Genomic DNA, 183,222 nt, shown 5'->3' on the forward strand with positions numbered 1-183,222 from the left:
CTGCCGGAAACAGAGCTCAGTCACCTGTCCGGCTATGGCGGGGCCAGGCCGGTGCGAATCGGTAACGGTGCATTTGATCAGGTGCAACTGGATATTTTTGGCGAGCTGCTGGATGCGGTGTACCTGACCAATAAATACGGCGAGGCCATCAGCCATGAGGGTTGGCAGCACGTGACCCAGATAGTCGATCATGTGTGCTCGATCTGGCAGGAGGCAGACGTCGGCATCTGGGAGATGCGCGGCGAGAAGCATCATTTTCTGCATTCCCGGCTGATGTGCTGGGTAGCGCTGGACCGCGCCATTCGCCTGGCATCCAAGCGTTCATTGCCTGCGCCGTTCTCGCGCTGGAACGAGACCCGCCAAGAGATTCACACTGATATCTGGGAGAACTTCTGGAATGCCGAGCGCGGCCATTTCGTCCAGTACAAGGGCGGCACGGCGCTGGACGGCTCGATGCTGCTGATGCCGCTGGTGCGGTTTGTCGGGGCTAAAGACCCGGCATGGCTGGCGACCCTGGAGGCTATCGAAAAGAGTCTGGTGCGTGATGGCATGGTGTATCGCTATCGCAATGAAGACAACGCCATGGATGGCCTGCAAGGCACTGAAGGCGCATTTGCCGCCTGCTCCTTTTGGTACGTGGAATGCCTGGCCAGGGCCGGGCAGGTGGAGAAGGCGCATCTGGAGTTCGAGCAGCTGTTGCGCTACGCCAACCCGCTGGGGTTGTACGCCGAAGAGTTCGACTGCTATGCCCGGCATTTGGGCAATACCCCGCAAGCCCTGACCCACCTGGCGCTGATCAGTGCGGCGAGTTTTCTGGACCGCAAGCTCGACCATCAAAAGCCACAGTGGCAGCCTTGATCTGGCCCCCTGTAGGAGCGAGCGTGCTCGCGAGCTCTTTTAGCTGGCGCACAGGACTGCCGTTCAAGCGTTAAGTGCTTGAAAAGCTCGCGAGCAAGCTCGCTCCTACAGGGGAGTGATGTGTCTGGCTTTTAGAAGGTGTATTTGCTGGTCAGCATCAGGCTGCGCGGCTCGCCGTAGTAGGTGGTGCTGAAGTTGCCCAGGCCCGACAGGTACTTTTTGTCGAACACGTTGTTGGCGTTGAGGTTGAAGCTCAGGTGCTCGCTGTACTCGTAGCGGGTCATCAGGTTGACCAGCGCGTAGCTCTGCTGCTCGATGATGTCGTAGTCACCTTTGGCATCGTTGTAGATCTTGCCGTAGAACGGGCTCTGCCAGTTCACGCCGCCGCCCACTGTGACTTGGTTCAACATGCCCGGCAGACGGTAGGTGGTGAATACCCGTGCCACGTTTTCAGGCTTGGTGGTTTCCAGCGGGTAGCCATACAGGCGCCCGCCATCAGCGGTTTTGGTCTGGGCGTAGGTGTAGCCGGCCATCACATTCCAGTCCGGCATCAACTCACCGGCCAGCTCGAACTCAATGCCTTTGGTGGTCGCACCGTCGACGGACTGGTAGTAGGTCTGGTTGGCCGCGTCGATGCCTGCATAGACCGCCAGGTTTTTTTGCTCGGTACGGAATACCGCGGCACTGGCGTTAAGGCGTCCGTCGAAGTATTCGCCTTTCAAGCCGATTTCGTAGCTGTTGCCTTCGGTGGGCGCCAGGGTGGTGCCGGACTTGCTGCGCTCGGTGACCGGTTTGTAAATCGAGGTGTAGCTGGCGTACGCCGAATAAGTGTCGTTCAGGTCATAGACCACACCGGCGTAGGGCGTGACCTTGCCGTGCTGGTTGGAGGTGGTTTTGTTGTCACTGAAAGTCGGGCTTTGCACGTAGTACGTGTTGGTATCGTTGTACTGGAAATCGCTCACGCGGCTGCCCAGGATCACCGACAGGTGGTCGGCCGGCTTGAAGCGCGCAGCGAGGTAAGCGCTGTTCTGGTCTTCGTTGATTTCATATTTGCCGTTTTTCGGGAAGTAGGGCTTCGGGTAATCGCCCTTCCAGTCAAAGATGCTGCCGGGCACCAGGCCGAACCGGGAGGCATCAAAAGTCGCGCCGGTTTGTCTGGAGGATTGCGAGGTAACACCCACCACCAGTTCATGTTCGCGGCCAAACAGGCTGAACGGGCCGGTGGCGTTCAGATCAAAGGTGTTTTGCACGCGATGACCTTCCCACTTGCCCCAGTAGAAGAACATGCCGGTGCCGGTGACCGGGTCTGGCATGCCGCCGCTTGCCGAGCCCAGTTGAGTGTCGTGGTCGTTGGTTTGCCGGGTCAGGGTGCCTTTGACTTTCCATTCATTGGCAAAGCGGTGCTCCAGGGACGCGAAGGTGGTTTGTGCGACCACATCACGGCGGCTCCAGTCGGTGGCCGGGTTGAACGAGCGGCTGAAGTCGGTCTTGCTGTAGTTGGAGAAGTAGTACGGGTTGCCGGTCCAGGACGAGCCGCGCGGCTTGATGTTCTGGTAGTCCAGGCCGAAGGTCAGCAGGGTGTCGGGGGTGATGTCGGCTTCGAGGATGGCGTAGAACACATCATTCTTTTTCGAGTAGTGATCCAGGTACGAGTCGGCATCCTGATACACCCCGACCAGGCGTCCGCGCACGCTGCCAGCGTCATTCAGCGGGCCGGAGATATCGCCTTCGGTACGGTAGTTGTCCCATGAGCCTGCGCTGGCAGTCACCGATGCCTTGAAATCACGGGTCGGTTTTTTGCGGATCAGGTTGACCGTGGCCGAGGGTTCGCCGGAGCCTGACAGCAGGCCGGTGGCGCCCTTGACGATATCAACCCGGTCATACAAGGCCATGTCGACCTTGGTCGCGCCCTCATCAAACACCCCGTCATATTGGGTGTTCACGCCGTCGTACTGGAAGTTGGTGATGGCGTAGCCGCGGGCCGAATATTCCATGCGGTCGCTGTCGTAGGCCTGGGTCGAAATACCCGGCGCGTTACGCAGTACATCGCCGATGCTCTGGACCGCCTGATCGTCCATTAACTGGCGGGTGATGACGGTGACGGTCTGTGGCGTTTCGCGGATCGACAGTGGCAGTTTGGTCGAACTCTTGGTGGCGCCAGTGATGTAGGAACCGGTGTCTTCGGTGGTCAGTGAGGTACCCATACCCTGGCCGGAAATGGTAGTAGCACCCAACTCGATGCCTTTGCCTTGGTTGAGGATCACCGTGTCGCCATTGAGCTGGTATGAAATGCCGCTGCCTTGCAACAGCGCCTCCAGTGCCTTGATCGGTTCCAGTGAGCCCGAGACGGGGTGCGATTTGAGCCCTTGTACCTGATCCGGGCTATACAGCACTTGCAGATTGGCCTGCTTGCCAAGCTCGTTGAGAGCGCTGGCCAGCGATTGTGCCGGGATGTTCAGGGTGACCGCAGCTGCCTGGGCCATGGATGAGCCCAGCAGCACCGAGGCCGCAAGGGCACCTGACAATAGGGAGTAGCGAGCAGTCTGGCGCCGGGTCGCGAGCGAAAGAGGGGTCCGGCTCAAGTGGGGTCGTTGCATTACGTGCCTAGGCTCCGATAGGGAAAATTATTCATCGTTAATGTGAATAGTTATTAGACGCGGCACGATTGGAGAACCAGAACAAGTTCCTGAATTGACTGGATTTGATTTCTACGCCCCGACACCCAAACCCTGTAGGAGCGAGCTTGCTCGCGAGCTTTTTAGCCCGTTGATTGTCGAGTGAGTGCGGGGGGTGGAACAGCTCGCGAGCAAGCTCGCTCCTACAGGTTGAGATGGGGAGGTTGTTGTCCTATGAGTAGAACGTTGAGTGTTGTGGGCGCGGTCTAGTCTTATGGGTGATACGAATCTATCCTTGTTGCCATGATTTACAGGAGGTGCAACATGAAAAAAATTCTGGGTGTGTATACGGCCCCACGTCCGCACTGGGTCGGCGATGGCTTTCCGGTTCGGACGTTGTTTTCCTACGACAGTATGGGTAAGCACGTCAGCCCGTTCTTGTTGCTTGATTACGCAGGGCCCGCCGAGTTCACGCCCACCACCGGGCGGCGTGGTGTAGGCCAGCATCCCCATCGCGGGTTTGAGACGGTGACCATCGTCTACAAAGGTGAAGTCGAGCATCGGGATTCCACCGGTAACGGCGGGGTCATCGGGCCCGGTGATGTGCAATGGATGACCGCTGCGTCGGGGATCCTGCACGAAGAGTTCCACTCCGAGGCGTTTGCTCGCAGTGGCGGCGCGCTGGAGATGGTCCAGCTGTGGGTCAACCTGCCGGCCAGGGACAAGATGGCCGAGCCGGGCTACCAGGGCATTGTGGATCGCCAGATTCCTGAGCTGGCGCTTAAGGATAATGCCGGGCGCTTGCGCCTGATTGCCGGCGAGTTCGATGGCCAGCGGGGCCCTGCGCGGACCTTTACGCCAATCGATGTGTGGGATATCCGCTTGAACGCGGGCAAGTCGACCACGCTCGATCTGCACCAGGGCCGCAACACCGTGTTGGTGGTGCTGCACGGAGCGGTCGAGGTCAATGGCCAGGAAATGGTGCGCGAAGGGCAAATGGCACTGTTTGCCCGCGACGGCTCTCAGGTCCGTCTTGAGGCCAATAACGATGCGGTGCTGTTGATCCTGAGCGGTGAGCCCATCGACGAGCCGATTGTGGGGCACGGCCCGTTTGTGATGAACACCGATGCTGAAATCCATCAGGCCTTTGTCGACTTTCAGTCGGGAAAATTTGGCCGGATGGCGGAGTAACAAACCAGCGACTACAGGTTCAGATTCGCTCGAAAATCACCGCGATGCCCTGACCGCCACCGATGCACATGGTGGCCAGTGCATAGCGGCCTTTTATCCGGTGCAGTTCGTGAATGGCTTTGGTCGCGATTATCGCGCCAGTGGCGCCCACCGGATGGCCCAGTGCGATACCGGAACCATTGGGGTTGACCCTGGCCGGGTCCATGTCCAGCTCCTGCATCACGGCACAAGCCTGAGCGGCAAAGGCAATGTTGGCCTCAATCACATCCATGTCCGCGATCTTCAAGCCCGCACGTTTGAGCGCCAGGCGCGTGGCCGGGATCGGTCCCAGGCCCATTAGCTCGGGCTCGACCCCGGCGTGGGCATAGGCCACCAGGCGAGCGACGGGGGCGAGGTTGTCAGCCTGTACCGCGGCGCCACTGGCCAATACCAGCGCGCCAGCGCCGTCATTGAGCCCCGAGGCGTTACCGGCCGTCACACTGCCGTCTTTTTTGAACGCCGGTTTCATCTGCGCAAGCTGTTGCAGGGTGGTGGCCCGTGGATGTTCGTCGATGTTGAACATGACGCTGGCTTTGCGCCCGTGAACCTCTACCGCGGCGATCTGGGATTCGAAGTAGCCCTGGGCAATGGCTTGGGCGGCGCGTTGCTGGTCTGTCAGTGCCAGGGCGTCCTGTACCTCGCGACTGATTTGGTTGCGCTGGGCAATGTTCTCGGCAGTGATGCCCATGTGAATGCCGTGGAACGGGTCGTGGAGGATCCCCAGCATGTAGTCCTGCACTTGCGCATCGCCCATGCGCGCGCCCCAACGGGCCGAGGGCAGCAAGTACGGGCCGCGGCTCATGGACTCGGCTCCGCCGCCGATGGCGAAGTCCGCATCGCCGAGCATCAGGGTGTGGGCTGCAGAAATGATCGCTTGCAGCCCCGAGCCGCAGAGGCGGTTGACGTTGTAGGCGGGGGTTTGTTTGGGAATGCCGGCGTTGATAGCGGCCACTCGCGCCAGATAGGCATCCTGGGGGGCCGTTGGAATTACGTTGCCCATCACGACGTGACCGATGCGTTGCGGATCGATCTGGCTGGTGATGAGTGCGGCTTTGACTGCGGTGGTGGCCAGATCGCACAGCGGTACGTCCTTGAGCGCACCGCCAAAGGTGCCGATGGCTGTGCGCCGGGCGCTCAGGATGAAAATCTCGGGGGTCTGCATGGCGGGTCCTTATTGTTTTTGGTGGGGCTGATCTGCTGGATTATTTCATGCTGTGAGGGGCTGCAGAGTAGTCCGTTTGCAGGGCAATCTGCGCTTTTAGGGAGGTTGAATGTAGGAGCGAGCTTGCTCGCGGGCTCTTCGGTGCTTGATTGAAAGAGCTCGCGAGCAAGCTCGCTCCTACAGGGGTGTTTGGTGTTTTTCAGTGCCGCAGCAGCTCGCGAAATTGCGCCATTGGCACCGGCCGGCTGTGCAGGTAGCCCTGATACAGATGGCAGCCAATGCTTTGCAGAAACTGGAGTTGGGCCAATTGCTCGACACCTTCGGCGACGACCCTGATTTTCAGGCTGCGGGCCATGGCAACAATAGCGCGGATGATTTCCGTATCGTTGGGGGCGTTAATGGCGTCGCGTACAAATGATTGATCTATTTTCAGGGTGTCGACCGGCAGGCGCTTGAGATGGGTCAGCGAGGAGTAGCCAGTGCCGAAGTCGTCCATCGCAAAGCTCACGCCCAATGCCATCAATTGCTGCATTTTGGCGATGGTGTCTTCCAGGTTTTGAATCACGATGCCTTCGGTGACTTCCAGTTTGAGGATCGAACAGGGCAGGTGGTGGCGCAACAGGCTGTGCCGCACCCGTTCTACAAAGTCGCTCTGGAGAAACTGCCGTGGGCTGATGTTCACGCACAGGCTGAAAGTCCGGGGGTCGATCAGGCCCTCGCGCAACAACTGGCCGAACGAGCGGCAGGCTTCATCCAGGACCCAGGCACCCACTTCGAGGATCAGGCCGCTGTCTTCGAGGATTTTGATGAAGTTTGCCGGGGACTGGGCGCCCAGTTGCGGATGTTGCCAGCGCAACAGCGCTTCGGCTCCGACGATACGGTTTTCCCGGGCATCGACTTGTGGCTGAAAGTGCAGGCTGAACTCGTTGCGCGCTAACGCTGTGCGCAAGGCGCTTTCCATTTCCATGCGTTCGCTGGCCGCCGTTTGCATCGTGAAATCGAACAGCTGAGTTGTATTGCGCCCGCAATCCTTGGCCCGATACAGGGCGATGTCGGCCCGCTTGAGCAAGTCTGCGGCAGTGCTGCCGTGATCAGGCAACAAGGCGATGCCGATGCTGGGGGTGACTTGCAGGCGCTGGCCATCAAGAAACATGGGTTCGGCCAGTAGTTCACGCAAGGTATCGGCGGTACTGCGCACTGACTGGGTGACTTCTTTGAGCGAGCCTTTAAGCCCGGTCAGCAGTACGACAAACTCGTCACCGCCCAGGCGGGCCACGGTGTCTTCGTTGCGCACACTGGCTTCCAGGCGTGCGGTGATGATCTTGAGTACCGAGTCGCCCACCGGGTGCCCGAGTGAGTCGTTGATGTGTTTGAAATGGTCCAGATCCAGAAACAACAGCGCTGCGCGCAGGTCGTGACGTTCATGCAGCGATGTTTGCTGGCTCAGGCGGTCCATCAGCAATGCGCGGTTTGGCAGGTTGGTCAGCGGGTCATGGTAGGCCAGGTGCCTGACCTGGGCCTGGGCAGTTTTAAGCTGGCTTATGTCGCGGGCGGTGAGCAGCAGGCAGGGGGTGTCATTAATGGTGATCGGTTCAATGGATATTTCGACGTTGATCAGGTCGCCGCGTCTGGAGCGTCCCAGGATTTCCCGGTTGCTGATACGGCCCTTTTCCTTGATCTCGTCGAGTAATGCCTGACGCTGTGAGCTTTGCCCCCAGATTCCCAATTCGTAGGGGCTGCGGCCAATCACTTCGGCGCTGCTGTATCCGGTCAGCCGGCTGAAGCCGTCATTGACCTCCAGATAGTTGCCGGTGGCGAGTTCGCTGATGGTGATGGCATCGGGGCTGGAGTGGAATGCCTTGGCGAATTTGTCTTCGGAGGCGCTCAGGCGTTGTTCGCGCTCCACCTGCTCGGTGATGTCGAGCAGGGTGCCGGCCATGCGCAGCGGCGCACCGTCAGCGTCGCGATAGAGCCGGGCGCGACTTTCTATATAGCGTGAAGTGTTGTTTTCAGCGGGCACCCGATAGGTCAACTGATAACTCCCGGCGGGCCCCTCGCGCAGTGTGCGGTAGCTGTCGCGCATACTGTCACGCTCGGCGTCGGGCACACCCTCGAAGAACGCTTCGAATGACTCATTGAACGGTTCTGCCGGCAGGCCGTGCAGCTGGGCTGCACGGGCCGAGCCGTAGAGCCTGTCGCTGGGAATGTCCCAGTCCCAGGTGCCCATTTGTGCCGAGTCCAGCGCCAGGTCCAGGCGCTCCTGACTGTCGATCAGCGCTTGCGCGGCTTCTTTGCTTTTGCGGGTGTCCATGAAGGTACTGACCAGATAGGCCTCGCCCTCCAGTTCGACTTTTTGTGCGCTGAGGATGCCGTCGTGCAGTTGTCCGTCCCGACCCTGCAGGGAGACTTCCATGCTCACTGAGGCATTTTTGCTGCGTATTTTCTTGACGAATTGTTTGCGCTGCAAAGGATCGGGCCAAATCCCCAGTTCGACCGTAGTGCGCCCGATTGCCTGGTTTAACGGCCAGCCCAGCAAACGCTCGAACCAATGGTTGGCCTCGCTGATCAATCCGTCTTCGATGCGTACCAGCAGCACCATATGGGGCGATAAATGAAAGAGTGTGGCGAAGCGCTTTTCTGAATTCTTGAGCGCTTGCAGGCGTATGCGCCGATGGGTTGCATTGCAGATCAGCCCCATTTCAATGTCCCAGTACCAGGGCTGCTCCTCCCCGTTGTTTTGTCCGCCTTGCTCCAGCGATGGGGAGGCAATTTGTGTCAAACCGTCTAGTGGGTGGCTGGCATATCTCTGGTATGGCATTGACTGCGATCCTTGGATCTCGATCCATTGAGACGGTTTTGTTTCTGAACCGCTGGAGCGATCTCAGGGCTGGTCACTGTGATGCGTGTCGACCTGTGCATCCAGTAACTTCATGAAAGCATGCGCGGCATTCGACAGCGTTCTCTCGGTGTGCACGATGTAGCCTAGCTGGCGGGTCAGTTGAATGCCGGGCAACTCGATCGATGCCACTTGCTCATCGAGCATAGTACGCGGCAGCACGCTCCATGCCAGGCCGATGGAAACCATCATTTTGATGGTTTCCAGGTAGTTGGTACTCATGGCGATATTGGGCGTCAGGCCCTGGGCTTCAAACAGGCGCTGCACAATATGATGAGTAAAGGTATTGCCGCCCGGAAACACCGCCGGATGGTGGGCAATGTCGGCCAGACTGACAACCGGGCGGCCGGTGAGGGTATGTTCGGGGGCGACCACGAAGTCCAGCGGATCATTCCACACGGGCACGGCGCGAATCAGCGAGTGCGGCTCTGGCGCCAGAGTGATGACTGCCAGTTCGGCGCGGCCATGGAGGATTTCTTCGTAGGCCACCTCTGAATCCAGAAACTGAATATCCAGCGCGACCTTGGGGTAAGTGCGGGTGAATTCGCGCAGCAGGGGCGGTAGCCGGTGCAGACCAATGTGATGGCTGGTGGCCAGAGTGAGGCGGCCACTGACCTCGCCATTGAGGTTGTTCAGCGCCCGGCGGGTGTCATCCAGCACGTTGAGGATTTGATAGGCGCGCGGCAGCAAGGCCCGGCCTGCCTCGGTCAGGCTGACCTCGCGGCCCAGCCGGTCAAACAACCTGAGCTTGAGTTGCTGCTCAATACTGGCGATGCGCTTGCTGATCGCCGGCTGGGTCAGAAACAAACGTTCCGCGGCCCCGGAAAAACTACCGGTTTCAGCAATGGCGATAAAAGCATTGAGATTCGCGAGATCCATCTATTCGAATTCCTGTTGGTTATCCAAAGCATGAAAATTATGAATTTGAGTTATTCACTGTAACGCCATAGGATCGACCTCACAAGCCAAGTGGGTATTGGCATAGAAAAGAAGCTGATGAGGAAACCGTCTGATGGCCGGCAAAACGCTCTACGACAAGCTCTGGGATTCGCATTTGGTGAAACAGCGCGACGATGGCTCGGCGCTGATCTACATCGATCGTCATATCATTCATGAAGTGACGTCGCCGCAGGCCTTTGAAGGGCTGCGTCTGGCAGGGCGCAAGCCTTGGCGTATCGATGCCAACATCGCGACCCCGGACCATAACGTACCGACCACGCCGGAGCGCAAGGGCGGGATCGAAGCAATTGCTGACCAGGTTTCCCGTTTGCAGGTGCAAACCCTCGACGACAACTGTGACGAGTACGGCATTACCGAATTTAAAATGAACGACATCCGCCAGGGGATCGTTCACGTCATTGGCCCCGAACAGGGCGCGACCTTGCCGGGCATGACCGTGGTTTGCGGTGACTCGCACACCTCGACCCATGGTGCATTCGGCGCGTTGGCCCACGGTATCGGCACTTCCGAGGTCGAGCACGTGCTCGCCACGCAGTGTCTGGTGGCCAAGAAAATGAAAAACATGCTGGTCTCGGTTGAAGGTCAATTGCCGTTCGGCGTGACCGCCAAGGACATCGTGCTGGCAGTGATCGGAAAAATCGGCACCGCAGGCGGCAATGGTCACGCCATTGAGTTTGCCGGCAGTGCGATTCGTGATTTGTCGGTTGAAGGGCGCATGACCATCTGCAACATGTCGATCGAAGCCGGTGCCCGGGTGGGCCTGGTTGCAGCGGATGAAAAGACCGTGGCCTACGTCAAGGGTCGCCCGTTTGCACCCAAGGGCGCCGAATGGGATATGGCTGTCGAAGCCTGGAAGGATCTGGTTTCCGATGCCGACGCGCAGTTTGACAGCGTCATCAAGTTCGATGCCGCACAGATCAAGCCGCAAGTCAGCTGGGGTACCTCGCCTGAAATGGTTTTGGCGGTTGATCAGAACGTTCCCGATCCGGCGCAGGAAGCTGATCTGGTTAAACGTGGCTCGATTGAGCGGGCCTTGAAGTACATGGGCCTGAACGCCAATCAGGCGATCACCGATATCCAGTTGGACCGGGTGTTCATTGGCTCATGCACCAACTCGCGGATCGAAGACTTGCGCGCTGCTGCCGTGGTTGCCAAGGGCCGCAAAGTGGCTTCCACCATCAAGCAAGCGATTGTGGTGCCCGGCTCGGGCCTGGTTAAAGCCCAGGCAGAGTCCGAAGGTCTGGACAAGATTTTCCTGGAGGCCGGTTTTGAATGGCGCGAACCGGGCTGTTCGATGTGCCTGGCCATGAACCCGGACCGCCTGGAGTCGGGCGAGCACTGCGCGTCGACCTCCAACCGTAACTTTGAAGGCCGTCAGGGCGCCGGTGGCCGTACTCACCTGGTGAGCCCGGCAATGGCCGCTGCAGCCGCTGTGAACGGTCGTTTCATCGACGTCCGCGAATTGGTTTAAGGAGCTCCGCATGAAAGCTTTTACTCAGCACACCGGGCTTGTCGCTCCTTTGGATCGGGCCAACGTGGATACCGACCAGATCATTCCCAAGCAATTTTTGAAATCGATCAAGCGCACCGGCTTTGGCCCGAACCTGTTTGACGAGTGGCGCTATCTGGATGTTGGGCAACCGTACCAGGACAACTCCCGGCGCCCGTTGAACAAGGACTTTGTGCTCAACGCCGAGCGCTATCAGGGTGCCAGCGTGTTACTGGCCCGTGAAAACTTCGGCTGCGGCTCCAGCCGTGAGCACGCGCCCTGGGCGCTGGAAGAATACGGCTTTCGCAGCATCATCGCGCCGAGCTATGCCGACATCTTCTTCAATAACAGCTTCAAGAATGGCTTGTTGCCGATCATTTTGAGCGACGCAGAGGTTGATGAGCTGTTTGCTCAGGTCGAGGCCGAGCCGGGATATCAGCTCAGTATCGACCTTGAGTCGCAAACTGTGACTCGTCCGGATGGCAAGGTGCTGAAGTTTGAGATCGATGCCTTCCGCAAGCATTGCCTGCTCAACGGTCTGGACGATATCGGCCTGACGTTGCAGGACGACGTGGCGATTGCGGCGTTTGAAAGCAAGCATCGCGCGAGCCAGCCCTGGTTGTTTCGCGACGCTTGAGAAGAGCTCGCGAGCAAGCTCGCTCCTACCGGAGTCGCGTAGTGCCGGCTCTGATCGCGAGGCAAGCTCGCTCCTACAGCGATCAGGGTAGTCAATTAAATAAAGGACCTCAGCATGACCAGCACCGCACGCCACAGTCAGGTTGTACAAAAGCAATTCGGTGAACAGGCTTCGGCCTATTTGAGCAGTGCCGTGCATGCGCAAGGCACCGAGTTCGGCCTGCTACAGGCTGAGCTGGCGGACAAGCCGGATGCCCGGGTACTGGATCTGGGGTGCGGTGCCGGTCATGTCAGTTTTCATGTGGCGGCACTGGTTAACGAGGTGGTGGCCTACGACCTGTCGCAGCAAATGCTCGATGTTGTCAGCGCGGCCGCCAAAGATCGTGGTCTGGGCAATATCAGCACCCAGTGCGGTGCGGCGGAGCGTCTGCCGTTTGCCGATGGCGAGTTTGATTATGTGCTCAGCCGTTATTCGGCTCACCACTGGAGCGACCTGGGCCAAGCCCTGCGCGAAGTGCGGCGGGTGCTCAAGCCCGGCGGTGTAGCCGCTTTTATCGACGTGATGTCCCCCGGTAGCCCGCTGTTCGATACTTATCTGCAAAGTGTCGAGGTGCTGCGCGATACCAGCCATGTACGTGATTACTCTGCTGGCGAATGGCTGCGCCAGGTCAGTGAGGCCGGGTTGCATACGCGCAGCACACAGCGTCAGCGTTTGCGTTTAGAGTTCGGCTCCTGGATTGAGCGCATGCGTACGCCCGTGACCATGAGCGTGGCCATTCGCCAGTTGCAGCAGTCAATGGGCACTGAAGTGCGCGATTATTTTGAAATCGAACCGGATGGTTCGTTCAGTACCGACGTATTGGTTCTTTGGTGTGAAAGATAAAAGCACCGGACAATAAAAATTAAGGATGCCCCTTGGGGGATCAACTGACAGGTAGCGAGAGACCCATGAGCAAGCAGATTCTGATTCTCCCAGGTGACGGTATCGGCCCGGAAATCATGGCCCAGGCTGTAAAAGTGCTGGAGCTGGCCAATGACAAGTTCCAGCTCGACTTCGAGCTGACCCATGACGTGCTCGGCGGCGCAGCCATCGACAAGCATGGCGTACCGCTGGCAGATGAAACCCTGGAGCGTGCCCGTGCTGCCGACGCAGTATTGCTGGGTGCCGTGGGTGGCCCTAAATGGGACAAGATCGAGCGTGACATCCGTCCTGAGCGCGGCCTGCTGAAAATCCGTGCGCAACTGGGGCTGTTCGGTAACTTGCGTCCGGCCATTCTTTACCCGCAACTGGCTGATGCTTCGAGCCTCAAGCCTGAAATCGTTGCCGGGCTGGATATTCTGATCGTTCGTGAGTTGACCGGCGGTATTTACTTCGGCGCGCCGCGTGGCACCCGTGAGCTGGAAAACGGCGAGCGTCAGGCGTATGACACGCTGCCGTACAGCGAAAGCGAAATTCGCCGTATCGCCCGGGTCGGTTTCGATATGGCCCGTGTACGCGGCAAAAAGCTGTGCTCGGTGGACAAGGCCAACGTGCTTGCCTCCAGCCAGCTGTGGCGCGAAGTGGTCGAGGAAGTGGCCAAGGACTACCCGGACGTTGAACTGAGCCACATGTATGTCGACAACGCCGCGATGCAGCTGGTGCGTGCACCCAAGCAGTTCGATGTGATCGTGACCGACAACCTGTTCGGTGACATCCTGTCCGACGAGGCTTCGATGCTGACCGGTTCCATCGGCATGCTGCCGTCGGCCTCCCTGGATGCCAACAACAAAGGCATGTACGAGCCGTGCCACGGCTCGGCGCCGGACATCGCGGGTCAGGGCATTGCCAACCCGCTGGCAACCATTTTGTCGGTCTCGATGATGCTGCGCTACAGCTTCAATCAGACCGCTGCTGCCGATGCCATTGAGCAGGCAGTCAGCCTGGTTCTGGATCAGGGCTTGCGTACCGGAGACATCTGGTCGGCAGGTTGCACCAGGGTCGGAACACAGGAAATGGGCGATGCAGTAGTCGCGGCGCTACAGAATCTGTAATCTCTCTGGCCCGTTACTTCCTGTTGGTGGAAGTAACGACCCCACTTTTTGTTAAAGGTGTCGTTGTGATGAAGCGTGTAGGTCTGGTCGGTTGGCGCGGTATGGTTGGTTCCGTGCTCATGCAGCGGATGCTGGAAGAGCAGGATTTCGATCTTATTGAGCCGGTGTTTTTCACTACCTCCAATGTCGGTGGACAAGGTCCGTCTGTGGGCAAGGATATCGCCCCGCTCAAGGATGCTTACAACATTGAAGAGTTGAAAACCCTCGATGTAATCCTGACCTGCCAGGGCGGCGACTACACCACGGAGGTGTTCCCCAAGCTGCGTGAGGCGGGCTGGCAAGGTTACTGGATCGATGCGGCCTCGAGCCTGCGGATGCAGGATGACGCGGTGATCGTTCTGGATCCGGTCAACCGTCGCGTGATCGATCAGCAGCTGGATGCGGGCACCAAGAACTACATCGGCGGCAACTGCACTGTCAGCCTGATGCTGATGGGGCTGGGCGGCCTGTTTGAAGCCGGTCTGGTGGAGTGGATGAGCGCCATGACCTATCAGGCGGCCTCCGGTGCCGGCGCGCAGAACATGCGCGAGCTGATCAAGCAAATGGGTTCGACCCACGCTGCTGTCGCGGATCAACTGGCCGATCCGGCCAGCGCCATCCTCGATATCGACCGTCGTGTCGCCGAAGCCATGCGCAGCGATGCATACCCGACCGAGAACTTCGGCGTGCCATTGGCCGGCAGCTTGATCCCGTGGATCGACAAAGAGCTGCCAAACGGTCAAAGCCGCGAAGAGTGGAAGGCGCAGGCCGAAACCAACAAGATCCTGGGTCGTTTCAAAAACCCGGTTCCTGTGGACGGGATCTGCGTACGTATCGGTGCGATGCGTTGCCACAGTCAGGCCTTGACCATCAAGCTGAATAAAGATGTGCCTATTGCCGACATCGAAGGTTTGATCAGCCAGCACAACCCTTGGGTCAAACTGGTGCCCAATCACCGCGAAGACAGCATCCAGGAGCTGAGCCCGACCAAGGTCACAGGTACCCTGAATGTGCCGGTTGGCCGTCTGCGCAAGTTGAACATGGGTTCGCAGTTCCTCGGTGCGTTCACCGTGGGTGACCAGTTGTTGTGGGGCGCGGCCGAGCCGTTGCGCCGCATGCTGCGGATTCTGCTGGAGCGTTAATCGCCACCGGTTGCAGCCAGGCCTGCTTCTCGCAAGAGAGGCGGGCTTTTTAATGAGCGCCACTTTCTAGCCGCGCCGTACCCGGTACTGTCCGTTGCCTGCAAGGGTCACGCCCGGTACAGTGCCGCTCCCCACGTTTCGCCTGAGGTAGATGCATGAACCAGTCCTTTGATATCGCCGTCGTTGGCGCCACCGGCACTGTCGGCGAAACCATTGTGCAAATTCTTGAAGAGCGCAGTTTTCCGGTTACAAACCTGCACTTGCTGGCCAGCAGTGAGTCCGCCGGGCATTCGGTGCCTTTTCGGGGCAAAAACGTAAGAGTGCGTGAAGTCGATGATTTCGACTTCAGCAAAGTGCAGCTGGTGTTTTTTGCTGCCGGCCCGGCCGTGACGCTGAGCTTTGTCGCCAAAGCCAGCGCCGCCGGTTGTGCAGTGATCGATCTGTCCGGTGCCTTGCCTGCGGCCCAGGCGCCACAAGTGGTGCCCGAGGCCAATGCCCAAGTGTTGGCCGGTTTGAAAAAGCCGCTGCAAATCAGCAGCCCGAGCCCGTCGGCGACCGCGCTTGCCGTGGCGTTGGCGCCACTGCGCGGCTTGCTGGATATTCAGCGGGTCACTGTGACGGCGTGTCTGGCAGTTTCTGCTCAGGGGCGTGAAGCCGTCTCCGAACTGGCGCGACAGACAACGGCGCTTCTGAATCTGCATCCGCTGGAGACCAGTTTTTTTGATCGCCAGATGGCATTTAACCTCCTGGCTCAGGTGGGCAAGCCTGATGCACAAGGCCACGTGCCTCTGGAAAAACGCCTGGTTGGCGAGCTGCGTGAAGTGTTGGGCATGCCCGCGCTGAAAGTTTCGGTCACCTGCATTCAAGCTCCCGTGTTTTTTGGCGATAGCTTTAGTGTCTCGGTGCAACTTGCCGGGCCGGTCGATCTGGATGCGGTCAATGTGGCGCTTGAAGCCGCAGAAGGCATCGAGCTGGTTGAGGCGGGCGACTACCCTACGGCTGTAGGCGATGCGGTAGGGCAAGACGTGGTGTATGTCGGTCGCGTGCGCCATGCTGTAGACGATACGTCTGAACTTAATTTCTGGATGACGTCAGATAACGTAAGAAAAGGCGCAGCTTTGAATGCCGTGCAACTGGCTGAGTTGTTGATAAAAGACCTTCTGTAAAAGATACTTGGCGTCAATTTCCAGCAGGGTTCCAGAAGCTATACAGGCCTCGTGGACGAGGCCTGTATCAATAAGGAAGAGGCTATGCTTCAGGTTCGCAAATTAGTGTTAGCAATTGCCGCCGCTTCGGCGCTGTCATCCGGTATGGCGCAGGCGCTTGGGCTCGGAGAGCTGACCCTGAAGTCGACTCAGAACCAGCCTCTGCTGGCTGAAATCGAGCTGTTGGACGTCAAGGATCTGACCGCTGCTGAAGTTGTGCCCAGTCTGGCCCCGCCTGACGAGTTCACCAAGGCCGGAGTGCCGCGTCCGGCATTTCTCGATGACCTGCGTTTTACCCCGGTGATCAATGCCAATGGCAAGAGCGTGCTGCGAGTCACCTCCAGCCAGCCCTTGTCCGAGCCCTTCGTCAAGTTCCTGGTACAGGTGATGTGGCCAAGTGGCCGCTTGTTGCGTGACTACAGCGTATTGCTGGATCCGGCCAAGTTCTCTCCTCAAACCGCGGCAGCTGCCTCTTCCGCCCCTGCAAGTGCGTCTGGCCAATACACCACCACGTCCCGTGACACGCTTTGGGAAATCGCCGCGAAGGCGCGCAATGGCGGCTCGGTCCAGCAGACCATGCTGGCGATTCAGGCGCTCAACCCTGATGCCTTTATCAACGGCAATATCAATCGGCTTAAAACAGGTCAGGTATTGCGCTTGCCGGATGCCGCACAAAGCGTTCAGCTGTCCCCTGGCAAGGCCGTCAATGAAGTCGCTTCACAGAATGCCGATTGGCGCAGCGGGCGTCGTACGACACCTCTGGCCCAGCAACTGGATGCGACAGGTCGCCAGTCCGTTGTGGCCAAGGCTCCTGCCAGGGCTGACAGTACTGACAGCCTGAGCCTGGTTGCTGCGAGTGCAGCCAAGGGCAAGGGGGCGGTTGGGGATGCCAAAAATGTCAGTGACAAGCTGGCGATGACCGAGGAGGGGCTGGACTCCGCGCGTCGTGAAAATGCCGAGCTGCAAAGCCGGATGCAGGATTTGCAAAGTCAGCTGGACAAACTGCAGCGTTTGATCGAGTTGAAGAACGACCAATTGGCCAAGTTGCAGGCTGACAGCTCGACACCTGTCGATCCGGCAGCGGCGATACCCGCACAGTTGGCGCCCCAAGCCGGGGATTCTCCGGAAGCGGACATCGCTGCGGCACAGGAGGGTGCGCCGGCGACTGCGGTACCACCGGCTCCGGCGCAGGATGGCAGCGCGACTCCGCGTGCAGAACGTAATATTCAGGACTTGCTGGGCAGCCCGGTGCTGATGGGGCTGGTCGGTGGTGCAGCGGTCTTGCTGTTGTTACTGCTGTTGCTGCTGGCACGTCGACGTAAAGCTCAGCAGACCGCTCTGAAGCATGCGCGGATGGCTCGCGAACTTGAGGAAGAAGCTGAGTTTCCATCTGATCTGGACATGCCGCCCGGCAGCTTTGAAGGGCTTGAAGTTCCACCGCCGAGCGTCAAGCTCGATGCGGCACCGGCACCGGCACCGGCAGCACCAGCGGCCCCCGTCATTGCACCTGTGGTGGCTGGCGTGTCGTTGTCCAAACCGGGGGCTGATGCACTAATACAGGCAGAGCAGCTGATTGAGCAGCGCCAACTGAACGAGGCTGAGCAGTTGCTTGCAGGCGCCATCGAGCAAGAGCCGCAACGCAGCGATCTCCGCCTCAAGTTGATGCAGGTCTATGGCGAGTTGGGTGAGCGTGATGCTTTTATCGCTCAGGAGCGTCAGCTGGTTGCCAATGGCAAAAATCATGCTGAGGTTGAACAGCTCAAGCAACGCTATCCGGCCATGGCGCTGGCTGCCGGTATCGCCACGGCTGCTGTTGCCGCTCAATTGCAGGCCCAGTTCGTCAAGGAAATGATGCGCGATGATCGGGAAGTCGAGCCGGAGCCGCAGAACACACTTGATGAGTTTGATCAGGACTTTGACCTGAGTCTCGATGATCTTGAAGCGGCTTCGCCTGCGGAGCTGGCGCCCGAGAGCAATCCCGATAGCGAGCCAAGCTTTGAAGATGTATTGAAGCAACAGGCTGAGGCGTCCGGGGACGACTTGTCCGGCTTTGATCTTGATCTGCCGGCTGATTTCGACTTGTCGCTGGCTGACGAGCCGGCTGCACCTGCCGCCGAGCCGGACAGCTTTTCGCTTGAACTGGACAAGGTCAATGCCGAGTTGCAGCGCTTGTCGCAAAGCCTTGAGCAGCCATCGGTATTGCCGTCTTTTGCCGATGAGCCCGAGTTTGACTTCTTGTCGGGTGCTGATGAAACGGCGACCAAGCTTGACCTGGCTCAGGCTTATATCGATATGGGTGATGACGAAGGTGCCCGCGACATCCTGACGGAAGTTGTAGAAGAGGGTAACCCGCAGCAGCAGGCTGAAGCTCTGGAGTTGTTGTCACGACTGGCGTGATCCCCCGGCGATTGATGTCAGGTCCTGGACGGCGCAAACCCTGTGCTGATTCAGGCCTGGCATCATTTGTTTCATGGCGTCTTTGCGGGTGCGCCTTATAATGGCCGACTTTGCGTTCATGAGCAGGCTGTAGCACCTTGGCAAATATAGATAACCCGGCAGCTGAAATGGCCGCCGAAGGCTTTTCCCGAATCGCGTTGGGCGTGGAATACAAAGGGTCGCGTTACAGCGGCTGGCAACGTCAGGCCAGTGGTGTGCTGACGGTCCAGGAAACCCTGGAAAACGCCTTGTCGAAAGTCGCTGCGTCCCCGGTTTCATTGCTCTGTGCAGGTCGCACCGATGCGGGTGTCCACGCCTGCGGACAAGTGGTGCACTTCGACACCCGGGCCGAGCGCTCGCTCAAGGCCTGGGTCATGGGCGCCAACATCAACTTGCCCCATGACATCAGTGTCAGTTGGGCCAAGGTCATGCCAGCGCATTTTCATGCGCGCTTCAAAGCTATCGCCAGGCGTTATCGCTATGTGATCTACAACGATCAGATTCGCCCTGCGCACCTGAATCAGGAAATAACCTGGAACCATCGCCCGCTGGATGTCGAGCGGATGGCCGAAGCGGCCCGTTACTTGTTGGGCGTGCACGACTTCAGCGCGTTTCGTGCCGGTCAGTGCCAGGCCAAATCGCCGGTCAAGGAACTGCATCACCTGCGGGTGACGCGTCACGGCCAGATGATCGTGCTGGATATTCGCGCCAGTGCTTTTTTGCATCACATGGTGCGCAACATTGCCGGGGTGCTCATGACCATCGGTACAGGCGAGCGGCCGGTGGAGTGGATGAAGGAAGTGCTGGAGAGCCGGATACGCCGCACGGGGGGCGTGACCGCGCATCCTTATGGCCTGTATCTGGTGCAAGTTGAATATCACGAAGAGTTCCAGTTGCCGCAACGTTACATTGGCCCACATTTCCTGACCGGTTTTACCGAACTGGACGGCTGACGCCCGGATAAGCATTTGTTACCATCCGGGGCTTTCGCGTTTCTTGAGGTGTAATCGACATGTCAGCCGTTCGCAGCAAGATCTGCGGTATTACCTGCATAGATGATGCGCTGGCAGCTGTAAATGCCGGGGCTGACGCCATCGGCTTTGTGTTCTACGCAAAAAGCCCGCGGTCGGTAACGGCGCAGCAAGCGCGCGGGATCATTGCCGCCTTGCCGCCTTTTGTGACCACGGTCGGGCTATTCGTCAATGCCACTGCTTGTGAGCTCAATGAAACACTTGATGCTGTGCCGCTGGATTTACTGCAGTTTCACGGCGATGAAACCCCTGAACAGTGCGAGGGTTATCACCGCCCTTGGATCAAGGCGTTGCGAGTGAAGGCGGGTGATGACATCGCTGCTGCCTGCAAGGCATATGCGCGCGCCAGTGGCATTTTGCTGGATACCTATGTAGAAGGCGTACCCGGGGGAACCGGCCAGGCATTTGACTGGTCATTGATACCGCAGGGTTTGAGCAAGCCGATTATTCTCGCAGGCGGTTTGTCTGCCGGGAACGTGGCGCAGGCTATTGCTCAGGTACGGCCTTATGCCGTTGATGTCAGTGGCGGTGTAGAAAAGAGCAAGGGCATCAAGGACCACGACAGGATTCGTGCCTTCATGCAGGCAGTTCGCGCAACAAACTGATGCGCGATGTGACGGTTGGCAGTCTGCCACCGTCCATCATTACCGCTGTATAACGCAGGCGGGCCCGGTGGTTCGACGGGCATAAATTAAACTGGCGGCCGCTCTGGGGCGTGTTGTCGGGAAGGCTGAGGGTCCGGGGGTTACGCTGGTTTGCCGTGTGCTGACCGCTTCACCCGGTAATCATCGCCACACACCTAATGAATTTAGCTCAAGGGCATACACGGGGCCTGAACCCAAGCGTTCTGGCCACCGGTACTGGAGAAAGAAAGCATGAGCAACTGGTTGGTAGACAAGCTGATTCCTTCGATCATGCGTTCCGAGGTCAAAAAGAGCTCGGTACCTGAAGGCCTGTGGCACAAATGCCCGTCTTGCGACGCTGTGCTTTATCGTCCGGAGCTGGAAAAGACCCTGGACGTTTGCCCCAAATGTAATCACCACATGCGTATCGGCGCACGTGCCCGCATCAATATCTTCCTGGATGCCGATGGCCGTAACGAGCTGGGCGCCGATCTGGAGCCTGTAGACCGTCTTAAATTCCGTGACAGCAAAAAGTACAAGGACCGTCTGGTCGGTGCGCAAAAGCAGACGGGCGAAAAAGATGCCCTGATCTCCATGAGTGGCACCCTGTTGGGTATGCCGGTCGTGGTATCTGCATTTGAGTTCTCCTTCATGGGCGGCTCGATGGGTGCCATCGTTGGCGAGCGTTTTGTCCGTGCTGCCAACTACGCACTGGAAAATCGCTGCCCGATGGTCTGCTTCGCAGCCTCCGGCGGTGCGCGGATGCAGGAAGCCCTGATCTCCCTGATGCAAATGGCCAAGACCTCAGCGGTACTGGCGCGTCTGCGCGAAGAAGGCATCCCGTTTATCTCCGTATTGACCGACCCTGTCTATGGCGGTGTATCAGCCAGCCTGGCGATGCTCGGCGATGTGATCGTGGCTGAACCCAAGGCCCTGATCGGCTTTGCCGGCCCGCGTGTCATCGAGCAGACCGTTCGTGAAAAACTGCCTGAAGGCTTTCAGCGCAGCGAGTTCCTGCTGGAGCACGGCGCAATCGATTTGATTATTGCCCGTCAGGAACTGCGCCCGCGTCTGGGTAACCTGCTGGCACAAATGATGGGTCTGCCTACGCCTGTGTTCGTGGCGCCGCCTGTTGAAGCAATCGTTGTCCCGCCGGTGCCTGCAAATATATGACTGAGCGCACCCTTGGCGAGTGGCTCGCCTATCTTGAACAGTTGCATCCATCTGCCATCGACATGGGCCTGGATCGCGCACGCGAGGTAACGAACCGCATGGGCCTGCAAAAGCCCGCGCCTCGGGTGGTGACGGTCACTGGCACCAACGGCAAAGGCTCAACCTGCGCGTTTGTAGCGTCCTTGCTGCGAGCGCAGGGGCTGAAGGTGGGGGTTTATAACTCGCCTCATCTTCTGCGCTACAACGAGCGCGTGCAGATCGATGGTGCCGAGGTCTCTGACGAGCAGCTTTGTGAAGCCTTCAGTGCTTTGGAGGCGGGACGGGGCCAGACCTCGTTGACGTATTTCGAAATGGGCACGCTGGCCGCCTTCTGGCTGTTCGAGCGTGCGCAACTTGATGCCGTGGTGCTGGAAGTCGGTCTGGGCGGGCGACTGGATGCGGTCAATCTGGTAGACGCCGACCTGGCGTTGGTCACCAGTATTGGCGTGGATCACGTGGAGTACCTCGGTAATACCCGTGAGTCCGTCGCTTATGAAAAGGCCGGCATTTTTCGCGCAGGCAAGCCCGCTCTTTGTGGTGACTTGAACCCGCCTCAACCCTTGCTCGACAAGGCACGTGAGTTGGGTTGCCCTCTGTTTGTGCGTGGTCGTGACTTTAATCTGGCCACTGCTGACACTGTTTGGCATTGGCAGGGTCTGAATGCGGCAGGGCAGGTGGTTGAATTGCGCGACTTGCCGCTGCTGGATTTGCCGATGGAGAACGCAGCGCTGGCCTTGCAGGCTTATGCGCTGACAGAGCTGCCTTGGCAGCCTGAACGAATTATTGAAGCGTTGCTGGTTACGCACGTGACCGGCCGGCTGGATCGCCGTCAGTTCAACTGGCACGGCAAAACCCTGAACATGCTGCTTGATGTGGGCCATAACCCCCATGCAGCGGAATATCTGGTCCGACGTCTGGAGCAGCGCCCGGTAGCGGGCAAGCGCCTGGCGGTATTTGGACTGCTGGCAGACAAGGACCTGGATGGCGTAGTGTCACAACTGGCGCCTGTGGTGGCTGAGTGGGCTGTGGCCCCGTTGAACACCGGTCGCACCCGGTCTGCAGCTGAGCTTCAAGCCTCGCTGCAGGGGCTGGGGGCATCGGTATCGGTTTTTGACAGTGTCGGCGCGGCGCTTGAAGCGCAGTGCCAGCAGGCGACCCCGCAAGACGAAATCCTGTTGTTCGGATCATTTTATTGTGTCGCTGAAGCGCTCGAATGGTTGGAGCGGCGTGCCACGGAGGAGGCTGCAAATGGCTTTGCTGGATAAGGTATACAAGCAGCGAATGGTGGGCGCCCTGGTACTGGTGGCGCTGGCGGTGATTTTTTTGCCGATGCTGTTTTCCCGTGAGGATGAACAGCGCCAGATTCAGGTCGACGCGCCGGCAGCGCCGCAGATGCCGGTCATGCCTGAGGTAAAGGTTGAGCCGGTTCCGGTGCCCGAGCCTCAGGTGATCGCTCAAGAGCCTGCGCCGCCAGAACAGGAAGCCGTCGTGCAGCAGCCCTCGGCACCGGTAGCCCCGCCAGTAGTGAAGCCTGTCGTTGCAGCCCCGAAACCACCGGCTGTTACTCCGGCTCAGGCTGTGGCCCAGGCGCCGGCCAAGCTCGATACCACGCAAAAGCGTCTTGATCCCAATGGTTTACCGATCAGTTGGTCTGTTCAGCTGGTGAGTCTGTCCAATCGCGCGAGCGCCGATAGCCTGCAAAAAACCCTTCGAAATCAAGGTTATAACGCTTACGTCCGGTCGTCGGGCGGGATGAATCGGGTTTTTGTCGGTCCATTGCTCGAGCGGGCAGAGGCCGATCGCCTGCGCGATCTGCTCGGCAAGCAGCAAAATCTCAAGGGTTTTGTGGTGCGCTTCCAGCCAGAGCGTGGTTGATCGGATAAAAAGGTGTCATCTGATTGCCAAAGCACTGATAAATCGCCTTACTTGAGCGGCGGCGCTCTGCTAAAATGCGCCGCCTTATCTGTCCGTAGGCTGAACTGTGCCATTTACCTGGGTTGACTGGGCGATCGTTGCAATTATCGCCATCTCCGCTTTGATCAGCTTGAAGCGCGGCTTCGTTAAAGAGGCCCTGTCGCTGTGCACCTGGATCATTGCCGGGGTTGTAGCCTGGATGTTCGGCGGTTCACTGTCCCAATATCTCTCCGGATACATCGAAACACCTTCCGCCCGCGTTATCGTCGGGTGCACCATCATGTTTGTCGCCACCTTGCTGGTAGGCGCAATGATCAATTTTCTTATCGGCGAACTGATTCGCGTCACCGGGCTGTCCGGGACCGATCGTTTTCTTGGCATGGCCTTCGGCGCTGCGCGTGGCGCGTTGCTGGTGGTCGTGGCGGTCGGGCTCTTGAGCCTGGGGCCGGTACAGCAAGACTCATGGTGGCAAGGGTCAAGGCTCGTGCCACAATTTCTATTGGTCGCCGATTGGTCGAAAAATCTCATTCTGGGATGGAGTAGCCAATGGTTGGCCAGCGGTATCAGCGTTCCTGCTGATATTCCGTTCAAGGAGCATCTCTTGCCGGCCAATCTGGCCAGGTAAGTGGTGTTCAGTTCAGATCCATTAAGTAGGGGTTGCGTCGCATGTGTGGCATCGTCGGTATCGTCGGTAAGTCGAACGTCAATCAGGCGCTGTATGACGCGCTAACCGTCCTCCAGCACCGCGGCCAGGATGCTGCCGGTATTGTGACCAGCCATCAAGGCCGGTTATTCCTGCGCAAGGACAACGGGCTGGTTCGCGATGTATTTCATCAGCGGCACATGCAGCGTCTGGTCGGGCACATGGGTATTGGTCATGTGCGCTATCCAACCGCTGGCAGCTCGACTTCAGCTGAGGCCCAGCCGTTTTACGTCAACTCGCCATATGGCATCACCCTGGCGCATAACGGCAACCTGACCAACGTTGAACAGCTGGCCAAGGAGATTTACGAATCTGACTTGCGCCACGTCAACACCAATTCCGATTCGGAAGTGCTGCTCAACGTGTTCGCCCATGAGCTTGCTCAGCGCGGCAAGTTGCAGCCAACCGAAGAAGACGTGTTTGCAGCGGTCACTGACGTACACAACCGCTGCCGCGGTGGTTACGCTGTGGTTGCGATGATTACCGGTTACGGGATCGTCGGTTTCCGTGACCCGAACGCCATTCGCCCTATCGTGTTCGGCCAGCGTCATACCGATGAAGGCGTCGAGTACATGATCGCTTCCGAAAGCGTGTCCCTGGACGTATTGGGCTTCACCCTGATTCGTGACCTGGCACCGGGCGAAGCCGTTTACATCACCAATGACGGCAAGCTGCACACCCGTCAGTGCGCGGTTAACCCGCAACTGACACCGTGCATCTTCGAACATGTCTACCTGGCGCGTCCGGATTCGATCATCGACGGTATCTCGGTGTACAAGGCTCGTCTGCGCATGGGCGAGAAGCTCGCCGAGAAGATCCTGCGCGAGCGCCCGGATCATGATATCGATGTGGTCATCCCGATTCCGGACACCAGCCGTTGCGCAGCGCTGGAGCTGGCTAACCACCTGGGCGTCAAGTTCCGCGAAGGTTTTGTAAAAAACCGTTATATCGGCCGTACTTTCATCATGCCGGGCCAGGCTGCACGTAAAAAATCCGTGCGCCAGAAGCTCAATGCCATCGAACTTGAGTTCCGTGGCAAGAACGTGATGCTGGTGGACGATTCGATCGTGCGCGGTACTACCTGCAAGCAGATCATTCAGATGGCCCGCGAAGCCGGTGCCAAAAATGTTTACTTCTGCTCGGCAGCTCCGGCTGTGCGCTACCCGAACGTGTATGGCATCGACATGCCAAGCGCTCACGAACTGATCGCACACAATCGCAGCACCCAGGAAGTGGCCGAGCTGATCGGCGCAGACTGGCTGATCTATCAGGATCTGCCTGACCTGATCGAAGCCGTCGGTGGTGGCAAGATCAAGATCGACAAGTTCGATTGCGCCGTGTTCGACGGCAAGTACGTCACCGGGGATGTCGATGACAACTACCTGGAGAGAATCGAGCGTGCGCGCAACGATGCTTCCAAGGTGGTTGCTCAGGGTGTCGGTGCGACGATAGGCTTGTACAACAACTAAGTGTTCCCAAACCGGCCCTGATGGGCCGGTTTGCGTTTATCCAATACAAGGCAAGGAGTGGGCAGCATGAGTCAGGATTGGGAGGCGGGTCGGCTGGACAGCGACCTCGAGGGCGTAGCGTTCGACACCTTGGCTGTACGTGCTGGCCAGCACCGTACGCCAGAAGGCGAGCACGGTGATGCAATGTTCCTGACGTCCAGTTACGTGTTCCGTACCGCTGCAGATGCAGCCGCACGGTTCTCTGGCGAAGTCGCGGGCAACGTTTATTCGCGTTACACCAACCCCACCGTTCGGGCTTTCGAAGAGCGCATTGCGGCCCTCGAAGGTGCGGAGCAGGCCGTTGCGACAGCGACCGGCATGGCGGCGATATTGTCTGTGGTCATGAGTCTGTGCAGTGCCGGTGACCATATCCTGGTCTCACGCAGCGTTTTCGGCTCAACCATCAGCCTGTTCGAGAAATACTTCAAGCGCTTCGGCGTGCAGGTCGATTACGTGCCTCTGGCTGAACTGTCTGGCTGGGACGCGGCGATCAAGCCCAACACCCGATTGCTGTTTGTCGAGTCGCCTTCCAATCCGCTGGCTGAGCTGGTGGATATTGCGGCTCTGGCAGAGATAGCCCACGCCAAGGGGGCCATGCTGGTGGTCGACAACTGCTTCTGCACGCCTGCCTTGCAGCAGCCGCTCAAGCTCGGTGCGGACATTGTCGTGCATTCGGCCACCAAGTTTATCGACGGCCAGGGTCGTTGCATGGGCGGCGTGGTTGCCGGTCGTGCTGAGCAGATGAAGGAAATCGTGGGCTTCCTGCGTACTGCCGGGCCGACCCTGAGCCCGTTCAATGCCTGGATTTTCCTCAAGGGGCTGGAAACCTTGAACCTGCGCATGCGTGCTCACTGTGCCAGTGCCCAGGCCCTGGCTGAGTGGCTGGAGCAGCAGGATGGCGTTGAAAAAGTTCACTATGCGGGCCTCAAGAGCCATCCGCAGCATGCATTGGCTCAACGCCAGCAGCGCGGTTTTGGCGCGGTGGTCAGTTTCGAAGTCCGGGGCGGTAAAGAGGGCGCATGGCGCTTTATCGATGCCACGCGCCTGATTTCCATCACCGCCAACCTGGGTGACAGCAAAACCACCATCACCCATCCGTCCACCACTTCCCATGGTCGCCTGGCGCCGCAGGAGCGTGCAGCTGCAGGCATTCATGACAGCCTGATCCGCATCGCCGTGGGCCTGGAGGATGTGGCCGACCTGCAAGCAGATCTGGCGCGAGGCCTGGCCGCACTGTGAACGATATGATCCTTGAGGCACCGGTGGCCGGTAATGGGCGTGTGGCGTTGGTTACCGGCGCTGCGCGGGGCATTGGTCTGGGGATCGCCGCGTGGCTGGTGAGTGAAGGCTGGCAGGTGGTACTGACCGACATCGACCGAGCCCGGGGCTCTAAAGTGGCCAAGGTGCTGGGTGAAAATGCCTGGTTCGTGACCATGGATGTGTCAGTCGAGGCCGATGTCATCGGTTGTGTGGCTCAGGTCCTGGGGCAGTTCGGGCGTCTGGATGCGCTGGTGAGCAATGCTGCCATTGCTGACCCGCACAATATGACGCTCGAAAGCCTCGACCTGGATCACTGGAACCGGGTGCTGGCGGTCAACCTCACCGGTCCCATGCTGCTGGCCAAACATTGCGCGCCTTACTTGCGAGCCCATTGTGGTTCGATCGTCAATCTGGCTTCCACCCGTGCCCGTCAATCCGAGCCTGATACCGAAGCTTACGTGGCGAGCAAGGGCGGCTTGCTGGCATTGACTCACGCACTGGCCATCAGTCTGGGTCCGGAGATCAGGGTCAATGCGGTCAGTCCGGGCTGGATTGATGCCCGGGATCCTTCTGTGCGGCGTGCAGAGCCGCTCACCGACGCTGATCACGCCCAGCACCCGGCAGGCCGTGCAGGCACCGTGGAAGACGTTGCGTCCATGGTTGCATGGTTACTGTCGCGCAATGCCGGGTTCGTGACAGGGCAGGAGTTTGTGGTGGATGGTGGCATGAGCAAGAAAATGGTTTACCAGGGATAAGCACCCTTCGGGAGCGTGGTTTGGGTTTTTTGCTTGTTTTGAAAAAAACTCAACCTTGTCCTTGACTTAGGTTCAATACCTGCGTAAATTTCGCGGCCTCAACGAAGCAAAGGGTGATTAGCTCAGCTGGGAGAGCATCTGCCTTACAAGCAGAGGGTCGGCGGTTCGATCCCGTCATCACCCACCACTTCTTGAGTTTCTCGAAAGAGAAAGGGCGTTCTGAAAAGAACAACCAACCGACGCGCAGCGGTAGTTCAGTCGGTTAGAATACCGGCCTGTCACGCCGGGGGTCGCGGGTTCGAGTCCCGTCCGCTGCGCCATATTTGTACAAGTCAGGTTCGCCTGGCTTGCGATTGAAAAGCACCGAAGCTCTTCAGTCACAGATTTAAAGATTTCAAACGGACGCAAGTCCGAGCGATACGCAGCGGTAGTTCAGTCGGTTAGAATACCGGCCTGTCACGCCGGGGGTCGCGGGTTCGAGTCCCGTCCGCTGCGCCATATTTGCTTCAGAGCCCTTGAACTCTCTGAAGCTACAAAGAAAGCGACCTTAGGGTCGCTTTTTTTGTGCCTGCGCAAAAAGTGGCGTAGCAGCGGTCGAGCAGGGCGAGGCCGCGTCAGGCTGGGTAGTAGTCGTCGCGACTGCTATTTATAGTCTCTACGCCAAAGAAAGAGCCGAATATACGAGAACTGCGTTCCTGGACGCAGCCTCGCGCTGCTCGTCAGCTGCTAGGATGGGCGGTGCTGAAAACATAGGCCCTCCCGAAAATCGCCAACTGATGCACAATACGCCCCGTCACCGTTCTCTTCAGGATCTTTAATGCTTAAGTCATTCCCCTTGCGCGCCGTGGTCGCCGTCCTTTTGCTGGCCGGACTCGCAGGTTGTTCGTCGAAGAAAACAGCCGTCTACGAGCATGAAAACTTCGATGATTCGGGCACGTTTTCGCGTAATTACCCGGTGACCGATAAAGCCTCGTGCGAGGCTGCACGCCGCGCCTTGCTCAGCCAGGGCTATATCATCACCAGCAATGATCCGAAAATGATCAGTGGCCACAAGAGCTTCCAGCAAACCGGCGAAAGTCATCTGGAGATCAGCTTCAACGTGGTCTGCGCTGACGACGGTGGTTCAGAACATCACGCCGCCATGTTTGCCAACGCACTGCAGGACCGTTACGCGCTGAAGAAGGTCAACAACTCGGCCAGCCTCGGGGTGGGGGTGCTGGGCTCGGTGTCGATGCCGATTGGCTCCTCGGATGACTCAATGGTCAAAGTGGCCAGCGAAACCGTGTCTTCGCCACAGTTCTACGATCGCTTTTTCGCACTGGTTGAAGTGTTCCTGCCCAAGGAAGTGAAAAAGGCTGCGCATATTCCGGAAAAACCCAAGACTGACCTGGGCGTGCCTGAGGTTGTGCCGGCCAAAGTAGAGGCCGCTCCCAAAGCCGTTGCACCAGTCCAAGTCCCTGCTGCGACAGAGCCAGTCTCCAAGCCGTCAGTGCCGGCTGCAGAGCCAGAGCCTGTGTTGCCGGTTGAAACCCAGCCAGCCCCGGCGCCGGCTGCGCCGACAGTCCTGCCTGCTGAGCCGGAAAAAACCACGGCACCCGCATTGCCTGCTCCTGAACCGGCAATCACTCCTGTACCCACCGTGCCAGAGCCTGTGCCGGCACAATAAAGGTGCGGTAATTGCAATGAACTCTGCTACGTTTAAAAAGTCAGTGAATGGGCGCGCTCAAGAAGGTGTCATTTTTCTTTCATGGGAGCGCTTTACACTCACTTTCAGCGCCACTCAGGCATGACTTGAACGAACAGAACGAAAAGGGATGTGACAATGGACGACTATCAGGAAGAGTTGCTCGAGTATCAGGCTTTTGAGCTGGACCCGCTGGAACCTGCGGATGACGCAACCGAGCTTTAAGCTCCAGGATGCCTCACGCAGTGTTGCGCTGGCGACGACGGAATTCTCCCGGAGTTTGCGCGTTCCAGCGCTTGAATGCCCTCTGAAAGGCCTCTGCCGAGGCAAATCCCAACAGGTAGGCAATTTCGCCAAAGGCCAATTCCGTATCGCGGATATAGGTCATGGCGAGGTCCCGCCGCGTGTCGTTGAGAACCGCCCGGAACTGCGTCCCTTCTTCTGCCAGCTTGCGGCGTAGAGTCCAGGTCGGCAGCTTTAGACGTGCCGCCACCTCTTCAAGGTCCGGCTCACGCCCCCCATTTAGCAAAGGCCCCAGCATTTGCGTGATGCGCTCGCGCAGGCTGCGGGTGCGGGTCAATTGTTCCAGTTCGCGTTCGCACAATTGCAGCAGGAACGCCCAGGTCGTGGGGCAGTGCTGCGCATTACGCAGGTCAAGGCTGGCGTGGTTCAGGCGCAATTGATTGGTCTCGGCCCGGAAGTTGACCGCAGTGTGGCTCAAAACGCTGTAGCGCTCGGCATACTCGGGTTCACTGAACTCGATATCGACATGCTCGCCAAGCAAGGGGCGGCCCGCCACCGATGACAGCTGCTGCAGCCAGCCGGCAATGATCGAATCCACCACAAAACGGTTGTAGGCGTTATACGGGCTGATGGAATAAAACCGTAGCCAGGCACCCTGGGCGTCTTCGTGCAGGCTTGACTGGCCGCGATAGTTGGAGCCATACAAGGCTTCGAAGCGGATCAGCGTGCGGGCCGCTTCCCGTACCGTGGGGGCCTGGGCTGCGGTCACGCCGGCCAGCCCGGCCTGGGACAGCTTGCTCAACTGACCCATGCGCAAACCCAGTGCCGGGTCGCCGGTCAAGGCAATGGCGGCATGCCCCAGGCGCATATAGCGCGGGATCGACAAGCGTGCCAGCGGTTGGGCGAGCCGGGCAGGATCGAGCCCGTACTGATCAAGCAAGGGCAGAGGGTCTTGCCCATAACTGCGCACGGCGTCGGCCAGGCATTCAACAAACCCGACTGAGAGATCGCCCAGGCGCATCGGCAGAGATTTCACCGGGTTACAGCCACAGGTTCAGCAAGCGCGCACCGGCGCCGTGCTGGTCCGGGCTGGTCTGGCCGTTGCGGCTGATAAAGCCCCAGCCGACGCTGCGTTTGTCCCAGAATTTGCCACGGGAAAATACCGTGATCCCGGCCTGGGCTGTGCTGCTCGGGACGCTGCTGATCAACGTCAGGCGATGCCAGGCCTCGCCTTCGCTGACTTCTCCGGGCTTGAGACTGATTTCGCTGGGCGTAGAAACACTTTTAAAACCGCCCCAGGGTTGATCCCAGGTTTTTTTGCCAATCATGAACGCGGGAACGGCAATCAATTGCGCCCCCTGTTCGTTCAATGTGCGGTAATTCTCGGGGTACCAGCTGTCGCTGCCGACCAGAATGCCCAAGCGTCCGGCCGGGGTATCGACCACGTTCAGTTGATGGTCAGGGCTGGGCTGGATATAGCTTTGCTCTTCGTAAGTCGGCAGCAGTTGGCGCTGCGGTTTGCCCTGAGGCGCTCCGTCACGACCGAACACAATGCTGCTGTTGTAAAGCGGGCCGGTGCCCGGCAGCAATTTGCCGTTCTCGATGCGCGGTTCGGGCAGCGCAATACTGCCGGCCACCAGCGTCACCCCGAACTCTTTGGCCAGGCCGCCAAACAGCGTCTGGTAATCACTGGCCATGGTCTTGGCTTTCATGCGCAGATGGGCATCGTTGACCCGGCTTTCGCCGTCGGCGCGAAGCCATGCGTTGGTGAAGGCCAGCGGATTGCTCAATGACAGCCAGCGCATGGCCTGATTGAGATTGGCGGCCTGATACAGCTCGTTCTTTTCCCCGCGAAACATCAGCCAGGTGCCGATGTGCTCCGGCAGCACGACGATGGTTTTGTCGTTGAGCAGCCCGGCCTCACGCGCTTTGTTCAGATACGCGGCGAGTTTCAGGTGCACCAGGTCCAGGCTTTGATAATCACGCGGCGACAGGTCCGGCTCGATGCCAAGCAGGTTGCCGTGGTCATTGTTGACGCCGTCGTTGATCGCCAGCTCGATGCGCAGATCGGACAGGTAGTGGCCCACCTCGCGTTGCTGGGCCCAGAACCAGTAACCGGCGGTTGCGGCGATCAGAGTGATGAGCAGGGTGCAGCCAAATAATTTACGCATGAGAAATAAAGCAAAAGCCATGAGCGGGGTTCGGCAACTAGGGTAGGGGGCTGGTCCCGACTTGCCAAGGGGGGCTGCGCATTTAGGTTAGCAATTTGTTACTTTGAGTCATTGAGTGAGTCAGGAGGTATCTTTACTGTGGCTGGCATAAACGACGGGAGCCGCAGAGCACCCCGCGTCCCGTGATTTAACCTGTTGTGGAGCTTGCCGATGACCGCCTCTCACTACCCGCATTTAATGGCCCCCCTGGATCTGGGCTTTACCACCTTGCGCAATCGCAGCCTGATGGGCTCCATGCACACCGGCCTTGAAGAAAAGCCCGGTGGCTTTGAGCGCATGGCGGCCTATTTTGCCGAGCGTGCCAAAGGCGGTGTGGGCCTGATGGTCACGGGGGGCATTGCGCCCAACGATGAGGGCGGTGTGTACAGTGGCGCGGCTAAGTTGAGTACCGCTGAAGAAGCAGAAAAGCATTTGGTGGTTACCCGGGCGGTCCACGATGCGGGAGGCAAGATCTGTCTGCAGATCCTCCATGCCGGGCGTTATGCCTACAGCCCCCGCCAGGTAGCGCCGAGCGCAATCAAGGCGCCGATCAACCCGTTCACGCCCAAGGAACTGGATGAAGAGGGCATCGAGAAGCAGATCAGCGACTTCGTGACCTGCGCCAGGCTGGCTCAAAGTGCCGGCTATGACGGTGTTGAAATCATGGGTTCGGAAGGCTACTTCATCAACCAGTTCCTCGCCGCGCACACCAACCATCGCACCGACCGCTGGGGTGGCAGCTACGAAAACCGCATGCGTCTGCCGGTCGAAATCGTGCGCCGGGTGCGCGAAGCCGTGGGCACGGATTTCATCATTATTTATCGCCTGTCGATGCTTGATCTGGTTGCCGAGGGCAGTGTCTGGTCCGAGATCGTGCAACTGGCCAAGGCGGTCGAGCAGGCCGGTGCAACATTGATTAACACCGGCATTGGCTGGCACGAAGCACGCATTCCCACAATCGCCACCAAAGTGCCGCGTGGCGCTTTCAGCAAGGTGACCGCCAAGTTGCGTGGTTCGGTCAACGTGCCGCTGATCACCACCAACCGCATCAACACCCCGCAAATCGCCGAGCAGATTCTGGCCGATGGCGATGCCGACATGGTGTCCATGGCGCGCCCGTTCCTCGCTGATCCCGAATTCGTCAACAAGGCCGCCGCTGGCCGCAGCGATGAAATCAATACGTGCATCGGCTGCAACCAGGCCTGCCTGGACCACACCTTTGGCGGCAAGCTCACCAGCTGCCTGGTCAACCCCCGTGCCTGCCACGAAACCGAGCTCAACTACCTGCCAGCCATTGCAGTGAAGAAGATTGCCGTGGTCGGTGCCGGCCCTGCGGGGCTTTCAGCGGCAACCGTGGCGGCCGAGCGCGGGCATCAGGTGACACTGTTCGACTCCGCCAGCGAGATTGGTGGCCAGTTCAACGTGGCCAAGCGTGTACCGGGCAAGGAAGAGTTCTTTGAGACCCTGCGCTACTTTGCTCGCAAGCTGCAGACCACCGGGGTTGAGGTTTGCCTGAACACCCGTGTCGACGTGGCGCAGTTGCTGGCAGGCGGTTTCGACGAAATCATTCTGGCCACCGGGATTGCCCCCCGCACCCCGGCCATACCCGGCATCGACAACCCCAAGGTGCTGAGCTATCTGGACGTGATTCTTGAGCGCAAGCCGGTCGGCGCCAGGGTTGCCGTGATTGGCGCGGGCGGGATTGGTTTTGACGTATCCGAGTTCCTGGTGCAACAGGGCGTTGCCACCAGCCTGGATCGCGAAGCGTTCTGGAAAGAATGGGGTATTGATACGCAACTTGAAGCACGGGGCGGCGTAGCGGGAGTCAAGCCTGAGGTACACGCACCGGCGCGCCAGGTGTTCCTGCTGCAACGCAAGGCGAGCAAAGTGGGCGACGGTCTGGGCAAGACCACCGGCTGGATTCACCGGACCGGTCTGAAGAACAAACAGGTGCAAATGCTCAACAGCGTTGAATACCTGAGCATCGACAACGACGGCTTACATATCCGCATTGGCGAAGGCGAGCCGCAAGTGTTGCCGGTGGACAACATCGTAATTTGCGCCGGTCAGGACCCATTGCGCGAACTGCAAGACGGCCTGATTGCCGCCGGGCAGAACGTGCATTTGATCGGTGGCGCCGATGTTGCGGCCGAACTGGATGCCAAGCGCGCCATCAACCAGGGTTCGCGTCTGGCCGCACAGCTGTAGCAACGAGCGGGCTTCGCGATGCACGCGGTCATTCAGATGCACCGCCGGGATGCCGTCGCGAGGCAAGCTCGCTCCTACAGAGGGAGCGGGCCCAGCTTTATGTGCTGCGCCACAAAATCCACAAACACCCGCAGCTTTGGCAGCAAGTGCCGGCTGCCGGGCCAGAGCACCGAAAAACGCCCCTGAGCGCTGATGTGATCGTGCAGTACCGCCACCAGCTGGTTCGCCTGCAAGGCCTGATGCACCGCAAAATCCGGCACGTAGGCGATGCCCAGTCCTTCTACCGCCGCGCCAATCAACGCTTCGACATTGTTGAACACCAGTCTGTCCGGGCGTTTGCCCGGCGGCTCGTCCTGTGCCGTGGTAAACGCCCACTCCTGGAGCTGGCCGTTGCTCGGGAACCGGTAACGCAAGCACACATGCTCCTGCAAATCCTGCGGCGCCGCAGGCAGGCCCTGACTGGCAAAGTAGCCGGGCGCACCTACCAGCACAAAACGAAAAGAACCCAGTGCTTTGCTCTTGAGCCGTGAGTCGGCAAAGTCGCCGCTGCGGATCACGGCATCCATCCCTTCACCAATCACATCGACCATGCGGTCGCTGAAGTCCATATCCAGCTCGATGTGCGGATAGCGTCGAGTGAACTCGGGCAATACCGGCAATAACATCCGATAGCCAATCGCCGGCAGGCTCACCCGCAACCGGCCTCGCGGCTCCTCGCGGGCCAGGGTCAATTCGGCTTCGGCCTCTTCAAGTTGCTCGACGATCCGGCTGCAGCGCTCGAAGAACAATGCGCCTTCTTCCGTCAGGCTCAAGCGCCGGGTGCTGCGGTTGAACAAGCGCACCCCGAGCCCGTCCTCCAGGCGCGCCACGCTCTTGCCGACGGCCGAGGCCGAGATGGCCAGGCGCTCGGCGGCGGCTACATAGCTGCCCAGTTTGCCCACCGTTACAAATGCATGCAGACCACTCAAGCTTTCCATGGCATCACCGATTGCGGATTTTTTGTCGTGTCAGTGCGGATTTATAGCCTGTTTCCTATGCATTGGATCGCTTTTATCCTGATTCGACCTTGATTAAGCGATGCCGCACGGCGACTGGAGTTTTCTGATGAGCCTTCCCCCCACACCGCCGCAGACTGCGGGCTGGACGTTGCTGGCGGTTTGCACCGCGGCGCTGATTCTGCCGCTGAGTTTTTCCGGTGGCGCGATTGCCACCCCCGCCATCGGTCTCGATCTGGGGGGCGGGCCGCTGGCCCTGCTCTGGATCACCAATGCCTTTATGTTGAGCTTTGGCAGCCTGTTGATGGCCGCCGGTGCCCTGGCTGACCGGTATGGACGCAAGCGCCTGTTCATCTGCGGGGTTGGCGGGTTTGGCGTCGTGTCGCTGGCTCTGGGCATGGCGCCGGGCATTGTCTGGCTCGACGTTCTGCGAGGGTTACAGGGTGTGGCGGCCGCCGCGGCGCTGGCCGGTGGCAGTGCGGCACTGGCCAATGCTTTTGAAGGACGGGCCAGGACCACGGCCTTCAGCCTGCTGGGGACCAGTTTTGGTATCGGCCTGGCACTGGGGCCGGTCCTGGCCGGGTGGCTGATCGAACATTTTGGCTGGCGTGCGGTATTTGTTTCCGGGGCATTGATTGGCGGGCTGGCGTTGCTGATTGCACTGACGAAGATGGCGGAGTCCACCGACCCACAGGCCAGCGGGCTGGACTGGCAGGGCACCCTGAGTTTTACCGCGACGCTGGTGCTCTTCACCTGGGGCATTCTGGCCGCTCCCGACAGCGGCTGGAGCAGTGCACCGGTGCTCGGCACGCTGGGCGCGGCATTGGTATGTATAACCGTTTTTATCGCGGTCGAAAGGCGAGCGGTACGGCCCATGCTCGATCTGTCGCTGTTCCGTTACCCGCGCTTTGTCGGCGTGCAACTGCTGCCCATCGCCACCTGTTTTTGTTTTGTGGTGCTGCTGATTCTGTTGCCGGTGCGGTTTATCGGCATTGAAGGGCGCAGCGAAACCCGGGCCGGGCTGATCATGCTGGCGTTGTCGGCGCCCATGCTGATCGTGCCCTACCTGGCAGGCGTGCTCACTCGTTGGGTCTCGGCCAGGGTGCTGTCAGCCATCGGGCTACTGATCGCTGCTGCCGGGTTGTTGTTGCTGAGCCGGGTGGGAGTCGGTCAGCCGGCCCGGGAGTTCATCGTTCCGTTGCTGGTCATAGGGGCGGGAGCAGGTCTGCCGTGGGGGCTGATGGATGGACTGTCGATCAGTGTGGTGCCCAAGGAACGTGCCGGCATGGCCAGCGGAATTTTCAGCACCACCCGGGTCGCCGGTGAAGGCATCGCCCTGGCCATCGTCAGCGTGCTGCTGGCGCAACTGATGCAGGGGCATTTTGCTGTGGAGCAGGGCGCCCGTGCGGCGCAGTACCTGGCCGCCGGAGACCTGGAGCAGGCTAGGCGTCTATTACCGGAGCTGAGTCGGGCGGCCTTGGGCGAAGTTTACCGGCAGGCCTTTGCAGTGTTGCTGTACTGCCTGGCGGCGCTGACCGTGGCGACGTCATTGCTGGTGCTGTGGTTTTTGCGTGAAGCAAACACACAGTCCGGCAGGAGCGAGCAGCCAACCCGTGACAGCGGGCTTGCCCGCGACCTGTAGGAGCGGGCTTGTCTCGCGAGCGTTTTCAACGCACAGGGCTCGCGAGCAAGCTCGCTCCTACAGAGAGGAGGGGCTGTCAGTGCACGATCTGTGCAAGAAACGCTTTGGCCCGCGGGCTTTTCGGGGCGTTGAAGAAGTCCTCGGGCGGGGAGTCTTCGATGATCATGCCGCCATCCAGAAACAGCACCCGCTCGGCCACCTGACGGGCAAAGCCCATTTCGTGGGTGACGCAGAGCATGGTCATGCCACTGCCCGCCAGCTTGACCATTACATCCAGTACTTCGCTGACCATTTCCGGGTCAAGCGCCGACGTCGGCTCATCAAACAGCATGATTTTCGGCTCCATGCACAACGCCCGGGCAATCGCCACGCGCTGCTGCTGGCCGCCCGACAGCTGGCTCGGGTACTTGTTGGCCTGAATCGCAATACCGACCTTTTCCAGAAAGTACTGCGCCAGTTCAACCGCTTTTTTGCGCGACAGGCCGCGTACCGACATTGGCGCCAGAATGCAGTTGTCCAGCACACTCATGTGCGGGAACAGGTTGAAGTGTTGAAACACCATGCCGATTTCACTGCGCACCTGTGTGGCTTCGCGCGTGGCCTGGGACAGGTCGGTATTGTTGACCAGGATCCGCCCTTGCTCGGCGATTTCGAGGCGGTTGATGCAGCGGATCAGGGTCGACTTGCCCGAGCCGGAGGGCCCGCACAGTACGATCCGCTCGCCTTCGTGCACTTTAAGGTCGATGCCTTTGAGTACATGAAAGGCGCTGTAGTACTTGTTCAGACCGGCGATATCCACCACCACCTTGCGGGTGTCAGTGACTGGCGACACAGGATTATGAACGTAGGCAGGTTGAGCGTGCATGGTGCGTCTCCAGTGATCAGTTAAAGCGCTCGGCGCTGTAGGGCGTCGGGTCGGTGAACGGGGTTTGGCCCGTCATCATTTCTGCCAGCAGGCGGCCGCTGACCGGACCCAGCGTCAGGCCGTGGTGGGCATGGCCAAAGTTGAACCACAAACCTTTATGCCGGCTGCCGGGCCCAATCACCGGGCACATGTCCGGCAGGCAAGGGCGGCGGCCAAGCCAGGGTTCGGCGTCCACCCGCTCACCCAGCGGATACAGGCGTTGCGCACGCTCTTCACAACGGCGCAGCTGGATTTCGTTGATCGGGTCATCACTGTCAGCAAATTCGATCCCTGTGGTCAGACGAATACCACCCACCATGGGCGCCAATACATAGCCGCCCACCGAGTCGAGAATCGGATGCTGCATGGTGTGGCCGTCTTTGGCGGCGTAGTGCATGTGGTAGCCGCGCTTGATCGCCAGGGGAATCCGGTAGCCCAGCGGTTCGAAAATGTCCCGGGCCTGGGGGCCCAGTGCAATCACGGCTTCATTGCCGATGATCAGGCCTTTGTGGCTCTCGACCTGCCATTGCCCGGCCGTTGGCCGCAGGCTGGTGGCATCGCCGGTGACAAAGGTACCGCCGCGCTTGATAAAGAGCTCGGCGTAGCCCCGGGTCAGGCCGCCCGGATCGCTGACGGTCTTGGGGTCGAGCCAGTGAATACCGCCGATCACATCGGTATGCAGGCCGGGTTCCAGCGCGTGGACTTGCTGCTGACTCAGTACCCGATAGTTGAGCTTGTACTCGCTCAGGGCGTCAGCATCACGCTGAGCCTTGGCGAAGTCGCCCGGGGTGCGGTAAACCTCGATCCAGCCGCTGTCCTGGATCAGGTAGCCCATGCCCGCCGGCTCGGCCAGCAGATCGTGTTCGCTGACACATTGTTCAATCAGTGGCAGCATGGCCCGGGTGGCTTTGGCCAGCCCTTTGCTGCCCGACTGCTGCCAGTATTTCATCAGCCACGGCCCGGCTTTGGGCAGGTGCTTGAGGCTGTAGCGCACGTCCGATTGCTGATTGAGGCCATAGCGCAGCAGGCGTGCGATTTCTCGTGGGAACGAGTAAGGAATAACACTGGCGCGTTCGATCAGCCCGGCATTGCCATGGCTGGTGCCGGTGCCCGGCTGGGCGCGGTCGAGCAGGACCACGTTGCGCCCGCGTGCCTGGAGTTGCAACGCGGTACTGACGCCGACGATGCCGGCCCCCAGAACGATAGTGTCGCAATGCATAAACAAATCCTTGAGACGAGGGCCGTATTTGCAGCCCGAAAAATGGGTTTACTGCAAATGCCGTCCGAGACGGCCTTCGATGAATTTAAGGCTGCGGCGCACGATTTCCACGATCACCAGGTAGAGCACGGCGGCCCATAGATAGACCTGGAAGTCGAAACTGCGGGAGAACACCATCTTGGTGACCCCCATCAGGTCGTAAATGGTGACCAGCGATGCGATGGCACTGGCCTTGATCATCAGGATCAATTCATTGCCCAGCGGGCCGATGGCCACCAGCAGCGATTGCGGCAGGATGATTTTGCGAAAGGTGGTCCAGCGCGACAGGTTCAGCGCCTTGCAGGCTTCACGCTGGCCCTGGGCGACCGACAGAATGCTGCCGCGCAGGATCTCGGCCTGATAGGCCGCAGTGTTCAGGGTGAAGGCCAGCAGGGTGCAGAACCAGGCATCGCGGAAAAACCACCACAGGCCGACGTCTTGCCAGAAACCCTTGAACGAACCCAGGCCGTAATACAGCAGGAACAGCTGTGCCAGCAGCGGCGAACCACGAAAGAAGTACACGTAGGCGCCGGTAAAGCTGCGCACAAAGCGATTGCCGGACAAGCGGCCCAGGGCAATCAGCAGGCCGAGCACCGCGCCCAGGGTGAAAGAAATCGCCACCAGCTTGGTGGTCACCAGCAGCCCGTCGATAAAGCGCGGGCCATAGCGTTCCAGCAGCTCGGGGCTGAGAAACATGTTTTGCAGTTCCGCCAGGCTCATGGCTGCACGCTCCGTATATGGCGGTTGAAGTGGCGCTCAAGAAAGGCAAACAGGCGCCCGGAAATCGCCGAGAAAAACAGGTAGATAAAGCAGGCCACGGTGTAAAAGAGCATCGGGTCCTTGGTGACGCTGACCGCCAGATTGGTCTGGCGCATCAGGTCGACCAGGGCGATGGTCGACACCAGGGACGTGTCTTTAAGCAGTGACAGCCAGTTGTTCGACAGACCGGGCAGGGCGATACGCGCCAGTTGCGGCAGCACCACTTTGCGAAAGGTGGTGAATTTCGACAGGCCCAGCGCCGAGGCCGCTTCGAATTGGCCCTTGGGAATGGTCTTGAAGGCCCCCAGCCAGATCTCGCTGGAAAACGCGGCAAATACCAGGCTGAACGCAATCATCGCCGCGACAAAGGTATTGATCGTGAACTGAGCGTCGTAGCCCATCAGGGCGAGGATCTTTTGTGCGGCGATCTGGCAGCCGTAATAAATGATCAGCAGCGTCAGCAGCTCCGGCAGGCCACGAAAGACTGTGGAAAAGGTCGTTGCCCAGGCCCGCATCCAGCGGTTTTTGGAGCGTGCCGCTACGGCCACGATCAGGCCCAGCGGCAAGCCGATGGGCAGACAGCTCAGGGCCAGGGCAATGGTCACCAGCGACCCGGCAAGCAGCGCCGAGCCCCAGCCGCCACTGGCGAAGGAGAGAAGTGAGAGTTGATCGAGCATGCTCGAATCCCCGGACAAAAAAAGGGCCGAAATTCAGCCACCGCGCACCTTGGGTGCGCAGGGCAGGGTCATTGGCAGGGAGGCCCTCAACCGAGGGCGGGCGACTCAGTAAATGTCGAAGTCGAAGTACTTGCCGGAGATCTTTTTATAGGTGCCGTCGGCAACGATTTCGTCCAGCGCCTTGTTGAAGCGCTCACGCAGGGCGTTGTCTTCTTTGCGTACGGCAATCGAGGCATCGGCCATGGTGCCGTCAACGTCGCCGATGATTTTGCAGCAGTCCTTGCCGGTTTTATTGACCCACTCCAGTAGCGGGAACTTGTCGGCAATCACCACGTCGACTCGTTCGTTTTCCAGCTCGCTGTTCGCTTCATCCAGGGTTGGATACAGCTTCAGATCGGCCTTTTTGTAGTGCTCCTCGGCATAGATGCTTTGGGTGGCGGCGCTCTGGGCACCTACGGTCTTACCGGCGAAGTCGGACTGGGCATCGGTGATGTCAGAGTCTTTGGGCACGGCGATGGACAGCGGGGTGCGGTAGTAGTGATTGGTGAACGCGATCTTCTTTTTGCGTTCTTCGTTGACGATCATGGACGCGACAATGGCGTCGTATTTCTTGGCCATCAGGCCGGCGATGATACCGTCCCAGTCCTGGGCCACGATGGTGCAGTCGGCGCCCATGCGCTTGCACACTTCTTCGGTGATATCGACGTCAAAGCCGTGCAGCTTGTTGTCCGAATCAACGTAGTTAAACGGAGGGTAGGCGCCTTCCGTGGCGATAGTCAGTTTGTCGGCCTGAGCGTTGGACGCGAAGGCGACAACCATTGCACATGCACTGGCAAAGCGAATGACGTGTTTCATCTAGCACCTCGTTTTATTGTTTTGATCCGGGTGAGGATGTGTAACCCACGAACTCATTGTGTAAGGCCGCGGTAGCCTCAAGACGCTTCTCCACGTCCGGCCCCAGTTGTTTGCACACTTCGTTGATCAGCAGGTGCACCAGCGACAGCATGGCTGCGGTGGATTCCCAGAACAGATTGAATTCGGTCGGTACGCGAAACACTTCGTCGGCGTTCTGGTCGGCCCAGTCGCAAAAAGTGTCGGTCACCAGCGTGACGGCAATGCCTGCCTCGCGGGCCTTGCGGCATAACAGTTGGGCATGGCGCGAATAGCGCCGGGCTTCGAACACCACCAGCGCGCAGTCCCCGGGCGGGCACAGCAGCACATCGGCATAATGCCCGGCGGCGCCGTCCACCAGTTGCACGCCATCACGCAGGTATTGCAGCAAATGCACCATGGATGCTGCGATCCCGCGTTCGGTCTGAAACCCTGCCACGAACACCTTGCGCCGGGTGGCCAGGCGCTGACTCACGACCTGCCATTCGGGCGTGAGGCTGTATTCGTAAACCTTGACCAGAGCACCGACTTCCAGCTCAAAGCTGCGGGGCAAGCCCTGGGGGCTCTGGCTGGATTGCTGGCGGAATTCTTGCAAGCGATCGCCTACCAGCCACGGGCCATCGCCCAGGTCATCCTTGAGATCGTTCTTCAGGTCTTTGAAATGGCTATAGCCCAGCGCGCGGCAAAAACGCCCGACGCTGGATTCGCTCACACCCAGCTTGGCGGCGATGTCGGCAGCGGTCTGAAATGGCAGCTCGTAAAGATTGGCCAGCATGTAGCTGGCAATCGCCCGGCCCGAAGGGGCGGCGGTTGACAGACTGCTTTCGAGGCGTTGTTTAATCGACTGGCTCACGGCTGCTTTCCTGTTGTTGTATCAGCGCGTTGCAGAAAGTGAATGTTTTCTGTCGTTAAGTCAAGAATTGACAGATAACTGTCATCGCAGGATAGTTGGCCGAGCATAAAAACAACTAGATTGGAGCGCCAGAATGTCCCAGCCCGTTACCTCGTCCCAGGCTATGGAGTCGCTGACCCTCAGCGAACTGACCGCCTTGCTGCAGCAGATATTTGAGCGTCACGGTACGTCGCAGGCGGTCGCGCAGGTATTGGCAGACAACTGCGCCCGGGCGCAACGCGACGGTTCCTACAGTCACGGGGTGTTCCGTATTCCAGGTTACCTGGCATCACTGGCGAGCAACTGGGTCGACGGCCAGGCCGTGCCGCAGGTAGAAGACGTGGCCGCGGGCTTTATCCGCGTCGATGCGGCCAATGGCTTTGCCCAGCCTGCGCTGGCAGCGGCGCGTGAACTGCTGGTGGAAAAGGCCCGCAGCGCCGGGATTGCAGTGCTGGCGATCCGCAACTCCCATCACTTCGCAGCACTCTGGCCGGATGTCGAGCCATTTGCCGAAGAAGGGCTGGTGGCGCTGAGTGTGGTCAACAGCATGACCTGCGTAGTCCCCCATGGCGCCCAAAAGCCGCTGTTTGGCACCAACCCGATTGCTTTTGCCGCACCCTGTGCTGGGGGCCACCCGATCGTATTCGACCTGGCCACCAGCGCCATTGCCCACGGCGATGTGCAAATTGCCGCGCGCAAGGACCACAGCCTGCCTGCGGGCATGGGGGTCGACAAGCATGGCGAGCCGACGCAAAACCCCAAAGAAATTCTGGACGGAGGTGCCTTGCTGCCCTTCGGCGGGCATAAAGGTTCGGCGCTGTCGATGATGGTCGAACTGCTGGCGGCAGCGTTGACCGGTGGCAACTTCTCGTTCGAGTTCGACTGGAAGCAGCACCCCGGCGCGCAAACCCCGTGGACCGGCCAACTGCTAATCGTCATCGACCCCACCAAGTCCGGCGGCAACAGCTTCGCCCAGCGCAGCGCCGAACTGGTGCGCCAGATGCATGCCGTGGGCCTTGAACGCATGCCGGGTGACCGACGCTTTATCGAGCGCGCCAAATCGGTGGGCGAAGGGATCCCGATGAGCACCGAAGAGCTGGCCAGATTGCGCGCATTGGCGCAGTAAAGCCTTGGCCCAAACCCCTGTAGGAGCGAGCTTGTCTCGCGAGCTCTTCCAAAGCAGAACAAAGCTCGCGAGGCAAGCTCGCTCCTACAGAGGGGTGGGGTGTATACCTGGCCCAGCGCTTGAGGGCGCGGCGGAGTGACCGGTGCTTTATCGAGCGTGCCAAATCGGTGGGCGAAGGGATCCCGATGAGCGTCGAAGAGCTGGCCAGATTGCGCACATTGGCGCAGTAAAACCTTGGCCCCAAACCATCCCCTGTAGGAGCGAGCTTGTCTCGCGAGCTTTTCCAAAGCAGAACAAAGCTCGCGAGGCAAGCTCGCTCCTACAGTGGGGTGGGGTGTATACCCGGTCCAGGGCTTGAGGCGCGGCGGAGTGACCGGTGCTTTATCGAGCGCGCCAAATCGGTGGGCGAAGGGATCCCGATGAGCACCGAAGAGCTGGCCAGATTGCGCGCATTGGCGCAGTAAGACCTTGGCCCCAAACCCCTGTAGGAGCGAGCTTGTCTCGCGAGCTTTTCCAAAGCAGAACAAAGCTCGCGAGGCAAGCTCGCTCCTACAGGTGGTTGTGGGGGGGTTACAGGGTCAGAAACTGGCGGATCAGGTTTGGTGTATACCCGGTCCAGCGCTTGAGGGCGCGGCGGAAGTTGGCCGGGTCGCTGATGTTGAGGTATTCGGCCACCGCTTCGTTACTCAGGCCTTTGATCTGGTACAGGTACAGCGCCATGTGTTTGCGCGCCTGGTCTTGCTGGGCCTGAAAGTGGGTCCCGTGTTTGTTCAGCTTGCGTTTGAGGGTGGCCTGGCTCATGCAGAAATGCTGCGCCGTCTGCTCAAGGCCGGGGGCCAATTGCGCATGGGCGCGCAAGTACAGGTACAACCGGTCAAGCAGGCTGGCGCTGAACCCCAGGCTGTGCAACTGCGCCTGGGCCTGCTGATACGCCACTTGCTGCGCAATGGCCGAGGCATTGGGCCAGGCGCGGGTCAGGTATTCCCGTGGCAGGCGCATCATGTCCAGTTGGCTGTCAAACCGGGTGTTTTCGCCCAGATGCACCCAGTACTGTTCCACGTACCGCGGCTCGGGGTGGCTGAAGCTGCACTCCCACGGCAGGCGTTCACCACTTAGCCACTGACTCATGGCCTTCAGCGCCGTCATGCTGGCCTCCATCACAAAGCGCAATTGCTCACCGGCACCGCAGCTGTCGAGCCAATAGACATAGGCGTAGTTGTCGTCCAGCAGCAGGCGCGGGGTCAGCAAGGGGCTGAGCAATGCCCGGTGGCGGATCAGGGTGTGCAATGCCTGATCCAGGTTTTGTGCCTGTTGCAGGGCGTGGCTGGCCGGGCCGTAATGCCCCGGCAACAGTCGTTGGCCAAACAGAAAACTGCTGTCGTCGGCTTCAAGTAAACGCCGGGCGTTGGCGATCAGGGCAAAGCATTGTTGCGGGCTGAGACGGGTCTGGCCGGTCACGATGTCGTCGTAAAACAACCCGGTGCCGCGCAGCAGGCGATGGCTGTCGATGTCCCGCGACAAGGCCAGGTCAATCAGGGTGGCGGGCTGGTAATGCCCGGCGATGAAGCGGCTGTCGGCTTCGTACCAGTGACTGGCGTTCATGCCCGTTTACTGCATGGCGGTTTGGCGCGGGCCAGGGCCAGGTTCAGGCGTTTGAGCAATTGATCGGGTGCTTCGTCGATCGCCATTACCACGCCGGTGCTGGCCGACAAATACACCCGCTCGCCATGTTGTCGGGTTTTGTGGGCCAGGCTCTGCACCGCTTGTTGCAGCTCTAGCGCCAGCAAACTGGCCTGGCTCTGGCCGGTATTGGGCAGCAGCACGACAAAGCGGTCGCCGGCCAGGCGGCAGAGCAGGTCGTGACGCCGCAGGTTAAGCAGCAGCAACTGACTGAGGGCTTGCAGTACGGCGTCGCCTTCCGGATGGCCGTACTGCTGGTTGATCGAGGTGAAGTCGTCAATATCCAGGGCCAGCAGTGACAGCGGTTGCTGCTGCTCCAGGCTCTGGCTCAAGCAGTCACTGATCTGGCGCTTGAGGTAGTCGGCGCCCCCCAGTGGAGTGAGTTTGTCGAACAGGCGATGCTCGCGGAACACCCGTTCGCGTTTTTCCATTTGCTGATTGATGGCCTGTTGTTCGCGGTGCCAATGGTAGAGGCCGATGGTCAGCAAAATCATGCCGACGGGCATCGGCCCGGACTCCAGCCAGTGATCCCAGCCAATGTGTTTGGGCAAGCGGATAAACTCGTCCAGCACGTCAATCCACCACGAAAAAAACATGCAGCTCAAGCCGATCGCCAGGTAGTCGGTGACCCGTCCGGCCGGCCGGCTTTTGAGAACCAGCCCCAGCCAGAACAGGAGGAACAGGGCGGTGCCGCCTTCGCCGGCGATGTCCAGCCACTGCCATTCGCTGACGGCTTTGGGGGTGCCAAAGGCCAGGTTCAGCAACAGCCCGATATTGGCTGCAAGAACCAGCAGTCCGAGTTTCCAGCGATGGTGTTTGAGAATGTTCAGCCAGGTCATCAAGGTTCTGCCAAAACGTAGTGATGGCCAGCACAACAGAGGGATATGACAGCTGTGTGACGGGCGGCAAGGGTCGAATCAGCTCAGGCCTCTTGCTCGATTATGTGCTGCAGGCGCCGCGGATCATGAGCAGAGTGGCGTGATGCCATCGCTGGCAAGGTCAGCCCCCGCAGGGGATGAGCAAGCGCCCTATCTTGTGGGAGCCGGCTTGCCGGCGATGGCTGCTATAGAGGTTTGTTTAAACAATAGGGTAATGCCATCCCGGCAGAGGTGCGAAACCGGGTCAAATCAGCTCATCTGGCCCCCTTTTAGGGCTGAAACGCCTCTGTTTCGGGGCTGTTGGCCCAACACTGTCACAGCACTGTCATTGCCCGACCCTAGCGTTCGCTCCCAGGTTGTCGGGCCATTTGCCCGACCAAGGTGATTGCGGGGGAGGACAAGCATGTACATGGGTCGGAGCAAGGTGCAGTGGGTCGGGTTCACGTTCAGCGCACTGGCCATGGCGATTGCCAGCGAGCGCCTGAGTGCTGGCGAGGCTGCGATTGGCGCCACCGAGCACGTTGAGGTGGTCGGGCAGGCCGTGAGTCTGGACAAAGCGCTCAAGCAGCAGCGCAATTCGGACACCATCGAAAGCGTGGTGCATGCCGATGGCATGGCCCAGTTGCCCGACGCTAACGTTGCCGAAGCCGTACAGCGCCTGCCCGGGATCAGCATCGAGCGGGATCAGGGCGAAGGGCGCTTTGTCAGCGTCCGCGGCCTGGGGCCGGACCTGAACAGCGTGACTATCAACGGTACGCTGGTACCGTCCCCTGAAAGCGCGCGCCGCGCCGTGGCGCTGGATGTGCTGCCGTCCGAGCTGGTGCAGTCGCTGTCGGTGATCAAAACCCTGACCCCGGACATGGACGCCAACTCGCTGGGCGGTACGGTGGACGTGCAAAGCCTGTCGGCCTTTGACCATGACGGCCTGTTTTATACCGCCAGTACCCAAGCCGCCTATAACAAGAACAGCCATCAGACCAGCCCCAAAGTCTCGGGCGCCATCAGTGACCGCTTCAGCCTCGGCGACGGCATCGACAACTTCGGGGTGGCCGCCGCCCTGAGCTGGAACAAGCGCGACTTTCGTTCGGACAACGTTGAAACCGGTGGCGACTGGGACTTCAACGATGGCGCACGGCTCAACAGTTTCGAACAGCGAGTCTACGACATCAGCCGCGAGCGCACCGGTGGCGGGCTGAACTTTGATTACACACCTGACGACGATACCAAGCTCTTCCTGCGCACCCTGTACAGCCGGTTCAAGGACAGTGAGACCCGCAATTCCACCGCCTTTGAGTTTGCCAACCCGCAAGCCGAGGGCGAGCTGGGCAAGGCCAAGACCAAGCGCAAACTCAAGCAGCGTGAAGAAACCCAGGAGATCCAGTCCTACGTATTCGGCGGTGAACGCATGATGGGCCTGTGGACGCTGAGCGGGCAGGCCGGCTACAGCAAATCCAGTGAAGACAGCCCGGGGCACATCGCCGGGGCGACCTTCAAAGGTAATTCCAGCTTTGCCGACAGTGGCTTTTACGACACCGAAAAACCGCGCCCGATCATCGGCGCGGGTTTTTACGACCCGGCCAGCTTCACCCTCGACAAAGTTGACTGGGAGGAGCAAAACACCAAGGACACCGAGAAAAACATTCGCCTGGATCTGGCCCGCGATTACGACGTGCAGGGCTATGCCTCTCAGGTCAAGTTCGGCGGCAAAGTCAGCCGGCGCAACAAGGACAACGACCTCAATGCCTGGGTCTATGAGGACTTCGCGGACCTGGGTTACAGCGATGCGCAGCTCAACCTCGACCGGTTCCAGAAGGGCAACCTGCACTACTCGCTGGGCCGGTTCGGCCCCGGGATCAGTGGCGGTGCAATCAAGGACCTGATCGGCGGCCTGAACCCGGACGATTACTACAACCAGCAGGAATCGCAGGCCAATGACTTCAGCATGCGTGAGGACATCAACGCGGCTTACCTGATGAACACCCTGGACATTGATGACTGGCGCTTCATTGCCGGCCTGCGCTACGAGGGCACCGAGTTCGAGGCCAAGGGCACCGGCGTGCGCAATGGCGAGTTCGAAGCCCAGGACACCCAACGCGATTACCACCACTGGCTGCCGGGCCTGCATGCGCGCTACCAACTGGACAAAAACACCCAGCTGCGGGCGGCCTGGACCAACGCCGTGGTGCGCCCGACCTTTGGCCAGCTGGCGCCGGGGTTTGTGATTGACGATGACGTGGCCGAGTTCGGCAACCCGAACCTCAAGCCGCTGGAGTCGAGCAACTTCGATCTGGGCATTGAGCACTACATGGGGCGGGCCGGGACAGTGTCGGCGTTCCTGTTCTACAAGGACATCAAAAACTTCGTCTACAACAACGACCTGGCCGGCAGTGGCATCTGGACTGATTTCACCGAAGCCCACAGCTATGCCAACGGCGACAGCGCCAGTCTGTACGGGCTGGAACTGGCGTACTCACAAAAATTCGACTGGCTGCCTGCGCCCTGGAATGGCGTGATTGTGGGCGCCAACAGCACCTTCAGCCGCTCCAGTGCCAGCATCAAGGGGGTTGATGCGACCACGGGGGCCAGCCTCAAGCGCGATATCGACCTGCCCAACCAGTCCAACACCGTCGGCAACCTGATGCTGGGCTGGGAAGACGACAAGCTCAGCCTGCGGCTGTCAGCCAACTACAAGTCGGACTATCTCTACGAGCTGGCCGGCATTAATGACAAGGCCCACGACACCCATGTCGACGCCCAGACCTTTGTCGATTTCAGTGCCCGTTACGCCTTGACCGAGAGACTGCAAATCAACTTTGACGCGCAGAACCTGACCGATCAGCCGTACTTCGTCTACAGCGGTAACAGCCGCTACAACAACCAGTACGAAGAGTACGGCCCGACCTTCTCGCTGGGCCTGACCTTCACTCATTTTTAATCGGCTTGATGTCATCGCTGGCAAGCCGGCTCCCACAATTTTTGGTGTTTCCCTCTGTGGGAGCTGGCTTGCCAGCGATCCGGTCAACCCGGTCTCTTACCTCTAATGGAATGGCATTACCCATGACTTTTTTGTTTAAACGCAAACCTCTCCTGCTGCCGTTACTGGCATGCCTGACCGCGGGCAGTACTCAGGCGGCCACTGATATAGCCGCTCCGGCCTTGCAGCCGTGGACCGCGAGCAAAGCCCAGGCCCTGGGGTTTTTACCGGACGGTATGGGTGACGGGCGCCTGGCGGTCAGCAAGCGCGAGGGCATAGTGCTGCTCGATAAACAGGGCAAGACCCTGAGCCGGGTCGCGGGCGCATTTGCCGGACTGGACAGCCGCAGGCTGGGGGACCGGGTGCTGGTGGCCAGCAGCGACAAGGACAAGCAGCAAGTGGCGCTGTTTGACCTCGACCCGGGCAGCCATCAATGGCAACCCCCCGTGTACCTGCCGCCCCGGGACTATGGGGTCGATGGCGTCTGTCTGTATCAGGACGAGGCGAGCAATATCTATCTGTTTACCGTGGGTGAAGAAGGCAAGGGCGAGCAGTGGCTGGTGGCTGCCGACCACCAACGGCTGCCCGACCCGCGCCTGGTGCGCAGCCTGCCGTTGCCGCCGCAGGCGAAGTTTTGCCAGGTCGACGACAGCGCGCAGCAGCTGTTCGTCAACGAAGAGAATGTCGGCTGGTGGGCTTACCCGGCCCATGCCGAATCCGACGTGTCGCGTTTGCCCGTGGCCATGATCGAACCCTTTGGCAACGTAAAGCAAAGCGCCGGGGCCATGGTGCCGGTACCGGGCGGGATGCTCGGGCTTGACCCTCAAGCCGCGCAATTGAACCTGTATCAGCAGCACGGCAAACGCTGGTCGCCGGTGGCCAGCCTGGCGCTCGGCGGGGTGGTCGAACCCGAGCATCTGGCCCTGCGCCAGACGCCTGAAGGCCTTCAGGTGCTGGTGCAGGATGCAGCCAGTAACCAGTTGCTGGAAGGCACCCTGGACTGGAAAGCCACCCCGGTGAATCAGCCGCCGGTGTTGCCGGGCGTAAAGCCTGCAGTGCAAACCCAAAGCGTAGCGAGCCGTGGCGACGCGGCCGATGACCCTGCCATCTGGCTGCACCCGCAAACACCGGCCCTGAGCCGGGTGCTGGGTACCAACAAACAGCAAGGGCTTGAGGTGTACGACTTGCAGGGCAAGCGGGTGCAGCATTTGCCGGTAGGGCGTCTGAACAACGTGGATGTGCGCCCCGGCTTCACGCTGGGCTCACGCACCGTGGACCTGGCGGTGGCGACCAATCGCGATCACAACAGCCTGAGCGTGTTCAGCATTGATCGTGCCACGGGGCAGCTTGCACACGCCGGCGAGATTGCGACCCCGGTCAAGGATATCTATGGCCTGTGCCTGTTCAAGGCGCCAACGGGCGAGATTTACAGTTTTGCCAACGACAAGGACGGCACCTTCGTCCAGCACCGGCTGTTTGCCAAGGGCGACAAGGTAGAAGGCGAACTGGTGCGCCAGTTCAAGGTTGCTAGCCAGCCTGAAGGCTGTGTGGCGGACGATACACGCCAGCGCCTGTTCCTGGGTGAAGAGGACGTGGCGGTGTGGGCAGTGGATGCGCGCCCGGACCAGCCGGCAACCCTCACCGGCGTGATCAGGGTGGGCGATCAGGTACACGACGACATTGAAGGGCTGGCGCTGTACCGGGGCGAGCACAACGACTACCTGGTGATCTCCAGCCAGGGCAATGACAGCTATGTAGTGCTGGATGCCGAGCCGCCCTTCGCGGTGCGTGGCGCCTTCCGGGTGGGGGTCAATGCCGCGGCGGGGATCGATGGCACCTCTGAAACCGACGGTCTGGACGTGACGTCGGCCAATCTCGGCGGGCCCTGGAGCAAAGGCATGCTGGTGGTGCAGGACGGGCGCAAGCGCATGCCCGAAGACGGCCAGAACTTCAAATTTATCCCGTGGACCGAAGTGACCAGGGCTTTGCACTTGCCATGATCCGGTCATCTCAATCGCTTTCAATCGCAATCACAGCCGGATAACCCTGCAGGAGCAATAACATGCAAGCAACCATGGAACACATGACCATTTGGGGCCTGATCAACGACGCCAGTCTGCTGGTCAAGGGCGTGATGCTGATTCTGCTGGCGGCGTCGGTGCTGAGCTGGTTCCTGATCGTGCGGCGCAGTGCCATTCTGCGTCGCAGTGAGCGCGACATGGACAGTTTTGCCCGGCGGTTACGGGCGCCGGGGGAGATGAGCGCGCTGTACCGCGAGAGCCGTGAGGCGGGCCATGCCGATGCCGGTGCCGAGCAAGTCTTTTCTGCGGCGTACAACGAGTACGCCCAGCTCAGGCAGCAGCCCGGGGTGGACGCCGAAGGGGTGATGCAAGGGATAGAGCGGGCACTGTATGTGGCGATCAGCGAACAGGAAATCCGTCTGGAGAAGGGCCTGCAATTTTTGGCGACGGTGGGTTCGGTGAGCCCGTATATCGGTCTGTTCGGTACGGTCTGGGGGATCATGAACTCCTTTATCGGCCTGTCCCGGGTGCAACAGGCGACGCTGTCGACCGTGGCCCCCGGCATCGCCGAAGCCTTGATTGCTACCGCCATCGGCCTGTTTGCGGCGATTCCGGCGGTGATTGCCTATAACCGCTTTTCGTCCCGTGGCCAGACCTTGCTGACCCGCTATTACAGCCTGGGCAACGAAGTGCAGATGCGCTTGTACCGCAGCTTGCATGCCGGTTCACGGAACATGGCTGCAGTCGCCTAAACAGGGAGTTTGAACATGCTTGCTCGACCACAGCGCAAACACGGGCCCAAGGCCGAAATGAACGTGGTGCCTTACATCGATGTGATGCTGGTACTGCTGGTGATCTTTATGGTGACCGCGCCGATGCTGACCCAGGGGGTGAAAATTGAATTACCCAAGGTGGCCAGTGAAGCACTGGTCAGTGACAGTCAGCAAAAAATCCTCACGCTGTCGGTAAAAGCCGAGGGGGGCTATTTCTGGAATCTGGGCAACGAACTGGACACAAAAAACCAGACCGACAGCGCGCTCAGCCTGGAAGAGTTGCAAGCCAAGGTCGGCCAGGTTGTCGCGCAGAACGCCGACACCCAGGTGTATATCCGTGCGGACAATGAGGCCGGTTACGGCAGCGTGGTCAAGGCCATGGCTGCGTTGCAGCAAGGTGGCGTGACCCACCTGGGGTTGGTGACCGAGGCCCCTCAATGATCGGCGCGCTGAGCGAAGCAAGGGGCAATGGCCAGGCGCTGCTGGTGACGGTTGTGTTGCACAGTGCCGTGATTGCCTTTTTGGTGCTGGGCTGGAGCCAGCAGCAGGCACTGCCGGAGCCAGCACCGTCGATGCTCAAAACCCGGCTGGTGATGCTGCCGGCCGAGCCATTGGCAGCGCCTCCTGCACCTGTTGCACCTGCGGCGCCGCAACCGGTGGCGCAGGCCGAACCGCAGGTCGTAAAACCTGCGCCAGTGCCGCCGCCGATTCAGGCGCGCAAACTGGAGCAGGCCACGCTGGCGCGCAAGCGTGTCGAGGAGAAAAAGCAGGCGCAGCTCGAGCAACAACACATCGCTCGCCAGCGCGTGGAGCAAGCCGAGACTCAGCGCCTGCAAGCCCTGGCCGACGCGGCAGCGCAACAGGCCCGGGTGGCGGCCGATAATGCCAGGCTAGCCCGGCAGTCGGCGGCGGCTGGCGCTGCGGATGTACGCCAATATTTACCCATCAGCAAACAAGCTCCCGACTACCCGCAGCGGGCGCTGGACAAAGGCATACAAGGCGATTGCACCGTGGAGTATTCGGTGACCCCGCAGGGCACGGTCGACAATCCCAAAGTGGTGGGCAACTGCCACCCGGCGTTTATCCGGCCGTCATTGGTTGCGGCTGCCACCTTCCGGTATCAGCCAAGGGTCATTGATGGGCAGGCGGTCACAGTGCCGGGGGTACGCAACACCTTTCACTACAAGATTCAGTAATGCTGAACCGAGCGAGCTCTTCGTTGTTACGACCTAAGAGCTCGCGAGCAAGCTCGCTCCTACAGGAAGCTGACAAGCATCAACACCGCTGTTGTGCCCCTGGCCTATGCTGCACAGGATTTCAAGCATAAGGAACTGGCCATGAATGCGCCTGCAACCACCCCGGAGCCTGCAACGGCCAAAGCAAAACTCCCCATAGGCCTGGTGATTGCGGTCCTGGTGATGATCGGTATCTTGCTGCTGCCATTACCTGCCGATCTACCGGTCGCGGGCCACCGCATGCTGGCGATACTGGCGTTTGCCGTGGTGGTGTGGATCACTGAAGCGGTGTCCTATGAAGCCAGTGCCATCATGATCACGTCGCTGATGGCGTTCCTGATCGGCATGGCGCCGACCCTGCAAGATCCGTCGAAACTGTACGGCACCTCTGCCGGCATCACCATGGCCCTGACCGGTTTCTCCAATGCCGCGCTGGCGCTGGTGGCCGGTGCGCTGTTTATCGCGGCGGCCATGACCCATACCGGGCTGGATCGGCGCATTGCCCTGGTCACTCTGTCACGCATTGGCACCAGCACCCGGCGCATCCTGCTGGGGGCGATTGCGGTCACCATCCTGCTCAGTCTGGTGGTACCCAGCGCCACGGCCCGCAGTGCTTGTGTGGTGCCGATCATGATGGGGGTGATCATGGCGTTTGGCGTGGACAAGCGCTCGAACATCGCAGCAGGCATCATGATTGTCGTGGCCCAGGGCACCAGTATCTGGAACGTCGGGATTCAAACCGCAGCGGCGCAGAACCTGCTGACTGTGGGCTTTATGGACAAGATGCTGGGTGAGCGCGTGAATTGGCTCGACTGGCTGATTGCCGGGGCGCCCTGGGCCATCATCATGTCGGCGGTGTTGCTGTTTGTGGTGCTCAAGATGCTGCCCCCCGAGAGCGACAGCATCCCCGGCGGCAAGGAAGCCGTCGAGAAGTCACTGGCCGAACTGGGGCCGATGACCGGGCCACAGAAACGCCTGATGGCGGTCTCTGTGGCGTTGCTGCTGGCCTGGGCCACCGAAGGCAAACTGCACAGTTTTGACACCACCTCGACGACCTACGCCGGGCTGGTGTTTTTGCTGTTGCCGCGTTTTGGGGTGATGACCTGGAAAGACGTGCAGTCGAGAATTCCGTGGGGCACGGTGATTGTGTTCGGCGTCGGTATCAGCCTGGGCACTGCCTTGCTCACCACGCAGGCCGGGCAATGGCTGGGCGCGCAGGTGGTGAACAACACCGGTCTGGATCAGGTCGGTCCGTTGGGGATCTTTGCGATTCTGGGGGCGTTCCTGATTTTGATTCACCTGGGGTTTGCCAGTGCGACGGCGTTGACCTCGGCCTTGCTGCCGATTCTGATTGCGGTGTTGCAAACCTTGCCGGGTGAATTCAACCGCTTGGGCATGACCATGCTCCTTGGCTTTGTGGTCAGCTACGGGTTTATCCTGCCGATCAACGCTCCGCAAAACATGGTGTGCCTGGGCACGCAAACCTTCACCGCCAAACAATTCGCCAAGGTCGGTTTGATCGTCACTGCGGTGGGTTATTTGCTGATGCTGCTGTTTGGCGCCACCTACTGGAGCTGGCTGGGCTGGATGTAACTCACCTGCAGGAGCGAGCTTGCTCCTGCAGGGGGGGGTTAGTTTCCGCCTTCGCTGCGTCCGCCGCTGCTGACTTCGGGCGGTACATCTTCGCCGGCAATGCGCTTGCGGAACAGCGAAGTACGAGCCAGCAACAAAGTGGTGACCGGTACGGTAATCGCCAGCAAGATCGGGATCAGCCAGGCGTGCAGCACCGGTGACGATTTAAGTGCCGAGAAGTACAGGATCGACGCCAGTGCCACGCACCAGGCGCCAAGGGTTGAAGCCAGTGCCGGTGGGTGCATGCGTTGAAAAAAGTCCTTCAGGCGCAACAACCCGATAGCACCGCACAAGGCAAACAGGCTGCTCAGCACCAGCAGCACTGCCACCGGTATTTCAATCCAGAGCGATAACTCGCTGATTGAATTCATTCGATCACCTCGCCACGCAGCAAGAATTTGGCCAGTGCAAAAGAGCCTACAAAGCCGAACAGGGCAATCAGCAGTGCGCCTTCAAAGTAAGTGTCACTGGCGTAGCGGATACCCAGCACCAGCATTACCAGCATGGCGAGAATATACAGGTAGTCCAGCGCCAGAACCCGGTCCTGGGCCGATGGGCCCTTGAACAGCCGGATCACGGTCAGGACCATCGCCAGGCTGAACAGAAACAGGCTGGTCAGGATGGCATTGGAGAGCAGGGCACTCATTCAAAGATCTCCATCAGGGGGCGTTCGTAGGCAGTTTTGAAGTGCTCGATAAACTGCGCTTCGTCATCCAGGTCGAACACATGCAACAGCAGCACGCTGCGGTCCAGTGCCAGTTCCGACCAGATGGTGCCGGGCACCACGGTGGTAATCATCGACAAGGCCGCCAGGCCGTTGGCATCGCGCAAGTCCAGAGGGATCTTGACGAAGCGCGAGCGCGGCGGGTTTTTGCCCGCTCTGAGCACGCCGCGGGCCACTGCAATGTTGGAGGCCACCACATCACGGCCCACCATAAAGAACAGCTTGATGATCACGCCGGGACGGTGGATACGGATCGGCAACGGACGCAGGGGCGCGAACATCAGCGGTGCCAAAAAGCCCAGCACGGCACCGAGCAACAGATTGCCGGCGCTCAATGACAGGTTGAGCACCAGCCACAGCAGCCAGAGCGCAAGCGACAGCCAGGGAGCCGGGAACAGGCGCTTCATGGTTGTACCTCCCGCATGGCAGCCTTGGCTTCAGGGCTGGGCACCGGGCGGGTGCCAATCACGGCCATCACGTAACGCTCGGGATTGTTCAGGGTGTCGGCGGCGGCCTGGGTATAACGCAGTACGGGCTCGGCCTTGAACGTCAACCCTACGCACAGCCCGATCAGCAATACGATAGGCAGGTATTCGAAGCGGCGTAACAGCGGGGACGGGCGTTCTAAGGGGGTCCAGAAACGCTGGATGCCCATTCGTGCGAAGGCGATCAGGGACGCGAGCCCCGAGAAGATCAACAGCGCAAACAGGCCCCAGGCAGCCGTCGAAACCGGCGCATCAGCGGCATTGCCCAGCCCCATGGGGTTGAGCAGGGCATTGAGCAAACTGAGTTTGCCGATAAACCCGGACAGCGGCGGCATACCGATAATCAACAGGGCGCAAGCAATAAAGCTCAGGCCCAGGAAGGCCATGGTCCAGGGAATGATTTGCCCCACTACCGCTTTTTGCTCGTCGTCGAGATTGGTGCCCCGTGGCGGATTCAAAGACTCCATCAGGCTTGGCAACTGCCCCACATCGTCTTCAAGCATCATTTCGTTGGATGAGCGCGAGCGCTCGATCAACTCGGACAGCAGGAACAGTGCACACAGGGCGAGCGAGGAGCTGACCAGATAGAACAGCGCGGCAGCGGTCAGGTTGGGCTGGGCGAAACCGACTGCAGACAACAGGATGCCGGCAGAGACCAGGATACTCAGGCTGGCCAGGCGCTCAAGGCGCTGGGCGGCCAGGATGGCAATGGCGGCGCAGGTGATGGTCGCCATGCCGCCGTAGATCAGCCAGTCACTGGCAAAGTAGGCCGAAGCGCCGGCCTGACCGGAAAACAGCAGGGTCCACAGGCGCAGCACCGTGTAAATGCCGACTTTGGTCATGATCGCGAACAGGGCGGCGACCGGGGCGCTGGCTGCCGAGTAGGCCGGAACCAGCCAGAAGTTCAGCGGCCACATGCCGGCCTTGGCCAGAAAGGCAATGGCCAGGATGGCGGCGCCCGCATGCAGCAAGCCACGGTCGGCCTCGGGTACCAAGGGGATTTTCAGGGCCAGATCGGCCATGTTCAGGGTGCCGGTGACGCCATAGATCAGCGCTGCACCGATCAGGAACAAGGACGATGCCAGCAGGTTGATCGAGATGTAATGCAGGCCTGCAGATACCCGGGCCTTACCGGAACCATGGAGCATCAGCCCGTAAGAGGCGGCCAGCAAAACTTCGAAAAACACGAACAGATTGAACAGGTCCGCGGTCAGGAAGGCGCCGTACAAACCCATTAGCTGGATCTGGAATAACGCGTGGAAGCTGGCACCGGCACGGTCCCAGCGGGCCATGGCGAACAGCAGCGCGCAGCTGGCGATGATGCCGGTCAGCACCAGCATCAGGGCCGACAGGCGATCAACTACCAGCGCGATCCCGAACGGTACTTGCCAGTTGCTCGGCAGATACACGCCAATCGCTGCCGGCGCCGCTTGCTGTTGGGTCCAGAGCAGCAACAGCACGGAAATCCCCAGGCCCAGAAAAGTCGAGATCAGATTGATCCGGGCTTTGAGCGGGCGGCGCTTCTCTCCCAGCAACAGCATGCAGGCTGCGGTCAGCAGCGGTAACAGAATGGGCGCGACGATCAGATGCGGCATCAAATTCATTCTTTAGGCTCCCGGCCATCGACGTGGTCGGTACCGGTCAGGCCCCGAGAGGCCAGCAAGACCACCAGAAACAGCGCGGTCATGGCAAAACTGATGACGATTGCGGTCAGTACCAATGCCTGGGGCAGCGGGTCTGTGTAGTTGAGCAGGTCTTGGGGCACGCCGTCCTTGATCACCGGCTCCTTGCCGATAAACAGGCTGCCCATGCTGAAGATGAACAGGTTGACCCCGTAAGACAGCAGACACAGGCCCATGACCACCTGAAAGGTTCGCGGGCGCAGTACCAGCCAGGTTCCGGAGGCGGCGAGCACGCCGATTGCGATAGCGATGACTTCTTCCATCAGGCGGCTCCCGTCTTGGGTTGGGTGGCGGGTTGAGAGGCAGACTGATTGCTCGGGCGATGGGCACGCACCGACTGGTGAGCCAGTGCTGTGAGGATCAGCAACGTGGCGCCGACCACTACGGCATACACGCCAATATCGAAGAACAGGGCGCTGGCAACATGGATGTCACCCAGCAGCGGCAAGCTGAAGTGCGCCGTGTGGGTGGTCAGGAACGGGTAGCCCAGAGGAATCGCGCCGAGCCCGGTGAGGGTGGCGCACAACAGGCCGGTGCCCATCCAGCGCAGTGGCCGCAGGCTCATCTGCGCTTCGACCCACTGGGTGCCAGCCACCATGTATTGCAGGATGAACGCCACAGACATCACCAAGCCGGCAACAAAGCCGCCGCCCGGCTGGTTATGGCCGCGCATGAACAGGTACATCGACACTACAAAGGCAATCGGCAACAGCAGGCGCACCAGCACCGCGGGCACCATCATGAAGCCCAGGGCGGTGTCGCTGGCGCTGCGCGGGTTGACCAGGTCGGTCATAACGTCTTTGGCCAGCAGGCGCTGCTGGGAAGGCAGTTGCATGCTTTCTTTGGGCGGGCGGAAACGGCGCAGCAGGGCAAAGACGGTGAGTGCCACGGCGGCCAGTACGGTGATTTCACCCAGGGTATCGAAACCCCGGAAGTCCACCAGCATCACATTCACCACATTGCTCCCGCCGCCATCGGGCAGGGCACGACTCAGATAGAAAGATGAGGTGTCGTTCGGGGTCTGGCGGGTGAGCATCGCGTAGGACAGCAGCGCCATGCCGCCGCCGACTGCGGCCGACAGCAGCAAGTCACGCAAGCGGCGGATCTGCGCTTTGCGCAATGTCCCCGGTAATGGCGAGACTTCTTCTATCCGCCGCGGCAACCAGCGCAACCCGAGCAGGATAAGGACCGTGGTGACCACTTCTACCACCAACTGGGTCAGTGCCAGGTCAGGTGCGGAGAACCAGACGAAGGTCACGCAGGTCATCAAGCCGCATACGCTGACCATCGTCAGGGCTGCCAGACGGTGGTATTTGGCTTGCCAGGCGGCGCCCAGGGCGCAGGCTATGGCAAGCAGCCAGAGCGTCACGAACACGATCGAACCCGGTATTTTCGGACGGTCACCCCAGCTCAGGCCGCTGTAGAGCATAGGAATCAGACCGGCGATCACGGCAGCCAGAATCAACAGGAATAACTGGGTTTGCAGGCGGTGAGAGCTGATACGCCGCTCAATGCGTCGTGCCCAGCGCATGATCACCACCAGGCAGCGCTCGAAGAAACGCTTGCCATTGAAATACGTGATCAGGGGCGGCAGCGGGTAACGCCCGAGTTTGAGCTGTTTACGCAGCACCACATACAGCAGGATGCCGCAGGACATTGCGATCAGGCTCATGATCATCGGTGCATTCAGGCCGTGCCAGATCGCCAGGCTGTATTCGGGTAGTTCGCCACCGACCACTGGTTGCGCTGCAGCCGCAAGCAACGGGCCGACGGTTTGTGCCGGGAAGATCCCGACCATCAGGCAGGTGAACACCAGCAGCTCGACCGGAGCCCGCATCCAGCGAGGAGGCTCGTGCGGAGTCAGGGGCAGGTCGGTGGGAGGCGGACCGAAAAACACGTCTACGGTAAAGCGCAATGCGTAGGCCACGCTGAACGTGCCGGCGATGGTAGCGATTACGGGCAGGGCAATCTCAACCCAGGCCGTGGAGTTGATGAACACGGTTTCGGCGAAGAACATCTCTTTGGACAGAAATCCGTTGAGCAGCGGTACACCGGCCATCGAGGCACTGGCCACCATGGCCAGGGTCGCGGTGTAGGGCATGAGCTTGAACAGGCCGCTGAGCTTGCGAATATCGCGCGTGCCACTCTCGTGGTCGATGATGCCTGCCGCCATGAACAGCGAGGCCTTGAACGTTGCATGGTTAAGGATGTGGAACACTGCGGCGACCGCTGCCAACGGGCTGTTGAGGCCCAGCAGCAGGGTAATCAGGCCAAGATGACTGATGGTTGAATAGGCCAGCAAGCCTTTAAGGTCGTTTTGAAACATTGCGCAGTAAGCGCCCAGCACCAGCGTGCAGGCTCCGGCGCCGCTGACAATCCAGAACCATTCTTCGCTGCCCGACAGGGAGGGCCAGAGGCGGGCCAGCAGGAACACCCCGGCCTTGACCATGGTCGCCGAGTGCAGATAAGCCGAGACGGGGGTGGGTGCTGCCATCGCGTGGGGCAGCCAGAAGTGAAACGGGAATTGCGCACTTTTACTCAGCGCGCCGATCAGGATAAGCGGGAGCAGAACTGGATACAGGCTGTGTGCGCGAATCTTGTCGCCGGCAGCAAGCACTGCATCCAGATCATAGCTGCCGACGACATGGCCAAGCAGCATGACCCCCGCCAGCAAGCACAATCCGCCCGCGCCTGTAACCATCAGCGCCATATAAGCGCCGCGTCGGGCATCAGAACGGTGGTGCCAATATCCAATCAGCAGAAATGAGAAGAGGCTGGTCAGCTCCCAGAAAAATACGATCTGGATCAGGTTGCCGGACACCACCAGGCCGAGCATCGCGCCCATGAACGCCAGGAAAAAGGCAAAGAAGCGCGGTACCGGATCTTCGGGTGACATGTAATAACGGGCGTACAGCGACACCAACGTGCCGATGCCAAGCACCAGAATCGAGAACAGCCAGGCGAAACCGTCCAGCCGCAGGACGAAATTCAAGCCGAGACTGGGCAGCCACATGAACTCTTCGCGAATCACTCCGCCATGGGCAATTTGCGGGTAGAGCAGGGCTACTTGAATGGTACCGATCAGAGCAATCAGACCGGCCAACAGTGATGCACTGTTACGTGCATTGTGCGGCAAAACAGCCGCCAGACAGCTGCCGATAAATGGCAGAAGCAGTAGAACTATCAGGGACATAGGCTTCTAATCTGCAGGAGTTTGTGAGCGATCATACGTGGCGACTTGTATATCACCAACAAAGAAGCTGTAGATGAATCCTACAAAATGTGTGCAAACCGCAAGTAATGCGGCGCGGCATCTTCCCTGTATGAACACTCCAGAGTGTGAGTCTTTGCTTCCAGTATCAGCGCGTGCGCATCAGTCGCATGCTTCGTTGCTTTGCTTGTCTTCCACCTGGTCGGGGGCTTTAGCCTTTGTTTTTAACTCACTGACGATCACCGCTGCAACAATCAATACTGCCCCCAGCAAGGCGATACCCGGCAAACGTTCCCCGGCCAGGCGTCCGGCAATGCCGGCCCATACCGGTTCACCTGCATAAATGAGCGTGGCGCGGGTGGGTGAAACGCTTTTCTGGGCCCAGTTCATTGCTACCTGAATCACCGCACTTGCAGCGCCAAGGCCTACGGCACTGGCTAACAAAAGCCATGAGAAATCAGGAGCGGTCTCTCCTGTCGGAATAGTCATCATGAAGGCCAGGATCGACGCGGTACTGAGTTGCACCACAGTGACCCGGCGAACATCGACTTTGCCAGCATAGGCGCTGATCAGGATTATTTCTGCCGCTATGGCGATGGCGCTGATCAGCGTAGCGATCTCGCCAGGGCTGAAATCAAGAGATGCGCCACTCGGGCCTGACAACAGCATCAAGCCGGTAAACGCCAGGATGATACCCAGGCTGGGCATCAAGCCAGGTCGACGCCCCAGCACCAACCACTGCAGCAGCGGGACGAAAGGTACATACAGCGCGGTAATGAAAGCTGACTGGCTACTCGGAATAGTCTGCAGGCCAATGGTCTGCAAGCCATAACCGAGCATGATAGACACCCCGATAAATACCCCGGCCTTGAGTTCAAACAGGGTAATGCCGCGCAGACTGCGAATTGAAAACAGAGAAACAATCAGCGCTGCGGCAGCAAAGCGCAGCCCCACAAAAAACATCGGCCCGCTGGACGTCAGCGCATGCTGCACTAATAGAAAAGTGACGCCCCAAACCATGGTAATCAGCACCAGCACACATTCGGCTTTGCTGAAACGGGAGGTCAAAGACATTAGTTTTGAAGGTTTCAACGTTGTCATAGCCTTGCACGCTGCCGGAAGAGAGACGCACAATGCGTCAAAGCTGAGCAGTATACTGCGCAGTCCCACAAGGTGAGCAATATAGTGCCCAAAGAAAATTCACAACGTGCGTCGGTATTACAACACGTCAGTCAAAACGTCCGGCGCCTGAGGCTGGTCGCACACCTCAGTCAAAGTGCTCTGGCTGAACTGTCGGGTGTAAGCCGGCGGATGTTGGTAGCTATAGAAGCGGGCGAAAAGAACGTCAGCCTCAGCACCCTGGATCGAGTTGCGGAAGCTCTCAATGTTGCGTTCAGCGACTTGATCCAGGCCCCGGGTTCTGTAGATCCGAGCCGTATCAATGAAGTGGCCTGGACGGGCACTGCGCCGGGGAGCAAGGCGGTGTTATTAGCCAAGGCTGTAGCTTCAAGGGAAGTAGAGTTGTGGGAATGGACACTGGAACCCGGAGAGGAGTATCAGTCGCAAGCCGATGCCGAGGGTTGGAGTGAGCAGTTATACGTGTTCGAAGGATGTCTGACCCTGGTCATAAGCGAGCAGTCATTACGCTTTGGTGCGGGAGAGTTCTACATGTACGCCAGCAACAAGCCGCACTCCTACAGAAATGAAGGTGATGGGGTACTGCGCTTCATCCGTAACGTGGTGATTTGAGAGCTGGGCAGGGTATGACCGGGGTTGATGATTAACTAAAAATTATTAGAATTCAGGGGGTTGCCAGCTTCAATCTTCTAGTACATAATGCGCGCCATCAGCTCGGGGCAACAACCTGAATCGCTGAAGAATCAAATGCTTGTAGCGATAAGATCGCAGCAGCAACCTTTGTTTTTGATGTTTCTCATGAAGCCTCAAGCACAATTGGCCGAATAGCAAAATGGTTATGCAGCGGATTGCAAATCCGCCCACGCCGGTTCGATTCCGGCTTCGGCCTCCACATTCGAAAGCCCCGCAGATCAAGGTCTGCGGGGTTTTTTATTGGGCGCAGGAAAGTGAAGTGTTCCATTACTTTGGGCTTTGCGATTGCTCCGACACGGCGGTAAACCCGTTCCGTAATCCCTTCTTTTGAGTGCCCAAGAAACGCGCGCCTCCGAAATATCTGCAATTTCTGATGCGGCCTTTGGTCTGATGGCATGAAACTGAAATTGCATGATCCGCTTTGCTTCATCCTCTGATCCCGATGCTCTTGCCTTGTCAGCGGCAAGCAAGCGAGTGGCGTCCCAGCGATTGCGCATCATTTGCCAGGACACCCGCGCACCGCTTTTGCTGAGAATGAAATAAGGCGAGGTGTGAGCAGCATTGCGCTGCATGATTTGGTCAAGCAACAGCCCGAGACTGCTGCGGCCGATACTGGTGTTCAGGTGAATGCGAAGGCGTTTGCCAGTCTTGCCTTGTCTTACCAGCAGAAAATCCCCCGCCATGTCGTCGCGGCGCATAGCCAAAACATCTGCCGGGCGCTGACCTGTCAAATAGGCTAAGTCCATTGCGTCCTGAACTTCCTGCGGGGCACATCCATAGACAGCTGCCCATACTTCGTCGTTGGCGTAGTAGTCCCTGGGCTTCTCTTTGTTCTTGCGAACGCCGAGGCACGGATTCTCCTGTCGAGTTAACCCCCACTCCCTGGCAATGTTGAATACGTGCGAGAGCAACGCGAGTTCTCTATTCGCCCGGGTCTTCGCTGATCGAACATCGCGGTATTGAGCGACCATAGACGGCGTGATGGCATCAATAGGTGCTTCGTCAAATACCGCCCTTAATTGTCGAAGCTCGGCAGCATTGTCTTTTTGTGTCCTTGGGGCCTTCTTTGGAATGATGTCTCTGGTGTATCGATCAAATATCCCTCTCATTACAAGCAGGTCTAAAGGTTTTTCTTTCGACTCCAGTTTACCATTTCCAACGCTGCAGCTGCTCAGGCGCGCCAGGCGGTTGAGAGGCAGCAGGCCACCCAGAAGGCCCTGGCCGAACTCGACGCCAAAGCCACAACGGAGAAAGCCTATGCTCTCGCTGAAAATGAAAAGCTGCGCGCTGATGTTGCAGTTGGTGATCGTAGGCTGCGCATCTCAGGGCGCTGTAGTACCGATGGTAGCAATCTGTCCAATACCACCAGTACCGCCCGATTGGATGATGGCGGAACCGTCGAACTCGTTGGAGCTGCTGGAGGAACTGTTTTCGATATCAGAGCCGGAATCATCAAGGATCGAGCGGCCTTGAAGAGGTTGCAGGAATATGTGAGAGTATGTCGTACTTTAAATCATGGCTTGTAAGATGACTTTATTTAAGTATGCAAACTATATTCAGAGTCGATATTAATATGCTGAAAGTCGTTTCCTTATCCATGATTCTGATGGCTGCAGGTGTTTTAGGGGGTGCATCTGCGTTTGGTGCTAATAGCACAAGCTTTTGCTCTGATTCTACTCCTCCTAAACATGCATCTGATAATGGTCAGGTTAAATCACTATTTACATACTGCCCAAGAGTGGAAGATATTTCTATGGGTGGCGATTCTGTACATAAGCTTTTTTCCGGTCAGTGGTTTAATAAGAAGAAGCCTTCACTTGACCTCTACTCGCAAACATCGGAAGGGCTTAATATTTCGTTAGGTGGTTCAGTTTCTACAATTAATATGAAGTCCAAGCAGGGTGGTTTGCCATTGCTACCTGGAAAGGATGGTTTTTATATAGAGTTTTTAGCTAGGATTGATGATGCCTCAAAAGATCACTTTCCAGCGCTGTGGCTGAATCCCGTCGAGCATAATGCCAACGAAGATGATCGGGCTTTTTCCAATCGTAGACTCGAGCAGCATTGGATGGAGCTTGATGTGGATGAGGGCGGGTATCAAGATGGGATGCTGGGCACAGTCCATGAATGGCGTGGGAACTTTCCGCATTACCAGAGAAAACAAAACCCACACCCAGCACCTCGAAAATTGGATAGGACGAAGTTTCATACTTTTTCAGCTTACTATGACCCAGTTAACGCCACTGTGAAGTGGTGGGTGGATGACGAACTTCACAACGAAGCCCCTGCTCCAGCCATTGGTTCAAATCTTCAATATCATGTTGTTATGAGCGCTCAAACACATGGAAAGAATGAGCCGTATAAGCTGATTGTTAAGCGGGTTCGAGTTTTTGTTCCTAGGTAGTCGGGCATTATGCGAAGTGCGCTTTGGTTCTGTTGAATGTTTGCTATAGTTCCCGCAGCAATAGCTGTGGGAACTACATTTTTTTTGATAGTCCTTTATGCTATGTTTTCAGGCTGAGTACTAAGGCCACCAAGCTGCACTTTCTCTTATGTCTGCCATCAACGCTTTTATAAAAGAGGCTGTACCAACTTCCGTGAACGCAGGTGCGGCGAGCTGAAGAGTGGACATGGCTGTATTTCTAGATACAGAAGGGAAGGAAGTCATTAGATCCAGGGCCCTCCATATCTCTCCCGTTGTCTTGCATGCTGATACGATTTGTACTGCCTGTGGTATTCGGCGTTCAGCCGTTTCAGCTGCACATTCTGAAAATGCAGTCTCTAGCAGTTCAACCCTTTTCTGCTGGGATTTGGATACCAATGATAGGCTCGCGAAGAACTGCGCAGGTTCTGATGTGCTCTTTGCAAGAGCTTTAAGTTTTTGCCACTCGAGTGCCTGATCTCTGGGCTCTAGCAATGAGAAACCGTTGATCAGTACGTTGAAATTAGGGTTTTCTGAAGCAACTGAAAGCGACCAATAATGGCGAAGTAGATCACAGCGTGGGTCGCTTGAATTCAAGTGTTTTAGGTTTTCAATCATGAGATATAAACTTGTATTTGGATCTTCTTGTTCTGCAATCTCGTCAAAGACTTCGTCAAGAAGTTCTTGTGCTCCGAGCCGCATTCCGACTATAAGTAGTTCGGATAGTATCTGTGCTCGGAAGTACGGCCTGATATTTACTAGCTTGCGACGTACCTCCTCGAACTCTTTAATTGTCCATAGGTCTGTTGCGTACCGTGCAGCCATGCCGAAGTGAAATTCTGGTGCTTTATTTGAAGTGTCTGAAATTAGTTGCCAGCAATGCTGGAAACAGCTTTCCGGTTTATAAGTGGTACGTTATTTATTTCTCTTAAAATGGTACTGATTTTGTTTGGGATGTCCTGCGCAAGACATATTGCCTGGATTCCTTGATCTGCAAGCTCAACTGTGTCAGTTATGTTGCTTGAAAGCTGCAATAGCAGCTCTCCGAAGTGTAGTGGGTAAGTTATTTTTTGAATGTCACCTAATAGCTTTGTTTTCTCGCTCTCTTTGTCTGTCGAAGGTAGTGTTGAGAATAAGGAGATAAGGGTGCGACAACGAGTATACTCATCCTCAATGCAGCGTGCATTGAAAAGAGCATCTGCGATGATGGGCTTTCGAGTAGTTGGCAATGCTGAGCGAGCCACTTCCATCAAGGCGTATGTGCGATTGTTGGCTGACGGTAGCTTCAATGCAAGTTTGTGAGCTAAAGATACCACATGCTGCCTTGTCTCGGCTTGTATTAAGGGGAGGATGCCAGTCAGTGTATCTATCCTCCAAAAATCTGAGACGAGTAGGGGAGTTAGTACAGTCATTAGGCTTGATAGGTAATTTTCTTTAGGTGAGTTGAAGCTTGTTAATATGTCAAGCGTTACCGAGGCTCTTATAATTTGCTCGTATTGGAATTGTGTCTCGAAATTCCATGATGCATTTATTGGTAGATTTTGTTTGAAGAGTTCTATCTTTTTTTTTAAGCGGGTAACTTGGTTGGTCAGTCGATCTTCATCAATCAAAGGGGCGATGTATCTTAAGGTTGTTACCATTTGGCAATAATCTGTAGATGTGTCGACCAATAGCAGGCACTGGTTTATGAAACTTTCCGTAGATTTAGGTCGTTTCGATTGGGGTAAAGCTTCTATGATTGGAAATAATGACATAATTAAAGAGAGTAAATCCTGCCCCTCCAGTTCATCAGGCATCATTCTTTCTAGAATGCGGTCTAATTGTACATTGTCCAATTCTTGGGCGAAATCTGTGATTATGCTTGCGTGTAGCTGACTATCATCTGCCTCAAATAGCCTGCGTAGAACTTGCTTCACTACCTCTCCTCGTTGCGGTTGAGGTAAGTGTGCTGCCAAGAGAGCTAGCTGGCCATTGCGGGTATTCAATTTTGTCGTTTGATAAATATCCGAAAGTACTCGTTCAAGGTAGGTGTAGGGTAAGTTTTGTGCGATGGCTAATAAATAGTTAAGTTGGTCGTTGGGTAGCTGGAGTTCGACAATATTAGTGCTTGGCGCAAAGTAATTAGTTGGTCTTGAAGTGCCATTGCTAATAGATCGCTAGGGACGTTAATACCTTGCGATCTTACGCTACCCGAAAACAAGCCGATTTTGATCCTTAATCGCAGGGCCCGTATGGCGTCGTCATGGTAAGTTGTGCAGGTTTGAATGATTGCAGAAGCCGAAAGCAGCGAGTCCGCATAACCTGTGTAATCATTATCAAAATTAAACCAAGCTTGTTTCCAACCTTCAGTCAGTAGAAGATCTATATCATATAAGGAGCCAGCACCTGCTCGACATAGATAATCTACGTGGTGCAGTAGAACGTAAGCGGGTGCTGGCATGTTAGGGGGTGTTTCGAGGGTTTTTGCCACGCGCCTCCCCCAAGCTAAGAAGGCATTTTCAACTAATTGTTGCGTGTCTAAGCCGAAACGCTCCTCTAACATATATTCGTCAAGTTTCGGGTGGTTCAGTACATAGCCGTGACCAGGTCGTCCATCACCCGCTATGAATCGCTTGAGTGGTTTAATGAATCGGTCTGAAACTATGGGGCGAGATATATTGCAAAGGTTGCAAGTTAGAGTGGTTAAGTGCGGGCCCTCTAACGGCCCCAAAGCCATCGCTAAAACCGCCATCGTCATTTCCAAAGCGTCTCCGTTCTCACTTAAGCTTTGGGTGTCGAAGGCTCGCGAAAAGTAGGCTGTAAAACCAGGGGATAACCCCTCTAGACTACGTACGCTAATTTTTCCTTCACGTCTCGCGATATCGCTTAAATCTGTTGCATACAACCCAAGCAGTAATGGCTCCCCGGCCGAAAGGAATATCAAACGTTCGACTAATTTATCACAAACATCATTTTTATCTATCCCCACACTTTCTAAAATGGGAATCACGGCTTTATGAGCGAGTATAGAAAGCCCGCCTGAAGCAGCCATGTAGCTTGCCAATCCAGCCTTTTTAGCCAACCCTCCGGGCCGCGGTCACCAGCTTGTTCGCGGGCGCTAACTAATATTTTTATGGTCGGAGGTAGATTCGGTGGAAAAACCGTAGAGTTGTAGCCTGCACCCTGAGCCTCATCTAATCCGTCCAAAACAATTAGTAAGTGGCGGGATTCTTCTATTGCTTGATTCATCAGTCTGATCGAAGCTGCCCGATAAAATTCATCCGAGTCGGAAGCGGGTGGAGTCAGTTTTGCCCGCATTACGCTTGCTAATTGCGTCGCCAGTAAGGCATAGAAAACTACTGATCGGTCAGTGCCGAAACGAAGGCTTATAGGCACGAATATAACGGCCCAAGTAGTATCCGATGCAAGACTTTCAGTTCACTGAACTAGCAGAGCACTCTTGCCGCGGGCAGTCGGAGCAGATATAAGTTTCCGACTGGGAGCCTTTGTGTCGGACAACCAAACGTCAAATTGCTGGCATTCTGAATCACGCCCACCGAAGGGCTGAGCTGCCATCTGATCTGAAACAAGATAATGCTGCCGAAAAGACTGGATGAATCCTTGGTAATGATTCGCCTCATCCAAGTTCTCCCAGACTCTGCCACAAATCGTCAGGAGTTGATCTTGGACAGGCATTGCTTGGAGTTCAATATTCGCAGTCTTCAAAACACCTGATAACTCATGAGCACTCCATCGACCTTTACGTTCGATCAAGCCATGTGCCGAAAGCTGAATTGCTGTCCATGCGTTTTCTACATTGTGGGCATCAGTGCAAAGACGCCGGAGTTCGTCCTTGGCTGCTACTTCTGAGACGTCATCACGATCAGCACAATGCATGACGGCGATTCGCAATTTTCTACACCCGTCTTGCACTGGCAATTCAGCCTTATCCAGGCGATACACGAACTGCTCTGTTATCTCGTCAATAAAGTCCGCACGCCCTTCGCCTAGCCGTACAATGCCTTGCGCCAATCCTCGACGAATAGTCAAGCTGGCGTCAATGTCAATGTCAATGTCAATGTCGATGACTAGGACACCGTACGTAATGTCACCCATGTGGATGCCAGTTGCCAGCGATTCAAGCGCTATCCATAAGTCCTCGCCTCGCTTCAACCCTTTCTTGACCTGCGCTTCTACAACAAGATGGTTCGCGAGGACAAACCGAAGGTCATCACCCGGGCCGTTTGTCTCGCACCAAATATCAATCGGAATATCGACATCCATCTCCTTTAGCCAGCCTAGCCGTCGGTGTCCCAGAAGATGCACTGCAGCAACAGCAGCAACTCGGGCATGGAAATTCATACCGCCAGCTGCAGCACTTCCGCCTGAGGCATTTGCGCGCACTTTCGCCCCATCCATTTTCTTCATTTCCGATAGACATCCCACAGGATTGGTTTTTACGGGTTTTTTAACATTTCACGTTGGCTTCTTGATTGGATATTGAAGGCAGCGCCGGAAAAGCAAAGCTGTGCTCTTCCATGCCTGAAATAGGCTCCAATATCCTGCAGAAAATGAAATGTTGGTTCCTATTGATACAGCCTAACCCTGTTTCGAACCGCAAGTATTGATTCCCTTACTCTCTTTTTTGTTCTGCAGTGAGCCGCGTGAGGAAGGCAAGACTCAGTGACATTTCGAGTGAAATTATTACTCGTAGTCCAGCAGTGTAGGGCATCGTTGCAGCGAGCGCCGGTTGCTGGAGTCCTGTATTTACTGGCGCTGAGTAAGTCCAGCTTGAATGGGGTGCTAGGCGGGTAGGCACAGTGCCCTGGGTTTTACTCAACCAGCAGAGCGCTGTGAATTTGATGATTTTTTGGGTCCATAACCTAAGACCGAGCCTAGGCGGAATGCGGCCTATAAGGCATTGGAAATCTCCTGCTAATGGAACACCAAACAGCCTATAGGTAGCGGTTATAAAGGACTTCAGACCCGGCTTGCAAATCCGCCCACGCCGGTTCGATTCCGGCTTCGGCCTCCACATTCGAAAGCCCCGTAGATCAAGGTCTACGGGGTTTTTTATTGGGCGCAGGAAAGTGAAGTGTTCCATTACTTTGGGCTTTGCGATTGCTCCGACACGGCGGTAAACCCGTTCCGTAATCCCTTCTTTTGAGTGCCCAAGAAACGCGCGCCTCCGAAATATCTGCAATTTCTGATGCGGCCTTTGGCCTGATGGCATGAAACTGAAATTGCATGATCCGCTTTGCTTCATCCTCTGATCCCGATGCTCTTGCCTTGTCAGCGGCAAGCAAGCGAGTGGCGTCCCAGCGATTGCGCATCATTTGCCAGGACACCCGCGCACATGGGCGCTAAAAAATTGAGAATAAATCACGTGGTAGAACGCCGAGGAGGGGAGGGAGTCAGTTCCTACACTTCAGTTCCTACACTCAAGGTATGACCCTTATAGGATGCGGGTTTTAGAGGTGCTAAAAGTTATAAGTTTCGGAAGTGAAAAAGGGCTGTACCCCGCAGCCCGCTGTGATCTTCATATCGGTCTTGAAAGCCGTAGGCTATGACTGGCCGATTGCAGCCAGTCACGATGGGTTGCTGTCGACACTTGGCTTACGTTGGTCAAGGGAAGCACTCGGCCAGAAGCAGAACTCAAAAAGCCTCGTGAACGATCAGCTTCTCATATCAGGAAATCATCCAGCTGTCGTACCATCGGTAGATCGACAGAACGGAGGTTGGTATGGGGAATGGTCAGGGCAAACGCGTCGTTATCATTGGTGGAGGCATCGTAGGCGCGTCATTGGCGTATCACATGGGTGGTAAAGGCGCGAATGTCACGTTGCTCGAGGCTGAAGGCATAGCTTCGGGAGTGACTGGCAGTTCATTCGCCTGGATCAATACCTCACACCCCGAACCTGACCCAATTGCGCAACTGCGCGGTTCTGCAATCAAGGATTACCGTCGACTCGAAACGCTGTTGCCTAGCCTGAAGATACGATGGACAGGCGCTTTGTGTTACAGCGTGATGTCGAGCGTAGCGCTGCCGGTTCCAGGTAACCAGGCTTCGACGAACCTGGTGTCTCGATTGCAGATTCTCGACCTTGAGCCAAATCTCAAGAATCCTCCTCAGTCTGCTTCATATGCGACTGAAGAAGGGGCGCTGGACGCGGTGGCAGCTACGAATGCGTTAATCGCAGGTGCCGAAGCATATGGGGCGAAAATTCTCACTCAGACGCGAGTTCTCGGTTTTGTAACCCAGAGTGCAAAGGTGATCGGAGTCGAAACAACAATGGGTATCATCGATACTGATCTTGTCGTATTGGCAGCCGGGACAGGCATAACGAAGTTGACTGAAATGCTAGGCGTGTCGCTGCCCATAAAGGCCTCGCCTGCCATTTTCATCCGTTATAAGTCACAACCGAACCTCGTGCACACCCTCATTTCCACCCCTGAAATGGAAGTCAGGCAAAGTTCGGATGGTGCATTGATGGCGGCAGAAGATTACCTGGACGATGCCATGGAAAATCAGCCAGCAGCGATAGCGCTTCGAACTGCCAAGACAATCCAGAATGAACTCCATGGGGTTGTTTCCATAGATCCGGAACGGGCTTGTGTCGGACTCAGACCCATGCCTGCCGATGGCATCCCCATCATCGGTTATCTACCAAAAGTAAGCGGCGTCTATGTTTGTGCAATGCACCCTGGAGTTACTTTGGCGGCGATAGTGGGAAGACTTGCCAGCGAGGAGCTCCTAGATGACAAAGTATCCAGTGCCCTTTTCCCATGCCGGCCCGATCGTTTCTTCCAAGCGTAGTGGATCCTCTTGTGAAGCAGCTATCGTCCATACGTTCATTCGCTACACCGCATATAATCGATACTGGACGCAACAACCTGTCGCGCTAAAGCGCTACTTGAGAAGATTCCCTACGCAGAAAAGAGCGATCGGAAAAAGGGGCCGTTCAAGACACAAGGCTTCCTTCATTTTAATGTCGTCAAAACCCATCACGACTACACCGCCAAGACCCGCTGCGGTGACCGCCAAATACATATTTTGAGCGGATGCTCCAGCTTCGAAATCAACGTAGCGTGCGCCCCTTAGACCGTCTGCTTGTTGAGCCGAGAAATGATCTATGGCGGCCCCTCGTTCAGCGACGATAGCGATGACGGCAGGTGCTTCTTCCAACCACTTCTCATCGCCTAAAGCCGCTGAGTTCAGCAATCCATTTTTGATCGGATCTGCGATCCGGTAGAGCTTTGCTACCTGGGAATCGTATGTGTAAACCCCAGGGGCGAGCCCTTCTACTTGACGCACAACCACCCTCAATACAAGTGGATGCAGAGCGTGTGCCGATGGTGCGGTTCGCCTTCCGTCCGTAGAGGTACAGCCCTGTCCGGCATAAAGAAATGTCTCCAGTACAGCCAGGCTCAGCGGCTTTTCACTGAAGGATCTAACACTTCGCCTAGTGGACAGAAGGTCTTTGAGCAGCATAGCGTTCTGGGTATTCATCAACGTTCATCCATGCGAGTTTTCGCTGACAGTAGCAGAGGCACGAACTTCAAGGTTACTCCGCGCGCCCTGTTGTCATAGTGAAGTGTGCAACCCAAAGCGGACATTGGCTGTAGGGAGCTCCCGGCCAAGCGCGTATGCTCGCGCACGTTTACATCGAGAGGGGTCATGTAGCAACGTAGACAAGAACCGGCTGGAGGTAATTGAGCGACGGTGCGGAATCAAGCATGTCGGTAGATTCACACCATGGATAGCTGCGACCTTGAAGCCAATCCATTATTTTTCGCATATGCTCAGAAGGGCACTCCAACATGTGTTCGATAGTAATGGACAGTTGAATCGCCAGGCCGCTTTGCGGTGAAAAGGCCCAATGATATTCCCCGCAGCCTACACGTAACTCTCCAGTTGCTTTTGTTGACATGCCAACCAGCCATTTACACTTATGAACATTTGCCTCGGGCTTTGGAGGGTCACCGAAGCAGAATGTATAAACGTTCTCATATTGCTGGCTAAAGCTGCGCACGAGTACTTCAGCAATAGCTTCGCGCCCGTGGACGCAAGGGGGAAAGAGGATGGTGCTTGTCTGCACTATCACGTTAAGAGATGCGTCCTGACTAAAAGCATGCCGCAACAAATCAGGCCGATTTCCGTCCTTGCCGAAGATGTAGTTCTCAATCGCTTTAGAGGCATTTTTCATGCACAAATCCTAGTCTGGCTACAAGTAGGCTAATCGGAATTCCGAGCGGATTATGGGTTAACCGAAGCTTCCCCCTTCGCGGACTTTGGTACATCGAATACTCTATCGAAGACCCACTGAAACGCCAGCGCGTAAAAAAAGAAGAAAACGAACAGCCCCAGATCGGTGACCAGTGCAGCCCACCAGGAAATCTTCAGCCACCATGCCACCAGTGGCACCAACAGCAGAACTAGCCCCCCCTCAAAACCCATTGAGTGGAGCAAGCGTCTGCCCAACGTGCGAGCACGCTGTGGCTGATGCGCTTCCCAGAATTCAAAAACGTAGTTAAACAGCACGTTCCACAGCAGCGCGCATACAGACAACATCAACGACAGCGCACCCGCATGAGCCAGACCTTCGTCGTATATCAACGAGATGCTGGGCGACAGCACCGCAACAGCGATTGATTCATAAAGAATGGCTTGTAGAATTTTCCGCGAAGGTCCTTGCATGGTGTTTTCCGTAGGGTGAGTAGATTGAACACCTGCGACGGTATCGCCCCGTACGCACCACGAAAAATGAGATAAATTTACTACTCATCAATTCAATTCATCTGGGAAACCATGCGTGTTTTCGACTCTTCCACTTAAGGCGCTGCGCACCTTCGAGGCGGCTGCGCGACTGGGTAGCTTTAAAGCGGCAGCTGAGGAGCTCTCAGTCACCCCCGCGGCCATTTCCCATCAGGTCAGGACGCTGGAAGCCCGCCTCGGAGCAATGCTGTTCAAGCGATCTGGACAAGGTGTGGTGTTGACCGAAGAGGGCGAGATGCTATATCGCCAGACTCATCGCGCATTATTAGACATTCGCCGCAGCCTCGAGGCTTTCTATCCGGACACTGTTCCCCAAACCCTGACCATTTCCACTACTCCGGGCTTGGCGGCAGCCTGGCTGATTCCACGGTTGGGTGGTTTCTATCGGAGCTTTGCGCAATACAGTGTGAGGCTTGATACACGTAACGAGCTAGTCGATCTGTTGCGTGATTCCAGTGTCGATCTTGCTATTCGCTCGGTCAGCCGCGATGACCCGAAGTTGTTCTGTCAGGAACTAATGAACGAGCAATTCTCGGTTTACGGCGCCCCAAGTCTGGTTGCCTCGCTAAACGTAAATCAGATCGAACTGATTAACCTGCAATGGAAAACCCCGGGCGTATTTTCAATCACTTGGGAAAGCTGGTGCGCGGCTGCAGAATGCCAGGCCTGGCTTGAAACGGCGCAGATGCGTGAGTTCGACGATGAGCATTTTGCTTTGAGCGCTGCGATCGCGGGTCATGGACTGGTGCTGGCAAGCAATGTATTGGTTGCCGACAGCCTCAGGCATGGAAAATTAGTGGCCTATAGACCAGAAGTAAGCCTGCCTGGGCCGCGTTATGTTGCTGTGTGCGTGCCAGGGTGGGAGCGGCAGGTGCATGTGAGTGCTTTCCTGCTGTGGCTGGCAGGTGCCGCTCTACAGGATGGATGACGACACTCGTTTGCTGCCCCTTACGACAGGCAGCAATCGACCCAAAACAGACGTTCTGTTGCAAGTTCAGAAATCGTACCGGGTATTCAGCATCACATTGCGCGGGTCACCGTAATACCCGCTGTAGAATGTCGTGTCCAACGCACTGAGGTACTTCTTGTCGAACAGGTTGTTGACGTTCAGCGTCGTGGAAAGCTGGTCGGTAAGCTGATAGCGGGCCATGAGGTTGACCACAGTGAATTGCGATTGCTTGGCCTTGACCGTGCCAAGATCAGTGCTTGGCGTGACGGTAATGTGGGTGCCGCTCTGCCAGTTAGCGCCTCCACCGATGGTCAGGCGATCGAAGTCGCCCGGCAGTCGGTAGGTACTCCACAACTTCACCATATTTGCCGGCGCTTCGGTGTTCAAGCGTTCGCCATCGCTATCCTTGGTAATACCGTGGCTATAACTGGCCGACACGTTCCAGTCAGCTATCAGTTCGCCGTTAACCTCGATTTCAAAGCCACGGGTCGTGGCCCCGCTCACCGCCTTGTAGGCCGCAGTAGTACCATCATTGTTGACGGTCTTGCCTTCGTCGAGCACGGCAAGATTGTCCTGTTTGATCTCGTAGGCGGCGATACTGGTGTTCAGGCGACCGCCGAAGAATTCACTCTTCAGGCCAATCTCGTAGTTGTCCCCTTCACGCGGCTTAACGGTTGAGCCTTCGGCATCGCGCACGCTCTGTGGTTTGAAGATGCTGGTCCAACTGGCATACACAGAGTGGACGTCGTTGAGGTCATAGACCATACCTGCATAGGGTGTGACAACGCCGTTTTCCTTGTAATCGGTACTACGGTTGCTACGTGGCGTTGCGGGGTAGTTCAGGTCGTAGGCGTAGTTATACTTGCTGACGCGCGCACCCAGGATGAGCGATAGATCATCGGCCGGGCGCAGTCGAGTAGCGATGTAAGTACCGCTCTGATGAATGACGGTGTCGCCATCGTAGAGCTTGCCGCCGCCCACCTTAGGATCGGCCGTGTAATTATGCCAGTCGTAGAAGTTGACGTAGGTCCCTTCGATCCCGGTGCCACGGGTAGGTGTATGGCGGTTCTCGTACCGCGAATAGTTGTAGCCAACAATGAGATCCTGTTGGCGACCGAAGAGCTGGAACGGGCCTTGTGCTTGCACATCCAGGCCGGTTTGTTTTTGCCAGGTGCTCCCGGCGCCCCCATACAGGCGTACACCCTCGCCGGTGCTTTCGTCAGGAAAGCCCCAACTAGCAGTGGCCAGTTTGTAGTCGTCACGCTTGATGTACATCTGATTTACCGAAGCCTTCAGGGTCCAGTCATACGCCAGCTTCTGCTCGACGCTTGCGAAGGTGTTAAGTGCATCCTGCGGGTTATGGCTCCAGCGAGCCGCACTGTTGGTCGAGCGTGAGAAGTTGGTTTGTTTGCCATTGCTGTAGAACAGCGGGAATGCCACTGAGGACGAGCCCCGCGGGTTGTTTTTCTGGTAATCCGCGCCGACCGTGAGCAAGGTGGAGTCGGTCAGATCAGCTTCGAGCACCCCATACAAAATCTCCTTTTCCTGAGAATAATGCTCAATGAAGCTGTTGTTCTGCTGGTAAGCCGCAACTATGCGACCACGAACGTTACCGGTTGGGATCAGCGGGCCAGACAGGTCTAGTTCTGTGCGGTACTTGTCCCATGACCCCACGCCGGCTGTGATGTGACCCTTGAATTCAGCAGTGGGCCGTTTGCGCACGAGGTTGATGGTAGCTGAAGGGTCACCCGCACCGGTCATCAGGCCAGTCGCACCGCGCAACACCTCGATGCGGTCGTATATGGCCATGTCGGCTAGGCTCTGGGCCGACATCTGCGTGGCGATATCCAGCGTTGTGGGGATTCCGTCGAATTGGTAGTTGTCTACCGAATACCCACGTGAGTATATGTTGAAGCGCTCACTACCAAGGCTTTGTACCGACAGTCCAGGCGTCTGTTGTAGCACTTCGGTCATGTCGCTCAGTCCCTGGTCATCCATACGCTGACGGGTAATTACGCTAATCGACTGAGGTGTTTCGCGCAGGGTCAACGCCAGTTTGGTCGCAGTACTGCTCTGGCCGGTGGTGTACGAGCCGGTGCCCTCGGTAGTGGCCCCAAAGCCATCGGCGTTGATGTTAGTAGCGTCTAGCTCCATTGCGCCGCCGCTTTCAACTCTGGACAGTACGTAACGTTTGTTCCCGGTCTGTACCAGGCGTAGGCCGCTACCCTGAAGCAAGCGTGCAAACCCTTGGTCCAGCTCGAAATTGCCTTGCAGGCCAGGGGAGCCAAGGCCTGAAGTATCTTCGGCGCGGAATGTAATCATCACCCCGCTGTCGGCAGCGAATCTGTTGAGCGCCTCGGCCAGGCTGCTGACCGGAATGTTATACCGCTGTGCTTGTGCCCAGGCGGCAGGGTTCACCAGCAGCGAGCTGGCCAAGCTCAATGTAAGCGCTGCGCTATGGATGCCGCAGGCGAGTCGGGTGAGGCGTACGAACATGAACAACTTCCTGTTGGGGTTAGCAGTGGCTGCTTTTTTGTGCGTGTGCAGCTAGAGCCGAAACAGAAATCGAAATCTGTTACCCCGTACGCGGATATTTTTCATTCATGCCGCACGGGCCTCAACCCGCACCCAGAAACGAGTCATGTGCCGTATGGATACGGGCAACGAATCCTCGATGTTGGCAAGCACCGCCTCGACGTCATCCAGCAGGAAGGTACCGGATAGCCTTAAACCACCTACCTCGGGTGTGCAGCCGAGGTAGCCGGGGCGATAACGGGAAAGCTCGGCGAGTACCTTGTCCAGTCGCCAATCGATTACTACCAGCAGACCTCGCGCCCAGGCCGAGCTTTGCGCCGCTGCCGTGTGCACCGTCCCAATGCGGTCACCCGTGAAGGTCAGGGTTTGTCCGGCTTCGGTGCGCATTACCAGTGCCGGCGCGACACGCGGCCTCACCTCAACAGCGTGCTCCTCGACCGTGACCCGTGTACTGCCTTGCTCCTGTCGCACTGTGAAGCGTGTGCCGAGGGCGAGGATTTGCCCTTCGGCCGACTGCACGCTGAGCGGGCGCGCATCTTTTGCAGTCTCTACCAGGATTTCACCCTGACGCAGCACGATCAGCCGCTGACGGGCATCGAAACGCAGATCCACTTTGGTGTCAGTGTCCAGCACCAAGCGGCTGCCGTCAGCCAGGGTCACGTGACGGCGCTGACCGACGCGGGTGGCATAGTCGGGTTGCCAAGGCGAATGCTGATAACCCTGCCATCCGACTACGCCGCCGCCAAGCAGCAGCACCAGCATCTTGAGCGCTGCTCGGCGTTGCTCACGGGCCCGTTCAAGAGTGGGTGCTGCCACGGTTGCGGGCGCCTGGGCCAGGCGCTGCTGCAATTGCTCAAGCCGGGCCCACGTTTGCGCGTGCTGCGGGTCCGCGGCAAGCCAGACCTCCCATTGGCTGCGAGTGGCGGCACTGACGGTGCTTTCATTCAGGCGCACATACCATTCCACTGCCTGGGCCTGGACGAGCTTCATGTTTCGTCCAGCAGCAAGCAATGCATCAGGCCGCGGGCCAAATGCTTGCGCACGGTGCTAACCGAGACTCCACAACGCTCAGCAGCTTTTTCGTAGGACAGCCCATCCAGTTGCACCGCCAGGAAAATCTGCCGCGTGCGTGCGCCCAGGCCATCGAGCAGTCGATCAATGGCCATAAGACTATCAAGGATAAGCGCACGCGTTTCTGCCGAGGGGGCGTGTACTTCGGGGCGTAGCTGCATGGCTTCAAAGTAGGCCTGCTCCAGGCTGCGGCGGCGGTACAGGTCAATAACCAGGCCGCGGGCGACTGTCGCTAGGTAGCGGCGAGGCTCCTTCAAGGTGCTGGCGGTGCGGGCTAGCAGCACGCGAACAAAGGTGTCTTGGGCCAAGTCTGCGGCATCGGCAGAGTTGTTCAGCCGATGCCGCAACCAGTTACGCAACCAGCCGTTATGGTCACGGTAAAGTTCATGCAAATGCTCTTGCGGCACTGCGTCGGGGTGAATTGTGGACATTCCCTTTCCCTGTCGATTATTGATGCAAATACGAAGCAATATCGATTGTAGTGAGGATGAGTGGGTCTGGGAAGAATGCAGAGGGCCTAGCAGAATTGATCATTGCCACATACAAGTATTTTCAGAGTCCGCGAGAAGGACATCCCAGGACGATCAAGTATGCGAAGGGAAGAATTGATTGCGGCCTTACACCGAGCGCAGTGATACCCCGTTACGAAGTACGACAGGGCGCTTTGCGAGGAAACGTAAAACCGGGTGCAGGCGGTTATGCGGTATAGGTGGTAGGAATAAGGGTTCGATTCCGGCTTCGGCCTCCATATTCGAAAGCCCCGGAGATCAAGGTCTACGGTTTTTTATGCCTGGGATTTGACGATCAGTTCCGCAACCAGGCTTCTTTTGGAACGCAAATGTGGTTGTGAGTGGATGTTGCCTCTTTCCCTTAAGGTAAAAATAGCGCCTTGAGGCGGGCGGTTCTTTAGTTAGAAATGTTGGTGACTTGGATGGTCTGGTCGTCAGAAGTATGGGCGCTGCTTTTCTTTTCTCGACGATCGTTTATCCATCTGTCTACTTGGGCCGGGAAGTCAGTGGGAGATTTTCGTCCCACCTTTCTCGCAAGATCAAGAATGGTTTGTTGTGCGAGGGCTTCTTCCATGCGTTTTTGTGCCGTCATCATCGCTGCGTGAACTGAGCAGTAGCCGTCTAAGGCCCAGGCGGGCGCAGAGCCCTCGAACAGAGCACAGCGGCCACGAATCTCCCGGCAATCGAAAATGAGCTTCTGGCCGTCGATGGCGTTGACGATATCAAGAAGGCTGATTTCGTCAGAAGGTCTCGCCAGCTTGAATCCACCGCGCACGCCCTCCGTAGCTACGACCAGTTTGGACTTGGCCAGCTTGGTGAAGATTTTCGCCAGGTAATCCGCAGGTACGCCTTGCAGTTCTGCAAGATCACGCACGCTCGCCTCGCGGCTCTCGCCGCCATCGCCCACTAAAAAAATCAGGCAATGAATGCCGTATTCCACGCCTGCGCTGTAAAGAGACATGTATATCTCCGACTGTATTGGTCGCACATCCTATCGGCGATTAGCGAACACGGCAATGATCCTCGCACGCAGTAAGAGAGGTATTTCTATCTTTTCGAATCACCTAATCGCCTGTTTTATGGCTAAAAATGGTGTTTTGGCATTCTGCCATCCCTGTTTTTTTCAGAAAATATCCAGGCTAGGGTCCTAAAAAATATCTTGTCTTCATAAACTACGATCAATATAGTCGTAGTTTCTTGGGGTTCAACAGTGGCTGTATTTCACGGTTTCCTTGCCCCGGATTCACGCCCGCTATCGATGAGCGTGACTCTTTAACGAATTCATTACTTCGCACCTGAGGTTACAAATGAAGCAGCAGATTCTGATTATTGGCGCCGGTTTCGGTGGCATGTGGACGGCTTTGAGTGCAACGCGTTTGTTCGACATTCATGGTCACCACGACGCTGAAGTGACAGTGCTGGCCCCTCAGGCCGAATTGCGCGTGCGTCCGCGCTTCTACGAGCCTGATGCGCACCGACTGGTCGCGCCTATTGACGAGTTGTTTGAAGCGGTAGGTGTCAAGTTCATCAAGGGCGCCGCAGAAAGCATCGACATTCGACAGAAATCTGTTGGTTACATCGATACTTCGGGCACCCCGCAAGTCCTCGGTTACGACAAACTGGTCTTGGCCACTGGCAGCCGGCTCGCTATGCCCAACACTCAAGGTGTGGCGGAATACGCCTTTGATGTGGACCAGATCGAGCAAGCCGTGCGTTTGGAGAACCACCTCAAGTCCCTGGCAGGCCTTCCAGATAGCAAAGGCCGCAACACTGTAGTGGTTGCCGGTGGCGGCTTCACCGGCATTGAAACGGCGACCGAAATGCCGGCTCGTCTGCGGGTCATCCTGGGTGAACATGCGGACCTGGAAGTGATTATTGTGGATCGCAGTGAAAAAGTCGGGGCGTCAATGGGGGACGAAATCAGCCAGTCGATCGCCGAGGCCTGCGATGAGCTAGGCGTGAAATGGCGCTTGAAATCGTCTGTGGTGGCAGTCGATGAAAACGGAGTAACCCTTGACGATGGCCAGCGTATTGAAGCGAAGACCGTGGTCTGGACCACTGGTGTGCGGGCCAGTTCGTTAACCGAGCAGATCCCGGGGGAACGCGATTATCTCGGTCGTCTGCATGTGGATTCCCACCTTAAAGTCATCGGCCAGCAAGACATCTTTGCCACCGGCGATGTTGCCTACGCCGCCACCGATGATCTTGGCAACCATGCACTGATGACTTGCCAGCACGCCATCGTCCTGGGCCGTCACGCAGGCAACAACGTAGCCGCGCAGATTTTAGGTGTGGACCCGATCTCGTACAGTCAGCCCAAGTACGTGACCTGCCTGGACTTGGGGGGCTGGGGTGCGGTCTATACCGAAGGATGGGATCGCCAGGTCAAGTTGACCCGACAGGAAGGCAAGTCCCTCAAGACGCAAATCAACACGGTGTGGATCTACCCTCCAATCGCCAACCGTGATGCAGCGTGGGCAGCGGCTGATCCATTGATCCCTATTGCCTGAGAGGCCAGCCGTGGGAGGCGTTAGCATTGGTAAAGCTTGCTTCCCTGTCCACGGCGTCATTCGACGTTGTAGCCGAGGCCGCGCATAAGGTCTGTGGCTGGCACAAAGTCACCGATTGAATGGAGGACCGCCGGCATGTCCGGATGGTCTGCAGCGAGCCCGGTGCTGAGTGCGGCGATAAATGACCGGACGGTGCGTCCTTTTTCTGCCTTGATCGGCTGTCCACTGTCGTCGATCGGGCCCCAATCGCTGAATTCTTAAACGTTTTCTAAAAAGAGCAGTCGTGGACGTTGGGCATGTCTCGAATGCTTGCTGCGCAGGGTTATCGAAACTTCTCAGGCGAGGCTGTGTCCGACGTATTAGGTCTCGCATCGCGTGATGCGCTCACCAAGTTGCTTACAGGGAGTTATTGAAATGAAAAAAACACGCCTCTCAATCCTGGCTGGATCTTGCATGATGTTGATCGCGGCTGGAGCTTCAGCGGAGCAATATTTGCCCGAGTTGGCCAGTAAGACTCCGTACAAAAAAGCCTATGCTGAGATGCTCAGCTTCCCGAGCTGGGTCAGCAAAGCCCAGGGCACCGCCTCGCCGGTTGAGAGGGTTTCTGTTGAAGGAAAAAGCTTCACCGTGGGGCATATGTGCAAGCCACACGACTGTGCAGACAATCAGCTCAGTGTTGTTTTTAATGCTGATGGAACCAAGTCCTGGGGACTTCTCGCGACGCGTTCAGCGGATGCAGAGGCCTTCAACAAACAGCTGCTGGGCAACCCTGACAGCGTTGTCGAGGGGCTTCTAAACAAGTCCTTCTCTGATAACAACCCAGAAGACTAAAGTGTGGAACAAAACTTGGCGCAGTTGTAATACTGCCATGAGCTCCTACGCAGCTTAGTTGAGCGCTCCTTTAGTGGCTTGGCCATGAAGTGCCTTTTCTTTAATTCTGCGGGCCAACAGGTTTTGTCGTTTACATTGCAGGGGTCGGGTTATGCGACCCATGCGGCCGAGGGACTGGCGAACACGGTCAGCACCGACAACCTGGCCGCCCCACGCGGCAACGACCCGGTGTTCAAGCCTAGCAGCAGCCCCGTACAGCCACAACGGCGACCCGCAGCAAACGCCCAACCCTCAGGTTCAGGTCTGGCGTCTGCACGACTCTATGTGAGGTGTTGTCCCGTTACTCCCAAGCTACGGCGTTTTTCGCCAGAATCGCATTCGCCAGTTCCATGTCCGTGGCCTGCAGATCAGGGTTGTCGAAGCGGGCTTTTTGCATGGCGGCTTCAAGGTACGGGCCGCGGATGCCACCGTCGCTGGCGACAAAACTGCTTGCATCGTCCCGGGCTGCAACGATCAGCTTGTGATCCTTGAGCGTCAGGTAAGTCGAACTGCTGGTGGCGCCGGACGAGATGACGTCACCCAAAAAGCTGTTAGCCATCGCTGTGCCGACAGTGAGGGACAAGCAGGCGAGGGTAGCGATAGCAGGTTTAAGACGCATGATGGGAGACTCTTCTGGGTTAACTATGGATTGCCAATCCTCCCTCATCACGGGTTTCCATTCGGTTAACGACCCCAGATACGCAGCGACGTCAGCCGCTGGCGCTTTCGCTTCGCGGATAGCACTACCCGCAAAAATTGACAGTGGGAATGTAGAGGTTCATCCCGCCAAGAAATTTCAGCACTATGGCTTTTTGAATAAGCGGCGGCTCTGTTGTCCGGATAACTTGTCGACTCAACTAATATCAGGCACAACGTCATACACGTCAGGGTTGGTAACGCGCAGGTACAACGAGGCGGTAGACAGGGCTAATGGCGAAAGATGATCTAAGAGCAATAAATTCAGGACGACTGAAAAGTCAGTCCTGAAAGTATAATTAATAAACGTGCTCAAGTTATGTATGCAGGCGGTAAAAAATGTTCTTGTTTATTTGGCTTTTATATTCAGTGGGCTCAAACCTAAACTAGAGCAGAAATCAGTTTTCGGGGCAGGGCCTGTCGGGCTATTTTGGTTATTAAGCTGAGCCTGGAACATTCTCCACTCGCGCGCAATAATTGAGTAAGGGACAAAGATACTCACCCTCTCGGCACCTCTTAAACCGGCCTGAGTCGCTACATCGTGTGGTGTCACCGAGTAGTAACCTGCATTTATACCGACAACACTGCCGTCACTTCCGATCACCGGCCCACCTGACATCCCTTTAATTACTGGCGCATCGTGGATGCCATAAAGATCACCGCTATTTTCTTTTAAATTACGGAAGGGGGTTTGATACACCTTACCCTTGCCCGTGGTGGTTATCAGATAGGGACTGATGCCCGCGGAAGTTACGTTCTCACCCAAGCATGGTGCTCGCCACGAAGGATAGTGACCGTCTGCTTTGTGCTTGATGAAGGCGAGGTCGCAGCCTGTACTGCAGGTGTATGCGACATCGGGCAAGAATGGTGTATGTCGTGTTGTTACGGCGTAATCTTCGTTCCACTGCACTGCCGAGCCCGTATATAGAAACGGTGCTGGAAAGCCTGAGTAGACTACAAAGTATGAGTCATTAATGGGGCCCGAAAAGTCGGGTTTGACGAAGCCGTTGCATCCTGCAATAGAAAGTGCTATTAGCAAAATACTTATTATCTTGATCATTATAAATTATCTGCTCATAGAAGTAGTGCAGTCGAGTGTTATTGTCAGTATTTTGACAACGTAGAAGATAGCGCCTAAATCATCTATTCGGGTGGGCGCTGTATTACTTATAGTCGAGTTTTTAATAATATGAACTAATAAATCCAGCTGGGGCTATCTGAAAACTCGCGCGCTGATGGTGTCGGCCCGGAGGCGAGGGGGCGTGCTGGATCGAATTAGAGCGCCAGACCGGGCGTCCGCTTCAGCCCATCTCGCTTGAGTTTAGTTTCCTGGACCGGCTGTGAGTTTTCGTCGATTTGATACTTTGTACAGATCCAGTACATACCCGCGCTGATCAGTATGTAACCTGTTTTAGAATGGATGAAATTGAAGGCGCCTTCTTTCCCGTTCACCGCACCTTTGAAACTCTCAATGGCGATGTAACTGCCCGTCCTGATAGCCAGTCAACCCGCGGGCAACTGCTTTTTGTCGATTGCAGCCAGTGCTGACCGACTACAATCGGTAAGGGTCCGGTCCTGGAGAGTGCAATGAGCCCTCGATCGCTACGTACCATCGCACTGGCTGTCACTTTCACGCTCGGCTCTTTTCCTGGGGCTGATGCCGCCGAATACACCAACGTCAACCCCAGCGCCAGCACCATAAGTTTTACCTACAACCAGATGGGATCAAAGGTGTATGGCACGTTTGGCAAATTTGTCGGGACCCTCGATTTCGACACCGAACACCCCGAGGCGGCCCGGGCCAAACTGACCATCGACCTCGACAGCATCGATGCCGGTAGCGAAGACGCCAACACTGAGTTGCAAAAGCCTGCCTGGTTCGACACCACTGCTTATCCAGTGGCGATCTTTGAGTCGACCCGCATTAAAGACCTGGGCAATAACCGCTACCAGTTCATTGGCAACCTTACACTCAGGGGGCTTACCAAGGAGGTGACAGTGCCGGTGCTTCTGAAGTCTGAGCGAACCATCGGCATCTTCGACGCAGAGTTGCTGCTCAAACGCAGTGACTTCAACGTTGGCGCAGGCGAGTGGTCTGACAGTTTTGTTTCCGACGATATCGACATACGATTGCGGATAGTGACACCGGAACATTGATCCCACTGCGTCCCAAGTCCCTATCTATTTATGGCGTGAACCGGCCCTGATACGCAGATCTATTCGAGGTGCTGCTTTTCGAGCCCGGCGACCTTGAGGCCGTGTTCGGTAATTTTCTTCCAGTCGGAATCAGTGGCCACTTTTACCTCATCGCTGACCAGCGTTTTCACGAAGTGCTCAGGTGCACCTAGTCCCCGAGTGGTTGCGCCTGATTCTGAACCGCCCCGGGTTTCGACGATGTAAAAGGCGGCGGTGCAAGCCAGAGTTGACCTGGAAAATATGATGATTTAGTCATTCCAGTAATGGCCACTCGGGCCATTACATCTGTAGCGAATTTCCTTCGGTATACTGTCGACTTATCCTGTTTTCCGAGGTTGAGTCGTCATGGTAAGTCGCCGGCAACCAAGTCAACCTACGCATTATCAGTTTGGGATGAAGCTTTAACGAGTAGTAATGACAGTCAAGAAAGATGTTGTGTGGGGCTATGAACTTGTATTCGCAGCTTATCCCGGAACACATGCCCGGATTGGGTTGTCTATTGGTCAGATATAAACACGATAAACTTCTCACTGGAAAGATTGCCTTATACGAGATATTAAGTGATCTGGGCAATATGTCGAGGACTATTGGGGCGCTGCAACAGCAGGATCGGAAAAGATAAATGAGTTCAAAAAATATTTCATTCAGTAGTACCCGCTGTGAACTTTCTGTAGTTGAGCAATCAGGCGGTCGCACAGAATGTGCAGTACGAAAAGCAGATGTTTGTGACGTACTCCAATGAGATAAACTGGGGCTTAGCGGTTCTGCGAAGCCTTACTCAGTCTATTAATGAGGGAAACATGGACGTCAAGTTGTACATCACCCAATACGGGGGCATTACCGTAATGTTTCCGGCGGCGTTGGTCGTTGCTTTTTGGCTATGGTCTGCCGCTTCGAGGAAAATGGCTTCTGTATGGATTGGCGTGCTGATGTCGGCCTATTTCGTGGTAGGCGTCAGTAAAGTGTTGTTCAAAGGCTGGGGTGTTGGTCTTGAGGGGTTGGATATAGCCGTCTTCAGTGGCCACGCAATGAATGCGTGTCTGGTATTTACGGTAATGCTGAGCCTACTTTTTCGGCAGATAGATCACCGGTTGCGTTGGCCCGCTCTCGGGATCGGGTTGCTGGCTACCTGGTGGTTCAGTGTCAATTATGTAGGACAAACGATTCATCCTTTACCGGAAGCCATTGCAGGAGCACTAATTGGCTCAGTGGCAGCTTGCATATTTTTGTTCAGGCTGGAGAAAAGCCAAATCGGCAAAATCCCGACGCCGGCCCTAGTGACGGGCCTTGCTGTAGTGTTGGTCTGCAGTTTGGTTCCCAAATTTACAGCGGAAGGGCTGCTGGACCAAATAGCTACATCGCTTTCGGGCGCTGAACATGCGTTTAAGCGTGCGCATTGGCGAGATATAGCCGGTTAGCGGTGGATGTGGATATGCAGGGTGGCATCGTTGAAAAACGTGCCGCTATCACCTCGAGTGATATACAGACTAGCCCTATAGAGGGAGGACACTCGGGAGCACTGCAAGCCGCGAATCCTATGAGAGGACCATGCCCATCCGTGTTTAGTTGTGTTGCTCATCCCTTTGCCCTCGCATCTGTCACATTCAGCTTTTGCCAGTAGCAGCGAAAAATTGCCAAGCGCTGGAAAGCGCCAAAAAGAAAAAGCCCCGCAGGCTGACGTCTGCGGGGCTTCTGAATATCTGTCTCTAGGGTTTGCTGGACCAAAACCTTGGTGATGTGGCAAAAAACTCAGTACGTGTCTTACTTCAGACCCTCTCAATCAACGCATTCAATATGGCTTCCACAGTGTATGCGCTGTTATGTATTGACTTGCTTGAGATGGGTAGCATTAAAGACTGCTCGCTATATTACTTTTTGTTCTTAAGCAACCAACAGTCGTACTAATCACGGACTGAGACTTCGTGGTATCGATCAATAAATATCTTTTGAGATCAGGGTTAGAGGGGTCTTAATCATGATTTTTATATCGAGCCACAGCGACCAGTTATTGATGTAGTGGAGATCTATTTCAACCCGCTTTTGCATCTTGTCAATGGTGTCCGTTTCTCCGCGGCAACCACTGATCTGAGCCAAACCGGTGATACCCGGCTTGATCCGGTGGCGGGCCATATAAGCGTGGATTTTTCCGGTGTAATAATCATTGTGGGCAACGGCATGTGGGCGTGGACCTACAAGAGCCATATCACCGTGTAGAACGTTGAATAGTTGCGGCAATTCATCCAGCGAAGTGCGCCGGATAATACGCCCGACGGCAGTCACACGAGAGTCATTTCGGCTGGCTTGCTGTACGTGTTTGTCGTCATGAACTTGCATGGAGCGAAATTTCCATACCTGTATGACTTTGCCATTCCAGCCGTGTCGCTGTTGTTTGAAAATAATGGGGCCAGGAGAAGACAATTTAACCGCGAGTGCAATCAGGATCAGCAGCGGGCTAAGGGCAATGATTGCGCCTAGCGAAAGAGAGCGCTCCATCAGTGCCTTGCTAAAAGCAGCAGTGGGGTGGCTCGTCAGCGGACTTTCGTTCAAGTGAATAGCCGGACGACCGCCGACTTCGCTGACCGAGTGGTTTAGCAGCAGCATGCTGTCCAGATCAGGAACCCACACTACGTCAACATTCATGTCAAGCAGATCAATATAAAGTGCCTCAATACGCTGGGCATCCTGCAATGATAATGCTATGTAAAGTCGACGTATGTTGTGCTCAGTTATCAGTGCCCGCAGCTGCGTCAGTTCACCAACAATTAATGGCGAGTTTTCGGCGTCCTCAAATGGAGAGGCACTGACAACGCCAACCAATGGAAAGTGGTTTTGTTGAATAAAGCTGTCAGCTAACTTCAGCGCGACACCGTCTGACCCAATAATAAGACTATTGTAATGATGGTTTATATGTTGGTGGTAGTAGCGGGATAAGAAGTGAAGAATCAAATAGGCCGGTACTTGAATGGCATAACCAAGAAGTGCCCAGCTGATCATGATTTCTCGAGAAAATAATTCATTGGACTTTGTGATAAATCCAATAATGCTCAAGGACGCCAGGATGAACACCCATCCGCATAATAGGCGGAGCAATCCATTAAGGTAAGAATGTCTTTTGTAAAAAGCCTTGGATACAGAGTATGCGGGCACTGACAAAAGGACAGCTAAAATGGCGAGTGTTCGGTAGTGGAGGTCGATAACACCGTTTTTGGCGTAAACCATACCAAACAGTGCTGATATGACGAGGCTCATAGAAATGAACCACTGTCCCCAAAAGGTGAGCCCTTTGGTGATGGATTTTCTATCTATGCGAGTATGTATCAAGGTATCAGCCTTGTATAAGTTTTTGTCAGTATGAGAGTTGCTGGCGATAGTGTTGCAATCGCTGCATTCTTCATGTGTGTCGGATTCGTAAAGTACTGATTACAGCGGCTGAATTAATAGCCAATAATAAGGGATATGAAAAAGCAATGCTCGACCATTTATAACATTTATAATGATGTCATATAGCCATGTAGTCTTGAGCGAAAGTAATTTTTGATACTATGGATATGAAATATCAACTGGCGATACTCAGGGCGCTATATTGGTGCCGGGTATCCGATGTCACTGCGCGCTTTTCACGTCCTGCACCAAGCAGTAACCTCGGTTTCGTACCGAGCGAAACAAGCGTTCTCCGAAGGCATCTTTGAACTTGCTCTGAAGTCGGCTCAAACACATTTCGAGCCCTCTATAGCTGTTAACGTCCTTATCGATACCTGAAATAAGCTCTTGCTTGCTGCAAATCCGTGCTTCGTTAAGCATCAACGTTTTTATTAGCAAGGACTCAATAGCAGTGAGCTGTATTCCAGCTGCTGCTGTGCTCAATTCTCTTGACGCGAAGTTGAACATCCAGGTTTCAGGCGTAGGTGAGTGCGCGGGGGGTATTTGGTTAGCTGGCATTGGAGCACTGGTCGTCGACGTTATGCTCAAGGCTGGAGTATCGAATACCTTGAGGGGGTGGGCGTGATTTTTGAGTGGCAGTGGTTTTCTTGGATGGCTCTGTCGGTGTGAAGAAGCGCCTGTCCATAAGGTAACAAGATTATGTGCCAAGTGACTGTGCTGCGGTGATATATAGACATTTGTGCGGGGTGAATAATTAAAAATTCTAAGCGTGGGCTTCATGCTTCAACTCATCCCTGTGTCAGATATGGCATGGTCAATCCAATGTGACGCGTTCGTTTTCCTGATTACTACATGTGGTGGCCAGGTACGACTCAAAGGCACTATCAAAAATTCGTCAGGAATACATACTGATATCAAGCGGAAACTGTACCTCTGCGCAGTCGATAGCCGAACGCTCTTACACTGAATATAAGTTCTAACGAGTAAGATTTTTTTATTTTGGTCCTTAATCGGCTGATGGTTTTTTCCAGTGCTCTCGGGTCATAAAAAACAATATTTGGATCCAGTGTTTTTGCAATATCGTCCTGGCTCAATGCATGATTAGGTGCGCGCAGTAGAGCATCAATAATGGTCATTTCGGTATACGATATTTCAAGCTTATTGGTGCTACTGCTTAACAACAGTCGAGTGCGATCGAGGAATAACTGGGTTGTTTTCTTCCAGTGGGAATCGTCGAGTGTGCGTGATAAAAGTTTCGACTTCTCCTCTGCGTCGCTCGGCAATTTAATACAGTGGTCAGCTCCGGCAAGATAATAATTAACGCTTGAGAATGCCTTGGTATTGGTTACCAATATAAAGATGCAAGCGGTGTGATTGACCAAACGGACTTTTTTAACCAATTCGATGCTGTCATTAATACCATCGGGTTGTCCTGCTTCGATGAAAAACGCATCTATGCCGTAAAAATCATACTCTTTGGTCGTTAAGTAATCGCGGGCGTCAACTGTCCTCATGTCTGATGATACAAGATTTTTAATATCGTCATTGAGCGCTTCGGTTTGTATACAATTTAACACTGAAGCGGTGTTTGTATCGGCCTTGCATCCTGCGGAAAGCATATCACCTAACCCAAATACCTAGAGGCGGCCTGATTTTGCCATACCCGCCTACGTTGAAACCGACAATTTATAACATTGTCAGGGTGTATTTCATAGCTCGATAACAGTTTCCCCAGAGGTCACAATCAGGAAAAATCTTCAGCGCATTCAGGCCGAAGACGCACTATGTCCGATACGTTGAATGGCGTTGTGTAGTCTGCACCAAAAATCGGTCAGGCTTCTAGAAACACCTTAAACTCTTCCAGGGTTGGCCATTGCATCGTAAGAGAGGAGTGCGCGTCCCTTGGCATATTTTCATGACCCCCGTGATGCATCTGGCCAAAGCTACTCAGTGGAGCTAGATCTGCTGACGCGCCAGATGGAAACTCACAGACAAGGCTAGGAAGCTAACAAAGGGATGACCCATCTGGCCTCACTGAGCAAACACTTCCGGAATCGGTTGCGAGCACTGGGCTGCTAACAGCAGACCAGTGCTAACGGGGTAAAAGTCACAGTCCATAGCTTAATTAGCAGCCCAACAATGTGTTGGAGCTGTTCATTCACTCGGTGATCTTTTCAAAGTTCTCATAAAACGCATCGCGGTTGCGGCCGTCGGTCATCGTATGCAGCGAGTACTGGCGATGCAGCATGGCGCCACCGTCTCGAGTCAGCGGAGCCCATGCAATGTTTGCGCGGCTCATGGTCGAAACACTCATCATCTCGTCGAACGGAATCGAGATATAAATGCCCTTGTCAAAACTACCTTCGCCGTATTCTTCCTTGGATGCCGTGGTACGGGTTACCCAGCCGCCGAACTTCACGCCATTGGTAAACTCGCGGGAAATATCGATAGTGGTACCCCAGTCGCGGGCCAGGTAGCGACCTACACTGACTGCTGCGTCCAGATCAAACGGCAGCTTGGTATAGGTAGTGACATGGCCAGTCAGGGTTTTGTAGTCTCGCAACCCGAAGCCCTGATCAAAATCTCGTTGGCGCACATAGTTCAAATCGGCACCGATCGACCAGCGTTCACCCATCGGGCGATACAACAGTTCACCGCCGACACCGGCGTACATCGGTTCCAGATAACCGCCATAGACCATGCCATACAGATCCTGATCCAGTCGTTTTGCCTTGTTAAGCTGCAAGGCCGGCATGGTGATATCGGAAGTGGTTGCATATTGGCGCAAATCGGTTCGCACCCTCGGAAGATTACTCGCGGTATCGTATTTGAATTTGTCGTAGTTGTTCAGCAGGTTGGCGCTGATGCCACCACTCGCCCAAGTGCTTGGGGTGAAGCGATATTGCCCTTCGGCATAGGCGCTGATCTGGTAGAGCAGGAATCCATCGGGGCCACCCAGATTTTGCTGGTAGCCCAGGCCAAAGCCATAGGTAAACGGATCCGGCTTTTGCTGATACAGGGTTTTATCGTAATGGGCGGTAGCGCGATTGACCTCGGTGGTGCGATGCAGGTCCACCAGATCTTGCTCGTTATTGATCACATTGCGGAAGGTTGAGCGCGGCACGCTGGTTTCTTCCACCGGCATGTCATAACGCTTGTTCACCAGGGTAAACCACTGGATCTCATCATTGGCGTTATTGTCCAGAATCCGGCTGGCGCGGCCTGCACCCTTGGCGGAGTAGAAATACTTGGACTGCTCGCCATACACCATCAGCTCTGAATCACGTTGGGCAATACGCTCGACTTTATAACCGGCGTTGCTTTCCAGCTTTTTCGACACCTCGGCCCAGTCAACCTGGTCCAGCCCTACGGTTGGCGTATTGGCCGGCAGCGGTTGGGCAGGAGGGTCGTAGGTTTTGGCCGGCGCTTTGCGGCTGACAAAATTGGTGTGCAGGGTAATACCGAACAGGGCGGTATTGCCGCGTTCCCAGCCAGCAGTCAGGTCAATATTCTCGTTAAGTTTGTAGACTGCGCCGATATTGATCGGGGAGTCCTGAACCTGGTTGTTGCTTTGAGGTTCGTTTTTGTAATCGTTGCCATCAAATTCTATTTTGACACTCAACGGCTGCCATGGAGTTTGATAGGTGACCCCGCCAAATAAACCCGGCTTGCCACGGAAATACGAACTGGTGTTCACATCACCGGCAGTGGTGGGAGTTGGTCGAGAGTCAAAACGGTCATCGATATACCCAAGAGGGTTGTCAAAATCACCGCGGTTACCGATATAGCCCCAGGCAATACCCAGGCTGAAATCCAGGTCTTTGTAGCGCTTGTTGGCTACAAAGTACTCGCTGGAGAACAAGCCTGTACCGCCGATATCGCGGAAACCCAACGCTACCTCTGGTAGCCAGTGGCTTTCTTGCCAGAGACGGGCTTTGGCATCGACCGCCTTATCCTTATAGCTTTGCTTTCCACTTAAGGCCTCCGACCCGTACATCCGGTTGGAAATGGAGGTATAGCGGAATGTCCCTTCGAGCCAGTCAAGTGGCTGCAAAGACAGGCTGTAACGTGAATAAGGTTCTGTGCGGTTAGCGTTCAGGCTTAATTCACCTGCGGGTGCCATACGGGCGGTTGGTGTTTGCAGCAAGCCAACACCACCAAAATCATTTTGTGTATAGCGTGGCTCCGCATGGGCCAAGCTATAGGGCAACAAGACGACAACAGCAAAACGTAACTTCAAGGTGCAACCTCAGCCAGCGGTTGAGTGGCAAGAAACTGCGCCAACTGCTCGTTCAAATCAGGCGTGGGCAAATCGGCATTGTCATTGCGTACCGGCACTAAAATCGTGCTGCCGGCGACCGCATGCACGCTGTCCTCACGGTTCCAGGCAGCAATGGCGACTTGCTTGTAGGTGCCATCTGGACGAATCAACCACAGAAAATCGCTCTCTGCTTGTTTCAGGCGCGGGCAATGGTCGAGATAATCGCGTACCTCTTGCATGGCCTGATAGGGCAGCACACAGCGCTGCTCCACGGCGCCGAGTACGGTCACCGTATTGGTACGGGCAGGGTAAATAACCCGATCACCATCGCTAAGCAGATAGTTACGAGCAAAACCGACTTCCAGTGCGATTGGGTCCAGATTGGCAACTTTACGGCCGGTAACCGGCAGCCGGTCGACCTCTTCATAAAGGCGCACAGCCGTAGCTGCCAAGGCGTCCTTGTTGTTGAGCAGGGCGCCACGCTGGAGCATTTTCAAATCAAACAGCACGCCCACTTTAAGCCGTGTCTGTTTTTCCATTTCGGGCTGATGCAACCATGCCGCTGCCAACCAGTAACTTTCCGGGTTGGGGCGCGCCTGGCGGATCACGTCCAGCAAGCGCATGCCGGGTGTATAAGCGACACTGATGGGCTTTGACACATCACCGCTAACAGACACTGCGGCCTGGCTCAGGGAGGCATGGCTCAGCAGCACGCACAATGCCAGTTTTTTCAAATGCTTCACTGGGTAACCTCCCAGTCAGGGCGCAGGTGCACAATCCTCAGCAACAGCCCCGGAGTCACATACTGCTCGCTCTGCAAGATAATGCCGTCGGCAGGCCGCACCCAATAACGGTTGGTGCCGCTAAAGCCCAGGGCCGGGATTTCCACCTGTTCATCGACACGCTGCAGTACATAGGGGGTGTCGAGGATGGTCACGGTTTCCAGCCCTTTACGGATAAAGCGGCTATTGACCGCCAGACCGACCTGTTCGCCCTTATACATGTCGATCCAGCGCGTACTGCGCTCGCCGTCGGCAATATGCTGCAAGCCGCGCTTGAAGGGCGACTGGCCGTCAAAATGAGTGCCGTCCAGGCCTGGCTCCAGCCCGGTGGTGCGAACCACTAGGCCGTTGCGCATCAGCAGTACTTGTTTGCCCGAGGCAACCCAGTACTGCAAATCGCCCTGTTGTCGCAGTTTGGCCATGACCCCTTGACTGGAAGGGGTGGTGACCAAAATTTGCGCATAAGGTACCGCCGCCACATCGTCAGCCGTCAGTGGCAACGGCTCGGCGCTGTGGAGGGTAGCTTTGAAGGTGTCAACGGATGCTTTCATCAGCGGGCTGCAGCCACACAGCAGCAGGCACGCCACTAGGCATGAGCGGTTACGAAGAGTTTTCAAAACGGCTCAAACCTTATCGGCTGTTAGCTTCACTGAGGTTGTTACCTGCGGCGGCACCGGTACCCAGAATGGTGGCCGATGGCAGCAACTGGCTGATCAGACGGTTCCAGCGGGTAACTTGGGCGGGGCCAACGTAAACAATATCCTGAGGTTTGAGTTCAAAACGGTTGGCAATCGCAAAAGCGACAGGCGACTCGGCGTCAAGCTGGTAGACCTTGGCCGGCTCGGTTTCGATATTCTCGGCACCACGGATCACATACAGCGCATTGCCGTTGGAGGTGGTTTGGTTCAAACCACCGACAGAGCCGACGACATCAGCCAGGCTCATGTGCTTGGTTTTAAAACGTATTGCCTGGGGTGCAAGAACCTCACCCATAACATAAATCTTTTTGCGGTCATTGTATGGCAGGTACAGTTGGTCACCGTCTTTCAAAAAGACATTGTGCAACTGCGATCCGGTCGTGTTGAGCGCATCGATATCCAGCACATATTCTTTGCCGTCACGGGTCAGCGTCAGTCCGGACAGGTCAGCATTCAGCGGTTCAATACCAGCAACGCCGAGTGCTTCAACCACGCTCATAGGCGAGGTAGTAATAGGCAATGGCCCGGCTTTAACTACAGCTCCGGCAAGAATTGCCTTTTGACTGGCAAATCGTAGAACACTCAAATCCACCTGTGGACTGTCAACGTATTGCGCCAGACGTTGGGCAATTGTCGAACGCAGTTCTTCGATGGTTTTACCCGCAGCATCAAGCTTGCCGATATACGGGTAGAAAATAGTACCGTCCGGTCGCACCAGGCGACCGTTAGCGTCAATCTGTTGTTGCGCGCCTGATGGGGCTGTCAATTCGGGATGATCCCAAACAGTGATATACAGCACATCATTGGCACCAATCCGGTAGGCCGCAGGCTTGAATGCCAGCAATTCTGCTGGCACCGAGCTTGAGACGTGTGTCGCCGCGTTTTGCGCAATCAGCTTGGGAGTGATGGGTATTAGCTCTACCCGACTGCTTTCTGGTGAGCCTTCAGTCCCGATTTCACTGGTATCCAGGTACTGACCGGGCGCAAACATACAACCTTGCAGGGCGAACCCTGCAAGTACCGCGAGCGACAAACTACGAATCATCATTGAGGACACTTGTAAAGGAAACACATCAAAATCAAATGCCTGGAGTATCCCAGGTGGTTTAGTCCTTTCGACCTGGCGGGTACTTAGCGAGTAGTACCGGTAGTGCCTGTGGTACCAGTAGTGCCAGTAGTGCCAGTGGTGCCGCCGTTGCTGCCGCCACCGCCACCGCCACCCGAAGCTGCAGCTGCAATACCGGCAGCAGCGGCAACACCCAGACCTACTGCAGTAGTGGTGCTAACGCCACCCAGTACGCCGGTTTCGGTAGCCAAAGATGAGTCCGAGGCAGCGCCAGTTTCAGCTGCAGGTGTATTTGTTGCAGGTGCGTTAGCCGCAGGCTCAGCTGCGAATGCAGATGCGCTCAGGGCAAGGGCGAGGGCGGAAACGATAAATTTATTCATTTGAAAATCCTTTTGTAAAAGTCTGTATTGGCGTTAGTGCTGTAGCGCCTATGTCCAAGGCTATGAACGTCGAACCCTGGATATGCTTCAAGCCCCTGATGGCGCTATAAGTGTGGCACTCAAGTGATTCTGTACAGGCATTTTAATGTGCAATAACGGCTCAAGAATACCTGCGCAGAGCGGTCAGTGTTGCTGACCTTTTATAACGCCCGTCTAGTCTGCAGTTATCTGCAGGGGCTGGGTAAATGTTTAGAGCAACATCTTTGAATGGTAGTTTCTACATTCAATTGCATCAGTCCAGATTTACGTCCGACCATACTTGTCTTCAAAACGAACAATATCGTCTTCACCCAAATATGAACCTGATTGCACTTCAATCAGTTCCAGAGGAATTACCCCTGGATTTTCCAGTGCATGGATCTGACCAATTGGAATATAAGTCGACTCATTTTCGCACACCAGATAGGTTTTTTCACCATTGGTCACCCTGGCTGTACCGCTTACCACGATCCAGTGTTCGGCACGATGGTGATGCATCTGCACCGAGAGTTTGGCGCCCGGTTTCACGGTGATGCGCTTGACCTGATAGCGATGGCCATTGTCGACGGAGTCATAGACGCCCCACGGCCGATAGACCTCGCGATGGTTGATATGTTCAGTACGCGAGCCGCTTTTCAATTGCTCGACGATCTTCTTCACATCCTGTACATGGTCCTTGTGAGCGACCAGTACCGCATCCTTGGTTTCTACAATCACCAGGTCATCCAGGCCGACAGTCGCAACCAGGCGGCTGTCCGCATGTACATAGGTATTGCGTGACTGCTGGTTGAGCACATCACCCTTGAACACATTGCCCTGTTGGTCCTTGTCACTGACATCCCAGAGCGCAGTCCACGAGCCAATATCGCTCCAGCCTGCATCCAGTGGCACCATTACCGCATCGACGGTTTTTTCCATCACGGCGTAGTCCACCGACTCATCCGGGCAGCCGGCAAAGACGGCTTCGTCTACGCGGGTAAAGTGCATATCCTGCGAGCCTCCGGCCAGCGCGGCACGGCATGCAGCCAGAATATCCGGGCGATGACATTCCAGTTCTTCCAGGTAGCGACTGGCACGGAACATAAACATGCCGCTGTTCCAGAAGTAACTGCCACTGACCAGATACTCTTGAGCTGTGACCAGATCAGGCTTTTCAACAAAACGATTGACCCTGAAACCGCCAATTCCCACGTCGTCGCCTTGCTCAATATAGCCGTAGCCCGTTTCCGCATGGGTCGGAACTATACCGAAGGTCACCAGCTTGCCGTCTTGCGCCAAGGGCAAGGCGGTCTGGATGCTCGCCTGGAAAGCGCCCACGTCCTTGATCAGGTGATCAGCTGCGAGTACCAGCAGGATCGGGTCCTGGGCTTCGCTGCAGGCTTGCAAGGCTGCCAGGGCAATGGCTGGCGCGGTATTGCGGCCGACCGGCTCCAGCAAAATTCCGGCTTTATCGAGCCCCAGAAGGCGCAATTGTTCGGCAGCGAGAAAGCGATGCTGTTCATTGCAGATCAGCCGCGGTAATTCGGCGCCCAGCCCGTCAAGGCGCTGAATAGTGGCCTGAAGCATTGAAAAATCAGCATCGGCCAGCGGCAGAAACTGTTTGGGATTGAGCTGCCGTGATAGCGGCCACAAACGGGAGCCCGACCCCCCGGCCATGATGATCGGAAAGAGCATGTTCATAATCCTTTGTATGCTTTAAGAGTTAGCGCAGCGCATCCAGGTAAGCACGTGTGTTGGCATGTACCTGCTCACAGGTCTGCATCTCGGCCTGAGACCACCATCGATAAGCATCATGCTGAGCGTGAGGGGGATGCAAAATGTCGTCCGCACCCAGAACCAGTTGGTAAGCGAGTACCACGTAGTGGGTGTCCGGACCTTGCCCGGGCGCCGCAAACACGCTGTCAGCGTAAAAGTGTTCATACACCCCCAACAAGCGGGCGTCGCTACGCTGACTGGCCTTGCCCAACTCTTCCAGGGTCAGCCTGTCAAAGGCCGCATCCAGGGTTTCATTTTTGAGGATGCGTCCACCGGGGACAAACCAGTTGCCCTGGGCCGGCCGATTAAGCCGTTGCCCCAACAGGCATTCGCCCTTGCTGTTTTGAACCACCAGGTCGATGGAGATCAAGGGTGTTGAATCGACAACGCTGCGAAACAGTTCGTTGCTGAGCCACATGATTTAAATCTCGGTCAGGAAACGATTCAATATCTGGTCTTTATCCAAAAACTCGCAGGCATAGCCAGTAGCAATCACATTCGGTGCAGACATGGATAAAACGGTCTCGATACCCTTGATCAAGGCCTCGACCGATTCAGGCTCCACCAGGGTGGCGATACCTGGGTACTCCGAACACAGCAACCCCAAGCTGGTATCAGGATCAGCGGTGATCAAGGCATTGCCGCCTACTGCCAGGATATTGGTGAGCTTGGACGGCAATACAGCATCTGCGGCCCCGCGTTTCTGGATCACCAAATGACAGTCGGCCGAAGCCAGCAGGGCAGGCAGGTCGTCATAGGGCTGAAGCGGCGCGAATACAATATTGTGCAAGTTGTGCTTTTGGCTTAGCTCCAGTAATCGGGCTTTACCTGCACCTTCGCCCACCACCAAAAACACCAGGTCGGTTCGCGCTGACAAGCGTTGTGCCGCTTCGACTACACATTCAAGGCCTTGCTTCTCGCCAATGTTGCCGGAGTAGAGCAGTACGCGCTTGTCGGGATCGACGCCAAGCCTGCGTAGCAGTGCTGCATCACGTCGCACGTTGCGGAAACGGGCGGTTTCGGACCAGTTGGGAAAGAACCTCAACCGCTCTTTGGCAACGCCTTTTTCAGCCGCCCGCTGCAACATGCCGCTGGAGATAGTTGACACGCGGTCAAATGCTCGCAGCACACTCCGTTCAACAGCAAACGCCCAGCGTTTGAGGCGCTCGCCCTTGGCGATGGAAAGTCCGAACAGGGCATCCACTTCGTAATCCTGTATATGCAGCACCGAAGTGGCGCCCGTCAGCTTGGCCAGAGCCAGTGCCTGGGGAGCGCAAAACAGCGTTGGCACTACCAGAATCACCAATTCTGGCTTCCAGCGTAACTGGGTCAGCATGGCAAAGGTCGACGACAGTGAAAAACTGGCCAAATGCAGCATGCGTTTGATTGCTGTCGGCTTGGCTGGAACATACAGCGGGCAACGAATGACCGTGACGCCAGCCTCCCGGCGTTTGTTGAAACGCCAGGAGCTGAAGCCTTGCCAGACCTTCCAGTCCGGGTAATAAGGCGGGGCTGTAACGACCCGCACCTCATGCCCCTGGGCGGCCAGCCAGGCAGCCATCTCACCGCTGTATTTACCGATACCGGTCAGTTCGGGGCTGTAGTTGATGCCGTAGAGCAAAACTTTCATCAGTGTGTCCGCGCCTGTTGCACGTTAGTGACATACCAGTCATAGGCATCTTTGAGTCCGTCTTCCAGGCTGATACTGGCCTGCCAGCCCAGTGACTTGAGGCGCGACACATCCATCAGCTTGCGCGGAGCGCCATCCGGTTTACTGGTATCGAAGGTCAGCTTGCCAGTAAAACCAGTCACCTCAGCAATGGTTTTAGCCAGTTCACCAATAGTGCAGTCAACCCCGGTGCCAACGTTGATATGCGACAGCATCGGCTGGGTATTGGCCTGATAAGTGGCATCGTCAAGTTCCATGACATGGATGCTGGCCGCAGCCATATCGTCCACATGCAAGAACTCGCGCATCGGCGTACCGGTGCCCCAGATCACCAGTTCTGCGTCGCCGCGCTGCACTGCTTCGTGGAAGCGGCGCAGCAGGGCAGGGATCACATGGCTGTTCTGCGGATGGTAGTTATCATGCGGGCCATACAGGTTGGTCGGCATTACGCTGCGGTAATCACGGCCATGTTGACGGTTATAGCTTTCACACAACTTGATCCCGGCGATCTTGGCAATCGCATAGGGCTCATTGGTGGGCTCCAGCGTACCGGTGAGCAAGGCCTCTTCGCGCATAGGTTGCTCGGCATGCTTGGGATAAATGCATGACGAACCGAGGAATAACAACTTGTGTACATCGTTCAGGTGCGCTGCCTGAATGATATTGGCCTGGATCATCAGGTTTTCGTAGATGAAGTCAGCCGGGTAGGTGTTATTCGCCTGAATACCGCCCACCTTTGCCGCAGCCAGATACACCTGATCGATCTTGTGCTCCTGGAAAAAGGCCTGCACGGCCTGTTGATCCAGCAGATTCAGGGTGTCACGCCCGGCAGTCACAATACGGGTATAACCCAGTGTCTGCAGACGGCGGACGATGGCCGAGCCGACCATCCCGCGATGGCCGGCAACAAAGATATTCTGGTTCAACTCACGGGCCATACTCAGTTCTCCGTAGCCACCGGCAAGTCATGACCGTGCTCTTTGAGCAGTGCATGGCGCTGCGCGACCTTGAGGTCTTCGCGAACCATTTCTGCACACATCTCCTGAGCAGTGATTTCCGGTACCCAGCCCAGCACTTGTTTGGCTTTGGTTGGATCACCGAGCAAGGTTTCAACTTCGGCAGGGCGGAAGTAACGCGGATCGACTTTCACGATAACGTCGCCGACCTTAAGTGCCGGGGCTTTGTCGCCGTCGATGCTTGCAATAATGGCGTGCTCATCGACACCTTCGCCTACGAATTTCAGGGTGACGCCCAGCTCTGCCGCCGACCAACGAACAAACTCACGCACCGAATACTGCACACCGGTTGCAATCACAAAATCATCCGCTACGTCCTGCTGCAACATCATCCACTGCATGCGTACGTAGTCTTTGGCATGGCCCCAGTCACGCAGTGCATCCATATTCCCGAGGAACAGGCATTGCTCCAGGCCTTGGCTTATATTGGCCAGTGCACGGGTGATCTTGCGGGTTACAAAGGTCTCACCACGGCGCGGCGACTCGTGGTTGAACAGGATGCCGTTGCAAGCGTACATACCGTAGGCTTCGCGGTAGTTAACGGTAATCCAGTAGGCGTACATTTTGGCCACGGCATACGGCGAACGCGGATAGAAAGGAGTCGTTTCCTTTTGCGGTGTTTCCTGCACAAGGCCGTAGAGTTCGGAAGTTGAGGCTTGATAGAAGCGGGTTTTCTTTTCCAGACCCAGCAGGCGGATTGCTTCCAGAATTCGCAGCGTACCCATGGCATCCACATCTGCGGTGTATTCCGGCGACTCGAAGCTGACGGCGACATGGGACTGCGCCCCCAGGTTGTAAACCTCGTCCGGTTGTACTTCCTGGATAATACGGGTCAGGTTGGAAGAGTCCGTCAAATCGCCATAGTGCAGAACGAAGTTACGGTTATTGACATGTGGGTCTTGATAGATATGGTCTACACGCTGGGTATTAAATGAGGACGCGCGGCGTTTGATACCGTGAACTTCGTAGCCCTTTTCCAACAAGAGTTCTGCGAGGTAGGAGCCGTCTTGGCCGGTGATGCCAGTAATAAGAGCACGCTTCTTCATGTTTGACCTTCTTTGATGTCTAAATTTTTATGTTGCTATTAATTAAAATAGTATTGGGGCGACACATGCATCGCTTCTGCGTGCGTCTGAATAGCTAATTTTTAGTCTTCAAACTTACGCGTTTTTATAGCTTTTGCAGGGCAGCCAACGTACACATAATCAGCTTTTGCATTTGTAAATAGCGAACTGCGGGCACCAATAAGTGCATTGCGCCCTACAGTGACCCCAGGTGCTATAAATACATCGGTGGCTATCCACGCACCTTCTTCAATAATGATAGGTTCTGCGTAAATTCTAAAGGTTCTGCTCGCGGGGTCATGGCTTCCAGTACAAAGATAAGAGCGCTGGGACACCACAGCATGAGAAGCGATACTGATTTCAGCAAGTGTATACAACTCTACATGGTCACCTACCCAAGCATAATCGCCAATGCTCAATTTCCATGGGTAAGTGATGCGTACGCTTGGGCGTATGATGACACCTTTGCCAATTTTAGCACCGAAGGTACGCAGTAGAAAATTTCTCCAGCCATACATAAACTGCGGGGAAAGTCCGAATAAACAGGATTGTACCAGCCACCAAAGCTGACACTGTATACCTGAGCGTCCCCGGAAGCCGGGTGGAAGTTGAAAGCGATCAAGCTTTTGCATAAGTTATCTCTTTAATCAAACTATCCAAGTCTGCGTGTGCTTCTGAGATAAAAGTTTGGAAAATTTTTTTTCTGCTTTGGCGTGAAGTATCACTTGTGGCAAGTGTAGAGCTTGAAATATGGCTAGCTGCGGCTTTTGCCCAGAGTTCGCCAGATTTTAGTGGTGTCGACCAGCCCTGAAGTCGTTGAGTTGATGCTTTCATGCAACCGGCTTCGCTACTCAAAATATATACACCTTCAACGGCTGCCTCGTAGATGACTAGAGGCTCTGCTTCGTTGCGTGATGGATAGATAAAGCAATCCAAATCAGCAAAGAAACGGATTTTATCATTTCCGTATATTCCACCCAGATACCGTAATTCCGGAAATTTAATGCGGGCGTCGTCTAGCAGGGATTTTAATTCAGGGTCATGGCAAGGGCCAGCTATTACAGCTTGAAAAGGAACCCCGATTTGTTTCAGTTGAGCAAGGGTTTCTAAAAAAACATCAATTCCTTTTGAAAAAGAAATATTGGCCAAGTAACCGATTCTCAATGCGGAGTTAATGGCTTTTGGGATTTTTATGTTGTTGTTTGAGAAGAAAGCGGCATTTGAAAGTACCGATATTTTGTCGTCCGAAATTTTATAGTTTTCTTTTAAAGCTAGGCGCATTGCTTCGCCTAGAACAATGTGGCGAGTGCTGGAGCCTGCTGTCTTGCATATCTTGGCGAATAATCTTGATGGACATGTCAGGTAAAGAGCTGCATGGTGATGCAGGAATATTTTTGCTCCAAGAAGCCTTGCTAAGGTTACCCAGCAAAGATCAAAAACTTGACCGTGGCCGCCATTTAGGGATCTATATAGTACTCGTTCACGCTTGACTGTAAGTGCATAGAATAACCGAGCCGTAACTGGGAAAAAAAATATAACTTTGATTAAAAACCAGAATTGGCTGTGATAATAGCGTGCCAGTAAAGAAGGTGAAGAGTTAATAAAAGTAACAGAACCTTGCTTTCGTAAAAGTTCTAGCATCTTTTTGTTAATGGCTGACATGCCATGAAGAGGGGGAGGTATGTCTCCCAAAAAAATCATAATGCGTCCTCTTCCTGAAATTGACTCAAAATATGGAGCATTTTGGTTTCCATTGATGGTGCATTCAAACGCTCATACTCGCTGAATGCAGCATCACTAATTTTGAGATACTCTTCAGTTGGTAGTTTCCAGACCCCCAACAGTGCTTCGCTCATGGCTTTGTGTCCGCGTTTTTTCTGGAAAGTGATTCCGTTGGATCCGTTTCGTACATACGATGGCTCAGGTCCCATATGCGAGTGTATGTCGTCATGTAAGATTGGTGGCAGCCGAAGGGAAAAATAATGGACTACACTCAACCCTGCGTTCCCTGGATAACAACCTACCCGACAGTCGCGACTTAATTCTAGGGTTTTTTCGTCATCATAAATAGCCCCGTGAAACACAATCCAAGGTTGTTTGTACTGCGCGCGGTATGTAGGCTCAAGCTCGCCAGAGCCTACCACATGCAATATTATTGTAGCGTGGGACTTCCGAAGGATGGCAACAGCTTTTATCAGATCTTCTAGGCCGCATTGTTCGCGCAGGCGTCCAATAAATAGCACACCCTGCTCGTCACCCCGTTTGGGAGTGTCGCCAGCATCTACTGAGAATTTTATTGTGTTATCTGCTACTTCCAGTTTTTCAGGGGCGCAATTAGCCGAGATTAAAGAGTCCCTAGAGATTGCCGTGTAACAAATATATTTATATGATAAACGCACTGCTGAGCGGTACAGGAAAGCAAGAAGAGGAGGGGTGTGTTTTTTAGAGTAAAGACCTTGTCCATGTGAAAAGACTTTGATTTTCATCTTGCGACAAAGAAATAGTAGTCGCCAATAAGTTATATCTCGCATATTTGCGCAGGTTAAAACTATGTCTGGCTTGTACGTGCGTATTGCATCTAGTATTCCGGATTGGATTAAAAGTCGACCTCTCATGATGGATTTCTGTGGGCAGTTGATTGTTTTTAAGTGTTGTTGCTCTGGAGAGTGGAATCCGCTGTTGTTGGTTGGCGTTCCAAAAAGCATGGTTAGTTCGTACTTGCCGGAAAGCTTTGAAACAAGATCTTTGCGGTAGCTTGTTAATATGGGTTGAATATAGAATAACTTAGTCATGGTGGGAAACCCTTTTTCTTGTTCGTGCAGACAGTGCGAAAATCACTACATAGGCTGTGAATGGGTAAGGGTTCATGTTTATGAAGCGATCATTAAAGATCATTAATATTAATAGTGGGGCGAATGCTATAAGGATATGATTGTCAGTGCTTTTGACTCTCCATATGCAGTAGCCTAAATATATAAACATGAATATTGCAATCATACCCATGTTGGATATCCCTGCAAGAAAGTAGTTGTGTGGGGTTAACATTCCTGTTTTGTCAAATGCAGCGAACCCTCCCCCGAGAAAAGGGTTTTCATAGAATAGATTAAGAGCCTGATTCCAGCGATCTTCTCGTCCAACAAATCCGGTGCCAACACCTCTGCTCTCATCGGACATCAGAAATATATTCTCTGTGCTTGTCAATATGATGTCGCTACTACTCAAAATTAAGGCTGCAGAGCCAGCAAAAATCAGCATCGCTAGCATGGGTTTGTAACGTCCGGCACTTTTGAACTTTCGCCACAAATAAAGCCCCAGCACCGCTATTGCTACCAGCAGAGCCGCGCGAGCTTGCATCATAAATATGCCGGCCGTAAGAAGTGCCCACGCTAACCAAAATAACAATCCTCGAAAAGAGACGATGGTTGCAATTAGAAACATTGCAAATGATTCTCCGCCTAAGTTCGGGTGACTGCCATTGAAAAACATTAGTCGACCATAGTGGTCAGGAATTAAGTTGAAAAGTGCCAGAATTAAGTAGAGCGCTGCAGTTGTAGTGCCTAGAAGTGCCATAAAATATAAGTATGGCTGAATATCAGTGCGCCTTAGCAATGATGCGCTAATTGCTAAGGATAAAATAAACCCTGCAACATTAAATGCTTCATCAAAATATCCACCCTCTAAGTACTCTGTATATATTAATGAAATTGAGATCAGCGTGATGAAAGGTGCTATTTGTAAAAAGCCTGACTTGCTTGCGCCGTAGCGAACGATTAATAGAGCTTTTCCAAATAGAATCGCAGCATACCAAATTGGTACTGGTATGGCCAAAAGGTAAGAAAGGCATACAGATGCATCTAGTAAACCAAGCAAGCTTGCTTTGGTGTTTTGCTCTAGGCGTCCCGCCGTTGCTGCCAGAGCACGCCTAAATACTTTCATTTTTAGTTCCTTTAAGGGACTTTGTATAAATTTTGAGTAGCAAGCAAAGCATTAGTGTTTCAGGTATTAGCATCATTATTGCGGCTCCGATCATCGGCGTCGTTAAAGACGAGTTAAGCCACCATAAAGTTAGTGCTATAATTGAAAGTGTCATGTAGTACCAGGAGATGCTGCTGTGGCCATTTTTTGCGAAAATAAGTGTTGATGGTACATACCAAATAACGTTAACAACTGCATGTAGTGCGAGCAAAATAAGGAATGAAGCAGGTAAAATTACATTTCCGTGAGACCAAATTTCTAATGCCTTTGGGCCTACTAATCCTACCCCTAAAAGTCCGGTCAGGACTAGTAAACTGGCTACGATAGTGCCTTTTTTAACAACACTCCGTGCAGCTAGTACTTTTCCTTGTCCCATCAGTCTAGATATTTCAGGGCGCATTGCACTGTTGAATACGACACCTACTTGCATGAGCAAACGAACCATTGTTCTTGCCATTGAAAAAGATGCTACTGCAATCCCACCAGAAAGTGCATTTAGCAACTGCACACTTCCTTGCAGTGTAATTACTTGAGCTAGAGGCATTGCCATAAACGACACTGCTGGCCAGAAAACAATACGAAACTCCTTCCGGCTAGCGTACCGCATCGTCATTGCGCCACTCGTGGAGTGACGCAGTGCAATCGCATAGCAAGTAATTAGCGTTACAAATGACGTCAACATCAGGCATATAGCTAACGTAGTTGGGCTAGCTCCTAGGTATAGAGTTACAGCTGTAACGATTATTTCCGCGACCCTTCTGTTAGCCATCCATACGGCTGCTAGAGCGGTACGATCCATTGCTTTCATCCAGGCGCTAACGGGGCCCGCCAAAAAATTTCCCGCAAGATAAAATGACATGTAAATAAATATAACGCTAGCTGCACTGGGGTCGATGTCCGACAAGTTCAGCCATTTAGTCCAAGGTATACTGGTTGCTAATATAGTTCCCAGAGTAGCGACTGTAATTGAAGTGACAACGCTGAATGCCATAGCAGTATCGAGTATGCGTCTGATAGCTGTTATATCTTTGGAGCCTGAAGCCAACGAAGCGCGTGTAGCTGAGGCTTGGGCGACGCCTAGCTCCATGAGCGCCAGAAACATGGGAATGCTGGTGAGTACCAACCATTCACCATATAGTCTGACCCCCCAAGCCGCCAGAAAAAAAGGTACTACTACAATCTGTGCAACTATGGTCGCCCCCTGTGAATAGCCGTACCCAGACAGATTACGAAAAATTTTATTACGCAATGAGCTCATGAAATTTCTCCGTTCAGACAGGCATTCTATCCGGCCACGGAAAAAGGCTTCCTAGCTGAGAATCCAAGCCATTTGGCTCGAATCGTACGCGGCCCCCTGCTGGCGTCAGAGTAATCTCTCCAAAATATAAACTACCCTCGTGAACGTAGAAGTCCACTCGTGAATATCCAAGGCTACCAGTCAACTTAATAGCAACTTCTAGCATCTCATTAAGGCAAGCTGGACGTGGAGAGTCGTCTTTCTGCTGTGCTGTGCTATATCCTGCACGACAAAATGGGGCTTTTGTCCAATCGCTAAGGTATATTGCTTGGCTCAATGTTGCGCTGCGACCTTTTATTAACTGTATGAAACAGTAGGGTGCGCGGCCATCCTGTGGGTTAAATACATGAACTTTATAGTCGTCAGGAGAACCTCCTTTTTGTAACAATGCTTTTTCTGCCAGTAGCCTTCGAGGGATATTTTTATAGTGCCTCTCTCGGGAGTCGTCACCATAATTTTCTTCCAGCCACATATTAGCTTGATCGCAAACTGACTCCGGTGACAATGTAGATTTGTCCGTCACCACAAGTACTTGACCTGCGCCATGATTGGCTTTCAAAACAAAACTCTCAGGTAGCTTCTGAAAGTCTTCAGGAGTTATCCGTTCGTAAACACCATAGCAGGGTATCAAGTACTGTTCTCCGACGGTATTTCTCACGTACTCCCTCACTTCTACTTTATCTGCCAACATGCTGAAGGCAGGCAACGGGTTCTGGATCCGGGCGAAAAGTTTTTCCGAAAAGCTAGTGGGCTGAGAAAAGTTTCCAAATCGTTTGTAGTTTTTGACGTAAACCAACTGAAAGTAGAGCCAGTCGGGTAATAAGTTTTTCATTTGGGTTCCATTCAAACCATTGCTCGGCGCGGCAGGCGCCTTACGGAGTGTTAGAAGACCTTGTAATATTGCAAACAAAGCTTCTTGCTGGGCTAAAGGGGCTAAAGGGGCTAAAGAGAAAATTCCTTTATCGACCAATTCCTTTATATACAAACCCTTTTGATGTAATGCGTTTAGGCTCAAACAGATTGCGGCCGTCAAATATCAGAGCGTGTTTAAGTTGCTTCTTGATAAGTTCGAAGTCTGGTGCTTTAAACGCTTGCCACTCGGTAACGATCACCAGCGCATCTGCTCCTTTGAGGGCAGCTTCTTTGGTGCCGCACAAATTGAGTTCATCTCGGTCTCCATAAATGCGCTGCGCTTCTTCCATGGCCTCAGGATCAAAGGCTTGGACTTCGGCACCAGCATTCCATAGGGCTTCCATTAGCACTCGGCTTGGAGCCTCACGCATGTCATCGGTATTGGGTTTAAAACTAAGCCCCCAAATTGCAAATGTTTTGCCACTCAAGTCGCCATTAAAATGCGTTAAGATCTTTTTAAACAGTACGGATTTCTGTTCATCATTCCGACTTTCCACAGCTTTGAGAACTTTGGCATCAAAATCGATGCTGTCTGCAGTGCGGATAAGTGCCTGCACATCTTTCGGGAAGCATGATCCGCCGTAGCCGACACCGGCATACAGAAACTGGTAGCCGATACGTGGATCGGAGCCAATGCCCTGGCGAACCATTTCAATATCGGCGCCGAGCATTTCTGCCAGGTTAGCCATTTCGTTCATAAAGCTGATTTTTGTAGCCAGCATGCAGTTAGCTGCATATTTGGTCAACTCGGCGCTGCGCACGTCCATCACGATGATTTTCTCGTGATTACGGTTGAAAGGGGCGTATAGCTCACGCATTACATCTTCTGCGGTTTTGCTATTGGTACCAATGACGATACGGTCCGGGCGCATGCAGTCAGCCACAGCGGAACCTTCCTTGAGAAACTCAGGGTTGGATACCACATCAAAGCCCAGGTCTTCGCGCTGACGTGCCGCCAGAACTTGCGCAATTTTGGCGCTTACCTTGTCGGCGGTACCCACAGGGACAGTGGATTTATCGATGATAATTTGATGGCCTTCCATATGCTGGGCAATGGTTTCGGCAACGGCCAGTACATATTTAAGATCAGCTGAACCGTCTTCGTCAGGTGGTGTGCCCACAGCGATAAATTGCACTTCGCCATGTTTTACGCCTGCAGCTGCGTCGGTGGTGAAATTCAGGCGGCCAGCGGCATGATTTTCTTTTACCAGTGCTTCCAAACCAGGTTCGTAGATAGGGATATGGCCCTGCTTCAGGCGTTCGACCTTGTTAGCATCAATATCAATACAGACTACGTCGTGGCCGACCTCGGCGAGGACGGCGCCTTGCACCAGGCCAACGTAACCTATGCCAAAAACTGTAACTTTCATGTCGATTCCCTTTGAGCGTATAACGGGTAGAAAGAGATAAGAGGTTTGATTCTGTGCTTACAGTTTAAGTAAGCATAGGTATCTACACATCATGACGAGCAAGCGTTCTTTCTCGGCTTAATAAATTTTAAAATAAGCTAGTGCAAGAACACTCATAATCTAGGTCGCTTTCTAAGGACTTAAAAGAGTGCGTAGTATTTGAGATGTATATACCTATGCTCAGTGTGAAGTGGATACTGATTTAACCAGGCTTCACTCGGCTGTGTTATGAATCAGACACGCTACCGCCACAGGATTATTCGCCAGTCCCTGAAGGCGGTATGTTTCGTCGGTATGGGTTGTTACTTAGAGCTTGCGGCATTAAAAGAGCGCCCTAAAGTAACCGGGCGCTCTGAGTTGTATGAAAATGCTTGTGTTAAACGCTGTCAGACTTGTATTCGTAGTTGTAATAGCCGTATGCACCATAGCCGTATTTGGCCGATGCTCGCTTTTCAACACCGTTGAAGATGGCACCTTTAAGGTCAATCCCATTTTGGGCAAAGCGGCGCATAGTCAATTCAACTTCACGGGCCGGGTTAAGTTCAAAGCGGGTCACAATCAAATTGGTGCCAGACTGACGGCCTACAATGGCTGCATCAGTTACTGCCAGGAATGGCGGTGTATCGAGAATAACCTGGTCGTATTTGGCACTTACTTGCTCAAGGAACTCGGTAAAGTTCTTGTGCATCAGCAACTCTGATGGGTTTGGTGGAATTTGACCACGACCGATCACATCAAGGTTTTCGACTTCCGTTTTATGAATGGCGGTGTTCAGATCGCAACGCTTTGCCAATATATCGGACAAACCGTTTTCAACCGGAATGCCAAACATTTTATGGATATAGCCTTTGCGCATATCCACGTCTACCAGTAGTACACGCTGCCCGGATTGAGCAATCACTGCGGCCAGGTTGGCAGAAACAAACGACTTACCGACTTTTGGACTTGGGCCGGAAATCATCAGTCGGTTATTGTCCGCCTCCAGCATTGCGAAGTGCAGGCTGGTACGCAGGCTGCGCAAGCCTTCAATTGCCAGATCTGTTGGGTGGCTACTTGCCAGCAGCGGGGTAGCACGAGTACCACGACCACCAGGGCTCTTTTCATCTTCCACTTTTTGCAGCGAGCTAAATGGAATCGAGGCGTAGACCGGTAGGCCGAGTTTTTCGATATCGTCCGGGTTTTGCACGCCGCGATTCAGTGCTTTGCGAAACAGTACATAACCAATGGCAAGGAATGCGCCGAGTAACGTGGCGATTAGTACGATCAGGGCTTTTTTTGGTTTGACTGGGAAGCGCAGGTCTACATCGGCAGTATCGATCAGGCGTACGTTGCCCACTGCACCTGCGCGCATTACGTCCAGTTCCTGGGACTTGTTCAGCAGTTGGGTGTAGATCTCGGTGCTGACTTTCAAATCGCGGGTCAGGCTCAGCAATTCTTGCTGGGTGCTGGGCAGGCCTTCAACTTGTTTGGCCAGGCGGTTTTGTTTGGCGGTCAACTCGGCCAACTGGCCCATCAGTGCGCGGTAGGCGGGATGCTGCGGAGTGAACTTGCGGTCCATCTCGGCTTGTTGCAGTTTGAGGGCTGAGATGCTGGTGTCCAGGGCAACGATTTGGTCGAGAATGGCCTTGGCTTCCAAGCTGATATCAATCGACTTGCTGCGGATCTGAAATGCATTCAGTGCGTTTTCAGCTTTTTCCAGATCTTTACGCACCTGCGGCAGTTGATCTTTCAAAAAGCCCAGGCTTTGTGCTGCTTCAGCTGATGTACGTTCAATATTTTGCTGCACATACAGACGTGCGATTTCATTCAAAGTCTTGATGGCTGCTGCAGGATCAGTATCTTCCAGCGCCATGCCGATCATGCCCGACTCTTTGCCGCGCTCCGAGATATCCAGTGATGTCTGATAACCCAAGATGGTTGAAAGGCGGGGTTGGCGAACGACGTTAAAAGTCGTTCCTGGATTAGCCTGCAATTTTTCTACTAGCAGTTTGAAGCCATTTTCGTCGATAGCTTTACCAACCTGGCCTTTGACCAGTAGATTGTCGTCGTCATCTAGCAGGGTGAAGGTGCCTGGCTCACCGCTGACCAAGGTCAGTTGCTTGCCCAACAGTTCTGCAGGTAACACCAGCTCGGAGATCTTCAGTTCCTCACCACCCCAGGCATAACTGTTCATGCCTAATAGTGGGCTGGCGACAGGGGTTTGCGCATCAGGTTTGAAGCGGCGCGCCATAAACGCACCGATCAGTGGAAAACGGTTTGGCTCAACAACTATATCCAATTGAAGGTTATCGACCGCGGCGCCGATATTTTTACGTGATTTGATCAGCTCAATTTCTGTAGCCGACGGTGATTCCTTACCCAGCATGCTGCTGATATCAGAAAACCCCAGTGGATCATTCTTCTTGGCTTCAACCTGGATCAGCGCATTCGCCTGGTACACCGGCGTAGCCAGCAGGGCGTAGGCAACCCCCGCAACCATAAACGCCCCGGTCACACCTGCGATCAACCATTTATGATCGAGCAGGGTGCCCAGCAGACCCATCAGGTCAATGTCGTCATTATCGTCTTCTTGGTCGTGGGACTTTGTCACGGGTGCTTGCTGCATAAGTCGATTCTTTTTCTTCACAGATAATTCGAAAAATAGCTCAGCGTTTAATCCGCTGGGCCCATGCATTTACGGCGGCATCGATCAGCGCATACGCGTGCACAAAGGCAGGCTTGCCTTGACGGTATGGGTCGGGGATTTCGCGGTTGTCTTGCCATTTGCCCAGCAGGAATACTTTGCCTCGTGCTTCGGGGGCAATGCTCAGCACGCCGTCAATGTGGTTTTTCTCCATCACGAGGATGAGGTCAGACTCGTTGATCAGCGCAGAGTTCAATTGGCGGCCGCTGTGGTCGCTCAGGACGTGTCCGTGTTCCTCAAGAATTGAGCGCGCGGTTGCTTCGATGGGTTTGTTTTTGAGTGCGCCAAGACCTGCGGAGCTCACGACGATGTCGGAGGGTGCAAGGGCGACCCGCAGGAGATGTTCTGCGGTGGGGCTGCGACAAATATTGCCGACGCAGACGATCATGATTCGTTTAAACAAGGCAGCTTCCTTTGTGCCAAACATGCTCAGCCGGCGAGAGCACTTAACTATCGTCACGTCCGCTATTTCCATTCTCGGAAATGGGCTGTGTCCGCCAATAAGGGCTATGCGCACATCATGTTTGATGGGTCAATGGCCTGTGGGAGGCAACAGTTGCCCCTCTTTTAATGCTGATAAAAGGGCGGTATGAACTTGTAGATGCGAAAATATTAACTGCGAAGGGTTGGCAATATCAACCTTTATATACCGCGCGGGCCAGCAGACGCTATATATAGGCGTTTTCAATCTTTATTGACGGACAATAAATAACATTTCATCTGTTTATTCCTGACTAAAAATAACATTTTCGAGCTGGGAAATGTCATGCAGGCAGCCCAATGGTATTGCGCTGTGTTGTATTTCCCCTTGGTTTTCAGTGTGTTCGGTGGGTTTCTGACTGCCTGGGGGCCTAACACAGCGGCTAATTTTTTGAAACCTTCGTTTCTGTGGTGACAGGGGCGTGCAGGGCGGGGTAGACGGGTTGACGGCTTTGGGCTGACGCCGTTCGGCAGTCTGCTGTGCTGCCAGTCATCAACTTGTGCGAGGCATGGCAGTTAGAAGTTAAACGCTCATTTGAATGGCCTAAGTTAGGGGTGATATCAATTTGGCACCACTGTTCCGCTCTTGAAGAATATCTGCAGCGATAAGCGGTAATTGACGGGTAACTGTTCGGTCATATGGATATGCCCTCGAGCGCACGTTAATAACTCACTGTACTTATTCAATGCATTAAGTTTGGGCGTTCGTACTTAGTATCGATAGGTGATATGGGGGCGTTATTCGGTTGTTGTGTGTCATTTGGGTGTTCGAGCCGCCTTGTCAGCGCTCTGGGTTGTGGGGGTGTTCTTCAGCGCTGTCATGCCCGCTGAGCGGCTATGGCCCATCCGTCGAAATGTCGGCCTGAGCAATTGACCGGATTCGCTCTACGCAGTTAACTGTATATTCATACAGCTTAATAAGGGCGCGTGTCATGGGCTTCACTGTTTTGGGTCCTCTTGCTGAAGGTGGCATTCGCCTGCCGATGTACTCGTTCAGAATTCCTGCCGGTTTTCCGTCACCGGCGACCGATCATATGGAGAAGAAAATCTCGATGGACGAGATGCTGAACGTGCGGGCTGCGCATGTGTATCTGGTAACGATCGATGGCGACAGCATGCAGGGTGTCGGGATTTTCCCCGGGGATGTGGCAGTGGTCGACCGCTCGATCGAGCCTGCCCACGGGCATGTGGTGGTGGCGCTGCTCAATAATGATCCGCTCTGTAAGCGCCTGTGCCTGCGGGGCAAGAAGGTCATCCTGGGTTCGGAGAACCCCAGATACCCGGACCGCCATGTTATGGAAGGTGATGACCTTTCGATTTGGGGTGTGATCACTTATACCGTGCGCAGCCATGAGCATTAAGGTTGATCCGGTTTTCGCCCTGATCGATTGCAACAGCTTTTATGCCAGTTGTGAGCGAGTGTTTCGCCCGGATCTGGCGAAAGTACCCATTGTGGTGCTGAGCAATAACGATGGCTGTGTCATCGCCCGCAGTTATGACGCCAAACCCCATATCAAGATGGGCGAGCCGTACTTTCAGATCAGGCACCGCCTGGAGCAGTTGGGCATTGTGGCGTTTTCGTCCAACTATGCGTTGTACGGCGATATGAGCGAGCGGGTGATGAGCCTGATCGAGTCGCAGGTGCCGGCGGTGGAGGTCTATAGCATCGATGAGTGTTTTGCGGACCTGACCGGCATTGCCGATGTCAACGCCCTGGGCTGCCAGTTGCGCAGCCGGATCCTGCAGTGCACCGGGATTCCGGTAGGGGTCGGGATTGCACATACCAAAACCCTGGCCAAGCTGGCCAATCACACGGCCAAGCGGCTGCAGGCGCAAACCGGAGGGGTGGTCAACCTGTGCACCGAACACCAGCGGCACTGGGTGTTGCGCAATACGGCGGTGAGCAACGTGTGGGGGGTAGGGCGGCGCATGACGGCTCACCTGGAGGGCATGGGCATTCGCACGGCCATGGACCTGGCCAGCGCAGAGCCGTGGATGCTGCGCAAGAAGTTCAGCGTGGTGATCGAGAAAACTGCCCGGGAGCTTGCTGGTACTCCGTGTCTGGAACTGGATGAGCCTGATCCGCCGAAGCAGGAAATATGTTGCAGCCGCATGTTTGGCCAGCGTCTGACGACGGTGGCGCCAATTAAAGAGGCGGTGGCGACTTATATGATGCGGGCCTCGGAAAAGCTCCGCGCGCAGAACTCTTATTGCACTAAGGTGCGGGTAAGTATTCGCACGGGCATGTTCAACCCTGACGAAGCCAAATACGCCAGGGGGGTGGTGGTGACGCTGCCATACCCGACCGATGATGTACGGCTGCTCACAAAGGCAGCGGTTGATGCGGTGGACAGCGTGTTTCAGCCGGGTTTCAGGTACAGCAAGGCTGAAGTGATGTTGCTGGACCTGCGTCAACCGGGGGAGTTTTCCGATGATTTGTTTGCAATTAATCAGCCGGTGCAGGCGACGAAGGTGATGTCGGTGCTGGATGAGATTAACCAGCGCTGGGGGCGGGGCACGCTACGGGCTGCCAGCGTGCCGGTGAATCCTGCATGGGGCATGCGTCGGGAGCTGATGAGTCAGGGTTATACCTCTCGGCTGGATCAGCTTTGGCGGGTGTCATAAGAGCAGCACGAGTGAGTGGGCAGGTGTGCCTTCCTCCCTGTATGCCTGCCGGATCGCGGTGCTGCCATCACGGGCAAGCCCGGCTCCCACAAAGGTTGGTGCGGGTTCCCGGTATCTGTGGGAGCCCCACTCGACGCTCGATTGCCAGTGATGCAGGCACCCGGTATGCCTGCCGGATCGCGGTGCTGCCATCGCGGGCAAGCACGACTCCCACTAAGGTTGGTGCGGTTCCTGGGTCTCTGTGGCTGCAAGGTATGTGAAGTTAGGTAAATGTTGGATGCGGGCGATGCCGGCCTTGGTATAAGGCGGCGTTGTTTTCTGTTGATGTGAGAGTGCAGTAATGAAGTTGAAGTCTGTAGTTAAAGCCGTCCTTGTAGCGGTTGTGGTGTCGTCCTTGTCGGGCTGCTGGATGTTTACGCCGCCAGGCGGTGGCCATGGCGGGGGGCATGGTGGTGGTGGTGGTGGTGGTGGTGGTGGTGGCCAATATGGCGGTGGCGGTCCCGGCGGTCCGCGCTAGTTGCTGTCTTCGGTAGCACCTAGAGGTAGTTGACGAAGGCCAGGCAGGTTATATACAGCCCAAGGCCAAAGGTCAGGTGGGTGACCAGGTTTCTTTGTCGTGCCACCCACGGTCTGGCGGTGTTGGCCGCTGCCAGGCCCATGCCCCATGCGGGTTGCATGATCAGCCAGGGTGCAGCCACGCTGAGGATGCCTGTGATCAGTGCGGGCAGCAGGGTCGGATGTTCGAGCCAGGCGCTGCCCGCAAAGGCCACGAGTAACCCGGCGAAAATAATGCCCGTCAGGTAATGCAAGGCCCAGCCGAGCAGGCGTTCACAGGGAACAGGGGCTGCGCCGGCAATCGCCGCGTGTCTGTATTGCCCCTGCAGCATATGTCCCAGCCAGCGGCCTACGAGTCTGTAGTCCAGCGATGGCACGTTAAATACCTGCTTCTTGATCACGGCCACAAGGTCCATGAACAGGGTCGCGCCTATGCCCACTCCAGTTGCGTTAATAAAGATTTCGACCATGGTCATTTCAAATACCCCTTGCTGGACGTGGCTTGTGATTGCTTGAATCAACAAGTGTGCAAGTTCAAGTCGACTTGAGGTCAAGCATGAAAGAGCTGGTCATTGGTGAAGTGGCAAGGCGTTCGGGTGTTCCGGCATCGACGTTGCGCTACTACGAAGAAAAAGGGCTTATCCGCTCTATAGGGCGGCGCGGCCAAAGCCGGGTGTTTGCCCCTGATGTGCTGGATAAACTGTCACTGATTGCCCTGGCCCAGGGGCTGACTTTTTCATTGGAAGACATTGCGCTTATGGTCGGCGCGGATGGCAGGCCTGCGCTTGATCGCGTGCAATTACTGGACAAGGCTGATGAGCTGGAGCAGGTAATTGCGCGGCTCAGTGCTGCCCGTGATGAGCTGCGACGTGCTGCGGTGTGTCCTGCGGAGCGGCACGTGGAATGTCCGAGTTTTCAGTTGCTGCTCAAGGCGGCGGCACGGGGCAGCGGGCCCCTAAGCTGATGGTGTAGCACCTGCCCGTGGCTGTGTTAGAGCGGCTGCGCTGCTTTGACGAAACGCCCGTGGTGCAATGCCGATAACGGTGCTTTACTCCATTTCTAGCACGCAGATTCGCAGGTTGTTGACGGAGTTCGAACCAATGGGCAGGCAGCCTGCAGACGTTAGCCCCGCACCGCTGCGGCCCCGCCTCGAAAAGACTATTGAATTGCGTTGACAAAAAACCTGCTCAAGACCGGCAGGCTTCAGGGCGCCGTCTTCAGCAGCGTCTGTTTTTGCAGTGCGGCGCCCGAAGAAAAGGCGTGATTCAGACTTTAATGTCGCCACCGGACACGCTCCGCCATCAGGTGGCCCCGGTTTGCCTAAACAACTGCATTTCTTGAGGGCTATACATGTCCGCCATGCCCGCCACGTTGCTGATCGTTGACAACGATGTACATGTTCGAAAGCTGCTTGAAGTTCTGTTGCGAGGTCAGGGGTATCAAACCCTGACGGCCGGGTCCGGTAAAGAGGCGCTGGCCATGGTGATGCAGCACGCGCCGGATCTGATCCTGCTCGATATCCAGATGCCGGACATGGATGGCTACGAAGTCGCCCGCCACTTCAAAGGCAATTCTGCCACCGCCAATATTCCGATCATCATGCTTTCTGCGCAAAGTGATCAAAAAGCCCGCATCGCGGGCCTGGAAGCCGGGGTCGAGGACTTTCTCGGTAAGCCGATAGTCAGTACTGAACTGTGGTTGCGGGTGCGCAATTTGTTGCGGCTCACGGCATTTGGCGACTATCAGGCCGACCACAGCCTGATGCTCGAAGAGCGGCTGGAGAAGTGCAGCACCGACCTGGAGCAGGCGCGCACGCAGAGCGACTCCGATAAGCACCTGCTGCATATGACCCACTACGACAGCTTGACCGGCCTGCCCAATCGCCAGCTTTTTTACACCACATTGCACATGGGCCTGACCCAGGCAGAGGTCAGGGGCTGGCAACTGGCGGTGTTTATTGTCGATCTCAACGACTTCAAGCGTGTCAATGACACCTGGGGCCAGGAGCAGGGGCACCGGATGTTGACCGAACTCGGCCAGCGTCTGGGCAGCTGCCTGAACGTCAGTGACACCCTGGGCCGCATGGGGGGTGAAGAGTTCGGGTTGATCCTGATGTTGCGCGAAGGTCAGTCCAATGCTCAGCAGATGGTTGACCGGATACGTGAAGTGCTGCACGAGCCTTTCAGCATTCTCGACCAGGAGGTGCCGATGACGGCCAGTATCGGGATTGCCCTGTACCCCGATGATGGCTCGGATGCGCACCGCCTGATCAAGCAGGCCAATACCGCGATGCACCGTGCCAAACAGGTCGGCCGCGATACCTACCGTTTTTACACCGCGCAAATGAATGTGGATGTTCTGGCGCGCCAGGAGCTGGAAGCCGCGCTGGGCGAGGCGGTGAGCAAGCAGGCATTCGAGGTGTTCTATCAACCGAAGATTGGCCTCGCCGATGGCCAGATCTGCGGGGTCGAGGCTTTATTGCGTTGGCCGCGCCCCGGGCTCGCCGCAATTTCCCCGGGCGTGTTCGTCCCCGTTCTTGAGAGCCTGGGGCTTATTTCCCGGGTAGGGCAGTGGGTCCTCGACACTGTTTGCCGGCAGATTGCCCTGTGGAAGAGTTCGGGCCTGGGGCCGGTGCAGGTGGCTGTGAATGTGTCGGCGCAACAGCTCATCGACGGCGATTTGGTCCATGACATCCGGCGCGCCCTTGAAGACCATCACGTAGAAGCCAAATGGCTGGAGGTCGAGCTGACCGAAAGCTCGCTGATGGTCAACACGCCGCATACCATCGCCAGCCTGCTAAAGCTCAGGGATACCGGGGTAAAGATCTCGATTGATGACTTTGGTACTGGCTATTCGAGCCTCGCGTATTTGAGCCGTTTCCCCATCGACAAGCTGAAAATCGACATCGCGTTCATTCGCGAGGTCACCAACAATCCTCAGGACGCGGCCATCGCCCGGACCATCATTGAACTGGCGCACAGCCTTGATCTGCAGGTCATTGCCGAAGGTGTGGAAACCCGCGAGCAGCTGGCTTTCTTGACCGACAACGGTTGCGACCAGGTGCAAGGCTTTCTGTTTTGCCGACCCTTGCCGGCAAACGAACTGGAGCCGCTGTTGCGCCAGCCGCGCAGTTTTATTTGACCCCCACCAGCACCCTGAACTGCTAATCGCTGGCGCCACCTGCGCCAGCGATTAGCCAAGGTCAGGGGTAACTCACCACCTGGACCCAGTTCGCGCCTTTGCCCGAAGGCGCAGTGGCGTGGCGGGTGAGGGTGCCATCTTTGGGGTTAATGGCATACACCCCGACCTGCGGGCTTTTCTCCCCGCTCACCAGCAACCATTGCCCCGAGGGATCGACTGCAATACCCCGTGGTTGTTGCTCGACTTTAATGTTCTGCACAAAGCCGGGCAGCCCCGTCTTGCTGTCGATGGCAAACACGCTGACCGTGCTGCCCGTGCGCTCGGAGGTATACAGGTAGCGTCCGTCCGGGGTCAGCTTGATATCCGCGGCCCAGATCAGATTGGGCGCCAGTGGCGGTGGTGTCGGCTGGCCGGGCTTGATCATGGGCCGGGCGACCCCGCGTACCAGGCCAGAGTCCGCCGGTATCGCGCCGACGTCCGCGAGCCCGGTCAGGCGTCCGGTCTTCGGGTCGATGGCAAAGGTGGTGACACTGCCCGCCATTTCGTTAAGCAAATAGAGGAAACGATTGTCTGGCGAAATCACCGGGTGACGTGGACCGCTGCCTTCAGGCAGCTTGACCTGACCCAGGGCCGTGAGCTTGCCGCTGGCGGCGTCGAACTTGAATTCCAGCAGGTGATCGGCACCCAGATTGGCGGCGTATACGAAGCGGTTAGTGCCATCGACAATAATCGAATGCGCGTTGGGCCCGGTCTTGATCACTTGCTGCACGTCATCGCTGACAACGCCGTCGTTATCGATCTTATTAACGCTGACCAGGTCCTCACCGTACGAGGCACCCAACAGGTAGTGACCGTTCTTGTCGGTCGAGATATAGGCCAGGCTGTCGGCCACGGTCGAGTTTTTCAGGTGCTTGAGGGCGCCGCTCTCAGGGTCGATAGCGAAGGTGGCCAAGGCATAAGGTTTGCCGCGAATGGAGGCATAGAGCTTGCTGTGATCGGGGCTCAGGGCCAGCGGCATGACGCCCGGACCGGCTTCGGTGGTGGCCAGGGGTTGCAGTTGGCCTTGTGCAGTCAACGTATAACTGCTGAGGGTGCCGTCGATAGCATTGGATACGTAGACATAGCTACTGGCCCAGCTCAGCGGAGTCAGGCTCATAAGAACGGCGCCGGCCAGGGTTTTCAGGGGTATAGCTCGAAGCATCGCAAGGTTTCCTTATTGTTATATGTTGTCGTACCTCTTTGCTGGATTGTTAGGTGGCTACCGTTGCTCTGTCAATCTGTTTGTAGCGTGCTGCCAATGCTCGCACCGGTGCATCAAACATCGCGTGTTGCCCTTGGCCTACACGCCCCAGCCGTCCCGCGCCGCCCGGCGTATGCCTTCCAGCAACATCGCGAATGCAGGGTTGTCATTGTTTTCGCGCCAGATCAGATGCAGTTCGCTCTGCACCCCTTCGCCCAGGTCGATATCGCGAAACACCACGTTCTTGAACGCCACGCTGGAGGCGCAACGCGGTACCAGGGCCAGGCCCATCGCAGCGTTGACCAGCGCCAGAATGGTCAGCGACGAGCCCAGCCACTGCACGTACTGCGGGGTCACGCGGGCAGAGCGCAGGGTGCCGGTCAAAAGCTCGTTGAAGGGCGGGTAGGCGGCATGGGAGTACATCAGGAAGGGTTGCGCATCGAGGTCTTTGACACTCACGGTTTCGGCGCTGGCCAGTCGATGGTTGCCGGGCACGGCCAGCACGAACGGCTCGCGCACCAGGCATTCAGTGGCGTAGCCGGGCTCCAGCAAGGGTGCGCGGGCGATCCCCAGGTCGATGCGCCAGGCGCGTAACGCTTCATGCTGCTGATAGGTGTTCATCTCTGTCAGATCGATTTTGACCTGGGGCTGCTTGAGCCGGGCTTCGGCGATGACCTTGGGCAAAAATTCATACACCGCGCTGCCGACGAAACTGATGTTGACCGAGCCAATATCACCCTCAGCGAAGCGCCGCGCGGTTATCGCGGCTTGCTGGGCGCGCTCCAGCAGGTTCTGGGCTTCGATGAAGAAGGCACGGCCGGCAGCGGTCAGGGCGACGCTGCGAGTGGTGCGGGTGAATAACTCGACCCCCAGGTGATGCTCCAGCAGTTGAATCTGCCGGCTGAGGGGCGGCTGGGTCATGTTTAGCCGCTCGGCGGCGCGGCGGAAATTGAGTTCGGTCGCCACCGTGGTGAAGCACCGCAATTGGGTCAGTTCGAACATTGATCTAATTCCGGTATCAATCCAGTGCCAAGTTAGATTAGACCGGGAACAATCTCCGCGTCCATGATCGCCCCGTCCCTAAAAAAACAATGATCGGGAGTCTCCCCTTGAATACCCCCCAGAGTCTGCCAGACCCGGCGGTGCTTGCCCGCGCCGCGGCCAAGGTGAAGCGTCATGTTCTGCCCCTGTTTGTGGTGATGTTCATCGTCAACTACATCGACCGGGTCAATATCGGTTTTGTCCGCAGCCACCTGGAAACAGACCTTGGCATTGGCGCTGCCGCCTATGGCCTGGGTGCCGGGCTGTTCTTTATTGGTTACGCGATCTTCGAAGTGCCTTCCAACCTGCTGTTGCAACGCTACGGCGCCCGCGCCTGGCTGACACGCATCATGTTTACCTGGGGCGCAGCGGCGATGGCGATGGCTTTTGTATGCGGCGAAACCAGCTTCTATGTATTGCGCTTTATTCTCGGCGCCGCTGAAGCGGGGTTCTTTCCCGGGATCATTTACTACTTCACCCAATGGCTACCGTCGACCGAGCGCGGCAAGGCGATGGCGATCTTTCTCAGCGGCTCGGCCATCGCTTCGGTGATCTCGGGGCCGGTGTCCGGGGCACTGCTCAATGTCAGCGGCATGAGCCTGCATGGCTGGCAGTGGATGTTCCTGATTGAAGGCTTTGCTTCGATCGTGCTCTGCGCTTTCGTCTGGTTCTGGCTGCAGTCGCACCCGCGCCAGGCGAGGTGGCTGAGCGACGAAGAGAAGGCCGCACTGTTGGGCGCCATTGCGCTGGAGCAGCAGGCCCGTGAAAGCGTGCAGAGGGTCAAACCCTCAATGTTTAAATTGTTGGCGGACAAACAAATCGCCCTGTTTTGTTTCATCTACTTCTCTATTGCCCTGACCATTTATGGCGCTACGTTCTGGCTGCCGAGCATGATCAAAAAGATGGGCAGCTTCGGCGACTTTCAGGTCGGGCTGTTCAACTCGATTCCATGGCTGATTTCCATCGTGGCGATGTATGGCTTCGCCGCCCTGGCCAGCAAATGGAAGCACCAGCAAGCCTGGGTGGCGCTGACCCTGGTGATCGCGGCGCTGGGCATGTTTATGTCCACCATCGGCGGGCCGGTGTTTGCCTTCGTTGCCATTTGTTTTGCTGCCATCGGCTTCAAGGCCGCCTCGGCATTGTTCTGGCCGATTCCGCAGGGCTACCTCGATGCGCGTATCGCCGCTGCGGTGATTGCCCTGATCAACTCCATCGGCAACCTGGGCGGGTTTGTGGCGCCCACCGCGTTCGGTTTTCTGGAGCAGACCACCGGCTCCATCGAAGGCGGCCTGTACGGGTTGGCGGCCACTTCACTGGTGGCTGCGGCGGTGATCTTTTTTGTCCGTATGCCTGCGCCTGATCAGACGCAGGCCAGCCAGCCCGATGCCTTTACGCCGCCCCGGCGCAACGCTTTGAAAACCGATCCAGCAGGAGCCGCTTCTTGAAAATCCAACGTGTCACTGTCACCCCCATCGCCTTCCGGGACCCGCCGTTGCTCAATGCCAGCGGAATTCACGAGCCCTATGCCCTGCGTTCGATCATCGAAATCGAGAGCGACAATGGCTACATTGGCCTGGGCGAGAGCTACGGCGATGCCCCGGCGCTGGCCATCCAGCAGCAACTGCAGGAGCAACTGACCGGTCTCGATCCGTTCAACCTCAATCACTTGCGCGCCATTGTGCAGGCCACTGTTGCAGCCAATAAACCGCGAAGCATGGCCGGCGCGGAACTGGCGCCCGGTTCCCATGCCAGCAAAGCGGTGAGCAATGCCTATTCAGCCTTCGAGGTGGCGTTTCTCGACCTGCAGGCGCAGTACCTGAAGGTGCCTCTGGTAGACCTGCTCGGCGGCGCGGTGCGCGATGAAATTCCCTTCAGTGCCTACCTGTTTTTCAAGTACGCCGAGCATATTGATTCGCCCTACAAGGCCGACGCGTGGGGCGAGGCACTGAACGAAGAGCAGATCGTCGCCCAGGCCCGGCGCATGATTGATGCCTATGGCTTCAAAAGCATCAAGCTCAAGGCCGGGACATTGCCTCCCGAGCATGAGGTGGCGTGCATCAAGGCGCTGAAAAAAGCCTTCCCCGGCTACCCGTTGCGTATCGATCCCAATGGCAACTGGTCGCTGCAAACGGCGATTCGCATGGCTGAACTGCTGGGTGACGATCTGCAGTATTACGAAGACCCGACCCCGGGTCTGGAGGGCATGGCTGAACTGCACCGGCGTACCGGCTTGCCCCTGGCGACCAATATGGTGGTCACCGACTTCGATGAGTTTCGCCGCAGCGTGGCCCTCAACAGCACACAGATTGTGCTGGCTGACCACCATTACTGGGGCGGGCTGCGCGATACCCAGGCGCTGGCCAAAATGTGCCAGACCTTTGGCCTGGGTGTGTCCATGCACTCCAACTCGCACTTGGGTATCAGCCTGATGGCCATGGCCCATGTCGCGGCCTCGGTGCCGAACCTGGACTATGCCTGCGACACGCATTACCCCTGGCAGGAGGCGGACGAGGAGGTGATCAAGGGCGGCAAAGTGCCGATTGTCGATGGTTGCGTGAAGATCACACGCGCGCCGGGTCTGGGGCTGGAGCTGGACTACGGGCAATTGGCCAAATTGCATGACCAGTACCTCAATTGCGGCATTCGCCAGCGCGATGACGTTAAGCAAATGCAGCGGTACAAGCCTGACTGGAAGGCGGTAAAACCGCGCTTTTGATCGCGCAATGGTCTACACCCCAGTGCCGGATACGCAGCTCTACCGCCCTCTGTAGGAGCGAGCTTTTCAACATCGCAACCAAGAGCTCGCGAGCAAGCTCGCTCCTACAGGAGGGGGGCGTTCCAGAAAATGTGGAAGCTGGCTTGCCAGCGATGTGCGTGATGACATCGCGAGCAAGCTCGCTCCTACAGGAGGGGGCGTTCCAGAAAATGTGGGAGCTGGCTTGCCAGCGATGTGCGTGATGACATCGCGAGCAAGCTCGCTCCTACAGGAGGAGGGCGTTCCAGAAAATGTGGGAGCTGGCTTGCCAGCGATGTGCATGATGCCATCGCGAGCAAGCTCGCTCCTACAGGAGGGGGCGTTCCAGAAAATGTGGGAGCTGGCTTGCCAGCGATGTGCGTGATGACATCGCGAGCAAGCTGGCTCCTGCGGGTCAGCTCCGGCGTTTACGGCGTACTCGCCATACCACCAGCAGGATCAAGACGATGACGCCTGCAGCCATCGCGCCCCGGGCCAGGGTGGCCAGGTGCGAGACGGGGCCGCCTGCGCGGGTTTGCTTGACCTGGGTCGCGCTGACGTTGACCTGCGGGTTGCCGTATTGTCCGGTCAGCCAGGTCGCCAGTGTCGCTACCTGCTGGTCACTCAAGGTCTTTTCGAAACCTTGCATGCGGATGTCCTGACCATCCGCACCCCGTTTCACCCCTTCCAGAATCACCATCACCAGGTTGGCCGGATTGCTGCGTCCGACCGCGGTGTTGTGCAACAACGAGGGCAGGCCGCCTTCGAAGCTGCCCTGGCCCTGGCCCTGGGCCTGGTGGCAGGAACTGCAATAGGCATCGTAGATCTGGGCTCCGGTCATTTTGTCGCCATCAGCCGGCAACGCTACGCCACGGATGCTGTTCAGCTCATCAGTCGCTTGCCCCAGGGCATACACCGGTTTGCTGTCAGCCGGGTTGTGCTGTGCGGGCAGCGCCTTGAGGTAAACGGCAATGGCCTTGAGGTCGCTGTCGCTCAGGTGTTGCAGGCTGTGATCCACCGCTTCGGCCATCGGCCCGGCAGCTTGTGCCTTGCCCCGGGCTTCGCCGGTTTTCAGGTACGCCACCAGCTCAGAATTGTCCCAGCCACCGATACCGCTGTTGAGGTCGGAGGTGATGTTGGGCGCGTGCCAGGTTCCCACATCGCCGCCCGCCAGTTCTTTGGAGGCCACTTCGGCCATCAGCAGATTGCGCGGGGTGTGGCAGGTGCTGCAGTGGGTCAGGCCCTGGACCAGATAGGCACCACGGTTCCACTCGGGACCGCGGCCGGTATCGGCAACGAAGGTGCTGTTGTCGAGAAACAACAGGTTCCACGCGGCCATGGACAGGCGAATGTTGAACGGAAACGGCAGGTCGGTGGCTTTGGTCGGTGTCTCCACCGGCTCCACTACGTTCATGAAGTAGGCGTACATATCCTTGATGTCTTCATCGCTGACTTTGGCGTAAGCGGTGTAAGGCATGGCGGGATAAAGATGCTGGCCATCGGCACGCACGCCCTTGCGCAGGGCATCGCTGAACTGCTCCAGGCTGTAGTTGCCGATACCGGCGGTTTTCGACGGGGTGATGTTGGTGGCGATGATGTCGCCGATCGGCGTAGGCAGCGCCAGGCCCCCGGCAAACGGCTTGCCACCGGGCACGCTGTGGCAGGCAACGCAGTCACCGGCAGTGGACAGGTACTGGCCACGCTTGATCTGTGCGTCATCGGCTGCATTGACGTTGAGTGCCAGCAGCATCAGCGCGGTTAGGGAAGTAAGACTCCAGTTCATGGCTTAGCCCCGTCCCTGTTCAGTGGCAATAATCCGGTTTGGCAAGATGTGTTGCGCGGTGCGCAAAGTCAGTGCCGCAGCGGTCAGGGTTGAGTTCATCGTGGCCGAAGTCGGCATCACACCGGTGCTGCAAATGAACAGGTTGTCGTGGTCGTGGGTACGGCCATAGCTGTCGCACACCGAGGTCTTCGGGTCGTTGCCCATGCTCATGGTGCCGGTGATGTGCTGGTTGTTGGCAAAGCTGCCTTCGGCGCTGTAGCGCAGATTGGTGGCGCCCATCATTTCGGCAATCCGTGCGAAGTCTTGGTGGGACCGCGCCGCACCCTTGCGGGTGTATTCGTCGATGGCGTAGTTGACCTTGGGTTTGGGCAGCCCCAGCTTGTCTTTCTGATCGCTCAGGCTGATACGGTTCTCAGGGTTGGGCAGGACTTCCAGCACGTCCTTGAGGCTCATTTCGAAGGCGGCGCGGTGGCGCAACTGCTTCTCGAATTCGGCACCGTAGACCCCGGCCGTGATCAGCGCGTCAGTGGCGCCGTTGACCCGGGAGATATTGGTGAAGTCCAGGCGATACGGAGCATGCTCGGAGCGGAACTCACCATCGCGCATGGTGTTGATCGAACTCGGGCTTTGCGGGCCGCGGCCCAGCCACAGTTCTTCATCGGCATCGAAGGTCAGCGAGGTGCTCGGGTGGTCCATCAGGTTGCGGCCCACCATGCCGGAGCTGTTGGCCAGGCCGTTGGGGTACTTGTCGCTGGCAGACATCAGCAGCAGTTTCGGGCTTTCGATGCCGTTGGCGGCAAGGATGAACGTCTTGCCGGTAACCCGGTGCGATTGTTTGTCCGCGTCGAAGTAGTGCACGGCCACGATATGGCCTTGGTCATCATGTTCGATGCGATAAACCACGGCGTTGACGTGCAGTCGGGCGCCTGCGTCCACTGCGGTCTGAATCGCGATGCCGCCATGGTATTGCGCGTCAATCGGGCAAATCGGCTGGCAGCTGTTGTTGCCACAGCAGGCCGGGCGACCGTCATAGACGCGGCTGTTACGGGCGGTGGTGTTACCCACTACCGGGAACGCCGGGGCCAGGCGTTCGCGGATGCGGCGCATGGCGTAGGGCTCGGTCACGGGTTCCATCGGGAACGGCTGGCTGCGGGGTGAACCGGTGTTTTCAGCGCCTGACACGCCCCAGATCTCTTCCGCCTGTTGATAGAAAGGGTCGAGTTCTGCATAGGTCATGGGCCAGTCGACGCCCAGGTTGTACAGGGTCTTGATCCGCATGTCGCCGGGCACCAGGCGCCATGCCTGCGCGGCCCAGTGCCAGGTGGTGCCGCCGACGCCGCGGATGTATTCGGCCGGATACGGGTAAGGGCCGCCCTGAACCAGATAGCCGTTGTCGGTCGGCTTGTAGATCGGGTGCGGAGCGATGTCGCTGCAGGTATAGGGCGACATCCAGTCACTTTTACGTGTCGAATTGCGGAATGCGGCAACCACCCGCCCGCGATCGATAGGGCCGCCTGCTTCAAGAATCAGCACCGAGGCGCCTTGTTTGAGCAGGTGAGTGGCGGCCATGGCGCCGCAGATGCCCGAGCCGATGATGACGATGTCCGCGGACAGTTGATCAGACATTGTTCACCTCTTTTTTCAATTCGACTGTCGGGTTGCGAGCCCAGCTTCCATAAGTGCCATAGGCATACGTAGGGGGCTTGAGCACATCAGCGACGATCTGCGCATTCAAGGCGTGTTCGTATGCCAGGCAACGGGCCTGGGCGCCGCTGCCGACTACGCCCATGAACCAGGCCATGGCAACTTTGCGCGGCACGCTGGCCAGGGACGATTTCTCGTCATCCAGGGTCTGTTGCAGTTGCATGGGGTCAATCTGGCGCTCATTGATCAGCACCAGCAGCTCTTTGGCTGCCTGCGCAAAACCGGGGTCTTGTTCAACCAATGCTTTGAACAGCATGCCGGCCAGCACCGGGTCGAGGCTTTGACGCCCGGCGATGATCGCTGACAGCGCCACAAAGGCACCTTGTTCTGGTGTGTCGACCGTTTCGGCCAAGGCGAAGGGAATCAGGGACGCGGTATAAGCAGTCAAGAGTCCTTGCAGCAGCACGCGCCGCGTAGGCTTTTTCAGATCATTCAGGCAATTCATGGTTCTTCCTGTCGTTGCAGGTTTTAGTTATGGGGGTGCAGCATTTGCGCAATCAACGATGTGATTGCGCGGGGAGGGCACTGGCGGTGGTTAGTCGCCAGAGAGGGGAGCGCAACAATAACAAATGTTTAGCTAACTATCTTTAATTGTTTCAGTGCCATGGCCGCTGTTACATAAGCGCCAGAATGCGCTGGCCCAGTGCTTCGGCGCTGGCTTGTGACTGGATGTTGGCAAACCCCAGCAGAAGAGCCGATTGAGGTGTGTGTTGCTGGCTCCATTCACTCAGTGCTTCGGCGAACAGACCGTGCTGGCGCATGCGTTGCACCAGTGCGGTGTCCGATTGCGAGGCCTTGAGATGCATGATCAGGTGCATGCCGCCGGGGTTGGCATCGATGCTGACATGCTCGCCCAGTACGTTGTTCAGCCCGCGCACCGTCAGTGCTCGACGTTCGCCATACAGTTTGCGCATGCGCTGGATATGCCGGGCAAAGTGACCTTGCGCCATAAAGGAGGCGACGATGGCCTGGGTCAGTTGCGGGCAACCACCGCGAAAAATCTGGCTGATACTTTCAAAGCGCCCGATTTGCGCCTCGGGCACCACCAGATAAGCCAGGCGTATCCCCGGAAACAGCACCTTGCTGAAGGTGCCGCTGTAAATCACCCGCCCATCGCGGTCCAGACTCTTGAGTGCCGGCAGCGGACGGCTGATGTAGCGGTACTCGCCGTCGTAATCGTCTTCGACAATCCAGGCCTGTTGCCGGCTGGCCCAGGCCAGTAGTTGCTGGCGGCGCGGCAGTGTCAGCGATACACACAGAGGGCTCTGGTGGGCGGGGGTGACCACGGCTGCACGGAACCGGTCGTCCATGGTCCGGGGCAAACATATGCCGTCCTGATCCACGGCAGTGGCGACTGCCTCTATACCCAAGTGCCCGAGCAACTGGCGGGTAGGCGGATAACCGGGGTCTTCCACCAGCACCCGGTCGCCCGGTTCGAGCAATGCATGGGCGATCAGCGACAGGCTGTCCCGATACCCCGTGGTGATGAACACCTGGGACGGGGCACAGCTAATCCCGCGGGCAACCTGTAAATAGCTGGCAATGGCGATGCGTAACGCTTCCAGGCCCTGGTCCGGGGGCAGGGCCATGTCCTCGACGGTGGCGCTGCGCACGCAACGTGCGCCGATTTGGGCCCAGGTTTTACGGGGGAAAACGTCCAGCGCCGGCAGGCCCATTTGAAAGGGCAAGATCTGCGGTTGCTGGCGCAGGGCCGGGCTGGCTGTGCCAGGGGCGGTTATCGGTTCAGGGTTACTGCTGATCCCTTGCGCCACCACCGTTCCTGCCTGGCCCCGCGCGTGCAGATAGCCTTCGGAGCTCAGCAATGAATACGCGCAATCCACAGTGCCTCTGGCCAGTCCCAGTTCTTTGGCCAGAGCCCTTGCAGCGGGCACACGCTCACCGGGTTTGAGCGAGCCGTTGGCTATGGCCGCACGAAAGCGTGCGTAGAGCTGGCGGTAAATGGGTTCACTGGAGGTCGGGTCCAGCGGGGAAATACGCGGCACAGTGGTTTTCATGGTCTGCCTGAAGGAATCATGGCCTATAGAAGAAGGCAATTCATGGCTCTTTTTGATAGAGCCATGAGCCGGCACTATGGTCTCACCTAATGTGCCACTGCAAGGACAGTCATGAACCCGCGTATCGATTACTCCAAGGCTTCACCCGAGGGCAACAAGGCATTTGCCAATGTCTACGCCTGTGTGCAAAACAGCGGTCTGCCAAAAGCGTTGATCGACCTGGTGTATCTGCGGGTATCGCAAATAAATGGCTGTGCCTACTGCATCGATCTTCACTCGCGGGATTTGCTCAAGCACGGCATGGCCGTTGAAAAGCTGGTGTTGGTACCGGTGTGGGAAGAAGGGGGTGAGTTGTTCAGCCGGCGTGAGCGGGTTGCGTTGAGATGGGCACAAAGCGTGACCCGGGTAGAGCAGAGCGGGGTAAGTGATGCTGACTATGAACAGGCGGCGGCTGAATTCAGCAACAAGGAACTGGCGGACCTGACCTATGCCATCGGCCTGATGAACGCCTACAACCGCTTCGGCGTGGCCTTTCGCATGACCCCGGCAGCGGCCCGGGGGTAATCGGGCCTGTAACATTCAACACATAACCCTGTAGGAGCGAGCTTGCTCGCGAGCTTTTTCAATGCCGCGACCAAGAGCTCGCGAGCAAGCTCGCTCCTACAGACAAGCTCGCTCCTACAGTAGGGGGCGGTCAGGCGTTGCTCAGAACTTCCAGCTGACCGAGGCCGTCAGGTTGCGCGGGTCGCCGTAGTTGCTCTGCCCATAGCGCACGCTTTGCAGGTACTTCTGGTTGGTGAGGTTGTCCAGGTTCAGCTGGGTGCTCCAGTGCGGGTCGATGTCGTAGCTGGCCATCAAACCCACCAGTGCATAGGCCGCCTGGTTTGCCGCCGCCGCGTCGTCGTTCTCGATCTTGCTTTGCCATTTCAGGCTGCCACCCACCTTGACCTTCGGCGCCATCGGCAGTTTGTAGGTCATGGAGGAGGTCAGGGCATTGCGCGGGATGAATTTGCGCCCGCGGTCATTGTCGGCATCGGTGATGTACACGTAGGTGTAGCCGCCGCTGATTTGCAGGCCCGGCGCCAGTTCGCCGGATGCCTCAAGCTCGATCCCGTTGCTCTTGTAGGACATGCCGTCGTACAGGTAACCGCCCAGCGCCGGATTGAGGCCGGCATAGGTGGCGACGTTGTCCTGTTTGGTGTGGAACACCGCCGCGCTGACATCCAGTTTGTTGTCCAGCAAATGGCCCTTGATGCCTGCTTCGTAACTCTTGCCTTCCAACGGGTCGATCACTTTGCCCTGGGTGTTGAGGTAGTACTGGGGATTGAATATCTCGGTGTAGCTGGCATACAGCGAGTATTGCGGGGTCAGGTCGTAGACCACGCCCGCATACGGCGTGACCTTGCCGTGGATGCTCACATCCCGGGCCGAGTCGTAGTTCTCGCCGTCGCTGTCGGCGCTGAGCATGCGTGCCCCGGTGATCAGGTGCAGATCGTCGGTCAGGCTAAAGCGTGCACCGGCGTAGACACTTTTCTGGCGGTCGGTGTAGTTGGAAGTATCAGCGGCGTTGGCGATGTTGTAGGTGGGCTTGGGGATGACCCCGTTGAGGGCATCTTGCAGCGAGACGTCGGTGTAGTACGACGATGTGCCATACAGCGAAGTCTCCTGGGTGCGCGAGCGAGCCACGTTGGCGCCGAAGGTCAGTTGGTGTTCACGACCGCCAAGGGTGAAAGGGCCGCTGAAGGAGATGTCGCCATCCAGTTCCCGGGTCTTGTCCTTGTAGTTGGAGGCAAGGCCGGTGAAACCGGTGGCCGAGCCGCTGTTGCCGTACACGTAGAACATGTTGGTGTCTTCGCGGTGCTCCATGGCGGTCAGGGTCAGCGTCGACTTCCAGTCATTGGCGAAACTGTGTTGCCACTCGGCAAAGGCGCGAGTGGTGTGCACGTCCCAGTACACCCACGGCTGGGCGATGCTGGAGCGGGTGCTGCTGTAATGCAGCGCCTTGCCACTGGCATCGGTCAGCGGCAGCGCGCCCCAGCTGGCGCCGTTGGCATTGGTCTTCTGGTCTTCGATGCCCAGAGTCAGGGTGTCGTTGTCAGTCAGGTCGAAGGCCAGCAGGCCGCTGAAAATATTCTTCTCCCGCGAGTAGCGGTCCAGGTAGGAATTGCCCACCTCGTTGGCGTAAATCACCCGTCCGCGCACATTCCCCGAGTCGGTCAGAGGCCCGGAGACATCGAGGTCGACGCGGCGTTTGTCCCAGGAACCGGCACTGACACTGACCTTGGCTTCGGTGTCATAGGTGGGGCGTTTGCGCACAAAGTTGACCGTGGCCGAGGGGTTGCCGCTGCCGGTCATCAGGCCGTTGGCACCGTGCAAAATGTCCACTTGCTCATAAGGCGCCGTGTCGATATCGCCCACCAGCAACCCGCCGTTCAATGGCATCCCCATGCCGTCGTACTGGAAGTTGGTGATGTCGAAACCGCGGGCTGTGAAGTAAGTGCGATCGGTCTCGATCTTCTGCACGTTGACCCCCGGTGTACTGTCCAGCACGTCGCGGATACTGTTGAGTTTGAAGTCATCCAGTTGCTCGCGCTTGATGCTGGTCACGCCTTGTGGCGTTTGCCCTGCGGTCAGGTTCAGCCGCGTGGTGCTGGCATTCGGCCTGGCCTGATAACCCTGCGGCGCGTCTTCACTGTCGCCAGTGATGCTGGTGGAAGGCAGGTCCAGGGTGTCGGCAACGGCACTGTTGAGAACGCCCAGGGCGATCAGCGTGAGGGCTGACGTGGGCAGGGTGAACATTTTGCGCATGATCTGCGAATACTCCGGGCAAGGAACTGCGTAAACGAGAATTGGTTACAAATTTTCACATTTGCGTAAATAACAATCAATGCCATTTACCAATCTTTACGATTCGCGTTTGCTGGAGGGGGTGATCATGCTGCGGTCTAACCAGCTGTAGGAGCGAGCTTGCCTCGCGAGCTCTTGGCGATTTTATGCGCCGCGTGCAAAGAGCTCGCGAGGCAAGCTCGCTCCTACAGGTACAGGTACAGGTACAGGTACAGATTCAGATTTCAGGTTGTTATTGGTCGATCAGGATTTTCGGGTTGGAGTTGCCCCATACGGTGTACAGGTCGGCAAGCAGCGCACCGTTGATGTCTTCGACTTCTGCCTGGCTGATTTGCGCCTTGCCCTGCTGGCCGAACAGCACCACTTCATCACCGCTTTTCACATCCGGGGCATCGGTGACGTCAACCATCAGTGTGTTCATCGACACTTTGCCCACCACTGGCACGCGGTGGCCGTTGATCAGCACGATGCCTTTGTTGGTGAACGCACGGCGGTAGCCGTCGGAGTAGCCAACCGTGATGTTGGCCAGTTTCGAGTCACGGCCCAGGGTGTAGGTGCGGTCATAACCGACGGTATTGCCCTTGGGGTAGCTGTTGACCGAGGCCACGTGGGACTTGAACTGCATCACGCGCTTGTAATCGGTGTGCGATGGCACGGTGTCACCGAACAGCGCGCCGCCCGGGCGGACCATGTCCAGGTGCGACTCGGGCACTTCCAGGGTGGCGAACGAGTTGGCGGCATGCAGGGTGATTTTGCTGCGATCGAGCCCGGCAACATTCATCAGCCACTCTGCCTGCTGATTGAAGGCCTTGAGCCCGGCGCGTACGTCGTCGGCATCCTCGACCGCGAAGTGGGTCATGATCGCCCGTATTTCCAGGTTCGGCACTTTGGTGATGGCGACCGCGTCACGGCGACCTTCTGCGGTGGTCATCTCAACGCCGTTACGGCTCATGCCGCTGGAGTTCAGCCCCAGGTGTACCACCAGCGGGCGGCCGTGCTGCTCGGCAATCAGGCTGGCCTTGACCGCGAAATCGAGGTTGCCCACCAGTTCTTCCATGTTGTAGGGCAGTGCCGCTTCCAGCTCGCTGAGGGCGGCGGTGCGTACGCGGATCAACTGGCCCTTGAAGCCGCTTTCACGCACCACACGGGCCTCTTCGTTGCTGGCGACCCCGACACAGGGAACGCCCATGGCAATCACTGACGGCATCAGCAGCCCGATACCGTGACCGTAGGCATCAGCCTTGAGTACGGCGCAGATTTTCGACTTGCCATCCAGGGTGGTTTGCAGCACCCGGATATTGTTTTCAAAGGCCGCCTTGTTGATTTCGACCCAGGCATTGCTGTCCTGGGTGTTGACCTGCGCGACACCATTGGTCATCGACAGGGGCGGGGCGGCGAAGGCCGGGTTTTGCAGCAGAGCCATGCCTAAAGAGAGGGCGAGCAGGGTGCGAGTGAAGGGCATTATCGGAGTTTCCATACATTATTTTTAGGGAGGGGCGGTAGGGCGGGCCGATACTAGAATTGACGCCGGGTAAAGTCACTCCCCTGGCCGCGGATCTGTCTCATTGTGTCGTGATGCCGATGATCTGTGGCCGATCCCCAAAGCTTGGCTATGCTCGAAAGTTTGCGGGGGGACGCGTGCGATGATTACTGATCCGGAAATGTGTTTACGGTTGTTGTTGGCGGCCTTGCTGGGCTGTCTGATCGGGCTTCAACGCGAGCATCTGTTTTGGTCCGCAGGGCTTCGCACCCACATGCTGGTGTGTACCGGGGCCTGCCTGTTCATGATGGTTTCGGCCTTTGGTTTCGAGCAGGCGCTGACCATGCCCGGTACCCGACTGGACCCTTCGCGGATCGCGGCGCAGGTGGTGACCGGCATCGGCTTTTTGGGGGCGGGCTCAATTTTGCAGCGGGGTGCCGTGATCAGGGGCCTGAACACGGCGGCCAGTTTGTGGGCAGTGGCCGCCATTGGCCTGTCGGTGGGCGGCGGGCTGTATACGCTGTCGGTGGCGGCCGCAGTCTTGATCCTGGTGATTCTGGCGATCCTTGGGCCGCTAGAGCGAAAGTACCGCGATTACCTGAAGGTGCACGTGGTCAGGCTGGTGGCTCCGACCGGTACCCTGACAATGAACCGGCTCAAGGAGGTATTGGGTGCCCGGGCCGATAACATCAAGCATCTGGTGACCGAGCGGGGGTCGGTCCACGACACGGAATTCGTCACCATCGAGTTCAGGAATACGTCCCGGCTGGAATACAACGCCATCGTCAACGACATCCTCGGCATACCGCAGGTTACTGAAGAGCAGGCTGTTCAGTAACTTGCGGTCTGGCAGCGGTCACGACTTGCTGTTGGCTCGCCCCGGGTAATTGAGCACGAACTGCACGTGCGCCTTTACACCGGTGGCCAGGGTTGCGTCATCGGCGGTGAAGTAGGGGCTGTGATTGTTGGGGGCCGAGGCCATGTCCTGGTCTGCGGGAGTGGCCCCCAGAAACACGAACAGCCCCGGGACTTTTTGCGCGTAATACGAGAAGTCTTCGCTGGGCGACAGCGATGCAGGCAGGCGCTCAACCTTGCCCGGCGCTGCCAGTTCCAGCGCCGGCACCATGGCCTCGGTCAGGCTCGGATTGTTGACGGTCACCGGGGTATGGTTGGTCACCTGCAGATCGGCCCGGGTCTCATAGGCACTGGCAATGCCCTGAACCAGCGGCGGCATTTTTTTCAGGATAGTGTCGCGGATCGCCGGGCTGTTGCTGCGGATGGTCCCGGTGAGTTCGACTGTCTGCGGGATGATGTTGCTGGCCGAGCCGCCGTTGATGGTGCCGACACTGACCACGGCCATGCCCTGGCTCAGGTCCGCACGACGACTCACCAAGGTCTGCAGTCCGCCAATGATGGCGCCGCTGGCAACAATCGGATCAACCCCGCTCCACGGTGCCGAGCCATGGGTTTGCTGACCGTCCACGGTGATGCGGAACTGATCGCTGCTGTTAAGTACCGTTCCGGCTTTGTAATACAGGTGCCCGGTCGGGTAGCCCGCCATCACGTGAACCCCGAACACGGCTTCAACCTTGGGCGAGTCCAGGGCACCGTCACGGATCATGGCCTGGGCTCCGATCAGCGTATCGGTTTGCGAGTCGTCCACATCGGCGGCGCCTTCTTCGGCCGGCTGGAACAGGAACACCACCGTACCGGCCACTTGGTCCCGATGCTCGGCCAGTACCCTGGCTGCGCCCAACAGCATGGCGGTATGGGTGTCATGCCCACAGGCATGCATGACCGGCACGGTTTTACCCAGGCGTACGCCAGTGGCTTTACTGGCATAGGGCAGGTCGTTCAGTTCCTTGACGGGCAGCGCGTCCATATCGGCACGCAGCGCAACCACCGGGCCGGGGAGGCCGCCCTTGAGCACGCCGACCACACCTGTCTTGCCGACCTGGGTACGCACTTCGAGACCCAGCGCCTTGAGTCGATCGGCCACCAGCGCTGCGGTTTTAACCTCCATATTGCCCAGCTCGGGGTTCTGGTGAATGGTATGGCGCAGGTCAATCACCTCCTGGTTGACTGAGGCTACAGCCGGGTCAACCCAGCTCAGGTCGGCGGCCTGGGTCGTGGTCACGGTCATTGCGCTGAGCAACGCAAGGTATAAGAGGCCAGGTCGTAGGGGCATGGGCATGACGGTTCACTTCTTGTTGTTTTGGATCCGGGCAGGGTATGTGGTTGCCTTGACGGGTTCAAAGGCCGGCAGCCGAAAAGTGTTCGATTACCGGGCATTGGCGGTGGTGCCTCCATCGCTGCCATCGCGAGGCTCGCTCCTGCCGGGAGGGGCAGCGATGTTGCTCAGGTGTCCTTGAAAACGGCCATCAGCAAGGGGTCATTCAAGTACGCCACATTGAGCCGGGTCCAGGGGTTGATCCGCGACTGCTCGGGGGAAAAGATGTGCCCCGGGGCAATCATGAAACCCTTGGGCAGCAGTTGGCGAGTCAGCTCCCGGGCATCGTCAATGTGCTTGAACCTGGCCCACAGGTAGAGGCTCTGCTCAGGGCGGCAAAACACTTGGGCACCAATCTCGTCGAGCATCTGCAGTCCGGCCGTCGTCGCGGCCTTTAGCCGTTCCTGAAGGCGGATCAGATGCCGCAGGAAATGCCCCTCCATCAAAATCACATCCACCGTGCGCTCACAGAACTCCGATGAGCTGGTGTGCAACAGCATCTTCAGATCACCCAGTTCGTCAATCAGCTCCTTGCTGCCGGCGATGAAGCCGACCCTGAGTGCGGCCGAGACCGATTTGGAAAAGCTGCCCACATACAGTGAGTGCCGGAGCTGATCCAGTGCCGAAACCTTGATGGCCGAAGCCGGCTTGAAGTCGGCCAGTGCATCGTCATCCACCAGAATAAAATTGTGCGCCTGTGCCAGTTGCACCAGGCGATGGGCAACGCCTGGCGAGATATCGGAACCGGTAGGGTTGTGGCCCACCGATTGAATGAAGAACAGCTTTGGCTTGTACAGGCGCAGATGCTGCTCCAGCACCTGGATGTCCGGCCCGTCGGGTAAACGCGGTACTGGCAGCATGCGCGCACCTTGCAGTTGCAGCTTGCCGAACAGGGGGTAGTAGCCGGGGTCTTCCACCAGCACCGTATCGCCCGGGGCAACAAAGCGCCGCACGATCAGGTCCAGTGCATGGTTGGCCCCATGGGTGGTGACGATTTGCCGGGGCGTGGCGCTAATCGAATAGCTCGCCAGCTTCTGTACCAGGTGCTGGCGCAGGCCGGCGTTCCCCAGGCGGTTGCCATAGCGAAACAGGGTGCTGACGCCGGTGCGCATGATCTGCCGGGTGAATTTGTCCAGCCGCATGTCCATCAGCCAGTCCACTGGCGGGAAGCCTTCACCAAGCGGCGAGTGGCCGGGCTCGCGGACAAATTGCTGGCGCATCAGCCATACCGTGTCCATAGCCCGGGCGTAGGGCAAAGGGTCATCGGATTCTTGAGTGGCAGGGGCGCCAGGGCGCACGAAGAAACCGAGCCCGTGACGGGCCTCGACCAGACCTTGGGACGCCAGTGATTCGTAGGCGTTGATCACCGTATTTTTTGAATGGCCGAACAGGCGCATGCATTCACGCAGCGACGGCAAACGATCGCCTGCGCGGTAAGTGCCATTGCCGATTTGCTCGACCAGCGAAGCCGCCAGCTGCTGGGCGAGTGTGAGGCGCGTCATGGTCTGGAGTCCCGAAAATCAGAGGAGGGTACAGCTTGGGTACTGTTTGTCCGAACTGTACCTTTTACCCGGGGCCAAGGCGAATTAGGGTGCAAGTCAAATAATAAAGATCACAGGATTTATTCATGAGCATTGATTCGCGCCTTCCTATGTTCCGCAGCATGACGCCAGCCGCGCGTCTGGGGCACTTGCAAGAGGTGCTCAAGCTGAGCGCCGACGACGTTGCCCTGCTCAGCGATGCGGGCGCACTGAACCTTGAAGTCGCCGACGGGATGATCGAAAACGTCATTGGCACCTTCGAGCTGCCTTACGCCGTTGCCAGCAATTTCCAGATCAATGGCCGGGACGTGATCGTGCCGATGGTGGTTGAAGAACCCTCGGTGGTGGCTGCCGCTTCCTTCATGGCCAAACTGGCACGTGAGGCCGGGGGCTTTCAGACCTCAAGTTCGCTGCCGCTGATGCGTGCCCAGGTGCAGATTGTCGAGGTGTCGGACCCGTACAACGCCCGCCTGAGCCTGATGCGGCGCAAGGACGAAATCATCGAGCTGGCCAACCGCAAGGATCAGTTGCTGAACAGGCTCGGTGGCGGTTGCCGTGATATTGAGGTGCATACCTTTGCCCAAAGCCCGCGCGGGCCGATGCTGGTAGCCCACCTGATTGTCGATGTGCGCGATGCGATGGGTGCCAACACCGTGAATACCATGGCCGAAGCTGTCGCGCCGTTGATGGAAGAAATCACCGGCGGCAAGGTGCGCCTGCGGATTCTGTCCAACCTCGCCGACTTGCGTCTGGCGCGGGCCCAGATCCGCGTGGCCCCGCAGTTGCTGACCACCGCTTCGTTCAAGGGCGAGGACGTGATTGAAGGCATTCTGGATGCTTACAATTTTGCGGTGGTTGACCCTTACCGCGCCGCCACCCATAACAAAGGCATCATGAACGGGATCGACCCGCTGATCGTTGCCACGGGCAATGACTGGCGAGCGGTCGAGGCGGGCGCCCACGCCTATGCCTGCCGCAATGGTCATTACGGCTCCCTGACCACCTGGGAAAAAGACGCGGCGGGCAATCTGGTCGGCACCCTGGAAATGCCCATGCCCGTGGGCCTGGTGGGCGGCGCAACGAAAACCCATCCGCTGGCCCAGCTGTCGTTGCGCATCCTTGGCGTGAAAACCGCCCAGGAGCTGGCAGAAATTGCCGTGGCCGTGGGCCTGGCGCAAAACCTCGGCGCGTTGCGGGCGCTGTCTACCGAAGGCATACAACGTGGACATATGGCCTTGCACGCCCGCAACATCGCCCTGTCTGCGGGAGCCCGTGGCGAAGAGGTGAGCTGGCTGGTCGCACAAATGGTCGAAGCCGGTGATGTACGTGCCGACCATGCGGCAACGTTGCTCAAACAAAAGCGCGGGCTGTAAGACTGCCCCGCCAACCCTGTAGGAGCGAGCTTGCTCGCGAGCTCTTCGTCGCCGGGTTGAAAAAGCTCGCGAGCAAGCTCGCTCCTACAGACAAGCTCGCTCCTGCAGGGGTAGGCGCCATCTCTTCACCGCCATAACAATAAAAGTGGGAGAACCCTTTGAAACCCGAACTGTACGAAGTATGGGGCGACACGGTTGACGCCCGTCATCTGGTGTACGCCATCGCCATTGGCGCCGTGGTCAGCCTCAGCGCATTTTTCGTCGCCCAGCATGTTCTGCTGATGTGGGTGGAGTCGGCGCAGATGGCGCGGGCCTACGCGATGCTGGTGGGCATCCTCGGCTGTCTGGCTGGCGGGGCCATCAGTGCCACCCTGTTTAAACCCAAACGCCATGTGGTCGAGCATCAGGCTGACCCGGCATGGCGCGCGCAAGTACTGGTGGAATTGCAAAACGAATTCGGCGACCTCGGGCGGCTCGCTGACTTGCCGCCAGAAACCGTGGCCGAGCTTCGGGAAATGGACCTCTACGATCTGTTCGCCAACTATGAAAAAGACCTGGCAGCCGCCCCGGTTGCGGACGCGGCCAGTGGCCTGAGTGTCAGTGGGAGCCGGTCATGATCGCGCCCTTGCTGGACCAGATTCTGATCGCGCTGGGCATGGGTATTTTGGGCGCGGTGATTTTTGCCGGTATCGGGCTGATTTCCGGCAGCGATGAAACCACCACCCTGGCGCCCCTGACCCTGCTGGTGGTGTTGCTCGGGGTTCCGGCGCCTGGCGTGCTGACCTTTTTTCTCGCCGGGGCGGTGGCCAAACACATGACCCACGCCGTGCCCACTGCACTGCTGGGCATCCCCGGCGATACCCTGGCCACGCCGCTGATGCGCGAAGCCAACCTGCTGCGCAAACTCGGGGTGCCGCACATCGCCTTGCGCAAGATGATCTCGGGCGCGGTGATCGCCGCCTTGATCGCAGTGCCGATGGCCGTATTGTTCGCGGTGATGCTGGCGCCGTTCGGCGACACCATCAAGCGCACCGCACCGTGGATTTTCCTGGCGGCGGCAGTTGCCATTGCCTGGTTTTCCAAGGGCCGGCTGGCGGCCGTACTGGCCTTGATTCCCTTTGTGCTGATCATCCTCGGTCTGCAGACCCTCACCGGGCAGTACGGGGTCAAACTCAGTGTCAGTTACTTCCTGGGCATCGCCATCGGCCCGTTGATTGCAGCCCTGTTCGCCTTGCTCGCACCTGACGAGCGCAGCCACATGCGCCGCAGCGAAGTGCGCACGTTCTCCCTGTCGCCGGATGTCAAAAGCGGCGGCGGCTACTTCCCCAACCCGCTGAAGGTGCTTGACCGCCAGCAAAGCCGCTGGACCGCCATCACCGCGGTCATCTCCAGCGCCACCTTTGTCTTCAGCCCGGTGGCCATGACCGTGATCATGGGCGAACTGGTGGGCTCAAGAATCAAGCATGTCTATCACCGCCTGACCACCGTGATTACTGCGCGCAACGGGGTGACGGAATCGACCTACATCGCCGAAGCACTGATTCCGCTGATTGCCTTCGGGCTGCCCCTTAGCCCCGTGGCAGCGGGTCCGGCAGCACCGCTGTTCAATGCACCGCCACGCTTTACCGTGGACTCGGCCACCGGTGAGGTACACAACCTGCACACGCTGCTCAGCACCTGGGAGTTTTTCGGCTACGGCATGCTGGCGGTGATCGTCGCCATTCTGATCGCCTATCCGTTCACCATGAACTACGCCTACCGGGCGGCTTCCTGGGTCACGCGCACGATCAGCCACGAAGCGGTCATCGCCACCTTTGTCGGTCTGATCCTGGTGATCGGCATTTGGGAAGGCGGCTTGCTGGGGCTGCTGGTGATCGTCACCGTGGGGCTGCTGGGCGGGTTTCTCTCGCGTTTTCTGGGCTTCAACATCGGTGTGCAGTTCATGGGTTACTACACCGCCGTACTGACCGTGCCGGCGCTGGTGGCCTTGCTGGGAGCCTGATCTGCCCAGCGCCGGTGCTGCTGTGTACACTCCACCGCTTCGGTCATGTTTAAGGAGATCCCGGTGGATCTACGCCAGCTGGAAGCGTTTGCCGCGGTAATGTCGGCGGGCAGCGTCACGGGGGCCGGGCAAATGCTCGGGCGTTCACAACCCACCGTGACCCGCCTGATTCAGGAGCTGGAGCAGGAGCTGGGGTTTGCCCTGTTCGAGCGCAGCGGGCCCAAGGTCACGCCGACGCAAAAGGCCTTCATGCTCTCGGCCGAGGTGGACAGTGCCTTGCAAGGAGTGCGTCACGTGCAGCAGCGGGCGCTGAACATTGCCCGGGACGAGAACCGCAGCTTGCGTCTGGTGGCCACTCCGGCGCTGGCGTCCGGGTTGCTGCCACCGGCGCTGGCGCTGTTACCGGTGGGCCTGCAACCCCAACAGTTGCAATTGCACAGCCTCACGGCCGAAGCGGCGGTACAGGCGGTACTGGCGAAAACCGTGGACCTGGGCGTGGTCAGTCTGCCGGTCGAGCACCGTGGCCTGGACCTGCACTGGATTGGCGAGGCGGCCTGCGTGGCTGTGCTGGCGGATGATTCACCGCTGGCGGCGCAGCCGGTACTGAGCATGCAGACCTTGGCGCAGCAGACCCTGATCAGTATTTCCAACCCCTTTCGCTTTCGTCGTCGGATCAATCGCGCCTTCGAAGCGGCGGGTGTTGAACCGCAGCACATTCTGGATACCAACACCTCCCTGACCGCCATGCAGATGGCCCGGGTCGGTCTGGGCGTGGCCCTGGTGGACCCATTCACCGCCTTTGGTGTGCCGTTGAGCGGTGTGGTTGTACGCCCGATTGAAAGCAACATCCCGTTTTTCTTCGGTTTGATCTCGGCCTTTGCCAGCCCGCTGTCGGAAGTGGCCCAGGCGTTGATCGAGACCTTGAAAGTGTCCTCCCGGGACCTGCTGCCGGGCATGACCGTACACCCTGCAAGCCGTCACGATGCGCTGATGCAAAGCATCTACGCGGGCTGAAAGGCGCGAGCCTTTTCATCGCGGCCCCGCAGAGCTCGCGAGGCAAGCTCGCTCCTACAGTTCTCCATAGGGAAAACCCCGGCCCTCAGGCACCTCAACCCCCTGTAGGAGCGAGCTTGCTCGCGAGCCTTTTCATCGCGGCCCCGCAAAGCTCCATAGGGAAAAACCCGGCCCCTCAGACACGTCAATCCCCTGTAGGAGCGAGCTTGCTCGCGAGCTTTTTCATCGCGGCCCCGCAGAGCTCCACAGGGCAAACCCCCAGCCCCTCAGACACGTCAATCCCCTGTAGGAGCGAGCTTGCCTCGCGAGCTTTTTCATCAAGACACCGAAGAGCTCGTTCCTGCAGGGTAGGCGGCATATTCTTTTTGGAAATATCCATATCCTGATCTGGCAGTTGATGGAATAAACAGCGCCCCTTAGTATTCATTTACCACATTCAGTGCGCTTAAGAATCACGAAAACGAATTGAAGGCTACCAACATAGACCTTCACGCTTCGCGGACATCCAGCCGACCTCGGCAAATCGCCGCACGACCTGCTTCAACCTTTTTGGCGATTTATCGGGGGAGTTTGCTTATGCAATCCGGCGCATCATCGGCTTCAGTTTTTTCACCGGCAGCCATCGCGCTGACCGGTCTGTGGATGGTCAGCGCGCCTGCGCTGGCGCAAGAGGATGAGGACAAGGCCCGCAGCAAGGCCGAGCCTGTGATGCAAACCGTGGTCTCGGTGGGTAACCGCGGCACTCAGCGCACGGTGGCGCAAAGCGCGGTGCCTATCGATGTGATCAGCGGCCAGGAATTGCTCAAGCAGGGCGCCAGTACCAGCCTGCGTGATGCACTGGCTCAGTTGCTGCCTTCGTTCAACGTGGCCAAGGTCACCGGCGGTGCCTACAGCAATGTCGCCCGGGCGGCAGGTCTGCGCGGTCTGGGCGGCGGTTATGTGCTGGTGCTGGTGAACGGCAAACGCCGTCACGGCGGTTCCGTCGCCTCCGAAAACTCGGTGCTGTCCGAAGGCTGGAACCCGGCCGATCTGGACCTGATTCCCATCAGCGCCATTGACCGGGTCGAGGTGCTGCGCGACGGCGCTGCGGCGCAATACGGCTCGGACGCGATTGCCGGGGTGATCAATATCATCCTCAAGTCCAACAGCAGCGGCGGCAGTGCCAGCACCATGGCCGGGCGCCGTTCGCATTACGCCAGCGGCGTCGGCTCCAACGGCGAAACCTATCAGCAGACTTTCGACATCGGCATGCCATTGCCCAATGACGGGTTCTTCAACTTTGCCCTGGATGCCAAGAAGCAGGACAGCACCAAGCGTTCGGGGGTGGCCACCGGTGATTTCTACTACCCGGTCAACGGCCAGCCTGACCCGCGTGAAGCCAGTATCGAGAAGCGCAGCTACGGCGGTGGCTTGCCAGAGATCGAGCAGATCAACGTCTCGTACAACGCCGAACTGCCGCTCAACGATGCCATCGCCCTGTACTCGTTCAGCACTGTGGGCCAGCAGAACGCGCTGGTGTCCATTGCCTATCGTCGACCCAACGGCAATACCATCATCAACGAGCTGTACCCGGACGGTGTCGCCCCGGATTTCACCTTTGACAGCTTTGACTACCAGAGCGTGTTCGGTGCCCGTGGCGATGATCTGGCCGGCTGGGGCTGGGACCTCAGTACTTCCTACGGCGTCAACCGCCAGAAGCAGAGCAGCAAAAACAACCTCAACCCGTCCCTGGGCACCGCCAGCCCGACCCGTTTCGATTTGCAGACCAACCAGTTCACCCAGTGGACCACCAACCTGGATCTCAACCGCAAGTTCGACATCGGTACGCGCAACCCGCTGAATTTTGCCACCGGGCTCGAGTACCGCTTCGAGCAGTACCGCACCGAGTCCGGCGACGCTGCTTCCTATGCCAACGGCGGTTATCGCTACCCGGCCGGACACCCGCGTGCCGGTCAGTTGTCGGCCATTGGCGCCCTGGGCAACTACCTGCTGTTACCCGAGGATGAGGTCAATCTGCGGCGCAGCAACTCGGCGGCCTATGTCGATCTGGGGCTGGATGTGACCGATAAATGGTTTGTCGGCGCCGCCGGGCGTTTTGAGCACTACACCGACAGCTCGGGCAACACCTGGACCGGCAAGCTCTCGACCCGCTATGCCTTCACGCCGCAACTGGCTGCTCGGGGGGCCCTGAGCACCGGCTTCGTTGCGCCTTCGATGGTGCAGCAGGGCTATGCCAAAACCGGCCTTGGCCGTCGCACCGTGGGCAATCAGACCCAGGACATCATGATCAAGCGGGTGCAGCCGAACTCGGCCATTGGCCGGGCGCTGGGCGCCGAAGACCTGGAGCCGGTGAAGTCGCAAAGCGTTTCTGCCGGACTGACCTGGACCCCGGTCCAGGACCTCAATATTGCCCTGGACGCCTATCTGATTGACCTGCAGGACCGTATCGCGCTGATCAGCCCGCTGTCGGGTTCGGCGGTGGACAAGATCCTCGCCGCCAACGGGTTTTCCCATGTGCAGCAGGTGCAGTACTACGCCAACGCCTTCGACACCCGGAGCAAAGGCCTGGACCTGGTTGCCGACTACACCCAGCACCTGGACCGCTTCGGGCGCTTGCGCTGGAACCTGGGCGCCAACTGGAACAAGGCCACCATCACTGACCTCAAGGCCAACCCGGCACAGCTGCAAAGTCTCGGTCTGTCGCGCTTTGAAGCCACCGAGCTGGGCGGTGTGACCGACCTGATCCCCAAGAGCAAATACATCGTCGGGGTGAACTGGCAAGTCAACGACTGGGACATCGGCCTGCGCAGTACCCGCTACGGCAAGGTCAAGCGTCTTGGCAGCGGCACCACCGGTATCGATGAAACCTTCAGCGCCAAATGGATCACCGATGTCGACGTGAGCTATGCCCTGACCGACAACGTTTCGGTGTCTCTGGGCGCCGACAACGTGTTCAACGTCTACCCGGACAAGCACACCGTGAATGATGTCTCCGGCGGCTCCTACTACTCGTCCATCTCGCCGTTCGGCTCTTACGGAGCGTTCTACTACAGCCGCCTGAACATCGATTTTTAAGCCCATGGGCCATGCGCCCGCTCACCTGATTGAGAAACCGACAATGCCCCACACCCCTGCACCCATCGGTCTGACTGCCCTCGAAGCGCGCCTGCGCGAGGATTTGCAGTGGCTCGATTTACCCGCCCGGCCCTGGGTCAAACCGCGCCACCTGGAAGACCGGCCACTGCTTGAAGTGGCGGTGATCGGCGGCGGTATGGCCGGGCTGGCGGTGGCTGCCGAGCTGGGGCATCTGGGTATCAGGGCGGTGGTGTTCGATCAGTCTGAAGAGGGCTTTGAAGGGCCGTGGGCAACCACGGCGCGGATGCAGACCCTGCGCTCGCCCAAGCAATTGAGCGGCCCGGCGCTGGGCTTGCCGGCCCTGACCTTCCGCGCCTGGTTCGAGGCGCAGTTCGGGCTGGCGCAGTGGGAGGCGCTGGACAAGATTCCACGTCTGCAATGGGCGCAATACTTGCGCTGGTACCGCCAGGTACTGGCGCTGGATGTGCGCAATCGCCACCGCGTTACCCGGGTCCAGCCCCGGGCGGACGGTTGCGTGGAGTTGCAGATCGACAACATCGGGCAGGTACAGACGGTATGTGCCCGGCACGTGATTCTGGCCACCGGGCGAGACGGTCTGGGCGGGCCCTGGGTACCCGAAGTGGCGCTGCAATTGCCGCGCGAGTACTGGGCGCATTCGGCCGATGGCCTGCAGGATCACTGGTTTGTCGGCAAGCGGGTTGCGGTGATCGGCGGTGGCGCGTCGGCCATGGATGCGGCGGGCACTGCGCTGGAAGCCGGTGCGCGTTCGGTGGACCTGCTGGTGCGGCGCACCGATTTGCCACGGGTCAACAAGGGCAAAGGGGCCGGTAACCCGGGCATGACCCATGGTTACTGGCGCTTGCCGGATGACTGGAAGTGGAGCATCCGCCACTACCTGAACTTGCAGCAGGTACCGCCGCCCCATGGCAGCACCCTGCGTGTTTCGCGGCATGCCAACGCCCGTTTTCTGCTGGGCAGCCCGGTTGAATCAGTCGCGGTGCAAGCCGATGGCAGCCTGTTGTTGCAGACCCCGACGGCACGTTTGCAGTACGACTTTCTGGTGTTTGCCACCGGCTTTCGCAGCAACTGGGAACTGCGGCCGGAGTTCGCCCCGATTGCTTCGCACATCAAGCTTTGGGGTGATCGCTACACCGCCCCCGAGGGCCGGCACGACCAGGAGCTGTCGCAACTGCCGGACCTGGGCCCGTTGTTCGAGTTCCAGCAACGCACGCCCGGCGCCTGCCCGGGGCTGGATCGGGTGCACTGTTTCAGCTACCCGGCAGCCCTGACTTACGGCGGTGTTTCCGGCGATATTCCGGCCATCAGCGAAGGTGCCAAACGCATGGCTCAGGGCCTGGCCGGGCAGTTGTTCAACGACGATGTGGCGCTGCATTTTGAGGCCATGCAGGCCTATGACGAACCGGAGCTGCAGGGCGATGAATGGCAGCCGGGCCGCTTGCGGGCCGAGGAGCTGCGTACATGAGTGGCTGGCTATTGCGACGCCTGGGGCAAGCCTTGCTGGTGATGCTGCTGATGACCCTGATCGTGTTCGTCGGCCTCAATGCCATCGGTAACCCGGTGGACATCCTGGTGGGCGAAGACCTGAACCAGGCCGAGCGCCTGCAGGCGATCGCCCGCCTGGGGCTGGATCAACCGTTATGGCAGCAATACCTGAACTTCCTCAATGGCGTGCTGCACGGCCATCTGGGCAAAAGTTATGTCTACCACGAAGACGCCTTGCAACTGATTTTGCAACGCCTGCCTGCGACTCTGGAACTGGCATTCAGTGCCTTGTTGATGGCGATCCTGATCGGCGTACCGCTGGGGCTGTACGCCGGGCTTTACCCGGACACGGCTGCGGCACGGCTAATGATGGCGGGGAGCATTATCGGCTTTTCGCTGCCGGCTTTTTGGGTGGCACTGATGCTGATCCTGCTGTTCTCGGTGCATCTGGGCTGGCTGCCGGCCAGCGGCCGTGGCGAAACCCGCGAGTGGCTGGGCATTCAGTGGTCGTGGCTGACCCTTAACGGCTGGCAGCATTTGTTGCTGCCAGCGCTGAATCTGGCGCTGTTCAAGATCTCTCTGGTGCTGCGCCTGACCCGTGCCGGGGTGCGCGAAATCCTGCCCCAGGACTTCGTCAAGTTTGCCCGGGCCAAAGGCCTGTCGCCGACGCGGGTGATCCTCATGCACGTGCTGCGCAATACCCTGATCCCGCTGGTGACGGTACTTGGCCTGGAGTTGGGCTCGACCATTGCCTACGCGGTGGTGACCGAGAGCATTTTTGCCTGGCCCGGCGCCGGCAAGTTGATTCTGGACAGCATCAACAACCTCGACCGGCCGGTGGTGGTGGCTTACCTGATGGTCGTGGTGGTGATTTTCGTGACCCTCAATCTGCTGGTCGATGTGCTGTATCGCCTGCTTGATCCGCGTGTTCGTCTGGAAGGTGTGCAATGACCGTGCTGATCAAACCCCCTGCGCAATTGCAGGTGCAATCGCTGTGGCAACGCGGCGCGGTGGATTTTCTGCGTTCGCCGCTGGCCGTCACCGGCCTGCTGGTGCTGCTGGCGATTGTGTTGGCCGCGTTGCTGGCGCCGTGGATCACCCCGCAAAACCCCTATGACCTGATGCAACTGGACGTCATGGATGCACGTCTGGCGCCGGGTGCCATCAGCCAGGAAGGCGCTTACACCTACTGGCTGGGCACGGACGGGCAGGGCCGCGACCTGTACTCGGCGATTATTTATGGCTTGCGCATCAGCTTGCTGGTGGGCGTGGGCTCTGCGTTGATCGCGGCCGTGGTCGGTACTTTGCTGGGGCTGATCTCGGCCTATGCCGGGGGCTGGGTCGATGCGCTGATCATGCGGGTGGTGGACCTGTTGCTGTCGTTCCCGGGGATCCTGATGGCGCTGATGATTCTGGCCTGGCTGGGCAAGGGGGTGAGCAACGTGATGCTGACCCTGGTGCTGCTGGAGTGGGCCTACTACGCCCGTACGGCGCGCGCCCAGGCGCTGGTCGAAAGCCGTCGCGAGTATGTCGAGGCGGCGCGGGGGCAGGGCATCAGCCGCTGGCGGATTGTGGTCGGGCACATTTTGCCCAACTGCCTGCCACCGCTGATTGTGATCGGAGCATTGCAGATCGCCCGCGCCATTACCCTGGAAGCGACCCTGTCGTTCCTCGGCCTCGGGGTGCCAATCACCGAGCCGTCGCTGGGCCTGCTGATCGCCAACGGCTTTCAGTTCATGCTCGGCGACGAGTACTGGATCAGCGTGTTTCCGGGGCTGGCGCTGCTGCTGACCATCGTTTCGATCAACCTGGTGGGCGACCGCCTGCGTGATGTACTCAACCCGAGGTTGCAGCGATGAACGCACTACAGACTGCTGTGCTGCCCGCGACCCTTGAGGTGCGCGGCCTGTCGACTTCTTTCCATACCCGCGACGGCATCCTGCCGGCGGTGCGCGAAGTCTCGCTGCGCTTGCAGCCGGGGCGGATTCTCGGGCTGGTGGGGGAGTCGGGGTCGGGCAAGTCGGTCACCGGGTTTTCGATCATGGGGCTGGTGGATGCACCGGGGCGGATCAGCGCCGGGGAGATCCTGTTCCAGGGCCGCGATCTGACCCGGTTGTCAGCCAGAGAGCTGCGGCATTTGCAGGGCAATCGCATCGCGATGATTTTTCAGGACCCGATGATGACCCTCAATCCGGTGTTGCGCATCGACACCCAGATGATCGAGGCGGTACAGGCGCACAACCCGATGAACCGGCGCCAGGCCCGCCAGCATGCCAGCGACACCTTGGCCGCGATGGGCATTGCCAGCCCCGAAGAACGCCTGCGTGCCTACCCGCATCAACTGTCCGGGGGCATGCGCCAGCGGGTAGCCATTGCCATAGCCTTGCTGCATCGCCCGGACCTGATCATTGCCGATGAACCGACCACGGCCCTGGATGTGACGATTCAGGCGCAGATCCTCGGCGAAGTGCAAAAGCTGGTACGCGAGCAGGGCACCGCGCTGATCTGGATCACCCATGACTTGTCGGTGGTGGCAGGCCTGGCCGATGAGGTGGCGGTGATGTACGCCGGGCGCATCGTCGAGCAGGGCAGTGTCGACGCGGTGCTTGACCGTCCACTGCACCCCTACACCCAGGGCCTGATCGACAGCCTGCCCAGTCGCAACCAGCGCGGTCAGCGGCTGCGGCAAATTCCGGGCATGGCCCCGGATCTGCTGTCGATGCCTGCCGGCTGTGCCTTTGCCGAGCGTTGCAGCCGGGCCAGCAGTGCCTGCGCGGTGCAGCCGCCCGCGGTTGAAATTGAACCCGGTCGCAGCCTGCGCTGCTTCCATCCCGCCGTTGTTCAGCCTGGAGTTGCCCATGGCCAATGAATCCGTGCCGCTGATTGAGTTGCGCCAGGTCAGCAAACAGTTTGGCCAGGCCCCCGGCGGCCTGCTGCAACGCCTCGGCCTGCGCCAGCCGCGACCGGTGACCCGGGCAGTGGAGGGCGTCGACCTGCGCATTGCCCGGGGTGAAGTGGTGGGGCTGGTGGGCGAGTCCGGCTGCGGTAAGTCAACGCTGGGGCGCATGGTTGCCGGCTTGCTGCCGGCCTCAAGCGGCAGCGTAAGTGTCGACGGGCAACCGATGGAGTCGCTCAGCAGCAGCGAGCGGCTCAAGGTTCAGATGGTGTTTCAGGACCCTTATGCCAGCCTCAATCCGCGGCTGCGGGTTGACCGTATTGTTGGCGAAGGTGCGCTGCGTCAGGGGCTGACCGACGCTGGCGGCTTCGATGATTACGTCAGTGCCCAGTTACGCCGTGCCGGTTTGAGCCCGCAGTTGCGCCAGCGTTATCCGCACCAGTTCAGCGGCGGCCAGCGCCAGCGCATCGGCATTGCCCGGGCGCTGGCCGTGCAGCCGCAGTTGCTGGTGTGCGATGAGTCGGTGGCGGCGCTGGACGTGTCGATTCAGGCGCAGATCCTCAATCTGTTCATGGACCTGCGCGAGCAACTGGGCCTGACGTATCTGTTTATCAGTCACGACCTGGGCGTGGTGGAACACCTCTGCGACCGGGTAGTGGTGATGTATCTGGGGCGGGTGGTGGAGTCGGCCACGGTGGACGAATTGTTTGCCCGCGCCAATCACCCCTACACCCAGGCGCTGCTGGCGCAGATCCCCCGTTTTGAACTGCGCCGCAGTCAGTACCAGGCCATTCGCGGGGAGATTCCCAGCCCGCTGAATCCGCTTTCCGGCTGTCATTTCCATCCGCGCTGCCCGCATGCCACAGCCCGCTGCCGCGAACAGGCGCCGGCGCTGCTGCAAGTGTCACCCGGCCATTTCAGTGCCTGCCATCTCAACTCTTGAACGGAACCGACCATGAAACCGCTGCTGCTTACGTTATTGACTGCTGCATTGCTGAGCGCTGCGGCCGGGGCCAGTGCCCAGTCCCTGCGCATTGCTTACGCCGACCCGGTGTCGTCTCTGGACCCGCAATTGAACAACCACGCCGGGGACCGCTCCCTGGCACTGCATGTCTGGGAGTCGCTGCTGGAGCGGCATGACAACCAGACCTTGCCCGGCCTGGCGACAAGCTGGAAGACCCTGGATGACACCACCTGGGAGTTTTACTTGCGCAAAGACGTCAAGTGGCAGGACGGCCAGCCCCTGACCGCCGATGATCTGGTGTTCTCTCTGGAGCGGGCGCGTAACGTGCCGGGCAGCGTGGCGCCGTATTCCAGTTCACTGCGCACCATCGCCTCGGTCAGTGCCCCGGACCCGTATACCTTGCGGGTCAAGACCACAGAGCCCAATACGTTGTTGCTGCAAAACATCGATTCGATCTACATCGTCAGTCGCCATGTGGGAGAACACTCCAGTACCGAGGATTACAACAGCGGCAAAGCCGTGATCGGTACCGGGCCCTATCGCCTGGTGTCCAATGCCCAGGGTGATCGCAGCCTGTTTGAGCGCAACCCTGATTACTGGGGCAAGCCGCCGGTGTGGGATCAGGTGGATTACCGCTATATCGCCAACCCGGCCAGCCGTACCGCAGCCTTGCTGGCGGGGGATGTGGACGTGATCGACAAGGTCTCGCCCGCGGATGTGAAAAAGCTCGGAGCCACTCCCGGCGTCAGCCTGTTTGCCTACCCGGGCCTGCGCGCATTGCTGATCCAGCCGAGCTTTCGTGAAGGCCCCAACGAGTTCATTCGCGACAACCAGGGCCGGCCACTGGCCGAAAACCCGTTGCGCGATGTGCGGGTGCGTCAGGCGCTGTCTCTGGCAATCAACCGCAAGGCGATTGTTGAACGCATCCTGCAGAACACCGTGACCGAGGCCAACCAATGGATGCCGGCCAATACTTTTGGCTACAACCCGCAGGTGAAAAATATTGCCAACGACCCGGCGCAGGCGAAAAAACTGCTGGCCGAGGCCGGGTACCCCGATGGCTTTCAATTGACCGTACACGTGCCCGGCGACCGCTACCCGCTGGCCCCGGAAACCCTGCAGGCGGTGGCGCAGTTCTGGGCCCGGATCGGGGTCAAGGTGGATCTGCAAGTGGTGCCATGGTCGGTGTATGCCAGCCGCGCCAACAAGAACGAGTACGCGGTTACGGTGATTGCCTGGGGCAATGGCACGGGTGAGGCCAGTTACGGGCTGACCAATGTGCTGGCCAGTGCGGATGCCGGCAAAGGCCTGGGCTCATCGAACTGGGGGCGTTACAGCAATCCGTTGGTGGACCAGGCGCTGGAGCAGGCTTCGTCAGAGTTCGACGATGGCAAGCGCGAGGCGATCCTGCGTCATTCGGTGACGCTGGTGACGGACGATGTGGGCGTGTTGCCGCTGTTCCATTACCAGAATATCTGGGCGGCGCGCAAAGGGTTGCGAGTCGATCCGCTGCTCAGCGACCGCACCACGGCGATGATGGTCAGCGAGGAAAAAAAGTAATGGCGACGCTGCACATTACCCCTGCCGATGGCCTGCTGGACGAGCCGCGGCAGATCGTGGTCGAGGGGCTGGCAGCGGGGCAGCAGGTGACCCTGAGCAGCCAGACCCGACGTGGCGGCGAGCACCTGTGGCGCAGTTCGGCGACGTTTGTCGCCGACGCCCGGGGCCGGGTTGATCTTGAACAGGATGCGCCGCTAGCGGGTGATTACAGCGGGGTTTCGGCCATGGGCCTGCTGTGGAGCCAGCGTGCCGGGCAAGGGCGCAGCACTGCGGTATTCAACGATTCAGTGGTGCAACCGTTGCTGACCGAGATACGCCTTGAAGGCAGCGACCAGATGCAGACCCTGATCCAGCGCCTGGCGGGCGAAGGTGTCAGCCGTCGCGAGATTCGAGAGAACGGCCTGGTGGGCACCCTGTTTGTGCCCGCAGGCCCTGGCCCGCACCCGGCGGTGATGGTGCTCAACGGCTCCGGCGGCGGGATCAACGAAGCCCGTGCTGCGCTCTATGCCTCGCGGGGTTACAGCGCACTGGCGCTGGGTTATTTCAAGGCGCCGGGGCTGTCGGATTACATCTCCAACACTCCGCTGGAATATTTCGAGCAAGGCCTGGCATGGATGCGCCGCGAACTGGCGCCGGCCGATGGCTTTATCGCCCTCAGTGGCCAGTCCCGGGGAGGCGAGCTGGTGCTGTTGCTGGGTAGCCTGTTTCCCCGCTCGGTGGCTGCGGTAATCGGCTACGTGCCCAGCGCGCTGGTGCATGGGGGCCAGGCAGCGGCGGACCCGGCGGTGGGGCGCGATGGCCCGGCCTGGTTGTACCGTGGCCAGCCGCTGGTGCATGTGTGGAACAACAATCGTCACGCCAGCTGGGCGGCCCGGGATGCCGGGTTGCGCAATGCGCTGTCGATCAGCACTGCGCTGCAAGACGCGCAAGCGGTGGAGCGGGCGCGCATTGCCGTGGAGCAGATTCGTGGCCCGGTACTGCTGCTGACGGCGGGGGATGATGCGGCCTGGCCGTCCAGCCGTTTCGGGCAGATGGTCTGTGAGCGTCTGCAGTCCTCGCGACACCCGTGGCCGGTGGCGCAACACGATTACCCGCTGGCCGGGCACAGCATTTTGTTGCCTTTCATACCTGCGACCTATAGCGACGACGGTGAGCCGGCAGCCAATGCCCGGGCCAATCAACAGTCGTGGCAAGCCGTCAGGGAATTTTTGCAGAACGCCGTGGCAGCACGCCGGGCGCAGACCAAGGAGTTGCAATGAACAGTCCTGCCATACCCGATCTGCTGGATCGGCTGTTACTCGACGCCGGGGGGCCGGTGCAACAATTGCGACAGGCACGGGCCAAGGTGGTGAGTGCCACCCAGGGCAGCTATGAGACGCTGTTCGACCCTGACCTGCCCGGCAACCTCAGCCCTGAAGAACGGCTGCTGGTGGCCTGGTACGCCTGCCTGCTGACCCCGCACGGGCCATTGGCGGCCCATTATCGCGAGCTGTTGCACCTGGAGCCCCGGGTATTGGCGGCGGTTGAAGAGGATGCGCTGCACACACTGGGGCAACCTCGGCTGGAGGCGATCCTGGGGTTTACCCGCACCTTGGTGCTGGACCCGGTTGCAGGTGATCGCGCAGCCCTTGAGCAACTGTTGGCGGCGGGGCTGGCACCGGTGGATGTGGTCACGCTGGGGCAGCTGATCGCCTTTATTTCCTATCAAGTGCGTCTGGCTGCAGGCCTGAGTGCGCTGCAGGCACTGGGGGCGGCGCAATGAGTGAATTTCTGGATATTCAAGGCTTCACCAGCCGCAGCCTGGGCTGGAAGGCCTGGCTGCCGACCCTCGATGTGGCGCAGGCCACGGCCGAGCAGCAAGCGGTACTGGAAGAGAGCCATCCCCAGGCCAAAGTCTCGGACTATTACCTGACCCTGATCCATCAGCCTGAAGTGCTGCGCCAGCGCTCGCTGGCGTTCAACGCGATCATGTATGCCCCGGGCGGCCTGTCCCGTGCCGAACGCGAACTGGCCAGTGCAGTGGTGTCGCGGATCAACCGGTGCGTGTACTGCGCCTCGGTGCATGCCCAGCGTTTCGAGCAGTTGGCCAAGCGCAATGATGCAATCGCCCAGGTCTTTGCCGACCCCCACAGTGCCGGCACCACCCCCCGGGAGCGGGCGATTGTGCAGTTCGCCATCGACCTGACCCTGAACCCGGGTCAACTGCGTCCCGAGTTATTGCAAGGCTTGCGCGAACAGGGGCTGGACGACGGCGAGATTCTTGACCTGATCCACGCCATTGCGATCTTCGCCTGGGCCAATCGCTTGATGCTCAACCTTGGGGAGCCGGTGGGGCTGTAAGGGTACAGAATCTGTAGGAGCGAGCTTGCTCGCGAGCTCTTTATTGCTGCTTTGAAATGCTCGCGAGCAAGCTCGCTCCTACAGGAAGGGGGTTGTCGGGGATTTATTGTAGGAGCTGGCTTGCCAGCGATGGCGGTGAACCAGAATGGGCATCGGTTCAGACACTCCGCCATCGCGAGACAAGCTCGCTCCTACACGGGGGCGGGGTTGTCGGGGGATTCTTTTCTCGTGCAAACATCGATTGTGGGAGCGAGCTTTTCAGCTCTTGCAGCTTTGCCATTTTCAGTGCACTTGAAAATCACATAGAGCGAGGCTTTATTCCGCCTAAGGTCATGCCAATAAGTTATTGCCTGACTCTTCTGCGCCTCGGCGCATGCCCAGCGTTTAGAATCAATTCGTTAGCGGGGATTAGCTAGCAAATCAAAGGCATGCGAATGATCGAAACGCGCAACGGAAATCTCGTCTCGGAACTCATGCAGGTAGACGTATGGCAGATCACTCGAAGCGAGTGGCTGGCCGCAGGGACTAAAGCTTGTGCTTATCCACTACGTAAATAGAGACAACCCCATTCTGCCTATCAAAAATATAAGCAGAATCAGGAAAAATATCCTGATAAAGCCACTTCCGTAACGGAGTGCCAAGAAAACCCCGGTAAGAGAACCTGCCATATTGCACAGAGCAACTATACCGCCGATAGTCCATAAGACGTTGCCAGACGGAACAAAAAACATAAGCGCTGCGCTAAACGTACCCAAATTAACCAGTTTTGCAGAGGCTGATGCGTTTAAAAAATCGAAGCCAAAAAATTTGACAAATATAAAAAGCAGAAGGCTACCGCTACCAGGGCCAAAGACACCATCATAGAAACCAATGAGGCCACCAAAAAATACTCCTAATATAATCTCCTTTGATCCGCAATGTTTATTAGAAGCCACCAAGCCTAATTTTTTTTCCGTGAACGTATAAATGGCCATGGCTATCAGAATGAAAAAAACAACAAACTCCATCAGTTTTTTTGGCACGATAGATACTGAGAAGGCACCAAGAAAAGCAAATAAAAATGCGGAAAGCATGGTGGGAAGCATTAACTTCCACAAGATTTTTATTCGCTTTACATAGCTGAATATCGAAGATAAGTTGCCCGCCAAAACAGCAAGTTTATTAGTCCCAAAAACAGTAGCTAGACTTTGCTGAGGGAGGGCATGTAAAAGTGCCGGCAGTTGTACAAGCCCGCCACCACCGACTGCAGCATCTATTAAGCCACCGCAAAAGGCAAAAAAACCTAGCGCGATCAAGGTTTGTTCAAGATCCATATAATGGATCCTTTTGTAACTTGAATTTCCAACAAAAAACCATGACATTTCTCTTGGTTTGAGCTCTACGTTTTTCGAAATACACCGATTGGCCTATGGCTGGTTTGAAGAAAGATAATCGGTATGTCCCTCTGGCTATAGAACCCTGGCGCTATGAGGTCAGGGCTTGGTGCATCGCCGCAAAAGCGTTTCCTACTCTTTCATTGTAATTGAGCATAATGCTTTTCAGTCGACCCAGCTTGAAAGTTATATTAAAAGATTTCAGAACAACCGAGTCTACTGTTGGTTTTTCAAAAAAAACTCGAAAGGCATTTTCACATTGGAACTGAGCTTCTTGCGTAATCGGGTGATTAAGCACCTCAAACATCGCATCCTGAAGCTCGGATATTTGCATGATATGCGCTAATACAGGCTGTCTCCGGTCATTTTCTAATATAACCCGGCCGGGGTTTTTTAAATTTCGTACATGCTTTGGTAGAGCCTCAATGAAAATCTCACCAAACTCTTGTATGGACTTGTACTCAAACGTGTCGTAACGAATTTGCGACGATGCTGAGCTCATGATTTGCCTTTCTCCATAAAGACCCGTCGGATTATCTAGTTGAAATGCACTGGATGAAATCAGAGTGTAAAAATTAAACGAGTTGAATGCTTGCAACAAGTGATTTATAGTGATCCCATCATTCACTTTTAGTGAGCAATGACATGGAGTTGTCTCAGTTAGCGATGTTCAAAACAGTGGCCGATCAAGGAAGCATTATCCGCGCCTCTGAACTGTTACACTGTGTTCCTTCAAACATCACAAACAGAATCAAGCATTTAGAAAGGGAACTCGGAGTCTCGTTATTTATAAGGAAAGGCCGGGGGCTTGTCATCAGCCCTTCCGGTCGGTTGTTTCTTGGCTACGTTAACAAGATCCTGTCTTTGTGTGAGGAGTCACAAAGAGCCCTCGATCCCGCCGCAGCGCCGTCGGGAAACTTGAAAATTGGCGCTATAGAGTCATCCGCCACAGGCAGGTTGCCCAAGCTTTTATCAAAGTTTCATCAGCGCTATCCTTCTGTACAAATGCAGTTTAGTACGGGGGAATGGTCGCAATTATCAAACGATGTGGTCAGCCATGAACTGGATGGAGCAATTATCGCTGTCAGGCCTGAGCACCCGGATCTTGAAATTATTGAGATTTACAAGGAGGAGTTGGTATTGGTCGCCTCTGCGGCTGCTGGGCGGATACATGAGCCGCAGGATTTGAGTGGCACTGATATATTCATGTGGCCTGAAGGATGCCCTTACAGGAAGACGTTGGTAGGTTGGCTGGAGAGGCATGAAGTATCAATCCCCATAACAAGCATAGCCAGTTATGGCACAATCCTGGGTTGCGTAAGTGCCGGAGCAGGCGTGTCGTTAGTTCCGAAAGGTTTGTTTGAGCAGTTCGGGCGGATCGGAAGTATAAGTGAATATATGTTCGAAGATTTACTGCCTGTGCAAAATTATTTCATATCGAACAAAAACGTTGAGTTTCATCGTGCAAAAGATAAGTTTTCCGAGCTGCTGAAAGAAGAATTTAAACACCTGTAATGCTGTTTATAAAAAATGGCTTTTTGACTATGTTTCGGTAATGGTAGTGGCGTTGCAATCGCCCTGACCCTGGCTCAACTGCTCCCCGAGTTATTGCAGGGCTTGCGCGAACAGGGGCTGGACGACGGCGAGATTCTTGACCTGATCCACGCCATTGCGATCTTCGCCTGGGCCAATCGCTTGATGCTCAACCTTGGGGAGCCGGTGGGGCTGTAAGGGTACAGAATCTGTAGGAGCGAGCTTGCTCGCGAGCTCTTTATTGCTGCTTTGAAAAACTCGCGAGCAAGCTCGCTCCTACAGGGAGAGGGTTGTCGGGGATTTATTGTAGGAGCTGACTTGCCAGCGATGGCGGTGATCCAGAATGGGCATCGGTTCAGACACTCCGCCATCGCGAGACAAGCTCGCTCCTACACGGGGGTGGGGTTGTCGGGGGATTCTTTTCTCGTGCAAACATCGATTGTGGGAGCGAGCTTGCCTCGCGAGCTTTTCTGCTCCTGCAGCTTTGCCAATTTCAATGCACTTTAAAATCGTAAACCCTGAGACTTTTTTACACCTAAGGTAATGCGAATAAGTTATTGGCTGACTCTTTTTAAGATCGTTTAGCTTTAAGTCATCGCCGGTCAAACATCGGTAAAACGTCTTTTAGCTGATTCATAGGGGAGTGAGCCATGCCGCATACACGGGACATTACCGCCTTGCCGATTCTGGATCTGTCTTTGCTGGACGGGACCGCGATCCAGCGTCAGGGGTTTCTTGACGATCTGCGCCATGCCGCCCGGGATGTGGGTTTTTTCTATTTGACCGGGCACGGTATTGATAGCGAATTGTTGCAGCAGGTACAGGCCGGTGCCAGGCAGTTCTTTGCCCTGCCGGACAGCGAAAAAGCCGCGGTCGGCATGATTAATTCACCGCACTTTCGCGGTTACAACCGTGCCGCTTCCGAGATCACCCGGGGCCAGCCCGATCTGCGCGAACAGTTCGATCTGGGCGCCGAAAGAGCGGTGTTGCCCATCGATGACAACAGCCCCTGGTGGGCGCGCCTGCAAGGCCCCAATCAATGGCCGGCGGCACTGCCTGAATTGAAACCCTTGCTGCTTGACTGGCAACAAGCCATGACTGGCATGTCTCTGCGGCTGTTGCGGGCTTTCGCTGAGGCGTTGTCGCTGCCCCAGGAGGCTTTCGATCGGCTGTACGGCGACCAGCCCAATGAGCACATCAAGTTGATGCGTTATCCGGGGCAGGCGCCGCAGCAGAGTAATCAGGGGGTGGGCGCGCACAAGGATTCGGGCTTTCTGAGCTTTCTGTTGCAAGACCGCCAGGCGGGTCTGCAAGTCGAGATTGAAGAGGGGCGCTGGATCGATGCGCTGCCGCTGGAGAACACGCTGGTGGTGAACATCGGTGAACTGCTGGAACTGGCCACCAACGGTTATCTGCGCGCCACGGTGCACCGGGTGCTGTCACCGCAGGCGGGTAATGAGCGGCTGTCGATTGCGTTTTTCCTCGGCGCGCAGCTGGATGCCGTGGTGCCGCTGTACCCCTTGCCGACGGCATTGCTGCGTGAAGCGCGGGGCCCGGCCAGCGATCCGGATAACCCGTTGTTTCGTGATGTGGGCTGGAACTATCTCAAAGGCCGCCTGCGCTCGCACCCTGATGTTGCCCGGCGTTATTACGCCGATGCATTGATTCCCGACGCCCTGAGCGCTTGATAAAAGGACTGCCCCATGTTCAAAAAAACAGGCTTGACCCTGGCCGTGCTCGGCGCGTTGCTGACTTCTTTCAGTGCCCTGGCCCAGGAGCCATTAAGAGTGGCGGCGGACCCGGTGCCCCACGCGCAGATTCTGGCGTTTGTGCAAAAGATCGACCCGCAGTTGAATATCAAGGTGATCGAGATCCCCAATGGCGTGAACTCCAATGAGCTGCTGGCCCATGGTGATGTGGACGCCAATTACTTCCAGCATCTGCCGTATCTGAAAACTCAGGAGCAGGCGCTCGGGCAAAAATTTGTGGTGGCGGCCACTGTGCATATCGAGCCACTGGGGATTTATTCCCATCGTCACAAGACCTTCGCCGAAGTGCCGCAAAAAGCTACGGTCGCAGTGCCTAACAACGTCACCAACCTCAGTCGCTCGCTGTACCTGTTGCAGGACAACGGGCTGATCAAGCTCAAGCCCGGCTTCAATGACCCGGCCACCGATCAGGCAACCCCGAAGGACATTGCCGAAAACCCCAAACAACTGAAGATCCTCGAAATCGAATCACCGCAGATTCCCCGCGCTCTGGATGACGTGGACCTGGCGGTGATTAACGGCAACTACGCGCTGGAAGCAGGCCTGGTGCCGGCCAAGGATGCGCTGGGGCTGGAGAAGTCAGAGGGTAATCCGTACGCCAATATTCTGGTGACCCTCCCCAAGCTGCAGGATGACCCTCGCATCAGGCAACTGGCCAAAGACCTGACTTCCCCTGAGGTGGCCAAGTACATCACCGACAATTTCTCGGGTTCGGTGCTCCCGGTGACGGTCGCGGACAGCAAGCCATGATCGTCGTCGAGCAGTTGAGCAAAATCTACGGCCCGGGCCAGCCTCCGGCGCTGGACAAGGTGTCGCTGAGCATTGCCGATGGCGCTATTTTCGGGATTCTCGGACGCAGCGGGGCGGGCAAGTCGACGTTGCTGCGTTGTCTCAATCTGCTCGAACGACCCACCAGTGGGCGCATTCTGCTGGACGGTGCGGACCTCACAGCCCTGCCTGACAGTGAATTGCGCCGTCAGCGTCAGCGCATCGGGATGATTTTCCAGGGCTTCAACCTGCTGCACTCGCGCAATGTCTTCGACAACGTCGCCGTGCCCCTGGAAATTGCCCGGGTAAGCAAAGCACAGCGCCATAGCCGGGTCCGCGAGCTGCTGGATCTGGTGGGCCTGAGCGACAAGGCGCAGGCATTTCCGTCCCAGCTGTCCGGCGGGCAGAAACAGCGGGTGGGCATTGCCCGGGCTTTGGCAGCGCGTCCGGCTTATATCCTGTCGGACGAGGCCACCAGCGCCCTGGACCCGGAAACCACGGATTCGATTCTGCAATTGCTGCGCAATATCAATCGTCAACTGGGGGTGACCATCGTGTTGATTACCCACGAACTGGAGGTGGTCAAGGCCATTTGCGACAGCGCGGTGTCCCTGGCCGCCGGGCGCATTGTGGAGAGTGGCAGCCTGGTGCAGTTGCAGGCTGATCCGTCGTCAAAACTGGGGCGGTTGCTGGCGCCCGGTCTGCAAATGGTGAGGGCAGGATGAAAACGGACTGGCATGAAATTCTCCAACTGTTACTCAACGCCACCGGCGAAACCTTGTACATGGTGCTGCTGGCAGCAATCTTCACCGTACTGATCGGCCTGCCGGTCGGGGTGTTGCTGTTTATCAGCCGCCGCGACGGACTTTTCCCGTTGCCGCGAATCAACCGGGTGCTGGGGGCGGTGATCAACCTCGGGCGCTCACTGCCCTTTGTGGTGATGCTGATTGCCCTGATTCCGCTGACCCGGCTGCTGGTGGGTACCACTTTGGGCAGTACCGCCGCGGTAGTGCCGATCACCATTGGTGCCTTTCCTTTTTTTGCCCGGATTGTCGAGAACGCGCTGGACGAAGTAGACAAGGGCCGGATCGAAGCGATCCTGGCCATGGGCGGCCATATTGGTCATGTGATCTTCAAGGTGCTGCTCCCCGAAGCACTGCCGGCCTTGTTGGCGGGGCTGACATTGACGCTGGTGATGCTGATCGGGTTTTCATCCATGGCCGGGGTCATTGGCGGTGGCGGGCTGGGTGACCTGGCGATCCGTTATGGCTATCAGCGCTTCAATAATCAGGTGATGGTGGCCACGGTGGTGATGCTGGTGATTCTGGTGCAGAGCGTACAAAGCCTGGGCGACGGGCTGGTGCGTTCACTGGCCCATCGGCGCTGACGGGTTATTTGTTCTTTGCCAGGCTCGCGATGTGATGCAGGATCACGTCCAGCCGTACCTCTGAAGTCATGACTTTTGAGGGTTTGCGTTTTGGCCCGCTGGGCCGCGCATTACCAAGCAAGGAAGAAGGAAGCCGTTTTGATCATTAACCTGCGCGCTAAAAAAAATAATGTCTATGTGATTGGTTTATCGGCTTTGGCCCTCTGGATCGGGGGTTGCAGCAGTGAGAAGCCGGGCCTTGGGAAAACCTCCGAATTACCGCCCGCACCCGAGATCGCCTCGGGTTATCGAGCCGATATGGTGCCCGTGCATGCCACGCGCCACATGGCTGCGGCGGCTAACCCGCTGGCAACCGCTGCAGGCCAGCAGATGCTGCGCAAAGGCGGGTCTGCGATTGATGCCGCCATTGCCATGCAGGCCGTCCTGACGCTGGTAGAGCCGCAGGCAAGCGGCATCGGTGGCGGTGCTTTCATCATGTACTGGGACGGACACAAGGTGCAGGCCTTTGATGGTCGGGAAACAGCACCGGCAGGGGCCGACAAACGCATGTTCCTGGATGCAGCCGGCAAGCCGGTTGCCTTTACCGATGCTCAGATAGGCGGGCTTTCGGTGGGGGTGCCCGGTGTGCTCAGGGCGCTGCAAATGGCCCATGAACAACACGGCAAACTGCCGTGGAATGAACTGTTTGAACCCGCCATTCGGTTGTCCAGTGAAGGTTTTCCGGTGTCTGCACGACTGCACTCGCAGATCGTGGCAGACAAATTCATTGCACAGTCGCCGGCCCTGGCCATATACCTGCTCACAGAGCAGGGCCAGCCCTTGCCGGTTGGCACAGTGCTGAAGAACCCGGAGCTGGCCCAAACCCTTCAGGCCATTGCCGACCGGGGCGTGGAGGCGTTCTACCAGGGCGCCATCGCGCAGGCGATGGTTGAGCAGGTCAATTCCCATCCCAATCCGGGTTCGTTGTCTTTGGCCGATATCAACGGTTACCGGGCCAAAGAGCGTCACCCGGTGTGTGGTGATTACAAGCAGTGGCGCGTGTGTGGCATGCCGCCGCCTTCTTCAGGGGGCGTCGCGGTACTCCAGACATTGGGGATTCTGGATGCCTTGCAACGCAAATCTGCCGCGCTGGATCTGGCCACCATGCCTCCTGTTGGCCTGCAGCCCTCGGCCACTGCGGTGCACCTGATGGCTGAAGCAGAGCGCCTGGCCTATGCCGACCGGGCGCTGTATCTGGCGGACAGCGACTTCGTCCCGGTGAATGTGAAAGGCCTGACCGATAAGAAATATCTGCAGAGCCGGGCGACCCTGATCGGGGAAAAAAGCATGGGCCGTGCGGATGCCGGAACGCCACCGGGGATCAACCTGGCCCTGGCACCTGATCGATCCCCGCTGCGGATTTCGACCTCGCAGATTGCCGCCGTCGATGATCAGGGGGGCGCGATCTCGATGACCACTTCGGTTGAGTCGGCATTTGGTTCACATGTGATGAGCAATGGTTTCATTCTCAACAACCAGCTAACCGACTTTTCCTTCATCCCGGATGAGAACGGTCAGCCGGTTGCCAACCGTATCGAGCCGGGCAAACGGCCCCGTTCTTCCATGGCCCCGACCCTGGTATTTGATCGCAAGAGTGGCGAGCTGGTTGCCACTGTCGGCTCACCTGGGGGCTCGCAGATCATTGAATACGTAAACAAGGCGGTGGTAGGGCTGCTGGACTGGAAACTCAACCCGCAGGACGCCATCGGCCTTCCCAATTTCGGCAGTCGCAATGTCGCGACAGAGGTCGAAGCCGGACGTGTCAGCCCGGCACTGGTGCAGGCGTTGAAAGACCGCGGGCACGAGGTGTCCGCGATCGAGATGACCAGTGGAACCCAGATTATTATTCGGGATAAAACCGGCTGGGCCGCCGGTGCCGATCCTCGGCGTGAAGGTACTGCATTGGGCGATTGAGGCTGGGCTGTATTCACCGCGCCATCGCACAAACCTGTTGCAGGAGCGGGCTTGCTCGCTCCTGCAGAGGCGGGGGGGTAGCTGCACTTGCCGGCGGTGTACTGGACTGTTGAGCGCAGCAACAAAGCCTGACCATTGGCTATCGGTGCAGGCGTATCTTTTGCCACGTGCGGTCGTTCATAAAAGTCCCGGTATCGCCTCGCATCGAAAACAGTGTTGCTCTATACAAAGAAGACACTCTGGAACACTGCAGACCGCGTAACTTGTGATAAGCCCAGCTCCAGCCACGTCTCGATACTTTTTTCATGAGTATGCCTTTGGGGTCGAGCGTGTATTGAACAGATCATTTATTGAACTGTAGGCGTCATTGTTGAGTGGTGGGCTGGCGGCGGGTGTCATGAGATCATCCATTAATAGATTTATCCATTTTCTTTATAACTAAAAAGTTGCAATGAACACAATCGAGACGGCTTTAAGTGCCTGATAGGCAAGTTTGCAGGCTTGATGGTTTTGTCCATGTGTATGAAAAGGGTCTTTGGGGTGTGACTAAGTTTAGGTGTTGGCTGTTTTTAACTTTTTAGTTGTAGAAGTCGGTTCTTTCCAGTGTGAGTTTCTCGGCACGGGAAATAACCAGTAGTTGATGATAGTGCCAAAGTGGGTGGCATGTAACAGGCATTGACGCTTTTATTTGTGTTTTTCTTGCGAGTTGACGGGTGTCTGGCGCCATAGAACCGGCTTGTCGATATTCGGCAATCCGGCGTTAGCCTTATATAGCGCGGGGAATTCTCCTTTGAGCGGTTTGGCGTTGACAGAATACCGGCGCCATTAGGCTGACTTTTAGCCGTTTTAAACTTGGAATTTGTTTTATATGGCTTTTCTTTTGCTTTTTTTTTTTATAAATTAGCGTTCTTGACGCCTTGCATTGCCTGGACTAGTGATTCTTCAAGAGGATGGCTGAATCGTTTCCTGCGGGCCTGACTACCCGTTAGCCATGAAAAACAGTTGGTCAGCAGTGTGTCTCGCCCTGTGCCATCTCCTCTGGCGCCCAAGAACTTTCGGTGTCGACTGTGTTTTATGTTCAGGGGCGGGAATCGGTGGCGGCGGGTGTGTTGGTTTAATTATGTTCCGGTGCCCGTCACTCTATCGGCCAATGTTATTAAAGTTTGTCGTCTCGGGTTTTAAGTTGCTCCTCGCTTTAAAAGATTGTTCACACGTCACACATGGAAGGGCGTAGAAAGTATGGAACGCGGACATTGTGTACAAGTTATTGCCGTCACAAGCGGTAAGGGTGGCGTCGGCAAGACAGTTGTTGCTATCAATCTTTCATTGGCGTTGGCGGAACTCGGGAAACGGGTTGTATTGCTGGAAGCTGATCTTGGGTTATCAAATATAGCTGTTCTGCTGGGGCTGACCCCGCAGTACACACTGGCTGATCTGATTGAGGGTCGCTGTGAATTATCCGATGTACTGATACGCGGGCCCGGCGGGGTCATTATTGCCCATGCGGCATCGGGTATACCAAACCTGGCTTATTTGTCGCCGGCTCAGTATGCCGGCTTGATCAATGTATTCAGAGACATAGCGGATACACTCGATGTCTTGGTGATTGATACAGCGTCGGGGATCGGTGAGTCGGTCGTCAGTTTTGTTCGGGCGGCCCAGGAAGTGTTGCTGGTGGTGTGTGACGAACCGGCCTCAATCATCGATGCCTATGCGCTGATCAAACTGCTTAATCGTGATTACGGTATCAGCCGTTTTCGGGTGCTGGCCAGCATGCTGCACAACCCTCTGGATGGCCAACGGCTGTACGCCAAGTTGATCAAGCTTACGGATAACTTTCTGAATGTCACTTTGCAGTATGCGGGGGCGATTCCTTACGATCAGGATATGCGCACGGCGGCACTTCAACAACGCGCAGTCTACCGAAGTTTTCCTCGCTCCAAGAGCGCAAAAGCATTCAGGACCCTCGCAAAAAATATTGGCACCTGGCCAATGCCGAGTAGTCCCAGAGGGCATATAGAGTTTTTTATCGAGGGATTGATTAATAACTCGAGAAGATGAAGTTGCTCTTGGGCAGGCGAGGGGTCTACAGGGGGGCTGTCAAACCGCCCCGGGTCGTCTGCACAGCGAGTGTCGGCAACAAGGTTGCACAATCGCCTTCATTAATAACCCATGATTTTTCCCAGTACTTATTCAGAGAGTATCCGCCCATGTCCAAAATCGCCCAATACCGAGAACTCGAGCGTCTGATCGCCGAACAGCAGCACGTCCTGGAAACCCTCAAAAATGACAAGTCCTTCCAGGCCGAGTCCGAGTTCGAAGACAAACTGCGCTCGCTTATGAGTGAGTACGATGTAGGCCTGCCTCAGATCGTCGCTCTGCTCGGGCCGCACGTGTCTGCCGGCACTGCCCAGAAAGTGGCCGGTCGCAAGGGGCAGCGGGCTCCCAGGGCTCTTAAGCGCTATCTGAACCCGCACACCAACGAAGTCGTCGAGACCAAGGGCAGCAATCACAAGACGCTTAAAGCCTGGAGACAGGAACACGGGTCGGCGCAGGTTCAGAGCTGGGTGATGGCGTAAGCCCTTGAAGCTATCGAGGTAAAGGGAGTTGCGGCTTCACTGACCTCGTTAGCACTCTTGACCCTACAGGGCGCTGGATCGGTAAAATCCCCTGACCCGATGCCGTTACATTCAGCAGGCACCAGGCTTACTGGGTGATTCACCGCCATCGCTGGCAAGCCAGCTCCCACCCATATATGGTCAACTTTGCCACAGCAGTGCCTGCCTCCTGGATATCCCTTGTCGCGCGAGATCAAATGTTATGAGCCGCTATGCAACGCTGCTGCTTATGGTTTGCTTCACAGCTAAAGCTCAAGCCGCAACAATCGACTTGTCGCCACGGTGTGACTTTGACCGAGTTAGCCTTGTTTTGCTGGACCATGATGCGGCTGACCCCAACCTGATTGCACTAGATGTCGAGCTTGCCCCTGCGGCCCGCAAGCGCATGTTTGAAATCACGCGTGACTCCATTCAGGGAAACCTGAAGGTGACCATAAATGGTCTGCAGGTCGCTGATGTGAGGGTGATTAACGCAATAGAGACCCCAAGCATACGTTTCAGTCTGGGGAGGGAGGTCTCTGAGAAAGTGGTATCGATTTTTCTTTCATCGCCAGCCGTTGATAAATGCAGCACTGAGAAAATCAGTGGCCTCCTGTAATTACGCAGCAGTGATCATGATTTACTACTTTGGGTGATAACCCCCTCGCCGATCACCTTGCTCGTAAAGCTCGGCCCATAGCAGCATCTGCGTAGAGGCAGGCTGCGAAGTGGCCAGTAATAAGATGATGTTGGTGAGTCTCGGGTTTTGAAAGTGTCACGCACGGAAGTTCCAGACCACCTCTACAATGCGTCCGGCCACCAGCACATAGGCTAGAAAAAGTACTATTTGCAGCGCCGTGTGATAGCGAAGTTTTGCCAACTTGCGCAGGCCATCGCAGACATTGAGCAGGGTCAGTAGTGCGGAGATGGCAATGATGCCCCAGCCCGCCAGGTTGCTCGCGGTCAGGTCGAAAAATACCTGACGTCCGTTTTTCAGCGCGTTGGTCCCGGCCGCAAACAATAACGCGCAGACGAGCAGGTTTTTGATGTTGTCGAATATCTTTGTGCTGATGTCGTTGTCGAGCAGGCACAGAAATCTTTGCCAAAATTTGTGCATTGGTCTCTCACTCATGTTGAGTTGAAGGGATAAAGCCGTTTATTAAGCCAGTCGCTGCATCGTGCCATGCAGCGAGTCAAGGGGGACCCCGATCAGCCCCCCAATCGTCCTTTAGCGTTCGGTCTTTTTTACCCATCCGCTGGCGCCTCAAAAACAGTCTAGAGTCATTTGAGTGCCTGGCAGGACTCACTCTCGGTGTTTGTGATGCTTGGCAATTAACACCCTATAGATATTTCCGGATTCGGCGTTCAGGTAAGCGGGCAACCAATGGACGTGAATTTCACAAGCCCGACCCTCGCGTTCTAGCACTGCTAACCAACTTTACGGGCTTGTGCGATATGACCGCTTCTTGTGCCTTGAAAATTTGTGAACATTGCGACTCGGTCTACACACCCGTGGTTCTGAAGCGCGGTGAGGTGGCCCGCTGTGTGCGTTGTGCTTGCATCCTCGATCGCTCGAGGCGTTTGAACATTCAACAACACTTGGCTTTAACCATCGCCGCCGCGGTGATGTTCGTCTTTGCCAATGTATTTCCGGTCATCACCATCAGCTTTCAGGGTCTGAATAATCAGGCCGAGCTGTGGCAGTCGGTGAGCGCCCTGGCGCAAGGGCCTATCAGTGTGATCGCGATAGTGGCGGGTATTACGATCATTGTCGCGCCACTGCTGCAGATCGTGTTGCTGTGCTGGGTGTTGTTTTATGCGCTCAGGCGCCGCGCCGCGCCGGGCTTCAAGATATGCATGCGTACTCTGGAGCAATTGCGGCCATGGAGCATGCTCGAAGTGTGTCTGCTAGGCGTTCTGGTGACGGTGGTCAAACTGGCGGGCATGCTGGATGTGCACCCCGGCCTCGGGCTCTGGGCACTGGGCATGCTGACGGTGCTGATCATTCTGATTTCCGGCAAGGATATTCGTCGTTTGTGGGATGACCTGGAAGAGTCGCCGCAATGATGTCTCCTCCCTATGCTTCAGAGCTGAACCTGACGCTCTGTCATACCTGCGACCGAGCCTGTGCGGTGAGCGACCGGCGCTGTCCGCGTTGTGACTCTGTGTTGCATGGGCGAAAACCCAATAGTTTTAGCCGCACCTGGGCTTTTTTGATTGCCAGCCTGGTGTTCTATATCCCGGCCAATCTATTGCCGGTGATGTACACCGATGCCTTTGGCAATGGCAGTGAAAACACCATCATGAGCGGGGTCTGGGAGTTTTGGCAGAGCGGATCATGGGATCTTGCGCTGCTGATTTTTATTGCCAGCGTCGCAGTGCCGTGTGTGAAGTTTCTGGTATTGGGCACTTTATTGATTACCTGTCAGCGCCGCAGTGCGGTGGCTCGGCGCGAACGGGCGAAGTTGTACCGGCTGGTTGAAGTGATTGGCTACTGGTCGATGCTCGACGTGCTGGTGGTGGCGCTGATTGTCGCGTTAGTACAGTTCAAGTCCCTGAGCAGCATTGAGCCGCGCATGGGCATCCTGTTTTTCGGTGGTGTGGTGGTACTGACCATGCTGGCGGCCATGAGTTTTGATCCCCGACTGATCTGGGATGCAGAGGCTAAAGATGACTGAAACCCCTGGATGCGATGATGCAAAAGCCCCTGGCTCGCCTGAAGTAAAACGCAGGCGCTTGAACATTTCACTGGTCTGGCTGGTGCCTATCGTGGCCGTGCTGGTCGGTGTGTCGATGGTGATACACAACGTGCGCACAGCGGGGCCGAAGATTAACGTCAGCTTTTCCACAGCAGAAGGGCTGGAGGCCAACAAGACACTGGTCAAATACAAGAACGTGGTCATCGGCAAGGTGGCGTCAATTGCCCTGAACGAGGATCGCGATCAGGTGGATGTCACGCTGCAGCTGGATGCCTCGGCCAAGCCGTTTACAGCGCAGGATTCACGCTTTTGGGTGGTGCGTCCGCGTATCGGTGCCAATGGTGTCTCCGGGGTCGACACGTTGTTGTCGGGCGCCTTTATCGGGGCCGATGCCGGATCTTCGCCGACCCTGAAAAGCGACTTTATTGGTCTTGAGTCCCCGCCGGCTGTGACCTATCGCGACAAGGGCACTCAATTTACCTTGCACACCGAAGAGTTGGGTTCACTCGATATAGGCTCCAGCGTCTACTACCGCAGAATACCGGTTGGCCAGGTGATGTCCTACGCGCTGGCTGAGGACGGTAAAAGTGTCGATATCCAGATTTTCGTCAATGCCCCCAATGATCAGTTTGTCACCCGTGACACGCGGTTCTGGAATGCGAGCGGGGTGGAGGTCAACCTTACGGCGAACGGGTTGAAGGTCAATACACAGTCCTTGTCTTCAATCCTGGCGGGCGGCATAGCATTCGTCGAGCCGCGCTACAGTCCAAACCCGCAGCGCGCCAAAGAGCGGGCCGAGTTCACGCTGTTCGCTGACCAGGAAACAGCCCTGGCACCGCCTGACGGTGCCTCTTTTTATATTCAGATGCGTTTCGATCAGTCGTTGCGCGGGTTGTCAGTGAATGCCCCGGTAGAGTTTCTGGGGCTAAATCTTGGGCGCGTGGTGTCGATTGATCTGGATTACGACCCGGTGACCAAGACTTTTCCGACCATCATTGGCGCTGTGATTTATCCGCAAAGATTGGGGCGTGCTCACGAGCAGCTCAACCGCGATGGTGACGAAAACGACAAGCTGCGCCCGCAACGTGTACTGGGCACAATGATCGAGAGAGGGCTCAGGGCCCAGGCGCGCAGCGGAAATTTACTGACCGGCCAGCTGTATATCGCAATGGATTTTGTCCAGGGTGCCAAGCCGGTGAAGTTTGATATCACTGCACGGCCTTCGCAAATTCCCACAGTGCCGGGCAGCCTCGACAAGCTTCAGGTTCAGCTTGAATCAATCGTCGACAAAATCAGCAAACTGCCTCTGGATCAGATCGCCGGCAACCTCAATGGCAGCCTGGTGGCGTTGCAGGGCACGCTCAAGCAAGTCAACGGGCAGGTGCTACCGCAACTGCAGGACACTCTGGTGCAAACCAAGCGCACTTTGACCGAAGCCGGCAACAGCGTTGCCGAGGATTCACCTCAGCGCCAACAGTTCGGTGCGGCCATGGATGAGGTTCAACGTACCGCCCGTTCGGTCAGAACCCTTACAGACTTTTTGAGTCGCCATCCTGAAGCGCTGATTCGTGGCCGTGCCAAAGATCAGCCGCTCATGACCTCGCCCACTTCCCGTGAGAATAATCCGCAATGAGTGCTCAGACCCGGTTGTGCCTCGGCCTTTTGGCGACTTTGACCCTGACCGCCTGCAGCTCGGCGCCGACTCACTTCTACACCTTGATGTCTCCCGCAGACGCCCGTGAGGGACAGCGCCCTGTCACACCCCCGGGGTTTCAACTGGACGTGGGCGTGGTGCGCGTGCCGGTTCAGGTTGATCAGCCGCAACTGGTAGTGCGTGAGGCAGGGGGAGGGCTGGCGATTCTGGAAACCGAGCGCTGGAGTTCGCCGCTGGCGGATGAATTCCATGACACCTTGGTCGACCGTCTTGAGAGTGAACTGGGAGTGCGTGATCTGGCTGGTCTGCCCAAGTCGGCTTCAGTGCCTGTACTGGGGGTGCAAACTGAAGTCAGGCGTTTTGATTCGTGGCCTGGTCAATACGCATTGATTGATGTGGTCTGGAGCTTGTCCCTGCGCCAGAACGGCCAGCCCCCTCGCACCCTGACCTGCAGCAGTACCCTGCGTCAGCCTGCGGGCCAGTCGGTGCAGCAAGTGGTTCTGGCGCACCGCGAAACCATCGCAGCGCTGGCAGCAACTATTGCCAGCACGGCACGGCGCTGGTCGCAGAGCCCCAGTGTTCAATGTCCGCAGTGAGGGCGTGCTGCAGCGGGTACCTTTTAAAGGTTTTGCAGTGCTTTGGGCAGGATGCTGCGGTGGGGGATTGTGGCGCGAGCTTTATGCCTGGCAGGCATGACTTTCAGGCCCTTGCGGCGGCGAATGTACCGCTTTGTCATGCCGGCAGTGGAGTGCACAAGTTGATTGCTGGCATCCCTTGTGCACCCTGTTGATGCCTCTGTCCGTTGCCGCTTTCGCGCGCAGGTCGCGCATCCTGGCCGCGTCAAATCGTCCTCCAAACATCCTCGCAGTCACCGGCTGTCCGTGGTCCATATGGAGCATTAGTCCACGATGCAGATCCAGCGGTGATTGTGCCGATAGGGCGCGCGGGTGAAGTGGACATCTGAAACCAGATGCAGGCCACGCTTTTGTAGCGCTTCGGTCAGTTGTACGAGTGTCTCTGCCTGGATAGTCATTGCTGTTACCTCGTCAGATTTACTGCGTTCATAATTCTTGACCGGGCAAGCAGCGGGCTAATTCAATTTTTCTACAACCTTGATTGATGCGTGGTCACATCGGGGTGTGATCTGCCCTGACTTTCTCCGGCATGCCGGCTGCCCGGGGGACACTTTCGGCCTGCGTTTCAGATCACACTCCGATGCGACCTCCCGTGAGGGATCGGGCAGTTAGCGACAGGCTGTCGTTGGCGCTGGTTGTTCAGTGAAAATCTATATATTTAATTGAAGCTCGGTCGTGTAAAACCGCACTGTTTTCTGCGGATTTATTTGCAGTCGCTTCCCTGGTTGCCATCCCGCTGCCCACTCGTTTGGGTGCAGCAGTACGGGTGGCGTGATGACCCGATGCTGGTGCGAGCCTGGAAAGCCGGCGCAGATGCCTACCCTGATTCAAGCCAGCGGCCAGTTCAGGTATGGGGAAGGATCCGGGGACCACCCAACGTACAGGTCCGTCACGAGCGGCTGGCTGATCCGGGTAACAACCAGCCGGGTGACGGCTCCAGGTTTCGCGGCCGTGGCCTGATAGCAATCATGCCTCTGCCTGCCGGGTCTTATGGACCCCGCTGTGGGCATCTACTGCCTCAAGAACCCAGCAAGCGGGCTGGTCGTCAATGCAGTGCTGTCATTGATGCACGGGGGCTCAGGCGCATATTCCCATTTTGCTCAAGAGGACGCATTCAGCCAGGTCAATGCGCCAACCAGCATCGTTTCCAATCCGGTCTCCAGAGTTGGATGTATTTGCGGACTAAACTTCGATGAATGGTTAGAGGGAATCAGATTGATGTTTGCGTCTGATAAGGCCTGCTGCCATATCGACTTTTCGGTGCTTCCCACGAACCAGAAAACGTAAGGAACCTGCCACTCTCGCCCGAAAATACTGAAGTCTTCGCTTGCCGATGCCGGCGCGGTTTCATATGAGCGACTGGCGAAGTGATCATCAAAAGCCTGGGCCAGTTTGGCGGTGGCGACGGCGTCGTTTTCAGTGACTGGATAGCTGTCTATGGTGGTGAATTCCGGCGGATGGTCAGCGTTGGAGGCTTGGCATTCCGCGCTGCAAATTCTGTGTACCGAGTCGAGCATCCTGCGGCGCACATTTTCATCATAGGTACGCATGTTCAGTTTGATGACCGCGTCATCCGGAATGATATTTTCCTTGGTTCCGGCCTGCAGCGCGCCAATGGTCAGAACCCCGCTTTCCAGAGGCGATAATTCACGGGAGACAATAGTTTGCAGGCGCATGACAGTTGATGCGGCCATGATCACTGGATCAATTGAATTTTGTGGCATGGAGCCGTGGGCACCGCGGCCATACAGTTTGATATGCAGGCTGTCTCCAGCCGCCAGAATAGCCCCGGCACGATGTCCCACCGTACCCGCTTCACCCACCATGACGTGTTGTCCCAAAATGATATCCGGCTTGGGGAAGCGCTCAATCATTCCGTCGTCGATCATTGCCTTTGCTCCCTTCCCGGTCTCTTCGCCCGGCTGAAAGACCAGCATCAAGGTACCGCTCCATAAGTCACGATGATCCGCCATCAGTTGTGCGGTGCCCATCAGCCACGTCACGTGCAGGTCGTGACCACACATATGGGATACGTCCACCGTTTCCCCGTCAGCATTTTTTCCTTTCTTTTGACTGGCATAAGGCAGGCCAGTCTTTTCGGCCATTGGCAAGGCGTCCATGTCGGCCCGTAGCATGACTGTGGGACCTTCACCGTTTTTCAAAAGGCCGACGACGCCGGTTACACCAATCTGTTCATGGACGTCATACCCCAGCTTCTTGATAAACGAGGCCGCTATGGCCGCCGTGCGGGTTTCCTGCATCGAAAGTTCAGGATGGGCATGGAGGTCTTTGTATATTGCCTCCAGGGCTGGCAGTACCTTGCGAATATCGCCGGACATTTTTGACATGCTTTCTTTACGAGCCAAAGTTTCCATCTACCCCTCCAATCAAGCTACTGGTTATAAGACGTGAAGTTTTCCTGACTAAAAATCGTTGTGTGACGTTCTGGCCGACGTTGTATCGGGCACAGCATCGGCTCACGAATTTTTTTTGATCGCGGGCAGGTTCCATTGGTATTTCAATGACAGCATTCGTATCAGGGTACATAGGGCAATTGCAGCCCAGGGCGCCACGTGACGATCAATTACCTGCAACTCGCCGAGTAGCTGGATCAGCGCTCCCAACAGCGCCGCCGAGGCGTAGATCTCCTTGGTCAATACCACGGGTACACGACCGAGCAGTACGTCCCTGATAATGCCGCCGCCCACTGCGCTAATCACACCCAATAGGAGGGCCAGTTCTATGTTCGGTACGAGGGCATAGACTTTGTGAACGCCGAATGCAGCAAAAAAACCCAACCCTACGGCGTCGAAGAACAACGTGGGTTGAGCCAGCCTGAGTAATAGACGCTGGAAAAAGGCGGCCAAGGCGACCGCCAGTGCAACGACGCCCAGGTACTCGAGGTTGATGAGACCGGCGGGGGGCAGGGCGCCAATACACAAATCACGAATAACCCCGCCGCCGCAAGCTGTGACAAAGGCGGTGACCAAAACCCCAAAAATATCCAGTTTTCGGTCAATGGCCGCCACGGCGCCACTCAGGGCAAAGACGAACGTACCCATGAGATCAATGACAAAAAACATCTCGTATTCCATCGTTGCTACCTGAGAGAAGAGACTCATGCGGGATGGGCTTTGTATGGGGTATAGCCCGAAATGCTCGTGCCGTCATCGCGTATTTGGGGGTGAGTTCTACAGATCCTGGATGACAGGATTACAGCAAAAAAACCGCAGAATTCGCTGGGCAGTAGTGCAAACCCGCCCCCGGACGCAATCGACTCAGAAAGTGGCTTTTACTTGCAGTCCTACTGCCAGCGCGTTATCGATGTCCTCTCCCGAAAACGCTGCCGGCTCACTGATGTATTGCCCATCCGGGCGCAGGGTCAACCAGTGCGGGTTGGTGTTGGCCAGCGCTGGCAGCGCGACGCTAGAGGTCATGCCCAACAGCAGGCAAGCGGTCAGACGGTGAGCAGAGATACGACTTGCAGATGACAGGCTCAAGAATCTTACATTAGTTAGCTAGCTAAGCAACAAGATAAAAACTGCTCGGCTTTACGCTTTCCCAGTGATGATCATCCTTGTGCGTCACTTTGTTGCAGGCCTTTATGTGCCTCAACTGTTTCTTGGAGGATTTGTGTTCGGTCGGCAGGACGCCGAGGACGGGTGAAAAGCGTGCGTGACTTTTGCGTGCCTCTCTAGCGCATTTATAGGTACTTATGGCTAATCAATAATGGCCATGATCAAAGGGCTGTCATGTTCATTCGGGAATGGGGTACCAGGGGGCGTACGTTGGCAAGATGCCAGGAGGAGGGGCGAAAATCGAGAATTGCGGAACGGTTTGAATTTTTGCGGAGCAAAAACAAAGGGCCTGCACGAAGAATCTCATGCAAGCCCTTGATTTGTTTGGTGCCCGAAGCCGGAATCGAACCGGCACGTCCTTTCGAACGGGGGATTTTAAGTCCCATGCGTCTACCAATTTCGCCATTCGGGCGGTAGCGCTGTAAAGCGGGTCAGGAAGGAAGGTGCTTCAGGAACAAAGTACTCAAGAGCCTGCGTGACAGGTGGACGAATATATAGAGACTGCACCGATGAGGCAAGTTGGTTAGTGCCTGTGGCGTGAGTTTTTTTGTTTTTGGCCTGGTTAAAACACTCGAAAAATCATAGAGCTATGAAACTAGCGGGCCGGTCAGGGGGCAATATTGCTCATCTATTGCCGCCAAGGCACGGTCACTAAGGGGGGACTGCATTGCGCTGTTGCTGGCAGGTACTTATTCGAGTCGCTTTGCCTGCGCACTGGTCTAGGCTGCTTGCACGATTGAATCAGAAGTGGGTGTGATGAATACAAGTGTGATTTATGCATTGGCCGCGGCGGCACTGTTCGGGGCCAGTACTCCGCTGGCAAAGCTGCTGGGCACAGAAATCCCGCCAGTACTGCTGGCCGGGTTGTTGTATCTGGGCAGCGGCATAGGGCTGGTGTTGCTGCGTTTTATCCGCGATCGGGGCTGGAAAAAGTCCGGGCTTAGTGTCAGTGAGTGGCCGTGGCTGGGCGGGGCGATTGTGTTCGGCGGGATTCTTGGCCCGGTTGCCCTGATGCTGGGGTTGACCCTGACCAGTGGTGCTACAGCGTCGTTGATGCTCAATCTGGAGCCGGTGCTGACAGCCGTGCTGGCATGGGTAGTGTTCAAGGAAAATGCAGACCGCAGGATTGTCGTGGGCATGCTGGCAATTATTGCCGGGGGCATTGTTTTGTCGTGGCCGTCCGGGCAGGTATCCAGCGTCGAGCAATCTTGGGTCGGGCCCCTGGCCGTGGCGTTTGCCTGTTTGTGCTGGGCGGTGGACAACAACCTTACGCGCAAGGTTTCGGCTTCTGATGCGCTGTTCATTGCCGGCACCAAAGGTTTGTTTGCAGGGCTGGTCAACTGCGCGATAGGACTGACCCTGGGCGCCAGTATTCCGCCTCTGGCGGCGCTGAGCCCTACCTTGCTTATCGGCTTTCTAGGCTACGGGGTCAGCCTGGTGCTTTTTGTGCTGGCGTTGCGCGGGTTGGGTGCGGCGCGGACGGGGGCGTACTTTTCCACTGCTCCATTTCTGGGGGCGGCCATTTCGATTGTGCTGCTGGACGAGTCAGTCTCGATGCTGTTCTGGGTGGCCGCGGCATTCATGATGTTCGGCGTCTGGCTGCACCTCACCGAGCAGCATGAACACATGCATGAACACCAGCCGCTGCAGCACACCCATCGCCACATTCATGATGAGCACCATCAGCATGAGCATGCCGAAGAGGTAGCGCCCGGTTCTGCACACAGCCATGCGCACCTGCATTATCCGGTTCGCCACAACCATCCGCATTTTCCGGATATTCATCACCGGCATCGGCACTGACTGGCTGCGTGTTAAATTGCGCAGGCAGGATGCACGCATACTCTCTTTGAATGGAGCTACAGATCGCCCATGTTCGAACACATCGATTTTAACTACTTGCTGGCGACCTATGGCTATCTGGCCATCTTTATCGGCTGTTTGCTGGAGGGTGAGACCATCCTGATTCTGGGGGGCATGGCCGCCCATCAACATGTGCTCAAGCTGTTGCCGGTGATTGGCTACGCGAGTCTGGCGGGGATGCTGGGAGACCAGTTGCTGTTCTGGGTCGGTCGTTATTTTGGTGCTCGCCTGTTGCCCCGTCTGCACAAACATCAGGCCGCCATCGGACGGGTGACGCAGTTGATCAATCAGCACCCCACGGCGTCGATTTTCTCCGTGCGTTTTCTGTATGGCATGCGTCTGGTAGGGCCTATGGTCATTGGGGCGAGCAAGGTTTCACCGCTCAAGTTCTTCTGCGTCAATCTGGCCGGCGCGCTGGTATGGGCAACTCTGTTTGCCAGCGGTGGCTACTGGGCCGGTGAGTTTCTGCAGCGCTTTTTGGGCGACCTCAAACCGTATCGTTTGCCGATTGTGCTGGCGGTGATCGTATTGATGGTGGCGGTGGCACTGGCTCGCCATTTGCGCGCTAAAAACCGGGTGAGCGCCAAATAGGTTTACCTGTTGAGGCGGGCAGGCTGTGGCGCAGCTTTGTTCTGGGCCATAGAGGTGGGTGCGGTTGCAAAAAATACACGTGAAAGGCAAAGTCCGGGAACCCGGTTGCGTGATCAAGCCCTTGGCCTACGCTTTGAATGACAAGCTCAACGCCACGGGTTTCAAGGCATTGGCAACTCGCTCACGAACCCGGTCCGCTAATAAAAGGAGTTCTGGATGTTTATCCGTTTATTGATCCTTACCGGCTTGCTGGTGACCGGCCTGGCGCAGGCTGTTGAAGTTCCAAGCCCCCTTGAACAGGATCGCGGCAAATTTCGCCCCTTGATCATCGTTGCCCGCACTGAAGTCGATCCAACCCTGACAACACTCAAGCAAGCGCTGGCAGATCCGGCCAATCAGAAGGGCTTCAATGAGCGCAACATGGTGCTGTATACGATTGTCGGCATCACCGGCAAGCGTGATGGCAAAGACCTTGAACCCCAGAGCACGATGTCGCTGATTCGCGGGCTCAAGCCCGGGATGATTATCGACAAGGCCAAGGTGATTTTGATTGGCAAGGATGGCGAGAAGAAGCTCGAAACCGAGGGTGATGCCGACCTCACTGAGTTGTTCAAAACGGTTGACGCCTTGCCTGTGGCCGAAAACCAGACTCAGGCCCAGGCTGAGGTGGTGCCCCCCGAGAAAACCGCGCCGGCAGGCAAGGCCGGCAAGTCTGTAAAATCGGCCAAGGCTCCTGCTCAGCTGGATGATTGAGGCCTGTTAAATCGCGGCCAAAAAAAGGCCCGCTGGGGGGGGCGGGCCAAATGGGATTCACTAAAGGAGTGGATCCAATCTATGTCAGGCCATGTGAAAGTGGCGTGAAAACCATGTAGTCAAAACGCAATTCATTCTCAATTTATGACGATTTGTGCTCAGAGTTGCATCCCCTGACATTCAGCCAGAACGCAGTTTGATCACTGCCCCTCAGATCCCGCGTCATTGAGCCACTCCTGGCTCAGGGTGGGCGTGTCTCCTAAATATTCCAGCAACCAGTTCATGGCCGGGGAATGATTGTTCTGTACCCAGGCGATGCATGACGGGCTGGACGGGAAGGGCTGTTGCAAGTGCAGCGCGAGCAATTGGCCCTGCTCAATCAGGGGCTGTGCCAGATGCGCGGGCACCATGCCTACGCACAAGCCATCCGTCAGGCAGGCCAGCCCTGTGGTCCAGTCAGGCACCATCATCCGGCGCTGGTTATCCAGGGTCCAGGTATCGCGTTTAGGCAGGCTGCGCGAGGTGTCGTCCATGCACAGTGAAGGGTAGGGCCGCAGCTGTTCATCACCGAGCAAACCCTCAACTCTCGCCAACGGATGATGCGGGCTGACCACGCACAGCCAGTGCAGAAAGCCCATGTCGCGGAAGGCAAAACTGCCTGCTACCGGAACGGCCCTGGTGGCACCGATGACCAGGTCGGTGCGGCCATCGACCAGTGCATCCCACACGCCGTTGTACACCTCGTACTGAACAATCAGCTCCACATCGGGAAAGTGCCGGTAGAAGTCGATCACCATTTGCCGGCATCGCGGGTGTTTGACGATTGAATCCACGTTCACTCGCAACTGGCCGCTCCAGCCATTGGCGACCTGTTGGCACAGGCGCCGGGTGCCGAGCATTTTTTTCATTACATCGCGTGCTTCCTTGACGAACATTTGCCCGGCGGGGGTCAGCTCGACATCTCGGTGGCGGCGTATAAACAACGGCACGGCCAGCCATTGCTCGAGCTGGCGCACGGTATAGCTGACAGCCGAAGGCACGCGGTGCAACTCCTGTGCAGCACCACTGAAGCTACCGTGTCGGGCGACGGCATCGATTACGTCCAGCGAGTATTCAGACCACATGGGTTTGCCTTCAAAATATTTGATGCCTATAGGCAATTATTATCGCTTCACAAGCAAATGTGCAGCTGGATAATGCACGCCAGTCAACAAATTGTTTGATGGCAAGTTTTGGAAGCCCATGAAAAACTCTTTTGGTTTTACCTGTTACCTCGCGGGGCTCAGCATGCTGGGCTATCTGGCCATGGATATGTACTTGCCGGCCTTTGGCACGTTGCGCAGCGAGCTGGGCCTTTCGGCCGGATCTGTCGGCGCCAGCCTGAGCATATTTCTGGCCGGCTTTGCCTTTGGTCAGTTGCTGTGGGGGCCGCTCTCTGATCGCTTGGGACGCAAGCCGGTGCTGCTGGCCGGCTTGTCAATGTTTGCACTGGGTTGCCTGGGGATGTTGTGGGTCGATAACAGCGTGTTGCTCTTGAGCCTGCGGTTTATCCAGGCGATCGGCATCTGCGCGGCGGCGGTTACATGGCAAGCCCTGGTGATTGATCGCTACCCGGCCGATAAAGCCAATCGGGTGTTTGCCAGCATCATGCCGTTAATGGCCTTGTCGCCAGCATTGGCCCCGTTGCTGGGGGCTGTGGTGCTGAACCATCTGGGCTGGCAGGCGATTTTCAGCGTCCTGCTCGGATTGGCCCTGCTGCTGATCGTGCCGACCCTGTTGCTCAAGGAAAAAGTGCGCACAACAACCAGGGCGGCAACCAGCACCGTGAGCTACTGGCAGTTGCTGCGTACGCCGGGTTTCAGCGGCAACGTGATGATCTTTGCCGCGTGCTCGGCCAGTTTCTTCGCCTGGTTGACGGCTTCACCCTTCATCCTTGGCGATATGGGCTACAGCCCGAGTGATATCGGGTTGAGCTACGCGTTTCCGACCCTGGCTTTCATGATCGGTGGTTACAGCTGCCGCAGTGCCTTGCAGCGCATTAAGGGCCACACGCTTTTGCCGTGGCTGCTATTGGCTTATTGCATCAGCATGGTGGGCCTGTATTGCGTTGCGACGCTGACCGTGCCGACGCTGACGACGTTGCTGATCCCGTTTTGTTTGATGGCGCTGGTTAACGGCGCAAGCTATCCGATCGTGGTTGCCCATGCACTGATGCCGTTTTCGGAGAATTCGGGCAAGGCCGCCGCCTTGCAAAACACCCTGCAGCTGGGCCTGTGTTTCCTGGGCAGCCTGCTGGTCTCGGGTTTTATCACTGAACCACTGCAGATCACTGTTGAGGTGATGCTGGCCACTGCTCCCCTGGCAGTGCTGGGGTATCTGATCCAGCGCCGCAAATCGCCTGCGCGGGCCTGTGTCACAGGCTGAACTTTGTCATTGGCAGCGCTATCCAAAAGTGTCCCAGACATTGCGGAGCGCTGCAGATGGTCCAAATAATTACGCCAAACAATCCGGAGCAGGTACAAAGCGACCGCGATGCCAAAATGTTTGGTTCGCCCAAGGACCGGCTGGACTTTTACCGGCGTGAAATCCAGTACGAGACCAGCATCCTGTCCCACCGCACGGATGCTTATCTGGCGGCACAGTCATTTCTGGTGATCGCCTTTGCCTCCTGCATGGCTAACCTGAACCCGGAATGGGGCAAGTTTTTTACCCTCACTGTGCCGCCGATGCTGGCGGTGCTGGGGATACTGATTTCACTCAATGCGTGGCCCGGCATTCGGGCAGCCTACGACATCATCGATCACTGGCACTTCAAGCAAAGTGAACTGCTCAGCAGCCAGCCCGTCATGGGTATGGCATACGATGAGTCGCCGCTGTTTTGCGAGATGGAGTCCACCCACAAGGGCTACAAAAAATCCTTGATGTTTTCTGTGCGTTCGCCCTGGCTGTTTTCCTGTTTCTGGCTGGTATTGGGCGCGTTTTCGCTTTATATCCAGATCGACAACCCCTTAACCTGAGGACGCCTGTTTGAGCCGCCGCAGGAACCAGACGGGCAATAAAAAGGCCGGCACCCTTTAAGGGGCCGGCCTTGTTTACCATCAGGCCACATCCACCAACACGATTTCGCTGTCTTCAATTGCCGTGACCCGCAACAGGGTCTCATCGACGATGGCCACGCCATCCCGGGCACCTGCACGCAAACCATTGACTTCTACTACGCCGGTGGCCGGTACCAGATAGGCCCTGCGACCGCTTTCGAGCTGATATTCAGCTGTTTCGCCAGCCTTCAGATTAGCCGCCACCAGGCGTGCATCGGCCCGGATGCGCAGGCTTTCGTGGTCGCCTTGCTTGCCACTGGCCAGGGTGACAAAGCCTTCGCGCTGGCCTTTGGGGAAGGGCCTGGCGCCCCAGGTCGGTGCATCACCTTCCTGATTGGGAATGATCCAGATCTGGAAGATTTTGGTCGGGGTCGACTCCATGTTGTATTCGCTGTGGGCAATCCCGGTGCCCGCACTCATGACTTGCACGTCACCGGCTTCAGTGCGGCCTTTGTTGCCCAGGTTGTCTTCATGGCTGATTGCACCTTCGCGAACATAGGTGATGATTTCCATGTCGCGATGGGCATGTTTCGGAAAACCGGTGCCGGGGGCGATCACGTCGTCGTTCCACACCCGCAGGTTGCCCCAGTTCATCCGGGTCGGGTCGTAGTATTCGGCGAACGAAAAGTGGTGGTGAGCGTCCAACCAGCCATGGTTTGCGCCGCCCAGGGTGTTGAAGGGTCTGAGTTCAAGCATGATTCTTCTCCTGTTCAGGTCGCCCGTGTGCTGTGAACGGTTACCCGGTTGATGATGGGATGATTTTCCTTCAAGAACATATCGATAAAAAGCGGAAAAAATGCTTTAAAACAATCAACTAATTAGATGCTTTTTCAGGGCGATACATGGCTCTTTACCTTCAAAACATCCTCTAAAGAGCTGATGCTCCTAGATATCTGGGCGCAATGCAGCGACCATAGCCCATCCGCCCGGACAGCCTCACACCCTGGAGTCAGCGTGCCGCAACACATTCCCGATCTGCCTGAAGAACTTGCCCCCCTGACCCGATTGCCTTTGCTCAAGCGTCTGGCCGCCAGACTGTTTGGCAGCGGCCTGACCCATTTGCGCGCACAACATGCGGCCTCCTGGTTACAGGGCCAGGCGGACGGGTTTCGCAGCGGTCACAGCGCCGGGGTGGATTACGGCTTTCAAGAAGGCCGCGCCGAAGGGCTGGAAGAGGGCCGGCAGGTATTGATCATCAGTGATACTCGCCCGCAGGTACTGCGTGCGCCCGGCATTGATGACAATCTGTTCGATGACTGGCGCCTGCCCCTGACTGGCGAGCTTAAAAAACAGATCAAGGCCGATGTTGCAGCGCTCCTGCCCGAGCAGGCTCAGCCCAGTGCTGCACAGTGGAAGATGATTTTCAGTGACACGCCGTCGACGTCGGTGGTGGCCGGTGCCGGTGCCGGCAAGTCGACATCGCTGGTTCTGCGCATTCTGCTGCTCAGCCACTATTTGGGTTTTGAACTGAGCTCAATGACGGTGGTGACGTTCACCCGTGAGTCGCGCAAGGACTTCATCAGCAAGCTGCAATCCATTTTCGCCTTGTGGGGCCGCACCTTGAGCCTCAAGGAGGCGCGGGATGTGGTTCGCACCTTCCACTCGCGGATTTTGCCCATGGTCCGCAGCTTGCCCGGCTACAGCCAGTTGCAGGCCTTTGAGACCCTGAGTACACGCAGTCTGCTCAATGACGATGACAGCGACAGCAACCCCTTTGACCTGCGCATTAATGATGCCCAGCGCCAACAACTGAATGCCTGCTATCACGGGCTTTACACCCGCGATGAGCGTTTTCGCGACACCTTGGCACCGCTGTGCAGGCATGCCCTGCAGCTCAAGGAGCTGGAGCGCGATCATCCCGATGTACAAAAACGCATGGCAGTGACTGAGCTGGCCGCCAAGCGTGACGAAGAACTGTGCGACACCCTCGAAGATCTGTGGTTTGCCGCAGGTGCCTGGCCCATCCAGGGCATTGAACCGAGCCGTGAAACCGTACAAATCAATGGCTCGCAGTTCCACTGCCACGGGTACGTGCCGCAACTGGACGCCTGGGTCGTTCTGGGCTTTGATCCGCGCGAAAACCCGCAAATCTGCAGGCCGGGGGCCAAGTTGAGCGTGCGCGCGGAATGGGCTGTTAAGCGCACACTGTTTCGAGCTTTTTGCAGTAAGCCTTTGATTTGGTTGGAAAGCTATGATGCTGCAAAGCGTGTTATTGCTTCGCTGGCGGGCGACGCGAGTGCCGGGCCGGGCTTTGATTACAAGCTCAAGGGCGAGTTGAGTTCGGCGCCGTTGCTGGACTGTTTTGTCGCTGCTGCCAGCTTTATCGAGAACCTGGGGCTCGATGTTGGCGCTGCTGTGGGGGATATGCGATTTGCCAAAGATGATCCGGACCGTTATTTCTTCGAGGCCCTGAGCCTGTACTGGCGCGCGCTGGAAGATCACTTGCTGGCGCAATCGCCCCCGGTGATGACCTATAACCGCATGTTTTCGCTGTTCGGCGAGAACACGCCGCAAAACTTCAAATTATTGAGCCATGAGCAACTGCGGCCGTTGTCGCATTTGATGATTGATGAATTCCAGGACGTCTCGCCGCAAATCGTTTCCTGGTTGCGTGCCAGCTTGCGTGAAATCCGCAGCCGCGGCCCGGCGATGCATGTCGGGCGGGGCGCCCAGCGTTCGTCGTTACTGTGTGTGGGGGATGACTGGCAGTCGATCTATGGCTGGCGCGGCAGTTCGCCCAAGTACTTCATGGAGTTCAACAAGGAATTCCCGTCGCCCGCTACCACGCGGGTGATGCTCAGCGACAACTTCCGCAGCCATCAGCACATCATCGATGCTGCCGAGCATATCGTGCGTGCGGCGCCATCTATTGCCGGGAAACGGGCCAAAGCCAGCGGCGAACCGAAGACGCCAGTGCCGGTGAATGTGTTGAGTCGCGATGATCAGGGGCTGGCTGCGCGCTTGACCGAGCATTACAACGCCGGCGATAGCATCTTGATGTTGTATCGAAAAAGCAGCGATAAACTATTGATTGAAAAGGATATTCAGTCTGTAGTTAATGTGGATTCTAGATTGTCGCCAGAAGATCGCCGGCTCAAGCAACTGACTTATCACAGTTCCAAGGGCTTGCAGGCCGACGCGGTATTCCTGCTGGGTGACTGTCAGCACCTGACGTCTTCGCCGTATAAAAACCAGGTTTACCGAATGGCGGGCCTGGGCAAGGACAGCGACCCGGACCCTTACGACACCGCGCAGAAAGATGAAATCCTGCGTCTGGCCTATGTCGGTATTACCCGTGCCGTCACGCATTGCTATTGGTACCTGGAAAGTCCCGACGCCCAGGGCCCCAACATCCCCAAGGCCTCGGACCGCATCCCTCGGGGCAAGGCGTTTTTTGAGGATCAGCGCAAGGTATCTGAGCACGCCGGTTAGACTATTCCGGGTCGATGCCATCGCGGGCAAGCCCGCTCCCACAGGGGCAGGCGCCGGTCAGACTTTTTGTAGGCGCTGGCTTGCCAGCGATTCAGGCAGCGCGGTCAGGGGTGTGGACCGGGTCGATGCCATCGCGGGCAAGCCCGCTCCCACAGG

155 protein-coding genes, 5 tRNA genes and 3 pseudogenes (1 of these 163 cut by a window edge) are annotated in these 183,222 nt (G+C 56.9%); 84 read left to right on the top strand and 79 right to left on the bottom strand.

The window, feature by feature from the left end:
- Window positions 1–858 carry the 3' end of a glycoside hydrolase family 15 protein gene (locus ACP7BO_RS08730; protein ID WP_426209665.1) on the top strand. The gene continues 969 nt to the left of window position 1, outside the view, so the window shows 858 of its 1,827 coding nt (coding positions 970–1,827); its start codon lies off the left edge, out of view; its stop codon occupies window positions 856–858.
- A 131-nt stretch (window positions 859–989) separates the two neighbouring features.
- Here the strand turns inward: ACP7BO_RS08730 and ACP7BO_RS08735 are convergent, their stop codons facing one another.
- The gene (locus tag ACP7BO_RS08735; protein WP_426209667.1) at window positions 990–3,455 is read right to left on the bottom strand and encodes a TonB-dependent siderophore receptor; all 2,466 of its coding nucleotides are present in this window, start codon (window positions 3,453–3,455) and stop codon (window positions 990–992) included.
- Window positions 3,456–3,797: 342 nt separating this feature from the next.
- Between ACP7BO_RS08735 and ACP7BO_RS08740 the strand changes: the two genes are divergently transcribed.
- The gene (locus ACP7BO_RS08740; RefSeq protein WP_426209669.1) at window positions 3,798–4,664 is read left to right on the top strand and encodes a pirin family protein; all 867 of its coding nucleotides are present in this window, start codon (window positions 3,798–3,800) and stop codon (window positions 4,662–4,664) included.
- A gap of 19 nt (window positions 4,665–4,683) precedes the next feature.
- Here ACP7BO_RS08740 and ACP7BO_RS08745 read toward each other — a convergent pair whose 3' ends face one another.
- The 3 genes from ACP7BO_RS08745 to ACP7BO_RS08755 all read right to left on the bottom strand — a co-directional run bounded on the left by ACP7BO_RS08745 (window position 4,684) and on the right by ACP7BO_RS08755 (window position 9,640).
- On the bottom strand, window positions 4,684–5,865 hold the full coding sequence (locus ACP7BO_RS08745; protein WP_426209671.1) for an acetyl-CoA C-acyltransferase family protein: 1,182 nt from the start codon (window positions 5,863–5,865) through the stop codon (window positions 4,684–4,686).
- A 199-nt stretch (window positions 5,866–6,064) separates the two neighbouring features.
- Entirely contained in the window at window positions 6,065–8,683 is a 2,619-nt protein-coding gene (locus tag ACP7BO_RS08750; RefSeq protein ID WP_426209673.1) for a sensor domain-containing protein, read from the bottom strand.
- A 63-nt stretch (window positions 8,684–8,746) separates the two neighbouring features.
- A complete protein-coding gene (locus ACP7BO_RS08755; RefSeq protein ID WP_426209675.1) occupies window positions 8,747–9,640 on the bottom strand; it encodes a LysR family transcriptional regulator in 894 nt (297 codons plus the stop codon).
- Window positions 9,641–9,773: 133 nt separating this feature from the next.
- On the opposite strand from ACP7BO_RS08755, the gene leuC reads away from it, so the two are divergent.
- The 20 genes from leuC to ACP7BO_RS08855 all read left to right on the top strand — a co-directional run bounded on the left by leuC (window position 9,774) and on the right by ACP7BO_RS08855 (window position 29,371).
- Entirely contained in the window at window positions 9,774–11,192 is a 1,419-nt protein-coding gene (leuC, locus tag ACP7BO_RS08760; protein WP_060692956.1) for a 3-isopropylmalate dehydratase large subunit, read from the top strand.
- Window positions 11,193–11,202: 10 nt separating this feature from the next.
- Window positions 11,203–11,847: a 3-isopropylmalate dehydratase small subunit gene (gene leuD / locus ACP7BO_RS08765; RefSeq protein WP_397456994.1), complete on the top strand. Its 645-nt coding sequence runs from the start codon at window positions 11,203–11,205 to the stop codon at window positions 11,845–11,847.
- Window positions 11,848–11,961: 114 nt separating this feature from the next.
- Window positions 11,962–12,729, top strand: coding sequence for a class I SAM-dependent methyltransferase (locus tag ACP7BO_RS08770; RefSeq protein ID WP_426209678.1), 768 nt, complete (start codon window positions 11,962–11,964; stop codon window positions 12,727–12,729).
- Window positions 12,730–12,794: 65 nt separating this feature from the next.
- The gene (gene leuB, locus ACP7BO_RS08775; RefSeq protein ID WP_003446163.1) at window positions 12,795–13,877 is read left to right on the top strand and encodes a 3-isopropylmalate dehydrogenase; all 1,083 of its coding nucleotides are present in this window, start codon (window positions 12,795–12,797) and stop codon (window positions 13,875–13,877) included.
- 68 nt (window positions 13,878–13,945) lie between these two features.
- Window positions 13,946–15,058, top strand: coding sequence for an aspartate-semialdehyde dehydrogenase (gene asd, locus ACP7BO_RS08780; RefSeq protein ID WP_060692948.1), 1,113 nt, complete (start codon window positions 13,946–13,948; stop codon window positions 15,056–15,058).
- Between the two features lie 155 nt (window positions 15,059–15,213).
- Window positions 15,214–16,224 (top strand): aspartate-semialdehyde dehydrogenase, encoded by a 1,011-nt coding sequence (locus ACP7BO_RS08785; RefSeq protein WP_426209681.1) that lies wholly within the window; start codon window positions 15,214–15,216, stop codon window positions 16,222–16,224.
- 84 nt (window positions 16,225–16,308) lie between these two features.
- Window positions 16,309–18,660, top strand: a complete 2,352-nt coding sequence (locus ACP7BO_RS08790) for a FimV/HubP family polar landmark protein (protein WP_426209683.1) — start codon at window positions 16,309–16,311, stop codon at window positions 18,658–18,660.
- A gap of 167 nt (window positions 18,661–18,827) precedes the next feature.
- Complete coding sequence (truA, locus tag ACP7BO_RS08795; protein WP_060692943.1) at window positions 18,828–19,652, top strand: tRNA pseudouridine(38-40) synthase TruA; 825 nt, start codon at window positions 18,828–18,830, stop codon at window positions 19,650–19,652.
- A 59-nt stretch (window positions 19,653–19,711) separates the two neighbouring features.
- Window positions 19,712–20,335: a phosphoribosylanthranilate isomerase gene (locus ACP7BO_RS08800; RefSeq protein ID WP_426209685.1), complete on the top strand. Its 624-nt coding sequence runs from the start codon at window positions 19,712–19,714 to the stop codon at window positions 20,333–20,335.
- Window positions 20,336–20,605: 270 nt separating this feature from the next.
- Complete coding sequence (gene accD / locus ACP7BO_RS08805; RefSeq protein WP_397456988.1) at window positions 20,606–21,526, top strand: acetyl-CoA carboxylase, carboxyltransferase subunit beta; 921 nt, start codon at window positions 20,606–20,608, stop codon at window positions 21,524–21,526.
- A complete protein-coding gene (gene folC / locus ACP7BO_RS08810) occupies window positions 21,523–22,830 on the top strand; it encodes a bifunctional tetrahydrofolate synthase/dihydrofolate synthase (protein WP_426209687.1) in 1,308 nt (435 codons plus the stop codon). Before accD ends, folC begins: the two co-directional genes overlap by 4 nt.
- Window positions 22,814–23,440 carry an SPOR domain-containing protein gene (locus ACP7BO_RS08815; protein WP_426209689.1) on the top strand — a complete coding sequence of 209 codons (627 nt, stop codon included), beginning with the start codon at window positions 22,814–22,816 and terminating at the stop codon, window positions 23,438–23,440. Before folC ends, ACP7BO_RS08815 begins: the two co-directional genes overlap by 17 nt.
- 106 nt (window positions 23,441–23,546) lie before the next feature.
- On the top strand, window positions 23,547–24,104 hold the full coding sequence (locus ACP7BO_RS08820) for a CvpA family protein (RefSeq protein WP_060692934.1): 558 nt from the start codon (window positions 23,547–23,549) through the stop codon (window positions 24,102–24,104).
- Between the two features lie 41 nt (window positions 24,105–24,145).
- Window positions 24,146–25,651 (top strand): amidophosphoribosyltransferase, encoded by a 1,506-nt coding sequence (gene purF / locus ACP7BO_RS08825; protein WP_060692931.1) that lies wholly within the window; start codon window positions 24,146–24,148, stop codon window positions 25,649–25,651.
- Window positions 25,652–25,717: 66 nt separating this feature from the next.
- Entirely contained in the window at window positions 25,718–26,929 is a 1,212-nt protein-coding gene (locus ACP7BO_RS08830; RefSeq protein WP_397456985.1) for an O-succinylhomoserine sulfhydrylase, read from the top strand.
- 5 nt (window positions 26,930–26,934) lie between these two features.
- A complete protein-coding gene (locus ACP7BO_RS08835) occupies window positions 26,935–27,705 on the top strand; it encodes an SDR family oxidoreductase (protein WP_397457257.1) in 771 nt (256 codons plus the stop codon).
- Between the two features lie 111 nt (window positions 27,706–27,816).
- Window positions 27,817–27,892 (top strand) — tRNA-Val (locus tag ACP7BO_RS08840).
- Window positions 27,893–27,948: 56 nt separating this feature from the next.
- Window positions 27,949–28,025, top strand: a tRNA-Asp gene (locus ACP7BO_RS08845).
- A 101-nt stretch (window positions 28,026–28,126) separates the two neighbouring features.
- Window positions 28,127–28,203, top strand: a tRNA-Asp gene (locus ACP7BO_RS08850).
- A 319-nt stretch (window positions 28,204–28,522) separates the two neighbouring features.
- Window positions 28,523–29,371 carry a DUF2242 domain-containing protein gene (locus tag ACP7BO_RS08855; RefSeq protein ID WP_426209692.1) on the top strand — a complete coding sequence of 283 codons (849 nt, stop codon included), beginning with the start codon at window positions 28,523–28,525 and terminating at the stop codon, window positions 29,369–29,371.
- Window positions 29,372–29,627: 256 nt separating this feature from the next.
- Here ACP7BO_RS08855 and ACP7BO_RS08860 read toward each other — a convergent pair whose 3' ends face one another.
- Both ACP7BO_RS08860 and ACP7BO_RS08865 read right to left on the bottom strand, forming a co-directional pair.
- Window positions 29,628–30,668: an AraC family transcriptional regulator gene (locus ACP7BO_RS08860; RefSeq protein ID WP_060692923.1), complete on the bottom strand. Its 1,041-nt coding sequence runs from the start codon at window positions 30,666–30,668 to the stop codon at window positions 29,628–29,630.
- A gap of 4 nt (window positions 30,669–30,672) precedes the next feature.
- Window positions 30,673–31,803 carry a carbon-nitrogen hydrolase family protein gene (locus tag ACP7BO_RS08865; protein WP_060692921.1) on the bottom strand — a complete coding sequence of 377 codons (1,131 nt, stop codon included), beginning with the start codon at window positions 31,801–31,803 and terminating at the stop codon, window positions 30,673–30,675.
- A 210-nt stretch (window positions 31,804–32,013) separates the two neighbouring features.
- Between ACP7BO_RS08865 and ACP7BO_RS08870 the strand changes: the two genes are divergently transcribed.
- Window positions 32,014–34,050: an FAD-dependent oxidoreductase gene (locus tag ACP7BO_RS08870; RefSeq protein WP_426209695.1), complete on the top strand. Its 2,037-nt coding sequence runs from the start codon at window positions 32,014–32,016 to the stop codon at window positions 34,048–34,050.
- 74 nt (window positions 34,051–34,124) lie between these two features.
- Here ACP7BO_RS08870 and ACP7BO_RS08875 read toward each other — a convergent pair whose 3' ends face one another.
- On the bottom strand, window positions 34,125–35,027 hold the full coding sequence (locus tag ACP7BO_RS08875) for a LysR family transcriptional regulator (RefSeq protein WP_426209697.1): 903 nt from the start codon (window positions 35,025–35,027) through the stop codon (window positions 34,125–34,127).
- A gap of 127 nt (window positions 35,028–35,154) precedes the next feature.
- On the opposite strand from ACP7BO_RS08875, the gene ACP7BO_RS08880 reads away from it, so the two are divergent.
- Entirely contained in the window at window positions 35,155–36,687 is a 1,533-nt protein-coding gene (locus ACP7BO_RS08880) for an MFS transporter (RefSeq protein ID WP_426209699.1), read from the top strand.
- Window positions 36,688–36,763: 76 nt separating this feature from the next.
- On the opposite strand, the gene ACP7BO_RS08885 is transcribed toward ACP7BO_RS08880, so the two are convergent.
- The 6 genes from ACP7BO_RS08885 to ACP7BO_RS08910 form a co-directional block, all read right to left on the bottom strand.
- Window positions 36,764–37,489 (bottom strand): amino acid ABC transporter ATP-binding protein, encoded by a 726-nt coding sequence (locus tag ACP7BO_RS08885; RefSeq protein WP_426210358.1) that lies wholly within the window; start codon window positions 37,487–37,489, stop codon window positions 36,764–36,766.
- A gap of 79 nt (window positions 37,490–37,568) precedes the next feature.
- The gene (locus ACP7BO_RS08890; RefSeq protein WP_060692912.1) at window positions 37,569–38,810 is read right to left on the bottom strand and encodes an NAD(P)/FAD-dependent oxidoreductase; all 1,242 of its coding nucleotides are present in this window, start codon (window positions 38,808–38,810) and stop codon (window positions 37,569–37,571) included.
- 48 nt (window positions 38,811–38,858) lie between these two features.
- Window positions 38,859–39,569, bottom strand: coding sequence for an ABC transporter permease (locus ACP7BO_RS08895; RefSeq protein WP_397456978.1), 711 nt, complete (start codon window positions 39,567–39,569; stop codon window positions 38,859–38,861).
- Window positions 39,566–40,285, bottom strand: coding sequence for an ABC transporter permease (locus tag ACP7BO_RS08900; RefSeq protein WP_010656910.1), 720 nt, complete (start codon window positions 40,283–40,285; stop codon window positions 39,566–39,568). The genes ACP7BO_RS08895 and ACP7BO_RS08900 overlap by 4 nt, the downstream gene beginning before the upstream one ends.
- Before the next feature lie 105 nt (window positions 40,286–40,390).
- The gene (locus ACP7BO_RS08905; RefSeq protein ID WP_060692908.1) at window positions 40,391–41,140 is read right to left on the bottom strand and encodes a transporter substrate-binding domain-containing protein; all 750 of its coding nucleotides are present in this window, start codon (window positions 41,138–41,140) and stop codon (window positions 40,391–40,393) included.
- A gap of 13 nt (window positions 41,141–41,153) precedes the next feature.
- On the bottom strand, window positions 41,154–42,029 hold the full coding sequence (locus tag ACP7BO_RS08910) for a MurR/RpiR family transcriptional regulator (protein ID WP_397456977.1): 876 nt from the start codon (window positions 42,027–42,029) through the stop codon (window positions 41,154–41,156).
- Window positions 42,030–42,162: 133 nt separating this feature from the next.
- Between ACP7BO_RS08910 and ACP7BO_RS08915 the strand changes: the two genes are divergently transcribed.
- Complete coding sequence (locus ACP7BO_RS08915) at window positions 42,163–43,194, top strand: Ldh family oxidoreductase (protein WP_426209703.1); 1,032 nt, start codon at window positions 42,163–42,165, stop codon at window positions 43,192–43,194.
- 570 nt (window positions 43,195–43,764) lie between these two features.
- On the opposite strand, the gene ACP7BO_RS08920 is transcribed toward ACP7BO_RS08915, so the two are convergent.
- A complete protein-coding gene (locus tag ACP7BO_RS08920; protein ID WP_426209705.1) occupies window positions 43,765–44,796 on the bottom strand; it encodes an AraC family transcriptional regulator ligand-binding domain-containing protein in 1,032 nt (343 codons plus the stop codon).
- Window positions 44,793–45,713, bottom strand: a complete 921-nt coding sequence (locus tag ACP7BO_RS08925) for a GGDEF domain-containing protein (RefSeq protein WP_426209707.1) — start codon at window positions 45,711–45,713, stop codon at window positions 44,793–44,795. The genes ACP7BO_RS08920 and ACP7BO_RS08925 overlap by 4 nt, the downstream gene beginning before the upstream one ends.
- A 442-nt stretch (window positions 45,714–46,155) precedes the next feature.
- Here ACP7BO_RS08925 and ACP7BO_RS08930 point away from each other — a divergent pair, with 442 nt between their 5' ends.
- The 6 genes from ACP7BO_RS08930 (at window position 46,156) to ACP7BO_RS08955 (ending at window position 54,348) form a co-directional block, all read left to right on the top strand.
- Window positions 46,156–48,687 (top strand): TonB-dependent receptor, encoded by a 2,532-nt coding sequence (locus tag ACP7BO_RS08930; protein ID WP_426209709.1) that lies wholly within the window; start codon window positions 46,156–46,158, stop codon window positions 48,685–48,687.
- Window positions 48,688–48,809: 122 nt separating this feature from the next.
- Complete coding sequence (locus ACP7BO_RS08935) at window positions 48,810–50,726, top strand: phytase (RefSeq protein ID WP_426209711.1); 1,917 nt, start codon at window positions 48,810–48,812, stop codon at window positions 50,724–50,726.
- 62 nt (window positions 50,727–50,788) lie between these two features.
- A complete protein-coding gene (tolQ, locus tag ACP7BO_RS08940) occupies window positions 50,789–51,499 on the top strand; it encodes a protein TolQ (RefSeq protein ID WP_426209713.1) in 711 nt (236 codons plus the stop codon).
- Window positions 51,500–51,514: 15 nt separating this feature from the next.
- Window positions 51,515–51,961 carry a protein TolR gene (tolR, locus tag ACP7BO_RS08945; RefSeq protein ID WP_426209715.1) on the top strand — a complete coding sequence of 149 codons (447 nt, stop codon included), beginning with the start codon at window positions 51,515–51,517 and terminating at the stop codon, window positions 51,959–51,961.
- Window positions 51,958–52,716, top strand: a complete 759-nt coding sequence (locus tag ACP7BO_RS08950; protein WP_426209717.1) for an energy transducer TonB — start codon at window positions 51,958–51,960, stop codon at window positions 52,714–52,716. Before tolR ends, ACP7BO_RS08950 begins: the two co-directional genes overlap by 4 nt.
- Before the next feature lie 141 nt (window positions 52,717–52,857).
- Complete coding sequence (locus ACP7BO_RS08955) at window positions 52,858–54,348, top strand: DASS family sodium-coupled anion symporter (protein ID WP_060696923.1); 1,491 nt, start codon at window positions 52,858–52,860, stop codon at window positions 54,346–54,348.
- Between the two features lie 38 nt (window positions 54,349–54,386).
- On the opposite strand, the gene ACP7BO_RS08960 is transcribed toward ACP7BO_RS08955, so the two are convergent.
- The 7 genes from ACP7BO_RS08960 to ACP7BO_RS08990 form a co-directional block, all read right to left on the bottom strand.
- On the bottom strand, window positions 54,387–54,758 hold the full coding sequence (locus ACP7BO_RS08960; protein ID WP_060692886.1) for a Na+/H+ antiporter subunit G: 372 nt from the start codon (window positions 54,756–54,758) through the stop codon (window positions 54,387–54,389).
- Window positions 54,755–55,033, bottom strand: coding sequence for a K+/H+ antiporter subunit F (locus ACP7BO_RS08965; protein WP_003446108.1), 279 nt, complete (start codon window positions 55,031–55,033; stop codon window positions 54,755–54,757). The genes ACP7BO_RS08960 and ACP7BO_RS08965 overlap by 4 nt, the downstream gene beginning before the upstream one ends.
- A complete protein-coding gene (locus ACP7BO_RS08970; RefSeq protein WP_397456962.1) occupies window positions 55,030–55,518 on the bottom strand; it encodes a Na+/H+ antiporter subunit E in 489 nt (162 codons plus the stop codon). Before ACP7BO_RS08970 ends, ACP7BO_RS08965 begins: the two co-directional genes overlap by 4 nt.
- Window positions 55,515–57,200, bottom strand: a complete 1,686-nt coding sequence (locus ACP7BO_RS08975) for a monovalent cation/H+ antiporter subunit D (protein ID WP_397456961.1) — start codon at window positions 57,198–57,200, stop codon at window positions 55,515–55,517. The genes ACP7BO_RS08970 and ACP7BO_RS08975 overlap by 4 nt, the downstream gene beginning before the upstream one ends.
- Window positions 57,197–57,541, bottom strand: coding sequence for a Na+/H+ antiporter subunit C (locus tag ACP7BO_RS08980; RefSeq protein ID WP_003446102.1), 345 nt, complete (start codon window positions 57,539–57,541; stop codon window positions 57,197–57,199). Before ACP7BO_RS08980 ends, ACP7BO_RS08975 begins: the two co-directional genes overlap by 4 nt.
- Complete coding sequence (locus ACP7BO_RS08985) at window positions 57,541–60,471, bottom strand: monovalent cation/H+ antiporter subunit A (RefSeq protein WP_060692880.1); 2,931 nt, start codon at window positions 60,469–60,471, stop codon at window positions 57,541–57,543. Before ACP7BO_RS08985 ends, ACP7BO_RS08980 begins: the two co-directional genes overlap by 1 nt.
- A gap of 180 nt (window positions 60,472–60,651) precedes the next feature.
- Entirely contained in the window at window positions 60,652–61,563 is a 912-nt protein-coding gene (locus ACP7BO_RS08990; protein ID WP_426209721.1) for a DMT family transporter, read from the bottom strand.
- Between the two features lie 111 nt (window positions 61,564–61,674).
- On the opposite strand from ACP7BO_RS08990, the gene ACP7BO_RS08995 reads away from it, so the two are divergent.
- Together ACP7BO_RS08995 and ACP7BO_RS09000 are read left to right on the top strand one after the other, a co-directional pair.
- Entirely contained in the window at window positions 61,675–62,238 is a 564-nt protein-coding gene (locus ACP7BO_RS08995; protein WP_426209723.1) for a helix-turn-helix domain-containing protein, read from the top strand.
- 206 nt (window positions 62,239–62,444) lie between these two features.
- Window positions 62,445–62,518: transfer RNA gene (locus ACP7BO_RS09000), tRNA-Cys, on the top strand.
- A 75-nt stretch (window positions 62,519–62,593) separates the two neighbouring features.
- Here the strand turns inward: ACP7BO_RS09000 and ACP7BO_RS09005 are convergent.
- Window positions 62,594–63,618, bottom strand: a pseudogene (locus tag ACP7BO_RS09005) (tyrosine-type recombinase/integrase); the annotation flags it as partial.
- Window positions 63,619–63,660: 42 nt separating this feature from the next.
- On the opposite strand from ACP7BO_RS09005, the gene rz1 reads away from it, so the two are divergent.
- Window positions 63,661–63,792 carry a lysis system o-spanin lipoprotein Rz1 gene (rz1, locus tag ACP7BO_RS09010; protein WP_426210360.1) on the top strand — a complete coding sequence of 44 codons (132 nt, stop codon included), beginning with the start codon at window positions 63,661–63,663 and terminating at the stop codon, window positions 63,790–63,792.
- A 100-nt stretch (window positions 63,793–63,892) separates the two neighbouring features.
- Window positions 63,893–64,723: a hypothetical protein gene (locus tag ACP7BO_RS09015; protein ID WP_426209725.1), complete on the top strand. Its 831-nt coding sequence runs from the start codon at window positions 63,893–63,895 to the stop codon at window positions 64,721–64,723.
- Window positions 64,724–64,843: 120 nt separating this feature from the next.
- On the opposite strand, the gene ACP7BO_RS09020 is transcribed toward ACP7BO_RS09015, so the two are convergent.
- The 4 genes from ACP7BO_RS09020 to ACP7BO_RS09035 form a co-directional block, all read right to left on the bottom strand.
- Window positions 64,844–65,566: a hypothetical protein gene (locus tag ACP7BO_RS09020; protein ID WP_426209727.1), complete on the bottom strand. Its 723-nt coding sequence runs from the start codon at window positions 65,564–65,566 to the stop codon at window positions 64,844–64,846.
- Window positions 65,567–65,607: 41 nt separating this feature from the next.
- Window positions 65,608–66,657 (bottom strand): hypothetical protein, encoded by a 1,050-nt coding sequence (locus ACP7BO_RS09025; RefSeq protein WP_426209729.1) that lies wholly within the window; start codon window positions 66,655–66,657, stop codon window positions 65,608–65,610.
- A 137-nt stretch (window positions 66,658–66,794) separates the two neighbouring features.
- On the bottom strand, window positions 66,795–67,772 hold the full coding sequence (locus ACP7BO_RS09030) for a hypothetical protein (RefSeq protein WP_426209731.1): 978 nt from the start codon (window positions 67,770–67,772) through the stop codon (window positions 66,795–66,797).
- Window positions 67,773–68,158: 386 nt separating this feature from the next.
- Window positions 68,159–69,148, bottom strand: a complete 990-nt coding sequence (locus ACP7BO_RS09035; protein WP_426209733.1) for a hypothetical protein — start codon at window positions 69,146–69,148, stop codon at window positions 68,159–68,161.
- A 1,315-nt stretch (window positions 69,149–70,463) separates the two neighbouring features.
- On the opposite strand from ACP7BO_RS09035, the gene ACP7BO_RS09040 reads away from it, so the two are divergent.
- Entirely contained in the window at window positions 70,464–71,537 is a 1,074-nt protein-coding gene (locus ACP7BO_RS09040; protein WP_426209735.1) for an NAD(P)/FAD-dependent oxidoreductase, read from the top strand.
- 93 nt (window positions 71,538–71,630) lie between these two features.
- On the opposite strand, the gene ACP7BO_RS09045 is transcribed toward ACP7BO_RS09040, so the two are convergent.
- The 3 genes from ACP7BO_RS09045 to ACP7BO_RS09055 form a co-directional block, all read right to left on the bottom strand.
- Window positions 71,631–72,230 carry a nitroreductase family protein gene (locus ACP7BO_RS09045; RefSeq protein ID WP_426209737.1) on the bottom strand — a complete coding sequence of 200 codons (600 nt, stop codon included), beginning with the start codon at window positions 72,228–72,230 and terminating at the stop codon, window positions 71,631–71,633.
- A 166-nt stretch (window positions 72,231–72,396) separates the two neighbouring features.
- Entirely contained in the window at window positions 72,397–72,927 is a 531-nt protein-coding gene (locus tag ACP7BO_RS09050) for a hypothetical protein (protein ID WP_426209739.1), read from the bottom strand.
- Between the two features lie 50 nt (window positions 72,928–72,977).
- Window positions 72,978–73,418, bottom strand: a complete 441-nt coding sequence (locus ACP7BO_RS09055) for a PACE efflux transporter (protein WP_426209741.1) — start codon at window positions 73,416–73,418, stop codon at window positions 72,978–72,980.
- Window positions 73,419–73,533: 115 nt separating this feature from the next.
- Here ACP7BO_RS09055 and ACP7BO_RS09060 point away from each other — a divergent pair, with 115 nt between their 5' ends.
- Window positions 73,534–74,424, top strand: coding sequence for a LysR substrate-binding domain-containing protein (locus tag ACP7BO_RS09060; protein ID WP_426209743.1), 891 nt, complete (start codon window positions 73,534–73,536; stop codon window positions 74,422–74,424).
- A gap of 66 nt (window positions 74,425–74,490) precedes the next feature.
- On the opposite strand, the gene ACP7BO_RS09065 is transcribed toward ACP7BO_RS09060, so the two are convergent.
- From ACP7BO_RS09065 to ACP7BO_RS09080, 4 genes are all read right to left on the bottom strand, one after another.
- A complete protein-coding gene (locus ACP7BO_RS09065; protein ID WP_426209745.1) occupies window positions 74,491–76,941 on the bottom strand; it encodes a TonB-dependent siderophore receptor in 2,451 nt (816 codons plus the stop codon).
- 105 nt (window positions 76,942–77,046) lie between these two features.
- Complete coding sequence (locus ACP7BO_RS09070) at window positions 77,047–77,970, bottom strand: FecR domain-containing protein (protein ID WP_426209747.1); 924 nt, start codon at window positions 77,968–77,970, stop codon at window positions 77,047–77,049.
- The gene (locus ACP7BO_RS09075; RefSeq protein WP_426209749.1) at window positions 77,967–78,482 is read right to left on the bottom strand and encodes a sigma-70 family RNA polymerase sigma factor; all 516 of its coding nucleotides are present in this window, start codon (window positions 78,480–78,482) and stop codon (window positions 77,967–77,969) included. The genes ACP7BO_RS09070 and ACP7BO_RS09075 overlap by 4 nt, the downstream gene beginning before the upstream one ends.
- Before the next feature lie 475 nt (window positions 78,483–78,957).
- Window positions 78,958–79,521 carry an RrF2 family transcriptional regulator gene (locus ACP7BO_RS09080; RefSeq protein ID WP_397456957.1) on the bottom strand — a complete coding sequence of 188 codons (564 nt, stop codon included), beginning with the start codon at window positions 79,519–79,521 and terminating at the stop codon, window positions 78,958–78,960.
- A gap of 346 nt (window positions 79,522–79,867) precedes the next feature.
- Between ACP7BO_RS09080 and ACP7BO_RS09085 the strand changes: the two genes are divergently transcribed.
- Both ACP7BO_RS09085 and ACP7BO_RS09090 read left to right on the top strand, forming a co-directional pair.
- Window positions 79,868–81,070 carry an NAD(P)/FAD-dependent oxidoreductase gene (locus tag ACP7BO_RS09085; protein ID WP_397456955.1) on the top strand — a complete coding sequence of 401 codons (1,203 nt, stop codon included), beginning with the start codon at window positions 79,868–79,870 and terminating at the stop codon, window positions 81,068–81,070.
- A gap of 414 nt (window positions 81,071–81,484) precedes the next feature.
- The gene (locus tag ACP7BO_RS09090) at window positions 81,485–81,901 is read left to right on the top strand and encodes an Ivy family c-type lysozyme inhibitor (protein WP_426209751.1); all 417 of its coding nucleotides are present in this window, start codon (window positions 81,485–81,487) and stop codon (window positions 81,899–81,901) included.
- Between the two features lie 340 nt (window positions 81,902–82,241).
- Here ACP7BO_RS09090 and ACP7BO_RS09095 read toward each other — a convergent pair whose 3' ends face one another.
- A complete protein-coding gene (locus tag ACP7BO_RS09095; protein ID WP_426209753.1) occupies window positions 82,242–82,559 on the bottom strand; it encodes a DUF2388 domain-containing protein in 318 nt (105 codons plus the stop codon).
- A 426-nt stretch (window positions 82,560–82,985) separates the two neighbouring features.
- On the bottom strand, window positions 82,986–83,696 hold the full coding sequence (locus ACP7BO_RS09100) for a serine protease (RefSeq protein WP_426209755.1): 711 nt from the start codon (window positions 83,694–83,696) through the stop codon (window positions 82,986–82,988).
- Window positions 83,697–84,223: 527 nt separating this feature from the next.
- Here ACP7BO_RS09100 and ACP7BO_RS09105 point away from each other — a divergent pair.
- Together ACP7BO_RS09105 and ACP7BO_RS09110 are read left to right on the top strand one after the other, a co-directional pair.
- On the top strand, window positions 84,224–84,793 hold the full coding sequence (locus tag ACP7BO_RS09105) for a YceI family protein (protein ID WP_397456951.1): 570 nt from the start codon (window positions 84,224–84,226) through the stop codon (window positions 84,791–84,793).
- A gap of 839 nt (window positions 84,794–85,632) precedes the next feature.
- Window positions 85,633–86,250 (top strand): hypothetical protein, encoded by a 618-nt coding sequence (locus tag ACP7BO_RS09110; RefSeq protein WP_426209757.1) that lies wholly within the window; start codon window positions 85,633–85,635, stop codon window positions 86,248–86,250.
- A gap of 514 nt (window positions 86,251–86,764) precedes the next feature.
- Here the strand turns inward: ACP7BO_RS09110 and ACP7BO_RS09115 are convergent.
- The 22 genes from ACP7BO_RS09115 to ACP7BO_RS09220 form a co-directional block, all read right to left on the bottom strand.
- Entirely contained in the window at window positions 86,765–88,153 is a 1,389-nt protein-coding gene (locus tag ACP7BO_RS09115; protein ID WP_426209759.1) for an undecaprenyl-phosphate glucose phosphotransferase, read from the bottom strand.
- A gap of 282 nt (window positions 88,154–88,435) precedes the next feature.
- Complete coding sequence (locus ACP7BO_RS09120; RefSeq protein WP_426209761.1) at window positions 88,436–88,993, bottom strand: winged helix-turn-helix domain-containing protein; 558 nt, start codon at window positions 88,991–88,993, stop codon at window positions 88,436–88,438.
- Between the two features lie 134 nt (window positions 88,994–89,127).
- Window positions 89,128–89,832: a winged helix-turn-helix domain-containing protein gene (locus tag ACP7BO_RS09125; protein ID WP_426209763.1), complete on the bottom strand. Its 705-nt coding sequence runs from the start codon at window positions 89,830–89,832 to the stop codon at window positions 89,128–89,130.
- 539 nt (window positions 89,833–90,371) lie between these two features.
- Window positions 90,372–92,453, bottom strand: coding sequence for a YjbH domain-containing protein (locus tag ACP7BO_RS09130; RefSeq protein ID WP_426209765.1), 2,082 nt, complete (start codon window positions 92,451–92,453; stop codon window positions 90,372–90,374).
- Window positions 92,450–93,217 carry a capsule biosynthesis GfcC family protein gene (locus ACP7BO_RS09135; protein ID WP_426209767.1) on the bottom strand — a complete coding sequence of 256 codons (768 nt, stop codon included), beginning with the start codon at window positions 93,215–93,217 and terminating at the stop codon, window positions 92,450–92,452. Before ACP7BO_RS09135 ends, ACP7BO_RS09130 begins: the two co-directional genes overlap by 4 nt.
- Window positions 93,214–93,873: a YjbF family lipoprotein gene (locus ACP7BO_RS09140; protein WP_426209769.1), complete on the bottom strand. Its 660-nt coding sequence runs from the start codon at window positions 93,871–93,873 to the stop codon at window positions 93,214–93,216. The genes ACP7BO_RS09135 and ACP7BO_RS09140 overlap by 4 nt, the downstream gene beginning before the upstream one ends.
- 13 nt (window positions 93,874–93,886) lie before the next feature.
- A complete protein-coding gene (locus ACP7BO_RS09145; protein ID WP_426210362.1) occupies window positions 93,887–94,999 on the bottom strand; it encodes a polysaccharide biosynthesis/export family protein in 1,113 nt (370 codons plus the stop codon).
- An 86-nt stretch (window positions 95,000–95,085) separates the two neighbouring features.
- Window positions 95,086–95,400: a hypothetical protein gene (locus ACP7BO_RS09150; RefSeq protein ID WP_426209771.1), complete on the bottom strand. Its 315-nt coding sequence runs from the start codon at window positions 95,398–95,400 to the stop codon at window positions 95,086–95,088.
- 303 nt (window positions 95,401–95,703) lie between these two features.
- The gene (locus tag ACP7BO_RS09155; RefSeq protein ID WP_426209773.1) at window positions 95,704–97,113 is read right to left on the bottom strand and encodes a mannose-1-phosphate guanylyltransferase/mannose-6-phosphate isomerase; all 1,410 of its coding nucleotides are present in this window, start codon (window positions 97,111–97,113) and stop codon (window positions 95,704–95,706) included.
- 28 nt (window positions 97,114–97,141) lie between these two features.
- Window positions 97,142–97,612, bottom strand: a complete 471-nt coding sequence (locus ACP7BO_RS09160; RefSeq protein WP_426209775.1) for a GDP-mannose mannosyl hydrolase — start codon at window positions 97,610–97,612, stop codon at window positions 97,142–97,144.
- Window positions 97,613–97,615: 3 nt separating this feature from the next.
- Window positions 97,616–98,824, bottom strand: coding sequence for a glycosyltransferase WbuB (locus tag ACP7BO_RS09165; RefSeq protein ID WP_426209777.1), 1,209 nt, complete (start codon window positions 98,822–98,824; stop codon window positions 97,616–97,618).
- Window positions 98,824–99,801: a GDP-L-fucose synthase gene (gene fcl / locus ACP7BO_RS09170; protein WP_426209779.1), complete on the bottom strand. Its 978-nt coding sequence runs from the start codon at window positions 99,799–99,801 to the stop codon at window positions 98,824–98,826. The genes ACP7BO_RS09165 and fcl overlap by 1 nt, the downstream gene beginning before the upstream one ends.
- Before the next feature lie 2 nt (window positions 99,802–99,803).
- Window positions 99,804–100,925, bottom strand: coding sequence for a GDP-mannose 4,6-dehydratase (gene gmd / locus ACP7BO_RS09175; RefSeq protein ID WP_426209781.1), 1,122 nt, complete (start codon window positions 100,923–100,925; stop codon window positions 99,804–99,806).
- A gap of 101 nt (window positions 100,926–101,026) precedes the next feature.
- Window positions 101,027–101,575, bottom strand: coding sequence for a putative colanic acid biosynthesis acetyltransferase (locus ACP7BO_RS09180; protein ID WP_426209783.1), 549 nt, complete (start codon window positions 101,573–101,575; stop codon window positions 101,027–101,029).
- Window positions 101,562–102,644 carry a glycosyltransferase family 4 protein gene (locus tag ACP7BO_RS09185; protein ID WP_426209785.1) on the bottom strand — a complete coding sequence of 361 codons (1,083 nt, stop codon included), beginning with the start codon at window positions 102,642–102,644 and terminating at the stop codon, window positions 101,562–101,564. Before ACP7BO_RS09185 ends, ACP7BO_RS09180 begins: the two co-directional genes overlap by 14 nt.
- Window positions 102,641–103,735, bottom strand: coding sequence for a glycosyltransferase (locus ACP7BO_RS09190; RefSeq protein ID WP_426209787.1), 1,095 nt, complete (start codon window positions 103,733–103,735; stop codon window positions 102,641–102,643). The genes ACP7BO_RS09185 and ACP7BO_RS09190 overlap by 4 nt, the downstream gene beginning before the upstream one ends.
- Entirely contained in the window at window positions 103,728–104,879 is a 1,152-nt protein-coding gene (locus ACP7BO_RS09195; RefSeq protein ID WP_426209789.1) for an O-antigen ligase family protein, read from the bottom strand. Before ACP7BO_RS09195 ends, ACP7BO_RS09190 begins: the two co-directional genes overlap by 8 nt.
- Window positions 104,866–106,176, bottom strand: a complete 1,311-nt coding sequence (locus ACP7BO_RS09200; RefSeq protein WP_426209791.1) for a lipopolysaccharide biosynthesis protein — start codon at window positions 106,174–106,176, stop codon at window positions 104,866–104,868. Before ACP7BO_RS09200 ends, ACP7BO_RS09195 begins: the two co-directional genes overlap by 14 nt.
- A gap of 13 nt (window positions 106,177–106,189) precedes the next feature.
- Window positions 106,190–107,047 (bottom strand): ATP-grasp fold amidoligase family protein, encoded by an 858-nt coding sequence (locus ACP7BO_RS09205; RefSeq protein WP_426209793.1) that lies wholly within the window; start codon window positions 107,045–107,047, stop codon window positions 106,190–106,192.
- A 127-nt stretch (window positions 107,048–107,174) separates the two neighbouring features.
- The gene (locus ACP7BO_RS09210) at window positions 107,175–108,497 is read right to left on the bottom strand and encodes a UDP-glucose dehydrogenase family protein (protein WP_426209795.1); all 1,323 of its coding nucleotides are present in this window, start codon (window positions 108,495–108,497) and stop codon (window positions 107,175–107,177) included.
- Window positions 108,498–108,912: 415 nt separating this feature from the next.
- Window positions 108,913–111,141, bottom strand: coding sequence for a polysaccharide biosynthesis tyrosine autokinase (locus ACP7BO_RS09215; RefSeq protein ID WP_426209797.1), 2,229 nt, complete (start codon window positions 111,139–111,141; stop codon window positions 108,913–108,915).
- 40 nt (window positions 111,142–111,181) lie between these two features.
- A complete protein-coding gene (locus ACP7BO_RS09220; RefSeq protein ID WP_125863024.1) occupies window positions 111,182–111,622 on the bottom strand; it encodes a low molecular weight protein-tyrosine-phosphatase in 441 nt (146 codons plus the stop codon).
- Between the two features lie 1,009 nt (window positions 111,623–112,631).
- Here ACP7BO_RS09220 and ACP7BO_RS09225 point away from each other — a divergent pair.
- From ACP7BO_RS09225 to ACP7BO_RS09235, 3 genes are all read left to right on the top strand, one after another.
- Window positions 112,632–113,060, top strand: coding sequence for a LexA family protein (locus tag ACP7BO_RS09225; protein ID WP_060692835.1), 429 nt, complete (start codon window positions 112,632–112,634; stop codon window positions 113,058–113,060).
- A complete protein-coding gene (locus tag ACP7BO_RS09230) occupies window positions 113,050–114,324 on the top strand; it encodes a Y-family DNA polymerase (RefSeq protein WP_426209800.1) in 1,275 nt (424 codons plus the stop codon). Before ACP7BO_RS09225 ends, ACP7BO_RS09230 begins: the two co-directional genes overlap by 11 nt.
- A 340-nt stretch (window positions 114,325–114,664) precedes the next feature.
- Window positions 114,665–114,841 (top strand): hypothetical protein, encoded by a 177-nt coding sequence (locus ACP7BO_RS09235; RefSeq protein WP_426209801.1) that lies wholly within the window; start codon window positions 114,665–114,667, stop codon window positions 114,839–114,841.
- A gap of 19 nt (window positions 114,842–114,860) precedes the next feature.
- Here the strand turns inward: ACP7BO_RS09235 and ACP7BO_RS09240 are convergent, their stop codons facing one another.
- Window positions 114,861–115,355 (bottom strand): DUF2938 domain-containing protein, encoded by a 495-nt coding sequence (locus tag ACP7BO_RS09240; RefSeq protein ID WP_426209803.1) that lies wholly within the window; start codon window positions 115,353–115,355, stop codon window positions 114,861–114,863.
- A gap of 80 nt (window positions 115,356–115,435) precedes the next feature.
- On the opposite strand from ACP7BO_RS09240, the gene ACP7BO_RS09245 reads away from it, so the two are divergent.
- Both ACP7BO_RS09245 and ACP7BO_RS09250 read left to right on the top strand, forming a co-directional pair.
- Window positions 115,436–115,843 (top strand): helix-turn-helix domain-containing protein, encoded by a 408-nt coding sequence (locus tag ACP7BO_RS09245; RefSeq protein WP_426209805.1) that lies wholly within the window; start codon window positions 115,436–115,438, stop codon window positions 115,841–115,843.
- Between the two features lie 386 nt (window positions 115,844–116,229).
- Window positions 116,230–118,020 (top strand): putative bifunctional diguanylate cyclase/phosphodiesterase, encoded by a 1,791-nt coding sequence (locus ACP7BO_RS09250; protein ID WP_426209807.1) that lies wholly within the window; start codon window positions 116,230–116,232, stop codon window positions 118,018–118,020.
- A gap of 61 nt (window positions 118,021–118,081) precedes the next feature.
- Here ACP7BO_RS09250 and ACP7BO_RS09255 read toward each other — a convergent pair whose 3' ends face one another.
- The gene (locus tag ACP7BO_RS09255; protein ID WP_060692826.1) at window positions 118,082–119,221 is read right to left on the bottom strand and encodes a lactonase family protein; all 1,140 of its coding nucleotides are present in this window, start codon (window positions 119,219–119,221) and stop codon (window positions 118,082–118,084) included.
- A gap of 138 nt (window positions 119,222–119,359) precedes the next feature.
- The gene (locus ACP7BO_RS09260; protein WP_426209809.1) at window positions 119,360–120,262 is read right to left on the bottom strand and encodes a LysR family transcriptional regulator; all 903 of its coding nucleotides are present in this window, start codon (window positions 120,260–120,262) and stop codon (window positions 119,360–119,362) included.
- A 107-nt stretch (window positions 120,263–120,369) separates the two neighbouring features.
- Here ACP7BO_RS09260 and ACP7BO_RS09265 point away from each other — a divergent pair, with 107 nt between their 5' ends.
- Window positions 120,370–121,746 carry an MFS transporter gene (locus tag ACP7BO_RS09265; protein WP_426209811.1) on the top strand — a complete coding sequence of 459 codons (1,377 nt, stop codon included), beginning with the start codon at window positions 120,370–120,372 and terminating at the stop codon, window positions 121,744–121,746.
- Window positions 121,743–123,017 carry a glucarate dehydratase family protein gene (locus ACP7BO_RS09270; RefSeq protein WP_426209813.1) on the top strand — a complete coding sequence of 425 codons (1,275 nt, stop codon included), beginning with the start codon at window positions 121,743–121,745 and terminating at the stop codon, window positions 123,015–123,017. Before ACP7BO_RS09265 ends, ACP7BO_RS09270 begins: the two co-directional genes overlap by 4 nt.
- Before the next feature lie 433 nt (window positions 123,018–123,450).
- Here the strand turns inward: ACP7BO_RS09270 and ACP7BO_RS09275 are convergent, their stop codons facing one another.
- From ACP7BO_RS09275 to ACP7BO_RS09290, 4 genes are all read right to left on the bottom strand, one after another.
- The gene (locus tag ACP7BO_RS09275) at window positions 123,451–124,818 is read right to left on the bottom strand and encodes a c-type cytochrome (protein WP_426209815.1); all 1,368 of its coding nucleotides are present in this window, start codon (window positions 124,816–124,818) and stop codon (window positions 123,451–123,453) included.
- Between the two features lie 3 nt (window positions 124,819–124,821).
- Complete coding sequence (locus ACP7BO_RS09280) at window positions 124,822–126,444, bottom strand: GMC family oxidoreductase (RefSeq protein ID WP_426209817.1); 1,623 nt, start codon at window positions 126,442–126,444, stop codon at window positions 124,822–124,824.
- Entirely contained in the window at window positions 126,437–126,967 is a 531-nt protein-coding gene (locus ACP7BO_RS09285) for a sugar dehydrogenase complex small subunit (protein ID WP_426209819.1), read from the bottom strand. The genes ACP7BO_RS09280 and ACP7BO_RS09285 overlap by 8 nt, the downstream gene beginning before the upstream one ends.
- Window positions 126,968–127,136: 169 nt before the next feature.
- The gene (locus tag ACP7BO_RS09290) at window positions 127,137–128,537 is read right to left on the bottom strand and encodes a PLP-dependent aminotransferase family protein (RefSeq protein WP_426209821.1); all 1,401 of its coding nucleotides are present in this window, start codon (window positions 128,535–128,537) and stop codon (window positions 127,137–127,139) included.
- Between the two features lie 111 nt (window positions 128,538–128,648).
- Between ACP7BO_RS09290 and ACP7BO_RS09295 the strand changes: the two genes are divergently transcribed.
- Window positions 128,649–129,101: a carboxymuconolactone decarboxylase family protein gene (locus ACP7BO_RS09295; protein ID WP_426209823.1), complete on the top strand. Its 453-nt coding sequence runs from the start codon at window positions 128,649–128,651 to the stop codon at window positions 129,099–129,101.
- 141 nt (window positions 129,102–129,242) lie between these two features.
- Here ACP7BO_RS09295 and ACP7BO_RS09300 read toward each other — a convergent pair whose 3' ends face one another.
- Window positions 129,243–131,345, bottom strand: a complete 2,103-nt coding sequence (locus tag ACP7BO_RS09300) for a TonB-dependent siderophore receptor (protein WP_426209825.1) — start codon at window positions 131,343–131,345, stop codon at window positions 129,243–129,245.
- Between the two features lie 271 nt (window positions 131,346–131,616).
- Window positions 131,617–132,846 carry an alanine racemase gene (gene alr, locus ACP7BO_RS09305; RefSeq protein ID WP_073510246.1) on the bottom strand — a complete coding sequence of 410 codons (1,230 nt, stop codon included), beginning with the start codon at window positions 132,844–132,846 and terminating at the stop codon, window positions 131,617–131,619.
- 181 nt (window positions 132,847–133,027) lie between these two features.
- On the opposite strand from alr, the gene ACP7BO_RS09310 reads away from it, so the two are divergent.
- A complete protein-coding gene (locus ACP7BO_RS09310) occupies window positions 133,028–133,702 on the top strand; it encodes an MgtC/SapB family protein (protein ID WP_426209827.1) in 675 nt (224 codons plus the stop codon).
- A gap of 18 nt (window positions 133,703–133,720) precedes the next feature.
- Here ACP7BO_RS09310 and ACP7BO_RS09315 read toward each other — a convergent pair whose 3' ends face one another.
- Window positions 133,721–135,007: an amidohydrolase gene (locus tag ACP7BO_RS09315; protein ID WP_397456931.1), complete on the bottom strand. Its 1,287-nt coding sequence runs from the start codon at window positions 135,005–135,007 to the stop codon at window positions 133,721–133,723.
- Between the two features lie 215 nt (window positions 135,008–135,222).
- Window positions 135,223–136,596, bottom strand: coding sequence for a PLP-dependent aminotransferase family protein (locus ACP7BO_RS09320; RefSeq protein WP_426209830.1), 1,374 nt, complete (start codon window positions 136,594–136,596; stop codon window positions 135,223–135,225).
- A 125-nt stretch (window positions 136,597–136,721) separates the two neighbouring features.
- Between ACP7BO_RS09320 and ACP7BO_RS09325 the strand changes: the two genes are divergently transcribed.
- The 14 genes from ACP7BO_RS09325 to ACP7BO_RS09390 all read left to right on the top strand — a co-directional run bounded on the left by ACP7BO_RS09325 (window position 136,722) and on the right by ACP7BO_RS09390 (window position 153,383).
- Window positions 136,722–138,008, top strand: coding sequence for a hydroxymethylglutaryl-CoA reductase, degradative (locus tag ACP7BO_RS09325; RefSeq protein WP_426209832.1), 1,287 nt, complete (start codon window positions 136,722–136,724; stop codon window positions 138,006–138,008).
- Between the two features lie 158 nt (window positions 138,009–138,166).
- Entirely contained in the window at window positions 138,167–138,625 is a 459-nt protein-coding gene (locus ACP7BO_RS09330) for a hypothetical protein (RefSeq protein ID WP_426209834.1), read from the top strand.
- Complete coding sequence (locus ACP7BO_RS09335; protein ID WP_426209836.1) at window positions 138,622–140,010, top strand: tripartite tricarboxylate transporter permease; 1,389 nt, start codon at window positions 138,622–138,624, stop codon at window positions 140,008–140,010. The genes ACP7BO_RS09330 and ACP7BO_RS09335 overlap by 4 nt, the downstream gene beginning before the upstream one ends.
- 63 nt (window positions 140,011–140,073) lie before the next feature.
- On the top strand, window positions 140,074–141,024 hold the full coding sequence (locus ACP7BO_RS09340; RefSeq protein WP_426209838.1) for a LysR family transcriptional regulator: 951 nt from the start codon (window positions 140,074–140,076) through the stop codon (window positions 141,022–141,024).
- A gap of 576 nt (window positions 141,025–141,600) precedes the next feature.
- On the top strand, window positions 141,601–144,099 hold the full coding sequence (locus tag ACP7BO_RS09345) for a TonB-dependent receptor plug domain-containing protein (protein ID WP_426209840.1): 2,499 nt from the start codon (window positions 141,601–141,603) through the stop codon (window positions 144,097–144,099).
- A gap of 43 nt (window positions 144,100–144,142) precedes the next feature.
- Entirely contained in the window at window positions 144,143–145,603 is a 1,461-nt protein-coding gene (locus tag ACP7BO_RS09350; protein WP_397456923.1) for an FAD-dependent oxidoreductase, read from the top strand.
- Window positions 145,600–146,574: an ABC transporter permease gene (locus ACP7BO_RS09355; protein ID WP_426209843.1), complete on the top strand. Its 975-nt coding sequence runs from the start codon at window positions 145,600–145,602 to the stop codon at window positions 146,572–146,574. Before ACP7BO_RS09350 ends, ACP7BO_RS09355 begins: the two co-directional genes overlap by 4 nt.
- Window positions 146,571–147,482: an ABC transporter permease gene (locus ACP7BO_RS09360; protein ID WP_060692789.1), complete on the top strand. Its 912-nt coding sequence runs from the start codon at window positions 146,571–146,573 to the stop codon at window positions 147,480–147,482. Before ACP7BO_RS09355 ends, ACP7BO_RS09360 begins: the two co-directional genes overlap by 4 nt.
- Complete coding sequence (locus ACP7BO_RS09365; protein ID WP_397456920.1) at window positions 147,479–148,492, top strand: ABC transporter ATP-binding protein; 1,014 nt, start codon at window positions 147,479–147,481, stop codon at window positions 148,490–148,492. The genes ACP7BO_RS09360 and ACP7BO_RS09365 overlap by 4 nt, the downstream gene beginning before the upstream one ends.
- Entirely contained in the window at window positions 148,482–149,462 is a 981-nt protein-coding gene (locus ACP7BO_RS09370; protein ID WP_426209846.1) for an ABC transporter ATP-binding protein, read from the top strand. Before ACP7BO_RS09365 ends, ACP7BO_RS09370 begins: the two co-directional genes overlap by 11 nt.
- A 12-nt stretch (window positions 149,463–149,474) precedes the next feature.
- Window positions 149,475–151,043 carry an ABC transporter substrate-binding protein gene (locus ACP7BO_RS09375; protein WP_426209848.1) on the top strand — a complete coding sequence of 523 codons (1,569 nt, stop codon included), beginning with the start codon at window positions 149,475–149,477 and terminating at the stop codon, window positions 151,041–151,043.
- A complete protein-coding gene (locus tag ACP7BO_RS09380) occupies window positions 151,043–152,302 on the top strand; it encodes an acyl-CoA thioesterase/BAAT N-terminal domain-containing protein (protein ID WP_426209850.1) in 1,260 nt (419 codons plus the stop codon). The genes ACP7BO_RS09375 and ACP7BO_RS09380 overlap by 1 nt, the downstream gene beginning before the upstream one ends.
- On the top strand, window positions 152,299–152,805 hold the full coding sequence (locus tag ACP7BO_RS09385; RefSeq protein ID WP_060692779.1) for a CMD domain-containing protein: 507 nt from the start codon (window positions 152,299–152,301) through the stop codon (window positions 152,803–152,805). The genes ACP7BO_RS09380 and ACP7BO_RS09385 overlap by 4 nt, the downstream gene beginning before the upstream one ends.
- Window positions 152,802–153,383, top strand: a complete 582-nt coding sequence (locus ACP7BO_RS09390) for a peroxidase-related enzyme (RefSeq protein ID WP_426209852.1) — start codon at window positions 152,802–152,804, stop codon at window positions 153,381–153,383. Before ACP7BO_RS09385 ends, ACP7BO_RS09390 begins: the two co-directional genes overlap by 4 nt.
- A gap of 545 nt (window positions 153,384–153,928) precedes the next feature.
- Here ACP7BO_RS09390 and ACP7BO_RS09395 read toward each other — a convergent pair.
- Both ACP7BO_RS09395 and ACP7BO_RS09400 read right to left on the bottom strand, forming a co-directional pair.
- Window positions 153,929–154,696 (bottom strand): sulfite exporter TauE/SafE family protein, encoded by a 768-nt coding sequence (locus ACP7BO_RS09395; RefSeq protein WP_426209854.1) that lies wholly within the window; start codon window positions 154,694–154,696, stop codon window positions 153,929–153,931.
- Between the two features lie 151 nt (window positions 154,697–154,847).
- Window positions 154,848–155,258: a hypothetical protein gene (locus ACP7BO_RS09400; RefSeq protein ID WP_426209856.1), complete on the bottom strand. Its 411-nt coding sequence runs from the start codon at window positions 155,256–155,258 to the stop codon at window positions 154,848–154,850.
- 143 nt (window positions 155,259–155,401) lie between these two features.
- Here ACP7BO_RS09400 and ACP7BO_RS09405 point away from each other — a divergent pair, with 143 nt between their 5' ends.
- The 10 genes and pseudogenes from ACP7BO_RS09405 to ACP7BO_RS09450 all read left to right on the top strand — a co-directional run bounded on the left by ACP7BO_RS09405 (window position 155,402) and on the right by ACP7BO_RS09450 (window position 165,382).
- Window positions 155,402–156,271, top strand: a complete 870-nt coding sequence (locus tag ACP7BO_RS09405; protein WP_426209858.1) for a LysR family transcriptional regulator — start codon at window positions 155,402–155,404, stop codon at window positions 156,269–156,271.
- A gap of 54 nt (window positions 156,272–156,325) precedes the next feature.
- A pseudogene (locus tag ACP7BO_RS09410) lies at window positions 156,326–156,487 on the top strand (peroxidase-related enzyme); the annotation flags it as partial.
- Window positions 156,488–156,939: 452 nt separating this feature from the next.
- The gene (locus ACP7BO_RS09415; RefSeq protein ID WP_426209860.1) at window positions 156,940–157,977 is read left to right on the top strand and encodes an isopenicillin N synthase family dioxygenase; all 1,038 of its coding nucleotides are present in this window, start codon (window positions 156,940–156,942) and stop codon (window positions 157,975–157,977) included.
- Window positions 157,978–157,992: 15 nt separating this feature from the next.
- On the top strand, window positions 157,993–158,808 hold the full coding sequence (locus tag ACP7BO_RS09420) for a MetQ/NlpA family ABC transporter substrate-binding protein (protein ID WP_397456912.1): 816 nt from the start codon (window positions 157,993–157,995) through the stop codon (window positions 158,806–158,808).
- Complete coding sequence (locus ACP7BO_RS09425) at window positions 158,805–159,551, top strand: methionine ABC transporter ATP-binding protein (RefSeq protein ID WP_426209865.1); 747 nt, start codon at window positions 158,805–158,807, stop codon at window positions 159,549–159,551. Before ACP7BO_RS09420 ends, ACP7BO_RS09425 begins: the two co-directional genes overlap by 4 nt.
- A complete protein-coding gene (locus ACP7BO_RS09430; RefSeq protein WP_426209867.1) occupies window positions 159,548–160,213 on the top strand; it encodes a methionine ABC transporter permease in 666 nt (221 codons plus the stop codon). Before ACP7BO_RS09425 ends, ACP7BO_RS09430 begins: the two co-directional genes overlap by 4 nt.
- A 138-nt stretch (window positions 160,214–160,351) precedes the next feature.
- Window positions 160,352–162,166, top strand: a complete 1,815-nt coding sequence (gene ggt / locus ACP7BO_RS09435; RefSeq protein ID WP_426209869.1) for a gamma-glutamyltransferase — start codon at window positions 160,352–160,354, stop codon at window positions 162,164–162,166.
- Window positions 162,167–163,405: 1,239 nt separating this feature from the next.
- Window positions 163,406–164,227 (top strand): MinD/ParA family protein, encoded by an 822-nt coding sequence (locus tag ACP7BO_RS09440; protein WP_397456908.1) that lies wholly within the window; start codon window positions 163,406–163,408, stop codon window positions 164,225–164,227.
- Window positions 164,228–164,376: 149 nt separating this feature from the next.
- The gene (locus tag ACP7BO_RS09445; protein WP_426209871.1) at window positions 164,377–164,745 is read left to right on the top strand and encodes a histone-like nucleoid-structuring protein, MvaT/MvaU family; all 369 of its coding nucleotides are present in this window, start codon (window positions 164,377–164,379) and stop codon (window positions 164,743–164,745) included.
- 241 nt (window positions 164,746–164,986) lie between these two features.
- A complete protein-coding gene (locus tag ACP7BO_RS09450) occupies window positions 164,987–165,382 on the top strand; it encodes a hypothetical protein (RefSeq protein WP_397456906.1) in 396 nt (131 codons plus the stop codon).
- Between the two features lie 156 nt (window positions 165,383–165,538).
- Here the strand turns inward: ACP7BO_RS09450 and ACP7BO_RS09455 are convergent, their stop codons facing one another.
- Window positions 165,539–165,880: a hypothetical protein gene (locus tag ACP7BO_RS09455; RefSeq protein ID WP_397456904.1), complete on the bottom strand. Its 342-nt coding sequence runs from the start codon at window positions 165,878–165,880 to the stop codon at window positions 165,539–165,541.
- A 338-nt stretch (window positions 165,881–166,218) separates the two neighbouring features.
- On the opposite strand from ACP7BO_RS09455, the gene ACP7BO_RS09460 reads away from it, so the two are divergent.
- Genes ACP7BO_RS09460 through ACP7BO_RS09475 form a run of 4 tightly spaced genes read left to right on the top strand, consistent with a single transcriptional unit; the run spans window position 166,219 to window position 169,712 of the window.
- Window positions 166,219–166,830: a paraquat-inducible protein A gene (locus tag ACP7BO_RS09460; protein WP_426209874.1), complete on the top strand. Its 612-nt coding sequence runs from the start codon at window positions 166,219–166,221 to the stop codon at window positions 166,828–166,830.
- Complete coding sequence (locus ACP7BO_RS09465; protein WP_426209876.1) at window positions 166,827–167,441, top strand: paraquat-inducible protein A; 615 nt, start codon at window positions 166,827–166,829, stop codon at window positions 167,439–167,441. The genes ACP7BO_RS09460 and ACP7BO_RS09465 overlap by 4 nt, the downstream gene beginning before the upstream one ends.
- Window positions 167,434–169,095, top strand: coding sequence for an intermembrane transport protein PqiB (locus ACP7BO_RS09470; RefSeq protein WP_426209878.1), 1,662 nt, complete (start codon window positions 167,434–167,436; stop codon window positions 169,093–169,095). The genes ACP7BO_RS09465 and ACP7BO_RS09470 overlap by 8 nt, the downstream gene beginning before the upstream one ends.
- Entirely contained in the window at window positions 169,092–169,712 is a 621-nt protein-coding gene (locus tag ACP7BO_RS09475; protein WP_426209880.1) for a PqiC family protein, read from the top strand. The genes ACP7BO_RS09470 and ACP7BO_RS09475 overlap by 4 nt, the downstream gene beginning before the upstream one ends.
- Before the next feature lie 302 nt (window positions 169,713–170,014).
- On the opposite strand, the gene ACP7BO_RS09480 is transcribed toward ACP7BO_RS09475, so the two are convergent.
- From ACP7BO_RS09480 to ACP7BO_RS09500, 5 genes and pseudogenes are all read right to left on the bottom strand, one after another.
- Window positions 170,015–170,149, bottom strand: coding sequence for a hypothetical protein (locus ACP7BO_RS09480; RefSeq protein ID WP_257719956.1), 135 nt, complete (start codon window positions 170,147–170,149; stop codon window positions 170,015–170,017).
- A gap of 702 nt (window positions 170,150–170,851) precedes the next feature.
- Window positions 170,852–172,126: a M20 family metallopeptidase gene (locus ACP7BO_RS09485; protein ID WP_426209882.1), complete on the bottom strand. Its 1,275-nt coding sequence runs from the start codon at window positions 172,124–172,126 to the stop codon at window positions 170,852–170,854.
- 102 nt (window positions 172,127–172,228) lie between these two features.
- Complete coding sequence (locus ACP7BO_RS09490; RefSeq protein ID WP_426209884.1) at window positions 172,229–172,846, bottom strand: trimeric intracellular cation channel family protein; 618 nt, start codon at window positions 172,844–172,846, stop codon at window positions 172,229–172,231.
- A gap of 183 nt (window positions 172,847–173,029) precedes the next feature.
- Window positions 173,030–173,140: pseudogene (locus ACP7BO_RS09495) on the bottom strand (carbohydrate porin); the annotation flags it as partial.
- A 514-nt stretch (window positions 173,141–173,654) separates the two neighbouring features.
- Window positions 173,655–173,741, bottom strand: a tRNA-Leu gene (locus tag ACP7BO_RS09500).
- Window positions 173,742–174,085: 344 nt separating this feature from the next.
- On the opposite strand from ACP7BO_RS09500, the gene ACP7BO_RS09505 reads away from it, so the two are divergent.
- From ACP7BO_RS09505 to ACP7BO_RS09515, 3 genes are all read left to right on the top strand, one after another.
- A complete protein-coding gene (locus ACP7BO_RS09505) occupies window positions 174,086–175,132 on the top strand; it encodes a DMT family transporter (protein ID WP_397456899.1) in 1,047 nt (348 codons plus the stop codon).
- 69 nt (window positions 175,133–175,201) lie between these two features.
- A complete protein-coding gene (locus ACP7BO_RS09510) occupies window positions 175,202–175,783 on the top strand; it encodes a DedA family protein (protein WP_397456898.1) in 582 nt (193 codons plus the stop codon).
- Window positions 175,784–175,999: 216 nt separating this feature from the next.
- Window positions 176,000–176,536, top strand: a complete 537-nt coding sequence (locus ACP7BO_RS09515; protein WP_426209887.1) for a DUF4174 domain-containing protein — start codon at window positions 176,000–176,002, stop codon at window positions 176,534–176,536.
- Window positions 176,537–176,736: 200 nt separating this feature from the next.
- Here the strand turns inward: ACP7BO_RS09515 and punR are convergent, their stop codons facing one another.
- A complete protein-coding gene (punR, locus tag ACP7BO_RS09520; RefSeq protein ID WP_397456896.1) occupies window positions 176,737–177,660 on the bottom strand; it encodes a DNA-binding transcriptional activator PunR in 924 nt (307 codons plus the stop codon).
- Window positions 177,661–177,778: 118 nt separating this feature from the next.
- On the opposite strand from punR, the gene punC reads away from it, so the two are divergent.
- Window positions 177,779–178,960, top strand: coding sequence for a purine nucleoside transporter PunC (punC, locus tag ACP7BO_RS09525; protein ID WP_060692741.1), 1,182 nt, complete (start codon window positions 177,779–177,781; stop codon window positions 178,958–178,960).
- A gap of 56 nt (window positions 178,961–179,016) precedes the next feature.
- Entirely contained in the window at window positions 179,017–179,553 is a 537-nt protein-coding gene (locus ACP7BO_RS09530) for a hypothetical protein (protein ID WP_060692739.1), read from the top strand.
- A gap of 81 nt (window positions 179,554–179,634) precedes the next feature.
- Here ACP7BO_RS09530 and ACP7BO_RS09535 read toward each other — a convergent pair whose 3' ends face one another.
- Window positions 179,635–180,330: a pirin family protein gene (locus ACP7BO_RS09535; protein ID WP_073510226.1), complete on the bottom strand. Its 696-nt coding sequence runs from the start codon at window positions 180,328–180,330 to the stop codon at window positions 179,635–179,637.
- A 258-nt stretch (window positions 180,331–180,588) separates the two neighbouring features.
- Here ACP7BO_RS09535 and ACP7BO_RS09540 point away from each other — a divergent pair, with 258 nt between their 5' ends.
- Window positions 180,589–183,066: a UvrD-helicase domain-containing protein gene (locus ACP7BO_RS09540; RefSeq protein WP_426209890.1), complete on the top strand. Its 2,478-nt coding sequence runs from the start codon at window positions 180,589–180,591 to the stop codon at window positions 183,064–183,066.
- Window positions 183,067–183,222: the final 156 nt, after the last annotated feature.

Source organism: Pseudomonas sp. TWR2-1-1 (genome assembly GCF_049897045.1).
Classification (GTDB): domain Bacteria; phylum Pseudomonadota; class Gammaproteobacteria; order Pseudomonadales; family Pseudomonadaceae; genus Aquipseudomonas; species Aquipseudomonas versuta.

Bases quoted from the DNA above. Each gene is read 5' to 3' on its own strand.
- ACP7BO_RS09300 (WP_426209825.1), bottom strand. From the start codon at position 131,345: ATGCGCAAAATGTTCACCCTGCCCACGTCAGCCCTCACGCTGATCGCC.
- ACP7BO_RS09475 (WP_426209880.1), top strand. From the start codon at position 169,092: ATGAGTGCTCAGACCCGGTTGTGCCTCGGCCTTTTGGCGACTTTGACC.
- ACP7BO_RS08935 (WP_426209711.1), top strand. From the start codon at position 48,810: ATGACTTTTTTGTTTAAACGCAAACCTCTCCTGCTGCCGTTACTGGCA.
- ACP7BO_RS09345 (WP_426209840.1), top strand. From the start codon at position 141,601: ATGCAATCCGGCGCATCATCGGCTTCAGTTTTTTCACCGGCAGCCATC.
- punR (WP_397456896.1), bottom strand. From the start codon at position 177,660: ATGTGGTCTGAATACTCGCTGGACGTAATCGATGCCGTCGCCCGACAC.
- folC (WP_426209687.1), top strand. From the start codon at position 21,523: ATGACTGAGCGCACCCTTGGCGAGTGGCTCGCCTATCTTGAACAGTTG.
- ACP7BO_RS08815 (WP_426209689.1), top strand. From the start codon at position 22,814: ATGGCTTTGCTGGATAAGGTATACAAGCAGCGAATGGTGGGCGCCCTG.
- ACP7BO_RS09355 (WP_426209843.1), top strand. From the start codon at position 145,600: ATGAGTGGCTGGCTATTGCGACGCCTGGGGCAAGCCTTGCTGGTGATG.
- ACP7BO_RS09455 (WP_397456904.1), bottom strand. From the start codon at position 165,880: ATGCACAAATTTTGGCAAAGATTTCTGTGCCTGCTCGACAACGACATC.
- ACP7BO_RS09420 (WP_397456912.1), top strand. From the start codon at position 157,993: ATGTTCAAAAAAACAGGCTTGACCCTGGCCGTGCTCGGCGCGTTGCTG.
- ACP7BO_RS08770 (WP_426209678.1), top strand. From the start codon at position 11,962: ATGACCAGCACCGCACGCCACAGTCAGGTTGTACAAAAGCAATTCGGT.
- ACP7BO_RS09465 (WP_426209876.1), top strand. From the start codon at position 166,827: ATGATGTCTCCTCCCTATGCTTCAGAGCTGAACCTGACGCTCTGTCAT.
- ACP7BO_RS09070 (WP_426209747.1), bottom strand. From the start codon at position 77,970: ATGAAGCTCGTCCAGGCCCAGGCAGTGGAATGGTATGTGCGCCTGAAT.
- ACP7BO_RS09430 (WP_426209867.1), top strand. From the start codon at position 159,548: ATGAAAACGGACTGGCATGAAATTCTCCAACTGTTACTCAACGCCACC.
- ACP7BO_RS09325 (WP_426209832.1), top strand. From the start codon at position 136,722: ATGAGCATTGATTCGCGCCTTCCTATGTTCCGCAGCATGACGCCAGCC.
- punC (WP_060692741.1), top strand. From the start codon at position 177,779: ATGAAAAACTCTTTTGGTTTTACCTGTTACCTCGCGGGGCTCAGCATG.
- ACP7BO_RS09110 (WP_426209757.1), top strand. From the start codon at position 85,633: ATGGACGTCAAGTTGTACATCACCCAATACGGGGGCATTACCGTAATG.
- ACP7BO_RS08835 (WP_397457257.1), top strand. From the start codon at position 26,935: ATGATCCTTGAGGCACCGGTGGCCGGTAATGGGCGTGTGGCGTTGGTT.
- ACP7BO_RS08965 (WP_003446108.1), bottom strand. From the start codon at position 55,033: ATGAGTGCCCTGCTCTCCAATGCCATCCTGACCAGCCTGTTTCTGTTC.
- ACP7BO_RS09530 (WP_060692739.1), top strand. From the start codon at position 179,017: ATGGTCCAAATAATTACGCCAAACAATCCGGAGCAGGTACAAAGCGAC.
- ACP7BO_RS09100 (WP_426209755.1), bottom strand. From the start codon at position 83,696: ATGATCAAGATAATAAGTATTTTGCTAATAGCACTTTCTATTGCAGGA.
- ACP7BO_RS08900 (WP_010656910.1), bottom strand. From the start codon at position 40,285: ATGCTCGATCAACTCTCACTTCTCTCCTTCGCCAGTGGCGGCTGGGGC.
- ACP7BO_RS09480 (WP_257719956.1), bottom strand. From the start codon at position 170,149: ATGACTATCCAGGCAGAGACACTCGTACAACTGACCGAAGCGCTACAA.
- ACP7BO_RS09045 (WP_426209737.1), bottom strand. From the start codon at position 72,230: ATGAATACCCAGAACGCTATGCTGCTCAAAGACCTTCTGTCCACTAGG.
- ACP7BO_RS09230 (WP_426209800.1), top strand. From the start codon at position 113,050: ATGAGCATTAAGGTTGATCCGGTTTTCGCCCTGATCGATTGCAACAGC.
- ACP7BO_RS09065 (WP_426209745.1), bottom strand. From the start codon at position 76,941: ATGTTCGTACGCCTCACCCGACTCGCCTGCGGCATCCATAGCGCAGCG.
- ACP7BO_RS09450 (WP_397456906.1), top strand. From the start codon at position 164,987: ATGAGCCGCTATGCAACGCTGCTGCTTATGGTTTGCTTCACAGCTAAA.
- ACP7BO_RS08930 (WP_426209709.1), top strand. From the start codon at position 46,156: ATGTACATGGGTCGGAGCAAGGTGCAGTGGGTCGGGTTCACGTTCAGC.
- fcl (WP_426209779.1), bottom strand. From the start codon at position 99,801: ATGGCCCGTGAGTTGAACCAGAATATCTTTGTTGCCGGCCATCGCGGG.
- ACP7BO_RS09015 (WP_426209725.1), top strand. From the start codon at position 63,893: ATGCTGAAAGTCGTTTCCTTATCCATGATTCTGATGGCTGCAGGTGTT.
- ACP7BO_RS09445 (WP_426209871.1), top strand. From the start codon at position 164,377: ATGTCCAAAATCGCCCAATACCGAGAACTCGAGCGTCTGATCGCCGAA.
- ACP7BO_RS09235 (WP_426209801.1), top strand. From the start codon at position 114,665: ATGAAGTTGAAGTCTGTAGTTAAAGCCGTCCTTGTAGCGGTTGTGGTG.
- asd (WP_060692948.1), top strand. From the start codon at position 13,946: ATGAAGCGTGTAGGTCTGGTCGGTTGGCGCGGTATGGTTGGTTCCGTG.
- ACP7BO_RS08915 (WP_426209703.1), top strand. From the start codon at position 42,163: ATGTCCCAGCCCGTTACCTCGTCCCAGGCTATGGAGTCGCTGACCCTC.
- ACP7BO_RS09380 (WP_426209850.1), top strand. From the start codon at position 151,043: ATGGCGACGCTGCACATTACCCCTGCCGATGGCCTGCTGGACGAGCCG.
- accD (WP_397456988.1), top strand. From the start codon at position 20,606: ATGAGCAACTGGTTGGTAGACAAGCTGATTCCTTCGATCATGCGTTCC.
- ACP7BO_RS09080 (WP_397456957.1), bottom strand. From the start codon at position 79,521: ATGTCTCTTTACAGCGCAGGCGTGGAATACGGCATTCATTGCCTGATT.
- ACP7BO_RS09250 (WP_426209807.1), top strand. From the start codon at position 116,230: ATGTCCGCCATGCCCGCCACGTTGCTGATCGTTGACAACGATGTACAT.
- ACP7BO_RS09290 (WP_426209821.1), bottom strand. From the start codon at position 128,537: ATGAAAACCACTGTGCCGCGTATTTCCCCGCTGGACCCGACCTCCAGT.
- tolQ (WP_426209713.1), top strand. From the start codon at position 50,789: ATGCAAGCAACCATGGAACACATGACCATTTGGGGCCTGATCAACGAC.
- ACP7BO_RS08990 (WP_426209721.1), bottom strand. From the start codon at position 61,563: ATGTCTTTGACCTCCCGTTTCAGCAAAGCCGAATGTGTGCTGGTGCTG.
- ACP7BO_RS08980 (WP_003446102.1), bottom strand. From the start codon at position 57,541: ATGGAAGAAGTCATCGCTATCGCAATCGGCGTGCTCGCCGCCTCCGGA.
- ACP7BO_RS09440 (WP_397456908.1), top strand. From the start codon at position 163,406: ATGGAACGCGGACATTGTGTACAAGTTATTGCCGTCACAAGCGGTAAG.
- ACP7BO_RS08755 (WP_426209675.1), bottom strand. From the start codon at position 9,640: ATGGATCTCGCGAATCTCAATGCTTTTATCGCCATTGCTGAAACCGGT.
- ACP7BO_RS09150 (WP_426209771.1), bottom strand. From the start codon at position 95,400: ATGAATAAATTTATCGTTTCCGCCCTCGCCCTTGCCCTGAGCGCATCT.
- ACP7BO_RS09320 (WP_426209830.1), bottom strand. From the start codon at position 136,596: ATGACGCGCCTCACACTCGCCCAGCAGCTGGCGGCTTCGCTGGTCGAG.
- ACP7BO_RS08735 (WP_426209667.1), bottom strand. From the start codon at position 3,455: ATGCAACGACCCCACTTGAGCCGGACCCCTCTTTCGCTCGCGACCCGG.
- ACP7BO_RS09310 (WP_426209827.1), top strand. From the start codon at position 133,028: ATGATTACTGATCCGGAAATGTGTTTACGGTTGTTGTTGGCGGCCTTG.
- ACP7BO_RS08920 (WP_426209705.1), bottom strand. From the start codon at position 44,796: ATGAACGCCAGTCACTGGTACGAAGCCGACAGCCGCTTCATCGCCGGG.
- ACP7BO_RS08870 (WP_426209695.1), top strand. From the start codon at position 32,014: ATGACCGCCTCTCACTACCCGCATTTAATGGCCCCCCTGGATCTGGGC.
- ACP7BO_RS09145 (WP_426210362.1), bottom strand. From the start codon at position 94,999: ATGATTCGTAGTTTGTCGCTCGCGGTACTTGCAGGGTTCGCCCTGCAA.
- truA (WP_060692943.1), top strand. From the start codon at position 18,828: ATGGCCGCCGAAGGCTTTTCCCGAATCGCGTTGGGCGTGGAATACAAA.
- ACP7BO_RS08785 (WP_426209681.1), top strand. From the start codon at position 15,214: ATGAACCAGTCCTTTGATATCGCCGTCGTTGGCGCCACCGGCACTGTC.
- ACP7BO_RS09400 (WP_426209856.1), bottom strand. From the start codon at position 155,258: ATGAGCTCAGCATCGTCGCAAATTCGTTACGACACGTTTGAGTACAAG.
- ACP7BO_RS09395 (WP_426209854.1), bottom strand. From the start codon at position 154,696: ATGGATCTTGAACAAACCTTGATCGCGCTAGGTTTTTTTGCCTTTTGC.
- ACP7BO_RS08960 (WP_060692886.1), bottom strand. From the start codon at position 54,758: ATGAATTCAATCAGCGAGTTATCGCTCTGGATTGAAATACCGGTGGCA.
- ACP7BO_RS08925 (WP_426209707.1), bottom strand. From the start codon at position 45,713: ATGACCTGGCTGAACATTCTCAAACACCATCGCTGGAAACTCGGACTG.
- ACP7BO_RS09275 (WP_426209815.1), bottom strand. From the start codon at position 124,818: ATGAACTGGAGTCTTACTTCCCTAACCGCGCTGATGCTGCTGGCACTC.
- ACP7BO_RS09125 (WP_426209763.1), bottom strand. From the start codon at position 89,832: ATGCTTTCCGCAGGATGCAAGGCCGATACAAACACCGCTTCAGTGTTA.
- ACP7BO_RS09505 (WP_397456899.1), top strand. From the start codon at position 174,086: ATGAATACAAGTGTGATTTATGCATTGGCCGCGGCGGCACTGTTCGGG.
- ACP7BO_RS09205 (WP_426209793.1), bottom strand. From the start codon at position 107,047: ATGAAAAACTTATTACCCGACTGGCTCTACTTTCAGTTGGTTTACGTC.
- ACP7BO_RS09085 (WP_397456955.1), top strand. From the start codon at position 79,868: ATGAAGCAGCAGATTCTGATTATTGGCGCCGGTTTCGGTGGCATGTGG.
- ACP7BO_RS08800 (WP_426209685.1), top strand. From the start codon at position 19,712: ATGTCAGCCGTTCGCAGCAAGATCTGCGGTATTACCTGCATAGATGAT.
- ACP7BO_RS08740 (WP_426209669.1), top strand. From the start codon at position 3,798: ATGAAAAAAATTCTGGGTGTGTATACGGCCCCACGTCCGCACTGGGTC.
- alr (WP_073510246.1), bottom strand. From the start codon at position 132,846: ATGCCCTTCACTCGCACCCTGCTCGCCCTCTCTTTAGGCATGGCTCTG.
- ACP7BO_RS09405 (WP_426209858.1), top strand. From the start codon at position 155,402: ATGGAGTTGTCTCAGTTAGCGATGTTCAAAACAGTGGCCGATCAAGGA.
- ACP7BO_RS09260 (WP_426209809.1), bottom strand. From the start codon at position 120,262: ATGTTCGAACTGACCCAATTGCGGTGCTTCACCACGGTGGCGACCGAA.
- ACP7BO_RS09370 (WP_426209846.1), top strand. From the start codon at position 148,482: ATGGCCAATGAATCCGTGCCGCTGATTGAGTTGCGCCAGGTCAGCAAA.
- ACP7BO_RS09255 (WP_060692826.1), bottom strand. From the start codon at position 119,221: ATGCTTCGAGCTATACCCCTGAAAACCCTGGCCGGCGCCGTTCTTATG.
- tolR (WP_426209715.1), top strand. From the start codon at position 51,515: ATGCTTGCTCGACCACAGCGCAAACACGGGCCCAAGGCCGAAATGAAC.
- ACP7BO_RS09075 (WP_426209749.1), bottom strand. From the start codon at position 78,482: ATGTCCACAATTCACCCCGACGCAGTGCCGCAAGAGCATTTGCATGAA.
- ACP7BO_RS09120 (WP_426209761.1), bottom strand. From the start codon at position 88,993: ATGAAGCCCACGCTTAGAATTTTTAATTATTCACCCCGCACAAATGTC.
- ACP7BO_RS09160 (WP_426209775.1), bottom strand. From the start codon at position 97,612: ATGTGGCTCAGCAACGAACTGTTTCGCAGCGTTGTCGATTCAACACCC.
- ACP7BO_RS09090 (WP_426209751.1), top strand. From the start codon at position 81,485: ATGAAAAAAACACGCCTCTCAATCCTGGCTGGATCTTGCATGATGTTG.
- ACP7BO_RS09315 (WP_397456931.1), bottom strand. From the start codon at position 135,007: ATGACCGTGACCACGACCCAGGCCGCCGACCTGAGCTGGGTTGACCCG.
- ACP7BO_RS09365 (WP_397456920.1), top strand. From the start codon at position 147,479: ATGAACGCACTACAGACTGCTGTGCTGCCCGCGACCCTTGAGGTGCGC.
- ACP7BO_RS09195 (WP_426209789.1), bottom strand. From the start codon at position 104,879: ATGAAAGTATTTAGGCGTGCTCTGGCAGCAACGGCGGGACGCCTAGAG.
- ACP7BO_RS09240 (WP_426209803.1), bottom strand. From the start codon at position 115,355: ATGACCATGGTCGAAATCTTTATTAACGCAACTGGAGTGGGCATAGGC.
- ACP7BO_RS08905 (WP_060692908.1), bottom strand. From the start codon at position 41,140: ATGAAACACGTCATTCGCTTTGCCAGTGCATGTGCAATGGTTGTCGCC.
- ACP7BO_RS08875 (WP_426209697.1), bottom strand. From the start codon at position 35,027: ATGGAAAGCTTGAGTGGTCTGCATGCATTTGTAACGGTGGGCAAACTG.
- ACP7BO_RS09225 (WP_060692835.1), top strand. From the start codon at position 112,632: ATGGGCTTCACTGTTTTGGGTCCTCTTGCTGAAGGTGGCATTCGCCTG.
- ACP7BO_RS08865 (WP_060692921.1), bottom strand. From the start codon at position 31,803: ATGCGTAAATTATTTGGCTGCACCCTGCTCATCACTCTGATCGCCGCA.
- ACP7BO_RS09350 (WP_397456923.1), top strand. From the start codon at position 144,143: ATGCCCCACACCCCTGCACCCATCGGTCTGACTGCCCTCGAAGCGCGC.
- ACP7BO_RS09510 (WP_397456898.1), top strand. From the start codon at position 175,202: ATGTTCGAACACATCGATTTTAACTACTTGCTGGCGACCTATGGCTAT.
- ACP7BO_RS09050 (WP_426209739.1), bottom strand. From the start codon at position 72,927: ATGAAAAATGCCTCTAAAGCGATTGAGAACTACATCTTCGGCAAGGAC.
- ACP7BO_RS09185 (WP_426209785.1), bottom strand. From the start codon at position 102,644: ATGATTTTTTTGGGAGACATACCTCCCCCTCTTCATGGCATGTCAGCC.
- ACP7BO_RS09030 (WP_426209731.1), bottom strand. From the start codon at position 67,772: ATGGCTGCTTCAGGCGGGCTTTCTATACTCGCTCATAAAGCCGTGATT.
- ACP7BO_RS09035 (WP_426209733.1), bottom strand. From the start codon at position 69,148: ATGAAGAAAATGGATGGGGCGAAAGTGCGCGCAAATGCCTCAGGCGGA.
- ACP7BO_RS09020 (WP_426209727.1), bottom strand. From the start codon at position 65,566: ATGGCTGCACGGTACGCAACAGACCTATGGACAATTAAAGAGTTCGAG.
- ACP7BO_RS08830 (WP_397456985.1), top strand. From the start codon at position 25,718: ATGAGTCAGGATTGGGAGGCGGGTCGGCTGGACAGCGACCTCGAGGGC.
- ACP7BO_RS09335 (WP_426209836.1), top strand. From the start codon at position 138,622: ATGATCGCGCCCTTGCTGGACCAGATTCTGATCGCGCTGGGCATGGGT.
- ACP7BO_RS09460 (WP_426209874.1), top strand. From the start codon at position 166,219: ATGACCGCTTCTTGTGCCTTGAAAATTTGTGAACATTGCGACTCGGTC.
- gmd (WP_426209781.1), bottom strand. From the start codon at position 100,925: ATGAAGAAGCGTGCTCTTATTACTGGCATCACCGGCCAAGACGGCTCC.
- ACP7BO_RS09490 (WP_426209884.1), bottom strand. From the start codon at position 172,846: ATGGAATACGAGATGTTTTTTGTCATTGATCTCATGGGTACGTTCGTC.
- ACP7BO_RS08975 (WP_397456961.1), bottom strand. From the start codon at position 57,200: ATGAATTTGATGCCGCATCTGATCGTCGCGCCCATTCTGTTACCGCTG.
- ACP7BO_RS08950 (WP_426209717.1), top strand. From the start codon at position 51,958: ATGATCGGCGCGCTGAGCGAAGCAAGGGGCAATGGCCAGGCGCTGCTG.
- ACP7BO_RS09190 (WP_426209787.1), bottom strand. From the start codon at position 103,735: ATGACTAAGTTATTCTATATTCAACCCATATTAACAAGCTACCGCAAA.
- leuD (WP_397456994.1), top strand. From the start codon at position 11,203: ATGAAAGCTTTTACTCAGCACACCGGGCTTGTCGCTCCTTTGGATCGG.
- ACP7BO_RS09390 (WP_426209852.1), top strand. From the start codon at position 152,802: ATGAGTGAATTTCTGGATATTCAAGGCTTCACCAGCCGCAGCCTGGGC.
- ACP7BO_RS08855 (WP_426209692.1), top strand. From the start codon at position 28,523: ATGCTTAAGTCATTCCCCTTGCGCGCCGTGGTCGCCGTCCTTTTGCTG.
- ACP7BO_RS09215 (WP_426209797.1), bottom strand. From the start codon at position 111,141: ATGCAGCAAGCACCCGTGACAAAGTCCCACGACCAAGAAGACGATAAT.
- ACP7BO_RS08970 (WP_397456962.1), bottom strand. From the start codon at position 55,518: ATGAAGCGCCTGTTCCCGGCTCCCTGGCTGTCGCTTGCGCTCTGGCTG.
- ACP7BO_RS08890 (WP_060692912.1), bottom strand. From the start codon at position 38,810: ATGCATTGCGACACTATCGTTCTGGGGGCCGGCATCGTCGGCGTCAGT.
- ACP7BO_RS08955 (WP_060696923.1), top strand. From the start codon at position 52,858: ATGAATGCGCCTGCAACCACCCCGGAGCCTGCAACGGCCAAAGCAAAA.
- ACP7BO_RS08880 (WP_426209699.1), top strand. From the start codon at position 35,155: ATGAGCCTTCCCCCCACACCGCCGCAGACTGCGGGCTGGACGTTGCTG.
- ACP7BO_RS09165 (WP_426209777.1), bottom strand. From the start codon at position 98,824: ATGAAAGTTTTGCTCTACGGCATCAACTACAGCCCCGAACTGACCGGT.
- ACP7BO_RS09285 (WP_426209819.1), bottom strand. From the start codon at position 126,967: ATGAATTGCCTGAATGATCTGAAAAAGCCTACGCGGCGCGTGCTGCTG.
- ACP7BO_RS09200 (WP_426209791.1), bottom strand. From the start codon at position 106,176: ATGAGCTCATTGCGTAATAAAATTTTTCGTAATCTGTCTGGGTACGGC.
- ACP7BO_RS09105 (WP_397456951.1), top strand. From the start codon at position 84,224: ATGAGCCCTCGATCGCTACGTACCATCGCACTGGCTGTCACTTTCACG.
- ACP7BO_RS09535 (WP_073510226.1), bottom strand. From the start codon at position 180,330: ATGCTTGAACTCAGACCCTTCAACACCCTGGGCGGCGCAAACCATGGC.
- ACP7BO_RS09385 (WP_060692779.1), top strand. From the start codon at position 152,299: ATGAACAGTCCTGCCATACCCGATCTGCTGGATCGGCTGTTACTCGAC.
- ACP7BO_RS09375 (WP_426209848.1), top strand. From the start codon at position 149,475: ATGAAACCGCTGCTGCTTACGTTATTGACTGCTGCATTGCTGAGCGCT.
- leuC (WP_060692956.1), top strand. From the start codon at position 9,774: ATGGCCGGCAAAACGCTCTACGACAAGCTCTGGGATTCGCATTTGGTG.
- ACP7BO_RS09415 (WP_426209860.1), top strand. From the start codon at position 156,940: ATGCCGCATACACGGGACATTACCGCCTTGCCGATTCTGGATCTGTCT.
- ACP7BO_RS09180 (WP_426209783.1), bottom strand. From the start codon at position 101,575: ATGCAAAAGCTTGATCGCTTTCAACTTCCACCCGGCTTCCGGGGACGC.
- ACP7BO_RS09055 (WP_426209741.1), bottom strand. From the start codon at position 73,418: ATGCAAGGACCTTCGCGGAAAATTCTACAAGCCATTCTTTATGAATCA.
- ACP7BO_RS09210 (WP_426209795.1), bottom strand. From the start codon at position 108,497: ATGAAAGTTACAGTTTTTGGCATAGGTTACGTTGGCCTGGTGCAAGGC.
- ACP7BO_RS08750 (WP_426209673.1), bottom strand. From the start codon at position 8,683: ATGCCATACCAGAGATATGCCAGCCACCCACTAGACGGTTTGACACAA.
- ACP7BO_RS09040 (WP_426209735.1), top strand. From the start codon at position 70,464: ATGGGGAATGGTCAGGGCAAACGCGTCGTTATCATTGGTGGAGGCATC.
- ACP7BO_RS09155 (WP_426209773.1), bottom strand. From the start codon at position 97,113: ATGCTCTTTCCGATCATCATGGCCGGGGGGTCGGGCTCCCGTTTGTGG.
- ACP7BO_RS09280 (WP_426209817.1), bottom strand. From the start codon at position 126,444: ATGTCTGATCAACTGTCCGCGGACATCGTCATCATCGGCTCGGGCATC.
- ACP7BO_RS08745 (WP_426209671.1), bottom strand. From the start codon at position 5,865: ATGCAGACCCCCGAGATTTTCATCCTGAGCGCCCGGCGCACAGCCATC.
- rz1 (WP_426210360.1), top strand. From the start codon at position 63,661: ATGGTAGCAATCTGTCCAATACCACCAGTACCGCCCGATTGGATGATG.
- ACP7BO_RS09295 (WP_426209823.1), top strand. From the start codon at position 128,649: ATGAACCCGCGTATCGATTACTCCAAGGCTTCACCCGAGGGCAACAAG.
- ACP7BO_RS09470 (WP_426209878.1), top strand. From the start codon at position 167,434: ATGACTGAAACCCCTGGATGCGATGATGCAAAAGCCCCTGGCTCGCCT.
- ACP7BO_RS08985 (WP_060692880.1), bottom strand. From the start codon at position 60,471: ATGTCCCTGATAGTTCTACTGCTTCTGCCATTTATCGGCAGCTGTCTG.
- purF (WP_060692931.1), top strand. From the start codon at position 24,146: ATGTGTGGCATCGTCGGTATCGTCGGTAAGTCGAACGTCAATCAGGCG.
- ACP7BO_RS09515 (WP_426209887.1), top strand. From the start codon at position 176,000: ATGTTTATCCGTTTATTGATCCTTACCGGCTTGCTGGTGACCGGCCTG.
- ACP7BO_RS09095 (WP_426209753.1), bottom strand. From the start codon at position 82,559: ATGCGTCTTAAACCTGCTATCGCTACCCTCGCCTGCTTGTCCCTCACT.
- ACP7BO_RS09425 (WP_426209865.1), top strand. From the start codon at position 158,805: ATGATCGTCGTCGAGCAGTTGAGCAAAATCTACGGCCCGGGCCAGCCT.
- ACP7BO_RS09485 (WP_426209882.1), bottom strand. From the start codon at position 172,126: ATGGAAACTTTGGCTCGTAAAGAAAGCATGTCAAAAATGTCCGGCGAT.
- ACP7BO_RS09360 (WP_060692789.1), top strand. From the start codon at position 146,571: ATGACCGTGCTGATCAAACCCCCTGCGCAATTGCAGGTGCAATCGCTG.
- ACP7BO_RS08895 (WP_397456978.1), bottom strand. From the start codon at position 39,569: ATGAGCCTGGCGGAACTGCAAAACATGTTTCTCAGCCCCGAGCTGCTG.
- ACP7BO_RS08790 (WP_426209683.1), top strand. From the start codon at position 16,309: ATGCTTCAGGTTCGCAAATTAGTGTTAGCAATTGCCGCCGCTTCGGCG.
- leuB (WP_003446163.1), top strand. From the start codon at position 12,795: ATGAGCAAGCAGATTCTGATTCTCCCAGGTGACGGTATCGGCCCGGAA.
- ACP7BO_RS09245 (WP_426209805.1), top strand. From the start codon at position 115,436: ATGAAAGAGCTGGTCATTGGTGAAGTGGCAAGGCGTTCGGGTGTTCCG.